This window comes from Sphaerotilus montanus, from assembly GCF_013410775.1.
In the GTDB taxonomy this organism is placed as follows: Bacteria; Pseudomonadota; Gammaproteobacteria; order Burkholderiales; family Burkholderiaceae_C; genus Sphaerotilus; species Sphaerotilus montanus.
This window is the reverse complement of record NZ_JACCFH010000001.1, coordinates 1,465,389-1,693,918: the sequence shown is the minus strand read 5'-3', so window position 1 is coordinate 1,693,918 and position 228,530 is coordinate 1,465,389. Positions and strand designations below refer to the sequence as shown.

The following is a 228,530-nucleotide window of genomic DNA, read 5'->3' as shown; positions in this document are numbered from 1 at the left end:
ACCGCAGAGGCGGTAGGGCATGGAGTCGTAGCGGGTGGGAGCGGCGGTCCAGGGCATGGGCTTGTCTCGTCAGGGGTCGGAATGTTCAGACTGTACGGCCGACTCCCCGAACAACGCCACCAGCCGCTGTGCCGCTGGTGACAGGAAGCGCTGCGCATGGTGCGTGACCACCAGCCGCCGCCGCATGGTCGCATCCCGGATCGGCACCTCCTGCAGCCCCGCGATGCGGCCCGGCCCCTGCAGGTGGTGGCGCGAGATGAAGCTCAGCAGCCCGGTCTGCACGATCAGCGCCGGCAGCATCAGCAGCATCGTCGTCTCCACCTGCACATGCGGGCGCGGCAGCCCGCGGCGCTCGAAGGTGTGGTCCAGCCAGTCCCGCGTCGGCGCGCCCGGCGGCTGCAGCGCCCAGCGGCAGTCGGCCAGCGCCTCCAGCGTCGTCACCCCGTCGCGGAAGACGTGGTGCTGCTCGCTGGCAGCGATGACGATCTCGTCCTCGGCCAGCAGCTGCGACACGAAGCCGGCGTCGTCCGCGCTCTCGGTGCCGACCATCACCTCGATCTCGCCGGCCAGCAGCCGCGGCTTGAGCGTGTCGATCAGGCCCACCACAGTGTGCAGCGTCACGCCCGGTGCCTCCACCAGCAACTGCCGCGCCACCGGCGGCAGCAGGAACTGCGCTGCCGTCGGCACGATGCCGAGCCGCACATGCCCGGCCAGCCCGGAGCCGATCGAGGCCAGTTCGCGCCGGGCGTCCTCGACATCGAAGCGCATGCGCTGTGCCCACTTCAGCAGCACCCGGCCCGCCTCGGTCAGCCGGATGCCCCGCCCGGCCTTCTCGAACAACGCCGCGCCGCAGGCCGCTTCCAGCCGGCGGATGCTGCTCGTCAGCGCGGGCTGCGTGCGGTGCAGCCGGGCGCTGGCGCGGCCGAGGTGCTGCAGCTCGGCGATGGTCTCGAAGTAGCGCAGGTCGCGCAGGTCCATGGGGGATGACTCCAGAAGTCCTGTGGATGGATTCCAAGAAAGTATCGATTGGACTGCAGGTGTGCGTCCACGAATACTGCGGCCCACAACATGCCCCTGACGCTGACGGAGACATCCCCCATGCCCACCACCACCCGCCGCCGGCTGCTCGCCCTGGCCGCCGGCTGCCTCGCCACGCTCACGACGACCGGCGCCTTTGCGCAGGCCTGGCCCGCCAAGCCGATCCGCCTCGTCGTGCCTTTCCCGCCCGGCGGCGGGACCGACATCATCGCCCGCGAGACCAGCCAGCGCGTGGCCGCTGCGACGGGCTGGACCTTCGTCATCGACAACAAGCCCGGCGCGGGCGGCAACCTCGGCGTGGACGCGGCGGCCAAGTCCCCGGCCGATGGCTACACGATCGTGATCGGCCAGACCAGCAACCTGGCGATCAACCCGACGCTGTACGCCAGGATGCCCTACGACTCGCAGAAGGATCTGGCGCCGATCGTGCTGCTGGCGAACTCGGCGCTGGTCATGGTCACGGGCATGAACACGCCGTACAAGTCGCTGGCCGATGCGGTCAGCACGGCCAAGGCCAAGCCTGGTGTGCTCAACTTCGCGTCGCCCGGCAACGGCACCGTCGCCCACCTCACCAGCGAGATGTTCCAGAAGGCGGCGGGCGTGAAGACGCAGCACATCCCCTACAAGGGTGCGGCGCAGGCGCTGACCGACGTGATCAGCGGCAGCGTGGACCTGTACATGTCGTCGGTGCCGACGCTGATCGGCCAGATCCGCAACCAGAAGCTGCGTGCGCTGGCGGTGACCTCGGCCAAGCGGGTGGACGACCTGCCGAGCGTGCCGACCATCAACGAGTCCGGCTTCAAGGGCTTCGATGCGGGGGTGTGGTTCGGCCTGCTGGCGCCGGCCGGCACGCCCAGGGACGTGATCGACCGGCTCAACGCCGAGTTCAACAAGGCGCTGCAGAACCCGGAGCTGCGCAAGAAGCTCGGCGACGAGGGCGCGGACCCGATCGGCGGCACGGTCGAGCAGTTCACCGCTCTGATCAAGAGCGAGATTCCGCGCTGGGGGCAAGTCGTCAAGGACTCCGGCGCCAAGGTGGACTGAGCCGCCGCGCTGCCACCGGTGGTCGCCCTGGCGACCCCTTCCCGGTCCCGATGTTCAAGAACCCAAGGAGATTCCCATGAGTCAAGCCGCTGCATTGCCCGATGTGATCCGAGACTTCGAGCGTGTCGATCCGGCCGTCGTCGCCCAGGCCGCGCAGTTCCCGTCCTCGATCTTCGCCGACGTGGCGGGACGCCGCGGCGGGCTGCACGGCCGCATCGCACCGCTGGCACCGAGCATGCGCTTCGCCGGCCCCGCGCTCACGGTCGAGCTGCGCCCCGGCGACAACCTGATGATCCACGCCGCGCTGGCGGTGGCCCGGCCCGGCGACGTGATCGTGGTCGATGGCAAGTGCGACCTGAGCGCCGCGCTGATGGGCGAGATCATGAGCCAGCAGGCGGTGGCGCTGGGCGTCGCGGCGGTGGTGATCGACGGCGCGGTGCGCGACAGCGAGGCGATCCGCGCGCTGGGCTTCCCGATGTTCGCCGCCGGCCTCAATCCGAACGGCCCGACGAAGAACGTCGCCGGCCGGCTGAACCACCCCATCTCGGTCGGCGGCGTCACCGTGCGGCCCGGGGATCTGGTGGTGGGCGACGCCGACGGCGTGACCGTGATCGAGCGCGAGAAGGCGCCGGCGATGCTGGCGCTCGCGGCCGAGAAGGTGGAGGCCGAGACCAGGCGCATCGCCGACATCCAGAGCCGCAAGGCGCTGCGTCCGGCGTGGCTGGACAAGGCGCTGCGCACCGCCGGCGTGATCGGGGAGGGCGAGACGCTGTGAGCACCTCCACCATGTCGAAGCAACCCGTCTTCCTGGTCACGGGCGGCGACCTGGCCGCGCAGGCGCTCGCGCTGCTGCAGGACCACGAGGTGGTCTACGCCGGCAAGACGCCCAGCGAGGACGACATCGTCGCGCTGTGCCGCCAGCACGACCCGGTGGCCATCATCGTGCGCTACAGCCAGGTCGGCGCTGCCGCGATGGACGCTGCGCCGAGCCTGAAGGTCATCTCCAAGCACGGCAGCGGCACCGACACCATCGACAAGGTGGCGGCCGCCGCCCGCGGCATCCGCGTGGTCGCCGCCGTCGGGGCCAACGCGGCGGCGGTGGCCGAGCAGGCGCTGGCGCTGCTGCTGGCCTGCGCCAAGTCGGTCGTGCCACTGAACACCCGCATGCGCGCCGGCCACTGGGACAAGGCCACGCACAAGAGCGTCGAACTCGAAGGCCGCACGGTCGGCGTCGTCGGCCTCGGCGCCATCGGCCTGCGCTTCGCCCGGATGGCCGACGCGATGGGCATGCGCGTGCTCGGCTTCGATCCGTATGCGAAGGAGCTGCCAGCGCATGTCGAGCGGGTCGACCTCGACACGCTTTGGCGCGCATCGGACGCGATCTCGCTGCACTGCCCGCTGACCGCCGACAACGCCCGGCTCGTCAACGCGCGGACGCTGGCGGTGTGCAAGCCGGGCGTCATCCTGGTCAACACCGCGCGCGGCGGGCTGGTCGACGAGGCGGCGCTGCTGGAGGCCGTGCGCAGCGGGCAGGTATCGGCGGCCGGGCTGGACAGCTTCGCGGTCGAGCCGATGACGGCGCCGCATCCCTTCCACGGCGAGGCGCGCATCGTCCTGAGCCCGCACATCGGCGGCGTCACGGCCGATGCCTACGTGAAGATGGGCGTGGCGGCGGCACGCAACGCGCTGAGCGTCCTGCAAGGAGACCTCCGGTGAATCCGATCCGTTCGATCTGTTCCCGTGTCCTCACCGCCGCCGTCTGGCTGGCGTTCGCCCCCGTGGCCCAGGCCCAGACCTGGCCCGCCAAGCCGGTGAAGATCGTCGTGCCCTACGCCCCCGGTGGCGCCGTCGACGTGGTCACGCGCAAGATGGCCGCCAAGCTGCAGGAGCAGACCGGCCAGACCTTCTTCGTCGAGAACAAGGCGGGTGCGACCGGCACCATCGGCCTGATGTCGGTGGTGCAGGCCCCGGCCGACGGCTACACGCTGGCGGCCAACGACACGACGTATGCGCTGCTGCCGCACATCTTCAGGAAGCTGCCGTTCGACCACGAGAAGGACTTGCTGCCCGTGGCGGCCTACGTCTTCGCGCCGATGGGCGTGGTGGTCAAGGCCGACTCGAAGTTCCGCACCCTCGACGAGATGGTCGCCGCCGGTCGCGCCGAGGCGAACAAGGTCACCTACGGCACCGGTGGCGCCGGCACCACGCCGCACTTCGTCAGCGAGGCGCTGGGCATCGCGGCCGGGGTGAACTTCATGCACATCCCGTTCAAGGGCGCGGGCGAGGCGACGATGGCGATGCTGTCGGGCACGATCGACTTCCAGATCGCGTCCACGCCGGGCGTGATGGGCAACGTCAAGGGCGGCAAGGCGCGGTTGCTCGCGGTCAGCGGCACCCGGCGGCTGTCGGCGCTGCCCGACGTGCCGACCTTCGCCGAGGCGGGGCTGAAGCACTTCGGGCTGATCAACTTCACCGGACTCTGGGCGCCCAAGGGCACGCCGCAGGCCGTGATCGACCGGTTGCAGAAGGAGGTCGCCGCCGCGATGGCCTCGTCCGACATGCGGGCCTTCGCCGAGGGCATGGCCTCCGAGCCGGGGTACTGGGACGCGGCGGCCTTCGCGAAGGATCTGCAGGAGCGCACCGTGACCTGGGGCAAGGTCGCGGCCAACACCGCGTTCGAGCGGCAATGATCTTCCTGCTGCACGCCCCGCAGGTCCGCGACACCGAGGTCTTCACGCGCCTGCCCGACCACTTTCGCCGCACGGGCGTGCGCTCGGACTGGGCCGACGCGAACCGGGGTGGCCAGCCGACCGACGCCTTCCTCGAAGGGCCGGTGTTCGACGGCGCCGGCAACCTCTATGTGACCGACATCCCCTTCGGCCGCATCTTCCGCATCGACCCGCAGGGCGCGTGGACACTGGTGGCCGAGTGGGACGGCGAGCCCAACGGGTTGAAGTTCCTCGACGAGCGCACGCTGCTCGTCACCGACTACCGCCACGGCCTGATGCGCTGCGACGTGGCGACGGGCGAGGTGCGGCCGTTCCTGACACGCCGCAACAGCGAGCGGTTCAAGGGTGTCAACGATCTGGTGTTCGACCGCGCCGGCAACCTGTACTTCACCGACCAGGGGCAGACCGGTCTGCACGACCCGACCGGCCGCCTCTACCGCCTCGCTCCGGATGGGCGGCTGGATCTGCTGCTGTCGAACGTGCCCAGCCCGAACGGCGTGGCGCTCTCGCCGGACGAACGGGTGCTGTACCTCGGGGTGACACGCGGCAACCAGGTCTGGCGCGTGCCGTTGCTGCCGGACGGCAGCGTGTCCAAGGTGAGCGCGTTCTTCACGTCCTACGGCCCGAGCGGCCCGGACGGGCTGGCCGTCGACGAGGCCGGGCGGGTGCTGGTCGCCAATCCTGGGCTGGGGCTGGTCTGGGTGCTGAACCACCGAGGCGAGCCGGAAACCGTGCTGCGGAGCTGTGCCGGAGCGTCGCTGACCAACCTCGCCTTCGGTGGGCCAGAGCGCCGGACGCTGTATTGCACCGAGTCGGTCACGGGCTCGGTGCTGCGGGCGACGCTGGAGACGGCGGGAGGGCCGGTGCACCGCGGCAGACATGGAGTGCCGGTGGTGCCCCGAGAGACGAAAAAAAGCCCGGCCGAAGCCGGGCTTGAATCGATCCCTGCAGAGCAGGCACCGAGGAGACAACTGTTTCAGAACATCAACTCGCCGTGCAGCGACGGCGACTGATCAGGCGCGGCGCTTGGTAGCCGCCTTGGTGGCCTTCTCGGCGGTTTCGCCGAGGTTCTTCAGATTGGTTTCGGCCAGGCTGGTGGCTTGCTGGGCAGCCTTCTGCACGCTTTCGAAGGCGCTCGATGCGTTGGTCATGGCGGTCTTGACCATGGCCATGGCGGCTTCGCTGCCTTGCGGGGCGTTCTTGGTGGCTTCTTCGACCAGCGTGCTGAACTGGGTCTTGGCAGCGGCCATCTGGGCTTCGGCCATCTTCTTCACTTCGGCTTGCGTCGAGGTGGCGATGTCATAGACCTGGCGGCCGTAGGCCATGGCCTTTTCCTGGGCCGGCTTCAGGAAGTCCTGTTGCAGGGCGGCCAGCTCTTGCGGGCCCTTGACGGCCAGCACGGCCTTGGCCTGCTCGGCGGTCTGCTCCAGCGATTCGCGGGCGGCTTGCATGTTCAGCTCGACCAGCTTCTCGATGCTCGAGAAGGCCTTCTGGGTCAGCTCGACCAGCGAGTCCAAGTTGGCTTTGTTCGCGGCGGCCAGTTGTTCGGTGTTGATCGTCATGGTGAGGCTCCAGAAGGGTTTGAACTGTTTTGCTGCACTGCAGCATGGAATGAAGTATAGGGCGATCACGCCAGGAAGCAAGTGATTTGCTGCGATGCAGCAATCATTGGGGTGCAAGCTCTAAGGTGGGGTTCCGGCGGGGTGGGGGGCGTGGTCCGGCCGTGCCAGCGCGCGCAGCTTGCGGTAGAGCGACCGTTCGCTGATGCCCAGTTGCGCCGCCAGGTCGGCCCGACTGCCGGTGTGGGTGGCCAGTCGGTCGGCGAGTGCCTGGCGCTCGGCCTCGCGCAGCGGGTGCGTGGCGGCCTCGGGGTTCGCGGGGCGCCCGCGGGCGGGAGGTGGTGCGGCGGGCCGCCGGCGGGCGGTGTCCAGGGCCAGCTCGATCTGCGGGGTGTCGACCGTGTGGCCGTCCGTGAGCAGTGCGGCGCGTTCCAGCACGTTGCGCAATTCGCGCACATTGCCGGGAAAGGCATGCCGGCGCAGCCGCGCCAGCGCACCCGTTGACAGCGCGAGCGTGCGTCCGGGTGTCAGCCGCTCCAGCAGGGTCCGGGCCAGCAGCGCGATGTCGTCCGGGCGCTCGCGCAGCGCGGGCAGGTGGATCGGGAAGGTGCCGAGCCGGTAGTACAGGTCTTCGCGGAAGCGTCCGTCGGCCACCATCGTGTCGAGGTCCCGGTGCGTTGCCGAGACCACGCGCAGGTCGGCCCGGCGCAGTTCGGTGCTGCCGACGCGGCGGTAGGTGCCGTTCTCCAGCAGGCGCAGCAGCTTCACCTGCATGGTCAGCGGGATGTCGCCGACCTCGTCGAGGAAGAGCGTGCCGCCGCTGGCCGCTTCCACCAGACCCGGCTTGCTGGCGTGGGCGCCGGTGAAGGCGCCGCGCTCGTGGCCGAACAGCTCGCTCTCGAACAGCGACTCGGTCAGGCTGGCGCAGTCCACCACCACGAGCGGCCGCGCCGCGCGCAGGCTGGCCTCGTGGACGGCGCGTGCCACCAGTTCCTTGCCGGTGCCGGATTCGCCCAGCAGCAGCACGCTGGCCTGCGAGGGGGCGACCCGGGCGACCAGTCCGAGCATCTGCTGGAAGGCGGCGGACCGGCCGATCAGTCCGGCGACGGCGGGCGTGCTCTGCGCCATCTGCAGCGGCTCCATCTTCTCGATGAAATAGGCCAGTTCGCCGGCAGGGTCGCGCAGGGGCACCAGCTCGATGTTCACGTAGGCCTCGCCCCGCGGCGTGTGGTGCAGGTGCAGGACGCATTCGCGCTGCCCCGTCTCCCGGGCGCGCGCCAGCGGACAGCTCTCGCCGGCCTGGTCGCAGGGGACGCTGAAGTGGTGGGACACCTCGTGGCAGGTCCGCCCCACGACCGAGGCTTGCGGGCTGAACTGGCGGCGGTAGGCCTCGTTGGCCGAGAGGATGCGGTAGGCCCGGTCGAACAGGATGTGCGGCTCGGGCAGGCTTTCCAGGTAGGACACGAGTTCCGGCAGGACAGGGGTCATGGGTCGGATGCGGTGGCCAGGGGAGCTGACAGTGTAGGGTGTGTCCTGTCAGGCATGTCGGAAATGGCAGTGCATGGCAGCTTCAGCGGTCTGCCATGCAGGCGTGGCGGTCGATTCAGGGCACTGGCATGCATCTTGATACTGGCATGGGTATGCATGACGCCATGGCCAGGAGCCCACGATGAACCCCGCACACCCCGGTGTCCCTACCCTTGACTTGCCGAGCGACCCGGAGCGCCGCGTCTGGCTGGCGGCGACGGCCGCCGCCAGTGGTGTCGCCGCGGTGGCCACGGCATTTCCGCTGGTGTCGAGCTTCGCCCCGAGCGAGCGGGCCCGGGCGGCCGGCGGCCCGGTCGAGGTGGACATCGCCGACCTCCCGCCGGGAGGGGCCAAGACCGCCGAGTGGCGTGGCAAGCCGGTCTGGGTGGTGCGGCGCACGCCGGAGATGATCGCCGCGCTGCAAGGCCACGACGCCGAACTGGCCGACCCCGGCTCTGCGCAGACCCAGCAGCCGGGTTACGCGAAGAACCCGGTGCGGGCCATCCGGCCGGAGGTCTTCGTGGCCATCGGCATCTGCACCCACCTGGGTTGCTCGCCCACCGCGGTGCCAAAAGGCACGGCCAATCCCAGCCTGCCCGCCGACTGGCCCGGCGGCTTCTTCTGTCCGTGCCACGGCTCGACCTTCGACGGCGCCGGGCGGGTCTACAAGAACAAGCCGGCCCCGACCAACCTGGAGATCCCGCCCCACCGCTATGCCAGCGACACGCGGATCCTCATCGGCGACGACACCGTCGCCTGAGCGTTCTGCTGCAACAGCGCCTGCTGCACCCGCTCCACCATCGGCGAGGACCCGCACGCCGACAGCACCAGCGCCTGCGTGGCCCGCGTCATCGCCACATACAGCAGCCGCGCGGCGTCGTCCATCGACTCACCGGGCCACGGCAGCGCCTGCAGCCCGGCGACCAGCACCAGCGCGAACTCCAGCCCCTTGGCGCTGTGCAGCGTCAGCAGCCGGATGCTTGGCTGCTGCCAGTCGAAGCGGCGGAAGTCCGCGGCGCCCATCGAGGCCACGGGCCAGCCGCGCCGCTGCAGCGCCTGCGCGATCGGGGCCATCTGGGTCCGCGTGCGGCAGAGCACGGCGATGTCGTTCCACGCCAGACCGCGGGCGCGGGCGGCCTGGATGTGTCCGGCGATCTGCTCGGCTTCGTCGGCGGCGTCACGGGCGGTGAACAGCACCGGCTTCGGGCCGTGGCGACCGGAGGTGGCCGGGGCGAGGGTCGGGATCTCCTCGTCCGGTGGTGGTGGCAGCGCGCCTTCGGGCCGCAGCCGCTCGCGGGCGCAGGCCACCGCCAGCGCCAGCACTTCGGCGGTGTTGCGGTAGTTCAGCCGCAGCACGCTGGTGCGGCCCTGCGCCTGGATGCCGACGCTGGCGAAGCTGAAGCGCCGGCGCGTCTGCTGGTAGATCGACTGTGCGTCGTCGTAGAGCACCAGCAGGCTGCGCGTGTCCGGCGACACCAGGCGTGCGGCGGTGCGCAGCCAGTCGTCGTCGAAGTCGTGGGCCTCGTCGATCAGCACGGCGCTGCAGCCACCCGACGGCACCCGGCCCTCGGCGAGCGCCTGGGCGACGACACGTGGCAGTTCGGCGTAGAACGCCTCGCTGCCTGGTTCCGCCGTGATGGCGAGGCCATGCTGCCGCGCCACGTCCTGGCACCAGCGGTGGAAGGTGCGCACCTGCACCCGGTCGCCGACCGGACGCTGGCGGATCAGCATGTCCAGCCGATCGGCCAGCGCGCGGTTGTAGCAGAGCACCAGCACGGGATGCTCCGCCGTCGCCGCGGCGGCCAGCAGCTGCGCGCGCAGCACCAGCACCATCGTCTTGCCCGAGCCGGCGACGCCGTGGACCACGCGGTGGCCGCTGCCCAGCCGGCGGGCGATCTGCTCCTGCGGCAGGTCCATCACCTGCAGCAGGTCCGGGACGGGCGCGGCTTCGGTGTCTGCGGCGTGCGCGGTGTGCGCAGGGTCCGCGGCGACCGGATCGGCATTCAGCCGGAGTTCGGGGAACAGGTGCCAGCGGATGCGGTCGCGCTGCGCGGCGGTGAGCGTGTGCGGGTAGTGCACGGTGAACAGGCCGCGCAGCCGCTGCTGGAAGGTGTCCGGATCGACGCTGTCGTCCAGATCGTCGCGCAGCAGAGTCTGCGCCGGGGGGAACACGGCGTCGAAGCCCGGGCGCTGCGCCACCTCGCTGCGCCGCATTCCGGACAGCACGGCGCCCCAGCCGTAGGGGAACAGCAGTCGTCCGCGGTGCGGGCCGTCGTCGTGGACCAGCGCCGGGTCGCGCTGCACCAGGTCGACCAGTTCCATCGCGTAGTCGCGGGCCTGGCGCAGCGGGTGGTGGTCGGTGACGGGGCCGCGCTCGGTGCGCAGCTCGACCGCGTCGCGCGTGGCGCGCACGACCGTGCTGCAGCGCCAGTCCTTCACTTCCAGCAGCAGCACGCCCATGCCCGGCCCGAGCACCACGAAGTCGGGCTGCCGGGCGCGCGGGCCGATCGGCGCGTTGTGCCAGACGAGGTGCGTGTCGTCCAGGCACTGTTTCAGTTGCTGCAGCACCCGCCGCTCGCCCGCGGTGCAGCGTTGCTCGATCTGGCGGTAGCCCTGGGGAAACTGGGCCATCAGGCCTCCGTACTAGGAAAGTCCATCATGTGGAAAGGGCTGTTCTGCGCGAAGATGGCGGCGTCCGCCATGATGGTCGACGCCATTGAACGCACTCCGAAGGGGAACCACACCATGAGCACCGTCGCACAGATCCTGTCGTCCAAGCCCAGTCAGGCCGTTCACACCGTGCCGCCCGGCGCATCGGTGCGGGAGGCCATCGAGTTGATGGCCAGGCAGCGCATCGGCTCGCTGCTGATTGTCGATGGCGCGCGCATCCTGGGCATCTTCACGGAGCGCGACTATGCCCAGAAGGTCGAGGTGCGCGGGCGCACGTCCACCGGCACCCCGATCAGCGAGGTGATGACGCCGGACGTGATCTTCGTGACCCCGGCCACCACCAGCCAGGAATGCATGGCCCTGATGACCGGCCGGCGCCTGCGCCACCTGCCGGTGATGGACCAGGGCGCGCTGGTCGGGCTGATCTCGATCGGCGATCTGGTCAAGGACATCATCTCCGAGCAGCAGTTCGTGATCGCGCAGCTCGAAAGCTACATCCACAGCTGAGCCGCCACGGACAGGGCGGTTCTTCATGACGGGTCCATCGGGTGGCCCGTCGGGAACTTGAATGCCTGCGATGATCCCGACCGCCATGACGATGCCCACCCACACCCCACCCCAACCGCTGAACGGCCTGTGTGTCGTCGAGTTCACCCACATGGTGATGGGCCCGACCTGCGGCATGGTGCTGGCCGACATGGGCGCCGAGGTGATCAAGGTCGAACCGATCGACGGCGACCGCACGCGGCGCCTGCTCGGTGCCGGTTCGGGCTTCTTCCCGATGTTCAACCGCAACAAGAAGAGCATCGCGATCGACCTGCACCACCCGGAGGGCGCCGAGGTGGCGCGCCGGCTGGCGGCCAGCGCCGATGTCGTTGCCGAGAACTTCAAGCCCGGCACGATGGGCAAGTACGGCCTCGACTACGCCAGCCTGAGCGCCGTGAATCCCCGGATCATCTACGCCAGCCACAAGGGCTTCCTGCCCGGCCCCTACGACCACCGCACCGCGCTCGACGAGGTGGTGCAGATGATGGGCGGCCTGGCCTACATGACCGGCCGGCCGGGCGACCCGCTGCGTGCGGGCACCAGCGTCAACGACATCATGGGCGGGATGTTCGGCGCGATCGGTGTGCTCGGGGCCCTGATCCAGCGCGGCATCACCGGGCGTGGCATGGAGGTGCAGTCGGCGCTCTACGAGAACAACGTCTTCCTCGTCGGCCAGCACATGCTCCAGTACGCGGTGACCGGCCAGGCCGCCTCGCCGATGCCCGCCCGCGAAAGCCCCTGGGCAGTCTACGACGTGTTCACGGTGAAGGACGGCGAGCAGATCTTCCTGGCCGCGGTCAGCGACGCGCAGTGGAGGACGTTCTGCGATGCGCTCGGTTTCGCGGACCTGAAGGCCGACGTGGCGATCGCCACCAACAACCAGCGCGTGCGGGCGCGGCCGTGGCTGATGCCAGTGCTGCGCGAGCGGCTGGCGCAGCGCAGTGCAGCGGAGCTCGCCGGGACGATGGAGCGCGCCGGTCTGCCGTTCGCGCCGATCCGTCGGCCGCAAGACCTGCTGGAGGACCCGCACCTGCTCGCCACCGGCGGACTGGCCGACATGACGCTGCCGGATGGGGCCCGGGCCGGGCAGACCGTCAAGACCACGCTGTTTCCGATCACGATGGACGGCGAGCGGCTGGGCGTGCGCCTGCAGCCGCCACGCCTTGGCGAGCACACCCATGCGCTGCTGGAGCGCATCGGCTACGACGCGGCGCAGATCGACGGGCTGCGCACGCAGGCGGTGGTCGCCTGAAGCGGTGCCGGGTCAGCGCTGGACGGCGCGCGCGAAGGCCTGGTCCGCGAAGCGCACGAGGTCGGCCGGGGCGGCGGTGGCCGTGAAGCGCACGCACCGCTCCTGACCCGGCGACACGGCCACGCAGACACGGGTCGTCGGCTCGTCGCTGCGGTGCAGCCACTGGGTCTGCACCGTGCCGTCCTCGCGCAGGACGTACGAGGTCTGCACCGTCATCTGGCCCGGCAGGCTGAAGAACTGCAGCGCCTGCAGTGCCTCCAGCATCGCCAGCAGGTCGCCGCGCTGCGCCAGCACCGCGCCCGAGAATTCGAGGCTGCGCGCTGCGGCACCCGCCACCGGTCCGGCGGACCGCTCCAGACGCACCCGCAGGTCCTCGATGCGAAAGCTGCGGGGCAGCGCACCGGCGGCAGGCTCCGCCGCCGGTGCGGTCCCGGGCAGGCCGATCAGGCTGGCACAGAGCACGAGGCCGAGGGTGTTCGGGACAGCGGGGCGACGGGGCATGCCGGGATGGTCAGACGGTTGTCATGCGGTGGTGGTCCGGGTGCGACGGCGGCGCTGCAGACTGCCGATGACCCCCAGGCCGGCGAACATCATCGCCAGGCTTTCCGGTTCCGGCACGGCGGTGACGGCGGTGTAGCCCAGGTCCTGCATCATGCCGACCTCGATGGCGCTGTAGTCGCGTGCTGCGTTGCCGGTGCCCACGGCGTGCAGCATCATCATGCCGCCGTAGGCGGGATTGTCGGTGTCGAGGTGCGAGACGCTGCTGCCGTCGATCCAGGTGGTCGGCGAGTACAGCCCGACGAGCTGGTTGTTGTTGGCCGCGACGGCATGGGCGCCATTGAAGAACATGCCGGCCGCCGGGCTGGTGCCACCGATGCTGGCGGTGTTCCACACGCCGCTGTTGATGGCAAAACTGGCGTTGTTGACGGCGGCGTTGCCGTTCTTGTCCACCAGGAACTGGTCGTAGGTGCCCCAGTGGCCGGCGGTGCTGTTGCCGAACAGGTCGGTGCCGTTCTGGTTGATCAGCGAGGCAAACCCCAGGGCATGCGTGAACTCGTGGAAGGCGACGCCGTAGAAGTCGAACTGCCCGCCGGAGACCGGTGCATTGGCATCGAGCTGCCAGTTCTGGCCGAAGTTGAAGTTCACGGTGCCGTCCGCGCCGGCCCCGTTCAGATCGACGCCGGTCTGCAGCTTGGTGCTGATGACGCCCTGCAGATTGAAGCCGGCCAGTGCACCGCCGGCCAGACTGAGCTGGCTGCCTGCGGAGGCGAGGTTGCCGCTCAGCGGATCGTCGGTGGCGGTGGCGTCGAGCACGATGGTGCCCGAGTCGCTGAAGTGGCTGCCGAACATGCTGGAGAACAGCGAGGCGGCCGAGTTCAGCGCGGTCTGGCGGCTGGCGCCCGTGGTGGCATCGTTGAAGCCGGTCCCCGCCCCGTCGAGGAAGTTGAACTGGAAGCTGATCGCTGCCTGGGCAGTCGATCCGAAAGACAGGCCGACGGTGAGCAGGCCGCCAGTGAGCAGTGCACGGGCGAGCGTGTGGCGCGCCTTGGGCTGGATGGACATGTGAGAACCCCGCAGTTGTGAATCGATCGCCCGAAAATCGGGTGCAAGCATTGCGGGACTGATCGTTTCACGCGCATTCGGCGCGGGGTACATCCAGGTGCGGGGGCCGGGCCGCGCCGGCCTTGCCAACGGGGCCGAACACGGCCCCTCATTCAAAGGTGGTGTGGGCTGGTGCCGACGCCCGACCTGCTGTCAGCGCTGCTGCGCCAGGATCTCGTCCAGTTCCTTGCAGCTGGGCGCGCAGACCTTCTGCGGCCGTCCGAGCACCTGCCGGCTCTTGAGCATGGCCTGCGGCCGGTGCTTGCCGCACAGCAGGCAGGACATCGTCCCGCCGACAAACGCGCCCTTGCCGCCAAAGGGCGAGCCGGCCGATTTGCTCTTGTAGCGCAGCCCCTTCGGATCGATCACTGTTTTCTCGTCGTCGTCATCAAGCATGGTGGTGGAGGCGCGGTGGTGATCGTTGAACAGTCCCCCCTGCGACGCGGGGATTGACTTGAGTCAGGTCGGGCGACGGCCACCGTGAAACCATGGCGCCGTCGGTGCATGCGCTCTGTCACATGCATTGGACCACGCTTGCGCCCCGTGCGAGCGCTCGGCCACCCCGCGCTGGAGATCGGCAAGACATGGACAAGAAACACACCTGGAATGTCGGCTACTGGCTGGTCGCGCTGATGCTGCTGTCCCTGGTGCAGGACCTCTGGCACCAGGTCGGCGAGATCGAGGCCGTGTCCTACAGCGCGTTCGAGAAGGCGCTGGCCGAGGGCCGCGTCGCCGAGGTCACCATCACCGACCAGGCGATCACCGGTCGCCTGAAGGTGGCCGATGGCACGCGGACCCTGCTGGTGGCGACACGGGTCGAGCCGGAGCTGGCGGCACGGCTGGAGAAGTTCGGCGTGCCCTACACCCGGGTGGTCGCCAACACCTTCCTGCGCGACCTGCTGTCGTGGATCGTGCCGGGGGCCGTGTTCTTCGGGCTCTGGTACTTCGTGTTCCGGCGCTTCGCCAGCCAGCAGGGCGGGCTGGGCGGTTTCATGTCGATCGGCAAGAGCCGGGCCAAGGTCTATGTCGAGACGAACACCGGGGTGACCTTCGCCGACGTGGCCGGGGTCGACGAGGCCAAGGCGGAACTGGAGGAGGTGGTCGATTTCCTGCAGCACCCGCAGGAGTACGGCCGGCTCGGCGCCCACATCCCGAAGGGCGTGCTGCTGGTCGGGCCGCCGGGGACAGGCAAGACGCTGCTGGCCAAGGCGGTGGCGGGGCAGGCCGGGGTGGCGTTCTTCTCGATCTCGGGCAGCGAGTTCGTCGAGATGTTCGTCGGGGTCGGCGCGGCGCGGGTGCGCGACCTGTTCGAGCAGGCGCGCCAGCTGGCCCCGGCGATCATCTTCATCGACGAGCTGGATGCGCTGGGCCGGGCCCGCGGCGCGTTTCCGGGCCTCGGTGGCCACGACGAGAAGGAACAGACGCTCAACCAGCTGCTGGTCGAGATGGACGGCTTCGACACCTCGGTCGGCCTGATCATCCTGGCCGCCACCAACCGGCCGGAGATCCTGGACCCCGCGCTGCTGCGTGCGGGGCGCTTCGACCGGCAGGTGCTGGTCGACCGGCCGGACAAGCTCGGCCGCATCGACATCCTGAAGGTGCATGTGCGCAAGGTGCACCTGGCCGCGCAGGTCGCGCTCGACGAGGTGGCGGCGCTGACGCCGGGGTTCAGTGGCGCCGATCTGGCCAATCTGGTCAACGAGGCGGCACTGCTGGCGACCCGGCGCAAGGCGACCGAGGTCACGCTGGCGGACTTCACCGCGGCAATCGAGCGCATCGTCGCCGGGCTGGAGAAGCGCAACCGCCTGCTCATTCCCCGCGAGCGCGAGGCGGTGGCCTTCCACGAGATGGGCCACGCGCTGGTGGCGCTGGCGCAGCCGGGGACCGATCCGGTGCACAAGGTGTCGATCATCCCGCGCGGCGTCGGCGCGCTCGGCTACACGCTGCAGCGCCCGACCGAGGACCGCTACCTGATGACCCGCCACGAACTGGAACGCAAGATCGCCGTGCTGCTGGGCGGGCGCGCCGCGGAGAAGCTGGTGTTCGGCGAGCTGTCGACCGGCGCGGCCGACGATCTGGCCAAGGCCACCGACATCGCCCGGGACATGGTGACCCGCTACGGCATGGACGAGGGACTGGGCTACATCGCCTACGAGACGGCCCGTGCGCCGATGCTCGACGGGCTGCCGACGGCGCCGCACGAGCACGGGGTGTCCGAGGACACGCGCCGCCGCATCGACGAGGCCATCCGCGGCATCGTGATGGCGGGCTTCGATCGCGCGACGGCGATCCTGGTGGCGCACCGTGCCGTGCTCGACCGCAGTGCCCGGGCCCTGCTCGAACGGGAGACCCTGGACGAGGCCGCCCTCGTCGCGCTGACGGCCGATCTGCCGCGCGACGGCTGAGATACTGCGCGGCGGTTCTCCCCTTCAACGCACGCAACGTCTACCGAATTGCCATGGCTGATGCCGATTTCGACTCCGATTCCAGTTCCACGGTTCGCTCCCCCGGCGAACAGCGCCGCCGCCAGGTGATGGGCGATGTCTTCGTCGACCGCGCGCTGGCGCTGGCCGACGACTTCTCGCGCCCGCTGCAGGCCCATGTCAACGACCACGCCTGGGGCTCGACCTGGCTGCGCGACGGGCTGGAGCTGAAGCAGCGCAGCCTGTGCACGGTGGCGATGCTGGCCGCACTGGGCCGGAGTCAGGAACTCAAGGGCCACCTGCGCGGCGCGGTGAACAACGGCGCGACGCTGCGGGAGCTGCGCGAGGTGCTGCTGCACGTGGCGCCGTACGCGGGCGCGCCGGCAGCGATCGAGGCCTTCCGCGCCGCCAGGGAGTGGATGGCCGACAACGGCCTGCAGTTCGACGAGCAGGCCGACTGACCTGCCGCCCGGCGCTTCAGAGGAAGCGCTCCATCAGCTTGCGCGAGGGGCGGTCCAGTGCCGCCATGTCGCGCACCGAGAAGACGATGCCGTGGCCGCTGGTGATCAGCAGCCGGCCGCGCTCGGGCAGGCGGCGGATGTCCTCCTCGACCTTGAGCACGAGCGTGGTCGGGCCGCGGTCGGTCTCCACGGTCCAGGTGCTGGGGGTCGAGAAGGTGGACACCGCCACCACGCGCCGGATCTCGGGCATGAACTCGCGGTGCGCCAGTTCTTCCTCGATCAGCTGGCGCTGGCGCTCGGGCAGGGCGTCGAGCCGGTCGACCCAGACCAGCTCATGCCCTTCGGCGCTGACGAGGGACAGGCCGGCATCCGGCGCGGTGACCGGAAAGGCGCGCACGGGCGTGACGCCGTGGTGGGTGGCGCCGTCTTCGCCGGTGTAGACGAGGCGACCGCTGGGGTGGCGTTCAAGCAGGAACATGGGGCGGCTCGTCGGGTTCAGGAGGCAGCTTGGCCGTGGGCGGACGGCTGCGGGATCTGGTGGGCGAGCAGGTTCTGGTCGTGCTCGGAGTCGCCGTCCTCGTCGGCCGCATCGGTGCGGCGCGCCTGGGCTTCGTAGAGGCGGAAGTAGTGGCCTTGCGCCGCCATCAGCTCGTCGTGCGTGCCGACCTCGACCACCGCGCCGCGGTCCATCACCACCAGCCGGTCCGCCTTGCGCAGCGTGGACAGGCGGTGGGCGATGGCGATCGTCGTGCGGCCCTGGACGAGGTTGTCGAGCGCCTTCTGGATCTCGCGCTCGGTCTCGGTGTCGACGCTGGCGGTGGCCTCGTCGAGGATCAGCAGGCGCGGGTTGATCAGCAGCGCGCGGGCGATGGAGATGCGCTGGCGCTCGCCGCCCGAGAGGCCCTGGCCGCGCTCGCCGACCAGCGAGTCGTAGCCTTGCGGCAGGCGCAGGATGAAGTCGTGGGCGTGCGCGGCGCGGGCGGCGGCAATGATCTGCGCGCGCGTGGCGCCGGGCAGACCGTAGGCGATGTTCTCGGCGATGGTGCCGAAGAACAGGAAGGGCTCCTGCAGCACGAGACCGATGTGGCGGCGGTAGTCGGCCACGGCGAAGCGGCGGATGTCGGTGCCATCGACGCGGATCGAGCCATCGGTCACGTCGTAGAAGCGGCAGATCAGGTTGACCAGCGTGCTCTTGCCCGAACCCGAATGCCCGACCAGACCGATCATCTCGCCGGGCCGGATGTCCAGGCTCATGCCGCGGATCACCGAGCGGCTGCCGTAGCGGAAGCCGATGTTGTCGAGCCGCACGGCGCCCTGCAGCTGGCCGGTCGGCACGGGCTGGTCGGGTTCCGGGACGTTGGAGACGTGGTCGAGCACGTCGAAGATGCGCTTGGCGCCAGCGGCGGCCTTCTGCGTCACCGAGACGATGCGGCTCATCGAGTCGAGCCGGCCGTAGAAGCGGCCGATGTAGGCGAGGAAGGCGGTCAGCACGCCGACCGTGATGTCGCCCTTGCTGACCTGCCAGATGCCGAAGCCCCAGACCACCAGCAGACCGACGTCGGTCAGCAGCGTCACGGTCGGCGTGAACAGGCTCCAGGTCTTGTTCAGGCGGTCGTTGACAGCGAGGTTGGCCTGGTTCGCTTCGTGGAAGCGCTTCGATTCGCGCGCTTCCTGCGCGAAGGCCTTGACCACGCGCACGCCGGGGATGGTGTCGGCCAGCACATTGGTCACGTCGCCCCAGACACGGTCGATCTTCTCGAAGCCGGTGCGCAGCCGGTCGCGCACCAGGTGGATCATCCAGGCGATGAAGGGCAGTGGCAGCAGCGTCACCAAGGCCAGCCATGGATTCACCGAGAACAGGATCACCGAGGTCATGCCCAGCATCAGCACGTCGGTGGCGAAGTCGAGCGCGTGCAGCGACAGGAACACCGAGAGGCGGTCGGTCTCGGAGCCGATGCGGGCGATCAGGTCGCCCGTGCGCTTGGCCCCGAAGTAATCGAGCGACAGGCCGAGCAGGTGGTCGAACGCGGTCGTGCGCAGGTCGGCGGCGATGCGCTCGGAGACGATGGCCAGCAGCCAGGTCCGCGCCCAGCCGAGTCCCCAGGCGAGCAGCCCGGCGCCGAGCAGCCCGAGCAGCAGCTGCACCACGTAGGCGGGGTCGATCTGGTGCCCGTTCTGGAACGGGATCAGCACGTTGTCCATCAGCGGGATGGTCAGGTAGGGCGGCACCAGCGTCGCGGCGGTCGACGCCAGCGTCAGCAGGAAGCCGGCCAGCAGCTTCCACTGGTAAGGCTTCGCGAAGCGCCACAGCCGCAGCAGCACCCAGGTCGACGGCGGCGTGGACAGCTCGCGGGTGCAGACGGCGCACTCGTCGCTGTCGGGGGGCAGCGGGGCGTGGCAGGTCGGGCAGGTGGTGGGGTCGTGGTCGTCGTCGTGTGCGTGGACGGCGGGACTGCGCAGTGCCTCGCACTGGCGCTCGAACTGCCGCACCAGCCGCAGTGCCTGCACGTTCTGCCCCAGCGTGAACCGCCAGACGGCGCGCTGGCTGTGCGGATCGTGCAGTTCGAGCGTGCCGACACCGGCATGGTCGTGGTGCCGCAGCGACCAGGTGTCGTCCAGCGGCCAGACGCCGGCCCAGTCGGAGGCCCCTGCCCGCGCCCACAGCAGACGGCGATTCGTCACCACGAGGGTGCTGCGGGAGAAGTGCAGGGCCGCGTCGAGGTCAACCTCCAGCACGCCCATGACGTTCTCTTCCGGGAGAAGTCGGGTGGGAAGATCGGCCATCGGGGCGTTGGCAGGATGTGAATGCATGGAGTCTTGTTCTCGGGGATGCCGAATTCTGGCGCAAGCCATCCCGCTCAGATTTATTCAGATGAACGCTGCATTGATTCAACGGACCGTGAATGAAGGACGATGACTTGACGCAAGGAACGTTGTGCACAATCAACCCCTTGAGCCCAACACCAGCTCGGCAGGACATGACCAAGAAAGAAAACATCGCGCTGCAGCGCATCACCTATCTGCGTGGCCCCAATGTCTGGACCTACCGTCCGGTGCTGGAGGTCTGGCTGGATCTGGGTGAGCTGGAGGACTGGCCTTCGCACCAGCTGCCCGGATTCAACGACCGGTTGACGACACTGCTGCCGGCGCTGATCGAACACCACTGCGGTGTCGGCGAGCGTGGCGGTTTTCTGCAGCGCCTGCAGGAAGGCACCTGGATGGGCCATGTGCTGGAGCACGTGGTCATCGAGTTGCTGAACCTCGCCGGCATGCCGACCGGTTTCGGCCAGACGCGCAGCACCTCGCGGCACGGCGTCTACCGCATGGTGTTCCGGGCCCGCGACGAACAGGTGGCGCGCACTGCACTGGCGGAAGGCCATGCGCTGCTGATGGCGGCGATCAACAGCGAGGCCTTCGATGTGCCCGCCGCGGTCGAGCGGGTGCGCGAGAAGATCGACGACTGCTACCTCGGCCCGAGCACGGCCAGCATCGTCGGTGCTGCCACCGACCGGCGCATTCCCCACATCCGCCTGAACGACGGCAACCTGGTGCAGATCGGCTACGGTGCCGCCCAGCGCCGCATCTGGACGGCCGAGACCGACCTCACCAGCGCGATCGCCGAAGGCATCGCTGGTGACAAGGACCTGACCAAGACGCTGCTGAAGGCCTGCGGCGTGCCGGTGCCCGAGGGCGCGGTGGCACGCGATGCCGACGCCGCCTGGGACGAGGCGCAGGACATCGGTCTGCCCGTGGTGGTGAAGCCGACCGACGCGAACCATGGTCGTGGTGTCAGCCTGGACCTGAATACCCGCGAGGAAGTCATGGCGGCCTGGGCCGTGGCCGATGCCGAAGGCAGCGAGGTCATCGTCGAGCGCTACATCCGCGGCGACGAGCACCGGCTGCTGGTCGTCGGTGGCCAGGTGGTGGCCGCGGCGCGGGGCGAGAGCCTGTGGGTCACCGGCGACGGTGTCTCCACCATCACGCAGCTGATCGACCGCCAGCTCAACACCGATCCCCGCCGTGGCGATGCCGAGGAGTTCCCCCTCGAAACCATCCGTCTGGAGCGCGAGCCGGTGACCCGGCTGCTGCTGGAGCGCCAGGGACTGGTCGGCCCGGATGCCGTGCCGGCCGCAGGGCGTGCCGTGCTGGTCCAGCGCAATGGCAATGTCGCGATCGACTGCACCGATGTCGTCCACCCCGACGTGGCCAGCCAGGTCGGGCTGGCGGCGCGCGTGGTGGGGCTGGACATCGCCGGTGTCGATCTGGTGACGGCCGACATCCGCCGCCCGCTGCACGAGACCGGGGGCGCGATCGTCGAGGTCAACGCCGGCCCCGGCCTGCTGATGCACCTCAAGCCGGCCGAGGGCATGCCGCGCCCCGTGGGCCGCGACATCGTCAACCACCTCTTCGGCGAGGAAGACAGTGGCCGCATTCCCGTGGTCGGCGTGGCCGGCTCGCAGGGCACGGCGGACATCGCGCAGCTCGTGGCGTGGCTGGTCCACCTGAGCGGCAAGCACGTCGGTCTGGCCTGCCGCGACGGGCTGTTCCTGGCCGGTCGCCGGGTCGGCCGTGGCGACTGCGCCAACTGGGCCAGCGGCCACCGCCTGCTGATGAACCGCGAAGTGCAGACCGTGGTGATCGAGAACGGGGCGTCCACCATCCTTGACGATGGCCTGCCGTACGACCGCTGCCATGTCGGCGTCGTCACGGACCTGGGGGGCGCCGAGGCGCTGACTCGCCACGACATCCGCGACACCGAGCAGATGCCGCGCGTGATGCGCACCCAGGTCGATGTCGTGCTGCCGGAGGGTGCAGCCGTCCTGAACGCCGATGACGAGCGCATCGCCGACATGGCCCGCCTGTCCGATGGCGAGGTGCTGTTCTACAGCCTGCTCGCAGAGGACAACGAGGCGGTGGCGGCGCACCGGGCGCAGGGCGGTCGCGCGGTTCTGCTGCGGTCGTCGCGGGTCGTGCTGGTCAACGGCGCGGCCGAAGTGGTCTGTGTCGATCTGCAGCGGCGGCGCATTGCGCTGGCGCCGTCGACCGTGCTGGCTGCAGTGGCGGCATGCTGGGCGCTGGGCATCGCGCCCGAACTGATGGCCGCCGGCCTCGAAACTTTCGCATCGAGCCCGACACGCTCGTGATTCCCACTCCTGACCGGACCGTGACCCTCTGATGGACGTTTCACGCATTCGGGCCCTGCGCGGCCCCAACCTCTGGAGCCGCCACACGGCGGTCGAGGCCATCGTCTCGTGTGCCGACAACGAGCGCGCGATCGCCCGGCTGCCCGGCTTCGAGGCCCGCCTGCGCGCGCGCTTCCCCGGCATCGGTGCCGTGCCGGCAGGCGCACAGCGCGGAGACATTTCTCTGGCACATGTGCTGGAAACCGCGACGCTGGCGCTGCAGGCGCAGGCCGGCTGCCCGGTCACCTTCAGCCGCACCTCGGCCACGCTCGAAGCGGGGGTCTACCAGGTCGTCGTCGAGTACAGCGAGGAAGACGTCGGTCGGCTGGCGCTGGAGCTGGCCGAGCAGCTGGTCCAGGCCACGCTGTCCGGCGAAGCGTTCGATGTGACCGCCGCCATCGCCCGCCTGCGCGAGATCGACGAGGACGTGCGCCTCGGCCCGAGCACCGGCGCGATCGTGTCGGCGGCGGTGGCCCGCGGCATTCCGTACCGGCGCCTGACGCAAGGCAGTCTGGTGCAGTTCGGCTGGGGCTCGCGCCAGCGCCGCATCCAGGCCGCCGAGGTCGATTCCACCAGCGCCGTCTCCGAGTCCATCGCCCAGGACAAGGACCTGACCAAGAAGCTGCTGCACGCGGCCGGGGTGCCGGTGCCGATCGGGCGTCCGGCCTCGTCGGTCGACGATGCCTGGGAGATCGCCTGCGAGATCGGGCTGCCGGTGGTGCTCAAGCCGCTCGACGGCAACCAGGGCAAGGGCGTGACGGTGAACATCGTGGACCGCGCGCACCTGGAACTGGCGTACGCCGCCGCCGCCGAGATTGGCGAAGTGCTGGTCGAGAAGTACCTGCCGGGCAGCGATTTCCGCATGCTCGTCGTCGGGCACCAGCTCGTGGCGGCGGCTCGCCGCGATCCGCCGCATGTGATCGGTGACGGCGTCCACACCGTGCGCGAGCTGGTCGATGCGGTCAACGCCGATCCGCGCCGTGGTGACGGCCATGCGACCTCGCTGACCAAGATCCGCTTCGACGACATCGCGGTCGCGCGCCTGACGATGCAGCACCTCACGCCGACGTCGGTGCCCGAGCAGGGCCAGCGCGTCAGCCTGCGCAACAACGCCAACCTGAGCACGGGCGGCTCCGCCACCGACGTGACCGACGATGTCCATCCCGAGGTCGCGGCGCGTGCCGTGGCCGCGGCCCAGATGATCGGGCTGCACATCTGCGGCGTCGACGTGGTGTGCGAGAGTGTGCTGCGTCCGCTGGAAGAGCAGGACGGGGGCATTGTCGAAGTCAACGCGGCGCCGGGCCTGCGCATGCACCTGTCCCCGTCCTACGGCAAGGGCCGCCCGGTCGGGGAGGCCATGATCGGCCACCTCTATGCGCCGGGCGACGATGGGCGCATTCCCGTGATTGCGGTCACCGGCACCAACGGCAAGACGACCACCGCCCGCCTGATCACGCACCTGTTCGCCACCAGCGGCCTGCGCGTGGGCATGACCAACACCGACGGCGTCTACGTCAATGGCCGCCAGATCGACAGCGGCGACTGCAGCGGCCCGCGCAGCGCGCGCAATGTGCTGATGCATCCGGACGTCGACGCCGCGGTGTTCGAGACGGCACGCGGTGGCGTGTTGCGCGAGGGCCTGGGCTTCGACCGCTGCCAGGTGGCGGTGGTCACCAACATCGGCGCTGGCGACCACCTGGGCCTGAACTACATCACCACGGTCGAGGATCTGGCCGTGCTGAAGCGGGTGATCGTGCAGAACGTGGCGACCAGTGGCTACGCCGTGCTCAATGCGGCCGACCCGATCGTCGTCACGATGGCAGCGACCTGCCCGGGACAGGTGATCTTCTTCGCCGCCGACCGGCAGCACCCGGTCATGGCCACCCACCGTGCGCAAGGCAAGCGCTGCATCTATATAGACCAGGAGCATCTGGTCGCGGCGCAGGGGGCCCGGCGCGAACTGATCGCGCTGCGCGACATCCCCATCACCCGCAACGGCAGCATCGGCTTCCAGGTCGAGAACGTCATGGCGTCTGTCGCTGCCGTGTGGGGTGCCGGACTGGACTGGGATTCGATTCGCCGGGGACTGGCGAGTTTCGTCAACGACTCCGACAACGCGCCGGGTCGCTTCAATGTCATGGACTACCGTGGCGCCACCGTGATCGCCGACTATGGCCACAACCCGGACGCGATGCGGGCACTGGTCAGCGCCGTCGAGGCGCTGCCGGCGCAACGGCGCTCGGTGGTCATCAGCGGTGCGGGTGATCGCCGGGACCAGGACATCCGCGAACAGACGCAGATCCTGGGCGGTGCGTTCGACGACGTGATCCTCTATCAGGATGCCTGTCAGCGCGGCCGGGAAGATGGCGAGGTGATCGGGTTGCTGCGGGAAGGGTTGGGCAATGCCACGCGCACGACCCGGATCGACGAGATTCGCGGCGAGTTCCTGGCCATCGACACCGCACTGGATCGGCTGGAGCCGGGGGACCTCTGTCTGGTGCTGGTCGACCAGGTCGAAGAGGCACTCGCCTACCTGTCCCGGCGCATCAAGGGTGGGGCTGCGGAGTCTGCCGAGACCCCCTGAAAAATTTCCACCCAAATTGCTTGCGCTGCATTGATTGTTCGATCTAAAATCGATGTCTTCGCTGCAAACAACTGGTTTGTGTGCAGCGAGCAGCAGGTAATGCGACTGCCGGTTTGTTCGGCGAGTAAAGACCCTGCGATCAGTAATGACTTGACAGAGTTTCGAAAGCGGAAGATAATCTCGCTTCTGTGCTGATAACTGCTTCGGTAGTCCAGTGCACCGGGTAACCGGATTGTTCTTTAAAAATTAACAGCCGATAAGCGTGGGCGTTTGAAGGCGAGTGCCTGGTCGCAAGACCGGTCTCTTGGACCTTAAACGCTCATGGAAAATTTGAAGTGAAGTTCACTTCAATTCCTTGAGAACACAAGATCGAACTGAAGAGTTTGATCCTGGCTCAGATTGAACGCTGGCGGTATGCCTTACACATGCAAGTCGAACGGTAGAGGAGCAATCCTCGAGAGTGGCGAACGGGTGAGTAATACATCGGAACGTGCCCAGTCGTGGGGGATAACGTAGCGAAAGCTACGCTAATACCGCATACGACCCGAGGGTGAAAGCGGGGGACTCGCAAGAGCCTCGCGCGATTGGAGCGGCCGATGGCAGATTAGGTAGTTGGTGGGGTAAAGGCCCACCAAGCCTGCGATCTGTAGCTGGTCTGAGAGGACGACCAGCCACACTGGGACTGAGACACGGCCCAGACTCCTACGGGAGGCAGCAGTGGGGAATTTTGGACAATGGGCGAAAGCCTGATCCAGCCATACCGCGTGCGGGAAGAAGGCCTTCGGGTTGTAAACCGCTTTTGTCAGGGAAGAAATACTCCGGGCTAATACCCTGGGGTGATGACGGTACCTGAAGAATAAGCACCGGCTAACTACGTGCCAGCAGCCGCGGTAATACGTAGGGTGCAAGCGTTAATCGGAATTACTGGGCGTAAAGCGTGCGCAGGCGGTTCTATAAGACAGATGTGAAATCCCCGGGCTCAACCTGGGAACTGCATTTGTGACTGTAGAGCTAGAGTACGGTAGAGGGGGATGGAATTCCGCGTGTAGCAGTGAAATGCGTAGATATGCGGAGGAACACCGATGGCGAAGGCAATCCCCTGGACCTGTACTGACGCTCATGCACGAAAGCGTGGGGAGCAAACAGGATTAGATACCCTGGTAGTCCACGCCCTAAACGATGTCAACTGGTTGTTGGGAGGGTTTCTTCTCAGTAACGAAGCTAACGCGTGAAGTTGACCGCCTGGGGAGTACGGCCGCAAGGTTGAAACTCAAAGGAATTGACGGGGACCCGCACAAGCGGTGGATGATGTGGTTTAATTCGATGCAACGCGAAAAACCTTACCTACCCTTGACATGTCTGAAATCCTGCAGAGATGTGGGAGTGCTCGAAAGAGAATCAGAACACAGGTGCTGCATGGCCGTCGTCAGCTCGTGTCGTGAGATGTTGGGTTAAGTCCCGCAACGAGCGCAACCCTTGTCATTAGTTGCTACGAAAGGGCACTCTAATGAGACTGCCGGTGACAAACCGGAGGAAGGTGGGGATGACGTCAGGTCCTCATGGCCCTTATGGGTAGGGCTACACACGTCATACAATGGCCGGTACAGAGGGCTGCCAACCCGCGAGGGGGAGCCAATCCCAGAAAACCGGTCGTAGTCCGGATCGCAGTCTGCAACTCGACTGCGTGAAGTCGGAATCGCTAGTAATCGCGGATCAGCTTGCCGCGGTGAATACGTTCCCGGGTCTTGTACACACCGCCCGTCACACCATGGGAGCGGGTCTCGCCAGAAGTAGTTAGCCTAACCGCAAGGAGGGCGATTACCACGGCGGGGTTCGTGACTGGGGTGAAGTCGTAACAAGGTAGCCGTATCGGAAGGTGCGGCTGGATCACCTCCTTTCTGGAAAATGACGAAGCAACCTGGAAGGTCCTAGGATCATCCTGGTCAGCCAAGTCCAAACTGGTGCTCGAATTCTTGCGCCCACACTTATCGGTTGTTACGACAGATGCAGAAGATTGGGGTCTGTAGCTCAGTCGGTTAGAGCACCGTCTTGATAAGGCGGGGGTCGTTGGTTCGAATCCAACCAGACCCACCACCGGTCATCAAGAAGGGGGATTAGCTCAGCTGGGAGAGCACCTGCTTTGCAAGCAGGGGGTCGTCGGTTCGATCCCGTCATCCTCCACCATTCTTCTGTAGTTCCTCTAGAGCAGACCTGAGCGCTTGTCGTCAAGCGTTCAGGTCTGCCTTTGAGAAAAGGCTGTTGTTCTTTAAAAATTCGTAGAGTCGAATCAGCGTTGCTGATGGAAAGCGAGCATGCATCCTTCGGGGTGGCGTGTGAGCACCGTGCCATCAGTAACGCATTGATTGCGTCAACAGACTTCAACCGTGAAAAGACTGGTTGTGGAGCGATCCGCAGCCAGGCAAAAAAGCGAGTTGGAAAGTACGGCGAACGTGAATACTCAAATATCGGCACCAGCTTAGTCGCTGGGTGTCGGTGAAAGTCCTTGACGATGTCGGTTTGTCACCGATGTCAAAGTTATAGGGTCAAGTGACTAAGTGCATGTGGTGGATGCCTTGGCGATTACAGGCGATGAAGGACGTGATAGCCTGCGAAAAGCTTCGGGGAGCTGGCAAATTAGCTTTGATCCGGAGATATCCGAATGGGGAAACCCACCCGCAAGGGTATTGCATGCTGAATACATAGGCATGCAAGGCGAACCCGGCGAACTGAAACATCTCAGTAGCTGGAGGAAAAGACATCAACCGAGATTCCGAGAGTAGTGGCGAGCGAAATCGGAAGAGCCTGTGCGTTTTAGCAGTCGACTTATCAGAACGGAATGGAAAGTCCGGCCATAGCGGGTGATAGCCCCGTATGAGAAAAGTTGGCTGTGGAACTGAGCGTACGACAAGTAGGGCGGGACACGTGTAATCCTGTCTGAATATGGGGGGACCATCCTCCAAGGCTAAATACTCGTAATCGACCGATAGTGAACAAGTACCGTGAGGGAAAGGCGAAAAGAACCCCGGGAGGGGAGTGAAATAGATCCTGAAACCGCATGCATACAAAAAGTAGGAGCCTGGAAACGGGTGACTGCGTACCTTTTGTATAATGGGTCAGCGACTTACATTCAGTGGCGAGCTTAACCGATTAGGGTAGGCGCAGGGAAACCGAGTCCGAATAGGGCGAATCAGTCGCTGGGTGTAGACCCGAAACCAAGTGATCTATCCATGGCCAGGATGAAGGTGCGGTAACACGCACTGGAGGTCCGAACCGACTAGTGTTGCAAAACTAGCGGATGAGCTGTGGATAGGGGTGAAAGGCTAAACAAACTTGGAAATAGCTGGTTCTCTCCGAAAACTATTTAGGTAGTGCCTCAAGTATTACCATCGGGGGTAGAGCACTGTTATGGCTAGGGGGTCATGGCGACTTACCAAACCATTGCAAACTCCGAATACCGATGAGTACAGCTTGGGAGACAGAGCACCGGGTGCTAACGTCCGGACTCAAGAGGGAAACAACCCAGACCGCCAGCTAAGGTCCCCAAAATTGGCTAAGTGGGAAACGAAGTGGGAAGGCTAAAACAGTCAGGATGTTGGCTTAGAAGCAGCCATCATTTAAAGAAAGCGTAATAGCTCACTGATCGAGTCGTCCTGCGCGGAAGATGTAACGGGGCTCAAGCCAGTTACCGAAGCTGCGGATGCACAGTTTACTGTGCGTGGTAGGAGAGCGTTCTGTAAGCCTGTGAAGGTGTCTTGTGAAGGATGCTGGAGGTATCAGAAGTGCGAATGCTGACATGAGTAGCGTTAAAGGGGGTGAAAAGCCCCCTCGCCGTAAGCGCAAGGTTTCCTACGCAACGTTCATCGGCGTAGGGTGAGTCGGCCCCTAAGGCGAGGCAGAGATGCGTAGCTGATGGGAAACAGGTGAATATTCCTGTACCGATTACAAGTGCGATGTGGGGACGGAGAAGGTTAGCTCAGCCGGGTGTTGGATGTCCCGGTTCAAGCGTGTAGTCATGCCCCTTAGGCAAATCCGGGGGGCTTAGATGAGGCGTGATAACGAGTCTGCTTGCAGACGAAGTGAGTGATACCCTGCTTCCAGGAAAAGCCACTAAGCTTCAGCTTGTAACGACCGTACCGCAAACCGACACTGGTGCGCGAGATGAGTATTCTAAGGCGCTTGAGAGAACTCTGGAGAAGGAACTCGGCAAATTGACACCGTAACTTCGGAAGAAGGTGTGCCTTTGGTAGGTGAACCATTTACTTGGGGAGCTGATAAAGGTCGCAGAGAATCGGTGGCTGCAACTGTTTAATAAAAACACAGCACTCTGCAAAGACGAAAGTCGACGTATAGGGTGTGACGCCTGCCCGGTGCTGGAAGATTAAATGATGGGGTGCAAGCTCTTGACTGAAGTCCCAGTAAACGGCGGCCGTAACTATAACGGTCCTAAGGTAGCGAAATTCCTTGTCGGGTAAGTTCCGACCTGCACGAATGGCGTAATGATGGCCACACTGTCTCCTCCAGAGACTCAGCGAAGTTGAAATGTTTGTGATGATGCAATCTCCCCGCGGAAAGACGGAAAGACCCCATGAACCTTTACTGTAGCTTTACATTGGACTTTGAACAGATCTGTGTAGGATAGGTGGGAGGCTTTGAAGTGAGGACGCTAGTTCTCATGGAGCCAACGTTGAAATACCACCCTGGTGTGTTTGAGGTTCTAACCTTGGCCCGTTATCCGGGTTGGGGACAGTGTATGGTGGGCAGTTTGACTGGGGCGGTCTCCTCCCAAAGTGTAACGGAGGAGTTCGAAGGTACGCTAAATACGGTCGGAAATCGTGTTGATAGTGCATTGGCATAAGCGTGCTTGACTGCGAGACTGACAAGTCGAGCAGGTACGAAAGTAGGACAAAGTGATCCGGTGGTTCTGTATGGAAGGGCCATCGCTCAACGGATAAAAGGTACTCTGGGGATAACAGGCTGATACCGCCCAAGAGTTCATATCGACGGCGGTGTTTGGCACCTCGATGTCGGCTCATCTCATCCTGGGGCTGTAGCCGGTCCCAAGGGTATGGCTGTTCGCCATTTAAAGAGGTACGTGAGCTGGGTTTAAAACGTCGTGAGACAGTTTGGTCCCTATCTTCCGTGGGCGCTGCAAGATTGAGAGAGCCTGCTCCTAGTACGAGAGGACCGGAGTGGACGCACCTCTGGTGTACCGGTTGTCACGCCAGTGGCATCGCCGGGTAGCTATGTGCGGAAGAGATAACCGCTGAAAGCATCTAAGCGGGAAACTCGTCTCAAGATGAGTCTTGCCGGGGCCTTGAGCCCCCTGAAGAGTCGTTCAAGACCAGGACGTTGATAGGCTGGGTGTGGAAGCGCAGTAATGCGTTAAGCTAACCAGTACTAATTGCTCGTGAGGCTTGACCCTATAACTTTGACATCAAAGTCAAAGCAGTATTCAGTGAACCGTACTTGACAAGTCTGTGCGTACAACCAGCTTGTACAACGCAATCAATACCAGATTCGACTCTGCGAATTCCTGCTCAGCCTGACCCCTGAGCAGACCCTTTATGCCTGACGACCATAGCAAGTTGGAACCACCCCTTCCCATCCCGAACAGGACCGTGAAACGACTTAGCGCCGATGATAGTGCGCACCGCGCGTGTGAAAGTAGGTCATCGTCAGGCTTCTACACTGCAACCCCCTCTGATCTCAACGGTCAGAGGGGCTTTTGCTTTGGGGGAACGGATTTGAATATCCCGGGCGACCGCGATATTCCGAGCTCTCGATTCACTCCTCGAATGGCAGCCCCACATAGTTCTCGGCCAGCGAAGTCATCGCTGCGGTCGAGTGCACCAGGTAATCCAGCTCCGCGGTCTGCATCCGGTGGCCGAATTCACCGGTGTCTCCGGCGCCCGCCGGGAACTTGTGCAGCAGACTGGTCAGGTACCAGCTGAAGCGCTCGGCTTTCCAGACGCGGCGCAGCGCCTTGCGCGAATAGTCGTCAATCCCCGCGGTGCGCTTGTCGGCATAGAACTCCATGAAGGCGCGGCTCAGGTAGCGGACATCCGCTGCCGCCAGATTCAGCCCCTTGGCGCCAGTCGGCGGCACGATGTGGGCGGCGTCTCCGGCGAGGAAGAGCTGACCGAAGCGCATCGGCTCGGCCACGAAGCTGCGCAGCGGCGCGATGCTCTTCTCGATCGACGGACCGGTGACCATGTGTTCGGCGGCTTCCGGATCCAGGCGGCTTTTCAGTTCGTCCCAGAAACGTGCGTCGCTCCAGTCCTCCACCTTGTCCTGCAGCGAGCACTGCACGTAGTGCCGCACCCGGCTCTTGCTGCGCATGCTGCACAGGGCGAAACCGCGTGCGTGGTTGGAGTAGATCAGCTCGTCCGCCACCGGCGGCACGTCCGCCAGGATGCCCAGCCAGCCGAACGGATAGACCCGCTCGAAGTTCTGGATCCGCTCTTTCGGAATGCTGGCGCGGCACACGCCGTGGAAGCCATCGCAGCCAGCGATGAAATCACAGGCGAGTTCATGGCGCACGCCGTCGTGCGTGTAGCTCACCCGTGGTGTGGCGCTGTCGAAGTCGTGCAGTTGCACGTCCGCGGCTTCGTAGACGATCGGCGCACCGGAAGCGGCCCGTGCGTCCATGAGGTCGCGGGTGACCTCGGTCTGGCCATAGACCATCACGGTCTTGCCGCCCGTCAGCGTCTGCAGGTCGATGCGGTGGCGGGCGCCGGCGAAGGCCAGCTCGATGCCGCCGTGGACCAGCCCCTCCCGGTGCATGCGCTCCCCGACGCCGGCTTCGTCCAGCAGGTCCACGCACACCTGCTCCAGCACGCCGGCCCGGATCCGGCCCAGCACGTACTCGGCGCTGCGCGCTTCGAGCACCACGTTGTCGATGCCGGCCTTGTGCAGCAACTGGCCGAGCAGCAACCCTGACGGACCGGCGCCAATGATGGCCACCTGGGTGCGGTGCGGAATGGGGGTGGGCGTGGACATGGGAAAAGTCTCCAGGGGATGTCGCTACAAGAGCGGTTTGAGTTGTTCCTGCGCCTGCAGCAGCATCGGCAGGCAGCGGTCGAGCAGGTCTTCGATGCGCACACGCGCCGCGTGCACGCTGACGTTCATGGCCGCGACGATCTCGCCGCGCCGGTTGCGCAGCGGCACGGCCACCGTGCGCAGCCCGGGTTCGAGTTCCTGGTCCACCAGCGCATAGCCCTGGGCGCGGACGCGGGCCAGCTCCTCGCGCAGGCGCTGGCGGTCGGTCAGCGTGTGCACCGTGCGGGCGGGCATGTCCTGGCGGGCGAGCCAGGCGTCGAGTTCGGCGGTGGGCAGCCACGCGGTCAGCACGCGGCCGTTGGCGGTGCAGTAGGCCGGCACACGCGTGCCGGGCTGCAGCGTCGAGGAGACCACACGCCCGGCCGTCACCGCGGCGACGGCGATCACGTCGTCCCCGTCGAGCACGCCGGCCGAACTGGCTTCCTGCATCGCCATCGCGATCCGCTGCAGCTGTGGCTGGATCGCCCGCGGCAGCCTCGCCGAATGCATGTAGGACTGGCCGAGCCGCATCACCTTGGGGCTGAGCGAAAAATGCCGCTCGTCCTGCCGCGCGTAGCCCAGGTGCACCAGCGTCAGCAGGCAGCGCCGCACGGCCGCCCGCGTCAGCCCGGTGCGCACGGCGACCTCGCTGATCGTCAGCCGGGCGCGGTCCTGGTCGAAGGCCTCGATGACCAGCAGGCCTTTTTCCAGCGCGCCCAGCAGATCGCGGTCTGCGATGGTGGGGGCGGTGTCAGTGAGGTGGAGGTGCATGGGATTGCTCTGGATCAAGATTAGGGGCGGGTGCATCGCGTACCGCGATTGGTGCGGTATGCGCACATTGAATTGCAGTTGGTGCGTTATACGCACGATGCGCAGCGCTCCGTGCCGTTCACGCACAATCGCGCGGTTGTCACTGCTCTTGCCTCCGCTCCGATGCTGAACGCCTTGCCTGTCGACCGCGCAGCCCGTCTGCGCCAGATGAAGATGATGGCCCTCGCACTGCTGCTGGCCTGTGCGGCGCTGCTGACGCTCGCCCTGGCGCAGCACCGCGTCGGGGTGTGGGACTGGGTCGCCGCCTTTGCGGGTGCCGCGCTGGTCGGCGCGCTGGCGGACTGGTTTGCCGTGGTGGCGCTGTTCCGCCGCCCGCTGGGGCTGCCGTTTCCGCACACCGCCATCGTGCCGCGCAAGAAGGCGCAACTGGCCGACCAGCTCGGCGACTTCATCCGCGACCGCTTCCTCGACACGCCGATGCTGATCGCGCGGCTGCGTGGTTTCGACCCGATCCGCCGCCTGGGGGCGTGGTTGAGCCAGCCGGCGCACGCGCAGCGCCTCGGCGGGCACCTGCAGGGCGTGCTGGCCGAGGTGGTGGCCTGTCTGGACGATCCCCGCGTGCGCGATGCGGTGCAGCGCGCCGTGACTGCGCGGCTGGAAGGGCTCGACCTGTCCCGTTCGGCCGGCGATCTGCTGGAAACGCTGACGGCGCAGGGCCGCCACCAGGTGCTGTTCGGGCAGGCCTTGAAGGAAGCCGCCGACCATGTGGAGACCGAGCCGGTGCAGCACACCCTGTCGTCGATGCTGCTGGAGATCGCCGGGCGCGAGTACCCGATGCTGCTGCGCGGGCTGGCGATGATGGGCAAGCCGGAGGACTTCGGGCTCAAGCTCGGGGCAGCCACGGCGCGCGGGCTGGCGGGCTGGTTGCGCGAGGTGCACGACGACCCGCAGCACCCGCGCCGCCTGGCCTTCGACGCGGTGGTCGCCGAATGGATCGAGCGGCTGCGCACCGACCCCGACTTCGCCGCCCGCATCAACGAGGCCAAGCACCGCTGGCTGCACGCGCCCGAACTGCAGGCGCAGGTGCACGGCCTGTGGGACGAGCTGCGCCGCTGGCTCATGGACGATCTGGCCACGCCCGGCTCGCGCCTGAGCACGCAGATGGGCGTGGTGGCGCAGCGGCTGGGCGAGACGCTGGTCTCGGATGGCGCCTTGCGCACGGCGCTGCAGGAGCATCTGGAGTCGGCGGTCGAGCACCTGGCGCCCGCGCTGCGCGAAGGCGCTGGCGCGCACATCGCCCGCACGGTGCGCGACTGGCCGGACGCCGTGCTGGTGCAGGAGCTGGAGCTGGGCGTCGGGCGCGACCTGCAGTTCATCCGACTCAACGGCACGGTGGTGGGGGGCCTGATCGGGCTGGCCCTGCACGCGCTGGAGCGCGCGCTCGGGTAATCCTGTGCTGCGGCCGGCGCTGCGGCTGCCTAGGATGCGGGGATGTCGCTCATCCTCTACCTCACCCAGATCCAGATCGCGTCCGGCGCCGTGCAACTGCTCGCCGACGAATGTGCCCGCACCGGCATCACCCGGCCGCTGGTCGTCACCGATGCCGGCGTGCGCGCCGCGGGGGTGCTGCAGCCGGCGCTCGACGCGCTGCGCGACCTGCCCGTGGCCGTGTTCGACCAGACCCCGTCCAATCCGACCGAGGCCGCGGTGCGCGCCGCGGTCGAGGTCTACCGGCGGGAGGGCTGCGACGGGCTGGTCGCGGTGGGCGGTGGCTCCAGCATCGACCTCGCCAAGGGCGTGGCGATCGCCGCGACCCATCCCGGCCCGCTGACCACTTACGCGACGATCGAGGGTGGCTCGCCGAAGATCACCGCCGCCGTCGCCCCGCTGATCGCCGTGCCGACCACCGCGGGCACCGGCAGCGAGGTCGCCCGCGGCGCCATCCTGATCGTGGACGACGGCCGCAAGCTCGGCTTCCACTCCTGGCACCTGATGCCCAAGGCCGCCATCTGCGACCCGGACCTCACGCTCGGCCTGCCCCCGCTGCTCACCGCCGCCACCGGCATGGACGCGATCGCGCACTGCATGGAAACCTTCATGGCCGCGCCGTTCAACCCGCCCGCCGACGGCATCGCGCTGGACGGCCTCGCCCGCGGCTGGGCCCACATCGAGCGCGCCACCCGCGATGGCCAGGACCGCGAGGCGCGGCTGAACATGATGAGCGCGTCGATGCAGGGCGCGATGGCCTTCCAGAAGGGCCTCGGCTGCGTGCACTCGCTCAGCCACAGCCTGGGCGGCGTCAACCCGCGGCTGCACCACGGCACGCTCAACGCCGTGTTCCTGCCCGCCGTGATCGCCTTCAACGCCGCCGCCGAGTCGGTGCAGCGCGAGCGGCGGCTGGCGCGCATGGCGCACGCGATGGGCCTGTCCGGCGCGGACGAGATCGGGCCGGCGATCCACGCGATGAATGCGCGGCTCGGGCTGCCGTCCGGGCTGGCGGCGATGGGGGTGGACGCGACATTGTTCGACCGGGTCATCGCCGGCGCGCTGGCGGATCACTGCCACAAGACCAACCCGCGGCTGGCCGACGCGGCCGATTACCGGGCGATGCTGGAACAGTCCATGTGACACCTGGGGCGTGTCCGCACCATCCGCACGGACGGTGCAGGCGTGCACCGCCTGCGGCATGATCGATGGCATCTCCGCCACCCGCACGCCCATGACCGTTGCTGTCCGTCTCACCAGCCTGCACCGCCGCCGCCTGCGCGAAGTCTGGCGCTCCGCCGGCTGGCCGGCGCAGGACATCGTCGAAGCGGAACTGCTGGCCATGGGCCTGCTGGAGCGGCAGCACGATGCGGCGGGCCGCTGCACGCTGCGGGTGACCGATGCCGGCATCCAGACCCTGGCCGAATCCGCGGCACTCAACCGCGCCGCCCGCAGCGACCACGAGACGCTGGTCGAGCAGGTGGCACAGGCCATGGTCCGCGAGGGCCGCATCGCCTGGCGCGGGCTGTCGCTGCGGGCGCGTGTGGTGACCGGCGAGGTGGAGGGCTGGCAGATGGCGATGCCGGACGTGTTCTCGGTGCGCCACACCTCGGTGGCCGCCTATCTGCAACCGGTGGTGCACGAGATCAAGGTGCGCCGCGCCGACCTGCTGGCCGACCTGCGCCGGCCGGCCAAGCGCGCGGCCTACCTCGACATGGCCGGCGCCGTGGTCTACGTGCTGGCCGAGGGCATCGGCCGGGCCGACGAGGTGCCGCCCGAATGTGGCGTGATGGAGATGCGGGCCGGGGTGCTGGAGACGCTGCGGCCGGCGCCGGTGCGGGCCTTGCCACACGAAGCGGGCTTGCCCTTCGCCGTGTGGATGGCGCTGGCGCGTGCCACCCCCGTGCCCATGCCGGAGAGCGAGCAGCGCCGGCTGGGCGAGGACCTTTCGACGCTTCCCGACGACCTGCCGGATCAGGCGTGACCGGCCGCGGGCAGCAGCGTGCCCAGGCTGTTGCTCAGGGTGGACCACCACAGCACCCGCGGCGTGTGCGCCGTCGGGCCGAGGTGCGAGGCCGCCTGCGGCCGGCCGTAGCTGACACAGCTGCGGATCGGCAGGTGGTGGGTCCGCGCCACCCACAGCACGCCCTGGTGCGGCAGTTCGGGCAGCAGCTCCAGCGCCACCGGCGTGCCTGCGGCGCGCAGCCTCTCCAGGCTCTCGGCGACGATCTGCGGGTCGTGGCAGACGAGGGTGACATGGCGGGCGCGGCCTGCCACGCGGTCGACCATGCGGGCGAAGGCCTCGGCCGATGCGCGCCGGCCGGCCCCGGTCTCGGCGCGGCGCTCGTGCACGAGGCGCAGCCGCAGGTTCTGGCTGCAGGCCGTGTCGGCGTCACGCAGGCTGCGCTCGCGGTCGCATGACAGGGTCAGCCCCAGGTCGGGGTGGTCGGCGAGCAGGTCGGCGGTACAGGCCATCAGGGCGTCCGAGCGTTCCGGCGCGGGCATGTCCAGCGTGACCGGCACCGAGGCTTCACGCGCCGCCTGCAGCACTTCACGCAGCAGGAGCCGGTCGTGGCCGAGGGCGGCCACCTGCACCAGCAGGTGCGCATGTGCACGCAACCCGACCAGTGGCGCGAGGCTCGACAGCAACCGTTGCGCGATGCGGCGGGGTGTCTCATCGCACAGCGGGCGGTAGGCCACGGTCGCGCCAATGCGCCACCGTGCCAACCGTTCGGCGGCCAGCAGCACTTCGTCGAAGTGGATCGCGGAGCGACCGGGCACCTCGGCAGGAGGACGCTTGCGCAGCGTAGCAGGAGCAGCCAGGACAGGCATCATGGTGTTCATCCAGTCAAAACCGTCTCTCGGACGTGTCAAGGTTCACAGATTCGCACAGAACGTGGGGCATATTCCCATGCAGAGGGTCCGCTGTTCATGCGATTGAAAGGAACCCCACCCATTTCGAGCCCGTGGAGGGCCTTGCTGTGCTCTCAAGCCGGAAGAAATATTCAGTAACAATTGATTTGGAGCCTGCGCCATGACCCTGCCTGCCGATCTGCGCCGCCTGGAGGCCGATCTGCCCGCCTGTCCGCGGGTGCTGGTGGAGTTGCTGTCGCTGCTGGACGAGGCCTCGCCCGCCTCGGTGGCGGCGATGGCGGCGCTGATCGAGTCCGACATGGCGCTGGCGGCGGGGCTGGTGCAGACCGTCAACTCGGCGATGTTCGGCCTGCTGCGCCGGGTGGAGACGGTGGGTGAGGCCCTGCGTTACCTGGGCACCCGCGAAGTCGTGGCCATCGCCTACCAGACGGCCTTGCGGGCGGCGTTTCCCGCCACGCCCGCGATGGAGGGCCTCTGGCGCGACGCCGGGCGGGCCGGGCTGCTGATGGGGCGCAGCGCGAAAGCGCTCGGGCTGGATCCGCTGCAGGCCCACACGGCCGGTCTGTTCGCGCGCAGCGGCCAGGCGGTGCTGCTGGCGCGACTCGGCGCGCGGTATGAAGCGCTGATGGCCACTTTCGGGCACGACCTGCCGGCGCTGTGTGCGGCCGAGGGGCTGGCCTGCGGCGTGCACCACGCGGCCTATGGCAGCGCGCTGTGCGCTCGCTGGGGGCTGGCCGCACCCGTGGTGCAGCATGTGCGCGACCGCGTCCGGCCGTCGGCGGACTGGCTCGGCCATCCGCGGGCACTGCGGCGCCTGCTCGCGCTGGGGGCCGTCACCGAGGCGTTGCTGCAGGACGACGACTCGGCCGCGATGGCCGATGCGCTGGCGCAGGCCGGGGACTGTCCTGCGCCGGAACTGCTGGCCGCCGTGCAGCCGACCTGGCTGGCGTTGAAGGCGCTGCAGCCTGACTGACCGGCTCCGGCCGGCGAACATCTAGTCGTCTGCACGGGCGGATCGCCCAGGAAGTACGATTTGGTACCAGAAAAGCAAGGAATTTCATTTCCGGCGATGACCCTTGTCCATGGGGTCGAGAAGTGAAATATCTGGTAATTGTCAATTTCTGCGCAGGCTGCCGGGCTCGGGCGTTTCATACTTTCTGTCATTTTTCATGTTGCCGGCAATGGGGTCGAAGCTCGCGCCAGCGCAATGTTCATAGCACCAACAAGATGGATGATGGGGAACACATGATCGACCTGCCGAGCCTGGACGAACTTGACGCGACCTGCCGCGCCCTCTGGCGCACCGGTGCAGTCGGCGACTGCCGTCTGCAGGCCTTGCAGATGATCGCGCGGGCCAGTGCTGGCGACGATGTCCGGGCCCAGGCGCGTGGCTGGCTGCACCGGGCACGTTGCGAGCAGTTCCAGTCCGCCTACCTCGACATGCTGGAATCGGCCCGGCGTGCCATGGCCCTGCTGGAGGCGGGTGATTCGGACCGCGATCTCGTGCACGCCCGGGTACTGGCCTGCGCGGCGGCCACGGCGCTGAACCGCCACGACGAGGCCATCGAGGCCGGTCTGCTGGCCCGCCACCTGGCCGATGACGCCATGCACGCGGACGACCGTGCGCTTGCCGCCGAGGTGCTGGCCCAGGCCTTCTGGTGGTCGGGCCAGAATGAGGCGGCGCTGGACAGCTTCGACACGGCGCTGGCCCAGGCGCGTCTGCTGCCGGGCGCCGAATGGCCGGTCCAGCTGCTCATCCAGCGGGCGTGCGCCCAGGCCTGGCACTGCATTCGCCAGGATGAGCGCGAGACCGATGGCCCCTCCTGCCAGGCTGTGCATGCCACCGTGGCCGAGGTGCTTCGGTTGTGCGAATCCGCGCCCGGCGGGCTGCACGCCCTGGCGCAGCGGGCCGGACGCTTCCAGCTCGGCTGGGTGCAGGTGCTGCTGACCTGCTGGCGTGGCGAAGCCGAACGGGCCCGTGTCCAGCTGGCGTCCATCCGGCCGCTGACCCAGGACGAGCGCCCCTGGCTGGATCTGCTGGCGGTCTGGGCCGCGGCCGAGATCGCGCTGAAGCAGCGGGCGTGGCCAGCTGCCGAGGCGTCGGCCCGCCGGGTGTTCGACGAGGCCCACCGCCTGTCACACGAGGCGCTGGCCGAGCAGGGCGCCCGGCTGCTCACCAGCCTGCTGCTGGTGCAGGGCAAGCACGCGCTGGCGCTCGACGTCGCGCGGGAGTGCCAGCAGCGCCGTGTGGGTGGCCACGAGCGGGCGCTGCCCAGCCATGCCCGGCTGGCGCAGTTCCTGGCCACGGCCCGCGAGCGGGACTTGCGGCTGCGTACCCGGCTCAGTCTGCCACCGGACGACAGCCTGACGGGGCTGCACGCCCGCGGCTATTTCCTGCAACTGGCCCAGGAGATGCTGCGCACGATGGACCTGTCGCGGGCACGCTGCTCGGTGCTGCAGATCGGTGTGACCGGCCTGCATGCGCTGGCCGAGCGCCATGCACCGCTGATCCGCGACCGCGTGCTGTGTGCCGTCGCCCGCCTGCTGCGCGAAACCCTGCGCGCCGGGGATCTGCCCGCCCGCTGGACGCACGACGAATTTGCTGTCCTGCTGCACCGCTCGTCGGCCGACGACACGGCCCGGGTGTGCCAGCGCATTGCCGAGGCGGTGCTGGCCCACGACTGGTCGGCACTGACCGAGGGGCTGGCGGTACAGGTCAGCATCAGCCATGCCCAGGCGCGCCCCGGGGACACGATCGAGACCCTCATGCGGCGTTGCGAGGACGAAATGCGCGCCGGGCGTCTGCAGCACCGGCAGATTGCCGCCTGAGACACCGTTTGCACTTCGGCCAGAGCGGGCGGCTAGAATGGGCCAGGGACGTCCCCTCGAAAATCACATTCCACGCCTGCTCATGAAACTCATCGGCTCGCTCACCAGCCCTTATGTACGCAAGGTGCGCGTCGTGCTGGCAGAGAAGAAACTCGATTACAAGCTCGTGCTGGAAGACCCCTGGTCCGACCCGTCGAGCCTGAATGAAGCCAATCCGCTCGGGCAGGTTCCCTGCCTGATGCTCGAAGGTGGCGACACCCTGTTCGATTCGCGGGTGATCGTCGAATATGTCGACACGCTCTCACCCGTCGGGCGCCTCATTCCCGAAAAGGGCCGCGAGCGCGCCGAAGTGCGCACCTGGGAGGCGCTGGCCGATGGCTTGCTCGACGCTGCCGTGCTGGCGCGTCTGGAAACCACCTGGCCTGGCCGGGCGGAGTCCGAGCGCAGCGCGGCCTGGATCGACCGCCAGATGGGCAAGGTCCACGCCAGCGTGCTGGCACTGGGCCGCGGCCTGGAAGACCGTGCCTGGTTTGCCGGCCTCCATCCTTCGCTGGCCGACATCGCGGTGGGCTGTGCGCTCGGCTATCTCGACTTTCGCTTCCCGCAGATCACGTGGCGCGAGGAGCACCCCAATCTGGCGCGCCTGATGCAGAAGCTCTCACTGCGTCCGAGTTTCGCCAACACGCTCCCGCCGACGCCCTGACGCGGCCTCACTCCAGCGGCAGCGCCACTTCCACCACCCAGCCCTCCGGCCCCGGACCCATGGCCAGCCGGGCGCCGATCTCGGCGGCCTCGTGTTCCAGCCGGGCCAGACCGGTGCCGGTACCGACGAAGTCGGGCTGCTGCGCATGGCGCGCGGCACCGGCGCCGTGCCCGTCGTCGCGCACTGCCAGGGTCAGGTTCTGGCGCTGCCCGCGCAGCGCCACCAGGTGACAGGACATGGACACCCGGGTCGCATTCCGGGCATGTGCCACGGCATTGTCCAGCGCTTCCTGGACCACCCGCAGCAGGTGCAGCCGCTCCCGCGCCGACAGTCGCACCTGTTCGGCCTGCGGTGTCAGCTCCCAGTGCAGCCGGATTCCCCGTTCGGCCAGCACCGGCTGGAAATGGGTCTGCAGCCCCAGGAGTCCGTCGGCGAGCGAGGCCGGTTCGCTGCGCATCGCGTCGCGCATCAGGCGCAGCGAGAGCAGGGCCTGGGCCAGCTGGTGGTCGAGTTGCTGCAGCCGCGTGCTGGCGGGCATGCCGCTGCTGGTCTGCGCCATGGTGCGCGCGGTGAGCAGCTGCAGGCCGAGCCGGTCCTGCACTTCGCCGATCGAGGCGGATCGGTTCGGGGGGCTGCTGCCTGGCCAGCCACTGCTCGGCTCGAAGGGCCGCCGCCACTGGATCGGGGTCCAGCGGACCCACACCAGTCCCGCCACGGCCAGTGCCGCCACCGTGCACAGTGCCAGCAGCCAGGGGTCATTGGGCCAGTCAGGAGGGTAGAACAGAGTCACGACAGGGGCTGGAGGCAGGGGGTTGAGGGGCCTGGGCGTTCGGTGTCACCGACGTGGTGACGGACCGGACCAGGCTGTAACAATTGTGGTCAGCCCGGGCACTGGCTTCCCATCCCTGGCTCAAGGGACCCCGGTGCGGGCCGACCACCAGTCTCGGGGAGCCTGCCCACCCCGATTGCGCAGAGTCACGCACCCGCGCGCTGGTCTGCCGCGCCGCGCTACACTTGCCGACCACAGCGCCGATTTGGTCCGGATTGCGGGCGCTCTACAAATGCCGCTAAAGAGGGGCACCCGACGATCCGGTGACTGCCTCGGTGGCGGCGACCGGGTTTTATTCAGGAGCCACTCCATGTCGATGCCGGGTCCAGTCTCCGCGCAGCAGATGCATTTCGCCGAGCCCTTGCCGCTGCGCAGCGGCGCCGTGCTGCGCGACTACACGCTCATGTACGAGACCTACGGCACGCTCGACGCCACGCGCAGCAACGCCGTGCTCGTCTGCCACGCCCTCAACGCCAGCCACCATGTCGCGGGCGTCTACGCCGACCAGCCGAAGAACGTCGGCTGGTGGGACAACCTGATCGGCCCCGGCAAGCCGCTGGACACCGACCGCTTCTTCGTCATCTGCGTCAACAACCCCGGCTCCTGCTTCGGCTCGACCGGCCCGATGCACGTCAACCCCGACACCGGCCGCCCCTACGGCAGCGACTTCCCCGTCGTGACGGTGGAGGACTGGGTCGATGCGCAGGCGCGGGTGCTCGACCGGCTGGGCATCACGCAGCTCGCCGCCGTCATGGGCGGCAGCCTGGGCGGCATGCAGGCGCTGAGCTGGACGCTGCAGTACCCCGAGCGCATGCGCCACGCGCTGGTCATCGCTTCGGCGCCCAACCTCTCGGCGCAGAACATCGCCTTCAACGAGGTCGCCCGCCGCGCCATCGTCACCGATCCGGAGTTCCACGGCGGCCATTTCTACGCCCACGGCGTGGTGCCCAAGCGCGGCCTGACCGTGGCCCGCATGATCGGCCACATCACCTACCTGTCGGACGACTCGATGGAGGCCAAGTTCGGGCGTTCGCTGCGCGCGGCCGAGCTGTCGTATTCGACGCAGGAGATCGAGTTCCAGATCGAGAGCTACCTGCGCTACCAGGGCGACAAGTTCAGCGAGTACTTCGACGCCAACACCTACCTGCTGATCACCCGCGCGCTCGACTACTTCGACCCGGCGCGCGACTACGAAGGCAACCTGTCCTCCGCGCTGTCCCGCGCGCAGGCGAAGTTCCTGGTGGTGAGCTTCACGACCGACTGGCGCTTCAGCCCGCTGCGCTCGCGCGAGATCGTCAAGGCGCTGCTCGACAACCGGCGCGACGTCAGCTACGCCGAGATCGACGCGCCGCACGGCCACGATGCCTTCCTGCTGGACGATGCGCGCTACCACGGCGTGGTGCGCGCCTACTACGCCAACATTGCTGCGGAGCTGAACGCATGAGCCAGCGACAAGCCATGGAAATCATCGCCGCCCTGGTGCCCGAGGGCAGCCGCGTGCTGGACCTGGGCTGCGGCGACGGCGCGCTGCTGGCGCTGCTGCGCGACCGGCGCGGCTGCCGCGGCTACGGGGTCGAGCTGGACGACGCCAAGGTGCTGGCTGGCGTGCAGCGCGGCGTCAACGTGCTGCAGCGCAACCTCGAAGAGGGCCTGAGCCTGTTCGAGGACAACAGCTTCGACGTCGTGCTGCAGCTCGACACGCTGCAGAACCTGCGCAACACCGAGGCCATGCTGCAGGAAACCGCCCGCGTCGGCCGCATCGGCATCGTCAGCTTCCCGAACTTCGCGCACTGGCCGAACCGGCTGCAGGTGCTGCGCGGGCGGATGCCGGTGACCAAGGTGCTGCCCTACCAGTGGTACGACACGCCGAACATCCGCGTCGGCACCTTCGCCGATTTCCGGATCCTCGCCGAGAAGAACGGCCTGCGCATCCTCGACGCCTTCGGGCTGCACGAGGGCGAGATGGTGCGCCACGCCCCGAACCTGCGCGCCAGCACGGCGGTGTTCAAGTTCGAGCGGCGCTGAGCTGCGCCGGCGCGCTCAGTCCAGTCGGTCCGGACGGGTCGAGAGCAGGTCGGTGTCGAGGTCCTCGGCCACCACCAGCCGATCCCGCCCGAGGTGTTTGGCCTCGTAGAGCGCCAGATCGGCCCGGTGCAGCCAGGACGAGGCCGCCTCGCGGCCATTCCACTGCGCCACGCCCAGGCTGGCGGTGACCCGGCCGGCGGTCGGAAATGGCTGGCTGCGCAGCGCGGTCAGCAGATGCTCCGCCTGTGTGCGGGCACCGACCAGATCGGTGTCGGGCAGCAGGATCGCGAACTCCTCGCCGCCGAGCCGCCCGAGCAGGTCGGCGCGTCGGATCTGGCGCCGCATCCGGTGCGCCACCTCGCGCAGCACCACGTCGCCGACCCCGTGGCCGTGTTCGTCGTTGATGCGCTTGAAGTGGTCCAGATCGACCATCACCAGCGACAGCGGCTCGGCCTGCGCCTCCGCTTCGGACTGCGCGCGCAGCAGCCGGTCCATGAAGCCGCGGCGGTTGGTGGCGCCGGTCAGGCTGTCCTGCGTGGCCAGCCGGCGCAGCGCGCGCTGGTGCACGTCGACCGGGTTCACCACCAGCCGGCGCAGCATCAGGTTGAGCGCCAGGAACAGCACCACCACCAGCGCCGCCATGCCGGCGAGCTGGCGCCAGAAGGCCTCCAGCGCCCGGTGCATCGGCAGCTCCATCGGCATCGACACCAGCTGCAGGCCAGTGAGCGACGGGGTGCCGGCTGCACTCGGCGCCGTGTCGCGCAGCGAGCGCACGAAGGTCAGGCGTGCACTGGAGGCGCCGTCGTCCACCTGCAGCACCGTTTCGTCGGGATGGCTGCGCAGGCGGTCGATGACCGGTTGCAGCGCGGGATCCGGTGGCACGCTGCCCGACAGGCGCACTTCCGCGTACGCGTGGCCGGCGTAGTGGCGGTTCACCTGCGCCAGCAGACGGGCGTCGCTCTGGCTGTCCGGGTCCCAGAGGCCCGGCACGAGCATGTCGGCGGCATAGGCCCGGGTCGCGTCGACCGCCTGCAGGTGCAACTCCGCCTCGCGCCGTGCCGTGGCCAGCGCCTCGGTCTTCAGTCCCAGGTACGACACCCCTCCAATGGCCGCCATCGCCACCAGCGCCGCACCACTGAGCACCAGATTGATCCGCGTCTTGATTTTCATGGGGGGACCGTGTGTCACGCGTTTACGTATTGTTTCACACTGCGCGGTACCAGTGCATCGCCCTCGATCAGGCGGCACGCACCGGCCTAAACTGAACCCCATGAACGCACCCGACCGCCTCCTCCGCCCGGACGCTGCCACACTCGGCCGCCATGTCGACGACACCTGGAACCGCGAGATCGTGCGCGAGCTGCACGACTACATCGCGATCCCGGCCAAGAGTCCGATGTTCGATGCCGACTGGGCCGCCAACGGCCACCTCGACACCGTGGTGCGCCGCGCTGCCGACTGGGTGACCGGGCGGCGCGTGCCAGGGCTGACGCTGGAGATCGTCCGGCTCACCGACGAGGCGGGCCGGCCGCGCACGCCGGTGCTGCTGTTCGAGATCGCCGCCACCCGGCCCGAAACCGCGGTCGGCGTGGCACAGACGCCGACCGTGCTGATGTATGGCCACCTCGACAAGCAGCCCGAGTTCACCGGCTGGCGCGCCGACCTCGGCCCCTGGACGCCGAAGCTGATCGATGGCCGGCTCTATGGCCGCGGCGGCGCGGACGACGGCTACGCGGTCTACGCTGCCATCGCCGCCATCGAGGCGTTGAAGGCGCAGAACATCCCGCATCCGCGCATCGTCGGCCTGATCGAGACCGACGAGGAAAGCGGCTCCGGCGATCTGCCCGTTTACCTCGATGCACTGCGCGACCGACTCGGCGCCGTCAGCCTCGTGGTGTGCCTGGACTCGGGCGCCGGCAACTACGGGCAGCTCTGGCTGACCACCTCGCTGCGCGGGCTGGTCAGCGGCGCGCTCAAGGTCGAGGTGCTCGACGAGGGCGTGCACTCCGGCGATGCCAGCGGCGTGGTGCCGTCGAGCTTCCGCATCCTGCGCCACGTGCTGGACCGGCTGGAGGACAGCGCCACCGGCCGGCTGCTGCCCGGGCAGTTCCACGTCGAGATCCCGGCCAACCGCCTCGCGCAGGCGCAGGCCACCGCCGCCGTGCTGGGCGACGAGGTCTGGAAACGCCAGCCCTGGGCCTGCGGCGCGGACGGCACGCCCGTGCTGCCGATGACGGCCGACCCGGTCGAGGCGCTGCTCAACCGCACCTGGCGGCCGATGCTCTCGGTGACCGGCGTGGACGGGATGCAGCCGCTGGGCAGCGCCGGCAACGTGCTGCGCCCGCACACGGCGTTCAAGCTCAGCCTGCGCCTGCCGCCGACGGTGGACGCCAGCCTGGCCGCCGAGGACCTGCAGCGCCTGCTCGAACTCGACGCGCCGTACAACGCCCGCGTCACCTTCCACCCGGACGGCCGCGCCGGGGCGTGGGGCGCGAGTGGCTGGGATGCGCCGGCGCTGGCGCCGTGGCTGGAAACCTCGCTGAACGCCGCGTCACAGGCCCAGTTCGGCGCGCCGGTCGGCTACATCGGCCAGGGTGGCACCATCCCGCTGATGAACCTGCTGCAGGCCGGTTTTCCACAGGCCCAGATGATGGTCTGCGGCGTGCTCGGCCCGAAGAGCAATGCCCACGGCCCGAACGAGTTCCTCGACGTGCCCTACGCCCGCCGGCTCACTGCCGCGGTGGCACAGGTCATCGCCGACCATCCCTGAGCCAGTGGCCGACGATCGCCGCGCTGGCGTGCGCGGCGACGGCGTCGATGAAGCGCAGGAAATCGACATGTGCGCTGTCGTCGGCGCGGTCCGAGATGGTGCGCAGCACAGCGAAGGGCAGGCCGAGGTCGTGGCAGACCTGCGCCAGCGCTGCGCCTTCCATTTCCACGGCGAGCGCCTCGGGCAAGGCCTGGCGCAGCGCGCCGCACTCGGCTGCGGCGCTGACGAAGCGGTCGCCGCTGATGACCAGCCCGCGGTGCAGCGCGGGGGCCGTGACGCCGAGCGCCTGCGCGTCCGGGCCGCAGTGTCCGGGTGTGCCCAGCACGGCGGTCGCCGCCTCGGCCAGCGCAGCGGTGAGCGCCGCATCAGCGCCGAACCGCGAGCGCCCGGTCAGCGGCACCTCGAAGCGCGGGAACAGCGGCGAGGCGTCCATGTCGTGCTGCAGCAGCGCCTCGGCCACCACCACGTCCCCGACCCGCACGCCGTCGCCCAGCCCGCCGGCCACGCCGGTGAAGACCAGCGACTGCGGCGCGTAGCGTTCGGCCAGCAGCGTGGTGGTCAGCGCGGCGGCCACCTTGCCGATGCCGCAGAGCACCAGCACCACGGGCGCCCCATGCAGCGTGCCGACGTGGAAGCGCCGGCCGGCGTGGGTCTGCACCGTGACGTCACGCGCTTCGGCGAGCAGCGCGGCCAGTTCCTCGGCCATCGCGCTGACGATGGCGACCGGGCGCACGGCCGCCGCCAGGTCCGCGCTCACGTCTTGCCGCGCAGCTCGCGCCGCAGCACCTTGCCGACCGGCGTCTTGGGCAGCTCGTCGCGGAACTCGACCACCTTCGGCCGCTTGTAGCCGGTCAGGTTCTGCTCGCAGTAGGCGCGCACGTCGAGTTCGGTCAGGGCCGGGTTCTTGCGCACGATCACCACCTTGACGGCCTCGCCCGTCTTGGCGTCCGGCATGCCGACCGAGGCACATTCGAGCACGCCCGGCATCTGCGTCAGCACGTCCTCGATCTCGTTCGGGTACACGTTGAAGCCGGACACCAGGATCATGTCCTTCTTGCGGTCCACGATGCGGAAGTAGCCGCGCTCGTCGACCATGCCGATGTCGCCGGTGCGGAAGAAACCGTCTGCGGTCATCACCTTGGCGGTCTCGTCCGGTCGCAGCCAGTAACCGGCCATCACCTGCGGGCCACGCACCGCGATCTCGCCGGGCGTGCCTGGAGACACTTCGCGGCCGTCGTCGTCCAGCAGCGCCATCTCGGTGTTGGGCAGCGGCAGGCCGATCGTGCCGGTGTAGGCCTTGCTGTCGGTCGGGTTGCAGCTCACGGTCGGCGAGGTTTCCGACAGGCCGTAGCCCTCGCAGATGCCGCAGCCGGTCTTCTCCAGCCAGAGCCTGGCGGTGGCCTGCTGCACCGCCATGCCGCCACCGACCGAGATCAGCAGGTGGCTCCAGTCCACCAGGTTGAAATCCGGGTGGTTGGCCAGCGCGTTGAACAGCGTGTTGACAGCAGGAAAGGTGTGGAACTTGATGCCCGACAGTTCCTTGAGCAGCCCCGGCAGGTCGCGCGGATTGGGGATCAGCACATTGCAGGCGCCGACCCGCATGCCCAGCATCATGTTCGTGTTGAAGCCGAAGATGTGATAAAGCGGCAGGGCGCAGATCTGCACCAGCTGCTCGCCCTTGGGCAGATTCCGGAGCGCGGGCTGGTACCAGGCGTCGCACTGCAGCACGTTGGCGACCAGATTGCGGTGCAGCAGCACGGCGCCCTTGCTCACGCCGGTGGTGCCGCCGGTGTACTGCAGCACGGCGATGTCGTCCGGGCCGACCGTGGCCGGCTTGAGCGTCATCGCGCGGCCCTCGGTCAAGGCGTCCTTGAAGCGCACGGCGCCCGGCAGTTCGTAGGCCGGCACCAGCTTTTTCACCCGGCGCACGACGAAGTCCACGACCGTGCTCTTCGGGAAGTTCAGCAATTCGCCCATCGAGGCCAGCACCACCGTTTTCACCGGCAGTGGCGTGCGCACCTGCTGCAGCGTGTGGGCGAAGTTCTCCAGGATGACCAGCACCTTGGCGCCGGCGTCCTTGAGCTGGTGTTCCAGTTCGCGCGGGGTGTAGAGCGGGTTGACGTTCACCACCACGTAGCCGGCGCGCAGGATCGCCGCCACCGCCACCGGGTACTGCGGCACGTTCGGCAGCATGACCGCCACCCGGTCACCGCGTTCCAGGCCCCGCGACTGCAGCCAGGCACCGAAGGCCTGCGAGAGGCGGTCGATCTCGTCGTAGCGGAAGGACTGGCCCATGTAGCGGTAGGCCGACCGCTCGCGGTAGTTCGCGAAGCTCTCCTGCAGCAGGGCCACCAGCGAGGGGTAGCCGGCCACATCCACCTCCGCCGGCACGCCGGCGGGGTAGTGCTTCAGCCAGATTTTCTCCATTCGGGATCTCCAATAACCGGAGACCATTCTGGCGGACGGTGCTTCAGGCGGGCATCAGGGGATACACCCCGACCCCGTGGTACCCGCACATGGGCCCACGGGGCCGGGCCGGCGCTTCACTCGATGGCCTTGACCATGTCCTCGACGACCTTCTTCGCGTCGCCGAACACCATCATCGTCTTGTCCATGTAGAACAGTTCGTTGTCCAGACCGGCGTAGCCGGCGGCCATCGAGCGCTTGTTGACGATGATCGTCTTGGCCTTGTACGCCTCCAGGATCGGCATCCCGTAGATGGACGAGCCCTTCTGCAGCGCGGCCGGGTTCACCACGTCGTTGGCGCCCAGGATGATCGCCACGTCGGCCTGGCCGAACTCGCCGTTGATGTCTTCCATCTCGAAGACCTGGTCGTAAGGCACTTCGGCCTCGGCCAGCAGCACGTTCATGTGGCCCGGCATCCGGCCCGCAACGGGGTGGATGGCGTACTTGACGGTGATGCCCTTGGCGGTGAGCTTGTGGGCGAGTTCCTTCACCGCGTGCTGGGCGCGCGCCACGGCCAGACCGTAGCCGGGCACGATGACCACGGTTTCCGCGTTGCCGAGGATGAAGGCGGCGTCGTCGGCCGAGCCGCTCTTGACCGGCCGGGCCTCCGCCTTGCCACCCGAAGCCGCCGCCGCGTCACCGCCGAAACCGCCCAGGATCACGTTGAAGAACGACCGGTTCATCGCCTTGCACATGATGTACGAGAGGATGGCGCCCGAGGAGCCCACCAGCGAGCCGGCGATGATCAGCATCGCGTTGTTCAGCGAGAAGCCGATGCCCGCTGCCGCCCAGCCCGAGTAGCTGTTGAGCATCGACACGACCACCGGCATGTCCGCGCCGCCGATCGGGATGATGATCAGCACGCCCATCACGAAGCCGAGGGCGCAGATCAGCGCGAACTGCGTCGGACCTTCGGTGAGCCAGAAGCTGGCCATCAGCAGCACCGAGGCCAGCCCGAGCAGCGCGTTCAGCTTGTGCTGGCCGGGAAAGGACACCGGCGCACCCTGGAACAGGCGGAACTTGTACTTGCCGCTCAGCTTGCCGAAGGCGATGACCGAGCCCGAGAACGTGACCGCGCCGATGAAGGCACCGAGCGCGAGTTCGATCCGGTTGCCGCCGGGGATCGGCGCGCCCTTGGCGGCGATGCCGAAGGCATAGGGCTCCGCGACCGCCGCGACGGCGATGAACACCGCCGCCAGACCGATCATGCTGTGCATGAAGGCGACCAGCTCCGGCATCTTGGTCATCTCGACCTTGTTGGCCATGTAGGCGCCAGCCCCACCGCCGACGACCAGCGCGCCCAGCACGTAGACCATGCCTTGCGCCGAGCCGGACGCCAGCTTGACGATCAGTGCCGCCGTGGTCAGCACGGCGATCGTCATGCCGACCATGCCGAACAGGTTGCCGCGGATCGAGGTGGTCGGGTGGCTCAGGCCCTTGAGCGCCTGGATGAAGCAGATGCTCGCGACGAGGTAGAGCAGGGTGACGAGGTTGAGGCTCATGCGTGCTCTCCCTTGGCTGCAGCGGGCTTCTTGTCCTTCTTGCGGAACATCTCCAGCATCCGGCGCGTGACCAGGAAGCCGCCGAAGACGTTCACCGCGGCGAGTGCGACTGCCAGCGTGCCCATGGTCTTGCCCAGACCGGTTTCAGTGAGTGCTGCCGCCAGCATCGCGCCGACGATGACGATGGCCGAGATCGCGTTGGTCACCGCCATCAGCGGCGTGTGCAGCGCGGGGGTCACGGTCCAGACGACGTGGTAGCCGACGTAGATCGCCAGCACGAAGATGATGAGGTTGATGATGGTGGGGGAGACCGCATCCATGTTCAGCTCCGGGTGACTTGACCGTCACGGGTCATGAGGCAGGCCGCGACGATGTCGTCGTCCATCGGCACGTTGAGCGCGGCGGCGTCCTTGGCCAGCACGAGCTTGAGGAAGTCGAGCACGTTGCGCGCATACAGCGCCGACGCATCCGCCGCCAGCAGCGCGGGCAGGTTGGTCTCGCCGATGATCGACACGCCGTGGACCTGCACCGTCTGGCCGGCGACCGTCAGCGGGCAGTTGCCGCCGCCGTTCGGGCCGCGGCCGGCGGCGATGTCGACGATGACCGAGCCGGCCTTCATCGCCTTGACCATCTCGGCGGTGATCAGCGTCGGCGCGGCGCGGCCGGGGATCAGCGCGGTGGAGATGACGATGTCGGCCTGCGCCACGCGCTTGGCGACCTCGACCTGTTGCCGGGCCAGCCAGCTTGGCGGCATCGGTCGGGCGTAGCCGCCGACCCCTTCCGCGGCTTCCTTCTCCTCGGCGGTCTCGTAGGGCACGTCGATGAACTTGCCGCCCAGCGACTCGATCTGCTCCTTCACCGAGGGGCGCACGTCCGACGCCTCGATCACCGCGCCGAGGCGCTTGGCGGTCGCGATCGCCTGCAGGCCGGCCACGCCGACGCCCAGGATCACGACGCGGGCGGCCTTCACCGTGCCGGCCGCCGTCATCAGCATCGGGAAGAACTTCTGGTAGCGGTCAGCGGCCATGATCACCGCCTTGTAGCCGGCGATGTTGGCCTGGGACGACAGCACGTCCATGCTCTGCGCGCGCGTGGTGCGCGGCGCGGCTTCCAGCGCGAAGCTGGTCAGCTTGGCGGCGGCCAGCGCAGTCAGACCCTCGCGGTTGAACGGGTCGAGCATGCCGACCAGCGCCGCGCCGGGTTTCATCCGCGTCAGCTCGTCCGCCGACGGCGAGCGCACCTTCAGCACCAGATCGCAGCCCAGCGCGCCCGCGGCATCGGTGATCTCGGCGCCGACAGCGGCATAGGCCTCGTCGGTGGCACTGGCGCGCAGACCCGCGCCGGATTCGAGGCGCACGGTGTGTCCCTGCGCCTTCAGTTTTTTCGCCGTCTCAGGCGTCACGGCCACGCGGGTCTCCCCGGCGGCCGTTTCTTTTGGCACTCCTACCAGCATCTCACCCCTCCTCGGTTGGGAAGGTTCAGCTTACACACAATGCATGAATCCCCCACCCCCGTGAGATCCCTCACTGACACGACCGCTCGCCCGGGCGAACTTCTCCAAGCCGGTACGATCGCGACATGAGTGAACATCGTTGGAAACCCAGTGTCACGGTCGCGGCCATCATCGAGGAGCAGGGGCGCTTCCTGCTGGTCGAAGAAGAAACACCCGACGGCCTGCGCCTGAACAACCCCGCCGGCCACCTGGAGCCGGGCGAGTCGATGCTGCAAGGCGTCGTGCGCGAGGCGCTGGAGGAAACCGGCCGCCAGTTCGAGCCCGACGCGCTGCTCGGTGTCTACCTGGCGCGCATGCACCGCCACCCGGATCCGGCCGAGGACATCACCTACCTGCGCTTCGCCTACCGCGGCCGGGTCGGCGAGCCGATTCCCGGCGCTGTGCTCGACACCGGCATCGTCCGCACCCTCTGGATGACGCCGGACGAGGTCCGCGCCAGTGTCGCCCGCCACCGCTCGCCGATGGTGCTGCGCTGCATGGAGGACCACCTCGCCGGCCGCCGCCAGCCCCTCGACACCGTCTGGTGCGAGGACCAGATCGGGCCGCAACCATGACGACCATGACCAAGCAGCGCATCGTCGTCGGCCTGAGCGGCGGCGTGGACTCGGCCGTCAGCGCCTGGCTGCTCAAGCAGCAGGGGCACGAGGTCATCGGCATCTTCATGAAGAACTGGGAAGACGACGACGACAGCGAGTTCTGTTCGACCCGGCAGGACTTCCTCGACGCCGCCTCGGTCGCCGACGTGCTCGGCATCGAGATCGAGCACGTCAACTTCGCCGCCGACTACAAGGACCGCGTCTTCGCCGAGTTCCTGCGCGAATACTCGGCCGGGCGCACGCCGAACCCGGACGTGCTCTGCAACGCCGAGATCAAGTTCAAGGCCTTCCTCGACCACGCGATGCGCCTCGGCGCCGACAAGATCGCCACCGGCCACTACGCCCGCGTGCGCCAGAACGCGACAACCTGCCGCTTCGAGCTGCTCAAGGGCCTGGACCCGAGCAAGGACCAGAGCTACTTCCTGCACCGGCTGAACCAGGCGCAGCTCTCGAAGACCATGTTCCCTGTCGGCGAGATCCACAAGACCGAGGTGCGCCGGATCGCGGCGGAGATCAACCTGCCGAACGCGAAGAAGAAGGATTCGACCGGGATCTGCTTCATCGGCGAGCGGCCGTTCCGCGATTTCCTGAACCGGTATCTCAGCAAGGAGCCAGGGCCGATCCGCGACGACCGCGGGCGGCTGCTGGGCGAGCACGTCGGCTTGAGCTTCTACACGCTGGGGCAGCGCAAGGGGATTGGCGTCGGCGGCGTGAAGGAGAAGGGCGCGGCGCGTGGCGGCGGCGAGCACGAGCCGTGGTTCGTCGCCCGCAAGGACATCGCGCGCAACACGCTCTACATCGTGCAGGGGCATGAGCACCCGTGGCTCAAGTCGCGGCACCTGCTGGCGGCGGACGCGAGCTGGGTGGCGGGCGAGCCGCCGGCGGGCGGGGCGCTGGCCGCCAAGACGCGGTATCGGCAGGCGGATGCGGCGTGTCTGCTGACCGGGCCGGGGGCGGTGGCGGGGGAGTTCGGGCTGCACTTCCATGACGCGCAGTGGGCCGTGACGCCGGGGCAGTCGGCGGTGGTCTATGACGGGGATGTTTGCCTGGGGGGTGGGGTGATCGCGGCGGTGGAGGCCTGAGCGGACTCCACGTTCCTGCCCTCCCTCTGTCATGCCCGCGAACGCGGGCACCCACGCCGACCTGAGGCGTGGTTGTACGGGGTGGGTCCTCGCATTCGCGAGGATGACGGGAAGGGATGCGGATGTCGTGACAGCGGGCTGTGGATCACATACCCCCTGGCCTATGATTCGCCCATGCCGCCCGCCGCTCTTCAAGTCCTCGCCCGCTTCCTCGGCCCCTGGGTCCGCAGCGTCAACGCCACCACCCTGCGCGCCGACGTGCAAGCGGGCCTGCTCGGCGCGCTGCTCGTGCTGCCGCAGGGCATCGCGTTTGCGTCACTCGCCGGCCTGCCGCCGCAGTACGGGCTGTACAGCGCGCTCGTCCCGACGGTGATCGCCGCGCTGGCCGGGTCGAGCTGGCACGTCGTCTCCGGCCCGACCAACGCCAACTCGCTGGCGCTGGCTGCGATGCTCGCGCCGCTGGTGGCCGCGGGCAGTCCGGGCTACATCGAACTCGCGCTGATGGTCACGGTGATGGTCGGCGTGATCCAGACCGCCGTGGGCGCGCTGCGGCTCGGCTTGCTGGCGAATTTCATCTCGCCGGCCGCGCTGCTCGGCTTCACCAGTGGCGCGGCGTGCCTGATCGCGATCCACGCGCTGCGCGACCTGATGGACGCGGGCGTGCCGCGTGGGCTGGGGCCGGGGGGTGTGCTGCTGCAGAGCTGGCAGCACCTGCCGCAGGCGAACCCGGGCGCCGTGCTGGTCGGGCTGACGGCGCTGGGCGTGGCGGCGGGCTTGCGGCTGAAGGCGGCGCGCTGGCCGTTCATGCTGATCGGGCTGGTGAGCGCGGGTGTGCTGGCCATGCTGTTGCCGGAGCGCTGGGCGGTCCACACCATCGGCGCGCTGCCGTCGCCGTGGCCGTCGTTCCATGTGCCGGACGTGGACTGGGCGCGGGTGCCGGACCTGATCGACAAGGCGCTGGCGCTGTCGATCATCGCCTTGGGCCAGTCGGTGTCGATCGCCAAGGCGATGGCGGCGCGCTCGGGCCAGCGCATCGACACCAACCGCGAGTTCCTGGGGCAGGGGCTGTCGAACGTGGTCGGCGGCTTCTTCTCGTGTTACCTGAGCTGCGGCTCGCTGAACCGCTCGGTGCCGAACCTGGAGGCCGGCGCGCGCACGCCGCTGGCGGGGGTTGCGTCGGCGGGGTGGCTGCTGGTGCTGGTGGCGGTGTCGTCGCCGCTGCTGGCCCGGATTCCACAAGCCGCGATCGCCGGGCTGCTGATCCTGGTCGCGTGGACGCTGCTGGACCTGCCGCGCTGGCGCCGTCTCGCCCGGCTGGACCGGACCGATCTGGCGATTGCTGGTGCGACGCTGGCGGCCACGCTGCTGCTGCGGCTGGAGATGGCGATCCTGATCGGCACCGGCTTGTCGCTGGTCGCCTACCTGTACCAGACCTCACGCCCTGCGATGCGCACGATGGGGTTTGACCGCACCAGCCCCGATCGGCGTTTCATCGTCCGCGGCGACACGCCGGGCGCGCTGCCGGAATGTCCGCAACTGAAACTGCTGCGCATGGAGGGCGAGATCTATTTCGGCGCCGCGACCCATGTGGCGGAACACCTGCATGCGCTGCGCGAATACGACCCTGGGCAGAAACACCTGCTGGTGATGACCAAGAGCATGAACTTCCTCGACCTGGCGGGCGTCGAGGTCTGGGACACCGAACTGCGCGAGCGCCGCGCCGCGGGCGGCGACCTGTATTTCCACCGCCCCCGCCCGCAGGTGATCCAGATCTGGACCCGCACCGGCTTTCTCGACCGGCTGGGGCGGGACCATGTGTTTCCCGACAAGCAGCAGGCGATTGCGGCGATCTATCCGCGGCTGGATCGGGAGGTCTGTGCGCGGTGTTCGGTGCGGGTGTTCCGGGAGTGTCAGGCGGATGATCCGGGGGCGGTGATCTGACCGGATCACCGGCGCCAACACGGCGCATCTTGTGACCTAGGGTTTTCCATTAGCCATTACAGTCTCGGCCTCCCGTGCTGTCACCGCTCTTCATGCCCACCGCTGCTCCCCGCCCCCTCCACGGCATCCTCTTCGTCATCGCCGCCGTCGCCCTGTTCGCCTGCTTCGACGCGGGTGTGAAGGTCGCCAGCGCGATCGCCTCGGTGGGGCTGGTGGTGTGGGCGCGCTACATGTTCCAGGTCGGGTTCACCGCGCTGACCGTGCTGCCGCGCCGTGGCACCGCGCTGCTGAAGACCCAGCGCCCGGGCCTGCAACTGCTGCGCGGCCTGAGCCTGCTGTCGCTGAGCGTGCTGGCCTTCTTCAGCCTGCAGGTGATGCCGGTCGGCGAGTTCACCGCGATCGTGATGCTCACCCCGCTGCTGATCACGCTGCTGGCCACGCTCACGCTCGGCGAGCGCATCCCGGCGCTGCGCTGGCTGCTGCTGGCGGGCGGGATGGTTGGCGCGCTGGTCGTGATCCGGCCCAAGGGCGAGGCGCATGACCTGGGCTGGGCGGCGCTGCTGCCGTTCGGGCTGGTGCTGTCGAACGCCGTGTTCCAGCTCATCACCAGCCGCCTGGCGCGCACCGAAGACCCCGCGACGACCCAGTTCTACACCGGCCTGACCGGCGCCGTGCTCACCAGCGTGCTGCTGCCGTGGAGCTGGCAGACGCTGACGCCGGCCGGCTGGGCGCTGCTGGTGCTGCTCGGCGCGCTGAGCACGTCGGGCCACTTCCTGCTGATCCTCGGCTACATGCGCGCCGGGGCCGCCACGCTGACGCCGTTCCTGTATTTCCAGATCATCTTCGCCACGCTGGTCGGCTGGCTCTGGTTCGGCCACGCGCCGGACGCGGCCACTCTTGGCGGCATCGCGATCATCACCGGCTGCGGCGTGCTCGGCACCTGGCTGTCCAGCCGCGAGCGGACCGGGCCTGTCGCCGTGGCCCTTCCGCAGCCACCCCAGGCCGGCAAGCAGCCGAACTGCTCCGCCTGAGCGCTAGCGCGCAGGTGCGGACCGCACCGCGCGCGCCGCCCGGCTCTCTGGCGTGCGGCTGTCGGAGAGGGCGTGCTGCAGCCCCTTCAGCGCGGCGGCCACCTGCGACGGCTGCCGTGCCAGCGCGGCCACCGCCACACCGAGCACGCCGGTGGCGATCTGCAAGGCCCGCTCCGTCTTGCGGATCCGTCGCAGCAGCGCCTCGGCCTCCCGGGTGGCCCCTTCGACCTCCTCGCGTGCCGCCTGCGTCAGTGCGCCGAGGGCCTCGATGCCCTGCGCCCGCAACTGCGCTGTCGCGTCATCGAGCTGCATCTCGACCGCTTCGAGCTGGCTTTTCTCGGCCGCACCGAGCCGCGGGCGGTTGCGGATCCGGAAGCGCAGCACCTCGCTGGAGACCAGCGCCATCTGGTCGGCAGCGTCGAAGAACGCGGCCGGATCGGCGGTGGTCGCGGGGGGTGTGGTCGGGGTTGGTGTCGGTGTCGTGGTGGCCATGGTCATCCTCTGCGCTCGTCTGGAATGTCGGGATCCGCTTCAGAACGCCTGACCCAGTTGCCGGTGGAGCCCCCGGACCTCCCGGCCCAGCTTGCGCACCTCGACCCACCGCTCCTGGGCGGACAAGGTGGTCAGGTGGGTACGCAGGTCGTGCAAGGCCACTTTCATCTGCGCCACCGCGGCACGCAGGCGGGCGATGGACTGCTGCCGCTCCGCCAGGAGCCGGGTCTGTGCGTGGAGGTCCATCAGCCACAGGCGCGAGGAGGTCGGTGACGCGGTCTCGCTGCGCAGCGCGTCGGCCAGCACGTCCTGGTCCGCCAGCCGCTGGCGCAGGTAGGCGCCGTGGACCCGCTCGGCATGGACCACCAGCGCATCGGCCAGCGCGCCCACGGCTTCTTCATGGCCGAGCGCCTCCGCGATCGCCTCCTGCTTCGAGCGGGCGCTCGCCCCGCGCGAGACGAAGCGCAGCAGGTTGCCGATCGCGCCCAGCTGGTCCCGCGGCGCGTCCTGGAACTGCTCCAGCTTCCCGGCCAAGGCCTCGTGGTTCTCGCCGATCGCCTCGGTGCCACCGCTACCGCCGCTGCCGTCGTCGGCGAGTGCCATGAGCTGGCTGGCGTAGTCGGCCAGAGCGCGGCTCATGGCCTGCGCGGTGCCGTTGCTGTCCTCGATCGGCCGGCAGGACTGGGTCGCGCGCTGCCACGCTGCCTCGGCATCGAACCCGGACAGCGGCGCGTCGGTCGTGTAGACCCGCCGGTGCAGGAACGCCAGCCGGCATTGCTCGACGGCCTGACCCAGCATCGGATCGAAGGCTTCGCTGATCCGGCGGGTTTCCTCGGCGAAGCCGCGCACGGCCTTCAGATTGGCGCATCCGGACAGCAGGGTGACGCACAGCAGAACCAGACCGACACCGACACGGCGCATGGAGCACTCCCGAACAGGACCATCGGGTGAGCCAGGCACCCGCTGGGGGCACGGTACCCCGAAGCGCATGCGCCGGCATCCGCTACATGGAGGATGCGCCCGGTGCCACACTGCGCCCATGAGCAACACCCTCACCCACACCTACCTGCTGCGCGTCGAGTTCGGCGACTGCGACCCGGCGCAGATCGTCTGGTTTCCCAACTTCTTCCGCTGGGTCGATGCCGCGAGCCGGCACTTCTTCGTCCAGTGCGGCCTGCCGAGCTGGAAGGAGACCGAGCGCGAGCGCGGCATCCTCGGCACGCCGCTGGTCGACACGCAGGCGAAGTTCCTGCGTCCCGCCTCCTATGGCGACGCGCTGGCGATCGACTCCAGCGTCACCGAATGGCGCCGCAAGAGCTTCGTCATGACCCACCGCATCCGCCGTGGCGAGACGCTGCTGGTGGAGATCACCGAGGTGCGTGTCTTCGCCCGCCGCAAGGGCGACGGCAGCGACCCGCACGCGATCGAGGCCGTGCCGGTGCCGGCCGACTGGCGCCAGTTGTGCGCTGCGGCGGAAGCGGTCTGCGTGCGCTGACCGGGCAGGGGCGATGGCGTCACCGGCGCCGGTCCGGTCGTCCCGCCGGCGCTGGCGAAGGCCTCGTTCGACGCGGACTAGCTGTCGCTGTCGACCGGATGCTGTCGGCTGTGGAGCTCGAAGGTCAGCGTGTTCAGCCCGAACTGCGGCCGGTACACCGCGGTGGGCCACAGGCAGGGCCAGAGCAGCAGCAGAAAGACCGCCAGGATCAGCCGTGAGCGCAGGCCGTCCCGACGGGTTTCCTGCATCAGGGCACTGAGTGGCCCGACGTTCAGCAGGAGCAGCCCGATGCCCAGGTACAGGCCCAGCAGGATGACCAGAAAGTGTTGCATGGGCGCCATGCTAGACACAATTGGTTCCAATTGGTACCTGTCGGCCATCCCCTGATCCCTGCAGATGCGGGGGTGATCGGAGGGGGGGCGCGGGGTTTTGGTTTTCTGGCGCGGCTCGTTCAGTTCAGGCGCGCAGCCCGTCCGGGCCGTGGAGGGCGAGCACGGCTGCAGCCCGCCGCGCCAGCACGGCGCGCTGGTTCAGGTAACCCTTGTCGGTGATCTCGCCCGCGTCCACGCTGGGGGGCTCGTCCAGGATCAGCGCGCAGACGGGGGTCTGCGACGAACCGCCGCCCTCGGCCTTCATCGCCCGCAGCCCGGCGCGCAGATGGGCGTCCAGTTCGGCCCGCGGCAGCGCCTTGGCCTGCGGCGTCGGGAAGACCAGCAGGCCGATCTCCTCGCGCTCGTGGCCGGTGATGACGACGTCGGCCACGTGCGGCGCCAGCGCGGTGACGGCGCGCACCCGCAGCGTGCCGACGCTGACCCAGGTGCCGCTGAGCAGCTTGAAGTCCTCGGCCACGCGCCCGTCGAAGACGATGCCGCGCTCGGGGCGGGTCTCGTCGAGCAGCTTCGCGGCGTCGCCGATGCAGTAATAACCGTCCTCGTCGAACGCCTTGGCGGTGACCTCGGGCGCGTGTCGGTATTCGGAAAACACGCTCGGTCCGCGCACCCGGATCTCCAGCTTGCCGCCGTTGGGCAGCAGCTTCAGTTCGATCCCGGGCAGCGGCAGGCCGATGCAGCCGGCGCGGTCGATGCGCCAGTGCACGCTGGTGACGGCGGGTGCGGTTTCGGTCGCGCCCCACGACGAGGTGAACCACAGCGGCCGGTTGCGCACCTTGGCGACCACGGCTTCGAGCCTTGCCCAGAGGCTTTGCGGCAATGCGGCCCCCGCGTAGAACACGCCTTCGAGGTTCTCGATCACGTCTCGGGCCAGCGCCTCGTCCGCTTCGAGGTAGGGCAGCAGCATGTCGAAGCCGCGCGGCACATTGAAGTGGAAGTTCGGCCGCACATCGCGCAGGTTGGCCACCGTCTTCTCGATCAGCCCTGGTACCGGGCGGCCCTCGTCGACCCAGAGGCTGCCGCCGTGGGCGAGCACCATGTGGAAGTTGTGGTTGCCGCCGAAGGTGTGGCTCCAGGGCAGCCAGTCGAGCAGGCGCAACTGGTGGCGCGTGAGGAAGGGCCAGGCCTGCGCGATCTGCTTCTGGTTGGCGCAGAGCATGCGGTGGCTGTTGACGACCACCTTGGGCACGCCGGTCGAGCCGGAGGTCAGCAGGTACTTGGCCGGCCAGTGCGGGCGGATCGCGGCGAAGGCGTTCATCACGGCCGGCGACTCTTCGCGGTCGAGCAGTTCGGCGAAGGAGCGTGCGCCATCGAAGGCCGCCGCGTTCTGGCTGAACACCACTGGCACGTCGCGTCCCCGCGGCCAGGCGCGCACCGGCGGGCCGTAGACACCCGGATCGACGGCGTAGACCAGCCCGGGGTCGAGCGCATCGAGGATGGCGTGGATCTTCTCGAAGTCCTTGGTCAGCCGGCAGTAGGCGCTCGACACGGTGCAGGCCACGCGGCCGAGGTGCATCGTCGCCAGGATCAGCAGCGCGTGGTCCACGCTGTTGTCCGACAGGATCACGACCGGCTTGTCGGCGGGCAGGTCGAGGTCCAACTGCGCCTGCGCGAGCCGGCCGACCGCGTCGCGTGTCTGGCGGTAGGTGAGCTGGCGCCAGCCGCCGGTGGCGTCGCGTTCGGCCAGGAACACCGCGTCGGGCGTCGTGTCGGCCCAGTGCTCCAGCCACTCGCCGATGCAGCGCACGAAGGGCTGCAGCGGCTCCGGCGAGCGCAGGATGAAGCCCCCACCGGGCAGGTCTTCGCGCAGCACCCGCGGCGGGGCGAGGGCCGCGGCGTCGTCGAACAGCATCAGGTCCATGTCGTGTCTCCTTGGGTTCTTGTCGGGGCAGACCTCAGACGCCGAGGAAGCCCGCCAGCTCTGAACTGCCGCGCAGCGCCTCGGACGGTCCCTCCAGCACGATGCGCCCCTTCTGCATCACCACCAGCCGATCCGACTCGTTGCAGACCTTGCGGTAGTCGCGGTCGACGATCAGCGTGGCGATGCCGGTGCGGCGGATGCTGGCGATGACGCGCCAGATCTCGGCGACGATCAGCGGCGCGAGACCCTCGGTGGCCTCGTCGAGGATGACCGCGTCGGGGTTGGTCATCAGCGCGCGGCCGATCGAGAGCATCTGCTGCTCGCCGCCGGAGAGCTGGCTGCCGAGGTTCGTCAGCCGCTCGGACAGGCGTGGGAAGGTCTCCATCACGCGCTCGTAGGTCCAGTCCTTCTGACCCCGGGTGCCGGCGCGGGCTGCCATCACGAGGTTCTCGCGCACGCTCAGCGTCGGGAAGATGCCGCGGCCCTCGGGCACATAGGCCACGCCCAGCTGTGCCACCTGGTGCGGCATGCCCTTGGACAAGTCCTTGCCCGCCACCTGGATGCGCCCCTCGCGCTGGCGCACATGGCCGAGCAGCGTGCGGATCAGCGTGGACTTGCCCATGCCGTTGCGCCCGAGCAGGCCGACCGTCTCGCCCTTCGCGAGCTTGAAGTCCAGGCCGTGCAGGATGTGGCTGCTGCCGTACCAGGCCTGCACACCCTGCGCGTCGATGATCAGTGGTGCCGACATTCAATGGCCTCCCAGGTAAGCGGCCTGCACGTCGCGGTTGTTGCGCACCTCGTCGGGCGTGCCGGTGGCGATCACCGCGCCGTTGACCATCACGGTGATCCGGTCGGCCACCGCGAACACCGCGTCCATGTCGTGCTCGACCAGCAGGATCGCGTGCCCCGTCTTCAGCTCGCGCAGCAGGTCGAGCATCCGGTGCGACTCCTCCGGCCCCATGCCCGCCAGCGGCTCGTCCAGCAGCAGCACCCGCGGCTCGGTCGCCAGGCACATCGCGATCTCCAACTGGCGCTTCTGGCCGTGCGACAGGCTGGCCGCCGTGCGCTGCGCGAATGCAGTGAGTCCTGCGCGCTCGATCGCCGCCTTGGCCCGCCCGGTGCTGGTGCGGCACGCCTGCGCCGACTCCCACCACGCAAACGGCCGCTGCACCCGCGCCTGTGCGGCGAGCCGGCAGTTTTCCGCCACCGTCAGCGGCAGGAAGATGTTGTTGCGCTGGTAGCTGCGGCCGATGCCGGCGTGCGCTAGCTTCGGTTGCGGCCAGCGGGTTACGTCCTGGCCGTCGAGCAGCACCTCGCCGCTGCTGGGCGGCAGCTCGCCCGAGAGCAGGTTGATCAGCGTCGACTTGCCCGCGCCGTTGGTGCCGATGACAGCGTGGATCTCGCCTTCAAACAGCGCCACCGACACCTTGTCCACCGCGACCAGCGCGCCGAAGCGGCGGGTGAGGGCGCGCGCTTCGAACAGCGCTGCACCGGAAGCGGATGTCTTGGCCGTGCTCATGCCGCCTCCTTGCGTTGCTGCAGCCGCGACCACACGCCCGCCAGCCCCTGCGGCAGCAGCGCCACCGCGACGATGATGAACCCGCCGAACAGCAACTGCCAGTGCTTGGTCAGCGCCGAGAACCACTCCGACAGCAGCACGAACGCAAACGCCCCCACCACCGCCCCGCCCAGGCTGCCCAGCCCGCCGAGGATGATCATCACCAGCGCGTTGCCGCTGTAGTGCCACGACAGGATCTCGGGTGTCACGAAGCCGTACTGCGCCGCATAGAGGAAGCCGCCCAGCCCGGCCAGCATCCCGGCGACGACGAAGCTCGCCAGCTTGTAGAGCAGCGTCGAGTAGCCGGCTGCCCGCATGCGCTGCTCGTTGTGCTTGATGCCGATCAGCGCATGCCCGAAGCGCGAGCGCAGCACCAGCGTCAGCACCCCCAGCGTCAGCCCGAGCGCGCCCAGCACGAACCAGTAGAAGCTGTTGGCCTGCTCCAGATCGATCCACTGCCAGCCCGCGATCGCCAGCGCCGGCTTGAAGTAGACATAGGCGCCGTCACTGCCCCCGGCGATCGACGTGTCGTGGAAGACGAAGTAGACGAGCTGCCCGAAGGCCAGCGTCACCATGATGAAGTAGATGCCCTGCGTGCGCATCACCAGCGCGCCGATGACGAGCGCGAGCAGCCCCGCGCCGCCGACCGCCGCCAGCAGCATCAGCCAGCCGTTGCCCGCCTCGCCCATCGGCGCCAGCATCGCCACCGCGTAGGCGCCGAAGCCGAAGAACGCCGCGTGCCCGAGGCTCACCAGCCCGGTGTAGCCGACCAGCAGTTGCAGGCTGGCCGCGAAGATCGACATGATCATCACCTTGGCGAGCAGCTCGGTGTGGAACTTGCCGCCGATCGGCTCGGGCAGCAGCGGGAACACCGCCAGCAGCGCGAAGGCGATCACCCAGGCGACCACGGACAGCGACGAAAGAGGTTTGCTTGAAGTCATCGCCTTGTCACCCTGCCTTGAACAGACCGGCCGGGCGCCACAGCAGGATGGCCGCCATCAGCACATAGACCAGCGCCCCGGCCCCCTCCTGCCAGAGCACCTTGCCGAAGGTGTCCACGAAGCCGATCAGCAGCGCGGCGATGAGCGCGCCCTTGATCGAGCCGATGCCGCCGATCACGACCACCACGAAGCAGATGATCAGCACCTGCCCGCCCATGCCCGGGTAGACCGATGACACGGGGGCCGCGATCATCCCGGCGAACACGGCCAGCGCCACCCCGACCGCGAACACCACCCGGTACAGCAGCGTGATGTTGATGCCCAGCGACTGCACCATCTCGCGGTTGGTCGCCCCGGCGCGGACCATCATGCCCAGCCGGGTCTTGCTGATGAGCAGGTACATCCCGAGCGCGAGCGCCAGGCACACGCCCGAGACGAACAGCCGGTAGACCGGGTAGGTCATGCCGTTGCCGATGGCGATCGAGCCCGCCAGCAGCTCCGGGATCGCCACGCCATGCACGTCGTCGCCGACCAGGATGCTGCGCAGCTCCTCGAACACCAGGATCAGCCCGTAGGTCATCAGCACCTGCTGCAGGTGCTCCCGGTCATAGAGGTAGCTGAAGAACACCCACTCCAGCACGTAGCCGAAGGCCACTGCCAGCACGATGCCGACCAGCAAGGCCAGCGGCAGGCTGCCCAGCAGCGAACTCAAGCTGAACGCCAGGTAGGCGCCGATCATGTAGAAGCTGCCGTGGGCGAGGTTGATCACGCCCATGATCCCGAAGATCAGCGTCAGCCCCGAGGCCACCAGGAACAGCAGCAGGCCGTACTGCACGCTGTTCAGGCACTGGATGAGGAAGGTGGTGAGGTCCATGGGGGCCGTGTGGTGCCGTCGTGTGGGGGCGGTGCGTGGGTCCCCGCTTGCGCGGGGATGACGACCGGGGGAGGGCGATCAGGCCTTGCAGCCGCGCGCCGGGTCGGCCAGGCCCTTGACGGCGATGCCGACGTTCTTGTTCACCTTGCCGGTGACTTCGCGCAGGTAGAAGTCCTGCACCGGGTTGTGCGCCTTGCTCAGCGTGAACGGGCCGCGCGGGCTGTCGATCTTGGCGGACTCCATCGCCTTGACCAGACCGTCGCGGTTCTTCACGTCGCCCTTGACCGCGACCATGCCGGCGCCCAGCAGCTGCGCCGCGTCGTAGCCTTGAACGGCGTACACGTCGGGCTGCAGCTTGTAGGTCTTGGCGTACTGGAGCCGGAACGCCTTGTCCTTCGGGTTGGTCAGGTCGTCGGCGTAGTGCAGCGTGGTCAGCAGGCCCTTGGCGGCGTCACCCTGTGCTTCGAGCGTGCCGTCGGTCAGGAAGCCCGAGCCGATCAGCTTGACGCTGTTGCCCAGGCCCGCCGCCGACCAGTCCTTGACGAACTTCACCGCGCCGCCACCGGCGAAGAAGGTGTAGACCGCGTCCGGCTTGATCGAGGAGACCTCCGTCAGCAGTGCCTGGAACTCGACGTTCGGGAACGGCAGGTTCATCTCCTTGACCACCTTGCCGCCGCCGGCCTCGAAGCCTTCCTTGAAGCCGCGCACCGATTCATCCCCGGCCGCGTACTTCCAGGTGATGGTGGCGGCCGTCTTGATCTTGCGCTCGGCGGCGACCTTGCCCATGGCAAAACCGGTCTGCCAGTTCGAGAACGACGAGCGGAAGATGTTCGGCGCACACAGCGGGCCGGTGATGGCGTCCGCGCCGGCGTTCGGCACGATCAGCAGCGTGTTGTTGTCCTTGGCTACCTTGGCCATGGCCATCGCCACACCCGAGTGGACGGTGCCGACCATCACGTCGACGTTGTCGCGCTTGACCAGCTTGTTGGCGTTGTCGGCCGCCTTGGACGGATCCGACTCGTCGTCGACCTTGACGTACTCGACCGCGCGGCCGCCGAGCTTGCCGCCTTGTTCATCGACGTACTGCCGGAAGCCGTTCTCGATCGCCACGCCGAGCGCGGCGTACGTGCCCGTGTAGGGCAGCATGAAGCCGACCTTGAGCTTGTCCTGGGCACAGGCGCCGCCCGCGAGCGAGAGCAGCGCGGTGGCGAGCAGGGTGCTCGACAGGGGAGAACGGAGGCGAAGTGCAGTCATGGCGGGTCTCCAGAAAGTTTAGGTGTCAAGTAATTGGCGACAAGGCACGATGCATGAAGTCGCCCACCCTGCCAATGAGGGTTTCCCGCTGATCCCGGTGCGGGCTGTGGCCGCAGTCGGGCAGCTTGAGCAGCGTGGTGCTGCCGGGCGGACGCAGTGCGGCGATGCGGTCGATCTGGGCCATCGTGCCGTACTGGTCATCCACACCCTGCACCGCCAGGACCGGGCCGCGGACCGTGGCGACCTCGGCCTCGATGGTCCAGTCGCGGAAGGCCGGGTCGAGCCAGATGTCGTTCCAGCCGCGGAAGGCGGAGTCGGGGTCGGCGTGGTGTTTGCCGAGCCTGTCGCGCAGGTCGGTGGTGGCGTAGGCGGTGCGCGCGTCGGTGATGCTGGCGATGGACAGGTCTTCGACGAACAGGTGCGGCGCGGCGACGACGAGGGCCGTGACACGCTCCGGGAACATCGCCGCGTGCAGCAGCGCGATCGAGCCGCCGTCGCTGTGGCCGAACAGCGTGTACGGCGCCTGCACACCGACCGCGTCGAGCACGGCGGGCAGCACCTCGCGCGCCTGCCGGTGCATGAAGTCCGGCTGCCAGCGTTCGCCGGCGGGTTTTGGCGTGGACTGCCCGTAGCCAGGGCGCGAGTACACCAGCCCCGCGCAGCCCAGCGCCGCGCACAGCCGGTCCGGAAAATCGCGCCACATCGACACCGAGCCGAGGCCCTCGTGCAGGAAGACCAGCGTCGGCTGCGGCGCGGCGCCCTCCGGGGCGTCGATGCGGCGGTATTCGATGCGCACCGGGCGGCCGGCCCAGTCGATCTCGGTGAAGCGGGTGCCCGAGGTGCTCATCCGTTCAGCCCCGCGTCTTTTCCTGGTCGCGCAGCTTGAAGCGCTGGATCTTGCCGGTGGCCGTCTTGGGCAGGTCGGTGACGAACTCGATCTGGCGCGGGTACTTGTACGGCGCGAGCTTGTCCTTCACGAACGCCTTCAGCTCGGCGTCGCTGACCTCGCAGCCCGACTTGAGCACGACAAACGCCTTGGTCTTGGTCAGGCCGTCCGCGTCGTTCACGCCGATCACCGCGGCTTCGAGCACCGCCGCGTGCTGCACCAGCGTCGCCTCGACCTCGAAGGGCGAGACGTAGATGCCGCTGACCTTGAGCATGTCGTCGGAGCGACCGCCGTAGGTGTAGGTGCCGTCGGCGTTGCGGATGTACTTGTCGCCGCTCTTGGTCCAGCCGCCCTGGAAGGTGTCGCGGGTCTTCTCGCGGTTGCCCCAGTACATCATCGCCGCCGACGGACCATGGATGTAGAGATCCCCCGGCTCGCCATCCGGCACGGGGCGGCCGTCGTCGCCGCGCAGCTCGACCTCGTAGCCCGGCACCGGCCAGCCGGTCGTGCCGTAGCGCACCGCGTCCGGGCGGTTCGACAGGAAGATGTGCAGCATCTCGGTCGAGCCGATGCCGTCCACGATGTCCACGCCGAAGTGGCGCTGGAAACGCTCGCCGATGTCGGCCGGCAGCGCTTCGCCCGCCGAGGACGCCATGCGCAGCGCCACCGCTTCGCGCGCCGGCAGGTTCGGGTGCGCCAGCATGCCCGCGAAGCCGGTCGGGGCGCCGAAGAACACGGTCGGCTTCACGCCCGCCTGCGCCTCGGTCGCGCCGAGCCAGCGCTTGAACGTGGCGTCCGGCGTCGGGCGTTCGGCCATCAGCACCGTGGTGGCGCCGACTGTCAGCGGGAAGCTCAGCCCGTTGCCCAGCCCGTAGGCGAAGAACAGCTTGGCGGCCGAGAAGCACACGTCCTGCTCGGTCAGGCCGAGGACGCCCTTGCCATACAGCTCGGCGGTCCAGTACGGGTTGGCGTGGGAATGCACCGTGCCCTTGGGACGCCCCGTGGAGCCGGACGAGTAGAGCCAGAAACCGGGGTCGTCGCCGCTGGTGGCCGCCGCTTTCTGGGCCGGGGCGTGCGCGGCGAGGAAGGCTTCGAACTCGACCTCGGCCGGGTGCAGCGGCGCGGCCGGGCGCGAGACGATGACCTTCTGCACCTCGTGGTCCGACTTGACCATCGCCGCGGTCAGCGTCGGCAGCAGCGCGCCGGAGACCAGCACGGCCTGCGCCCGCGCGTGCTCCAGCATGTAGGCGTAGTCGTCGGCCGTCAGCAGCGTGTTGACCGCCACCGGCACCAGCCCGGCGTACATCGCGCCGAGGAAGCTCACCGGCCAGTCGCAGCCGTCCTGCATCAGCAGCAGCACCCGCTCCTCGCGCTTCAGGCCCATCGCCCGCAGCGCGGCGGCCAGCCGGCGCACGCGCTCGTCGAGTTGGCCGTAGGTGAGCGTGCCGAGGTCATCGACGAAGGCGGCCTTGTCGGCGCGGGCGGTGTTCAGCGACAGCAGGTGCTGCGCGAAGTTGAAGGGCTGTCCGGCGGTCGGGGCGTTCATGGGGGTGTCCTGTCTACTGGCCTGCGGGCTGGTCATTGGCCGGTGAATTCGATGGCGCCCTGCGGCAGCAGGTAGAGCACGAAGGCGCGCCCCTGTGCCACGGTGGGCCGGTGCGCGGTGTCCGGGCCGTAGACGAGCCAGCCAGCGCCGCGGCCGTCGAAGGTGGCGCCGTCGTCGACCGGGATGATCAGGTCGATCTCGCCGTTCGGGTGGCGGTGGTGCGGGCCGACGAGGTCGTGCATGTCCACCACGTCCACCGAGCAGCCGGCCAGGTCGTCGGCCGCCTTGAAGATGCGCCCGTAGCGGATGCCGCCGCCTTCGCGGTTGCACAGCCAGCCTTCGGCGACGCCGGTGCGGATCTCGTCGGCCAGCTGCTGGTAGGTCACGCTGCCTGCACCATGGTGCAGGTTCAGCCAGGCGTCGAGGTCGGCATCGAAGGCACGGCCGGCGATCTGGGCGCCGAGTTCGGCCAGCGCGGCACGGAAAGTGGCTTGCGACATGGGGGTTTGATCCGGGTTTGATCTGGGAGGGCTTGCGGCCTGCATGAACATGCACTATTGTGCTTTCGCTGGACGATAGTTCTCGCCTCCGCCAGTGTCAAGCAATATAGTGCATACATAGTGTTTCCCCTTAGACCCCCGACACCCCATGCAGGTCAACTCCATTGAAGCGTCGGCGCTGGCCGCTGTCCCTCCCTCGGCCGACGAGGCCAAGAATCCGCTGCTGGTCACGCTGGGCGAGCGCGTGCGCGACCTGCGCGCGCGGCGCGGGCTGACACGCAAGGCCGTGGCGCAGGCGTCCGAGGTGTCGGAGCGGCACCTCGCGAACCTGGAGTACGGCACCGGCAATGCGTCGATCCTCGTGCTGCAGCAGGTGGCGGGCGCGCTGCAGTGCTCGCTGGCCGAGCTGATCGGTGACGTGACGACCTCGTCGCCGGAGTGGCTGATGATCCGCGAGCTGCTGGAGGGCCGCAGCGACGCCGAACTGCGCCGCGCCCGCGAAGCGCTCGCCACGCTGTTCGCCGCCGGCACCGCCGCGCAGGCCGAGCGCGGCCACTGCATCGCGCTGATCGGCCTGCGCGGGGCGGGCAAGTCCACGCTCGGGCAGATGCTGGCCGATGACCTGGGCTACCCGTTCATCGAGCTGAGCCGGCAGATCGAGCAGTTCGCCGGCTGCAGCATCAGCGAGATCCACAACCTCTACGGCACCAACGCCTACCGCCGCTACGAGCGCCGCGCGCTGGAAGAGGCGATCCAGATCTACCCCGAAGTCGTGATCGCCACGCCGGGCGGGCTGGTGTCGGACGCGGCGAACTTCAACCTGCTGCTCGGCCACTGCACCACGGTCTGGCTGCAGGCGACGCCCGAAGACCACATGCGCCGTGTCGCCGAACAAGGTGACCTGCGCCCGATGGCGGGCAGCCAGGAGGCAATGGACGACCTGCGGCGCATCCTGGCGGGGCGGTCGTCGTTCTACGAGAAGGCGGATCTGGTGTTCGACACCAGCGCGCAGGATCTGGCGGCGAGTTTTGCGGCGCTGCGGCAGCGGCTGCGGCAGACGCTGGGCCTGCCGGTGTGAGGGGGTGTCGTCGGTTCCTGGTGTCCGCCGTGCGTTGAAGCAAGGTCCGCGGATCGGTAGCGTGCGACGTTGTCACCATGTCCCTGTCCACGAAGGTTGCCCATGAAAACCCTGCCGTTGCTGCTTGCGGGTGCAGTCCTGTCGAATCTGCCGCTGGCCGGCAATGCCGCCGAAGCGTCATCACGCATCACCCGCGTCACCGTCTACCCCGGCACCGCCGTGGTCGATCGCACCGCCCGCGTGCCCGCTGGCGCCCGCGAACTGGTGCTGAACTGCCTGAGCCCGCAGTTCGACATGGCCTCGCTGCGCGTCGAGGGGGATGCGTCGATCCGCGTCGGCCCGGTCACCGCGACCAACCGCCCGCGTGCCGAGGAATCCGCTTGCACCGCCAGCCCGCTGGACGGGCGCATCACGGCGCTGGAGGACCGCATCGCCGCCTTGACCGCCGAACACGCTTCGCAGGAACTGGTGCTCGGCTTGCTCAAGGGGATGGGGGCGCCAGCTGAGGGCGGGCGGACCCCCGCGCCGCCGAATGCTGCACTGGCAGCGACGTTGTCGCTGGTGCAGCGCACCGGGCTGGACGCTTATCAGCAGCAGCGCCGCCTGCAGCGCGAACGCGAGAAGCTGGAGCAGGAACTCGCGCCGCTGAAAGCCGAGCGCGAGCGTCAGCAGCCCGGTGACGGCGAAGTCCGCCAATTGCGCATCCAGCTGCAGGCGACGGCCGAGGGCGAGTTGCGTTTGCAGTACCAGACGTCCGGCCCGACCTGGGCGCCGGCCTACCGCGCCACGCTGGAGGCGACCGCCGCCGTGGTCGAGATGGAGCGCCAGGCGCAGGTCAGCCAGAACACCGGCGAGGACTGGTCCGGCGTGGCGCTGCGGCTGTCCACCGGCTCGCCGCAGTCGGCCACGAGCGGGCCGCTGCCGCGGCGCTGGGAGATTTCACCGCGTCCGCCGATGCCGGCGGCCCCCGTTGCGATGGCGATGGCGGCTCCCGCGCCGGCTTTGGCATCGAGGGCGCGCAAGGCTGTGCTGGCAGAGTCAGCAGATTCGGCCGAGTCGATGGAGTTCGCCGTGCAGGCGGTCCAGGGCGAGTTCGCCACCGAGTTCGAGGTGCCGGGCAAGGTTGACGTGCGCAGCGGCGGGCAGCGCGTGGCCTTCGCGCTGGGCAGCCAGCGCTGGCCGGCGCGTGTCAAGGTGCAGACCGTCCCGCAGTCGGACCCGAGCGCGTGGCTCATCGCCGAGGTGGCGCGGCCGGACGGCGTGTGGCCCGACGGCAGCCTGCAACTGGTGCGCGGGGCGCAGGTCGTCGGCCGCTCGGTCTGGCGCACCGGCGAGCGCGCGCAGATCGCGCTGTCCTTCGGCCGCGACGAGCAGGTGCGCGTGCAGAACCTGCCCGTGACGCAGCAGACCGCCAGCGCCGGCTTCATCGGTAACCGCACCGAGCGCCGCGTCGGCCGCCTCGTTGAGGTCGAGAACCGCCGCCGCACGCCGGTGACGCTGGAGGTGCTCGAATCGACGCCGGTCAGCACCGACGAGAAGATCACCGTCACCCGCCAGTTCACCCCCGCGCCGCAACCCGGCGACTGGCAGGACCAGCCCGGTGTCGTCGCCTGGACGCAGACGCTGGCGCCGGGGCAGAAGGCGCGGTTCAGCGCCGAGTATCTGATCAGCCATGCGAAGGACTTGCAGGTGATCGAGCGGCGGTGAACGGGGACGCGACCGGTCAGCGCAGCCGTCTGACCGGGTAGTCGGGGAAGGCTTGTGGCCAGGTCTTTTCGGTGAGCACCACACAGGCGGACACGTAGGGGCGTGCCCAAGGCTGGTCGGCTTCGTGGGCGATGCGGGCCTGCAGGCGTTCCCGCAGCCGCATCAGCAACCCGCTGTCCACCGGCAACTGGTCTGCGCCGAGGAAGAAGGCGTAGACGATGGGTTTGGTGTCCTGCCGCATCAGGTGCAGCCAGGTGTAGCTGTCACGGGCCTTGGGGGTCAGTTCGTCCGAGATCAGCGTGTCGCTGCGGATCTTTTGCAGGAACCGTTCGCGCTCCTTGGCGATGGCATGGCGGGCGCCGTCGTCATCGCGTCGGGGTGCGCAGGAGGGATCCTTGACCTCGATGAGCAGGAGCCGGTGGGGTTCTTCTACGACGAAGTCGACCAGACTCAAGCCTTCGGGTGTGCGTTTCTGGCGGTCATCCAGACGGATGGCCCGCTGGGCGCGGGAGAAATCGAACGCCAGTTCGCCTTCCTGCAGCGTGGTCATGCGCGTGCGACACCCTGGAGGGCGCGGGCCATGTCGCGGGCGTAGAGGCTGTCGAAGGTGGCGGCCATGGCGTTGGGATCGATGCTGGCGTAGTGCTCGCTGCTTTGACAGGTGACGCTGTCGTCCACGCCGAGGAACAGCGACAGGTAGCGAACCTGGTCGTGCGACTGGGTGCGCAGGTCGAGTTCCTTCAGCATCACGTAGTTGTGGGTGCTCATGAACACCTGCACCCCCAGGCGCTGCAATGCGAGAACCACTTCGATCACGTCCCCCATCAGCGCAGGGTTCAGGTTGGCCTCGGGTTCGTCCCAGAAGAGCACCGAGCCCGGTCGCAGGGTGCCGTTCTGGATGAGCAGCCACAGCAAGGCCAGCTTGCGCATGCCCTCGGCCAGCAGCGTGAACTCCAGTTCACCGCGGCGGTTCTTGAGGAAGAAGTGCTCGCCCTTGCTGACGACCTTGCCGCCGATGGCTTGCTGCAGCAGGTCCAGCAGGCGTTGCCGGTCGGGGTCGAGATCGCCCTTGAGCTTGGGCAGGAAGGCTTGCCGGAGGATGTCCACGTACACCTCCTCGAACGCGATTTCGCGCCGCGCCGCAGTGGAGAGAAAACCGGGTGCGTGCGCCAGCATCTCCTTGACGGGGATATAGGCGGACTCCAGAGGGGTCTCGGCCCAAGGGGATACCTGGGGCGTCGAGTCATGGCGTGAATCGACCACTCGCGGTGCGATGCTTCCGAGCAGCCTGGTGCCGTCGTCGCGCCAGACCGCCAGGGCTGCACCGCCCGATCGCCCCGGCCGGCGACGGATCAGACGGCTGATGTCGGACTGGAATGGGTGAAAGACCCCCGCCAGTTTGCGTTCGAACCCGCGCTCCCGGTCTTCTCCGACCGTGATGGCGCAGGCGGCATACAGCACCTTCAGCAGGTGCGTCTTGCCTGTGCCGTTCGCGCCGATGAGCACGTTCACCCCGGGAGAAAACCGCACGTCGATCGAGTGGAACGCCGTGAAGTTCTCCAGCTTCAGTTGCGTGATCTTGCTCATGGGCGGGCTGGTGTTCGAGTGGGATGGCGGGGGCGATTGTCCCTCTGATCGCGCCTCAGGCATTCGACAGGTTGATCCCCGCCAGTTGCCCCAGCAGTTCCAGCACGCTCGCCAGTTGCTCGTCCGATACCGCCTGCGTCGCCTCCTGGCAGATCGCCTCGGCGGAGGTCAGCGCGTAGCCGTGCAGTTCCTGCCCCGCGGGCGTCAGCGTCGCGTAGCCGACCCGGGCGTCCCGCGGATCTGACTCCCGCCCGACCAGCCCGATCTTCTCCAGCGGCAACAGCGTGCGCGTCACGCCCGAGGCGGTCAGCCCCATGCGCTCGGCCAGGTCGATGCGGCGCAGGCGCGCACCTTCCGCCCGCGACAGGCTGTGCAGCACCATGAAGTCGCTGAAGCTCAGGCCGTGGACGCTGGAGAGCTTGTTGTCGAGCCGGCGGGTCAGCACGGCGTAGGCGCGGGTCAGGCGCAGGCAGAGTTCCAGCGAGGTGCTGGGGAGCGTGGCATCGGACATGGATTTGCTTTCTTTATGTTTGAGTGATCAACTATAAATCAAGCAATCGCCGGTGGCAACCCTCCGTGTTTACCCGAATTTGCCGGGCATTCCTCGCAACACGCATTGGAATGCATTGTCTCGCGTCATGACGTGCAATATCATGCATTCACTGATCCACCAGACCTCCCCGGATCCCACCCGAACACCCCCAGATGCACCGTCGTGCGTCTCGCCCCAGGAGCCCGTCTCATGAGTGATGCCGCTACCGCTGTTGCCGCCGTCGACTACCGCACCCACCCCACGCGCTACCGCCACTGGAAGCTGTCGTTCGAAGGTGCTGTCGCCACGCTGGCCGCCGACTTCGACGAAAACGCCGGCCTGCGCCCCGGCTACAAGCTCAAGCTCAACAGCTACGACCTGGGCGTGGACATCGAGCTGAACGACGCCATCAACCGCGTCCGCTTCGAACACCCCGAAGTGCGCACGGTCGTCGTGACCAGCGCCAAGGAGAAGGTGTTCTGCTCGGGCGCCAACATCTTCATGCTGGGCGTGTCGAGCCATGCGTGGAAGGTCAACTTCTGCAAGTTCACCAACGAGACGCGCAACGGGCTGGAGGATTCCTCGGCGAATTCGGGCCTGAAGTTCCTGGCGGCGGTGAACGGCGCCTGCGCGGGCGGTGGCTACGAGCTGGCGCTGGCCTGTGACGAGATCATCCTGGTCGATGACCGCTCGTCCGCCGTGTCGCTGCCGGAAGTGCCGCTGCTGGGCGTGCTGCCGGGCACGGGCGGCCTGACCCGCGTGACCGACAAGCGCAAGGTGCGCCACGACCTCGCCGACCTGTTCTGCACCAGCGTCGAAGGTGTGCGTGGCAAGAAGGCCAAGGACTGGCGCCTCGTGGACGACATCGTCAAGCCGGCCCAGTTCGCTGCCAAGGTGCAGGAACGCGCGCTGCAGCTCGCCGCGCAGAGCGACCGCCCGGCGGACGGCAAGGGCGTCGAGCTGGTGCAGGTGGAGCGCACGGTCGAAGCCGACGCGCTGCGCTACGCCAACGTCACCGTCGAGATCGACCGCGCCAAGCGCACGGCGACCTGGACCGTCAAGGCCCCGACCGGCGCGCAGCCGACCGACATCGCCGGCATCGAAGCCGCTGGCGCCGCCTGGTACCCGCTGGCGATGGCCCGCGAGCTGGAAGATGCGATCCTGTCGATGCGCACCAACGAGCTGGACATCGGCACCTGGCTGATCAAGACCTCGGGCGATGCCGCCGCCGTGCTGGCGATGGACGCCACGCTGGCCGCCCACCAGAACCACTGGCTGGTGCGCGAAACCACCGGCCTGCTGCGCCGCACGTTCAGCCGCCTCGATGTCTCGTCGCGCAGCCTGTTCGCGCTGATCGAGCCGGGTTCGTGCTTCGCGGGCACCTTCCTCGAACTGGCGCTGGCCTGCGACCGCAGCTACCACCTGGCGCTGCCGGACGACGAGGCCGCCGCGCCGAAGCTCACCGTCGGTGAAGCCAACTTCGGCCGCTACCCGATGGCGACCGGCCAGAGCCGCCTGGGCCGCCGCTTCTACGACGAGCAGCCCGCGATGGACGCCGTGCGCGCCGCGATCGGTCAGCCGCTGGACGCGGACGCCGCCTTCGCGCTCGGCCTGGTCACGTCGAACCCGGACGACATCGACTGGGCCGACGAGGTCCGCATCGCCATCGAGGAGCGCGTGTCGATGTCCCCGGACGCGCTCACCGGCCTGGAAGCCAACCTGCGCTTCAACGGCCCAGAGAACATGTTCACGCGCGTCTTCGGCCGCCTGACCGCGTGGCAGAACTGGATCTTCCAGCGTCCCAACGCCGTCGGCGAAAAGGGCGCGCTGAAGGTCTACGGCAAGGGCGACAAGGCCGCCTTCGACTGGAACCGCGTCTGAATCGGCACCCACCACGGCACGACTTCAAGGAACCGACATGAGCAGCATCGACTACAGCGAAAAGATCCCCAACAACGTCAACCTCGCCGAGGACCGCACGCTCAAGCGCGCGCTGGAGCAGTGGCAGCCCAACTTCCTGAGCTGGTGGGACGACATGGGCCCGGACGGCTCGCAGAATTTCGACGTCTACCTGCGCACCGCCGTCAGCGTCGATCCGCAGGGCTGGGCGCAGTTCGGCCACGTCAAGATGCCCGACTACCGCTGGGGCATCTTCCTGAACCCGGCCGAAGCCGACCGCAAGATCCACTTCGGTGACCACAAGGGCGAAGCGGCGTGGCAGGACGTGCCTGGCGAATACCGCGCCAACCTGCGCCGCATCATCGTCACGCAGGGCGACACCGAGCCCGCGTCGGTCGAGCAGCAGCGCCACCTGGGCCTGACCTGCCCGAGCCAGTACGACCTGCGCAACCTGTTCCAGGTGAACGTCGAGGAAGGCCGCCACCTGTGGGCCATGGTCTACCTGCTGCACAAGTACTTCGGCCGCGACGGCCGCGAAGAAGGCGAAGCGCTGCTGGCACGCCGCTCGGGTCAGGAAGACAACCCGCGCATCCTGCAGGCCTTCAATGAAGAGACGCCGGACTGGCTGTCGTTCTTCATGTTCACCTACTTCACCGACCGCGACGGCAAGTTCCAGCTCTGCGCGCTGGCCGAGTCGAGCTTCGACCCGCTGGCCCGCACGACCAAGTTCATGCTGACCGAAGAAGCGCACCACATGTTCGTGGGCGAGTCGGGCATCAGCCGGGTCATCAACCGCACCTGCCAGATGATGAACCAGCTCAAGACCGACGACCCGGCGCAGCTGCGCGCGGCCGGCGTGATCGATCTGCCGACGCTGCAGCGTTACCTGAACTTCCACTTCTCGGTGACGATCGACCTGTTCGGTGCCGACGAGTCGAGCAACGCCGCGACCTTCTACTCGACCGGCCTGAAGGGCCGCTACGAGGAAGGCAAGCGCATGGACGACCACCAGCTGCGCGGCCAGACCTACCGCGTGCTGAACGTGCAGGGCGGCCAGCTCGTCGAGAAGGAAGTTCCGATGCTCAACGCGCTCAACGAAGTGCTGCGCGACGACTACATCAAGGACTCGATCGGTGGCGTCGAGCGCTGGAACAAGGTGATCGAGAAGGCCGGCATCCCCTTCAAGCTGAAGACGCCGCACAAGGCCTTCCACCGCAACATCGGCGCGCTGTCGGGCGTGAAGGTCTCGCCGGACGGCCGCGTGGTGAGCGAGGCCGAGTGGAAGGCGAACGTGGACCAGTGGCTGCCCTCGGGCGGCGACCGCGCCTTCGTCCGCAGCCTGATGGGCCGCGTCGTCGAGCCGGGCAAGTTCGCCAACTGGATCGCGCCGCCGGTCATGGGCATCAACCGCCAGCCGGTGGACTTCGAATACGTGCGTTTCAACTGATCCACACGCCCGACGCGGCCGGCGATACTGGCTGCGCACAAGGCATCGCACATGCTGACAGGGCCCCGCGGGGCCCTTCTTCACGATCTGGAGACCCCCCATGGACATGGCCGACACGGCAGTCATCCGCCAGCACCTCATCGACCCGGAGATCTGCATCCGCTGCAACACCTGCGAGGCGATCTGCCCGGTGGGTGCGATCACGCACGATGACCGCAATTACGTGGTCGATGCCGGCAAGTGCAACCTGTGCATGGACTGCATCTCGCCATGCCCGACCGGCTCGATCGACAACTGGCGCATGATGCCGCGCGTGCTGGCCTACACGCCCGAGGTGCAGCTGGAGTGGGACGAGTTGCCCGCCGAGCTGACGCCCGAGCAACTGGCCGAGGCGGGGGTGGCCGACGGCGCCGCGCCCGACATCGAACCCGCGCCGGTGTCGCTGCCCGCCGCGGCCGACGGCGAAACGGCGTTCCACAGCGCGCAATACGGCGCCACGCTGCCGCCCTGGTCCGCCGCGCACCCGTACACCAACCTCTACGGCCCGAAAGCCGCCGAGAAGACGGTCACCGCCACGGTGGTCGGCAATGTGCGCGTCACCGAGGTCGGCCAGCACGCCGGCAGCGACTACGACACGCACCACGTCGTGCTCGACTTCGGCGCGATGCCCTTCCCGGTGCTGGAAGGCCAGTCGATCGGCATCGTCCCGCCCGGCGTGGACACCAACGGCAAGCCGCACCACGCCCGCCAGTACTCGATCGCCAGCCCGCGCAACGGCGAGCGCCCCGGCTACAACAACGTCTCGCTGACCATCAAGCGCGTGCTGGAGGACCACCAGGGCCGTCCGGTGCGCGGTGTGGGCTCGAACTACATGTGCGACCTGCAGGTCGGCGACAAGGTGCAGGTGATCGGCCCCTTCGGCACCAGCTTCCTGATGCCGAACCACCCGAAGTCGCACATCGTCATGATCTGCACCGGCACCGGCTCCGCCCCGATGCGCGCGATGACCGAATGGCGCCGCCGGCTGCGCAGCTCGGGCAAGTTCGAGGGCGGCAAGCTGATGCTGTTCTTCGGCGCCCGCACCCAGGCCGAGCTGCCGTACTTCGGCCCGCTGCAGACCCTGCCCAAGGACTTCATCGACATCAACTTCACCTTCTCGCGCGAAGCCGGCAAGCCCAAGCGCTACGTGCAGGACGCGATGCGCGAGCGCGCCGCCGACCTGGCGCCGCTGCTGGCCGATCCGAATGCGTACTTCTATGTGTGCGGGCTGAAGGCGATGGAGGAGGGCGTCGTGCTGGCGCTGCGCGATCTGGCGACACAGGCGGGGATGCACTGGGACACGGTCGGCGCGGCGCTCAAGGCGCAGGGGCGCTTGCACCTGGAAACCTACTGAGCCGCCAGTCCATCGATCTGCTGGCGATGCGGCAAATCCCGCATTGATTATCCGACCGGTCGGTCGACAATGCGGGGCACCACGAAAGACCTCTGTCCATGTCCGACCCCAACCTGAACCCGCCCTCGACCCTCGTGCTGAGCCGGCCCCGCCCCGGCGTCGCCCAGGTCACGATGGCCCGCCCGGCCGTGTTCAACGCCTTCGACGAGCAGATGATCGCCGAGCTGGACGCTGCCTTCACCCAGCTCGCCGCCGATGACAGCGTGCGCGTGATCGTGCTGGCCGGCGAGGGCAAGCACTTCAGCGCCGGCGCCGACCTGCAGTGGATGCAGCGCGCCAGCACCGCCTCGGTCGAATGGAATGTCGCCGACGCCCGCAAGTTCGCCGGGATGCTGGCGCGCATCGAGGCCTGCCCGAAGCCGACGGTGGCGCGGGTGCAGGGCGCGGCACTCGGCGGCGGTGTGGGGCTCGCGTGTGCGTGCGACATCGCCATCGCGGCCGACAACGCCAGCTTCTCGGTCAGCGAGGCCAAGTTCGGCATCCTGCCCTCGGTCATCGGCCCGTACGTGACCAACGCGGTCGGCAAGCGCCAGGCGAAACGGCTGGCGCTGACGACCACGCGCATCGCTGCCCCGGAGGCGCTCGCCATCGGGCTGGTGCAGCAGGTGACGACGCTCGACGCGCTCGACGCCATGGTGAACGCCACCGTGAAGGAGCTGCTCGCTGGCGGCCCGGACGCGCAGCGCGAGATCAAGACGCTGTTCGGCCAATTGGAGGTCGGCCCGATCACGCCCGAGGTGCGCGAACTCACCGCGCAGACCATCGCCCGTGTGCGCGGCACCGACGAGGCCCGCGAAGGGTTTGCGGCATTCCTGGGCAAGCGGCCCGCCAACTGGATTCCCCAATGACGACCACGACGATGACCTCGATTCCTCCTTTGAACCTCGCGCCGATGCTGGTCATCGGCGCCGGCATCATGGGCGCCGGCATCGCCCAGGTGGCGGCGCAGGCCGGCCATCCGGTGCTGCTGCACGACGCCCGCGAAGGCGCCGCCATCGAAGCCAAGGCCAAGCTCGCCAAGAGCCTCGACACACTCGTCGCCAAGGGCAAGCTGACGGCCGAGGCGGTCGCGCAGACGCTGGCGCGCATCACCCCGGTCAGCGCGATCGAGGAAGCGGCGCCGGTGCGGCTGGTGGTCGAGGCGATCGTCGAGAAGCTCGATGTGAAGCGCGCGCTGTTCAAGCAACTGGAAGGCATCGTCGCCACCGACTGCGTGCTGGCGACCAACACCTCGTCGATCTCGGTCACCGCCATCGCCAACGGCTTGGCGCACCCGGAGCGGCTGGTCGGCATGCACTTCTTCAACCCGGTGCCGCTGATGAAACTGGTCGAGGTCGTCAGCGGTCTGCAGACCGCGCCGGCCGTGGCTGAAGCGATCTTCGAGCTGTCGAAGGTCTGGGGCAAGACGCCGGTCCACGCCAAGTCCACGCCCGGTTTCATCGTCAACCGCATCGCGCGGCCGTATTACGCCGAGACGCTGGCGCTGCTGCTCGAACAGGCCGCCACGCCGGCGGTGCTGGACGCCTGCCTGCGCGCTGCGGGGTTCCGCATGGGCCCGTGCGAGCTGATGGACCTGATCGGCCACGACACCAACTTCTCGGTGACGCAGTCGGTCTACGAGGCGAACTTCTACGACAAGCGCTTCGTGCCCTCGCTGGTGCAGCGCGAGATGGTCGATGGCGGGCTGTTCGGTCGCAAGACCGGGCGCGGCTTCTACGCCTACCCGAACGACGGCGCCGCGCTGCCGGTGGCCGTGCACGAGGCACCGAACACCGCAGGCGAGGTCACGGTCCACGGCACCGGCCCGATCGCCGACGCGCTGGAGCAGGCGGCCACCGCGGCGCTCTCGGCGCAAGGCTGGGGACCGGCGCGGGTGACCGACAGCGGCTGGACCGGCCTGGAGATCGACGGCGCCCGCCTGATGCTGACCGACGGCCGCTGCGCCGCGCAGGTCGCGGCCGACACCGGCTGCCGCGACGTGGCGGTGTTCGACCGGCCGGTGGTGCTGCCGGTGGCGGCGGGCACGGCGCTGGCGTATGCGGTGGCTGGTGGGGCGTCGGCGGCGTGGCGCGGGCAGGCCGCGGCGTGGCTGGCGGCGCTCGGCTTCGCGCCGCTGCCGCTGGCGGATGCGCCGGGGCTGGTCGTCGCGCGCACGGTGGCGATGCTCATCAATGAGGCGGCGGACGCGGTGCTGCAGGGCGTGTGCTCGACCGTCGGCGCGGATGCGGCGATGAAGCTGGGCGTCAACTACCCGGCGGGGCCGTTCGAGTGGCTCTCGCGCTGGAGCGCGGCCGAGGTGATCGCGCTGCTGGATGCGCTGGACGCGCACTACCGCGGTGAACGCTACCGCGTCAGCCCCTGGCTGCGCTGCGCCATCTGAGGACAGGACGCCATGAAATTCGCCGAATTCTTCCCAGGCCAGGTCATCGAGGCCGGCCCGTACCACGTCACCGAGGCCGAGGTGCTGCAGTTCGCCGGTGCCTACGACCCGCAGTGGTTCCACACCGATCCGGACGCCGCCGCGCAGGGCCCGTTCGGCGGCCTGATCGCCAGCGGCTGGCACACCTGTGGCATCGCGATGCGGCTGGTGGCGGACGCGGCGCTGGCCGGCTCGGAGTCGTTTGCCTCGCCGGGGCTGGCCTACCTGAAGTGGAAACATCCGGTGCGGCCGGGTGACGCGCTACGCGTGCGCGCCACGGTGCTGGAGACGCGCCGCTCGGCGAGCCAGCTGCACCTGGGCATCCTGCGCTGGCGCTGGCAGCTCTTCAAGCAGACGGACACCGAGGTGCTCGACCTCGAAGCGACCAGCCTGTTCGACCTCAACCGCACCTGACCCACTCCTATCTGATCCGGACCCCGCCATGACCCACGCTTACATCTGCGACGCCATCCGCACCCCCTTCGGCCGCTACGGCGGTGCCTTGTCGAGCGTGCGTGCCGACGACCTCGGCGCGGTGCCGATCCGGGCGCTGATGGCGCGCAACCCGAACGTCGACTGGGCCGCGGTGACCGACGTGCTCTACGGCTGCGCCAACCAGGCCGGCGAGGACAACCGCAACGTGGCGCGCATGTCGGCGCTGCTGGCCGGGTTGCCGATGGAGGTTCCCGGCGCGACGATCAACCGGCTGTGCGGCTCGGGCATGGACGCGGTCGGCTCGGCGGCGCGGGCGATCCGGGCGGGTGAAGCGGGCCTGATGATCGCCGGCGGCGTGGAGAGCATGAGCCGCGCCCCGTTTGTCATGCCCAAGGCCGAATCCGCCTTCAGCCGCAACAATGCGGTCTATGACACCACGATTGGTTGGCGTTTCATCAACAAGCTGATGAAGGCGCAGTACGGCGTGGACTCGATGCCGGAGACGGCCGAGAACGTCGCCACCGACTTCAAGATCGAGCGCGAGGCGCAGGACCGCATGGCGCTGCGCTCGCAGCAGAACGCGGTGAAGGCACAGCAGGCGGGGGTCTTCGACAGCGAGATCACGCCGGTGAGCATCGCGCAGAAGAAGGGCGATCCGGTCCTCGTGACCAAGGACGAACACCCGCGCGAGACCAGCCTCGAATCGCTGGCCAGGCTCAAGGGCGTGGTGCGGCCGGACGGCACGGTGACGGCGGGCAATGCATCGGGCGTGAACGACGGATCGTGCGCGCTGCTGCTGGCCAACGAAGGCAGCGCCGCCCGCTACGGCCTGACGCCGCGCGCCCGTGTGGTCGGGATGGCGACGGCCGGACTCGCGCCGCGCATCATGGGCTTCGGCCCGGCACCGGCCACGCGCAAGGTGCTGGCCCTGACCGGCCTGACGCTCGACCAGATGGACGTGATCGAGCTGAACGAGGCCTTCGCGGCGCAGGGGCTGGCGGTGCTGCGCGACCTGGGGCTGGCGGACGACGACGCACGGGTGAATCCGAACGGCGGCGCGATCGCGCTGGGTCATCCACTGGGGGCGAGCGGGGCGCGGCTGGTGACGACGGCGGTGAACCAGCTGCACCGCATCCAGGGGCGCTATGCGCTGTGCACGATGTGCATCGGGGTGGGGCAGGGGATCGCGCTCATCGTCGAGCGGGTCTGAGTCGCGTGCATCGGATCCACACGCCGGCGGCACGCCATGCGCTGGCGTGCGGTCGGATCAGTGGGCCGCCAGCCGGAACTGGCTCACTTCGCTGCTGAGCTGCCGGGCCTGGTCCGCCAGCGTGCCGGAGGCATTGCTGCTCTGCTCCACCAGCGTCGCGTTCTGCTGGGTGGCCTGGTCGAGTTCGCTCACGGCGGTGCTGATCTGCTGCAGGCTGTGGCGCTGGTGGCGTGCGGTTTCGGCAATGTCGCTGATCAGGCGGGACACCTTGTCGGCATTGCCGACGATGTTCTTCATGATCTGGCCTGCGTCGGTCACGACGGCTGTGCCGCTGCGGACCTGCGCGAGGCTGGAGTGAACCAGCGACTTGATCTCCTTGGCCGCTGAGGCCGAGCGTCCCGACAGTGCCCGCACCTCGGCGGCCACGACCGCGAAGCCGCGGCCATGCTCACCCGCCCGCGAGGCCTCGACCGCTGCATTGAGCGCCAGGATGTTGGTCTGGAAGGCGATGCCGTCGATGGTGCCGATGATCTCGCTGATCCGCGTCGATGCGGCGTGGATGTCTTCCATGTTCCGGATCACTTCGGCAATCACCTGCCCGCCGCGCTCGGCCACCCGGGCGTTTTCCTGCACGCTGGCGGTGGCGGCCTCCACGGTTCTGGCGGCCTGGTCGGCCGTGCTGGCAATGTGGCCCATCGTGGTTGCCGTCTGCTGCAGGCTGACGGCAGACTGCTCGGTGCGGACCGACAGGTCGGCGGCGGCCGAGGCAATGTTGTCGCTGGACGCCTGAACCTGCGTGGCGCTGTCGATCACGACACCGACGGTCCGCCGCAGGCTGGCCTGCATCGCGCGCAGGTTCATCATCAGCTGCGCGGCTTCGTCGTTGCCCCAGGGCTGCGGTGCGGTGGTCAGGTTGCCCAGGCTGATTTCCTTCAGATGGCCGGCCACCTCGTTGAGACCACCCGTCATCACCCGGTAGAACGCCAGCATCAGGTACAGCGCGATCGCCACGAACAGGATGCTGATGCCCAGCTCCAGTGCCCGTCCGCGCACCAGCCGGTCGATGCGTGCCTGGAGGCGGCGGTCGAGTTCCTCCAGGATCTGCCCGTTCAGCGTGTTCTGCTTGGCCGCGATCGCATCACCCAGCCGGGCGTAGGCCGAGACATCCCCCTTGGGCTCTCCTGCCATGATCTGCTGGCCGACGGCTGCCAGAAAGGCGTCGAAGGCGTCGTCCGTGCCCTGCATGTCGAACAGGCGGGCGGTCTGCGGGTCGATGCTGATGCCGGCCTGGTAGGACGCTTCGACATCGTCATCCAGGAAACGCTGCACGGCGGTCCACTGCGCGATCTGCTCATGCCGGGCCGCGCGGGCATCGGCGCTGGTCAGCATCATCTGCCCCATCGCGTTGATCCTGGCGGTGTTTTCCGTCTGCCGCGGGCCGCGCAGCACCGCGACATTCATCATGTGGAAGGTGTCCAGGTCCGGATCGAGGCTGAGCTGCGAGCCGTCGGTGATGACCGCGGCCAGCTTCAGTGCGGCCTGGATCAGGTCGCTGTGGGTCTGGAACGTGTCATCCTGCGACGCGGCCACCGGGGTCTGGTGCACGGTCTGCTGCAGTGTCCGGAACGCCTCGTGGGCTTCCTTGTCGTTGAAGCCGGTACCGGATTCGCGGCGCTGGCGCTCGATCTGTTCGGCTGCGGCACCCAGGCGCTGCTGCAGCGCGGGCAGGTCGGCCGGATGCAGGATGGCGGCATGGCGCCGGAGCTGCGCGTCCTGGATGAAGGCGAAGAGGGGTCGGAGCACCGCCAGTCCCTGGCGTTCGGATTGCGCGACCGCGATGGCCTGGCCACTGCCCTTCCAGAGCAGCGCGAGGCAGAAGGTCAGCGGAACCAGGAAGACCAGCGCGATCACGGCCGCCTTGGCCTTGAAACTGGACCGTCGAAACCAGCGTACCCCGGGGGACATCCACCCGTGGTAGCGGAAGAAGTCACCGAACATTCCTTGAGTGGCTTGATTTTTGTTCATTTTCGGACCCGTCGTTTGGACGCCAGCGTAGGGGCTGGCCTCGGGTTCCGATGGGTAAAAATACCCCTTGTGAAGAGGGCTATTCGGCTACAAGCGCAAACGCAAACGCTGCTGCCGGCGCCATGTGCGGTTCAGTAGTGCGGGGGCAATTCGTCGCGCAGGCTGCGAAAAGCGGGCACACCGCTGTCGGCGCCGCTCTGCTGGCGCAACTGGCTGACCTCGCGGGCGAGCGCGTCGATCTGCTGCTGCTGGCGGATGATGATCTGGTTCAGGTGGTCGACCAGGTCCTCGGTGAAGCTGGCCTTGATCTCGAGATCGGTCAGGCGCTGGTCGAGGGCGTCGTGCTGGTGCGGGGGGGGCTGCGGATGTTCCATGGCGCCATTGGACGCCAGATCCGTGGTGGGACGCCCGGGGCGGGCGTCCCGGGCGTTCAGGTCACCAGAAGGCGCGAGAAGCCCCGTCCTTCAGGGCGGGGAGGTAGAGCGCAGGCTCGCGCAGCGAGCCATTGGCTTGGTGGTTGAGTTTCCTGTGGCATGGTTGACTGGTTTTATGTACAGTTTCAACCATGCCAATTCGAGCCTTCCGCTTCCAGTTGCTCCCCAAGCCCGGCACCGCGCACACCCTGCGCCGGTTCGCAGGCGCGTGCCGCTGGGTGTGGAACCGGGCCATCGGCGAACAGCAGCGGCTGAGGGAGGCGGGCGAGAAGTTCTCGGGCTTTGCTGCGATGTGCCGCTGGCTGACGATGTGGCGCAACGATCCGGACACGGCGTGGCTGGCCGAAACACCCGTGCAGGCACAGCAGCAGACGCTCAAGCGGTTGGAGGCGAGCTACCGACGCTTCTTCGAGAGGAATGGCGGCTATCCGAGGTTTCGGGGTCGGGGCCAGGACGCCGGGCTGCGGTTCCCGAAGGCTTCGGATTGCAAGCTCGACACGGACAACCAGCGCCTGAAACCCCCGAAACTCGGCTGGGTCCGGATGCGTCGGTCGCAGTTGGTCGAGGGTGTGGTTCGGAACTACACGCTGACGCAGGAGCGGGGCCGCTGGTTCGTGTCGATCCAGGTGGAGCAGCCGGACGTGATCCCGGCAGCGGGGCTGGTGCCGACACTGGGGATCGACTTCGGCGTGAAGCTGTTCGCTGCGACGACGGACGGTGAGTGCGTGGCGCCGCTGAATGCGTTGAAGCGGCAGCAGAAGTACCTGAAGCGGGTCCAGCGCAGCGTCTCGCGCAAGGTGAAGGGCTCGAAGAATCGACGCAAGGCGATCGACCGGCTGGGCAGAGTGCATGCCCGGATCGCGGCGCAGCGCAGCGACTGGCTGCACAAGCTGACGACGAAGTGGGCTGACGCTCATCCTGTGATCGCCATCGAGGATCTGAAGGTGGCAGCGATGAGCGCCAGCGCCAAGGGGACGGTTGCCGAGCCGGGAAAGCGGGTGCGGCATAAAGCAGGGCTGAACCGCTCGATCCTCGATCAGGCGTGGGGCGAGGCACGGCGACAACTGGAATACAAGACAGCCGCCCGAGGTGGTGCAGTGGTGCCAGTGAACCCGGCGTACACGAGCCAGCGGTGCAGCGCCTGCGGGCACACCGCCAGGGAGAACCGGCCGACGCAAGCCCGCTTCGAGTGCGAAGCGTGCGGACATGAAGAAAACGCGGACCTGAACGCCGCGAAGAACGTACTGGCCGCGGGACACGCGGTCTGGGTCGAAAGACCCGAAGCCTGTGGAGCGGAGGTCAGACGCGCCAGACCCGTGAGGGGACGACGCGCAGCCGCAATGAAGCAGGAACCCGCCGAAGGCCCGGCCGCGCAAGCGGTCGCGTCCGCCGGAATCCTCGCCCTTCAGGGCGGGGAGGATTTCAAATCACGACATGTCATTTCTTGCGGCGCACCGGGGGAGCGGCTGCCGTGATGGTCGGCGGTGCTGCGCCGGCGGGCAGCGGCTTCGGCGGGACCTTCTTGGGCTTCTTGACCTCCTTGTTGCCGTTCTGACTCTTGGACATGGGCAATTCCTTGTGGTGGTGGAGGCGTGACCCAGTATGGACCTGATCGGACGCGCGGTTCAGATTTCCGGGGGATCGGCCGAATAAGCCTCCATGTCGATCCTCCCGCTCCACTGCCGGCTGCTGCGCGTGCTGGCGCCCGTCCTGTTCGCTGCCACCGTGCAGGCGGCCCCGCCCATTCCGGCGGACGCACCGGCCCTCGTTCCCGCCGACAACGGCGCGCAGGTCCTGGATCCCTACACGGGGCTGGCATGGGCGCGCTGCGTGGAGGGCATGCGCTGGAATGGCCGGACCTGCACCGGCCAGCCGGCGCGCGTCGGCCATGCCCAGGCGCTGGCGCTGGCGGCGGCGCGCAAGGACGCGGACGGGTTCGCCTGGCGGTTGCCGCGGGTCACCGAGCTGGAGCGGCTGGTGCACCGGTCGGGGCCACCGCCCGGGCTGGACCCGGTGCTGTTTCCCGCCGCCCCCGCCGAGAGCCACTGGGCCATGACGGCCAGCATCGACACGAACCTGTCGCCAGTCAACCAGTACAACTACGCCAACATCCAGCGCGGTCGCACCGACGAGAACACCACCCAGCTGTCGTTTCTCCATGGCTGGGCCGTGAATCCGGCGACGGGCGAGGCGCGGGGCGATGTGCTCAAGCGGACCGAGCTGCCGGTGCGGCTGGTCTGGTCGCTGCAGAACTGACATCATCGCGGCGTTACAAGGAGCCGTTTTCGATGAGCCTCTACGCCTTCCCGCCCGAACCCCAGGTGGCCGTTCCGGTCGCCGGCCGCGACACGCTGTTTCCGGTGCGCCGCCTCTACTGCGTCGGCCGCAACTACGCCGCGCACGCCCGCGAGATGGGTTTCGACCCGGAGCGCGAACCGCCGTTCTTCTTCTGCAAGCCCGACAACAGCATCGTCGTCGCGCCGCCGGGGCAGACGGTCGAGTTCCCCTACCCGCCGCAGTCCGGCAACGTCCACCACGAGATCGAGCTGGTCGTGGCGATCGGGCGGGGCGGGCGCGACATCCCGGTCGGGCAGGCGCTGGACCATGTGTTCGGCTATGCCGTCGGGCTGGACATGACGCGGCGCGACCTGCAGTTCAAGATGCGCGACAAGGGCCGCCCGTGGGAGCTCGGCAAGGCGTTCGACCACTCGGCGCCGATCGGATTGATCCATGCCGCCGAGGACATCGGCCACCCGGCGTCGGCCGCGGTCTGGCTGCAGATCGACGGCGCCGACCGCCAGCGCAGCGACATCGACGCGCTGATCTGGTCGGTGCCCGAGGTGATCGCCAACCTCTCGACCTACTTTGCGCTGCAGCCCGGCGACCTGGTCTACACCGGCACGCCCGAAGGTGTCGGCCCGGTCGAGCGCGGTCAGGTGATGCGGGGTGGCATCGACGGGCTGGGCGAGATCCGCGTGCGGGTGGTCTGAGCCGGCTGTCCCGCAGCGCTCAGAACCGCGTCTCCGCCCCCGGCGTGCGCATGCGCTGGTAGATCTCGCGGGCGTGCTGCACCCAGCCGTGGGTGGTCCAGCGGTGGTAGAGGATGGTGCCGCGGATCCACTCGTCGGCGGCGTAGGCGATGAAGATGCCCGGCAGTCCGAAGTAGCGGCTCAGCACCACCGAGCCCACGCCCAGCACCAGGATCAGCGAGGCCATGCTCGCCGCCACCGGATACACCACGTCGCCCGTCGCCCGCAGCGCACCCAGCACGACGATGTTGGCGACCCGCCCGGTCTCCAGCGCGAAGGCGATCCACAGCAGGGTCTGCGCCGCGGCGATGACCTCCGGGTCGCGCGTGAAGGCGCGCATCAGCCACGGGGCGCTCGCCGCTGCCAGCAGGGCCAGCGCCCCGGAGGCCAGCATCCCGTTGCGCAGGCCCTTGCGCACGAGCTGGTGCGCGGTGCGGAATTCGCCGGCGCCGACGAGGTGGCCGACCATGATCTCGCAGGCCCAGCCGATCGACAGGCTCACCAGCATCACGTACTTGAGCGTCTGCAGCGTGTAGGCCTGCGCCGCCAGTGCCGGCACGCCCAGCTTGGCCGCCGCCGCCAGCGACATCATGAAACCGATCCGGTAGACCAGCTCCAGCGAAGCCGCCGGCACGCCCGTGCGCAGCACCGGCATCAGCGACCGCACGGGGCACACCCACCAGTCGCGCCGGTGCGGCACCAGCTGCAGCCGCAGGCGCCAGAAGCGCAGGTGCATCACCAGTCCCACCACCCGGCTGACCACCAGCCCGACCGCGTAGCCGTAGAGCCCCAGCCCGTCCCAGCTGCCCACGCCGCGCATCAGCACGAAGGCGAGTCCCAGGTGGACGCTGTGCATCACCAGCATGACCAGCAGCGTGTCGCGGGCGTGCAGGTGGGCACGCAGGATGGCTGCCATGGTCAGGTTGTACGCTTCCAGCACCATCGCCAGCGCCAGGGCCTGCAGGTAAGGCGCCGCCAGCAGGCTCACGCCCGAGGGGGCATTCAGCACGTCCAGCGTCCACTCGTTGGCCAGCAGCATCCAGCCCGCCACGAACGCCCCTGCCCAGGTGCTCGCCCCCAGCCCGACCAGCGCCGTGCGCCGCGCCGCCTCCGGCCGCTGGCCGCCCACCGCCTGCGTGATTCCTGCGCCGACACCGATCGCCAGCACGCGGAACAGCACGAACAGTGTCTCCATCACCTGGTTGCTCATCCCGAAGGCGCCGGCGGCGACGTCCGAGGTCTGCGAGGCCAGCCACAGCCCGGCCATCGCCACGCTCATGCCGACGAGGAATTCACCGAGGATGGGGCCGGCGATGGCGTTCAGGCGCGGGCGGGCGTGGGTGTTCATGGTGGCGAGGGGCGGCGGGAATGGGCTGAAATGGGCTGGAAACGGTTCCACCATTCTGGGGCGTAATCTTCGTGTAACCCAGTGCGGTGTTCTCGCCAAAGGGGCATCCGGCGATCCTGGGCAGGGACCGGACCGCGCCAGGCAGATCCTGTATTGCGCAACAGCACTGCAAAAAAGTACAAACATGTACTTTGCTGTCATTGATCATGGAAAACACCAACCTCTCTGTGCAATCGAGTACATGAAGACGCGATGCCAGTATCGAGAACAGCATCACGGCACGTCTATCGTTGCGCCTGTCGATCGGTTCCTTGTTCCACCCCCAAGAGGAGACACCCCATGAAGCTGACGCTCAAAGCATCCCTGGCCCTGGCCTTCGGTCTCGCCGCCGGCCTGACGACGATGGCCCAGGCCGCGACCGAACTCGTCGTCGCCACCGTCAACAACGGCCACATGATCGAAATGCAGAAGCTCACCAAGCATTTCGAATCCGCCAATCCGGACATCAAGGTCAAGTGGGTCACGCTGGAGGAAGGCACGCTGCGCCAGCGCGTGACCACCGACATCGCCACCAAGGGTGGCCAGTTCGACGTGATGACCATCGGCATGTACGAAACCCCGATCTGGGGCAAGAAGGGCTGGCTGCAGGAACTCAAGACCGACGCCGCCTATGACGCCGACGACATCCTGCCGGCCATGCGCAACGGCCTGTCGGTCGGCGGCAAGATGTACGCCGCTCCGTTCTACGGCGAAAGCTCGATGCTGATGTACCGCAAGGACCTGGCGGACAAGGCCGGCATCACCGTCGCGGCCAACCCGACCTGGGCCGACATCAAGACGCTGGCCAGCAAGATCCACGACCCGAAGAACGGCGTGTACGGCATCTGCCTGCGCGGCAAGCCGGGCTGGGGCGACAACATGGCCTTCCTGACCACGCTGGTGAACACCTTCGGCGGCCAGTGGTTCGACATGCAGTGGAAGCCGCAGCTCGAATCGAAGCCCTGGAAGGACGCGATCACGTTCTATGTCGACCTGCTGAAGAACTACGGCCCCCCGGGCTCGTCGGCCAACAGCTTCAACGAGATCCTGGCGCTGTACAACGAAGGCAAGTGCGGCATGTGGATCGACGCGACCATCGCGGCGTCGTTCATCACCGACCCGAAGCAGTCCAAGGTCGCTGACAAGGTGGCCTTCGCGCAAGCGCCGACCATGAACACGCCGAAGGGCGCCAACTGGCTGTGGGCCTGGGCACTGGCCGTTCCGTCGGGCACCAAGAAGCAGGACGCGGCGCAGAAGTTCGTGAGCTGGGCGACCTCGAAGGAGTACATCGAGCTGGTGGCCAAGACCAACGGCTGGGCCGCGGTCCCGACCGGCACCCGCAAGAGCACCTACGCCAACCCGGCGTTCCAGAAGGCCGCCGTCTTCGCCGCGGCTGAAAAGGCCGCCATCGACAGCGCCAACCCGAACGACTCGACGCTGCCGAAGTCGCCGTACGTGGGCGTGCAGTTCGCCGCGATCCCCGAGTTCCAGTCGATCGGTGTGGCGGTGGGCCAGCAGATGAGTGCGGCCCTGGCCGGCAAGACCTCGATCGACGCTGCGCTGAAGGCCAGCCAGACCGCGGCCGAGCGCGAGATGAAGAAGGCCGGCTACTACAAGTAAGCCCGCCCGGCCCGGGTGACGCGCGTTGGCGGCCCGGGTTGTTCGACCCTCTCCCTGTGGTGAGGTGAGACCCGCCGGCGGGCGTGGCGGCACCGGATCCTTCTGGTGCCGCCACGCCCCCACCGGCCTTGCACACGGGTGACAGCCCCCATGAACCGATTCCTGCCCCGCGCCCTGATGGCGCCCGCTGTCGTCACGCTCTTCCTGTGGATGATCGTGCCGCTGGTGATGACGATCTATTTCAGCGTCATCCGCTACAACCTCATGCAGCCCGAAGCCACCGGCTTCATCGGGCTCGAGAACTTCGAATACTTCATCACCGACCCGTCGTTCTCGACCTCGGTGGTCAACACGCTGCTGCTGCTGGGCAGCGTGATCCTCATCACCGTGGGGATGGGCATCGGGATCGCGCTGCTGATCGACGATCCCTTCCCCGGCCGCGGCCTGGTGCGCATCCTGCTGATCAGTCCGTTCTTCGTCATGCCGACGGTGAACGCGCTGCTGTGGAAGCACATGATGATGAACCCGATCTACGGCGTGCTCGCCCAGGTCTGGATCTTCTTCGGCGCACAGCCCGTGGACTGGCTGACCGACTTCCCGCTGCTGAGCGTGATCATCATGGTGTCGTGGCAGTGGCTGCCGTTCGCCACACTGATCTTCATCACGTCGCTGCAGAGCATGGACCGCGACCAGCTCGAAGCCTCGCGCATGGATGGTGCGACCTACCTGCAGCAGCTGCGCTACCTCTACCTGCCGCACCTCGGCCGCTCGGTCGCGGTGGTGGTGATGATCGAGATGATCTTCCTGCTGAGCGTGTTCGCCGAGATCTACACGACCACCGGCGGCGGCCCCGGCGACGCCAGCACCAACATGGCCTTCCTGATCTTCAAGCAGGCACTGCTGAACTTCGACGCCGGTGTGGCCTCGGCGGGGGCGCTGTTCGCGGTGGTGCTGGCCAACATCGCGGCGGCCTTCCTGATCCGCATGGTCGGCAAGAACCTCGACAAATGACGACGACAACCTGACCCGCACGCATCATGTCCAGAGCCCCCACTTTCACGCCCGCCCTCGCGGTGCGCACCGTCGTCGCCTGGCTGGTGACGCTGCTCCTGTTCTTCCCGCTCGGCTGGCTGGTGCTGACCGCGTTCAAGACCGAGCTGCAGGCGATCTCCGTGCCGCCGCTGCTGTTCTTCACACCGACGCTGGAGAACTTCCACGAGGTGCAGGAACGCAGCGACTACCTGCTCTACGCCCAGAACTCGCTGGTCACCAGCGTGGCTTCGACGGTGCTGGGTCTGCTGCTGGCGGCCCCGGCGGCGTACTCGATGGCCTTCTTCAAGGGCCCGCACACCAAGGACGTGCTGATGTGGATGCTGTCCACGAAGATGATGCCGGCGGTGGGTGCGCTGATGCCGATCTACGTGCTGGCGCAGTGGTCGGGCCTGCTCGACACGCAGCTCGGGCTGATCATCATCTTCACGCTGAGCAACCTGCCGATCATGGTCTGGATGCTGTACTCGGGCTACAAGGACATCCCGCCCGAGATCCTGGAAGCCGCGCGCATGGACGGCGCGACGCTGTGGCAGGAGTTCCGCCAGGTGCTGCTGCCGCTGTCGCTGGGCGGGCTGGCGTCCACGGGGCTGCTGTGCCTGGTGCTGAGCTGGAACGAGGCGTTCTGGAGCCTCACGCTCAGCGCGGCCAAGGCCGGCACGCTCGCCGCGCTGATCGCCAGCTACTCCAGTCCGGAAGGGCTGTTCTGGGCCAAGTTGTCGGCGGCCTCGCTGATGGCCATCGCGCCCATCGTCGTGTTCGGCTGGTTCAGCCAGAAGCAACTGGTGCAAGGTCTGACCTTCGGCGCCGTCAAGTAAGAGACATCCATGGCCTACCTCCAACTCCAAGGCATCGAGAAATTCTTCGGTGAGCACCGCGCGATCAAGGGCATCGACCTGTCGATCGAGCAAGGCGAGTTCGTCGTCTTCGTCGGCCCGTCCGGCTGCGGCAAGTCGACGCTGCTGCGCCTGATCGCCGGGCTGGAGCGCATCGACGGCGGCAAGCTGCTGCTCGACGGCCGCGACATCACGCACCTGCCGTCCAGCCAGCGCGATCTCGCGATGGTCTTCCAGAGCTACGCGCTCTACCCGCACATGAGCGTCTACGAGAACATGAGCTTCGCGCTCAAGCTCGCTGGCGTCGACCCCAAGGTGATCCGCGAGAAGGTCGAGCGCGCGGCGAAGATCCTCAACCTGACCACCTACCTCGACCGCACGCCCAAGGCCCTGTCCGGCGGCCAGCGCCAGCGCGTGGCGATCGGCCGCGCCATCGTGCGGGCGCCGAAGGTGTTCCTGTTCGACGAGCCGCTGTCCAACCTCGACGCGGCGCTGCGCGGCCAGACGCGGGTCGAGATCGCCAAGCTGCACCGCGACCTGGGCGCGACCACGATCTACGTGACCCACGACCAGGTGGAGGCCATGACGCTGGCCGACCGCATCGTCGTGCTGCGCGACGGGGTGATCGAGCAGGTCGGCACGCCGCTGGAGCTGTACGACAAGCCGGCGAACCAGTTCGTCGCGCAGTTCATCGGCTCGCCGCAGATGAACGTCATCGAAGGCAAGCATGTGCCGACGGTGCCGGGTGTGCCGGCGGGCGGGTTCCTCGGGCTGCGACCGGAGGACGTGACGCTGCAGCCGGCCGCACAAGCCACCGGCGGGCTGCCGGGCACGGTCGAACTGGTCGAGTCGCTCGGCGCCGAGACGCTGATCTACGTGACCACCGACAGCGGCGCGCAACTGGTCTCGCGCCAGGCCACGCGCTCGTCGCTGCGCAACGGCGACCGCGTCGGCATCGTCGTCGAGGCCGCCAACGCGCACCGCTTCGATGCGCAGGGCCGTGCCGCCCGCGCGGTGTGAACCGGGGGAACCGCATGAACCAGGCATTCCAGGGAAAAGTCGCCGCCGTCACCGGATCGGCCTCGGGCATCGGCCGCGCCAGCGCCGAGGCGCTGCTGGCGGGTGGCGCGCGTGTCGTGCTGGTCGACCGTGACGCCGCCGGGCTGGCCGCGATGCAGGCGCAGCACGGCGACGCGGTCATCCCGCTGCAGCTCGACCTGCTCGATGCGGCGCAGTGCAAGTCGCTGGTGCCGCGGGTGCTCGAACTCGCCGGCCGGCTCGACATCCTGCACGCCAACGCGGGCCTGTACGTCGGCGGCGATCTGGTGGACGCGGACACCGACGCGATCGACCGGATGCTGCACCTGAACATCAACGTCGTGATGAAGAACGTCCGCGACGTGCTGCCGCACATGATCGCGCGCGGCTCGGGCGACATCCTTGTCACCAGCTCGCTCGCGGCGCATTACCCGACGCCGTGGGAGCCCGTCTACGCCTCGTCGAAGTGGGCGATCGACTGCTTCGTGCAGACGACGCGCCGGCAGGTCTTCAAGCACGGCATCCGCGTCGGCGCGATCTCGCCGGGGCCGGTGATGACGGGGCTGCTCGCCGACTGGCCGGCGGACAAGCTGGCCGAGGCGCGGGCGTCCGGCAGCCTGCTCGACCCGGCTGAGGTCGGCGAAGTCATCACCTTCATGCTGACCCGGCCGCGGGGCATGACGATCCGCGACGTCGTGATGATGCCCAGCAACTTCGATCTGTAACCCCTCACCGACACGACGCACCACCATGAACGTCATCCTGCACCTCGGCCTGGGTTCGTTCCACCGCGCCCACCTGGCTGTCTACCTGCACGCGCTGATCCAGACCGGCGACACCGCGTGGCAACTCGCGGGCGGCAACACCCGCCCCGACATGGCCGAGACGATGGCCGCGCTGGCCGCCCAGGGCGGCGCCTACACGCTGGAGACCATTTCCCCGGCGGGCGAGCACCGCTACGAGCGCGTCACCTCGATCCGCCAGGTCATCCCGTACACGTCCGACCTCGCCGGCCTCGTCGCGCAAGGGGCGAGCGCCGACACGAAGATCATCTCCTTCACCGTCACCGAAGCCGGCTACTACCTCGATGCGCACAACCGCCTCGACCTCGCCACCTTCGCTGATCTGCGCGCCGACCTCGACGCCGCGCGCGCGGGCCAGCCCGGCTCGACGATCTACGCCGCGCTGACCGCCATCCTGCGCGCCCGCATGGCGAGTGGCGCGGGTCCGGTGACGCTGCTCAACTGCGACAACCTGCGCCACAACGGCGACCGCTCGCGCGGCGGGTTGCTGCAGTTCATCGAACTCATTGGCGACGCCGCGCTGCTCGACTGGGTGCAGACGAACACCACCAGCCCGAACGCGATGGTCGACCGCATCACCCCGCGTCCGACCCCCGACGTGCGCGAGCGCGTGCTGGCGGCGACCGGCGTCGATGACCCCGCTGCGCTGATGGGCGAGAGCTTCATCCAGTGGGTCATCGAGGACCGCTTCATCGCCGGCCGCCCCGCGTGGGAGACCGTCGGCGTCGAGATGGTGCAGTCCGTCGATGCCTACGAGGAAGCCAAGATCCGCCTGCTCAACGCGACGCACTCGTGCATCGCCTGGGCGGGCACGCTGGTCGGCTACCTCTACATCCACGAGGGCACGCACGATCCGGTGATCCGCCAGATGGCGTTCGACTACGTCACCGACGACACCATCCCCGTGCTCGACACGCCCGAGCACCCGTGCCCGATCCACCTGCCGACCTACCGCGACGTGGTGCTCGACCGCTTCGGCAACCCGGCGATCTGCGACACCAACCAGCGCGTCGCGATGGACGGCTTCAGCAAGATCCCCGGCTTCATCGCGCCGACGATCCGCGAGCGGCTGGCGCAGGGCGCGACGATCGACAGCGTGGCGATGCTGCCGGCGCTGTTCCTGGCCTACCTGCAGCGCTGGCATCAGGGACTGATCCCCTACACCTACCAGGACCAGGCGATGGACCCGGCGGTGGCGCACGCGGTCTGCGAGGCGGCGGACCCGGTCGCTGCTTTCTGCGCCGACCGGCCGCTGTGGGGCGATCTGGCGGGGGATGCGCGGCTGGTGGCGGCGGTGCGCGGGGCGGGCGAGCGGGTGGCGCGCTTCGTGGCGGAACACAACGGGACCGCTGCCCGATAAGCTCCGGCCATGCCCGCCAAGCCCCGCTCCACGCCCCGCCAGATCAAGCCTGAACTGGAGCACGACTACGCCCGCTCGCCCGACCTGGGCTACGAGGCGCCGGGCGAAGCCGGGTTCATCCGCTGTCTGGCGCACGGGTTTCCGACGCCGCTGGCGCGCTGGCACTACCACGACGAGTACGAGCTGCACCTGATCACCAGCACCTCGGGCAAGGCGTTCGTGGGCGACTGGATCGGCCAGTTCCAGCCCGGCCACCTCGTGCTGACCGGGCCGCGCCTGCCGCACAACTGGCTGTCGATGGACCTGCCCGAAGGGGGCGTGCCCGAGCGGGATCTGGTGATCCAGTTCCACCACGAGCCGCTGACCCGTTCGGCGGCAACGATCCCCGAGCTGGCCGAGGTGCTGCCGCTGCTGGAGCGGGCGCGGCACGGCATCGAGTTCTTCGGCATGGGCGAGCGCGCCCAGCAGCACTGGCACCGCGTCAAGGCCGGCCGTGGGCTGCGCCGCTTCACGGCGTTCTGCGACTTCCTGTGCGACCTCTCGGCGAGCACCGACTACCGGCTGCTGTCGAACGTGCAGATGCAGAGCATCGACGACGACGACTCGCTCGACCAGATCGACGCGGTCGTCAGCCGCATCACCGACAACCTCTCGCAGCCCTTCTCGGCGGCCGACATCGCCACCGAACTCGGCATGAGCGAAAGCCGCTTCAGCCGCTTCTTCCGCCGCGCCACCGGCAACACCTTCACCGACTTCGTCAACCGCGTGCGCATCAACCGCGCCTGCCAGTTGCTGATGGAGTCGGACCGGCTGATCACCCACATCTGCTACGAAGTCGGCTTCAACAACGTCGCCAACTTCAACCGCCGCTTCCTGGAAATCAAGGGCATGACCCCGAGCGAGTTCCGCAAGCAGGCGGACAACCGCTTCGGAACCCTCTCATGTACCTAGGCATCGATCTCGGCACGTCCGAAGTCAAGTTCCTGCTGCTCGACGCGCAGCACCAGATCCACGCCGTCGTCGGTGAGCCGCTGACCGTGCAGCGCCCGCAGCCGCTGTGGAGCGAGCAGGCGCCCGGCGAGTGGTGGGCGGCGACCGAGCGGGCGATGCAGCGGCTGAAGGCCGAACACGGCGCGGCGCTGGCGCAGGTCCGTGCGATCGGGCTGTCCGGGCAGATGCACGGCGCGGTGCTGATGGACGCGGCGGGCGAGGTGCTGCGGCCGGCGATCCTGTGGAACGACGGGCGCAGCGGGGCTGAGTGTGTGGAGCTGGAGGCGGCGTGTCCGCGGCTGCACGACATCGCCGGCAACCTCGCGATGCCGGGGTTCACGGCGCCGAAGCTGCTGTGGGTCCGCAAGCATGAGCCGGACCTCTTCGCCCGCACGGCGACCGTGCTGCTGCCCAAGGACTGGCTGCGCTTCATGCTCACCGGCGAGCGCGTCGGCGAGATGAGCGACGCGGCGGGGACGCTGTGGCTGGATGTCGCCGAGCGGCGCTGGTCGGCCGAGGTGCTGGCCGCGTGTGGCATGACCGAGGTGCAGATGCCGAGGCTGGTCGAGGGCAGCGAAGTGTCGGGCGTGCTCAAGGCGGAGCTGGCCGCGCGCTGGGGTTTGCCGGCGGGTGTGGTGATCGCGGGCGGTGGGGGCGACAACGCGGCGAGCGCGGTCGGCATCGGCGCGGTGCGGCCGGGCGAGGGCTTTGTCTCGCTGGGCACGTCGGGCGTGATCTTCCTGACCAGCGACCGTTTCCGCCCGAACCCGGCCAGCGCGATGCACGCCTTCTGCCACGCGCTGCCCGGCACCTGGCACCAGATGAGCGTGATGCTCAGCGCCGCCAACGGCCTGCGCTGGGTCACGCACCTCGTCGGCGCGGCGAGCGAGGCGGCGCTGCTCGAACAGGTCGCGCAACTGACGCCGCAGCAACGCGCACGCGCCCCGCTGTTCCTGCCCTACCTCAACGGCGAGCGCACGCCGCACAACAACCCGCACGCGCAGGGCTGCTTCTTCGGGCTGACGAACGACCATGACGCGGCGGCGCTCGGGTATGCGGTGGTCGAGGGCGTGACCTTCGGGCTGCTGGACGGGTGGCACTCGCTGGGTGTGCAGCCGGGGGAGGTGGAGAGCCTGTCGCTGGTCGGCGGCGGGGCGCGCAGCGCGCTGTGGGCGCAACTGCTGGCGAGCGCGATCGGGGTGCCGATGGTGACGCGGCGGGGGGGCGAGGCCGGCGGGGCGCTGGGGGCGGCGCGGCTGGCTTGGCTGGCGGATGGGGGGGCGGTGGAGGAGGTCTGCCGGGCGCCGCAGGTGGCGGCGACGTTTGCGCCGGATGCGGCCGAGGCGGCAGTGCTGGGGCCGAGGCATGCGCGGTTCAAGGCGCTGTACCGGGCGGTGGAAGGGCTGTTTCCCACGGCGTGACACGTCCTGTGTAAGTGTGCAGAGGGTCTGCATCCAGGTTGGCAACCTCGCAGGCAACGGCATGAAAAAACCATGGATTGACAAGGAGTTGCCTGTGCCATGATGTTGGCAAATCATGGTCATGCTCTACGACTCCGTCCACCAGTTCGAGCCGCTGCTGCCGTCTGACGCCGCGCAGTCGCCGCTGTTGTCCCAGGCACATGACCTGGCGCGGTCGGCGCTCCTGCTGGCCGGCTCAGCGGTGCCTGGCGAACTGCGCTGTCTGCTGCGCAGCATGACCTCGTACTACTCCAACCGCATCGAGGGCCAGCACACGCGGCCGTTCGAGATCGAGCAGGCGCTGCGGCGCGACTTTTCCGCCAACCGGGAACTGGCCGCCCGGCAGCGGCTGGCGGTGGCGCACATCGAGACCGAGGCGGTGCTGGAGTCGCGCTACACCGGCGCTGACGGCGTCCGGCGGCTTTACAGCCTCGACGCCGTGCAGGACATCCACCGCGAACTGTTCAACCGCCTGCCGACCGAAGACCTGAACCCTGACGCTGGCCCCGTCATCGCACCCGGCATCCTGCGCACCCGCGAGGTCAGCGTCGGCCACCACATCGCCCCGGCGTGGCAGGCGGTGCCGACCTTCCTGACCCGCTGGGCCGAGGTGTACGGCAACACCCGCCGAGGTGAAGCCGCCTTGCTGGCCCTGGCTGCTGCGCACCAGCGGCTGGGCTGGATCCACCCGTTCGTCGATGGCAATGGCCGGGTGATGCGGCTGCACACGCACACGCTGCTGGCAGCGCTGGGCTACACCGGGGGGCTGTGGTCGCCGCTGCGGGGTTTTGCGCGAAGCACCGACCGCTACTACGCGCTGCTGGCGGCGGCGGACGAATCGCGTCGAGGGGACCTGGACGGCCGGGGCAACCTGAGCCAGCGGGCGCTGGTGGACTGGATCGGCTACGTGCTGTCGGTCTGTCAGGACCAGGTGGCATTCATGTCGGGGCTGCTGCGGCTGGGCGACATGGAGCGCCGCATCGCCGCCTGCCTCGCCTTCGAGGAGCAGACGCTGCGCTCGGGTGTCCGGATGGCGGCGCTGCGACCGCTGCACTACCTGTTCGTCACCGATGGGGCGCTGGAGCGCGGCGAGTTCAAGCAGATGACAGGCCTGGGCGAGCGCACGGCGGGGTCGCTGCTGCGGGCGCTGCTGCAGCGGGGCCTGCTGGTCAGCGACACGCCGCAGGGGCGGGTGCGCTTCGGGTTGCCGCTGCATGCGCTGCGGTTCTGCTTTCCGGCGCTGTGGCCGGAGGCTGAGGTGGATGACGGCGATACGCAGCAGGGTGGGGCGGAAGCGTAGGGGGAGACCGTGGCGGCAATCGGCCCGCAAGCGGCGCCTGTTGGTCGCAGACCGAACTGGCCGTGCGCATCAACCTGAGCCAGTCGCGGCTGTCGAAGCTGGAGCAGAACCCGGGGGCGATGACGGTCGAGCAACTGCTGGCGCTGTGTGGCAGCCTGGGGCTGGACCTGACCTTGCAGGTGCGTGGAACGGACGAGCCGGCGACACCGGCCGAGTGGTGATCGTCCTCCAGTCCCTTCTGCCCCTTACTTCGCGTCCACCAACGCCCCGATGTCCAGCAACGTCAACTCGTTGTCATCCGGCTTGCCGATCTGCCGCCCCGACGAGAACGGAAAGTTGTTGTCGTTGACGACGACGATGTGCCGCGTGTCCACCACCGTCAGTCCTTCGGGGCCGAGGTGCGGCAGCACGAAGACGTCCTCGTTCGGGCCGACCTTGGCCAGCCGCTTCGGGTTGGCGATCTTCGTCAGGTCGATGAAGGCGACCTTGCGCACGAAGCCGTCGGCGTCGGTCTGGGCCAGGTCGATCTTGTAGATCCGCTTGAAGCGGGCCGGGCGGGTGAAGCAGTCGGTGCGCGGCGCGTCCGGGCAGCCGGGGCCGGCGCCTTCGCTGGCGTCGTCGCGCTCGATGACCAGACCGGTGGTGGCGTCCAGCATCTGGAAATCGGCGGCGACATGACCGGCCGCCTCGAAGCGGTACTTCCACTGCTGCGCGCCATAGCGCCGGCTGGCCACGTCCAGCGACAGGATGCGGGTGAAGGGCTTGCCGTCGTGCTGCTCCTGCGCCTTGGTCGCTGCGTCCCACAGCGGCCATTCGAACATCGGGTGGAGCGTGCGGCCGTCCTTCGACAGCGCCATCGGCTCGAACCCGCCCGAGCGGCGCACGTCCCAGGTGCCCGCGTCGCCGGGGTAGTTCGGCAGGCGGCCCATTCCGTAGTGGTCCGGGCTGCGGTAGGTCTTGTCGCCGACCGTCGCCTCGATCAGGCCGAGCGCCTTGCCCTGCGCATCGAAGCGGACCACGTAGGGGCCGAACTCGTCGCCGATCCACCACTCGTTGCCCACCACCTGGATCGACTCGATGTCCAGGTCGACGCCGGTCAGGTAGCGCTCGCGCGTGGCCTCGTTCTGGATGGCGAACGGGATCTTGCGGTCCGGGTCGTGCAGGAAGGTGGTGTGCGTGCGCTTGACCTGGCCGGTCGTCCAGTCCGCCTGCAGCCGGTGGACCATCAGCAGCGCGTCCTGCGAGTTGACCTTGCTGCCGAAGCCGTTGTCGGTGAGCGCGAGGAACGTGTCCTTGCCGAGCGCCACGATGCCGGAGAAGCCCTGCACCGACTGCCCCTGCACCGGCAGTGCACCACCCGAGGCCCGCGGGTACTTCGGATCGCCGACGAAGGTGTTGGCCGGCACGCTGCCGAGCGCTTCGCTGCGCAGGCGGCTGGCGGCGCTGAACTTGCCGGCGGTGGCGAAGAACGGGCCGGCGTCCCGCGGGGCGCGCACGGTCGTGTCATGCGGCACCAGCGCGTGGCCGGCGAGCACGGCGGTGACCTCGGTCTGGGCGCGCACGCGCGGCGCGGCGAGCAGCGACAGGCCGGCCACCAGCAGCACGACGGGCCAATGCGGCGGCAACCGGGGCGGAAAATCGGGCGGGAAGGACATGGCGGACTCCTGAGGCAACGGTGCGCGGCAATCTAGGCCGCCCCGGTGACCGGGCGGTGACCAGCCCGTGACGCAGCGGGCCGCCGTGGTGCGGTCACCACCTGTGAACCTTGTCACGTCCTGATCACGCCGCGCGCGTAGTGTCCGGGCAACCTCCGCCCCTTGCCCCACAGGACACCCCATGAGCCCAGCCCGCCGTTCCGATGCCGCGTCCGATGTCAGCCAACCCGTCGCCGGCCGGCGGACCTTCGTGCGCGACCTGGCCCTCGGCGGGCTGGCGCTGGGCTCGCTCGGTCTGAGCGGCTGCGGCGGCGGCGGCGATGACGCAGCGGCACCGGCCGTGGTCGTGCCCACCGTCAGCTACGCGCACGGGGTGGCCAGCGGCGATCCGCTCTCCGACCGCGTCATCCTCTGGACCCGCCTGACCACCGCCGAGACCAGCGCCGTCACCGTCGCCTGGGAAGTGGCCACCAGCGCCGCGTTCACCACCCTCGTCGCCAGCGGCACCACCACCACCGACGCCAGCCGCGACTGGACCGTCAAGGTCGACGCCACCGGCCTGCAGCCGGGCACGCGCTACTGGTACCGCTTCAAGGTCGGCACCCAGACCTCGCCCGTCGGCCGCGCCCGCACGCTGCCGGTCGGCGCGGTCAGCCAGGTGCGGCTGGCGGTGTTCTCCTGCGCGCACTACGGGGCGGGTTACTTCAACGTCTACGCCGCGGCCGCGCAGCGCGACGATCTGGACGCGGCGCTGCACCTTGGCGACTACCTCTATGAATACGGCCGCGACGGCTACGCCAACGAACAGGCCGCCGCGCTCGGCCGCCTCGCCCTGCCGGCGACCGAGCTGCTGACGCTGGCCGACTACCGCCAGCGCCACGCCCAGGTCCGCGCCGACGCCGACCTGCAGGCGCTGCATGCCGCCGTGCCGATGATCGCCGTGTGGGACGACCATGAGATCGCCAACGACACGTGGCGCGATGGCGCCGAGAACCACACCACCGCCACCGAAGGCGCCTTCGCCGACCGCCGCGCCGCCGCCGTGCAGGCCTGGCACGAATGGCTGCCGGTGCGCACCGGCGCGGACCGGCTGTCGATCTACCGCAGCTTCGCGTTCGGTGACCTGCTGGCGCTGCACATGCTCGACACCCGCGTGCTCGCCCGCGACCAGCAGCTCGACTACGCCAACTTCCTCACCGCCACCGGCCTGAACGCCGCGGCGTTCACCTCGGCGATGAGCGACCCGGCGCGGCAGGTGCTCGGCACGGCGCAGTCCGGCTGGCTGCAGACGCAGATGAGCAGCTCGACCGCGACCTGGCAGGTGCTCGGGCAGCAGGTGCTGATGGGCCGCATGCACATCCCGGCGCCGATCCTGCTGGACGCGCTGGTGCCGGGCTCGGGCGTCAGCGTCTCGGCCTACGCCGCGATCGTCAACAAGGCCCGCACCGCGCCGGCCACACTCACGGTGGTCGAACAAGCGGTCCTCGCGCAGCCGAGCGTGCCGTACAACCTGGACGCCTGGGACGGCTACCCGGTGGCGCGCGAGACCCTGCTCGGCACGGCCCGGGTGCTGAACAAGAACCTCGTCGTGCTGGCCGGCGACACGCACAACGCCTGGGCCAGCGACCTGCAGGACGCCAGCGGCAATGCGATCGGCGTCGAGTTCGCGACCAGCTCGGTGACCTCGCCGGGCTTCGAGACCGTGCTGCCGAACGAGAACCCGGCTGCGCTCGCCGCGGGTCTGACCGAGCTGATCGGGCCGCTGGTCTACGCCGACACGGCGCGCCGCGGCTACCTCGTCGTCACGGCCACGCCGGCCGAGTGCTGCGCGGACTGGGTGTACGTCAGCACGGTGGCGTCGCGGACGTACACGACGGTGTCGGACAAGGCGCTGCGGGTGCTGCCGGGGGTGGGGAATCGGAAGATCGTGGCGGTCTGACCGTCATGCCCGCGCAGGCGGGCACCCACGCAGTCCATCGGCGGTGGTGGACTGCGTGGGCCCTCGCGTTCGCGAGGGTGACGGAGGTGGTGTCAAGCGCGCCAAACCGCCATCAACCCACCCCACTTGACCCGCACCTTGGCCAGATTCCCCTCCTTCACCCGCCCATACCCCCGAATCTCCTCCGGCACCCGCGCAATCTCCACCGCCGCCCCCAGCCGCTCCGCTGACAGACGCCCCAGCACCTCCTCGATCGCCGCCCGGTACTCGCCGACCAGCGCCCGCTCGGTGCGCCGCTCCTCGGTCCGGCCGAACGGGTCGAACGCCGTGCCGCGCAGCCCCTTCAGCTTCGCCAGCCAAGGCATGGCCTTGTGCATCCACGGCCCGAACGCCTGCTTGACCGCATTCCCTTGCGCGTCGGTCTTGCCCAGCAGCGGTGGCGCGAGGTGGTGGACGAGCTTGAATTCACCCTCGAACATCGCCCCGATCTGCGCCGCAAACGCCGGGTCGCTGTGCAGCCGGGCGACCTCGTACTCGTCCTTGTAGGCCATCAGCTTGAACAGGTAGCGGGCCACCGCCTCGGTCAGCTTCGTGCTCGACAGCGGCGCCTCGGTCGTGCGCACCTTGGCGACAAACGCGCGGTACTCGTCGGCATAGGCCGCGTTCTGATACCCGGTGAGGAACTCGACCCGCTTGGCGATCACCTCGTCGAGCGACGGGCGCTTGACGATCTGGATCACCTGCTGCGCCGCGAACAGGCTGCGCACGCCCGCCATGTCATGCGCGCAGCGGCGGCCCCAGTCGAACGCCGCCTGGTTGTTCGCCACCTGCACGCCGTTCAGCTCCATCGCCTTCAGGATCGCCGCCCGGCTCAGCGGGATGCGGCCCTTCTGCCACGCGAAGCCCATCAGCAGCGGGTTGGCGTAGATCGAGTCGCCGAGCAGTTGCGAGGCGGCCTGCTCCGCGTCGAACGCGCCCAGCCCGTCCGCGCCGACCGCCGCCGTCAGCGCCGTGTCGCAGTTGCCGGCCGGAAACTGCCAATCCGGGTTGTGGACAAACCCCGCCGTCGGCGCCCCGTGGCTGTTCAGCGCGACAAACGTGCGCCCACTCTGCATCGTGGCCAGCGTCGCCTTGTTCGCGCCGACGATCGGGTCGCAGGCGATCACCAGGTCGGCGCGGGCGATGTCCACCTTGGTGGTGTGGATCGCGTCCGGGCGGTTGGCGATCTGGATGTGGCTCCAGGTCGCGCCGCCTTTCTGCGCGAGGCCGCCCGCGTCCTGCGTGACGACGCCCTTGCCTTCGAGGTGCGCGGCCATGCCCAGCACCTGCCCGATCGTGATCACGCCCGTGCCGCCGACGCCCGCGACGACGATGCCCCACGCGCTCTCCGCCACCGGCAGCACCGGCTCCGGCAGCGGCGGCAGGGCGCTCAGGTCACCGCGCTGCTCTTTCTTCGGCTTCTTGAGCTGCCCGCCCTCGACCGTGACGAAGCTCGGGCAGAAGCCCTTCACGCACGAAAAATCCTTGTTGCACGAGTTCTGGTTGATGCGCCGCTTGCGGCCGAACTCGGTCTCGACCGGCTCGACGCTCAGGCAGTTGCTCTGCGTCGAACAATCGCCGCAGCCCTCGCAGACCAGCTCGTTGATGACGACGCGCTTCTCCGGGTCGGCCATCGTGCCGCGCTTCCTGCGGCGCCGCTTCTCGGTCGCACAGGTCTGGTCGTAGATGATCGCCGTCGTGCCCTTCAGCTCGCGGAACTGGCGCTGCACCGCGTCGAGTTCATCGCGGTGGTGCACCGTCACCCCCGGCGACAGCGCGACCCCCGCGTACTTCGCCGGCTCGTCGGTGACGATGACCAGCTTCGCCACGCCCTCGGCGAGGAGGCTCTGCATGATCTGCAAGACCGAGTGCCCCTCCGGCCGCTCGCCGACACGCTGGCCGCCGGTCATCGCCACGGCGTCGTTGTAGAGCAGCTTGTAGGTGATGTTCACGCCCGAGGCGATCGACTGCCGGATGGCGAGCAGGCCGCTGTGGAAATACGTGCCGTCGCCGAGGTTGGCGAAGACGTGCGCGTCGGTGGTGAACGGCGCCTGCCCGACCCAGGCCACGCCCTCGCCGCCCATCTGGCTGAAGGTGACGGTGCTGCGGTCCATCCAGGTCGCCATGTAGTGGCAGCCGATGCCGGCCAGCGCGCGTGAGCCCTCCGGCACGCGGGTGCTGGTGTTGTGCGGACAGCCGCTGCAGAACCACGGCGTCCGATCCCCGACTGCCGCGACCGGTGTCGCCAGCGCCCGCTCCTTCGCGGCGATCACGTCGAGCCGCTGGTCCATGCGCGCCGCGATGTCGGCTGGCACGCCCAGCCGCTTCAGCCGCTTGGCGATCGCCTGGGCGATGATCGCGGGCGTCAGGTCCGCCTTGGCGCGCAGCAGCCAGTTCTGGCTCGGGTTCGGCATCGACCACTCGCCGCCGGTCTGGTCCCCGTCCGGCTCGTCGAACTTGCCGAGCACGTTCGGCCGCACGTCGCTGCGCCAGTTGTACAGCTCCTCCTTGACCTGGTACTCGATGACCTGGCGCTTCTCCTCGACGACGAGGATCTCCTGCAGCCCCTGGGCGAAGTCGCGCGTGATCGTCGCCTCCAGCGGCCAGACCACGTTGACCTTGTGGATGCGGATGCCCAGCGCGCGGCAGGTGTCGTCGTCCAGCCCTAGGTCGATCAGCGCCTGGCGCATGTCGTTGTAGGCCTTGCCGCTGGCGATCAGGCCGAAGCGGTCGTGCGCCGTGGCGACCACGTTGTAGTTCAGCCGGTTGGCGCGCACGTAGGCGAGCGCGGCGTACCACTTGTGGTCCATCAACCGGGCTTCCTGCTCCAGCGGCGCGTCCGGCCAGCGGATGTGCAGCCCGCCCGGCGGCATCTGGAAATCCTCGGGCAGGACGATGTTCACGCGGTCCGGGTCGATGCTCACCGAAGACGACGACTCGACCACTTCCTGGATCGTCTTCATCCCCGCCCAGACGCCCGCATAACGGCTCATCGCCAGCGCGTGCAGCCCCATGTCGAGGATCTCCTGCACCGTGCTCGGGAAGAACACCGGCATGCCGCAGGCCTTGAAGATGTGGTCGCTCTGGTGCGCGGCGGTGCTGCTCTTGCTGATGTGGTCGTCGCCGGCGATGGCGAGCACGCCGCCGTGGCGCGCGGTGCCGGCCATGTTGGCGTGCTTGAACACGTCGCTGCAGCGGTCCACGCCGGGGCCCTTGCCGTACCAGAGGCCGAAGACGCCGTCGTGTTTTTTCGTCTGCGGGAACAGGTCGAGCTGCTGCGTCCCCCAGACCGCGGTGGCGGCGAGTTCCTCGTTCACGCCGGGCTGGAAGACGATGTTCTGCGCGGCGAGGTGTTTTTTCGCGGCCCAGAGCGACTGGTCATACGTGCCGAGCGGCGATCCGCGGTAGCCGCTGATGAAGCCGGCGGTGTCCAGGCCGGCGGCCTTGTCACGCGCCTGCTGCAGCATCGGCAGCCGGACCAGCGCCTGCACGCCGCTCATGAAGGCGCGGCCGTGGCCGAGCGTGTACTTGTCGTCGAGCGTGACCGCGTCGAGCGTGCGGCGGACCGCATCAGGCAAAGGGGCGTTCATCGAAGGGCTCCGGCACGGGCAACCGGACGGGGTCGCCAATGGCGGAAAGTGTAGGCATCCACGCCCGACAGGTGTTTTCTTTTCATGCCCTGAATACACTGGCTTCAGCAAGCATTTCAGCAAGGAAGCCAGATGAACGAAACAGGATTGCCCGAACCCTCCGATTCAGGGAAAACCCGCAATTCAGCGGAAGGTGGCCTGGACCGCTACGACATTGCGATCCTGGGGGAGCTGCAGCGCGATGCGCGGCTGTCGAATGCCGAGCTGGCCAGCCGGATCGGCCTGTCGGCCGCGCCCACCTGGCGGCGCGTCAAGTGGCTCGAAGACGAGGGCTACATCACCGGCTACCGCGCCGAGATCGACCGCCGCCGCATCGGCCTGGGCGTGCTGGCCTTCGTGCGCGTGGACGCCGAGCGCAACAACGCCGAGGCGACCCGCGCGCTGGAGGACGGCCTGCGCGCCATGCCCGAGGTCGTGTCCTGCCACTACATCAGCGGCACCGGCACCTTCGAGCTGCAGGTGGTGACCACCGACCTGGACGCCTACTCGCGCTGGGCGCGCGACACGCTGTTCAAGGTGCCCAACGTCAAGGACATGCACACCAGCTTTTCGCTGGGCGAAGTGAAAGCGGGCGCAGCCTGGCCGCTGTCGCACCTCACGCATTCGGGCGGGCGGGCCTGAGGGGTGGGAAAACTGCACGGAATCAGTGAAGATCGGCCCGGATATTCCGAGGCGCATTGACCATTCCGTGAACCGTTCCATCACCCCCGTGGCCGACTGGCTGCTCGGCCCTGCGGGGCCGCAACGCTGGCGCGTGGCCCAGAGCCTGCTGGCGCTGGGCGCGTACGCCGTGCTGGCGCTGGTCCTGGCGTGGCAGTGGCGCCTGGACCTGATCAGCACCCGTGCAGCGCTGCCGCTGGCGCTGGCGGCACTGGGTTGCGGGCTGGGCTTCGTGGCGGTGATGCGCAGCGGGCTGAATCTGGTGCTGCACCGGCGCTTCGGCATCGAGCCGTCGCTGACGCTGGCGCAGTCGGTCGCCGGGTTGTTCGGGGCCGTGTGGGTCTACCTGGTCACCGGACCGACACGGGGAGCGGCGCTGGGCCTGATGGTGCTGGTGGTCGTGTTCGCGATGTTCCGGCTCGGCCCGCGCGAGGCGCTGGGGCTGGCTGCGGCGGCCCTGCTGTTGCTCGGCGCCGCTTCGCGCTGGCTGACGCTGACCGATCCGTTCCACTTTCCGGCCGATGTCGAGGCCCTGAACCTGGCCTACACCACCGTCGTGCTGGCCGGGGTGGCCCTGCTGGCGATGCGGGTGACGCAATTGCGCGAGCAGCACCAGCAGCAGCGGACCGAACTGCAGCAGGCGCTGTCCCGCATCAGCGAACTCGCCACCCGCGACGAGCTGACGGGTCTGCCCAACCGCCGCGCCATCCTCGACCAGCTCGCCACCGAAACCGCCCGTCAGGCCCGCAAGAAGCTGCCGCTGGCGATCGCGCTGATCGACCTGGACCACTTCAAGCGCATCAACGATGCCCACGGCCATGCCGGTGGCGACCAGGTGCTGCGCGGCTTCGCCCACCGGGTCGAGTCCGAGCTGCGCGGCGGCGACGTGATGGCGCGCTGGGGCGGCGAGGAGTTCCTGCTGATGCTGCCGGACACCTCGGTCGAGGCGGCACAGCAGTGCCTGCAGCGGCTGCGCGACCGGCTGCGCGCCTCGCCATTCGACGAGGTGGCGCCGGGGCTGCAGCTCACCTTCTCGGCGGGGGTCACCGGCTGCCTCGGACAAGGGGACATCGACAGCGCGATCGAGCGGGCCGACCAGGCCATGTACCGGGCCAAGGAAGCCGGGCGCGACCGGACCGAGGCGAGCTGAGCGCCGGGCTTTCTCGGGCTGGTGCGGTTCTCGCATGGCTGGCTGGAGGCGCACCGAACCGGTGCGGCCACCGGAACCACCTGCAGGAGACCGCATGAACCGCAACGACGTCACCGAACTGATCATCGAGACCAAGGTCCGCAAGGGCATCACCTGGGCGCAGGTCGCCGAGCGGGTGGGGCTGAGCAAGGAATGGGTCACCGCCGGCTGCCTCGGCCAGATGACCTTCACCGCGGCGCAGGCCGGCGTGGTCGGCGAGGTGTTCGAGCTGCCCGACGAGGCGGTGCGCTGGCTGCAGGTCGTGCCGTACAAGGGCTCGCTGCCCACCTCCGTGCCCACGGACCCGCTGATCTACCGCTTCCACGAACTGGTGAGCGTCTACGGCACGACCTTCAAGGAGCTGATCCACGAGGAGTTCGGCGACGGCATCATGAGCGCGATCGACTTCAAGATGGACCTGCAGCGCGAGCCCGATCCGAAGGGCGACCGGGTCAGCATCACGATGTCGGGCAAGTTCCTGCCGTACAAGACCTACTGAGCCGACGTCACTTCGGCCACAGCACCCACAGCTTCAGCGGCTGCTTGGTGCGTCCGGCGCGTTCCTCGACGCCATCGCCCCAGCCCCAGAAGTAGTCGGCACGCACCGCGCCGAGGATCGCGCTGCCGGTGTCCTGTGCCAGCACGAGGCGCTGCAGCGGGCGGGCGGGCGGCGCGTTCTGGCTCCAGACCTGCGGCTCGGTGCTGGCGAGCCAGACGGGCGTGCCGTAGGGGATGCTGTCCTTGTCCACCGCGATCGAGCGGCCGGGGGTCAGCGGCACGCCCTGGGCCCCGACCGCGCCGATCGCGGGATCGGCCAGCGGCTCCTCGCGGAAGAAGACATAGCGCGTGTTGACCGCCAGCATCTCCTTGACGCGCTGCGGGTTCTGGCGCGCCCACTGGCGGATCGCCGGCCAGCTCGCCTGCTCCAGCGTGAACGCGCCTTGCTCCACCAGCCAGCGGCCGACCGACTGGTAAGGCTGGTCGTTGTGTCCCGCGAACGCCAGCCGCACCATGCGCCGCATGCCGCCCGGCTCGGTGAAGGTGAGCCGGCCGGAGCCCTGGATCTGCACCAGCAGCAGGTCCATCGGATCGGCCAGCCAGGCGATCTCGCGGCCCTTCAGCGCGGCCTGGGCGGCGGGCTGGGTCTCGATCTCGCCGCGGGTGAACCAGGGCTTGCGCAGGCCGTGGTCCGCCGGCAAGCCGTACACCGGCACGGTGTGGCGCTCGGTGCGCACGCGGCTGGCCTCCAGCAGCGGCTCGAAGTAGCCGGTCAGCAGGCCCTCGGGCTTGCCTTCGGCGCTCTCCACCCGCCAGGGCTGCAGCCGCGACTGGAGCAGCTGGCGCACCTGCGCCTCGTTCGGGCCGGGGCCGAGGCGGCGCACTTCGCGACAGAGCGCGTTCCACTCGGATGCGAAGGCGTAGGGGCTGAAACTGACCGTGCCAGTGGCGATGCTGGCGGCCGCCAGGCCGCGGCCGCTGGTGTTGCCGCCGTTGGCGGCGGTGATGGCCTTGTCGCAGCTGCGCTGCAGCGCCGGCCAGGCCATCAGCGTCTGGTCCGCGTCCCAGCCCGGCAGGTCCGACCACTCGCCGCGCACCCAGCGTCCGCGGGGCGTCGTGCGGATCTCGGCATCGACGGCGGCGGGCGGCGGGGTCTGCACCGACGGCGGGATGTCCAGCGGTGGTGGTGCGGGGGCCAGAAGCGGCCTGCCGCCACAGCCGGCCAGCGTGCCTAGAATCGCGGCCACCAGGGCGGCCCCGGCCCGCTGGCGCACGCGGTGCACGAATTCGGGGCGGTTCGAGAGGAACAAGGACATGACGCTGATCATTCTGGAAGCACTGGGGGCCGGGTTGCTGCTGGTCGGAATTGTCTGGTGGACGATGTTCTCGGGCCGCCGCGGTGGCGAGCGGGTCGAGGACGAACCGGAAGACCGCTGACTGTAGCGGCAGCCCTGCGTCCGCCGGGGACCACGGCCTCAGGCCGGACGCAGGAAACTGCCCGGCGCCGAACGTGCGCGCCGGCGCAGCGCCGCATAGAGCCGCCCGCGGTCACGCACCTTCAGCCCCCGCGAGCGCAGCGCCAGCCGGAAGGCCAGCGTGAAGCTCACCAGCACGTTGAGCGCGCCCGTCAGCGGGATCGCCGCCACGCACCACCAGAAGGCCGGATCGTGCAGCACCGGCACCCCCAGCGTGCCCAGCGCGGCCGCGATCTGGCCCGCCGACAGTGTGACGTGGCGCACCTCGATCGGAAGCCCGAAGAAGGCGGCCAGTGTCGGTACCAGTCCGAGCATCATCCCCAGCGAGCAGTTGGCGGCCAGCCCCGAGATGTTCTCGCGCCACCAGCCCGACCAGCGCTGCGCCCGCGCGCGGCCCAGCCAGCGCACGATGCGCGGGTTGTGCGCGATGGCGCTGTCCAGGCGGTGGAAGACGAACCAGTTCTCCCACCAGCCCGCGATCAGGCTCGACAGGAACAGCAGCACGCCGGTGAACGCCGCGTAGAGCAGGGTCGGCCCGAGCAGCGTGAGCTTGTCCAGCACGTGGTGGGCGGTGTGGGCATCGATCAGCGGCGCACCCTGCAGCGCCCAGGCGGCGAGCTGCATCAGCACCACCACCGGCGCCACCACCAGCACATTGCCCAGGATGCCGGCGATCTGCGTGCGGATCAGGTGGGTGACCTCGTCGACGAAGTCCTCGGTGGCCGCGTCGCTGTCCACCACGCCTTCGAGCTTGGCGGCCATGGCGGGGGCCGTCATCGCTGGCTGCTTGGTCGCCACGGTCCAGTGCAGCAGGTGGATCAGCACGAAGCTGGCCGCGTAGTTGGTGCCGGTCCAGAAGCCGGCCCAGAACGCCGAGAGCGTGACCGCGCCGATGAAGAATTTCAGGAACGTCGTGCCCGCGATCACCAGTCCGCCGCCGCAGGCGCGGCGCAGCATGTCGACGTACTCGTCCCGCGTGCGGGTGATGTAGTGCTCGCCGGTGGCGGCGCTGCGCTCGGCGACCTTGCGGGCCAGCATGGCGTAGTGGTGCGAGAACAGTGCGCCGACGCTGCGCCGCGTCTGCACGCTGCGCGCAAAGGCCACCGTGAGCAGCTGCCACTCGCGCGCCGGCTCGGCGGCGGCCAGGCAGTTCAGCAGGGCCTCGATGCGGGTGATGCGCTCGTGGAGCTGCTCGATCTGGAACACCACGTCCACCGACACGCCCCAGGCGTCGAGGTGTTCGCGCACGCTGGCGGCGGCCGTCCGGCAGGTGTCGAGCAGCACGCGCAGGTAATTGATCTGCTGCTGCTGTTCGTGTGGATCAGCCGCATCGGAGAGCAGCGCCGCGGCCTGGGCCAGCTGGTGGAAGGGCCGGTCGGCCAGCAGCGTGGGATCGATGCGCGGCCGGATCGACGCCGACAGCCCGACCGCCCGCACCTGGCTGGCCAGCATCTGCACCGAGTCGATCAGCGCCTGGTGCCAGTGTCCGCGCACGTGGTCGTCGACCAGCAGCCGCTCGATGCGGGCCAGCGTCGGCGCGTCGATGGCGCCGAGCCAGTCGGCGTCGCGCGGGTCGTGGAAGACCATCTGGAAGAGCTGGCCGAGGTCGCCGGTGTCGGGCGTGCCGGGCAGGGTGAGCAGGCGCAGCCGGTCGATCAGCTCGGCACCGAAGCCCGAGCGCGGCGAGAACCCGAAATCCGCCAGCAGCGTGCCGGCGTCGGCGGTGGCGAAGACCGAGCGCAGCAGCACGCGGCAGCGCCTGGCCAGCAGGGGGTCGGCGTCCAGCAGGTCGAGCAGGTGGCCCAGCCGTGCCAGCGGCGTGGCCGTGTCGCCGGCCGCGGTGTCGGCGGGGCGCAGGGCGTCGACCAGCGCGATCAGCCAGAGGTGGCGATCGGCGCGCGGGGCGCCGGGGTCGGCGGTGTCGAGCAGGGTGGGCAGATCGGCGGCCGGGCGTGCGGCCCAGACCGTGCGGAGGCGGTGCAGCAGCCCCGTCAATGCAGTGCGTGAGCTTGCGACAGCTCGAAGGCGGGGACGGGGGTGTCGAAGGGCTGCGCGTCTTCGGTCATGCAGAAGAAGGTGCCGCGCATCTGGCCGCGCGGCGTGGCGAGCCGGGTCCAGCTCGTGTACTCGAAACGCTCGCCCGGCTTGAGCACCGGCTGGTGGCCGACGACGCCCAGTCCGCGCACTTCCTCGGTGTGGCCGGCGACGTCGGTGATGACCCAGTGGCGCCCGATCAGCTGCGCCACGGTGTCGCCGGTGTTGACCACCGTGATGGTGTACGAGAAGGCGTAGATCCCTTTCGACGCGTCGGAGTGTTCAGCCAGATAGGCGGGAAGGACGGTGCAGGTGAACTGGGGGTGCGGCATGGGCGGATGATAGACGCAAGGTTTCCGGCGCGTGTCACGGTTGGTGCGTGACGCGCCAGACCACATTGCCCACGTCATCGGCGACGAGCAGCGCGCCGCTGGCGTCCTGCGCCACGCCGACCGGCCGGCCGCGGGCCCGCCCGGTCTCGTCCAGGAATCCGTCGAGCACGGTGCGGGGCCAGCCGCCGGGCCGGCCGCCGACGAAGGGCACGTGGACCACCTGGTAGCCCGAGGGCGGCTGGCGGTTCCACGAGCCGTGCTGCCCGACGACCATGCCGGTGCCGAGCACGGCCTGCAGCGGTCCCTGGTCGAGCCACGCCAGGCCGAGCGAGGCGGTGTGCGGGCCGAGCGCGTAGTCGGGGCGGCGCGCGCGGGCGACGGCGGCCGGGTTGGGTGGCTGGACACGGGTGTCGACGTGGTCGCCGTAGTAGCTCCAGGGCCAGCCGTAGAAGGCGCCGGGCTCGACCGCGGTGAGGTAGTCGGGCACGAGGTCACTGCCGAGTTCGTCGCGCTCGTTGACCACGGTCCACAGCCGGGGCGCCGGACCGGGTGTCCAGGCCAGGCCGACCGGGTTGCGCAGGCCGCTGGCGAAGATCCGCGATGCGCCGCCGGGCAGGTCGATCTCGTGGACCGCGGCCCGTCCGGCTTCTTCGGCCAGGCCGTGTTCGGCGACGTTGCTGTTCGAGCCGACGCCGACGTAGAGGTGGCGGCCGTCGGGGCTGGCGATCAGGCTCTTGGTCCAGTGGTGGTTGCGCGGGCCGCCGGGCAGGCCGACCAGCCGGGTCGGCGCCTCGCTGGCCTGCACGTCACCGTCGCGGTAGGGCACCGACACCACGGCGTCGGCATTGGCCACGTACAGCCGGCCATCGACCAGCGCCATGCCGAACGGCGAGTGCAGCCCGGCGAGGAAGACATGCCGCGTTTCGGCCTGACCGTCGCCATCGGCGTCCCGCAGCAGCAGCAGGCGGTCGGCACTGGGGGAGCGGGCGCCGGCGCGGCCCATCAGGTAGCGGGTCGCCCAGGCGCGCAGCCCGGTGGCGGGCGGACGGGCGGGGGCGTTGGTCTCGGCGACGAGGATGTCGCCATTGGGCAGGCGGTAGAGCCAGCGCGGGTGGTCGAGCCCTTCGGCGAAGGCCTGCACCGCCAGACCGGGCGCGGGCGTCGGTTTCTGGCCGGCCGGCCAGCCGGCGGCCGGGGCGATCACCGCCGTCGGCAGCAGCGTGCGCACCGGAGGCGGCAGCACGGGATCCGGGCCGGTGCCGTCGCGCACGGTGAGGCGCGCGGTTTCACCGCAGGCGGTCAGGCCGGCGAGCGCCAGCACCGCGAGGCCCAGGGCCATCGGCAGGCGGACAGTGGGGCTGGTGCATCGTGACATGGGCATGGCGACCTTCAGACCGGGCTGGCGCGCAGCTGTGTGTTCAGGGTGTCGATCAGGACGGACCAGTCGCCGTCCTCCTGCAGCTTCTCACGGATCAGCGCACTCTGCGAGGGCGACCAGAACGGCGCGTCGAACAGCCGGGTTTCCAGCGGCAGCGGCCGGTGCTGCGCGATGAAGGCGCGGATGGCGGCGGGATCGTCGTCCAGGCCCAGCTGGGCGAAGAGTTCCTTCATCGAATGGAAGAGGGTGTCCATGGTGCGGTCTCCTGGGGTGCGAACAAGATCATGCGGCGCATGCCGTTTCTGCCGTCGCCTGGCGCTCCCGGATCCCTGCCGGTGAAGCGGTCATCGATGGAGGCGTTGCGTCGCGTCGCGGGTCAGCCCTTGATCAGCAGCTGGTTATCGACACTGCGCACGCCCTTGACGGCCATGGCCAGCGCCGTGGCCCGCTCGCGTGCCACCGTGCTGGGCGCGGTGCCCCGCAGGGTCACGGCGCCTGCGGCGGTGTCGACGTTGATGGACAGGGCGCTCAGCGTCGGGTCCTTGGTCAGCTCGGCGTTCACGGCCGTGGTGATGGCCGCATCCTCGACCGTCGCGACCACCTGGTTGGCCGCGCTGGTGGTCTTGTCGGCGGCCTTGTCGAGCGCTTCCCCGGAGCGCACCTTCAGATCGGCCGACTCCTGGCGCAGCTTCTCGGCGGCGTCGTCGGTCTTCTGTTCCACGGCGTTCACCGTGGCATCGACCTTCTGGCCGACGGTGCGGTCGTCCTGCTTGCCGCAGGCGGCCAGCAGCACCAGGGACGATGCGGCGGTCAGCACGGCCCAGCGCAGACGGGAAGACGAGGCGGTGGTGGATGCGGCGGTGGAGGTGCGGGTGGCGTTCATGGGAAGTCCTTTCAGCGGTTGGCAGTGCATGGCCTCAGCGTAGGCGCCGAATGGCCCGCGCACCATCGGCCAGCGTGCCGCCGCCGTGTCGGCGTCGTCCGACAGCGGCCCCGCGTGCAGTTCAGCGCTGCCGGGTCGCCCCCAGCGCCACCGGCCCCACCTGCCCGCGCATCAGCCGGGTGCAGCCGGCGACCGCGGGTGCACCGCTGTCGCCCCCCGTGTCCAGCAGCGGCAGCAGCCCGGCCAGCGGCGTGACCAGCGCCAGCAGCGCCGCCGGCCCGAGCCGGCCGAGCAGTGCACCGCGTTCGAGTTGCACCCGGGGTGCGGCAAACGTGCCCTCCACCCGCAGCGGCGAGCGCAGGCTCAGCGGGCTGAAATCCTTCGGATGCACCCGCGCCGTCAGCGCCAGCGTTTCGCTGGCGAACGAGGCCTGGCCTTCCACCCAGAGCGTGGAGTCGCGGGTATCCACCATCAGGATGGTCGGGGTCAGCCGTCCGTCGTGGATCCGGAGATCGGCCGCGCCGCAGGTGACCGGGAGCACATCGTCGCCGACCAGCAGCACCCCGAGCCCCTGCGCCAGGTCCAGTCCGGCCGCTTCGACCAGCAGGTGCGAGATGGCGCCCCGCGTCCACAGCAGCACCGCGCGCCCGTTGGCCGTGGCCAGCAGTTCGGCCGTGGAGCGTCCGCGGCCAGCCACCTGCAGGGTCATGCCGAGCTGGCCGCTGGCATAGGGCGGCTGGCCCGGCCGGTTCACGGCGCGGACCCAGTGTTCGAGCCGCAGGCCGTGCACCCGCAGGGTGGTGTCCCAGCGGGCGGGGGTCTGCCGGCCGTCGAGCTGGAGGCGGCCGGTCACCCGGCCATCGGCCAGGCGGGCGGTCAGGGCGTCCAGCACCAGCACGCCGGCGTCCAGCCGCAGCCGGGTGTCGAGTGCCTGCACGGCCTGCAGCGCCGGGGTGCCGAGGTCCAGCCGCGCCACGGACAGCTGCACGTCGGCATCCATCGCCCGCAGCGCGGCCAGGTCGAAGGGGCGGTCTGGCAGGGTGCGGTGGCGGCGTCCGGCCGGGGCGGGGGTGCCGGCGGGGGCTGCGCCGATCGCAGGCGCCAGATCGCGCAACTGGAACAGCGGGCTGACGAGCGACCCGGTCACCCGGCCCCGCCCGCCGACGGTGTCGTGGTGCACCTGCCCGTGGACGCTGCTGCGGCCCACGGTGGCGAGCACGATGTCCAGATCCCAGCGGTTCGCGTGGTGCGCCACGCTGCCGGCCGCGGCAAAGGGATGGCTGGCCGGCAGCGTCAGGTCGAGCGCCCGTCCGACCGGCGCCAGCGACAGCCCGCCGACGCCGAAGGTGCCGCGCAGGCCCTCCAGCGTCGACAGGCTCCCGGCCCGCCCGTCGAAGGCCAGCGCGGCCTGACCGACCTGCAGATTGAACGTCAGCCCGGTCTCCACGGGATCCGGCCCGGACACCCAGGGCAGCGGGCCCTGGGTGCGCAGCGCCGCGGTGATGGCCTCCTGGCGCAAGCGGCCGGTGGCGCTGGCCTGGATGCCCGGACCAGCTGCTCCTTGCGCCAGCGAGAAGTCCAGCGCCAGCGTGAGCTGCCGGGCGTCGTCCTGCAATTGCGCGGTGCCGTTCTGCACGGCCAGCGTGCGTACCTGCACCGGCGGCGGCGGCACGTCCGTGTCGGGTGCGCCCTGGCCGGTCTGCCAGGTGGCGCGGCCGTCCTGGTCGCGCAGCAGGTCCAGCGCCAGACGATCGGCCTGCAGGCGCTGCACGACCAGCGCGCCGCCGCGCCAGCCGGTCAGCAGATCGCGGTAGCGCAGGTCGAGCTGCACCGTCTGCGCGTCCAGCGTGGGCGGGCGGCTGGCGGCCCAGGCGGGTGGCGCCACCTGCAGCCGGTCGGCCTGGAGCCGCACCCCGCCGAGCAGATGGAGCTGCAGCCGGTCTGACCCGTCCGCGCCGAACTGCACCGTGCGCCCGAGCCGGTCGCTCAGGACCCGCGCCAGGGGTTGCGCCAGCCAGGGCCAGCCCGCCCGCTCGCCCCAGGCGAAGCCGATGCAGAGCAGCGCGAGCAGACCCAGCCCGCCGAGCAGGGGACGGCCCGGGCGCCAGCGCGGGGTCATGCCCGCACCGCCGCCGTGCCGCGGTGGGAGCCGAGCGCATGGGCATAGACCCAGGTGAACTCCGCCCCCAGCAGAAAGATCTGCGCCGAGTAGTAGACCCACAGCAGCAGCACCACCAGCGAGCCGGCCGCGCCATAACCCGCCGCGGCGCCGCTGGTGGCGATCAGCAGGCCGATGCCGTGGCGGCCCGCGGTGAGCAGGCCCGCGGTCACCAGCGCGCCGATCCAGACGTCGGTCCAGGCGATGCGGGCGCGCGGCATGATCTTGTAGATCATCGCGAACAGCAGGGTCATCAGCGTGAAGCTGGCGGCCTGTCCCGCCACGCCGGCAAAGGCCTCGCCCAGACCCGGTGCCCACCAGTGCTGCACGACCGCCAGCACGGTGTTGAACAGCAGCGACACGACCAGCAGGAAACCCACCCCCAGGATCAGCCCGAAGGACAGCACCCGTGCGCGCAGCAGGCTCCACAGGCCGCTGGCCGGCCGTGCGGGGGCGCGCCAGATGTGGTCGAGCGTGTCCTGCAGTTCGGCGAACACGGTGGTGGCACCCACCAGCATCAGGCCGAGGCCGAACAGCGTGGCCACCAGGCCGTCGGTCGGGCGGTTCACGCTGGCCAGCAGCGCCTGCAGCGAGACCGCGCCGGCCTCGCCGATGAGGCCACGCATCTGGGCCTCGATCTCGCCGCGGGCGGCTTCCGGTCCGAACACCAGCCCGGCCACCGAGATGACGATGAGCAACAGCGGTGCCAGCGAGAACAGCGTGTAGTAGGCCAGCGCCGCGCCCATGCTGGCCGCGCGGTCGTCGATCCAGGCCTTGACCGCGCGGCGCCCGAGCAGGATCCAGCACGACCACCCGCTGGCGGGGAGCGCCGCGGGATCAGTCGTGGCGGGTGCAAGGGACGGCAGGGCGTGCGACATGGGCAACTCGTGGCAGGGATTCCGGGTGCCACCAGGCGCGGTGCTCCCTGTGTCCATCCTGGGGGGCGCCACCGCCGGGCTGCGTCAGCCCCGGCTTCGCCTTGCTGTAGGACAAGGGCGCAATGTCCCGAGGCGGCGAGGGCCTGCTGCGGTGCGTCCTATACTGATTTCCGATCCGATTCCATCCCGAATCGACCCCGATCCGACAGGCCCGACCATGACCGACCTCACCCTCCCCATCACCGGCATGACCTGCGGCGGCTGCGTGCGCAGCGTCACCGCCGTGCTGCAGGCGCTGCCCGGCGTCGAATCCGTCAACGTGACGCTGACGCCCGGCCAGGCGCAGGTGCGCTACGACGATGCGCAGGTCTCGTCCGTCCAGCTCGCCGCCGCCGTCGAGGACGCGGGCTTCGAGGTGACCGCCTGACATGTCCGCCTCCCCGACCGCTCCCTACTTCGAGATCAACGGCTACCAGGCCCGCGCGCAGATCGGCTGTGCGCCGGACGAGCATGGCGTGGCGCAGGGCGTGGTGATCGACCTGCGCGTGCACCTGTTCTTCAACCCTGCGCTCTACCTCGACCGCTACGCCATGCCCTACGACTACATGGCCGCGGTGGACGCCATCGCCACCACGCTGGCCGAGGGGCACCACATCCTGCAGGAGTCGCTGGCGCTGAAGATCGGCCGCCGCGTGCTGGCCAGCGAGCATGTCGAGCGCGTGGACGTGCGCGTGCGCAAGACCGAGCGCTACGACGGCGTCGAGAGCATCGGCTTCTTCACGCCGGTCGACCGCGACCTGCTGATGAAGGTGGACGCCACCGCGCGGGCGCTGGCGTGAGCGCCGGGCCGCTGCGCATCGCCCTCGTCACCGGCGGGCATTCGCGCGTCGGCCGGGCGATCTCCGAGGCGCTGGCCGCCCGCGGCTGGCGCGTGCTGCTGCACGCCTTCCGCGGCACCGCCCGTGCCGAGGCCCTCGACCAGCAGCTCAACCCGCCGCCGCACGGCCCGATGGGCGTCTGGCAAGCCGATTTCTCCGACACGGCGGCCACGCTCGCCTCGTTCGAGACGCTGCTGGCGACGCTGCCCGCCGAGGCCGAGCTGGCGCTGGTCCACAACGCCAGCGCCTTCGAGAACGACGACCGCGACTCGGTGACGCTGGAGCGCTTCCGGATGCACCACGCGGTGCACTACGAGGTGCCCGTGCTGCTGACGCTGGCGGCCGCACAACGCTTTCCCTGCGGGCAGGCGCTGATGGTGCTCGACCAGAACGTCGCCAACCTGCACGACCAGTTCCTGAGCTACTGCCTGTCCAAGGGCGCGATGCACGCGGCGCTGCCACGGCTGGCGCTGTCGCTGGCGCCGTTCCGTGTCAACGCGGTGGCGCCGGGGCCGACCTTGCCGCTGCCGGACGCCGATCTGGCCGCCTTCGACGCCGCCGCGCGGGCGACACCGCTGCAGGGTGCCGTGGCGCCCGAGGACGTGGCGGACGCCGTGGCGTGGCTGCTGGACGCGCGGCGTGTCACGGCGCAGACGGTCTTCGTCGATGCCGGTCAGCATCTGAAGCAGTGGCGCGAACCCGCCGCGCCGGGCGCCTGAAACTGCCCCTGCAGCCACGCTGTAACCCGCCTGTTCCCTAGAATCCGGGGCATGACGACCCCCACCTACCGCATCGCCCCCTCCATCCTGTCCGCCGACTTCGCCCGCCTGGGCGACGAAGTGAAAAACGTGCTCGCCGCTGGCGCCGACTGGATCCACTTCGACGTGATGGACAACCATTACGTCCCCAATCTGACCTTCGGGCCGATGGTTTGCCAGGCGCTGAAGAAGCACTCGGTCAAGCCGGATGGCACGCCCGCCCCGATCGACGTGCACCTGATGGTGTCTCCCGTGGACGCGCTGGCGCAGGCGTTCTGCAAGGCCGGCGCCGACCTCGTGAGCTTCCACCCGGATGCCTCGACGCACGTGGACCGCACGCTGCAGCTCATCCAGGCCGAGGGCGTCAAAGCGGGCCTCGTGTTCAACCCGGCCGAGCCGCTGGACGTGCTGGAGTGGGTGATCGACCGCGTCGACCTGATCCTGATCATGAGCGTGAACCCCGGCTTCGGTGGCCAGAGCTTCATCGACTCGGCGCTGCGCAAGATCGAGAAGGCCCGCAAGCTCATCGACGCCAGCGGGCGCGACATCCGCCTCGAAGTCGATGGCGGCATCAAGATCGACAACATCCGCCGTGTGGCCGACGCGGGCGCCGACACCTTCGTCGCCGGCAGCGCCATCTTCAACACGCCCGACTACGCCCGCGTGGTTGACGCGATGCGCACCGAACTGGCGCGCTGATCCGGTCCGACCCGGTCAGACGCACGGCGCTTGTTCCAGCGCAAGATTCGTGTCTGGTGCCGGGCCCGGCCAAGCCTGGCGTCAGGTTGAGGCTGACACTGCGAATTTTTCAATTTCGGAGTGAAAAGCATGCCTCAGCAATCCACATGGCGCCGCGCCGCCGGCCTCGCTGTCCTGACCGGCTGGATGACGATGGCTGGCCCGCTCGCGCAGGCGGCTTGCCTGAGCGACGCTGAAGTGACACGGCTGGTGGCGTCCCTGCAGGTCCGCCGGCAGGTGGACACGCCCGAGGGTCTGAGCGCCGCCGATGCGGCCTGCACCCGGGCCAAGTTCAACGCCTCGCTGGAAGCCGCGCACGGCCGCCCGGTCGGCTACAAGGCCGGCCTGACCAACCCGGCCGTGCAGAAGCGCTTCCAGGCGACCGCGCCGGTGTGGGGCGCGCTGTATGCGCCGATGCTGCTGAAGGACGGCGCGATCGTGGACCCCGCGTTCGGCGCCCGTCCGCTGTTCGAGGCCGACCTGCTCGTGCGCGTCAGCAACGCGCGCATCAACCAGGCCCGCAGCGTCGAGGACGTGCTGCAGTCGATCGACCAGGTGATCCCGTTCATCGAGCTGCCTGACCTGATGGTGGACACGCCGGCCAAGATCAACGGCAACGTGCTGGCCGCGGTGAACGTCGGCGCGCGCTACGGTGTTGTCGGCACGCCGATCCCCGTGCAGCGTACCGCCGAGTTCAGCCAGGCGCTGCGCGACATGCAGGTCGTCGTCTCCGGCAACGGCGCGGAACTCGACCGTGGCCGCGGCTCGGACGTGCTGGAGCACCCGCTCAACGCGGTGGTCTGGCTGGCGCAGGCGCTGCAGGCGGACGGCGTGAAGCTCAAGGTCGGCGACGTGCTCAGCCTGGGCTCGTTCTCGAAGCTGATGCCGCCGAAGCCGGGGCTGGCGGTGCAGGTGCGCTACAACGGCCTGCCGGGCAATCCGGCGGTGCAGGTGCAGTTCCGCTGACCCGTTGAGGCGGGGCGGGCGCGGGGATCACAATGCCGGATCGGGTCGGCATCGATCCGCAGGAGACCCCGCATGCTTGCCGAGAAGACCCCCCCGCAGGGCGCCCGGTCATGGGCTGACGCCTGGACCGAGGCCCCCCCGATCACCGCCCACGACGGCCCGCCCGCGTCCGAGCGTCAGCGACCGCTGGCGCCGCTGCGGGTGCTGGACCTGTCGCGGCTGCTGCCTGGCCCGATGGCGTGCCGGCACCTGGCCGATCTGGGCGCGCAGGTGCTCAAGGTCGAGCCGCCGCTGCCCGGCCGCCCTGGTCTGCCGGGCGATGACGCGGCCTACATGGGGCCGGGTGAAGACGGCGTTTCGCACTTCTACCGCGTCGTCAACCACGGCAAGCGCCGGCTGGTGCTCGACCTGAAGCAGCCGGACCAGCTCGCCACGCTGCGCGCGCTGGTCGCCGAGGCGCACGCGGTCGTCGAAGGTTTCCGGCCCGGCGTGATGGAGCGGCTCGGCCTGGGCTACGAGGCGCTGCAGGCGATCAACCCGGCCACCGTGCTGACCAGCATCAGCGGCTACGGGCAGGAAGGCCCGCTGCGGCTGGCGGCCGGGCACGACCTGAACTACCTGTCGCTGGCCGGCGTGGTCGACCAGACGCGCACGCCCGACGGCCGCCCGGTCTTCAGCCACCTGCAGATCGCCGACCAGCTCGGCGGCGCGCAGACCGCGGCGATCGGCACGCTGGCCGCCGTGCTCGGCGCGCAGTGGACGGGGCAGGGGCGCTGGGTCGACGTGTCGATGACCGACGCGGTGCGCCAGCACCAGGTGATCCTCGGCACCGACGCGCTGGCTGACGGCGAGTCGCCCGCACCGGGCGCGTCGCTGCTCAACGGCGGCGTGCCTTGCTACAACCTCTACCGCTGCGCCGACAACCGCTGGCTGGCGGTCGGGGCGCTGGAGCTGAAGTTCTGGCAGGGCGTGTGCGCGGTGGTCGGGCGCGAGGACTGGGCGGCGCGGCACTGGAGCCTGGGGGAAGCGCCGGGCAGCGAGGCGGCGCGGGGGCTGATCGACGAGCTGGGGGCTCTGATCGCCAGCCGGCCGCTGGCGGTGTGGGTCGAGCGGTTCGCGGGCGCGGATTGCTGCGTCACGCCGGTGCTGGGCGCGCATGAGGCGCTGTTCGGGCGGGCGCCGGTGACGCGGGACGAGGGGATGCAGCGGTTGACGGCGCCGGCGCTGACGTTGCGCTGAGTTGTTTCAGCAGGAGGGTATTGGGCTTGACTCCAGCTACCCACCCGATCAGGCAATACTCAGAACTTCGAGGCCTCTGAATTCCTCTTCGCTGCGGCCTCGGCCTTGCTTTGCGCCTTGAATTTTTGCAAGAGGTCGTTCCGGATATACCGGACTTCCATCGTGAATCCGAGGTGCGGAGCATCCATTTCGATGAGGGTATCGGCCGGGCGGAAACTTGCGAACTGATCGCCGACAAACGGATGCTGTTGCGCAGATACTTTGTACTTTTTGCTCAGGAACTGGAAGATGGCATCGAACCGATGTTTTCCCATGTCCATGAACACGCCAGCGAGTTTCTTCTGGTCATCGAAAACGTACAAGACGCTGGTGAGGCCTTCAATATCATAGACCGCACCATCCGTCTTCAACATTTCTCCGCCGGAGTACTTGTTCGTGCCAGACGGCTCAAGCTCTGTTTTCTTCGATAGAGTTTCCCTGAGTTGTTCGACTGTTGTGACGCCGATCTCGAAACCAAGTACCTGTGTGCCGGCATGCGCCAGCGCTGTCGTGCAAAGTGCGATGGCGATGAAGAACGAATGAATTTTGCGCATTGGAATCTTGGTATAGCTCAAGTCCGACAGGCGCCTAGAAAAAAGCGCCTTTTCACGGCGCACCCTAACGATTGAGTTGACCGGGCGGCGCGAATTCATTCAAGCTCCGCCGAGCAATCAACTTGCGAAACGAGCTGCCGCGCCGCTCCGGTCCAACGATTTGTTAGGCCGGATTAGGCCAGATAGAGGTGCCAGAATCGGACTCCGATCGCCCGGAGCAATAAGCCTCGATTCGCCGTGCGTTCAATCAACGCAATCTAATTACGTGATCGGATTACCGTTGTCGTCGTAACCAATCGTTATCGCTGGCCCGTCAGGAATCGCTCCCAGTGTCAGCCAGGGCACTGTCATGATGGTGCTCCACTTGAAGCTGCGCGCTTCAAATACGGGCGAGGTCGATATCGCACGCTTTTTCACCGCTCCTCCGAGCGAGTCGATAAAATACACGGTGTCGGATATCTCGCTCTTGGCGAGATAGCTTCCTGGTACGATCGGATCACCCTTCGGTGCGCCGTCAATCAGGGCGTCGATTGTTGGCGATTCCTGCAGGACGCCATCAAACACGCCGTTAAGAGTGTCGATGCTCTGAACGTAGCGAAGCGTGTCTTGATCGAAGTAATACACCTCGTCTCTGCCGACTTTCTTGTACAACTTGCCGGTTATCAGTTTCGTGCTCATGTTCTTCTCCTAATGCCAGTCGGCATTGTCAGTAATGGCGTTGACTCAGTGCCCGGACCTGTACCTCGACCATAGTCACGCCGAGCCTAAGGCCGTCGACTTCCGTTTTGAACTGCTGCGCTCACCGCACGGCCTAACGTAATATCGACGTCACGCCTTGCCGGCGTAACAACCACGATGCTGCGTATCATCTTGTGGGCGACGGAACGTAAGTTCGCGCTGAGATTGAAGTTTTTTTCTGCGTTACATGGTTTCACTCCCGTAAAGCAGGCTCAAAGCCTGCACTGCTGGCGTAACCTGTTACGCCGTCAAAGCCATGCGAGCATAGTTTTTCATTTCGATTTCACGCGTGAAAGAATTCACGCTCAACATGGTTCCGTCTCGAACCGGACGAGATTTGATCCCCGCATACTTTTCACCCTGCCGGCGACCCCGCGCGCCGACGCTGAAGCGGCACTGAACCGTCTCGCTTGTTGCGCCCAGTTACTGAAACAAGTTGTTTCGGATCAAGTGCCCTGCAGATTCGCCTGCGCAAGATGGTTTTTGACGGAGAGCTGCAACTCCCGTCGCACAGGAGCCTGTCATGCGCACACCGAACACCCACCCCGTTCCCGCCCTGCGGCGGATCTCCACGGCGCTCCTCGCGCTGGGCCTGGCGGGATCGGCGCTGGCGGCGCCCCTGTGCCGCGCCCCCGCGAACCTGCTCGCCAACCCCGGTTTCGAGAACGGCCGTCCCTCCCCAGGCGGCAACCCGCCCGGCTGGACCTTCCAATCCGCCTACAGCGGCGCCCTCGGTACCTGGGACACCGCGGTCGCGCACACTGGCCGGCGCAGCGTGCGCATCGACGCCACGCGCCCCGAAGACAGCCACTGGCTGCAGAGCGCGGCGGTCCCGGTCAACACGCCGCTGTTCCTCGGCGGCTGGATCAAGTCCGACAACCTCCAGCGCCACGACCAGCCCACCAGCCCCGGCGCCACCATCTCCGTGCTCGGCCGCTGGGACCAGCCCGCCCCCACGCTGGGCACGACGCCGTGGCACCCGGTCGGCATGAGCTTCATCACCGACACCAGCCCGCTGCTGGTCTCGGCGCGGCTCGGTTTCTGGGGCGGGCTGGCCACCGGCACCGCCTGGTACGACGACCTGACGCTGGTGCCACGGGTCGCCGAGGTGCCGCACCCGCGCTGGAAGATCCTGGTGCTGGTCTATCCGCAGACGGACGCCGTCATCACGCAGCCCGATGGCACGGCGCGGCATGTGCAGGGACAGGCTTCGCCGACCGAAGTGACGCAGGCCCTCGCGCATGCACGCCTGTTCGTCGAGCAGGACATCCCGGCACTGACCAGCGGCAACATGCTGCCGACGCTGACGGTGCGCACCGCCAGCCGGCCGATGCAGACGCTGTCGCCGGACGGTGACATGCGGTGGTGGCCGGATGCGCAGGCGGATGCGGAGCCCGGTTTCGATTCGGTCATCGTGCTCTGGGAGCCGCGGGTGCGCGACACCGCCACCGGCGAGTCGCTCTGGCTGGGTTCCAGCTTTGGCGGGATGCAGTACCGCGGCACGCGCCAGACCTACACGACCGTCACGCTGCCGTACGCCGGCCCCAACGGCAACCGCAATGTGTACAAGCTGCACTGGGGCGCGTCGATCCTGAGCCATTTCGAGACGCTGCAGCGCACGCCGCAGCCGACCGTGCCGCCCGTCACGATGGCGTCGCGGTATGTCCACTGCCAGACGGGTCAGCAGTACGTCTGGCTAGACGAGACGCTCGACCAGCCCACCCCCAACTCGATCTACAGCAACCAGGCTGGTTTCACGCACGACTACTACTCCGGCACGGTGGCCCGCGCCGAGGCACCGGCGGTGTGCCTCGGCATCGGCCCGCAAGCCTGGGCCTGGGGCGGACCAGTGACGCACTCGGGGACTGCTCCGGTGTTCACGGCGCCCGAGCGTGTGGAGGCGCTGGTCTCGCAGGTGCAGGCACTGCGGACGGCCGGCATGCTCGGCCCGCGTCCGGCCCAGACCCTGCAGGCCGAACTGCAGGCGGCCCGCCGGATGCTGAGCCTGCCCCGTGCCAGCCACCAGGCCAGCGGGCCGCTGCAGGCGTTTTCGCGCCAGGTGGAGGCACTGGTGCACAGCGGCCGGCTGTTGCCCCAGGCCGGCGCGCTGCTGATCGAGGCGGCGACGGCGGCGATCGGCTGCGTCTGAGGGACCGGCCCCCACGCCGACAGCCACCACTCCGCCCGGATGGCCGCACGGAGTCGATGCGCACAAATTGTTTCAACTCAATGCTGGCGCGTGGAAAAGTGCACAGGATGACCTTGCGCAGGGGCACTGTCACCCCTGTCGAACAGGAGGTTGTCATGCGCTCTTCGGTCCGTTCTGTCCCGCCCGCCCCGCGTCTGCTCTCGACCGCGCTGCTGGCGGTCGGTCTGCTGGGCTCCGCCCTGGCGGCACCCTTGTGCCGTGCACCCGCGAACCTGATCCCGAATGCCGGGTTCGAGGGCGGCGCCTTCTCGCCCGGCGGGCGTCCGACCGGGTGGGAGTTCGAGTCCTGGTCGACCACGGCGCTGGGCACCTGGGACAACACCACCGCCCACAGCGGGCGGCGCAGCGTGCGCATCGATGCGCGGTCGCCCGATGACGCACTCTGGCGGCAACCGGTGGCCGCGCCGGTCAACGTGCCGCTGTTCCTGGGGGGCTGGATCAAGTCCGACAACGTGCAGCGCGGGGCGGACCAGCCGGGCAGTCCGGGCGCGACCGTCTCCGTGCTGGGCCGCTGGGACCAGCCGGCGCCGACGCTGGGAACGACGCCGTGGCATGCCGTGGGCATGAGCTTCCTCTCGGACACCAGCCCGCTGCTGGTGGCGCCGCGGCTGGGTTTCTGGGGCGGGCTGGCTTCGGGGACCGCCTGGTATGACGATCTGGTGCTGGTGCCGCGGGTGGCCGATGCGCCGCATCCGCGCTGGAAGATCCTGCTGCTGGTCTATCCGCAGACCGACGCGGTGATCACCCGCCCGGACGGCTCGCCCCGCCATGTGCAGGGCACCTCGTCGTCCGCCGAACTGACCAAGACCGCCGAGCAGGCCCGGCTGTTCGTCGAGCGCGACATCCCGGCGCTGACCAGCGGCAACATGCTGCCCACGCTGACCATCCGCCATGCGCGCCAGCCGATGAAGACGCTGTCGCCGGTCGGCGAGGGCTGGTGGCCGGCGCAGGGCGATGTGCTGTCGGAGCTGGACCCGGCCTTCGACTCGGTGATCGTGGTGTGGGATCCGCGGGTGAAGGACGTGGCCACGGGCGAGTCGCTGTGGATCGGGGGCGGCGCCGGGCTGACGCAGGCACGCGGTGTCAGCCAGACCTACACGACGATGAGCGTCGAGTACGCCGGCGTGAACGGCCACCGCAACGTCTACAAGCACGAGTGGGGGCACTCGATCCTGTCCTACTTCGAGGCGCTGCAGCAGACCCCGCAGCCCACCGTGAACAACCACGCCACCGCCTCGCAGTACGTCAACTGCAAGACCGGGCAGTACTACGTCTGGCAGGACGAGACCGAGGCGCAGCCGATCCCGAACTCGATCTACAGCAACACGGCCGGTTTCACGCACGACTACTACTCCGGCACCGTCGCCCGCGCCGAGGCGCCGCAGACCTGCCTCGGCATCGGGCCGCAGGCGTGGGCCTGGGGCGGGCCGGTGACGCACTCGGGCAGCGCGCCGGTGTTCACGGCCGCCGAACGGGTCGGGGCGCTGATCGGGCAGGTGAGCGCGCTGCAGACGGCCGGGATCCTCGGGCCGCGACCGGCCCAGGTGCTGCAGGCCGAGCTGCAGGCGGCACGGCTGGTCCTGCGCATCCCGCGTGCCAGTGCGCAGGCCCGCTGGCCGCTGGCCGTCTTCTCGCGCCATGTGCAGGCGCTGGTGGCCCGCGGGCAGTTGCTGCCGCAGGCGGGGACCCTGCTGATCGAAGCGGCAACGGCCGCCAGCGGCTGCGTTTGAGCGACCTTGTTCACGCGCGGCGTGTCCGCTGAACGGCGTTGCGTCGATAGACTTCCCGGCACTTCAGATCCGGGGAGTTCGATTGACCACAGCGACAGCGACAGTCCTCACGACGGAGGCGGTGCTGGCCCTGGCGCCGGACGATGCCTCCGCCAAGGCGGCCCGCGGACTGCTGGCCCCGGCGAAGTGGCCGACCCTGGGCCACGACACCGCGGCGGCCTGGGGCGAGTGCCAGGGCAGCGGGTCCAAGCCGTATCAGACGCAGGTCGATCTGAGCGGTCCGGTGTTCAAGTGCTCGTGCCCGAGCCGGAAATTCCCTTGCAAGCACGGGCTGGCGCTGCTGCTGCTGCGCGCCCAGGACACCAGCCGCTTCACCACGCCCGCCGAGCCGCCCGAGTGGGTGCGCGCCTGGCTGGAAGGGCGGCGCGAGCGGGCTGAAAAGCAGGAACAGAAGCAGCAGAAACAGCAGAAACAGCAGGATGCCGTCTTGGTGGCGGCATCGGCCCCGACGGCCAGCGGCGATCCCGCTGCCGCACCGATCCCCGACACCACCAACGCCCGCCAGGACAAGCGCTGGCAGCGCATCGATGCGGGCCTGGAGGAACTGGCGCGCTGGCTCGCCGACCGGGTGCGGCGCGGCCTGGCGGTGCAGACCCGCGAGAGCGCGGGCGAATGGCAGACGATGGCCGCCCGCATGGTCGATGCACAGGCAGGGGCGCTGGCCGGCTGGCTGAACGCGGCGGCGGCCGAGTCCGACAGCGCCGCGCTGCTGGCCCGGCTCGGGCGGCTGCAACTGCTGATCGAGGCGGTGCAGCGGCGGGCGACGCTGGACGCGGGCGTGCTGGCCGATGTGCGCGCCACGCTGGGCTGGCCGCTGGACCGCGACGAGGTGCTGGCGCGCGGCGAGGCGGTGGACGATGTCTGGCGCGTGGACGGCCAGATCGTCGAGGAGCGCGAACAGCGGCTGGTCGAGCGCCGCGTCTGGCTGTCCGGGCGGCGCAGCGGGCGGCGGGCGCTGCTGCTCGATTTCAGCCACGGCACGACGGGCTTCGAGACCAGCTGGATCACCGGGCAGGCGCGGGCCGGGCGGCTGGTGTTCTTTCCGTCGGCGACGCCGCTGCGGGCCTTGTCGGTGCAGCGCGAGGCGGTGCCGGACTCCAGTGACGGCGAGGCGCATGTGCCCGCCGGGTGGGACGACGAACTCGACCGCGCGGCGGCGGCGATGGCGGCACACGCTTGGCTGCCGCTGTGGCCGCTGCGGCTGGCGGGGGCGACGATCCGGGTGGTCGAGGACGACGTCTGGGCCTGCGGCGACGTGCACGCGCTGCCGCTGAACGTGCCGGTCGAGCAGGTGCCGACGCTGCTGGCGCTGGCCGGCGGCGGTCTGGTCGATCTGCACGGCGAGTGGGATGGCCGGACGCTGCGGCTGCTGACGCTGCGCAGCAACGAGGGCGTGTGGCAGATCGGCCGCATCGAAGGAGGCGCACGATGACGGGGCCGATGATGGACCGGCTGTTGCCGATCGCGCTGGTGGGCACGGAGCGCTCGCCGGGGTTGCGGGCGCTGCTGCGCGAGGGGCCGGCGCCGTTGACCGGGTTGATGCAGGCGCTGGCCACGGCGCCGGAGGACGACGCCACCGTGTTGCTGCGGGCCGCGGGTGTGTTGGCGGTGGCGCATCGAGTCGGTGGTGGACTGGCCTTGGCGGAGGCACTGCCCGAGGCACCGGCTCCCGCTCGGCCAGACACTCGTCCGGCCTTGTCTGCCGAGCCGCACCAGGCGCTCCTGCAGCGTTTGCTGGGAGAGGACGTCCCCGACAGCCTGCGCCATGAGGCCCTGTCGCTGGTCGCGCAGCGCGGCTGGCGGCTGCCGGCGGCGCTGCTGCCGCCGATGCTGGCGCTGGCGTTGCGGCTGCCGATGCTGCGGCCGGCGGTGGGCGCGGTGATGGGCGAGCGCGGGCGCTGGCTGGTGCAGCAACAGCCACGCTGGCGTTCGATCGTCGAGCGTCCGGCCGAACCCACCGAGGAAGACTGGGCGCACGGCAGTGGCGCGGCCCGGCTCGCGTTCCTCAAGGACGAACGCCGCCGCGACCCCGACGCCGCCCGCGAGCGCCTGACCGCCGAGCTGGCGTCGCTGGCCGCTCGCGAGCGCGCCGAGCTGGTCGAGGCGCTGGCGGTGGGCCTGTCCGCGGCGGACGAGCCGCTGCTGGTCAAGCTGCTGCGTGACCGGGCGGGTGACGTGCGCACGCTGGCGGCGCAACTGCTGCCGCGCTTGCCGGACAGCGAGCAGTCGGCGTGGCTGGCGGGGCAGTGGTCGGCGCTGCTGCGGGTCGAGTCGGCGTGGCTTGGGTTGAAGAAGCGCTGGCATGTCGAGCCGCCGACTGCCGAAGACCCGGCGTGGAAAACCCGCGGGCTCGACACGCAGCGCCCGCGCCACGACGGCCTGGGCGAACGCGGCTGGTGGCTGTACCAACTGGCGCGGCTGACGGCGCCCGCGTTCTGGCCGGCGCACATGGCGATGACGCCGACCGAGCTGATCGACTGGGCGCGGGGCACGGACTGGAAAGACGCGCTGCTGCGCGGCTGGCGCGAGGCGGTGCTGGCGGCGGCGGGTTCGGCAGGCGTGGCCGGCGAGCCGGACGCGCAGCCCGGTGCGGTCGATGCGCGCTGGCTGCTGGCGCTGCTGGACTGCCGCGAGGCGCCGGGCTGGCCCGCGCACGAGGTTACCGCGCTGCGCAGCCACCTGCCGCTGGCCGCGCGCACGGCGCTGTGGCGCGAACGGGTGGGCGGCGCAGCCGCGGACGTGGCCGGCGAGGTGGTGCGCACCTGCGCACAGCCGCTGATCGACGGCCGCCCCGAACAGGCCGGTCAGCTGGATCCTGCGCTGGCCGCGTCGCTGTCGGCCGCGATGGTGCGCGAACTGACCGACCTGTTCGCCGGTCGCCACGCCGACGAGCGCCGCGCGCTGGCCTGGCTGGACACCGCGCCCGAACTGATCGCCTGGTTGCCGCTGGCGTGCCTGGGCGCTGTGGAAGCACTGCCCGAGCCCGCTGCCCTGGACCCGAATGCCAGCGCCACCACGTCGACCTGGCTGCACCACCGGATCGCGCCGCTGCACGACCGGCTGCAGCAGGCCGTGGCGCTGCGCCGAGCCTTTCATGCGCTGCCCGTGGCGGCGGTTTCTTCCTCCACCGATTTCCGCTGAATCACGCTGAACATGACCGACACCACTTCAACCGCCGTCCTGCGCCGCCACGCCGAGCACCAGTACGCCGAGGAACTCCACGAACTGCGCCGCACCGACCGCCGCCAGCGCCCTGACCACTGGGAGCTGTCGCCGTGGGCGGTGGTGACCTACCTGCTCGGCGGGCGGCTCGACAACGGCTTCGAGGTCAGCCCGAAGTACATTGGCGCGCGCCGGCTGATGGAGATTGCCGTGGCCACGCTGGCGACTGACCGCGGCCTGTTGCTGTTCGGCGTGCCCGGCACCGCCAAATCGTGGGTCTCGGAACACCTCGCCGCCGCGATCAGCAACGACTCGACCCTGCTGATCCAGGGCACCGCCGGCACCGGCGAAGAGCAGTTGCGCTACGGCTGGAACTACGCCGAGCTGCTCGCGCACGGCCCGTCCGAGAAGGCGCTCGTGCCCAGCCCGCTGATGAACGCGATGCGCACCGGCCGCATCGCCCGCATCGAGGAGCTGACGCGCATTCCCGCCGACGTGCAGGACTCGCTGATCACCGTGCTGTCGGAGAAGACGCTGCCCGTGCCGGAACTCGGCAGCGAGGTGCAGGCGGTGCGCGGCTTCAGCGTCATCGCCACCGCGAACAACCGCGACAAGGGCGTCAACGAGCTGTCGAGCGCGCTGAAACGGCGCTTCAACACGGTGATCCTGCCGGTGCCGTCGAGCGAGGCGGAAGAGCTGTCGATCGTCGTCAAGCGCGTCGCCGAGATGGGCCGCGCGCTGGACCTGCCCGCCGAGCCGCCCGCGCTGCGCGAGGTCAAGCGGGTGGTGCAGATCTTCCGCGAGCTGCGCAACGGCCAGACCGAGGACGGCAAGACCAAGCTCAAGAGCCCGAGCGGCACGCTGTCCACCGCCGAGGCGATCTCGGTCGTCAGCAACGGCATGGCGCTGGCCGGGCATTTCGGCGACGGCGTGGTCGGGGCGCCGGACCTGGCGTCGGGGCTGCTCGGCGCGGTGATCAAGGATCCGGTGCAGGACGCGGTGGTGTGGAAGGAATACCTGGAGACGGTCGTGAAGGAACGCGGCGACTGGAAAGACCTGTACCGCGCCTTCCGCGACCACGGCTGATCCCGATGAGCACGACGCCCGAGGTTCGCCTTTTTGGCATCCGCCACCACGGCCCCGGCTGCGCGCGCAGCTTGCGCCAGGCGCTCGACGAGTGGCAGCCCGACGCGCTGCTCGTCGAAGGCCCGCCCGAGGCGGATGCGCTGCTCCACCACCTCGCCGACGCGGCGCTGGTGCCGCCGGTGGCGCTGCTGGTCCACGCGCTCGACGTGCCGCAGCGGGCGGTGTTCTACCCGTTCGCGCGCTTCTCGCCGGAGTGGCAGGCGCTGCAGTGGGCGGTCGGGCGTGGGGTCACGGCGCGGTTCATTGACCTGCCGCGGGCGCATGCGCTGGCGCTGGATCAGGCGGAAGCCGAGGTGCCGGTCGAGCCCACCGAACCACGCCGCCCGCGCAGTGACCCCTTCGACGACTTCGCCCGCGCCGACGGCCACCCGGACGGCGAGAGCTGGTGGAACCGCTGGGTCGAGGAACGTGGTGACGACACCGGCATCTTCGCCGCCATCGCCGAGGCGATGACTGAGATGCGCCGCGACGAGCCGCCGCCCGACGACCGCGAGGCGCAGCGCGAGGCCCACATGCGCCAGTGCCTGCGCGCGGCGCGCAAGGAAGGCTTTGCGCGCATCGCCGTCGTCTGCGGCGCGTGGCACGTGCCGGCGCTGCAGGACGGTGTGTCGAGCGTCAAGGCCGACGCTGCAACGCTCAAGGGCCTGCCCAAGCTCAAGGTGCAGGCGACCTGGGTGCCGTGGTCGCACCGGCACCTGACGCGCGCGGGGTATGGCGCGGGTGTCGTCTCGCCGGGCTGGTACGACTTCCTGTGGCAGCACGACCCGGACCGCCACCCCCGCGCCGCCGGCTGGCTCGCCAAGGTCGCCACGCTGCTGCGCGCCCACGAGATCGACTGCTCCAGCGCCCACGTCATCGAAGCCATCCGGCTCGCCGACACGCTCGCCACGCTGCGCGGCCACGCGACGCCGGGGCTGGCCGACCTGGACGAGGCCGTGCGCAGCGTCATCGGGCAGGGCGACGACGCGGTGCTCGGCCTGATCGGGCACGCGCTGCACGTCGGCGAGGCGCTCGGCACGGTGCCGGCCGATGTGCCGATCGTGCCGCTGCAGCGCGATGTCGAGGCGCAGCAGAAACGCCTGCGCCTGAAGGCCGAGGTGGCGCAGCGGGTGCTCGATCTGGACCTGCGCCAGCCGAACGACCTGGAGCGCAGCCGGCTGCTGCACCGGCTGCGGCTGCTCGACCTGGACTGGGGCGTGCCGGATCGCGGCAGTCGCGGCGCGAAGGGCAGCTTCCATGAGACGTGGCGGCTGCAGTGGGCGCCCGAGTTCGCCATCACGCTGATCGAGGCGAGCCGCTGGGGCACGACGGTCGAGGCCGCCGCCAGCAGCCGCATCGCCGACCGCGTGGCACAGGAAACGTCGCTGCCGGTGCTGGCCGCGCTGGTCGATGACGTGCTGCGGGCGGACTTGCCGGGCGCGGTGCAGGCGGTGACGCAGGCGCTGGACCGGCTCGCAGCGGTCACCGGCGACACGGCGCAACTGCTGCAGACGCTGCCGCCGCTGGCGCATGTCTTCCGCTACGGCGACGTGCGCGGCACCGACACGGCGCAGGTCGGCGTGGTGCTCGACCACCTGATCGGCCGCGCCGCGATCGGCCTGCCGCTGGCCTGCGCGGCGCTGGACGACGAGGCGGCGCATGCGCTGCGCGAGCCGCTGCTGGCCGCACACGCCGCCGTGGCCCGGCGTGCCGGTGACGATCAGACCGCGGAATGGCGTCGTGCGCTGGCCGGGCTGGCGGCGCTCGACTCGGCGGCGGCGCTGCTGCGCGGGGTGGCGATGCGGCTGCTGCTGGACGACGGTGTGGTGAACGCCGACGAGGCCGGCATTGCGCTGCAACACCAGTTGTCCCGCGCCACCGACCCGGCCGCAGCGGCGTCGTGGCTCGAAGGTTTCCTGAACCGCAACGCGCTGGTGCTGCTGCACGACGCGCGGATCTGGGCGCTGATCGACGGCTGGCTTGCCGGGCTGGGCGACGCACATTTCCAGCAGGTGCTGCCGCTGGTGCGCCGCAGCTTCGCCGAGTTCAGCCGCAGCGAACGCCGCTCGCTCGGCGAACGCGCCGCGCAGCCGCCGAAGGTCGCGGCGAGTGGTGCGGCGGCGGACGGGCCGGTCTGGAACGAGGTGCGGGTGGCGCGGGCGCTGCCGCTGCTGCATCAACTGCTCGGCTTGCCGAGGGAGGCGATTTCGCATGACTGATGGCATGAGTGACGACCAGAGCCCCGCCACGTTGACCCGCCTGCAACGCTGGCGCCTCGTGCTCGGCGAGGAAGCCGACGGCACCTGCGGCAGCCCGAGTGGCGCCGCGCTGGAGATGGACCGCGCGCTGGCCGCCCTCTACGACGCCGACGGCCCCGGTGGTCTGGGCAAGCGCACGGCGGGCAAGGGCCGCGGCGCGCCGACCGTGGTGCGCTGGCTGGGCGACATTCGCCAGTATTTCCCGGCGTCGGTGGTGCAGGTGATGCAGCGCGACGCCCTGCAGCGGCTGAACCTGAACGAGATGCTACTGCAGCCCGAGATGCTCGAAGCGGTGCAGCCGGACGTGCATCTTGTGGCCAGCCTCGTCTCGCTGTCGCGTGTGATCCCGGCGGGCACCAAGGACACGGCGCGGCGCGTGGTGCAGTCGGTGGTCGACCAGCTCATGAAACGCCTGGAGGAGCCGCTGCGCTCGGCCGTGACCGGCGCGATCGACCGCAGCGTGCGCAACCGCCGCCCGCGCCACAGCGAGATCGACTGGCACCGCACCATCCGCGCCAACCTGCGCCACTGGCAGCCCGAGCTGCGCACCGTCGTCCCCGAAACACTGATCGGCCATGGCCGCAAGTCGCGCCGCCCGCAGCGCGAGATCATCTTGTGCATCGACCAGAGCGGCTCGATGGCGGCCAGCGTCGTCTATTCGAGCATCTTCGGCGCGGTGCTGGCGTCGCTGCCGGCGGTGGCGACGAAGCTGGTGGTGTTCGACACCGAGGTGGTCGACCTGAGCGATCAACTGGACGACCCGGTGGAACTGCTGTTCGGCGTGCAGCTCGGCGGCGGCACCGACATCGGCCGTGCGGTCGCCTACTGCCAGAGCCAGATCCGCGACCCGCGCAACACGATCTTCGTGCTGATCTCGGACCTGATCGAGGGCGGGGTGGAGCAGCGGCTGCTGCAGCGCGCGGCGGAGATGGTGGAAGCCGGGGTGCAGTGCGTGGCGCTGCTGGCGCTGAGCGATGAAGGGGCGCCGAGCTATGACCACCAGCTCGCGGCGAAGCTGGCGGGGTTGGGCGTGCCGTCGTTCGCGTGCACGCCGGATGCGTTTCCGGGGCTGATGGCGGCGGCGATCCGGCGCGAGGACGTGGCGGGGTGGGCGGCGCAGCAGGGGTTGGTGGCGAGCCGGGCAGTGAAGACGCCGTGACGCCGTGACCTTGTCCCGTGTGGCTGGCGCTCAGTCCCGCCCCGCCAGCACCCGCTCCGACAGCGACAGCTCCCCCCGGAACGCTTCCTTCACCCGCCAGACCTGCGCCGGCCGGTGTGCCCCACCGACCGTTTCGCCCACCATCGGCTCCAGCATGCCCAGCTCGTCCATCCGCCGCCGGAAGCTCACCTGGTTGACCCGCTCGCCGAGCACCGCCTCGTAGACCAGCTTCAGCTGCGGCAGCGTGAAGCGCTCGCCGCAGAGGTGCACCGGCAGCGACGAGTACTGGCTCTTCGAGCGCACCCGTGCCAGCGCCTGGCGCACGATCTCGGCGTGGTCGAAGGGCAGGGGCGGCAGGCGATCGACCGGATGCCATTCCACCGCCGCCGGCGCTCCGTCGTCCGGCGCCATCGGTGGCACCAGCGCGTAGTAGACGACCGACACCGACCAGCCACGCGGATCGCGGTCCGGGCCGCTGAAGGTGGCGAGCTGCTCCAGGTAGGGGCTGTGCAGGCCGGTCTTCTCGCGCAGCATCCGGGCTGCGGCGTCGCGGGTACCCGAGTCCTCGGTGGGGCGGACGAACCCGCCCGGCAGCGCGAGTGCTCCCGCGTGCGGCGCCCGGTCACGGACCAGCAGCGCGACCTGCAGGCCGTCCGCGGTCAGAGTCAGCAGCACCACATCGACGGTGCAGAGGATGGTCGGGCTGTGCACAGGAGGGTGTGGCATGGCATGGATCCCCAGATATTCTGTCTTATTTGCAATGCTGTACTAAGTGCCTTATCGTGTCTGCATCTTGTGGTCCCGAGGTGCATCATGACGGCATTCCACCTGCTCCTGATCGACGCGCAGAACGACTTCTGCGACTTGCCGGCGCCCGCCCGCCCCGCCTTGCCCGTGGCGGGTGCCGACGCCGACCTGCACCGCGTGGCCGCGTTGGTGCGCGAAGCCGGCGATGCACTCGACGCCATCACGCTGACACTCGACAGCCACCATGCCTACGACGTGGCACACCCTGGTTTCTGGTGGGCTGACACCTGGGGTGCCGAGGTGATTCCCTTCACGCAGATCACCGCCGCCCAGGTCCGCGCCGGCCAGTTCCAGCCGCGCGACCCCGCCGCGCTGCCGCGCACGCTCGCCTACCTCGACGCGCTGGAAGCCCAGGGCCGCTACACGCTGATGGTCTGGCCGGTCCACTGCGAGGTCGGCACCTGGGGCCACCAGCTCCACGACGCCGTGCGCGCGGCCTGCGCCGACTGGGAACTGCGCCGCCAGCGCGCCAGCCATGTCGTCTTCAAGGGCCTGAACCCGTGGACCGAGCACTACAGCGCGCTGCAGGCCGAGGTGCCCGACCCGACCGATCCGGAAACCGGCCTGAACCGCGCGCTGATCGCCCGGCTCGACACACCCGGCCGGTTGCTCATCGCGGGCGAGGCGGGCAGCCACTGCGTGCGCGCCACCGTCGAGCACCTCGTGGCGCACCTGCCCGACCCGACGTCCGAGCGCCTGTCCCGCCTCACGCTGCTGACCGATGCGATCAGCCCGGTCGGCGGTTTCGAGGCGCAGCAGGCTGCGTTCTTCGAGGACATGCGCCAGCGCGGCGTGCGGCTGGCGACCTGTGCCGAGGTCATCGCCGAGATGAAAGCCTGAGATGGACACCCCTGCTGTGATCACCAGCCTGCTGGAAACCGACCTCTACAAGTTCACGATGTGGCAGGCGCTGCTGCACCGCCACCCGGCGACGCAGGCCGAGTACCGCTTCGTCTGCCGCAACCCGGGCGACGCGGTGTTCCCGCTGTCTGAGCTGCTGCCCGAGGTCAACGCCGCGCTCGACCACCTCTGCACGCTGCGTTTCACCGAGGACGAACTGGCCTACCTCGGCGGGCTGCGCTACATCAAGTCCGACTTCGTCGACTTCCTGCGGCTGTTCCAGTTCCAGCGCGCCTTCATCCGCGCCTGGGCCGAGGGCGACACGCTGCACATCGAAGCGCGCGGGCCGCAGGTGCATGTGATGGGGTTCGAGATCCCGGTGCTGGCGCTGGTCAACGAACTCTATTTCCGCCGCTTCGACGCCGCCGCCGCGCACGCCGAAGGCCGCCGCCGCCTCGCGCTGAAGATCGACCAGATCCACGCGCTGGCGGACGAGCCGGCACGCCGCCACCCCTTCGAGCTGTTCGAGTTCGGCGTGCGCCGCCGCTTCTCGGGCGCGTGGCAGCGCGAGGCCACCGCCACGCTGCAGCGCGAGCTGCCCGACGTCATGAAGGGCACCTCCAACGTCCACCTGGCCCGCACCCTCGGCCTGACCCCCATCGGCACGATGGCGCACGAGTACCTGCAGACCTACCAGGCGCTCGGCGTGCGGCTGCGCGACTTCCAGAAAGCGGCGCTGGAGGACTGGGTGCAGGAGTACCGCGGCGACCTCGGCATCGCGCTGACCGACGTGGTCGGCATGGACGCCTTCCTGGCCGACTTCGACCTGTATTTCGCCAAGCTCTTCGACGGCCTGCGCCACGACTCGGGCGATCCGTTCGTCTGGGGCGAGAAGGCGCTGGCGCACTACGCGAAGCTCAAGATCGACCCGCACACGCGCCGGCTGGTCTTCTCGGACGGGTTGACGGTGGACAAGGCACTGGCCCTCTACCGCCACTTCGCCGACCGCGTGCAGCTCGGCTTCGGCATCGGCACGCAGCTCAGCAACGACGTGGGGCTGCAGCCGCTCAACATCGTGATGAAGCTGGTACGCGCCAACGGCCAGCCCGTGGCCAAGCTCAGCGACAGCCCGGGCAAGACGATGTGCGAGGACGAGACGTTTCTGGCGTATCTGCGGCAGGTGTTCGGGGTGGGACAATCCGTTTGATCCGACGGTCACGACACTCTCGAACCAAGTTCCCGCCATGTTGATATCCAAGCTGAAGCTCAAGAACTGGCGCAATTTCAAATCGGTGAATGTCGATCTGCGCGAGCGTGTGATCGTCATCGGACCGAATGCGTCAGGCAAGTCGAATCTGCTGGACGTGTTCCGTTTTCTGCGTGATGTTGCCAAGCCCGCTGGGGGTGGATTGCAGAGGGCAGTCGAGTCAAGGGGCGGGCTGTCCAAGTTGCGCTGTCTGCTGGCGCGACGCGATCCGGAAATATCCATCGAAGTCGAGCTGGCCGAGCGCCTTGATGAGCCTGCGATCTGGCGTTACCGGCTGGCTTTCAAGAGCGAAGGCAAAGGGCTGCAGCGCGTGGTGGTGAGCCAGGAGCATGTTGAAAATTTGCGCACCCAGACCGTGCTGCTGAACCGTCCGGATGCTTCCGACAAGGCCGACAAGGAGCGCTTGACCGAAACCAGCCTGGAGCAGGTCAACGCCAACAAGGACTTCCGCGAGATCGCGCAGTTCTTCAGTTCGCTGACCTACCTGCACCTGGTGCCGCAGTTGCTCCGCCACAAGGAGCTTGGCAGCGCGATGCAACTGGAGGGCGATCCCTTCGGGCAATCGTTTCTGGAGCACATCGCCAAGACACCTGACCGTACCCGCAATGCGCGTCTGAAGAAGATCGAATCGGCACTGAAAGCCTGCGTGCCCAACATGCGCGACCTGAAGTTCCAGCGTGATGAAACTACCGGAACGCCGCACCTCGAAGCCCTGTACGAACACTGGCGTCCGGATGCCGGCTGGCAGCGCGAAGACCAGTTCTCCGACGGTACGCTGCGGCTGCTGGGGATCATGTGGAGTCTGCTGGATGGTGACTCGCTGCTGTTGCTGGAAGAGCCGGAGCTGTCGCTGAACGAATCGATCGTTCGACAGATTCCGCCGCTGTTGTGGCAGATGCAGCGCAAGGCCAAGCACCGGCGGCAGGTGTTCGTGACCACGCACAGTGAGGCGCTGCTGGAGCATTCCAGCATTGATCCCCGCGACATCCTGCGGCTGGTCCCAACGGACGATGGCACGAAGGTCGAACTGTTCTCGGCGCAGGAAATCGATCTGGTCAACAGCGGCTACACCGTCGCCCAACTGGTCGGCACCCCGGTTCGTCCGGCCTCGCTCGACCAACTGTCGATCTTCTGAACATGTCGCTGCCGCCCCAACTGCTCATCGTGGCAGAGGATGTGCTGAGCCTCGAAGTCCTGAAAAAGGTATTGATCGCCACGGGACGCGCGCACGACATCTTCCGTGAAGTGAATGAACGCGGCTTCGGCAACATCCGCAAGGGCATTCCGAAGTACCTCGGCGCCAGCCGGGGTATGCGCCACGTCGTGCTGACTGACTTGGACCAAGCACCGTGCGCACCCAGTTTGCGGCGGGATTGGGGTGTCGCCGAGGTGCCCGAGGGCTTGCAGTTCCGGGTGGCTGTTCGTGAAACCGAGGCTTGGCTGCTGGCGGACCGGGCGGGATTTGCCCAGTTCGCCAAAGTCGATGTGAAGAAGGTGCCTGCGGAGCCAGAGCGGCTGCCTGATCCCAAGCAGGCACTGGTGAATCTGGTTCGAGGCAGCCGGAGCAAGCGATTGGTTGCCGAGATCGTTCCGCCACAAGGTGGTTCCCGTGTCTCGATGGGGCCGCTGTACAACGAGCGGCTGTCCGAATTTGTGCGCGAGCACTGGGATGTGTCCGTGGCCTCCGAGGTGGCGCCGAGCTTGCTCCGAACCGTGGAACGTCTGCGGAGTTTCTTGTGACGGCAGGGAATGCGTCGGGTTGTCAGGCCTGCTCGGTGAGGTGCACGAAGTCCCACCCGTGGCGCGGATTCGCCACGGCGTTGCGCTCGGCGCTTTCATGCCGCTTGAGCGCGATATAGAGATCGACCAGCGCATCGCCGAGCACCTCGCGCAGCGCGGCGCTGGTGTCCAGCGCGTCCAGCGCCGCACCGAGCGAGCGCGGCAGGGCGGGGGCTTCAGGCAGTGGCTCGTCGGCGCGTTCCATGCCGAGCAGGCCGAGGCCGAGCGTGGCGGCCACCGTCAAGTAGGGGTTGGCGTCGCCGCCGGGCAGGCGGTTCTCGACCCGCCGGTTTGCCGGGCTGGCCGGCGGCAGCCGGAAGGCCACGCTGCGGTCATCGCCACCCCAGCCGGCGGTGGTCGGCGAGGCATCGCCGCGGTTCATGCGGTCGAAGGTGTGGTCGTAGGGGGCGAACAGCGCCAGCGCACCCGCGGCGTCGTGCTGCAGTCCGGCGATGAAGTGCGCCAGCCGCGGCGAGGCTTGGCCGTCGGGCTGGCTGAAGACGTTGCGGCCGCTGGTGGTGTCCTGCAGGCTGAAATGCCAGTGCATGCCGGTGCCGGGCTGGTCGAGGAAGGGCTTGGCGAGGAAGGTCGCCAGAAACCCCTGCCGCACCGCCGTCTCGCGCGCCAGCCGCTTGAAGCGCCACACCGCGTCGGCCATTGCCAGCGGCTCGCCGGGCGCGAAGTTGACCTCGTACTGGCCGGGCGCCGACTCGTGCGCGTGGCCCGTGACCGGCAGGCGCTGCACCGCGCAGGCGTCGAACAGCGCGTCGAAGTAGGGCGCGAACTGCGCGGTCCGCTCCAGCGAGGCGATCTCCAGCGCGTGCTCGCGGGCGCCCGATCCGCCCGGCACGGCCGCCGGACGCAGCCCGCCCTCGGTGGTGCGCTCGACGAGGAAGAACTCCAGCTCCGGCGCCACTGTCGCGCGCAGCCCCGCGTCCGCCAGCCGCTGCAGCACCTGGCGCAGCGCGGCACGGGGCGAGAAGCGGCGCGCATCCGGCAGCAAGCCGGTCGGCTCGCAGACCACGCTCACGCGGTCCGTGCGACCGGGCACGGGCACGGCGGTGGACAGGTCCGGCTCCAGATGCAGATCGCCATAGGCCGCGGGCAGCAGCGGGCCGAACACGGTCTCCGGCTCACCGCCCGTCAGCGTCACGCCGAAGACCACCGACGGCAGCTTGCAGCCGCGCATCGCGTCGAACTCGGCGCGCCCGACGATCTTGCCGCGGGCGATCGACGAGAAATCGGCCACCGCGCACTCGACCGTGCGGACCGTGTCGGGCAGTCCGCTCATGGCCGCACCACGCCCAGAATGTCCGCCCCCAGCGCTTCGGCGACCTCGATCCCGTCCACGCCCGCCGACATGATCCCGCCCGCGTAGCCCGCGCCTTCACCCGCCGGGAACAGGCCGCGCACGTTCAGGCTCTGGTAGTCGCGGCCCCGCGTGATGCGCAGCGGCGACGAGGTGCGCGTCTCCACGCCGGTCAGCACGGCGTCGGCCATCGAGAACCCCTTGATCTGCTTCTCGAACGCCGGCAGCGCCTCGCGGATCGCGTCGAGCGCGTAGACGGGCAGCGAGCCGTTGTCCTTCTGCGCCAGGTCGGTCATCAGCACGCCCGGCTTGTACGACGGCTCCACGTTGCCCAGCACGCGGCTGCGCTGGCGCTTGATGAAGTCGCCGACGAGTTGCCCCGGCGCCTGGTAACCGCCTTCGCCGAGTTCGAAGGCGCGCGATTCCCAGATACGCTGGAACGCCATGCCGTCCAGCGGGTTCACCGGCCCGGTGCCGCCCGGGTCGCGGCGGTAGTCCTCGGGCGAGATGCCGACGACGATGCCCGCGTTGGCGTTGCGCTCGTTGCGCGAGTACTGGCTCATGCCGTTGGTGACGACCCGGTTCTCCTCCGAGGTCGCGGCCACCACCGTGCCGCCCGGGCACATGCAGAAGCTGTAGACCGCGCGGCCGTTCCTGGCGTGGTGGACCAGCTTGTAGTCGGCCGCGCCGAGGATCGGGTTGCCGGCGTTCGGGCCGAAGCGGGCGCGGTCGATCACGCTCTGCGGGTGCTCGATGCGGTAGCCGATCGAGAACGGCTTGGCCTCCATGTAGACGCCGCGCTCGTGCAGCATCGTGAAGGTGTCGCGCGCGCTGTGGCCGAGCGCCAGCACGACGTGGTCGGCGCGGATCTCCTCGCCCGAGGCCAGCGTCACGCCGCGGATGTGCCCGTCCTCGATGCGCACGTCGCTCACCCGCTGCTCGAAGCGCACCTCGCCGCCCAGCGCGATGATCTCGGCGCGGATCTTCTCGACCATGCCGACGAGCCGGAAGGTGCCGATGTGCGGCTTGCTGACGTAGAGGATTTCCTCGGGCGCACCGGACTTGACGAACTCGGTCAGCACCTTGCGCGTCAGGTGGCGCGGGTCGCTGATCTGGCTCCAGAGCTTGCCGTCGGAGAAGGTGCCGGCGCCGCCCTCGCCGAACTGCACGTTCGATTCCGGGTTCAGCTCGCGCTGGCGCCACAGTCCCCAGGTGTCCTTGGTGCGCTGGCGGACTTCCTTGCCGCGCTCCAGCACGATCGGTTTCAGCCCCATCTGCGCCAGGATCAGCGCCGCGAAGATCCCGCATGGCCCGAAGCCGATCACCAGCGGACGCCGACGCTCGTCGCTGGTGGCGAAGTCGGCGGGCGCGTGGCCGACGAAGCGGTAGCCCGTGTCGGGCGAGGGGCGCACATGCGGATCGCCTTCGAACTGCGCCAGCAGGGCGGCTTCAACGCCGTCCCGCAAGGTGCAGTCGACGGTGTAGATCAGCACGATGGCGGTCTTCTTGCGCGCGTCGTAGGCGCGCTTGAAGACGGTGAAGGCGACGAGGTCGGCGTCGTCGTCGAGACCCAGGCGGGCGCGGATGGCCGGACGCAGGGCGTCCTCGGCGTGGGCCAGGGGCAGGCGGAGTTCGGTGATGCGCAGCATGGCGGGATTGTCGCCGCGCCGCGCGGCCCAGGCAGCCGGTCTGCACTGTCCGACTGATCACGCCTCCAGTGGCGACACCCGCGCGACACCGCGGGAATGTCCGGATCCCGCCCACTGCGCGATCGGGGCGGGCTTGCCGAACAGGTAGCCCTGGAAGGTCTCGCAGCCGCGGGTCAGCAGGAAGTCGCGCTGTGCCAGCGTCTCGACGCCCTCGGCCACGACCCGCAGGCCGAGCGAGTGGCTCATCGCGAGGATGGCCTGCACGATGGCGGCGTCGTTGCTGTCGTCCACGAGGTCGCGCACGAAGGAGCGGTCGATCTTGACCTCGTCCAGCGGCAGCCGCTTCAGGCAGGACAGCGAGGAGTAGCCGGTGCCGAAATCGTCGAGCGAGAACTTCACGCCGACCACGTTCAGCTGCTCCATCCGGTCGATCACCTCGTCGACGCGGTCGATGACGATGCTCTCGGTCAGCTCCAGCATCAGCCGCGCCGGGTTGGCGCCGCTGGCGGCCAGGCTGCGCCGCACACGCTCGACGAAGTCGGACTGGTGGAACTGGCGCGCGCTGACGTTGACCGAGATCTGCAGGTTCTGCCGTGCCGGATCCGTCGCCCACTGCGCGAGCTGTGCGCAGGCCGTGTCGAGCACCCACTGGCCGATCTCGATGATCAGGCCGGTTTCCTCGGCCAGCGGGATGAAGCGGTCCGGCGGCACCATGCCGCGCACCGGATCGCTCCAGCGGATCAGCGCCTCGGCGCCGGTGTGCCAGCCCGTGGCATCGACCTGGGGCTGGTAGTGGAGCTGGAACTGCCCGAGGACGAGGGCCTGGCGCAGGGCGTTTTCCATGGCGATGCGGGCGTCGATCGCGGCCTGCATCGCCGGGTTGAAGAAGCGGATGGCGTTGCGGCCGGCGTCCTTGGCCTGGTAGAGCGCCACATCGGCCTGCTTCATCAGCACGTCGAGCGGCGTGCTCCGGCCGTAGAGCAGCGTCATGCCGATGCTGGGGCTGCTGCGGTGGTCGTCGTTGGCCTCGTTCAGGGCGTAGGGCTGGTTCAGGATGGCGTGGATCTTCTCGGCGATCTGCTCCGCCTGTCTGGCGGCGGTCGGCTCGTCGGGGTCGAGGCCGTCGAGCATCAGCGCGAATTCGTCGCCACCCAGGCGGGCCACCGTGTCGGCATCGCGCACGGCCAGGGCGAGCCGCCGGGCCACCTCCACCAGCAGCCGGTCGCCGACGTCGTGGCCCTGGGTGTCGTTGAGCTTCTTGAAGTGGTCCAGGTCGAGCAGCACCAGGGCGCTGTGCGTCTGGTTGCGCTCGGTGGCCGCCAGGGTGTGGCCCAGACGGTCGAGGAACATGCGGCGGTTCGGCAGGCCGGTCAGCGCATCGTAGTAGGCCAGTTGCCGGATCTCGGTTTCCGAGGCCTTGCGTTCGGTGATGTCGCGCATCGAGATCCGCTGGCCCAGGTGGCGGCCGTCGGGACCGTGCACCGGCCGGCTGACATGGCTGACCCAGCGCTGGCTGCCGTTGCGGTGGACGATGCGCAGGTCCAGCGGCCGTGCTGTGGACGGTGTCGCTTCGGGTGCGCCCACCGCCTGGACTTGCTGGCGCCACAGCGTCCGGTCGTCGGGATGGACCAGCGTGGCGATCAGGTCCGGCTGCCGCTCGAAGGCTTCGGCGCGGTAGCCGGTGAACTGCTCGACCGACGGCGTCATGTAGTGGACACTGCCGTCGGGCCGGAGCCAGTATTCCCAGTCGGTCGCCCCGTCCACCATGGTGTGGAACTTGGCTTCGCTCTCGCGGAGCTCGTGCTCGGTCTGTGCGCGGCGGCGCGAGGTGCGGCTGAGTGCACCGATGCCGGCCAGGACGAACGCGATGCTGAGCAGGCTCATGCTGGCGATCAGGGTGACCGAGCGCTTCCAGCTGGCGAGAAAGATGGTGTCCGGCACGACCAGCGAGACCACCAGCGGATAGCGCGTCGCCTTGCGCACAGCGGTCAGACGCAACCCGCTGAGGCCGGACGAGAAGCGTGGCGTGTCGGCGAGGACCACGGCGTCTTGCTGACCCTGCTCGTTGATGATGCGGTGGGCGGTCCCCGAGTGGTTGACGCGACCAATCAGGTCATCCTGGTGCGGTGCCCGTGCCAGCATGGTCAGGTCACCCCGGTAGAGCGAGATGGAGGCGCCGTCGCCCAGCGTCTCGATCAGCCGCCCGTAGACGCCGGTGAAGGCGTCGACCGACAGACCCACCAGCACGAGGCCCAGGAAGCGGCCCTGCGCGTCGTCCAGCCGGCGGCTGACGTAGAACGTCCACTTGCCGTTGCCCTTGTTGCGCACGGCGGTGCTGATGTGGTCGCCGAGATGGGGCTGGTCGCGGTGGGCCTTGAAATAGTCGCGCTCGGCCAGATTGATCCGCGGCACCGGATGGGCGCGGCTGAAATTGATGTTGTCGCCGTTGGCTGCGACGATGGACGCCACGTCCAGTTGCGACAGCCCCTGGATCTTGTCGCGCAGCAACTGGTGCATCTCGACCGTGGACAGTCTCTGCCGGAATGCGGCTTCGTCCTGCACGTCCATCTGCCGGACCTGCTCGGTGATCGCATCCAGCACCAGAAAGGCCGAGAACACGGTCTGGGCGGTGTGCTCGGTGAGCATGTAGGACATGCTTCCGAGGTGGTGGCGCCAGTCCTGGATTTCCTTGTCGCGCAGGGCCACCGCTGTCACCAGCGCCCCGACTGTGATGGCGATGACCAGCAAGGCCCCATAGAGACGGACGATCGTGCTGGTGTCGGAGGTGGCCTTCGGGCGGTTGCTGTGCATGCTCATTCGACGGTGATGGGTCCCATGCCCCCTGGCTGGTGCTCGCGTGCGGCGCCCATCTTGCGCAGACGGGCAGGCTACAGGCGTTGATGGCCCTCGAATCCACGGTGAAATGGCAAAAATGCATGCAATCCTGCACCGACAATGCCGGGTTTGCGATGCATTCGCCCATCAGCCCATCCACCCACCGATGTCCTCTCTTTCCCTGCAAGCCGCCATCGTCGATCTCGACGGCACCATGGTCGACACCCTCGGCGACTTCGTCGCCGTGCTGCGCCTGACGCTGACCGAACTTGGCCTGCCGGTGGTCGACCGCGCCTTCGTCGAACACACCGTCGGCAAGGGCAGCGAGCACCTGATCCGCACGACGCTGGCCCATGTCGGTGGCGACGCCGCGCTGTACGACGCCGCGTGGTCGGCCTACCAGCGGCACTACCTCGCGCTCAACGGTCAGTACGCGGATGTCTACCCCGGCGTGGTCGAGGGCTTGCAGCGCCTGCGCGACGCGGGGTTGCGGCTGGCCTGCCTGACGAACAAGCCGGTGGCGTTCGCCCGGCCGCTGCTGGCGAGCAAGGGGCTGGACGGCTTCTTCGAGGTGGTGTTCGGCGGAGACAGCTTCGCGCGCAAGAAGCCCGATCCGCTGCCGCTCCTGGAGACCTGCAAGGCGCTGGGCACCCCGCCGGCGCAGACGCTGATGATCGGCGACTCCAGCAACGACGCAGAGGCGGCGCGGGCGGCGGGTTGCCCGGTCGTCCTGGTGACCTATGGCTACAACCACGGCGAGCCGATCCGGGCGGTGCCGGCGCTGGCCCATGTGGACCGCCTGGATCAGGTGCAGTGGCCGAGGTCCGGCGTGTTCAGCGGCTAGCCCACCACTGCGGCAGCGCCAGCGACAGCGCCGGTATCGCCGACAGCAGCAGCGTCCCCAGCAGGATCGCCCCCACGGCCGGCACCACGGCGCGTGCCACCTCGCGCATCGGCCGTCCGAACATGGCCGAGGCGAAATAGAGGTTCATCCCGGCCGGCGGGCACAGGAACCCCATCTCCATCGCGGCCAGGAAGATCACGCCGAAATGCACCGGGTCGATGCCATACGACTGCGCCACCGGCAGCAGCAGCGGCACCAGCACCACCAGCGCCGCGAAGATCTCCATCAGCGCCCCTGCCAGCAGCAGGAACAGGCTGAGCACCAGCAGGAACAGGTAGCGGTTGGGGATGACCTGCTGCACCCACTCGGTGGCGGCGTCGGGGATGCCGGCGTCGATCAGGTAGTTGGTCAGCCCCAGCGCCATGCCCAGGATCAGCATCACTCCGCCGATGACCTGCACGCTCAGGGCCAGCGCCGCGCCCAGACCGCGCACCGAGAGTTCCCGGTGCGCGAGGGACTGGGTCAGCAGCGCGTAGGCGGCGGTCAGGGCGGCGCTCTCGGTCGGCGTGGCCAGGCCGCTGACCAGCGAGCCGACGGCCACCACGGGCGCCAGCAGTTCCCACTTGGCCCGCCACAGTGCCGCACCCAGGGCGGGGCGCGGGGCGGCGTCCGGCGGCGGGGCGGTCTTGTTCGCGCCGGCACGCAGGAAACCACCGAACACCAGCAGGCAGGCCACCATCACCACCGCTGGCACCAGCCCGGCCAGGAACATCGTGTTGATGGGCACGCGGGCGATGATGGCGTACAGGATCAGCGGCACCGACGGCGCCAGCAGCACGCCCAGGGCGCTGGCGCTGGTGACCAGCCCGATGCCCCGGCGCTCCGGGTAGCCGGTCTTGTTCAGCAGTGGCAGCAGCAGCCCGCCGAGCGCCAGGATGGTGACGCCGCTGCCGCCCGTGACGGCGGTGAAGCCCGAGCACATCACCGCCGCGGCGATCACCGTGCCCCGCACACCCGGCCCGAACAGCGCGACGAACACCTGCCCCAGCCGCCCGGCCGCGCCCGTGCGCGCCAGGATCAGCCCGGCCAGCGTGAACAGTGGCAGCGCGGGCAGCGACGGGTTGACGGTGATCTGGTAGTGCGACAGCGGCACCGAGGCCAGCGGCTGCCCCTCGTGTGCGAACAGCGCCAGCGCCAGTCCGCCCAGCACCGTGAAGATCGGCGCCCCGCCCAGCAGCGCCAGCACCAGCCACACGACCACCACCGGCAAGGGCAGCGGCAGCTCGCCGTCCAGACGCCCCGAGACCGCGGCGCCCACCAGCGGCAGCACGACCGCGGCGACCCAGGCCAGTGCCCGGTGTCCGCTGGCCATCCCCGCCCGCCGGCCCAGACGCAGGCCCAGCCACGCGAACCCGAGCGGCAGCACCGCCTGGAACGCCCAGACCGGCATGCCGTAGGCGAGTGCATGGCCGGCGGAGCGCTCGCTCTCCACGAGTTGCGCGCTCGCATAGGCCAGCACACCGCACAACAGCGCCGCGCTGGCGGAGGCGAGCCCGCCACGCCAGCCGGTGGTGGGGGCGTTGCCGGCCAGCGTGGTGAGGTGGCCGGTGCGCTCGGCCGCGACGGCGCCGAACATGGCGAGCACCAGTCCGAGGTGCTGCACCAGCACGGGCGCGTTCGAGATGCCGTGGCCCAGCAGCGGGCGCGCCGCCATCTCGACCAGCGGGATGAGCAGCATCAGCACCAGCGCGCCGCCAGCGACCACGCTGTCGATCGGCCAACGCCGGCGCGTGGCGGCCGCGTTCTCCGACGCGGTGAGGGTCGACACCGTGCTCACGGGCGGGTCGGGTTGGCGCGGTAGGCCTTGAGGTGGGCCATCACCTCGTCGAAGGTGTCGGCCGGCACCATGGTGCCGCGGATGCGCGGGTAGAGCTTGTCCGCCAGCGCCTGCCATTCCTTCATCTGCTCGGCGGTGGGGCGGTGGATGGTCAGCCCGCGCTTGGCCATCGCCGCGGCGGCGTCCACCACTTCCTGGCGGGCCTGCACCCGCAGCGCGGCACCGGCCTTCTCGCCCGCGGCGCGCATCGCAGCCTGCTGGGCGGGTGCCATGTCGTCCCAGGCTTTCGCGGTGAACACCAGCGCGCCGACGATGGGCGCCCAGTTGATCTCCAGCATGTGGCGAGCGGTGTCGTAGACCTGGCTGGCCAGCGCGAAGTAGGGCGTCGAGGGCACGACGTCGATCATGCCGGTCTGGATCGCGGGCAGGATGTCGCTGGTTTCCAGGGGCACCGGGGTGTAGCCCAGGCTTTTCATGATGGCCTGCTGCTCCGGCTCGGCGCCCCAGGCGAAGAACTTCATGCGCTTGTAGTCGTCCGGGCGGATCGCCGCCTCCCGCGAGAAGAAGCGCACCCAGCCCGCGTCCCCCCACGCCAGCACGACGAAGCCCTTGTCGAGGAAGCGCTTTTCCATCGCCGGGCGCATCTTCTCGCGCACGTAGTCGACCTCGGCCCAGTCGCGGAACAGCAGCGGCATGTTCTGCAACGCGGCGATCGACGGCTCGATCTCGCGCAGCCCGACCACGCTCAGCAGCGCGCCCTGCAACTGCCCGATGCGCATGCGGCGGGCCATCTCGGCCTCGCCGCCTTGGCTGCCGTCGGCGTAGACGAGGGCCTTGGCGCCGTCGCCCTGGCCGGTGCGCCACAGTTCGGCGAGTTCGACCAGCTGGCGGTGGTAGAGCGAATTCTTGGGCGCCACGGTGCCCAGCCGCAGCGAACGGGGAGCGGCGTGCAGCGTCGGCGTGGCGAACAGGCCCGCCAGCGCCAGGGGCGTCAGCAGGCAGTGGCGGCGCAGTCTCGAATCAGGGGTCATCTTGTGCAGGCAGGTGGCAGAGCGTCAGTCGTCGGTCGTCAGGGCAGGGTGGTCAGAACAGGTCGTCGATCTGGTCGAGCAGCCACTGCGCACGGCGCCGCGCCGCGTCATTGGCGAGCGAGGGATGCCGGGTGCTGATGGCCAGCACCTCGTCGAGCAGCGCCGCGAAGGCCGCCTTGTCGCCCGCCGGCTGGGCCCAGCCTTCCGCCTTGGCGAGCGGCGCACCGGCCTCGCGACCCTTCCCGAGCTGCAGTGCCTGGTCGAAGAAGACCAGGGCGCGGGTGGGTGAGCCACCGGGACGGGCCGCTTCCAGCGTGCCCATCAAGCTGGCGAGCGCGCCATCGCCGTATTCGGGAGCGGTGGCATAGGCCCGTTCAGCCAGCCGGATGCTCAGCGGCAGGTCGGCGACAACTTCCGGGTCGTCCTTGGACAGCGAGATCTGACCCGCCCAGGCGGCAGCGCCCCAGTACGCCAGCCCGACCTGGTCTGGACGCAGCGACGGCCAGCGGGCCGGGTCCGGCTGGGACAACGCGGCCATGAAACCGGGCTGATCGGCCTCCAGCGCCGCGCGGGCGTGCTGCCAGGCGCTGGCGTAGAGGCGCGCCGCACGCTGGCGCAGCGACTGGGCGGTGCGGGCGTCGGTGGCGTCGAGCCGGTCGGCTTCGAAGGACACGAACGCATAGGCATACCGGGTGTAGCCGCTGGCGACGGATTCGGCGAGCGCTGGCGATCCCAGCGTCGAACATCCACCCAGCAGCCAGCCGAGCAGCACGGCCATGCACAGGCCGACCATGCGGCTTCGGTTCGGGAACATGGGCTGGAATCTAGGGGTCGCCTGTGAAAGTGGCGTGACGCCCCGGCGCCTCAGCGGGCTTGACGCAGTGCGTGGGGTCGCTGCTACACTGCGCCGCATCATGTTCATCCCGCGCAAACACAGCATCGGCCACGCCGCCGGGTCGCAAGACCGGGGAGCCTGGCCCTGGCGTCGCTGAAGCCGACGCCTGACCCGATCTGCTGATGTCTGTCGCCGCGCGTGTTCCCTGCACCGCGCCGAGTCCCCCGATCAAGATCAACCAGGCCCGCGGCACGCACGCGAGTCCCTGCAGTCGTCACGACAAGACCAACACGCGAGCATGCCGGTGGGCCGTCTGGAGCGCACACCGTGATCACCGAACTCGAATTCAAGAGCCTGGCCGAACAGGGCTACAACCGCATCCCGCTCGTCAGCGAGGCGTTTGCCGACCTGGAGACGCCGCTGTCCCTCTACCTGAAGCTCGCCGGCGGCAAGCCCTACAGCTTCCTGCTGGAGTCCGTCGTCGGCGGCGAGCGCTTCGGGCGCTACTCCTTCATCGGTCTGCCGGCGCGCACCTTCCTGCGCTGCTCGCTCGGCGTCACCGAGGTCGTCACCGACGGCAAGGTGGTCGAGCGCCACGAGGGCAACCCGCTCGACTTCATCGAGGCGTACCAGCAGCGCTTCAAGGTGGCGCTGCGGCCGGGCTTGCCACGCTTCTGCGGCGGGCTGGCCGGCTACTTCGGCTACGACACGGTGCGCTACATCGAGAAGAAGCTCGCCGACACCCGCCTGCCCGGCGGCATCGGCACACCCGAGATCCAGCTCCTGCAGACCGAGGAACTGGCGGTGATCGACAACCTGTCGGGCCGCCTCTACCTGATCGTCTACGCCGACCCGCGCCAGCCCGAGGCCTACTTCACCGCCCAGAAGCGCCTGACCCAGCTCGGCGACCAGCTCCGCTACAGCGTCACCGCGCCGCAGGTGAAACGCGGCCAGTCGCACCCGGTCGAGCGCGAATACGCCAAGGCCGACTTCGAGGCTGCCGTCCTCAAGGCCAAGGAGTTCATCGCGGCCGGCGACTGCATGCAGATCGTCATCGGCCAGCGCCTGAAGAAGCGCTACACCGAGAACCCGCTGTCGCTCTACCGCGCGCTGCGGTCGCTCAACCCGTCGCCGTACATGTACTACTACGACATGGGCGGCTTCCAGATCGTCGGTTCGTCGCCCGAGATCCTGGTGCGTCAGGAAGCGCGCACGGTGGACGGCAAGCCCGAGAAGATCGTCACCATCCGCCCGATCGCCGGCACCAAGCCACGTGGTGCCACGCCCGACCAGGACGCCCAGCACGAGGTCGACCTGCTCGCCGACCCGAAGGAGCGCGCCGAGCACCTGATGCTGATCGACCTGGCGCGCAACGACATCGGCCGCATCGCCAAGACCGGCACCGTCAAGGTCACCGAGGCCTTCGGCATCGAGCGCTACTCGCACGTCATGCACATCGTCAGCAACGTCGAGGGCGTGCTGAAGGACGGCATGAGCAGCCTGGACGTGCTGCGCGCTAGCTTTCCGGCGGGCACGCTGAGCGGCGCGCCCAAGATCCACGCGATGGAGATCATCGACCAGCTGGAGATCAGCGAGCGCGGCATCTACGGCGGCGCCTGCGGCTACCTGAGCTTCGCGGGGGACATGGACGTGGCGATCGCCATCCGCACGGGGGTGGTCAAGGACCAGACGCTCTATGTGCAGGCGGGGGCCGGCATCGTCGCCGACTCGGTGCCCGAGATGGAGTGGAAGGAGACCGAGGTGAAGATGCGCGCGGTGATCCGCGCGGCCGAGCTGGTCGAAGAAGGCTTCTGACCCCGCGTCCCGAAGGAGAACGAACATGCTGCTGATGATCGACAACTACGACTCGTTCACGTTCAACCTCGTGCAGTACTTCGCCGAGCTGGGCGAGGACGTGCGGGTCCACCGCAATGACGAAATCACCATCGCCGAGATCGAGGCGATGCAACCCGACCGCCTGGTCCTGTCACCGGGGCCGTGCTCGCCCGCGGAGGCGGGCATCTGCATCGAGGCGATCCGCCACTTCGCTGGCAAGCTGCCCATCCTCGGCGTGTGCCTGGGCCACCAGAGCATCGGTGCGGCCCTCGGCGGGAACATCGTGCGGGCGCAGGTGCAGATGCACGGCAAGCTCGACACCATCACGACCGACCAGCAGGGCGTCTTCGCCGGCCTGCCGCGTCAGTTCGACATCGTGCGCTACCACTCGCTGGCCATCGAGCGCGCCACCTTGCCCGCCGACCTGATCGTCACCGCCACCAGCGCGGACGGCGAGATCATGGGCGTGCGCCACCGCACGCTGGCGATCGAAGGCGTGCAGTTCCACCCCGAATCCATCCTCAGCGAGCACGGCCACGCCATGCTGAAGAATTTCCTGGAGTCCACATGCTGATCACCGACCACGAAGCCCTGGCCCGCGTCATCGACCACCGCGAGATCTTCCACGACGAGATGCTGACGCTGATGCGCCGCATCATGGGCGGCACCATGTCGCCGGTGATGATGTCGGCGCTGCTGGTCGGCCTGCGCGTCAAGAAGGAAACCATCGGCGAGATCACCGCCGCCGCGCAGGTGATGCGCGAGTTCGCGGTCAAGGTCAACGTCACCGACCGCACGCACCTCGTGGACATCGTCGGCACCGGTGGCGATGGCTCGCACACGTTCAACATCTCGACCTGCTCGATGTTCGTCGCCGCTGCCGCGGGCGCACGGGTCAGCAAGCACGGCAACCGCGGCGTCTCCAGCAAGTCCGGCAGCGCCGACGTGCTCGAAGCGCTGGGCGTGCCGATGACGCTGTCGCCGCAGGCGGTGGCGCAGTGCATCGCCGACACCGGCATCGGCTTCATGTTCGCCCCCAACCACCACCCGGCGATGAAAAACGTCGGCCCGGTGCGGCGCGAACTCGGCGTGCGGACCATCTTCAACATCCTCGGCCCGCTGACCAACCCGGCCGAGGCGCCGAACATCCTGATGGGCGTGTTCCACCCCGATCTGGTGGGCATCCAGGTGCGTGCGCTGCAGCGCCTGGGCGCCGAGCACGCGCTGGTCGTCTACGGCCGGGATGGCATGGACGAGGTCTCGCTGGGCGCCGGCACGCTGGTGGGCGAGCTGCGCGACGGCGAGATCCGCGAGTACGAGGTTCACCCCGAGGACTTCGGCCTGACGATGGCCAGCAACCGCTCGCTGAAGGTGGAGACGCCCGCGGAGTCGCGCGCGCTGCTGCAGGCGGTGCTGGACAACGCGCCCGGCCCCGCGCGCGACATCGTGATGCTGAACGCCGGCGTGGCGCTCTATGCCGCCAATGTCGCCTCGACCATGACCGAAGGCATCGAGCTGGCCCGCGAGGTGCTCGCCAATGGCCAGGCCGCCGCACGCCTCCAGCAGTTCGTCACCCGTTCCCAGGAACTCGCCGCAGCATGAGCCGACCCCTTCCCCCCGGTGTCCCCGACATCCTCGCCCGCATCGTCGTCACCAAGCACGAGGAGGTGGCCGCGGCCCGTGCGCGGCGCTCGCTGTCCTCCCTGCGCGAGGAGGCGGAGAGCCGCACCGACGTGCGCGATTTCGAGGCCGCGCTGCGCACGAAGATCGCCGCGGCGCAGCCCGCCGTGATCGCCGAGATCAAGAAGGCCAGTCCGAGCAAGGGCGTGATCCGCCCGGACTTCCATCCCGCCGAGATCGCGCAGACCTACGAGCGCCATGGCGCCGCGTGCCTGAGCGTGCTGACGGACGTGCAGTACTTCCAGGGCGCGGTCGAGTACCTGCTGGAGGCGCGGGCCGCGTGCGCGCTGCCGGTGCTGCGCAAGGACTTCATGGTCGACGAGTACCAGGTCCACGAAGCGCGCGCGATGGGTGCGGACTGCATCCTGCTGATCGCGGCGTGTCTGGACGATGCGCAGATGGCCGATCTGGAGGCGGTGGCGCTGGCGCACCGGATGAGCGTGCTGGTCGAGGTCCACGACGGCGAGGAACTGCAGCGGGCGCTGCGGCTGAAGACGTCGCTGGTCGGCATCAACAACCGCGACCTGCGCACCTTCGACGTGACGCTGGATACCACGCTGGGGCTGCTGGACGCGGTGCCGGCGGACCGGCTGCTGGTGACCGAGTCCGGCATCCTCGGGCCGCAGGACGTGGCGCAGATGCGGGCAGCGGATGTGCATGCCTTCCTCGTCGGTGAGGCGTTCATGCGCGCCGCCGATCCGGGTGTGGCGCTGGCGGCGCTGTTCCGCTGATGGTCGACAACCGCTTGACGCGCCCGCTGGCCGAGGCGCTGTCGGACGTGGCGCCGGGCTGGGACGATCTGGTCGCGGCGTTTGTGGCCAGTCCGCGCGGCGCGGCGCTGTGCCGTACGATCGACGCCCGGGTGGCGGCCGGGGCCGAGGTCTACCCGGCGCGGCCGCTGCGGGCGCTGGAGACGCTGACGCCGCAGCAGGTGCGGGTGGTGGTCCTGGGCCAGGATCCGTACCACGGGCCGGGCGAGGCCGAGGGGCTGGCGTTCTCGGTCGCCGACGGGGTGAAGATCCCGCCGAGCCTGCGCAACATCCGGCAGGAGCTGGTGGCGGACCTCGGGCTGGCCTTGCCGGTGTCCGGGAGCCTGCGGGCGTGGGCGGGGCAGGGCGTGCTGCTGCTCAACACCAGCCTCACTGTCGAGCGCGACCAGCCGGCCAGCCACGCCAAACTGGGCTGGGAGGCGCTGACCGATGCGCTGATCGACCGGGTCGCCGCGCAGCCGCATCCGAAGGTGTTCCTGCTGTGGGGCGCCCATGCGCAGGCCAAGGGGCCGCGCATCGAGCAGGCCGGGGGCGCGAACCGGATCCTTGTATCGAACCACCCGTCGCCGCTGGCAGCACGCCGTCCACCGGTGCCGTTTGTCGGCAGCCGCCCATTCAGCACGGCGAACGCCTGGCTGGCCGCTCAAGGCAGTGCACCGATCGACTGGCGGCTGGACGGGTCGGATTGAGGTCTGAACCGACCCGTTCAACAGGCACCAAAGAAAAAACCGCAGAAAGTGCTTGCAGCAAAAAAATAGCTTTGTTAAAGTCTATGGCTCGCCCAGGAGGGGTGGCCGAGTGGTTAAAGGCAGCAGACTGTAAATCTGCCCGCGAAAGCGTACGCTGGTTCGAATCCAGCCTCCTCCACCAGCGAACAGCATGGAAGCGACAGAGTGGTTTGCTGCAAAGCAATAAAGTCTGTGGGCTTGATCGGGCGGGAGTAGTTTAATGGTAGAACCTTAGCCTTCCAAGCTAATGACACGGGTTCGATTCCCGTTTCCCGCTCCAGTGTCTTGCAGTGTCGTCAGGTTAAAAGCCTGAAATTGTTGTGGTGTTGACTGTGTCGATACCGGTCTGTGCGTCTGATTCATGCGCCCAGACCCGTGTCGATGCCCATGTGGCTCAGTGGTAGAGCACTCCCTTGGTAAGGGAGAGGTCACGCGTTCGATCCGCGTCATGGGCACCACTTTCATGCATCGTCTGTCCAATCCGTTGTAGTGAACGCCCTCGGGAGCGCGAGATCATGTCAAAGGAAAAGTTTGTCCGTAGCAAGCCGCACGTCAACGTCGGCACCATCGGTCACGTGGACCACGGCAAGACGACGCTGACCGCAGCGATCACGACCGTGCTGTCGAAGAAGTTTGGCGGCACCGCCAAGGCGTATGACCAGATCGACGCGGCACCGGAAGAAAAGGCCCGCGGCATCACCATCAACACCGCGCACGTCGAGTACGAGACGGAGAACCGTCACTACGCGCACGTCGACTGCCCGGGACACGCCGACTACGTCAAGAACATGATCACCGGCGCCGCCCAGATGGACGGCGCGATCCTGGTGTGCTCGGCCGCTGACGGCCCGATGCCCCAGACCCGCGAGCACATCCTGCTGTCGCGTCAGGTGGGCGTGCCCTACATCATCGTCTTCCTGAACAAGGCCGACATGGTGGACGACGAGGAGCTGCTGGAACTGGTCGAAATGGAAGTGCGCGAGCTGCTGTCCAAGTACGACTTCCCCGGCGACGACACCCCGATCATCAAGGGCTCGGCCAAGCTGGCCCTCGAAGGCGACACCGGCCCGCTGGGCGAGCAAGCCATCATGAAGCTGGCGGATGCGCTGGACACCTACATCCCCGAGCCGAAGCGCCTGGTGGACGGTGCCTTCCTGATGCCCGTGGAAGACGTGTTCTCGATCTCGGGTCGCGGCACCGTGGTGACCGGCCGTATCGAACGCGGCATCATCAAGGTCGGCGAGCCGATCGAAGTCGTGGGCCTGAAGGACACGCAGCTGACCACCTGCACCGGCGTGGAAATGTTCCGCAAGCTGCTGGACCAGGGTCAAGCAGGCGACAACGTCGGCATCCTGCTGCGCGGCACCAAGCGCGAAGACGTGCAGCGCGGCCAAGTGCTGTGCAAGCCGGGCTCGATCAAGCCGCACACGGACTTCACGGGCGAGATCTACGTGCTGTCGAAGGACGAAGGCGGCCGCCACACGCCGTTCTTCGCCAACTACCGCCCGCAGTTCTACTTCCGCACGACGGACGTGACCGGCTCGATCTCCCTGCCGGAAGGCAAGGAAATGGTCATGCCGGGCGACAACGTGTCGATCACCGTCAAGCTGATCGCCCCGATCGCCATGGAAGAAGGTCTGCGCTTCGCCATCCGTGAAGGCGGTCGTACCGTCGGCGCCGGCGTCGTCGCCAAGATCATCGCCTGAGTCAAATCAGTTTTACCAGTCAGACCGCAGGGGCATAGCTCAATTGGCAGAGCGTCGGTCTCCAAAACCGAAGGTTGGGGGTTCGATTCCCTCTGCCCCTGCCAAATCCGATCGCTGAAAAGCCATCGAGATTTGTTGCCTGACCGGCAGCCCGCGGGACGTGTCGACGCCCTGGCGGGCTTTCCCGCTTGTGGGGTTCGACGATGGCGCGCAGTGCAATGGCTGCGATACGCCCACCCCGAACGAAGTGAATGTGATGACCGCTCCGCAAGTCGAAACTGTTTCCACCAATGCTGACAAGACCCGGCTGATTGCTGCGGGTCTGCTGCTGCTTGGCGGCTTGGTGGCGTTCTATCTGCTCTCCGCACAGGGGCCCTACGCGCAGTGGGCGGCCTTGCTGCTGCTGCTGGGCGCGGCGGTGGCAGCGTTCTTCGGTTCTGAGCCCGGCAAGGAACTGATCGCCTATGGCCGCGAGTCGGTCAAGGAGTTCTACAAGGTTGTCTGGCCGACCCGCAAGGAAGCCGGGCAGATGACGGGCTACGTCTTCGCCTTCGTCGTGGTCATGGCGCTGTTCCTGTGGATGACCGACAAGACCCTCGAATGGGTCCTGTATGACCTGATCCTCGGCTGGAAGCGTTGATCGCGGGTGTGACGCTGTACAAGCAAGGTTTCAAGATGAGCGATATCCAGTCCACTTCTCCCGCTGCCGTGCCGATGCGCTGGTATGTGGTGCATGCCTATTCGGGCATGGAAAAAGCCGTGGAGCGCAATCTGCGCGAGCGCATTGACCGTTCCGGCATGCAGGCGAAGTTCGGCCGCATCCTGGTTCCGACCGAAGAAGTGGTCGAGATGAAGAACGGCAAGAAGTCGGTCACCGAGCGTCGTTTCTTCCCCGGCTATGTGCTGGTCGAGATGGTGATGGACGACGAGTCCTGGCACCTGGTCAAGAACACGAGCAAGGTCACCGGCTTCGTCGGCGGCGCGAAGAATCGCCCGTCGCCGATCTCGGAAGACGAGGTCATGAAGATCGTGACCCAGATGCAGGAGGGCACCGAAAAGCCCCGTCCGAAGGTGGAATGGGTGGTCGGCGAAGTCGTTCGGGTCAAGGATGGTCCGTTCACCGACTTCAACGGTGCCATCGAAGACGTCAATTACGACAAGAACAAGATGCGGGTGTCCGTCACGATCTTCGGTCGTGCGACCCCAGTGGAACTCGACTTTCACCAGGTCGAGAAAGTCTGACGCTTCACGGCGTCGGACCGGGTGGCGGGTGCATGGTGTGCCCGCATATCTCACATGACGAGGAGCCTGCTCCAGTGGCAGGCGCTTGAACTCGAGGAGCCATCATGGCAAAGAAAATCGTCGGCTTCATCAAGCTGCAAGTTCCGGCAGGCAAGGCCAATCCTTCGCCCCCGATCGGTCCCGCTCTCGGTCAGCGCGGTCTGAACATCATGGAGTTCTGCAAGGCGTTCAACGCACAGACGCAGCAGGGCTTCGAGATCGGCATGAAGCTGCCGGTGGTCATCACCGCCTTCGCCGACAAGTCGTTCACCTTCGTCATCAAGAGCCCGCCGGCAACGGCCCTCCTGAAGAAGGCTGCCAAGATCGAACGTGGTTCGGCCCGCCCGCACGTCGAGAAGGTCGGCAAGCTGACCCGTGCGCAGCTGGAAGAGATCGCGAAGATCAAGGTCAAGGATCTGACGGCCGCCAATCTGGACGCCGCTGTCAAGACCATCGCGGGTTCGGCTCGCTCGATGGGCATCAACGTGGAAGGGGTCTGATCATGGCAAAGCTGACGAAGCGTCAAAAGGCGCTGCAAGGCAAGATCGAGACGACCAAGCTGTATCCGATCGATGACGCACTGGGCCTGCTGAAGGAATGCGCGAGCGCCAAGTTCGATGAATCCATCGACGTGGCCGTGCAACTCGGCGTGGACGCCAAGAAGTCGGACCAGGTGGTGCGTGGCGCTGTCGTGATGCCCAACGGCACCGGCAAGACCAAGCGCGTGGCCGTGTTCACGCAAGGCGCCAAGGCGGACGAAGCCCGTGCTGCTGGCGCGGACGTGGTCGGCATGGACGACCTGGCGGCTGAAGTCAAGGCCGGCAACATCAACTTCGACGTGGTCATCGCCTCGCCGGACGCGATGCGCGTGGTCGGTCAGCTGGGCCAGATCCTGGGCCCGCGCGGCCTGATGCCGAACCCGAAGGTCGGCACCGTGACCGCTGACGTGGCCACCGCCGTGCGCAACGCCAAGGCTGGTCAGGTCCAGTTCCGCGTCGACAAGGGCGGCATCATCCACGGCACCATCGGTCGCCGTTCGTTCGAGGACGGCAAGCTCAAGGGCAACCTGCAAGCACTGCTGGAAGCGCTGAACAAGGCCAAGCCGGCATCGAGCAAGGGTGTCTACCTGCGCAAGGTCGCCGTCTCGTCGACGATGGGTGTGGGCGTCCGCGTGGACATCGCCAGCGTCACCGCCGGCATGGGCACCAGCCAGAACTGATCTGATCGCAAGATCCGGAGCCTGCGCGAGTCTGGCGCAGGCATTCCGCAAGCATTTGGTGGGCTGGACGGTGCAAGCCGTCCAGGTCATCGAAGACCGCTGGCGAGATGCCCCCCGGAATTCCGGTGCGGGTGGCTCTTAATTGGCGAAGTCCGGGTTCCGACCCGGCCAGACCCGGCCAGCGCAGATGGCGCACCCGCCGCAAAGGTTGTTCCCGTGGTGACACGGGCTCCTGAACGGCAAGGTCGCTGAACCCGGTGTGTCCCGAGCGTACGCGCAACGGACACGTTTTGAAGGAGTGGACCTTGAGTCTCAATCGCAACGAGAAAGCAGCCGTTGTCGAGGAAGTGATCGCCCAGGCGGCGAAATCACAGACCTTGACCGTGGCCGAGTACCGTGGCCTCACCGTCGCTCATCTGGATGCTCTGCGCAAGGTCGCGCGCGAAAAGGGTGTGTATCTTCACGTGCTGAAGAACACCCTGGCCCGCCGTGCCGTTGCCGGAACGCCGTTTGAAGCCGCTGAGAGCCTGTTCGTCGGACCGCTGATCTATGGCTTCTCCGAAGACGCCGTGGCAGCCGCGAAGGTCGTTTCCGACTTCGCCAAGACGAACGACAAGCTGGTCATCAAGGGCGGTGCCTACGGTGGCAAGGCGCTGGACGTCGACGGCGTCAAGGCGCTGGCCAACGTGCCGAGCAAGGAAGTCCTGCTGGCCCAGCTGCTGGGCCTGCTGCAGACCCCGATCTCCGGCTTCGCCCGCGTGGTCGCCGAAGTGGCCAAGCAAAAGGCTGGCGGTGCCGAAGAGGCTCCCGCTGCCGAAGCTGCTGTGGCCTGAGTCCGACCCGGCCTCAACCCTGTTTTCTCGATTTCACTGAATTAGGAGCCCATCATGGCATTCGACAAAGACGCATTCCTGGCAGCCCTGGACACGATGACCGTCCTGGAACTGAACGACCTGGTCAAGGCCGTTGAAACGAAGTTCGGCGTGTCCGCTGCTGCGGTCGCCGTGGCTGGTGGCGGTGCCGCTGGCGGCGCTGCTGCTCCGGCCGCTGAAGAAAAGACCGAATTCAACGTCGTGCTGGTGTCGGCCGGCGCACAGAAGGTGCAAGTCATCAAGGCCGTGCGCGAACTGACGGGCCTCGGCCTGAAGGAAGCCAAGGACCTGGTCGACGGCGCCCCGAAGAACGTCAAGGAAGGCATCGCCAAGGCCGACGCCGAAGCCGCTCTCAAGAAGCTGGTCGAAGCTGGCGCCCAAGCCGAAATCAAGTAATTCGGCGTGCGCTTCACGCGCATCTGAATCACTGTCCAGGCTGGTCCGACAGGGCCAGCCTTTTTGTGCTTCCGAGGGTAAATCCTTGGAGATCACCTGAAAAAGCCTGCCGGGTTATTCTGGAAGGCTTTTTCAAGTGTTCTCTGAACCGACTGCAGAGAACCGGTTTGGTCGGACCGGGGTGCAATGCCCTGGTTGTCCGCCAGCGGCTGGTAGTGGCCAGCCACCAAGCTTCAGGCGCAAGGCCTGGTGCCAGTCGTCCCGATTTTCGGCCGAATGAGCTGCTGCCTTGGCCCGGTGGTGGACTTCGACACGGAGTGATTGATGGCGCAAGCAACCCCCTATAGCTACACCGAGCGCAAGCGAATCCGCAAGAGCTTCGGCAAGCGCGCGAGCGTGCTGAACGTTCCCTATCTGCTCACCATGCAGAAGGACAGCTACGTCGCTTTCCTGCAAAAGGATGTACCCCCGCTGAAGCGCAAACCAGAAGGTTTGCAAGCCGCTTTCCTCTCGGCGTTCCCGATTGTTTCGCACAACGGGTTCGTGGAGATGAAGTTCCTCGAATTCAACATTGCCAAGCCGCCGTTCGACGTGCGCGAGTGCCAGCAGCGTGGTCTCACGTTCGCTGCCGCCGTGCGGGCGCGCCTGCAGATGATCATCTATGACCGCGAGAACTCGACGAACCAGTCGAAGGTGGTCAAGGAGATCAAGGAGCAGGAGGTCTACATGGGCGAAGTACCGCTCATGACGGACTATGGCTCGTTCATCGTCAATGGCACCGAGCGTGTCATCGTCTCGCAGCTGCACCGCTCCCCCGGTGTGTTCTTCGAGCACGACAAGGGCAAGACCCACTCGTCCGGCAAGCTGCTGTTCTCGGCACGGATCATTCCGTACCGCGGCTCGTGGCTCGACTACGAGTTCGATCCGAAGGGCATCCTGTTCTTCCGCGTCGACCGCCGCCGCAAGATGCCGGTCACGATCCTGCTCAAGGCCATCGGCCTGAACCCCGAGCAGATCCTGGCGCACTTCTTCGACTTCGACAATTTCCGCCTGATGGATTCGGGCGCACAGCTCGAATTCGTGGCCGATCGTCTGAAGGGTGAAATCGCCCGCTTCGACATCACCGACAAGAACGGTGTGGTCGTCGTCGAGAAGGACAAGCGGATCACCGCGAAGCACCTGCGCCAGATCACTGCGTCCGAGACGCAGTTCATCAGCGTGCCGGAAGACTTCCTGGTGGGCCATGTCATCGCCCGCAACATGGTCGATGCCGACACCGGCGAGATCGTGGCGAAGGCGAACGAGGAAGTCACCGAGACGCTGCTGAAGAAGCTGCGTTCGGCCGGCATCCGCGACGTGCAGTGCCTGTTCACCAACGAGCTGAACCAGGGCGCCTTCATCAGCCAGACCCTGGCGGCCGATGAAACCGCCGACCAGCTGGCCGCGCGCGTGGCCATCTACCGCATGATGCGCCCCGGCGAGCCGCCGACGGAAGACGCGGTCGAAGCGCTGTTCCACCGCCTGTTCTACTCGGCCGACACGTACGACCTGTCGCGCGTGGGCCGCATGAAGTTCAACGCCCGCGTGGGCCGTGACGGCTCCGAAGGCCCGATGACGCTGACCAACGAGGACATCCTCGACGTGGTCAAGATCCTCGTGGACCTGCGCAACGGCAATGGCGAAGTGGACGACATCGACCACCTCGGCAACCGCCGCGTGCGTTGCGTGGGCGAACTGGCCGAAAACCAGTACCGCTCGGGCCTCGCCCGGATCGAGAAGGCCGTCAAGGAACGCCTCGGCCAGGCCGAGACCGAAGCCCTGATGCCGCACGACCTGATCAACTCCAAGCCGATCTCCGCGGCGCTGAAGGAGTTCTTCGGTGCGTCGCAGCTCTCGCAGTTCATGGACCAGACCAACCCGCTGTCCGAGATCACGCACAAGCGTCGCGTCTCGGCCCTGGGCCCGGGCGGTCTGACCCGCGAGCGCGCTGGCTTCGAAGTCCGCGACGTGCACCCGACCCACTACGGCCGTGTCTGCCCGATCGAGACGCCGGAAGGCCCGAACATCGGCCTGATCAACTCGCTGGCCCTGTTCGCACGGCTCAACGAGTACGGTTTCCTGGAAACGCCGTACCGGCGCGTCAAGGACGGCATCGCCTCCACGCAGATCGACTACCTGTCGGCGATCGAGGAAGGCAAGTACATCATCGCGCAGGCCAACGCCTCGCTCGACGACAACAACCGCCTGTCCGACGAGCTGGTCTCGGCCCGTGAAAAGGGTGACTCGGTCCTGACCGGTCCGGAGCGCATCCAGTACATGGACGTGGCTCCGACCCAGATCGTGTCGGTCGCCGCCTCGCTCGTGCCCTTCCTGGAGCACGACGATGCGAACCGCGCACTGATGGGCGCCAACATGCAGCGCCAGGCTGTGCCGACCCTGCGCCCCGAAAAGGCGCTGGTGGGCACGGGCGTGGAGCGCGTGGCGGCGGTCGACTCGGGCACCGTCGTGACGGCACGCCGTGGCGGCATCGTGGACTACGTCGACACCAACCGCATCGTGATCCGCGTGAACGACGCGGAAACGGTGGCCGGTGAAGTCGGCGTCGACATCTACAACCTGATCAAGTACCACCGCTCGAACCAGAACACCAACATCCACCAGCGTCCCATCGTCAGCCGCGGCCACTTCGTGGGCGCAGGCGACGTGATCGCTGACGGTGCATCGACCGACCTGGGCGAACTCGCCCTGGGTCAGAACATGCTGGTCGCGTTCATGCCGTGGAACGGCTACAACTTCGAAGATTCGATCCTGATCTCCGAACGCGTGGTGGCCGAAGACCGCTACACCTCGATCCACATCGAGGAACTGGTGGTCATGGCGCGTGACACGAAGCTGGGCCCTGAGGACATCACCCGCGACATCCCGAACCTGTCCGAGGCGCAGCTGTCGCGTCTGGACGAGTCCGGCATCGTCTACGTCGGTGCCGAAGTGAACCCGGGCGACGTGCTGGTCGGCAAGGTCACGCCGAAGGGCGAGACCACGCTGACGCCGGAAGAGAAGCTGCTGCGCGCGATCTTCGGCGAGAAGGCGTCCGACGTGAAGGACACCTCGCTGCGCGTGGACCAGGGCACGATGGGCACCGTCATCGACGTGCAGGTCTTCACCCGCGAAGGCATCCAGCGCGACAAGCGCGCCCAGCAGATCATCGACGACGAGCTGAAGCGCTTCCGCCTGGACCTGAACGACCAGCTCCGCATCGTCGAGGCCGACGCGTTCGACCGGATCGAGAAGCTGCTGACCGGCAAGATCGCCAACGGTGGTCCGCGCAAGATCGCCAAGGGCACGGTCATCGACAAGGCCTACCTGACCGACGTCGAGAAGTACCACTGGTTCGACATCCGTCCGTCGGAAGACGAAGCGGCCAACCAGCTCGAATCGATCAAGAACTCGCTGGAGCAGACGCGCCACAGCTTCGACCTGATGTTCGAAGAGAAGCGCAAGAAGCTCACGCAGGGCGACGAGCTGCCGGCCGGCGTGCTGAAGATGGTCAAGGTCTACCTGGCCGTCAAGCGCCGCCTGCAGCCTGGTGACAAGATGGCCGGCCGCCACGGCAACAAGGGTGTCGTGTCCAAGATCGTCCCGATCGAGGACATGCCCTACATGGCCGACGGCACCCCCGCCGACATCGTGCTGAACCCGCTGGGCGTGCCTTCGCGGATGAACGTGGGTCAGGTGCTGGAAGTGCACCTGGGCTGGGCCGGCAAGGGCATTGGCCAGCGCATCGGTGACATGCTGCAGCAGGAAGCCCGCGTGGCCGAGCTGCGCAAGTTCTTCGACGAGCTGTACAACCAGTCCGGCGGTCGTCCGGAGGAAATCGGCCAGCTGACCGACGAGGAAGTCGTCGAGATGGCGCGCAACCTGACCAACGGTGTGCCGTTCGCGACGCCGGTGTTCGACGGTGCGAAGGAATCCGAGATCCGCGCGATGCTCAAGCTCGCGTACCCGGACGACATCGCGGCGAAGAAGGGCCTGACCCCGACGCGCACGCAGGCTTACCTGTACGACGGCCGCACGGGCGACCAGTTCGAGCGTCCGACCACGGTCGGCTACATGCACGTGCTGAAGCTGCACCACCTGGTCGACGACAAGATGCACGCCCGTTCCACCGGCCCGTACTCGCTCGTCACCCAGCAGCCGCTGGGCGGCAAGGCGCAGTTCGGCGGCCAGCGCTTCGGTGAAATGGAAGTGTGGGCCCTGGAAGCCTACGGCGCGGCGTATGTCCTGCAGGAAATGCTGACGGTCAAGTCCGACGACGTGAACGGCCGCACCAAGGTCTACGAGAGCATCGTCAAGGGTGAGCACTCGATCGAAGCCGGCATGCCGGAATCGTTCAATGTGCTGGTCAAGGAAATTCGTTCGCTCGGTATCGACATCGAGCTCGAGCGCAACTAAGGAGAAGATGCATGAAGGGATTACTCGACCTTTTCAAGCAGTTCACCCCGGATGAACACTTCGATGCGATCAAGATCGGTCTGGCTTCGCCGGAAAAGATCCGCTCGTGGTCGTTCGGCGAGGTGAAGAAGCCCGAGACGATCAACTACCGCACCTTCAAGCCGGAACGCGACGGCCTGTTCTGCGCCAAGATCTTCGGTCCCATCAAGGACTACGAGTGCCTGTGCGGCAAGTACAAGCGCCTGAAGCACCGCGGCGTGATCTGCGAGAAGTGCGGCGTCGAAGTGACGCAGACCAAGGTCCGCCGTGACCGCATGGGTCACATCGACCTGGCGGCCCCGTGCGCGCACATCTGGTTCCTGAAGTCGCTGCCGTCGCGTCTGGGCATGGTGCTCGACATGACGCTGCGCGACATCGAACGCGTGCTGTACTTCGAAGCCTATGTGGTGGTGGATTCGGGCATGACCCCGCTGAAGAAATTCAGCATCATGTCCGAGGACGACTACGACACCAAGAAGCGCGAATTCGGCGACGAGTTCACCGCGCTGATGGGCGCCGAAGGCATCAAGCAGCTGCTCGAAGAGATGGATCTCGACATCGAGATCGAGAAGCTGCGCGGCGACATGACCGGCTCCGAGCTCAAGGTCAAGAAGAACTCCAAGCGCCTCAAGGTGATGGAAGCCTTCAAGAAGTCTGGCATCAAGCCGCACTGGATGATCATGCAGGTGCTGCCGGTGCTGCCGCCGGACCTGCGTCCGCTGGTGCCGCTGGACGGCGGTCGTTTCGCGACCTCCGACCTGAACGACCTGTACCGCCGCGTCATCAACCGCAACAACCGCCTGGCCCGTCTGCTGGAGCTGAAGGCCCCTGAAATCATCGTGCGCAACGAAAAGCGCATGCTGCAGGAAGCCGTCGACTCGCTGCTGGACAACGGCCGCCGCGGCAAGGCGATGACGGGCGCGAACAAGCGTGCGCTCAAGTCGCTGGCCGACATGATCAAGGGCAAGTCGGGTCGCTTCCGCCAGAACCTGCTGGGCAAGCGCGTCGACTACTCGGGCCGTTCGGTCATCGTGGTGGGCCCGACGCTGAAGCTGCACCAGTGCGGTCTGCCGAAGCTGATGGCGCTGGAGCTGTTCAAGCCGTTCATCTTCTCGCGCCTCGAAGCGATGGGCATCGCGTCCACGATCAAGCAGGCCAAGAAGGAAGTGGAATCGGGCACGCCGGTGGTGTGGGACATCCTTGAAGAAGTCATCAAGGAACACCCGATCATGCTGAACCGCGCGCCGACGCTGCACCGTCTGGGCATCCAGGCCTTCGAGCCGGTGCTGATCGAAGGCAAGGCGATCCAGCTGCATCCGCTCGTCTGCTCGGCGTTCAACGCCGACTTCGACGGTGACCAGATGGCCGTCCACATCCCGCTGTCGATCGAAGCGCAGATGGAAGCCCGCACGCTGATGCTGGCCTCCAACAACGTGCTGTTCCCGGCCTCGGGCGAACCGTCGATCGTGCCGTCGCAGGACGTGGTGCTGGGTCTGTACTACGCGACCCGTGACCGCATCAACGCCAAGGGCGAAGGCATGATCTTCTCCGACACCATCGAACTCCAGCGCGCGCTGGACAACGGTGCGGTCGAGATCACGGCCAAGATCAGCGTGCGCCTGACCGAGTACACCCGCGGTGCGGACGGCGAGAGCTGGATCCCCTCGACCAAGCTGGTGGAAACCACCGTCGGTCGCGGTCTGCTCTCCGAGATCCTCCCGAAGGGCCTGCCGTTCAGCAACCTGAACAAGGCGCTCAAGAAGAAGGAAATCTCGCGCCTGATCAACACCTCGTTCCGCAAGTGCGGTCTGAAGGCGACGGTCGTGTTTGCCGACAAGCTGCTGCAGGCCGGTTTCCGGCTCGCCACGCGCGCCGGCATCTCCATCGCCATCGACGACATGCTGGTGCCGAAGGAGAAGGTCAAGCTGCTGGAGCGTGCCGAAAAGGAAGTCAAGGAAATCGAGCAGCAGTACGTCTCGGGCCTGGTGACCTCCGGCGAGCGCTACAACAAGGTCGTCGACATCTGGGGCAAGACGGGTGACGAGGTGGGCAAGGTCATGATGGCCCAGCTCTCCAAGCAGAAGACCATCGACCGCCACGGCAAGGAAGTCGATCAGGAGTCGTTCAACTCCATCTACATGATGGCCGACTCCGGCGCGCGGGGTTCCGCCGCCCAGATCCGACAGCTCGCCGGCATGCGCGGCCTGATGGCCAAGCCGGACGGCTCGATCATCGAGACGCCCATCACCGCGAACTTCCGCGAAGGCCTGAACGTTCTGCAGTACTTCATCTCCACCCACGGCGCCCGAAAGGGCCTGGCGGACACGGCGCTGAAGACCGCGAACTCCGGTTACCTGACACGCCGTCTGGTCGACGTGACGCAGGATCTGGTGGTCATCGAGGACGATTGCGGCACCGACAACGGCATGGCGATGCGCGCCCTGGTCGAAGGCGGCGAAGTCATCGAAAGCTTGCGCGACCGCATCCTCGGCCGCGTCACCGCGGTCGATGTGCTGCACCCGGAAACCCAGGAAGTCCTGATCACCAGCGGCAAGATGCTGGACGAGGATCTGCTCGACCTGCTCGAATCCGTCGGCGCCGACGAAGTCAAGGTCCGCACCGCGCTGACCTGCGACACGCGCTTCGGCATCTGCGCCAAGTGCTACGGCCGCGACCTCGGCCGCGGCGGCCTGATCAACATCGGCGAAGCGATCGGCGTGATCGCCGCGCAGTCGATCGGCGAGCCGGGCACGCAGTTGACCATGCGGACCTTCCACATCGGTGGTGCGGCCTCGCGTGCAGCGATCGCGTCGAGCGTCGAAGCCAAGTCCGAAGGCCGCATCGGCTTCAACAGCACGATGCGCTACGTGACCAACGCCAAGGGCGAACTGGTGGTGATCTCGCGTTCTGGCGAAATCATCATCTCCGACCCGCACGGCCGCGAGCGCGAGCGCCACAAGGTGCCCTACGGTGCGACGCTCAACATCAAGGCCGACCAGGTGATCAAGGCCGGCACGATCCTGGGCAACTGGGATCCGCTGACCCGCCCGATCATCACCGAGTTCGCCGGCAAGATGCGCTTCGAGAACGTCGAGGAAGGCGTGACCGTGGCCAAGCAGGTGGACGAAGTGACGGGCCTGTCGACGCTGGTGGTCATCGACCCGAAGCGCCGCGGTTCGGTCAAGGTCGTGCGCCCGCAGGTCAAGCTGCTCGACTTCGCCGGCCAGGAAGTGAAGATCCCCGGCACCGACCACTCGGTGACGATCGGCTTCCCCATCGGCTGTCTGATCCAGGTCCGCGATGGCCAGGACGTGATGCCCGGCGAAGTGCTGGCCCGTATCCCGATCGAAGGCCAGAAGACGCGCGACATCACCGGCGGTCTGCCGCGGGTGGCCGAGCTGTTCGAAGCCCGCACGCCCAAGGACAAGGGCACGCTGGCCGAGATGACCGGCACGGTGTCGTTCGGCAAGGAGACCAAGGGCAAGGTGCGCCTGCAGATCACCGATCCGGAAGGCCGCGTCGCCGAGGAACTCGTGCCGAAGGAAAAGAACATCCTGGTGCACGAAGGCCAGGTGGTCAACAAGGGCGAGTCGATCGTCGACGGTCCGGCCGATCCGCAGGACATCCTGCGTCTGCTGGGCGTCGAGGAACTGGCGCGCTACATCGTCGACGAAGTGCAGGACGTCTACCGGCTGCAGGGCGTGAAGATCAACGACAAGCACATCGAGGTGATCGTTCGCCAGATGCTGCGTCGTGTGCAGATCGCCAACTCGGGTGATTCCACGTACATCGTCGGCGAGCAGGTCGAGCGTTCGGAGCTGTTCAACACGAACGAGCGCCTGCGCGCCGAGGGCAAGCTGCCCGCGACCTACACCGACGTGCTGCTGGGCATCACGAAGGCGTCCCTGTCGACCGACTCGTTCATCTCCGCGGCGTCCTTCCAGGAAACCACCCGCGTGCTGACCGAAGCGGCCATCATGGGCAAGCGCGACGAACTGCGTGGCCTGAAGGAAAACGTCATCGTGGGTCGCCTGATCCCGGCCGGCACGGGTCTGGCCTTCAACCAGGCCCGCAAGGCCAAGGAAGCCATGGACGACACCGAGCGCCGCGCCATCGCGATGCAGGAAGCGCAGGAAGCACTGGCGGCGGTGGATGCCGACGCGGCTTCCGACGCCGACACCCAGGGCTGACGCCTGCAGGCTGTACCCCGCACCGGCACCCCCGGTGCGGGGTGACCGCCCCGCAAACCCCGAGCTGGCCTGTCCATCTCGGGGTTTTTCACGTCCGCGTACTGTTGCAAAGTATCCGTCCGGCCAAGTCACATTGAATGGTGAGGGCCGTGCGAGGATGCTTGTGTCCACGAACAAATGCGTGGACACATGGACACTTCTCAAATCGGAACCCAAGACGTTGCTGCAGCGGCCAAGCGTCGCTGGCGGCGGCATTCTCCGGAATTCAAGGCGCGAGTGATCGAGTTGGCGCGGCAGCCCGGCGCATCGGTGGCGGCCGTAGCGCTGGCCAACGGCCTGAACGCCAACATGCTGCGTCGCTGGGTCCACGAAGCCGCGGCCGGCGGTGGCGCATCGAAGGTCGCAGCCGCCGGCGTTGCACCGGCACTGGCGGGCTTCGTGCAGTTGCCGATGCGCGAACCCGAGCATCACGCCGTGCTCGATGCCCATCCGGCGCCGCCGGCGGTGCCCCGGCCCTCAGACATCACGGTGGAGATCCACCGCGGTGGCACTACGGTGAACGCCAGGCTGCCCATGGATGAGCGCAGCGCCGCGTGGCTGCGCGAGGTGCTGGGATGATCCGCGTCGATGCGGTATGGCTGGCCGTGCAGCCCCTGGACATGCGCCTTGGCACGGAAGCCGCACTGGCCCGTGTGGTCGGCGTCTTCGGCGCCGCACATCCGAACCATGCCTACCTCTTCGCCAACCGGCGCGCCAACCGCATGAAGGTGCTGGTGCACGATGGCATCGGGGTGTGGCTGGCGGCCCGGCGGCTGAACGCTGGCAAGTTCGTCTGGCCTGCCGACGCCGCGAGTACGCTGGAGCTGACGCGTCCGCAGCTCGATGCCCTGGTGCTGGGTCTGCCGTGGCAGCGCCTGGGCGATGCGGGAATCATCCGCGTGATCTGAGTGAGCGGTTGCGGGCGTCACAGGCAATTGCCGAATGTGCCGATGCGCGAGGCACTCGGGCGCGGCAAGATGGCCGCCCATGATCAGCGCACAGCAACTGGAGGCCCTGGACCCGCCCACGCGGCAGGCGGTGCTGTCGCTGCTGTCCGAGCTGAAGGTCGAACTCAGCGCCAAGGACGCCCTGATCGCGCAACGCGACCGCGAAGCCGCCTTCAAGCAGGCGCTGATCGACAAGCTCACGCACGAGATGGCGGTGCTCAAGCGGCTGAAGTTCGCCGCCACCAGCGAGCGCTTCGCCAGCACCCTGGCGCCCGAGCAGAAGAGCCTGCTGGAGGAGACGCTGGACACCGACCTGGCCGAACTCGAACGGGAGATCGAGCGCGAGCAAGGCCTGGGTGACGACAAGGCCAAGGACAAGTCCGGGAAGAAGACCCCCAAGCGCACCCCGCTGCCACCGCACCTGCCGCGCCACGACGTGCCGCACGAGCCGGCCGACACCCACTGTGGCTGCGGCCAGCCGATGCAGCGCTTCGGCGAGGACGTGGCCGAACGGCTGGACTACCAGCCCGGCGTGTTCAGCGTGGAGCGCCATGTGCGCGGCAAGTGGGCGTGCCGCTGCTGCGAGAAGATCGTGCAGGCGCCAGTGCCGGCCCACGTCATCGACAAGGGCATCCCCACGGCCGGTCTGCTGGCACACCTGCTGGTGGCCAAGTTCATGGACCATCTGCCGCTGTACCGGCAGGAACACATCTTCGAGCGCGCCGGCCACCTGATCTCGCGCTCGACCCTGGCGCATTGGATCGGCGAGTGCGGCGCGCAATTGCAGCCGCTGGTGCAGGCACTGGCCGACGAACTGCGCCGCCATGTCGTGCTGCACGCCGACGAGACGCCGGTGGCGATGCTCAAGCCGGCGCACCTGCGTGACGGCAAGACCCATCGCGCCTACATCTGGTCGTACTGCACCACGAGTGCGAATCCGACCAAGGCGGTGGTGTTCGAGTTCAGCGAGGGCCGCGGCGGCGAGAACGTGCGCGCATTCCTCCAACTCGATACCCCGCAGGCCTGGCAGGGCACGCTGGTCACCGACGGCTTCAGCGGCTACACCGCCTGCTTCGACAAAGGCGTGACCTCGGCGCAGTGCATGGCGCACGCCCGCAGGAAGTTCAACGACCTGTGGGCCAACCACCGCAGCCAGGTGGGCCGCAAGGCGTTGCGCTACCACCAGTGCCTGTTCAGGATCGAGCGCGAGATCGAAGACTTGCCCAGCGGCGAGCGGCGACGCATCCGGCAGCGCAAGTCACGCCGGGTGTTGGCCCTCTTCCAGCGCTGGCTGCTGGCGCAGCGGCAACTGGTGCCACCCGGTTCGGCCACGATGAAGGCCATCGACTACAGCCTCAAGCGCTGGAAGGAACTCACCCGCTTCGTCGAGGACGGCGATGTGCCGATCTCGAACAACTGGGTGGAGAACCACATCCGGCCGATTGCCATCGGCAGGTCGAACTGGTTGTTCGCCGGCAGCCTGCGGGCGGGCAAAAGAGCCGCGGCCATCATGAGCCTGCTGCACTCGGCACGCATCAACGGGCATGAGCCCTATGCGTACTTCAAGGATGTGCTCGAACGGCTGCCAACGCATCCGGCCAGCCGGATCCAGGAGTTGCTGCCGCATCGCTGGTCGCCTGCTTCCTGAGCGGGGGCGCCCGCTTCGTGTCGGCCGGCACGGTGACTTGGCCGGACGGATACGTTGCAAATGCTTTTGCATTAGCATGTGCAGCATGGAACCCCGTGAACGCCAGACCCGCCAGCGCGACGCGCTCCTGCAAGCCCTGCAAGGCAGCGCCCGCGCGCTGACCCCCGCCGAGCTGTGCGCGCTGGCGCAGCAGCAGGTCGCCACGCTGAACCTCTCCACCGTCTACCGCCAGCTCAATGCCTTGCAGGAGCTGGGCGTGGTGACGCGGGTCGACCTGCCGGGCCAGTCGGCGCGCTACGAAGCGGCCTGCGCGCACCACCACGACGTCCACGGCGACCACGACCACCACCACCATTTCCACTGCACGCAGTGCGACCGCGTGTTTCCCATCCACGCCTGCCCGGGCACGATGGACGAGCTGGCGCCACCCGGTTTCCGGGTGCAGCGCCACGACCTGACGCTGCACGGCCTGTGCGCCGACTGCGGTCAGGCCCAGGTTCGGTCCACCGGGAGCGCGTCATGCTGATGGCCAGTGCCGTGGTGCGCTGTGGCGGGGCGCTCGGGCTGGTGGCGCTGCTGTGGCTGGCGGTGGGCTGGGGGCTGTCGGCATGAGCGATGCGGTGTTGACCCTCCACGATGTCAGCGTGCAGCGTGGCGAGCGCTGGGCGCTGGAACGCGTCAGCGGCGAGATCCGCCGCGGTGCGATGACCGCGATCGTCGGCCCGAACGGCGCCGGCAAGAGCACGCTGCTCGACACGCTGGCCGGCCAGCTCGCGCCGCAGCAGGGCCGCATCGAGCGCGCGGCCGGCGTGACCGTGGCCTACCTGCCGCAGAGCGCGCGCATCGACCGCAGCTTCCCGATCCGCGTCGGCGACGTGGTGGCACTGGGCGCGTGGTCGCGCATCGGGCTGTGGAAAGCGCTCGGCGGTGGTCTGCGACGCGAGGTGGCCGAGGCGCTGGCGGCGGTGGGCCTGGCCGGCTGCGAGCGCCGGGTCATCTCCGACCTGTCGGCCGGGCAGTTCCAGCGCGTGCTGTTCGCGCGGCTGATGCTGCAGAACGCCGACCTGATCCTGCTCGACGAGCCCTTCAACGCCATCGACGAAGGCACCACCGCCGACCTGCTCGCGCTGGTGCACCGCTGGCACGCGCAGGGCCGCAGCATCGTCGCGGTGCTGCACGACATGGAGCAGGTGCGGGCCCATTTCGACCAGACCGTGCTGCTGTCGCGGCGCGTGCTGGCCTGGGGGCCGACGCCGAGCACGCTGTCGGCGGAACCCTTGCGCGCGGCGCGGCAACTCGCCGACGAGGTGCGTGCATGACACTGCCGGGTCCGGGCGACTGGTCCGCGCTGCTGTTCCAGCCCTTCCTCGAATTCGGTTTCATGCGCCGGGCGCTGGTCGCCGTGGTGGCGCTGTCGATGGGCGCGGCACCGCTGGGCTGCCTGCTCGTGCTGCGGCGCATGAGCCTGATGGGCGACGCGATGGCCCACGCGCTGCTGCCGGGTGCGGCCATCGGCTACCTGGTGGCGGGCCTGTCGCTGACCGCCATGAGCATTGGCGGCTTTGTCGCGGCGCTGCTGGTCGCCCTTGGCGCAGGCGCGGTGACACGCCGCACGGGCCAGCGCGAGGACGCCAGCTTCGCCGCCTTCTATTTGATTGCACTGGCACTGGGTGTCCTGCTCATCTCCACGCATGGCAGCAGCATCGACCTGATCCACGTGCTCTTCGGCAGCGTGCTGGCGGTGGACGACGCGGCGCTGGTGCTGGTGGCCGCCATCGCCAGCGTGACGCTGCTGGTGCTGGCGCTGCTGTACCGGCCGCTGGTGGTCGAGAGCTTCGACGCCACCTTCCTGCGCTCGGTGGGCGGCCCCGGTGCACTGAGCCACAACGTGCTGCTGGTGCTGACGGTGGCCAACCTCGTCGGCGGCTTCCAGGCGATGGGCACGCTGATGGCGGTCGGGCTGATGATGGTGCCGGCCATCGCGGCGCGCTTCTGGGTGCGCGACCTGGGTCACCTCGCGCTGCTGGCGACCGTGTTCGCGATGGTCTCGGGCTGGATCGGGCTGCTGCTGTCCTTCCATGCCGATTTGCCATCCGGGCCGGCCATCGTGCTGGTGGCGGGTGCGCTGTATCTGGTTTCCCTGTTGTTCGGACACCATGACGGGCTGCTGCGCAGCCGGGTGCCGAACGCTTCTTCCCCGTCTGCGAGTTGACCATGCCGCTGGTGTTCGATGTTCTCTGCTCCCGCCGCCGATGGCTGGGAGTGACCGCTGCCATGGCCACGGCGCCCTTGGCCACAGGTGTGCACGCCCAGGCGCGTCCCCTGCGCGTGGTCACCAGCTTCTCGATCCTGGCGGATCTGGTGGCACAGGTGGGCGGGCCGGTGGTCGAGGTGTCCGCCCTGGTGGGTCCGGATTCCGACGCCCATGTGTTCCAGCCTGCGCCTGCCGATGTCAAGCGCGTGGCGCAGGCCGACCTCGTCGTGGTCAACGGGCTGCATTTCGAGGGCTGGCTGACCCGCCTCGTCAAGTCCTCCGGGTTCAAGGGGCCGGTGCTGGTGTGCAGCGACGGACTGCCGGCGCGCAAGGCGGCACCGGGTCACAGCCCAGGTCACGACCATGGCCACGAGACCGCGGACCCGCACGCCTGGCAAGACCTGGCCAATGCCCGCCACTACGTCGCCCGGATCCGGGATGCCCTGGTGGCCGCGCGCCCCGAACAGGCTGCCGCGCTGCGCGAGCGTGCCGCGGCCTACACCGCCCAGATCGACGCGCTGGACCGCCAGATCCGCGCCGACTTCGCCGCCATCCCGGCCGACCGCCGCCGGGTGGTCACCTCGCACGATGCGTTCGGCCATTTCGCGGCGGCGTATGGCATCGAGTTCCTGTCGGCCCAGCGCTGGAACACCGACAGCGAGCCTTCCGCCGCCGACGTGGCGCGGCTGATCCGCCAGATCCGCGCGCAGCGGGCGACGGCGCTGTTCGTCGAGAACATCTCGGACCCGCGGCTGGTGCAGCGCATCGCCAGGGAAACCGGCGCGGTGGTCGGCGGCACGCTGTATTCCGACGCGCTGTCTGCCCCGGGCACGGCCGCCGACACCTACCTCAAGCTGTTTCACCACAACGCGCAGACCCTGCTGGCGGGGCTGCGCAGGAGTCCATGATGATGAAGACGCTGAACCGATGGCTGGTCACGGCTGGGCTGGTGCTGGGCGCTGCGCCCGTGCTGGCGGCGGGTGCACATGACCATGGGCACGAACATGCCCAGGCCCACGTGCATGGTGCCGTGCAACTGGAGGTCGCGCTGGACGGCCCGACACTGTCCATCGCGCTGGAAGCCCCGCTCGACAGCATCCTGGGGTTCGAGCGCGCGCCGCGCACCGCGAGCGAGAAGCAGGCCGCACAGGACGCGCTGACCGCCTTGCGGGGCAACGCGCTCTTCGCACCGGACGCGGCGGCTGGCTGTGTCTTCAAGTCCGCCACCGCCGACTCCGAGGCCCTGCAGCCCGGGGCCAAGGTCGGTGAACACGCCGACCTGGACGCCACCGCCGAGTTCACCTGCGCCAAGCCCGAGCAACTGCGCCGCATCGACCTGAGCGGGCTGATGACCCGCTTCAAGCGCATCCAGCGCCTGCAGGCACAGGTCGTCACGCCGCAGGGCCAGTTCAAGCAGACGCTCAAGCGCCCCGCGCAAACGCTGACCTGGGGCCGCTGATGTCGGCCGGGGCGACCGTGCCGCTGCTGAGTCTGCGCGACCTGCGCTACCGCTGGCCGGGCAGTGCGCGTGACCAGCTCGACATCGCCGCCTTCGACGTGGCGCCCGGCGAGGCGCTGTTCCTGCGCGGGCCGAGCGGCTGTGGCAAGAGCACGCTGCTGTCGCTGCTGGCCGGGGTGCTGGTGGCGGACCACGGCACGGCGAGCCTGCTCGGCCAGGACTGGCGCACGCTGTCCGCCAGCCGCCGCGACCGCCAGCGTGCCGACCACGTCGGCTACATCTTCCAGCAGTTCAATCTGCTGCCCTACCTGTCCGTGCGCGACAACGTGCTGCTGCCGAGCCGCTTCTCCGCGCTGCGGTCGGCCCGTGCGTGCGCGGCTGCCGGCTCGTCCGGTGCCGAGGCCGAGCGTTTGCTGGACGCGCTGCAGCTCGACCGCACGCTCTGGGGCCGCCGCGCCGCCGAGCTGTCGGTCGGTCAGCAGCAGCGGGTCGCCACCGCACGTGCGCTGCTCGGCCGCCCCGAACTCGTCATCGCCGACGAGCCGACCTCCGCGCTCGACGAGGCGCTGCGCGACCGCTACCTCGCGCTGCTGCTGGGCGCCTGCGCCGAGGCCGGCAGCGCGCTGGTGCTGGTCAGCCACGATGCGCGGCTGGCGGCGCAGTTCTCCCGCCACGTCGACCTGCCGCAACTCAACCGCGCCGCGCAGCACACGGCCGAGGAGGGCGCCGCATGACCGCCTTGCTCCACCTCGCCGCCCGCAGCGCCTGGAACCGCCGCTTCGTCCTCGGGCTGATCGTGGCGTCGATCGCGCTGTCCACCTTCCTGCTGCTGGGCATCGAGCGTGTGCGCCAGGACGTGCGCCACAACTTCTCGCAGTCGGTGTCCGGCACCGACCTGATCGTCGGCGCGCGCACCGGCTCGGTGCAGCTGCTGCTGTACTCGGTCTTCCGCCTCGGCAGCGCGACCAACAACATCCGCTGGGACAGCGTGCAGGCGCTGGCGAAACAGCGGCAGGTGGCCTGGGTCGTGCCGATCTCGCTGGGCGACACGCACCGCGGCTTCTCGGTGATCGGTACCACGCCGGGCTATTTCGAGCATTTCCGCCATGGCGAGCGGCAGCCCCTGGTGCTGGTGCAGGGCCGGCCGTTCGGCGCCGGCAACGACCAGGTCTACGAGGCCGTGCTCGGGGCCGAGGTGGCCGAGCGGCTCGGGTACACGATCGGCCAGAAGATCGTGCTGAGCCACGGCGACGGTGCGTTCGCGGCCAACGACCACGTGGACAAGCCGTTCACCGTCGTCGGCCTCCTGCAGCGCACCGGCACGCCGGTCGATCGCTCGGTCCACATCCCGCTCAGCGGCATGGAGGCGATCCACCTCGACTGGGTCGCGGGCGCGCCGATGCCCGGCATGGCCGTCACCGCCGACGCCGCGCTCGCGCAAGACCTGACGCCGCGCAGCGTGACCGCTGCACTGGTCGGGCTGAAGAACCGCGCCGCGGTGTTCTCGGTGCAGCGCTGGGTGTCGGGTTACCCGGACGAGGCGCTGATGGCGGTGCTGCCGGGCGTGGCGCTGGACGAGCTGTGGGAGGTCGTCGGCGCGGGTGAGCAGGCGCTGCTGGCGGTGAGCGTGCTGGTGTCGGTGGTGAGCCTGGCCGGGCTGATGGCGGTGATCATGGCCGGACTGAACGAGCGGCGGCGCGAGCTGGCGATCCTGCGCTCGGTGGGCGCGGGGCCGTGGCAGATGCTGGGGCTGCTGGCGGTGGAGGGCGCGCTGGTCACCGGGCTGGGGGTCGTGCTTGGCGCGGTGGCCTGTTACGGGCTGATCGCGGCGCTGGGCGACTGGGCCGGGCTGCACTGGGGCGTGGCGCTGCGGCTGGGCTGGCCGGGGCCGGGCGAGTGGACGCTGCTTTGCGGCTTGCTGATGGGGGGCTGGCTGGCGAGCCTGGTTCCGGGCTATCGTGCGTATCGCCTGTCGCTGGCCGACGGGCTGTCACCGAGGATCTGACCGTGATGCTGAAACTGTTTCCCCTGGCGCTGGCCTTGGCACTGGGCCTGTCGTCGCCGATGGCCGGGGCCGCGTCCCCGCCGGACAAGTCCACGGCGAAGACCGCGGCCAAACCGGGCGCCGTGCGTGAACTCAAGTGGGAAGAACTCGTCCCGCCCGGCTGGGACCCGAGCAAGATCCTGCGCAGCAAGGGCGACCTCAGCCGTCTGCAGGACGGCGACCCGAAGACCTCGTCGCTGATGCGCGAGGTCCGCGAGGTCTGGGACAACGCACCGATCCGCCCCGAACTCGCCGGCAAGAAGGTCAAGCTGCCCGGCTACCTCGTTCCGCTGGAGGGCCAGAGCGGCGAGTGGAAGGAGTTCCTGGTCGTGCCGTACTTCGGCGCCTGCGTCCACTCGCCGCCGCCGCCTGCCAACCAGATCGTGCATGTGAAGGCCGCCATCCCTGCCACGGGCCTGCGCAGCATGGACACCGTCTGGGTGACGGGCACGATGCGCACCGAGCGCCGCGACACCGACATGGGCGTCAGCGGCTACACGATCGACGGTGCGACGGTGGAGAAGTACGTGGAGCCGCCGTTGCCGAAGTGAAAATACCGCCCTGGATGACAACCTGTGCGTGCCCGCCACTGCGAGTTGCATCGGATGTAGCGCCCACAGGTCGGTGACCGTGCCGGGTCGTTCAGCGCGACGCGCTGTCTTCCTTCAGCACCCGCATCAGCGCGTCCATGTCCAGCCTGGCCTGGCGCGCATCCACGGCGTGCAGCACACCTTCGCGGCGCAGCGCCGAGACCAGCCGGCTGGCGGTCTCGAAGGTCATGTCCAGCATCGCGCCCATCTCCTGGCGCGTCGGCATCCAGATGCAGCCGTTCTCGTCGCCGAACTCGCTGAGCTTGAGCAGCAGCCGCAGCATGCGGTGGCGCGCCGGGCCGCGGGCCAGTTCGGTCAGCCACTCGTCGGCGTCGTCGAGTGCGCGCTGCCAGCGCTTCATCAGGTCGCGCGTGATCTCGACATGCTCCGCCGACAGCTCGTCGATCAGCGCCCTCGGAATGCGGCAGACGTGCACCTCGGTGCACGCCACGGCATCCGCTGCATAGGTCTGGTGCAGGATCGCCTCCAGTCCGAGCAGATCGGTGCGTCCGGCCAGCCGCAGGATGCGGCGTTCGCCCGCTTCGCTGGAGCGCTCCAGCCGCAGCACGCCGCTGCGCACCGTGAACACGGCGTTGCCGCTGTCCTGCGCGGCGTAGAGCGTCTGGCCGGGCTCCAGCGTGATGTCGGCGATGCGGTAGTGGATCTGGGCCAGGGCGGCTTCGTCGAGTGCGCCGAACAGCGCGAACTGGCGCACGCCACAACTCGCACAGACCTGGGTCTGCGGGTTGTAAGTGCCCCGTGCATGGTTCCGGAGTGGCTGGGGGTCGGTGAATGCAGGCTGGACCATGGTGTCGTGGTCTTGTTGTGGTCTGGTGTCGGGGTCGGTCATTCAGACCATTCGCATGGGCGAGTATCGCGTGTCAGGACCCGTGTCAACCTGACAGAAGCTGACAGCCCTGCAGGTCGCTGGACATGCACACCCGCAGTGCAGTGCCGCGCTGGCGCAGGGTGGCGTGCAATTTGCAACAGGAAGGCTCTTTTGTATACACCGCAGGAGATGCTTCCATGCCTCGTTCGCTGTTCCGACGCCACGCCCTCGCTCGACTGGCTGCCACGGCCGCCTGCCTGTTCTGCCTGGCGCCGGTGACGTCGAAGGCCCAGACTGCGCTCGACGACATCACCGCCCGCAAGCAGATCAACGTCGCCATCCCCACCGATTTTCCTCCCTACGGCTTTGTCGGTACCGACCTGAAGCCGCAGGGTCTGGACATCGACATGGCGCACTACATCGCTGCCAGGCTCGGCGTGAAGGTCGAGCTGGTGCCGGTGACCAGCGCCAACCGCATCCCCTACCTGCAGACGAAGAAGGCCGACCTCGTCATCTCGACCCTGGGCAAGAACGCCGAGCGCGAGAAGGTGATCGACTTCACCGCCGCCTACTCGCCCTTTTTCCAGGCGGTGTTCGCGGCCAGGAGCGTGTCGATCAAGTCCGCCGCCGATCTGGCCGGCAAGAGCGTGGCCGTCACCCGCGGTGCCATGGAGGATCTGGAGCTGAGCAAGATCGCGCCGGCCAGCGTCGACATCAAGCGCTACGAGGACAACAACGCCACCGTCTCGGCCTTCGTCTCGGGCCAGGTGCCGGTGATCGCCACCGGCGCCTCGGTGGCTGGCAACCTGATGGCGCGCAACCCGCAGCTCGCCACCGAATTCAAGTTCGTGCTCAAGGACTCGCCCAACTTCATCGGCGTGGCCAAGGGCGAGGACAAGCTGCGGCTGAAGGTCAACGAGATCCTGGCGCAGGCGAAGGCCTCGGGCGACCTCGACAAGATGGCGATGCGCTGGCTCGGCCGCCCCGCGGGCGAGCTGCCGCAGTGAGGCCGCGGCCATGGTCACGCTCGATTTCGGGGCCGTGCTGGCCGAGTGGCCGCTGCTGCTGCGCGGCGTGGGGATGACGGTCGGACTGACCGTGGTGGCCGCCGTGCTGGGTGCGGCGCTGGGGGTCGGCTGTGCCTGGGCGCGGCTGCATGGCGGGCGCGGGCTGCGCGCGGTGGCCGCGGGCTATGTGGAGCTGATCCGCAACACGCCCTTCATCGTGCAGCTCTTCTTTCTCTACTTCGGCCTGCCGGGGCTGGGCTTGCGGCTGTCGCCGGAGGTGGCTTCGGTGCTGGCGATGGTCCTCAACCTGGGCGCCTACGCGGGCGAGATCGTGCGGGCGGGGCTGGAGGGCACGCCGCCCGGCCAGATCGAGGCCGCGCGCAGCCTGGCGCTGACCGACCTGCAGGTCTTCACCCGCATCGTGCTGCCCCCGGCACTCGGGCGGGTCTGGCCGGCGATGGTGGGCCAGATCGTGATCGTCATGCTGGGTTCGGCCGTGTGCGGCCAGATCGCGACCGCCGAGCTGAGCCACGCCGCCAACCTGGTCCACAGCCGCAACTTCCGCGCCTTCGAGGCCACGATCCTCGCGACCGCGGTCTACCTGCTGCTGGCGATCGTCCTGCGCCAGACGCTGCACTGGCTCGGGCCGCGCTGGGTGTTCGGCCGGGTCGCGCCGCTGGGTGGCGCGGGGCGCTGAGGTGGTCGACTTCTCGCTGTGGGACATCCTGCGCAACCTGCTGCTGGCGGCCCGCTGGACGGTGGCGCTGTCGCTGGTTGCCTTCGTCGGCGGCGCGCTGCTGGGCGGCGCACTGCTGCTGGCGCGGCTGGCACGCTGGCCGGGCGCCGCGACCTTCGGGGCGGTCCATGTGGCGCTGTTCCAGGGCACGCCGCTGCTGATGCAGCTCTTCCTGGCCTATTTCGGGCTGGCGCTGCTGGGCTGGAACGTGTCGGCCTGGATGGCGGCCAGCGTGGCGCTGACGCTCTACAGCAGCGCCTACCTGAGCGAGATCTGGCGCGGCTGCTTCATGGCGATCCCGCGCGGGCAGTGGGAGGCCGCCGACAGCCTGGCGCTCAGTCTGGGCGAACAGCTGCGCCACGTCATCGGCCCGCAGGCGCTGCGGCTGGCGATCGCGCCGACGGTGGGCTTCGCGGTGCAGGTCGTCAAGGGCACGGCGCTGGCCTCGGTCATCGGCTTCGTCGAGCTGACCAAGGCCGGCTCGATGATCACCAACGCCACCTTCCGTCCCTTCACCGTGTACGCCTGTGTGGCGTTGATGTACTTCGCGCTGTGCTTCCCGCTGTCGTGGTGGAGCCGCGTGCTGGAGAGGAAACTGCAACGTGTCCACTGAGCCAACCGAAGCCCCCGCGCTGGTGCGCATCCGGGGCCTGCACAAGTACTACGACCGCCACGAGGTGCTCAAGGGCATCGACCTGGACGTGGCGCCTGGCGAGGTCATCGCGCTGATCGGCCGCAGCGGCTCGGGCAAGAGCACGCTGCTGCGCTGCGTCAACGGCCTCGAACCCTTCCAGGCCGGCACGCTGACGGTGCAGGGCGAATCGCTGTCGCACCGCCGTGGCAACGCCGAGGCGATGCGCCGGCTGCGCCAGCAGGTCGGCATGGTCTTCCAGAGCTTCAACCTCTTCCCGCACCTGACGGTCGGGCGCAACGTGATGCTGGCGCCCGCGCTGGTGCAGCGCCGCGACGCCCGCGCCTGCGAGGCCCAGGCGCGCGCGCTGCTCGGCCGGGTCGGGCTGGCCGACAAGTTCGACGCCTGGCCGGACCAGCTCTCGGGCGGGCAGCAGCAGCGTGTGGCGATCGCGCGGGCGCTGGCGATGCAGCCGGCGGCGCTGCTGTGCGACGAGATCACCTCGGCGCTGGACCCGGAGCTGGTGGGCGAGGTGCTGCGCGTCGTCGAGCAGCTCGCCGGGGAGGGCATGACGCTGCTGATGGTGACGCACGAGATGGGCTTTGCCCGCAAGGTGGCCGACCGGGTGGTGTTCATGCACGCCGGCCGCATCCACGAGGTGGGTCCGCCCGAGACGCTCTTCAGCGCGCCGAAGACGCCGGAGCTGCAGCAGTTCCTGTCCGCGCTGCACTGATGCCGCGTCCTGCACGGGTGGCCGGTATCATGGCCGGTTGCCCTTGCGCCGCCGGAAGTTGCCTGTCATGCCCCTCGAATCCCCCAAGCCGCCTGTTGCGTCGCCTGCCCGCCAGTCGCTGATTTCCGTCCGCGGCGCCCGCACCCACAACCTGAAGAACATCGACCTCGACCTGCCCAAGAACGCGCTGGTCGTGATCACCGGGTTGTCGGGCTCGGGCAAATCGAGCCTGGCCTTCGACACGCTCTACGCGGAAGGGCAGCGCCGCTACGTCGAGAGCCTCAGCGCCTACGCCCGGCAGTTCCTGCAGTTGATGGACAAGCCCGACGTGGACGTGATCGAGGGCCTGTCGCCGGCGATCTCCATCGAGCAGAAGGCCACCAGCCACAACCCGCGCTCGACGGTGGGCACCATCACCGAGATCCACGACTACCTGCGCCTGCTCTACGCCCGCGCCGGCACGCCGTTCTGCCCCGACCACCACCTGCCGCTGGAGGCGCAGAGCATCAGCCAGATGGTGGACGCCACGCTGGCGCTGCCCGAGGAGATGAAGCTGATGGTGCTCGCGCCCGTGGTGCGCGACCGCAAGGGCGAGTTCGTCGAGCTGTTCGAGGGCATGCAGGCGCAGGGCTACGTGCGCTTTCGCGTCGACGGCCAGATCGTCGAGGCGACCGAGGTGCCGCCGCTCAAGAAGACCGAGAAGCACGACATCGACGTCGTCATCGACCGCCTCAAGGTGCGTCCCGACGCGCAGCAGCGGCTGGCCGAGAGCTTCGAGGCGGCGCTGCGCATCGCCGAAGGCCGCGCGCTCGTGCTGGAGATGGACTCCGGCCGCGAGCACCTGTTCTCCAGCAAGTTCTCGTGCCCGGTGTGCAGCTACTCGCTGTCGGAGCTGGAGCCGCGGCTGTTCTCGTTCAACTCGCCGGTCGGTGCCTGCCCGAGCTGCGACGGGCTGGGCCACGTCAACGTGTTCGACCCCGAGCGGGTGGTGGCGTTTCCGACGCTCAGCCTGGGCAGCGGTGCCGTCAAGGGCTGGGACCGGCGCAACGGCTACACCTTCTCGATGCTGGAGAGCGTCGCGGCGCACTACGGCTTCGATCTGGAGCTGCCCTTCGAGGAACTCGCGCCGGCCCACCGCCACGCGCTGCTCTACGGCTCCGGCGAGGACGAGATCACCTTCACCTACGCCGCCGAGGGCGCGAACGGCAAGAAGCGCAGCGTCAAGCGGGCGCACGCCTTCGAAGGGATCATCCCCAACCTGGAGCGCCGCTACCGCGAGACCGACTCGTCCGCGGTGCGCGAGGACCTGGCGCGCTACCAGGCCAACAAGCCCTGCGCCGACTGCGGCGGTGCACGCCTGCGCCGCGAGGCCCGCAACGTGCTGCTGGCCGATGCGAACGGCCTGCCGTCGCGGGCGATCTTCGAGGTCGAGCACGCCACGCTGGCCGACTGTCTGGCCTATTTCGAGGGCCTGCAGCTCAAGGGCGCCAAGGCCGACATCGCCGACAAGGTGGTGCGCGAGATCCGGGCGCGGCTGCGCTTCCTCAACGACGTCGGCCTGAACTACCTGAGCCTGGACCGCAGCGCCGACACGCTCTCCGGCGGCGAGGCGCAGCGCATCCGGCTGGCCAGCCAGATCGGCTCGGGGCTGTCGGGCGTGATGTACGTGCTCGACGAGCCGTCGATCGGCCTGCACCAGCGCGACAACGAGCGCCTGATCGGCACGCTCAAGCACCTGCGCGACCTCGGCAACAGCGTGCTGGTGGTCGAGCACGACGAAGACATGATCCGCGCCGCCGACCACGTCGTCGACATGGGGCCGGGCGCCGGCGTCCACGGTGGCCGCGTGATGGCCCAGGGCACGCCCGACGACGTGGCCGCCAACCCCGAATCACCGACCGGCCGCTACCTGTCGCAGGTGCTGCGCATCGAGCTGCCCGGCCAGCGCCGCCGGCTGCAGGACCAGGCGGATCCGCGCGTGCTGCGCGTCGTCAACGCCCGCGGCAACAACTTGAAGGGCGTCACGGCCGAGATCCCGGTGGGGCTGTTCACCTGCATCACCGGCGTGTCCGGCTCGGGCAAGAGCACGCTGATCAACGACACGCTCTATGCCGCGGTCGCCCGCAAGCTCTACCAGAGCCACCTGGAGCCCGAGGCGCACGACGAGATCGAGGGCCTGGAGCACTTCGACAAGGTCATCAACGTCGACCAGAGCCCCATCGGCCGCACCCCGCGCAGCAACCCCGCCACCTACACCGGCCTGTTCACGCCGATCCGCGAGCTGTTTGCCGAGATGCCGGCTGCCCGCGAGCGCGGCTACGGGCCGGGGCGCTTCAGCTTCAACGTGGCCGGCGGGCGCTGCGAGGCCTGCCAGGGCGACGGCGTGCTGAAGGTGGAGATGCACTTCCTGCCGGATGTCTACGTCCCCTGCGACACCTGCCACGGCAAGCGCTACAACCGCGAGACGCTCGAAGTCCTCTACAAGGGCAAGAACATCACCGAGGTGCTCGGCATGACGGTGGAGGACGCGCACGCCTTCTTCAGCGCGGTGCCGGCGCTGGCGCGCAAGCTGCAGACGCTGCTGGACGTGGGCCTGGGCTACATCAAGCTCGGGCAGTCGGCGACGACGCTCTCGGGCGGCGAGGCGCAGCGGGTCAAGCTGGCGCTGGAGCTGAGCAAGCGCGACACCGGCCGCACGCTCTACATCCTCGACGAGCCCACCACCGGGCTGCATTTCGCCGACATCCAGCTGCTGCTGCAGGTCCTGCACCAGCTCTGCGAGGCGGGCAACACGATCGTGGTGATCGAGCACAACCTCGACGTCATCAAGACCGCCGACTGGCTGCTCGACATGGGGCCGGAAGGTGGCGCAGGCGGCGGCAGGCTGCTGATCGCCGGAACGCCGGAGGACGTGGCGGCGTGCGAGGCGAGCCACACGGGGCGCTTCCTGAAGCCGCTGCTGGCGGCGGCCGAGCGGCTCAGCCCGCCAGCACCGTGACCCGGTCCCGACCGCTGTCCTTGGACGTGTAGAGCGCCTGGTCGGCGCGTTCCATGAAGGCGGTGCCGTTCTCGCCGTGACGGAACAGGGTCAGGCCGATGGAGATGGTGATGCGGGTGGCGTCATCGTCCTGGCCTTGGCGTCGAACCCGCGCAGCCGCTACCCGCAGGCGCACGCTCTCGGCGAGGGAGCGGGCTTCCGACAGGCTGCTCGACGGCATCAGCACCGCGAACTCCTCGCCCCCGATGCGTGCCGCCAGGCAGTCTGCCGGGGTGACTTCCTTGAGGATGGTGCCGACGGCGCGCAGCACGTGGTCGCCGTAGGGGTGGCCGTAGGTGTCGTTGATGCGCTTGAAATGGTCGATGTCGGCGATCATCAGGCAGGGGCGCTGGTAGCGCCGGGCCGGGGTGTCCGCTTCGGCCAGACAGGCCGCCAGGCGCTGGTCGAAGGCGCGGCGGTTGGCCAGTCCGGTCAGGCTGTCGAGGCGCGATTCCTCGTGGACGCGGCGCAGTTCGGCCCGCAGCTGGCCGATCTCGTTCTGGCTGTCGGACAGGCGCTGCTGCATCTCGGTCACGGCGACCTGCATCTGGCGCGTGGTGTTGAGCATCTCCTCCAGCGCGGGGGAGTGGGCGCTGCCGGCGAGTTCCTGGCTGAGTCGGGACAGCGAGGTGCCGTATTGCGCGGTCTGGTCACCGGCGCGGGCGGCCGATTCGGCCATGCCGGTCAGCACGGTCGAGACACCTTCGGCGGTGCGCTCGATGAGCGTGGCATCAATGCCGCCACCGGTGACAAAGCGCCGGTACATCGCGTCGGCGATGGCGTCGTCGAGCTGCAGGTGCTGGGCGAGGTAGCGGTCCATGGCCGCACGCAGCGCCGGGTTCTCGCCGCGCACGTACTCGTACCAGAGCGTGTAGTTCACGGGGTGCAGGGCACTGCCGTGGCGTTTCATGAGTTGCACCGCCTGTCGCAAGACATCGGCACTTCGCTCCATGCTGTCGTGGTATCTCATCGGTGTGGTCATCCCGGCGGGCTCGCCAGGCTCCAGCGAGTGTGCGGTGATGGTAGGGCGCTGCGGGCGGTCCGGTCGTCAGGAGTGCGGGCACTCTGGTACCCACTTCACGCCATGGCCGTCTGATCTGTCCCCCTGTCTGCAGGGGATCCGCGGACGGCTGCGCATTCGGTCCTTTCCGCCTGGCAGACCAGCCGTGACAATTTTTACATGTCACGCCGATCCCGTCCGCTGCACCGCTCGAACCGTCCTCCCCAGGCGTCCGGGCGGGCTGTGCCGTGGCGGGCTTCGGCGCTGCTGGCGGGTCTGGTGGTGGCGGGCGTGGCGGTGTTCGCGCCGCAGTCGTCGTTTCTGCTCGGGGCGCTGGTGGGCGCCCTGGCGGGGGGCGGGGTGCCCGGACTGTTCATGCTGGCGCGGCATCGCCAGGCCCGGCAGCAGGCGCAGACCGAGGCTGCACGCAGCCAGGAAACCACCGCGCTGCTGCTGCACGATTTCGAGACCCAGTCCGGTGCCTGGAGCTGGGCCGCCGACCGCGAGGGCCGCCTCACGCATGCCGCCGAGCGCATGGCCCGCGAACTCGGCTGTGGTGCGCCGGAGCTGCTGCTCGGCCAGTCGCTGCTGCAACTGCTGCGCTTCGGCGAGGGCGGGCCGTCGCTGGCCATGCAGCAGGGCTTCCGCGACACGCCGGACCGCCAGATGCCGCCCGACCTCGTCTGGCTGATGGGCTGCCTGGCCGGCAAGGCACCGTTCCGGGAGGTGGAGGTGCAGGTGCGCAGCCCCGTGCGCCGGGCGCTGTGGTGGTCGGTCAGCGGGGTGCCGGTGCTGGACGAGATCGGTCTGCAGGTCGGCTGGCGCGGTGTCGTGCGCGATGTGACGACGCTGCACGAGCAGTCGCGCGAACTGGAGCGGCTCGCGCACGTGGACACGCTCACCGGGCTGGCGAACCGCCATGTGCTGCAGTCGCGCACCGAGCAGGCCGTGGCCGCGCTGGTGCAGGCGCCCGAGGCGATCGACGAGGAGGCACTCAGCCCGCTGTCGCTCTACCTGCTCGATCTGGACAACTTCAAGTCGGTCAACGACCACTTCGGCCACCTCGTCGGCGACCGGCTGCTGCAGGAGGTGGCGCAGCGGCTGCAGCGCTGTGTGGACGAGGGGCCGAGCGGCGGCGTGCTGGCGCGGCTGGGCGGTGACGAGTTCGCGCTGCTGATCGCGCAGCCCCTGCACATCGTCGAGCGCGAGGCGCTGGCGCTGGCGATGCTGGCCACGCTGCGCGAGCCGTGGACGCCGGAGGACCTGTGCATCGAGGTGCGCGCCAGCCTGGGCGTGGCGGCGTGGGCCGGGCCGGGGGACACGGCGTCGCTGCTGCTGCAGCAGGCCGACATCGCGCTCTACGAGGCCAAGGCCGCCGGCCGCGACATGGTGCGGCTGTTCGACGCGGCGATGGGCGAGCGCATGGTCGAGCGCCACCTCGTCATCCATGAACTCGGTCAGGCGCTGACCGCGTCGCAGCGGGCGCTGGCGCACCCCGACCGGCCCGAGCCGGACCTGCCCTGCGGCCGGCTCAGCGTGCACTACCAGCCGCAGCACGACGTCGCCGACGGCCGGCTGACCGGCTTCGAGGCGCTGGTGCGCTGGCGCCACCCGCAGCGGGGCTGGATCTCGCCGGCGCAGTTCATCCCGGTGGCGGAAGAAACCGGGCTGGTGGTGGCGCTGGGCGAGTGGGTGCTGCGCCGGGCCTGCCGCGACGCCGCCGACTGGGGCGGCGACGGCAAGATCGCCGTCAACGTCTCCGGCGTGCAGCTCGCCAGCCGGCACCTGGTGCGCACCGTCGCGCAGGTGCTCGCCGAGACGGGGCTGCCGCCCTTCCGGCTGGAGCTGGAGGTGACCGAGACCGCCGTGCTCGCCGACCCGGCCGCGGCGCGCACGCGCATGCAGTCGCTGCGCTCGCTGGGCATCGGGCTGGGGCTGGACGACTTCGGCACCGGCTACTCCTCGCTGTCCTACCTGCGCACCTACCCGATCAACACGCTCAAGATCGACCGCAGCTTCATCACCGGGCTGGCCGCGGGCGCGCAGGCCGACATGATCCTGCGCACCATCATCCAGCTCGGCCAGGGCCTGGGCATGAAGACGCTGGCCGAAGGCGTCGAGACGCAGGAACAACTCGACACGCTGCGCCGGCACGGTTGCCTGCAGGTGCAGGGCTACCTGTTCGCCGCGGCCATGACCGCCAAGGATGCCGCGGATCGTGTGTTCCAGGCGCGCCGGCTCACGGCTTGAAGTGCGTAAATTGCGATAATCGGTACCGTACCAGCTGCGGTTCCGCCATGACCTGTTTCCCCTTCCCACCGACCCGCGTGTGAGCAGCCTCTCTGCCGACACGAGCCTGACCAGCGGCGAATCCCGCTGGTCCGATGCGGTCGAGCGTCGACACCACGACGCCCGCCTGATGCAGATGCTGCTGCGCATCACGCCCATGGCTGCGCTGGTGGATTTCGGGCTCGGGCTGCTGGCGGCGTGGCTGGTGTACCCGGTGATGGGCTGGGGGGTCCACATGGTCTGGCCGCTTGGTCTGTCCGTGGTGGCACTGGGATATGCCGTCGACAGCGTCTTGCACCTCGGCAAGCCGCTGGACGTGCTGGCACGGCCGGCCGTGCGCTGGCGGTTCATCGGGGAAGCGTCGCTGGTGGCGGTGATGTTTTCCGGAATTGCCATCTTCCTGTTTCCCGTCGTGGGGCCCGATCTCCGGTTCCTGCTCGGGGTGATGGCTTGTGGAGCGATCCCGGTCGGCGCGATGAGCGCGGCACCTGTGCGCGAGGTCGCCCTTGCGTGGACGCTGACCTCGTCCACGGGAGTGCTGCTCGGGCTGTTGCAGTTGCCACCACCGGTCAGCGATGTCGCCATCGGCTTGTTGCTGACCATGGATCTGCTGGTGCTGGCTTCCGTGCGGTCGGTGAGCGATGGGGTGCGGGCCCGGCTTCGGGCCGAGACGGCGGCCCTGCGGGATCGGCAGTCGCTGGACCTGCTGCTGCGCGATTTCGAGACCCAGGCCGACGACTGGCTCTGGGAGACCGATGCGGGCGGGCGTCTGCGGCATGTCTCCCTGCCGATGGCGCGGGCGCTGGGGTTCGACGAGGGCGACCGGCTGCTCGGTACCCGGTTGACCGAGGTGCTGGAAGTGCGCACGGCCGTGTCGGCACTCGCGGAACGTCTGCGCGAGCCGAAACCGTTCCGGAAGCTGGACCTGGCACTGTCGGCACACCATCCCCAGGACAAGCCGCGGATCTGGAGCCTGAGCGGTGTGCCGGTGTTCGACAGCGACGGCGTGCCCGCGGGCTGGCGCGGACTGGTGCGCGACGTCACGCTGCTGCGCGAGCAGGCGCGCGAACTGCACCGGCTGGCGCGCACCGATGTGCTGACCGGCCTGTCCAACCGGCATGTGCTGCAGCAGCGCTGCACCGAGGCGGTCTCGCGCTGCACATCGATCGACTGGCCGGACCGGGGGCCGGTCGCGCTGGCTCCGCTGACGCTGTGCCTGCTCGACCTGGACAACTTCAAGGCGGTCAACGACACCCTCGGCCACGCGGTCGGCGACCGGCTGCTGCAGGAGATCGCCCGCCGGCTGACCGCCTGCGTGGCCACCTGGCCGCAGCCGCAGGCCGTCGTGCTGGCGCGGCTGGGCGGCGACGAGTTCGCGCTGCTGATCGACCATGCCCTGACCCCGGCGGCGCGCGACGGGCTGGTGGCGGCGCTGCTGGCGGCGCTGCAGCCGGCGTGGGTGGTCGAGTCGCTGCGGGTGGAGGTGCGGGCCAGCATCGGTGTGGCGTCCTGCGCCGGGCCGAACCTCGATGCCGACCGCCTGTTCCAGAACGCCGATCTGGCCCTGTACGAAGCCAAGGACGGCGGGCGCAACCGGTTCTGCGTGTTCGATGCGGCCATGCGCGGCCGCATGAACCGCCGTGCGGGGATCGTCCGGGACATCGGCCTGCTGCTCGCTGCGCCGGGGGCGACCCACGCGACGGCGGGGCGACTGGCCGTGCACTACCAGCCGCAGGTCCGGCTGATCGATGGGCGGCTGGTGGGGGCCGAGGCCCTGCTGCGCTGGCAACACCCGCGGCATGGCTGGATCGAGCCCGGCGAGTTCATCCCGATCGTCGAAGAGACGGGCCTGATCGTGCCGCTGGGCGAGTGGGTGCTGCGCCAGGCCTGCGCCGAGGCGACCGGCTGGCCGTCGTCGGTGCGGCTGGCGGTCAACCTGTCGGCCGCGCAGCTGGGCCGCCTCGGGTTGGAGGCCATGGTGACCACGGTGCTGGCCGACAGCGGCCTGCCCGCGCCCAGGCTCGAACTCGAGATCACCGAGACGGCGCTGATGCACGACCCCGACCGGGCGCTGGCCTGCGTGCAGTCGCTGCGGGCGCTCGGCGTCGGCATCGCGCTCGATGATTTCGGCACTGGCTACTCGTCGCTGGCCCAACTGGCCACGCTGCCGGTGGACACGCTGAAGATCGACCGCAGCTTCGTTGCCGCGCTGGGCCGCGAGGGCGGCGGGCAGGCCGAGGCCATCGTGCGTCTGATCGTGCAGCTGGCCCGTACCATGGGCATGCACACGCTGGCCGAGGGCGTGGAAACCGACCGGCAGCGCGCCGTGCTGCGGGCCTGCGGCTGCGAGATGGTGCAGGGCTTCTTCTGCAGCGCCGCGGTCGAGCCGCAGGCGCTGCGGGTCCTGCTGGCGCAGCGCGGGCAGGGTGTGTGGCCGGAGTCGGCCGTCAGCGATCTGGCGTGAGGGGTCCGGCGGGTCGGGCGGGCCGGTATTCGCCGACCAGCTGCGCCAGCCGCTCGCGCACCTCGTCGTCCGGCGCAGTCGAGCGGGCGGCGGCCCAGTCGAGCAGCGTCTGCACGTCCTGTCCGCGGTCGTCCAGCCGCGCGATGCGCAGCCGCTCGAAGCGTGTCGGCAGCGTCGCGTCGGCGTCCGCCAGCAGTTCCTCGTAGAGCTTCTCGCCCGGCCGCAGCCCGCTGAAGGCGATCGGGATCTCGGCCAGCGTGTGGCCGCTCAGCCGGATCAGGTCGCGCGCCAGATCGACGATGCGCACCGGCTCGCCCATGTCGAGCACGAACACCTGCCCGCCTTCGCCGATCGCCGCGGCCTGCACCACCAGCCGCGCGGCTTCGGGAATCGTCATGAAGAAGCGCGTGATGTCCGGGTGCGTCACCGTCACCGGGCCGCCGCGGGCGATCTGCGCCTTGAACTTGGGGATCACGCTGCCCGACGAGCCCAGCACGTTGCCGAAGCGCACGGCCATGAAGCGCGTGCGCCCACCTGCGGCGGCGACCTGCGCGGCGAGCTGGGAGATCACCATCTCGGCGGCGCGTTTGGTCGCGCCCATCACGTTGGTCGGGTTGACCGCCTTGTCGGTGGAGATCAGCACGAAGCGCTCGGCCCCCGCCGCCGCCGCCGCGCTGGCCGCCCGCCAGGTGCCCAGCGTGTTGTTGCGCACCGCGGCGAAGGCGTTGTCGTCCTCCATCAGCGGCACGTGCTTGTACGCGGCGGCGTGGAACACCACCTGCGGCCGCGCCTGGGCGAAGGTCACGCGCAGGTGTTCCGGGTCGCGCACATCGCCGACCAGCCGCACCAGCGGGATGTGCGGAAACGCCTCGGTCAGCTCCTGCTCGATGCGGTAGAGCGCGAACTCGCTCAGCTCGTAGAGCACCAGCCGCCGCGGCCCGTAACGCGCCACCTGCCGGCACAGCTCCGAGCCGATCGAGCCGCCCGCGCCGGTGATGAGCACCACCTTGCCCGACAGGCACTCGCTGATGCCGCCCTCGTCGAGCTGCACCGGGGCGCGGCCGAGCAGGTCTTCCGGCTCGATCTCGCGCACCTGCGCCACCGCCTGGCCGTCGTGCAGCTCGGCGGCGGTCGGCACGGTGACGACCGGCAGGCCGGTGGCGGCGGCGAGGTCGAGCGCGCGGCGGCGACGCTCCGGCGCGGCCGAGGGCATCGCGACGATGACGTGGGTGATGCCGTGCACCTCGGCCCACCGGGCTGCACTGTCGAGCGGACCGAGCACGGGCACGTTGCCGATGCGGGCGCCGTGCTTGCGGGCATCGTCGTCGAGCAGGCCGACCACGACCCAGCCGTGGTGCTGGATGCCGGCGATCAGCAGCTTGGCCGCATCGCCCGCACCCATGACCAGGGCGCGGCGCGTCTCGTGCATCGAGCCGGAAATGCGCCCGCGCATGTGTTCATAGAGCATCCGGTAGCCGATGCGCACCATCGCCAGCCCCATCAGCGAGATCACCGGGTGCAGCCCCAGCACCGCGCGCGGCACCTGCACCAGCTGCGCCATCAGCACGCCCACGGCGGTGACCATGCCCGCGATGCCGCAGGCGATCGTCAGCCGCTGGATCTCGCCGAAGCCCGAGAAGCGCCACATGCCCTTGGGCACCTTGAGCAGCACGAACACGCTCAGGTAGACCGCGATCACGCCGATCAGCACCCAGCCGTCGTAGTCGGGCCGTGCGTTCTGCCAGCGCTCGAAGCCGAGCCGGAACAGGTAGGTGATGTTCCAGCAGGCGGCGATCATCAGCGCGTCGATGACCAGCGCCAGCGACTCGCGGTGCGGCCGGATGCGGGTGAGGAGGGTGTCGAGGTGGTGCCAGGTCATCGCGCAATGATCGCCCAGACGGTGCGGCCGATCAGCACCAGGTCGGTGCCGAGGCCCGAGCGGTCGACATAGCGCGCCTGCAAGGCCAGCTTGGTCGGCAGGATCACCTCGCGGTAGGTGCGCTCCGGGTCCGCGCTCCGGGCCAGCAGCGTGCTCTCGTCGCGGTATTCGATGGAGGCGAAATCGGTGATGCCGGGCCGCACCGACAGCACCTTCTCGCGCAGCGCCGCCGGGTAGAGCGCCACGTAGCGCGGCACCTCCGGGCGTGGGCCGACCAGGCTCATCGTGCCCTCGAACACGTCGAACAGCTGCGCCAGCTCGTCGAGCTTGGTGCGGCGCAGGAAGGCGCCGACGCGGGTGATGCGCGCGTCCAGACCGACGGTGAGCTGCGGGCCGCGGTCGCCCGGGTCGTGGGCCATCGTGCGGAACTTGTGGATGCGGAACTCGCGCCCGCGCAGCCCCACGCGCACCTGCCGGTAGAACACCGGACCGGGCGAGTCGAGCTTGATCGCCAGCGCCACCAGCGCGAGCGGCAGCGCCAGCACGGCCAGGCCGAGGCTGGACAGCAGCAGGTCGAACAGGCGCTTGGCCATCGGTCGATCAGCCGGTCAGCGCCTGCCGCAGCGCCGCCGCCACGCGCCGCACATCGTCCTCGGTCATGCGCGTGTAGAGCGGCACGCTCAGCATGCGCTCGTAGGCGTGCTGGCTGTGCGGGTAGTCGGCGGCCTGCAGGTCGTAGCGCTCGCGCCAGTACGGGTGCAGGTGCAGCGGGATGTAGTGGACGCTGCAGCCGATGCCGGCGGCGTAGAGCGCCTCGATCAGCGCGTCGCGGCCGATGGGCGCGTCGTCGGTCAGGCGCAGCACATAGAGATGCCACGAATGCACTTCGCCCGCTGCGGGGCGCGGCGGCAGGATCAGCGGCAGGTCGGCCAGCAATTCGTCGTACAGCGCCGCGAGCTGTGCGCGCTTCTGCTGGAAGCCCTGCGCGCGCTTCAGCTGGTGGATGCCCATCGCGGCGGCGATGTCGGTCAGGTTGTACTTGAAGCCCGGCGCCACGATCTCGTAGTACCAGCTCGGCACCTTGGCGGTGAAGCGGTCGAAGGCGTCGCGGTTGATGCCGTGCAGGCGCATCACCTTCATCCGTGCCGCCAAGGCCGGGTCGCGGGTCACGGCCATGCCGCCTTCGCCGGTGGTGATGGTCTTGTTGGCGTAGAAGCTGAAGACGGTGATGTCGCTGCCCAGCGTGCCCACGAGCCGCCCGCTGTGCGTGGTCGGCAGCGCATGCGCGGCGTCCTCGACCACCTTCAGGCCGTGGCGGCGGGCGATGGCCAGCACGGCGTCCATGTCCACGGCGAGGCCGGCGAAATGCACCGGGATGATCGCCTTGGTGCGCGGCGTGATCGCGGCCTCGATCGCCGCGGGGTCGATGTTCAGCGTCGCCGGGTCGATGTCCACCAGCCGCACGTCCGCGCCCAGGTAGCGCACGACCTCGGCGGTGGCGGTGAAGGTGTGCGTGGTCGTGATGACCTCGTCGCCGGGGCCGATGCCGAGGGCTTCCAGCGCCAGGTGCAGGCCCGCGGTGGCGGAGTTGACCGCGATCGCCTCGATGCCCGGCTCGTCGAGGAAGGCGGCGAAGTCCTGCTCGAAGCGGCGCGCCTTCGGGCCGGTGGTGACCCAGCCGGACTTCAGGGTGTCGATGACCTCGGCGATCTCCTCGTCGCCGATCTCGGGCAGGGCGAAGGGCAGGAAGGGCAGGGCGGACGCGGCAGGAGCGGCAGGAGCGGGAGCAGTCATGGGGGAGATCATTCGAGGGGAGCGGCAGCGGGGATGCTAAACCAAGGCGCTTGCGGTGCGGCCGGGGCGGCTGATCGGGCAAGATCGGCGCCGTGACCACCGAATCCGACAATCCCTGCCTCGCCTGCGGCGCCTGCTGCGCGGCGTTCCGCGTGTCCTTCTACTGGGGCGAAGCCGAAGAGCGCGGCCTGCCCGAGCGGCTCACCGAGCCGGTGCAGCGCTGGTTCGCCTGCATGGCCGGCACCAACCAGGCACGGCCGCGCTGCGTGGCGCTGCAGGGCGAGGTGGGTGGCCCGGTCGCCTGCACGGCCTACGCGCAGCGGCCGACGCCGTGCCGCGAAGTCGAGGCGGGCGACGACAAGTGCGGCCAGGCGCGCGTGATCCACGGGCTGGCGCCGCTCACGCAGGTTCGCTGATCGCCCCGAACTGCTCGACCAGGAAGGTGTGCAGCAGCCGCATCGCCGGGCGCAGGTGGCGCCGGCCGGGGCAGATCAGGTTGAGCGCCGCGGCCTCGCCCTGCCAGTCGGGGCAGAGCCGGACCAGCGCGCCGCTGCGCAGGTCGGCGGCCACGTCGAGCGTGGACTTGTAGATGATCCCTTCGCCACGCAGCGCGAGCAGGCGCACCGCGTCGCCGTCGTCGCACTGGAAATTGCCGCGCACATCGACCTCGGCGATCTCGGCGCCGCGCATGAAGGTCCAGTGGTCGTGCGTGCGGTCGCTCAGCATGAAGCACAGGCAGTTGTGCGCGGCCAGTTCGTGCGGTGTGCGCGGGGTGCCGTGGCGGGCGAGGTAGGACGGCGCGGCGCACAGCGAGCGCCGGTTGTGCGGCGCCACGGCCAGGCTCACCAGCGATGAATCCGGTGGATCACCGTAGCGCAGCGCCAGATCGACCGGGTTGCGTACGACATCGATCACCCGGTCGGAGACCTGCAGCCGGATCTGGATCTGGGGGTGGCGCGCCTGGAAGGTGTGCAGCCAGGGCAGCACGACGTTGCGGCCCAGGTCCGACGGCATCGAGAAACTCACCACGCCGCTGATCTGGTCGTGGCCGGTGGTGAGCCGGTCGCGCGCCTGCGTGAGGATGTCCAGCCCGGTGCGGCAGTCGTCCAGGAACAGCTCGCCCTCGGCCGACAGCCGCAGGTGGCGCGTCGAGCGCACGAACAGCGGCACGCCCAGCTCGGCCTCCAGCCGCTTGATGGCGGCGCTGGCGGCGGCCGGTGTCATGTCCATCCCGCGGGCGGCCTCCGACAGGCTGCTGGCCTGGGCGACACGGACGAACAGGTGGAGATCGCTCAGGGCTTTCATTTCGGGTCAAGGGACACCGCAGGCGGCATTGTCAAAAGTTATTTGAAACAGTTTCGCGTGCAACGAGGTTCGACCGGGCTGCCGGACATGTTTCATTAACAAGAAGACACACAATCGCGCCCTTCTGACGAGATGAGGGGGTGCTTCAAAAAACAGTTGAAGGTGTTTGCGCCTGGCTGTGCTGGTGGCCGCGGTGGGTGGTGGCGACACTGGCGGCGCCACATCACAACGAGGGGTTTCACCATGGCACTGGTCGCCAACATCGCAAGCTGGTCTCAAGCGGATTACCGGAGCGCCACGGCCCCGCAGATCACGTCCTTGACGACGGCACAGGTTTCGTCCATGGCCCACGCGGACTGGCTGCTGCCCGCCGCCATCGCGGGCTTCACGGCGGGGCAGATCCCGTTCATCACCACCGGCTGGAACTGGATGGGCGCCGCCTGGCTGAATGCGCTGTCGCCGGCGGCCTTCGCGGCGATCCCGGCCACGGCCACCGCCGGCGCCGTCAAGTTCTCCAGCACTGCCCTCGCCGGGCTGGACGCCACCCACGCCGCAGCCCTGACGACCGGCCAGCTCGCGGTCCTGGGCTCGCCGCAGTCGCTGAGCGCCACCGCCGTGTCGGCACTGAGCGCGGCGCAACTGGCCGCCATTCCCGCCGCCAAGTGGGGTTCGATGGGCGCCGCGTGGCTCAACGCGGTGCCGCCGGCCCTGTTCGCCACGCTTGCGGGCACCAGCGTGGCCAAGTTCTCCAACGCGGCGGTGGCTGGTCTGGACCTGCCGCACGTGGCCGCGCTGACCACCACCCAGATGGCCGCCATGGCCAACCCCCAGTCGCTGAGCCTGGCCGCAGTGGCCACGCTGACGCCCGCCCAGGCGAGCGCGATCACCACCGACCTCTACTGGATGAGCGCTTCGTGGCTGAACGCCCTGAGCCCCGCCACGTTCGCAGCCCTCACGCCGGCCCAGACGGCGCGGATCTTCCAGCCAGCGATGAGCGGGCTGGACGCCGCGCACGTGAGCGTGCTGACCGGCGCTCAGCTCAAGACGATGTGGTGCCTGGACGCCCTGAACCCTGCTGCCATCGCTGCGCTGAGCGCCACCCAGGTCGCCGCACTGAGCGTCGATTTCTGGTACTGGGCCAAGCCGGCCTGGATCAATTCGATGTCGGTCGGCACGTTCGCGTCGCTGTCGGCCCCCGCGATCGCCAAGATGACCTCGGCCACGGTCGGCGGCCTCGACCTCGCCCACGTCCTGGCGCTCACGCCGACCCAACTGGATGCGATGGCCGTCGGCGGACTGACCACCGCGTCAGTCGCCGCGCTGACCGCCGCCCAGCTCACCGGCATGGGCGCAGCCACCTGGAATCGCTTCTCCGCTGCTCAGCTCAACGCCATTCCGTTGGCCAGCTTCTCGACCATCCCGGCCGCCAGCGTGTTCAAGTTCAGCAGCGCGGCAGTCACCGGCCTGGACGTGCCGCACGTGCAGGCACTGACGACCACCCAGATGGCCTCGCTGCAATTCGTCGAGAAACTCGGCCCGGCGGCCACCGCGGCCCTGACAGCAACCCAGATGGCGGCCTACACCTCCAGCCTGGGGGCGGCCACCTCGGCGTGGCTGAACACGCTGTCGCCAAGCGCTTTTGCCGCGATCTCCACCACCGGCATCAACCAGCTCTCCAGCACGGCGGTCGCCAGCCTGGATGTCGCGCACACCCAGGCGATCACCACCGACCAGATCAACAGCCTCGCACTGGCCTCTCTGGGCACCGCGTCCATTGGTGCGCTGTCGGCCGCCCAGCTCGGCGCGCTCACGGCGTCGAAGTTCGGCAGCCTGACCGGCGCCTGGATCAACGCCACGGACGTGGCCGCCTTCAAGTCGATCACGCCCGCGGCGCTGGCCGGCGTGAGTGGCGACGCCTATGCCAACATCGATGCGGCCCACATCTCGGTGCTGTCGAGCGCCCAGTTGAATGCCTTCCCGCACCTGGACTGGCTGGGCGTCGCCGGCATGTCCGGCCTGACGGCCACCCAGGTCGCGGGCCTCGATCCGGGCTGGTTCAACTGGTTCACCCCGGCCCGGCTGAATGCCATGACCGCCTCGGCCTTGGCCGCCATCCCGCTGGCGGGCCTGGCCAAGATGTCGGTCGCCACGATCGGCGCCCTGGATGCCGCGCACATCGCCGCCCTGTCGGCCACGCAGATCGCGGCGCTGACCACGTCGCAGCTCGGCGGGCTGTCGGCGACGCAGGTCGCTGCGCTGTCCACCACCGGGATCGCCGCGCTGACGACCCCGCAGATCGCTGCGCTGACCACCACGCAGGTGGCCGCCCTCTCGGGCAACCAGATTGCCGCCCTCGGCACCGCCCAGATCGGCGCCCTGAAGCCGGCCCAGATCAGCGCCCTGAGCGCCGCCGGCTGCTCGGCCATGAGCCCGGCCCAGCTCGCAGCCCTGGGCACCAACATCGGCTATGTCAACGCGGCGGCCTTCGCCGGCGTGCCCGCCAGCACGATCGCGCAACTGTCGTTCATGCAGGTCGGCAATCTGAAGCCGGCCCAGATCGCCGCGATGACGCAGGCCCAGCTCGGTGCCCTGAGCGCCGCGCAGGTCAACTACCTGACCGCCGGCCAGCTCGCTGCGCTCGACGGCCACGCCCAGTGGCTGAGCGCCAGCGCCGTGACCGGGCTGAACAACGTCAACCTGATCAGCGTCTACGCCTCGCTGTCTGCCACGCAACTGGCCGCGCTCACGACCGCGCAGAAGGCGGCCGTGGCCCAGGCGGGCACGGCGGTGACCGGCCTGCTGCAGACGCTCGCCGCCGGCAGCGTGCGCACGCAGGTCGAAGCGGTCCTCAACGCGGGCGAGTCGCTGTTCAGCCACGAGTCGCTGCTGAAGGTGCTGCAGGGCGTCGACGCGTCCATCGGCAGCGGCAGCCTGACGCAGGCGCAGATGACCGACCTGAAGGCGCTGGTCACGGCGGTGGGGCAGTCGGTGGGCACCGATTCCTACCTGTACGAGATCGCCAGCAACGTGGTCAACGGCAACAAGTCCAACGCGATGTGGACCGGCGGCCTGAACACCAGCACCGTGCTCGGCAACCTCGCGGTGGGCAGCTCGGCCGGCCAGCTCGACAAGCTGATCGGCAAGTGGTTCCTCGGCACCGACCTGCCGACCTACCTCAACCGCACTTATGCTGCCGTCGAGGCGCCTTTGTTCGCTGCCACGGGTCCGCAGTCCTCTGAAATCCGCCAGGCCGGCATCGGCGACTGCTACATGCTGGCCGCACTGGTCGATGTGGCCGACGACTACGCGGCGTTGCTGGAGACGATGTTCACCGACAACGGCAACGGCACCTGGGGCGTGCGCCTGTATGGCGCGGGGGACGACCCGCTCTACGTGACGGTGAACAACCAGCTTCCGGGGTGGGTCGCCAATTCCAGCAATGGCAGCCTGTGGGTGTCGCTGATCGAGAAGGCGTATGTCGAGTGGGAGGTGCAGACCTATGGCGAGGCCAACAACTACGACGCCATCAGCGGCGGCTGGACCGGCGGCATGGAGGCCATCAGCGGTCGCAACAGCCAGTCCTACTCGGTCAACAGCACCACCCTGAGCGCCTGGACCACGTCGGTGAAGAGCACCGTGCTGAGCGCCCTCGGCAGCGGCCAGGAGGTGATGTACGCCAGCTTCGCGAATCTGGCCGACCCGGACAACGGCAAGACCGATCTGGTCAGTGGCCACATGTTCGCGGTGCTCGGCTACGACAGCGCGAAGGACGAGTTGATCCTGCGCAACCCCTGGGGCAGTGCCGGGGACGCGGGCTGGAACGGTGTGTTCGACCTCACGTTCGAGCAGCTCTACCAGTCGAGCTGTTCGCTCATCGTGACCACCGAGGGTTCGCCCATCGGCGCGATCGATGCGAAGTACAACGTGAATGCGTCCGTCGGCCAGCTTCTGCAGGCCATGGCCTCCGACACCGGCTCGGGTGGTGCGTCCACGTCGCTGCTGGGGGCGAACTCGACCGACAATACGCGCCTCACCCTGGTCGCTGCTGTCGCCTGACCGGCGCAGGTCACGGCCGTCCCTGGCGGTCCTGACGCAGAAGGCATCCATCGCCGTCTGGTGCTGGGTGCCTTTGCCATTGAAGACCTTGTCGTATCCATGAATCCCACTGCTGCTGCACCCCCGCCAGACTCCGGTCTGTGGGCCTTGTTGTCGATGGCCACGCTGCATGGCCTGGCCGCCGACGAACCCCAGCTGCGCCACACCTACGGGCACCGGCCCTTCGATGTGCAGACGATCCTGCTGGCCGCCAAGTCGCTCGGGCTGACTGCGAAGGCGTTGCGCCAGGATCCGAAACGGCTCGCCAAGGCGCCGCTGCCCGCCGTGGCGCAGGACCGCGAAGGCCGCTTCTTCCTCGTCGCCCGGATCGAACCCGCCAAGGCGGTGGCAGCCGACCAGCCCGCCGCGCCGGCGCCGGATGCACGCGTGCTGATCCAGCGCGCCGGCCAGCCGCCCGCGGTCATCCCGCTTTCGGAGCTGCTGGCGAACTGGACCGGCGAGCTGCTCTTCTTCACCAGCAAGGCCAGCTTCAGCGGCCAGATGGCCAAGTTCGACTTCACCTGGTTCATCCCGGCGATCGTGAAGTACCGCCGCCTGCTGACCGAGATCCTGCTGATCTCGTTCGTGCTGCAGCTCATCGGGCTGGTGACGCCGCTGTTTTTCCAGGTCGTGATGGACAAGGTGCTGGTCAACCATGCGATGAAGACGCTGCACGTCATCGCGGTCGGCCTGATCTGCGCGACGGTGTTCGAGGCGGTGCTGTCGGGCATCCGCACCTGGGTGTTCGCGCACACCAGCAGCAAGATCGACGTCGAACTCGGCGCGCGGCTGTTCCGCCACCTGCTGAACCTGCCGCTGGCCTACTTCCAGTCGCGCCGCGTCGGCGACTCGGTGGCACGCATCCGCGAGCTGGAGAACATCCGCTCCTTCCTCACCGGCAACGTGATGACGCTGGTGCTGGACCTGCTGTTCTCCTTCGTGTTCCTGGGCGTGATGCTCTGGTACAGCGTGTGGCTGACGCTGATCGTGGTGCTGTCGATCCCGGTCTACGTGCTGCTGTCGGTGGTGTTCACGCCGGTCATCCGCGCGCGGCTCGATGACAAGTTCAACAAGAGCGCCGAGAACCAGTCCTTTCTGGTCGAGACCATCAGCGGCATCGACACGGTCAAGGCGCTGGCGGTCGAGCCGCGCTGGATCCACAAGTGGGACCAGCAGCTCGCCTCCTACGTCACCTCCGGCCTGTCGGTCACCAACGTCGCCACCATTGCCGGCGGCGGTGTCACGCTGGTCAGCAAGCTGGTCACCGCGGCCATCATGTGGGTGGGGGCCACGCTGGTGATCGACAACCAGCTCACGGTCGGCGAACTGGTGGCGTTCAACATGCTGTCCGGCCAGGTGTCGAGCCCGATCCTGCGGCTGGCGCAGCTCTGGAACGACTTCCAGCAGGTCGGCATCTCGATGAGCCGCCTCGGCGACATCCTGAACACGCGCACCGAGATCGCCGGCCAGAAGACCCGCTTGCCGCGCCTGACCGGCCAGATCGAGTTCGACCAGGTGTCCTTCCGCTACCGCCCGGACGCTGCCGACGTGCTGCGCCAGGTGTCGCTGAAGGTGCAGCCGGGCGAGGTCATCGGCATCGTCGGGCGCTCCGGCTCGGGCAAGAGCACGCTGACCAAGCTGGTGCAGCGGCTGTACGTGCCGGACCGTGGCCGGGTGCTGGTCGACGGCCAGGACATCTCCATCGTCGACACCACCAGCCTGCGCCAGCAGATCGGCGTGGTGCTGCAGGAGAACATGCTCTTCAACCGGTCGGTGCGCGACAACATCGCGCTGACCAACCCGGCGCTGCAGATCGAGGCCGTGATCCAGGCGGCCAAGCTAGCGGGGGCGCACGAGTTCATCTGCGAGATGGCCGAGGGCTACGACACGATGGTCGGCGAGCACGGTACCGGCCTGTCCGGCGGCCAGCGCCAGCGCATCGCCATCGCGCGCGCGCTGATCACCAACCCGCGCGTGCTGATCTTCGACGAGGCGACCAGCGCGCTGGACTACGAGTCCGAGAAGATCATCCAGGACAACATGCGCCGCATCGCCCAGGGCCGCACCGTGCTCATCATTGCCCACCGCCTGTCCGCCGTGCGCGAGGCGAACCGCATCGTTGTGATGGAGCGCGGCCAGATCGTCGAGCTGGGCAGCCACCAGGAGCTGCTGCGGGTGCCCAGGGGCATCTACGCCCACCTTTATGCGCTGCAGCAGGGGGGCCAGGCCCCGCCGCCGACGCTACCGCCTGCCACGTCGGCACCGGTCGGAGGTGCCGCATGAGCCGCAAGCACCGCGTCGAAGCCTGGGGCACGCTCTTTACCCGCTACCGCCAGGTCTGGGGCCATTTCTGGCAGCAGCGCGACGCGCTGACCCCGCCCGACCTGAAGGCGGAAGAGGCCGAGTTCCTGCCCGCCGCGCTCTCGCTGCAGGCGCAGCCGGTGTCGCCCGCCGGGCGCTGGGTGGGACGCCTGCTGATGCTGCTGGTGCTCGCGCTGGTGGTGTGGTCGGTGGTCGGGCGCGCCGACATCGTCGTCAACGCGCAGGGCAAGATCATCCCCAACGGCCGCACCAAGACGATCGGTGCGCTGGAGGTGGCGCGGGTGCAGGCGATCCATGTCGAGGACGGGCAGGCGGTGCGCGCCGGCGAGCTGCTGATCGCGCTGGACCCGCGCCTGAGCGATACCGACCAGGACAAGGCACAGGGTGAGTTCCAGTCGGCCACGCTGCAGCGCGAACGCGCCGCCGCGCTGCTGGCGGCGCTCGACAGCGGCCAGCCGCCGAGCCTGCCCGACAGCCCCACGCTGGCCGACGCCGACCCGGAGCGCCTGCAGATGACCCGCCAGCACCTGCAGGACCAGTGGCGCGACTACACCGCCCGCATCGCCCGGCTCGATGGCGAGATCCGCCGCTACAGCCAGGAGCTGCCATTGGTCGCCCAGCGAGCGCGTGACTATGCCGAGCTGGCGCAGACCCGCGACGTGTCGCGCCACGCGTCGATGGAAAAGGAGCAGGCCCGCCTGGATCTGGAAGGACAGATCGCCGACCTGCGCCACCAGAAGACCGCACTCACCGCCGAGCTGCGCAAGTCGGCCCAGGACAGCCGCACCGAGGCCAGCCGCCTGGCTGCCGCGGCGCAGCAGGAAGTGCGCAAGGGCCGCGTGCGCGGCGACCTGCTCAAGCTGACCGCGCCGGTGGACGGCACGGTGCAGCAGCTCGCGGTGCACACCATCGGCGGCGTCGTCTCGCCTGCGCAGCCGCTGATGCAGATCGTGCCGCAGCAGACCAGCGTCGAGATGGAGGCCTTCATGGAGAACCGCGACGTCGGCTTCGTCAAGGAAGGTCAGACCGCCCGCGTCAAGATCGATACCTTCGAGTACACCAAGTACGGCACGCTGGAGGCCACCGTCGGCCACGTCTCGCGCGACGCGATCCAGGACGAGAAGCGCGGCCCGATCTACGCGGTCCGGCTGGTGCTGCGCCAGCCGGTGCTGCAGGTGGAGGGCCAGGCGGTGCCGATCACCGCCGGCATGTCCGGCAGCGTCGAGATCAAGACCGGCTCGCGCCGCCTGATCGAGTACGTGCTGTCGCCGCTGGTACAGCATGCCCGGGAGAGCCTCAATGAGCGCTGAGTTCCGGTGGAGCGGCCGGCTGCGGGCCGGCCTGTATGCGTCGGTAGTCTGGCCAGTGGTGTCGCTGGCCGCGCCTGCCGATCCGGCGGCTACCTCCGATATGGCCGTACGGCTGGAGAACCCGCTGGCGGTGCCGCTGCTGTTCGAGGCCGATCCGAGGCTGGCAGCGCCCTGCGCCGACACGCCGGGATCCGGCCAGCCGTTGTCGCTGGCCGAGGCGATGGACATGGCGCTGTGCCGCAACCCGCAGGCCCGCGCGGCCTGGGCGGCGGTCAAGGTGCAGGCTGGCGGGCTCGGCGAGGCGCGCGCGGCCTACTGGCCACGCCTCAATGTGGGCGTGAACCGCCTGTTCAGCCGCACCGTCTACACCGACGGCGAGCTGCCCGACGAGGACCGGGTCGGCACCAACCGCTCCGTCAACCTGACCTGGCGGCTCTACGATTTCGGGGCCCGCGAGGCTAACCTGGGTGTGGCGAACCGGTTGCTGGCCGCCGCCATTGCCTCGCGCGACGCGACGCTGCAGAAGCTGATGTCCGCCGTGGTGGACAGCTACTTCGACGCAGTGACCGCGCAGGCCGTGCACCGTGCCCGTGCCGAGGCGGTCCGCATGGCCCGCGCGACCCTGGAGGCGACCGAGCGCCGGGAAACCTTGGGCGTGGCCGCCGGCATCGATGTGCTGCAGGCCCGCGCCGCGCTGGCCCGCGCGCAGCTGGCGGCGCAGCGTGCGCGGGGCGAGCAGGCGAAGTCGGCCTCGGTGCTCGCCTTTGTCATGGGCCTGCCGGGCACGGCGCCGGTGCAGCTGCCGGACGACCTGGAGGCGCCGGACGCCCCGGTGGTGCAGGACCTGGTGCACTGGCTGGCCGAGGCCCGCGCCCGCCACCCCGGCATCCGCGCGGCCCAGGCGCAGCGTGAAGCGGCGCAGGCCAAGGTCACCGCGACCCGCGCCGAGGGCTGGCCGACGCTGGAAGTCAGCCGCTCCGACCAGGTGTACGGGGTGCCCGGCCAGGGCCTCGGCGGTGCCCGCAGCCGCGTCACGACCTACGGGCTGGCGCTGTCGATCCCGCTGTTCGAGGGCTTTGCCCGTGTCTACAAGGTCAGCGGCGTGCAGGCGCAGGCGGAGCAGAGTGCCGCCAACCTGCAGAACGTGGTGCTGCAGGTGTCGATGGACGTGGTCAAGGCGCATGCGGATGCCGCGTCCGCACTCGACAACCTGCAGGCCAGCGCCACCCTGGTCGACGCCGCGCAGGCGGCCGTCGGCAGCGCCACACGGCGCTACGACAAGGGCGTCAGCGACATCCTGGAGCTGCTGTCCACCCAGAACACCCTGGCCGACGCCCACCAGGAGCGCATCCGCTGTCTGGCGGACTGGCATGCGGCGCGGCTGAAGCTGGTGGCGGCGGCGGGGGTGCTGGGGACGCTGGACTAGCGGCGCGTGCCTCAGCCGCCCAGCCCCGCGAACACGTTCTGCACGTCCTCGTTCGCATCCAGCGCCGCCAGGAAGGCCTCGACCTCTTCGAGCTGCTCGGCGCTCAGGCTGTCCGGCGCGACCGGATTCTTCGGCTTGTAGCCGAGCTTGGTGGACAGCACCGTGAAGCCGTGGGCGGGCAGGGCGCGGCTGACCAGGTCCAGTTCGGTGGGCGCCGTGTAGAACAGCGTCGTGCCCTCTTCATCACCGGCTTCCAGGTCCTGCGCGCCGGCTTCGATCGCGGCCAGTTCGGGGTCGGCGCCCGCGCTGGCGTCGGTCGGTTCGGCTTCGATCATGCCGAGGTGGTCGAAGTCCCAGGCGACGGAGCCGGAGGTGCCGAGCTGGCCCTTGCGGAACAGCACGCGCATGTCGGAGGCGGCGCGGTTCACGTTGTCGGTCAGACACTCGACCATCACGGGCACGCGGTGCGGCGCGAAGCCTTCATAGACCACGTGCTCGAAGTTCACCGATTCGCCCGTCAGGCCCGCGCCCTTCTTGATCGCCCGGTCCAGCGTGTCCTTGGGCATCGAGACCTTGCGTGCCTGCTCGATCACGAGCCGCAGCCGCGAGTTGGCGGCCGGGTCGGCGCCGTGGCGGGCGGCGATCATGATGTCCTTGGCGAGCTTGCCGAAGAGACGGCCCTTGGCGTTGGCCGCCAGGTCCTTGTGTTTTGCTTTCCACTGCGCGCCCATGGCGGCTCCTGTGTTGGAGGTGAGCCGGGCAGTCTAGCGGGCGCGGGCGTCCTTTTCGATCCACGCCAGCACATGCGTGCGCAGCAGCGGCACGGCATTCAGCACCGGGTACAGCCCCGGCCAGACCCGGCACGCCGGCCGCGCCAGCGGCGGCGCCAGCGTCACGCGCTGCGCGCGGATCCGCCCCTCGGGAAACAGCGCCCGCACCCGCTGCAGCGGCACGCCGCGCACGTTCCGGTTGCGCGGGTTGTCCACGGTGAAGTCGTACCAGAGCACCGCGCCGCCCGGCTTCACCCAGCGCCACATCGCGGCCGCCAGCTGCTGCTGGACGGCGTCGTCGAGCAGCGACGAGAACACGGTCGCCTGGTAGACGAGGTCGCAGCCCGCCTCGGCGATCGGCACCGTGCAGGCATCGCCGAGGTGCAGCGCGACCCGCTCGGGCAGCACGTCGCGGGCATGCGCGTGGCGCTCGGGCAGCAGCTCGATGCCGGCGAGGTGCTCCGGCCGCCAGCCCATGCGCAGGAATTCGAGCAGGTTGCCGCCCGTGCCGCAGCCGACTTCGAGCAGCGTGCGCTCGCGCAGGTCGTGCCAGCCGTGGTGCGCCAGCAGACCCAGCAGGGCGCGCTGGCGCTCCTGCACGGTCTGCCAGACATCGGGGTGCAGCAGGCTGTAGCGGTCGGCGGGCGCGTCCATCGCCTTCAGCCCGTGCAGGCGGCCAGGAAGCGCCGCGCCAGCACGGGGTAGGTGTGGTGCGCCTGGACAAACGCCTGCCCGCGCTCGCCCATCGCGTGGCGCTCGGTCGGGGTGAGGGCGGCCATGCGGCGCAGGCCCTCGGCCACGGCGTCGGCCGACTCGGGGGCGACGGTCAGGCCGCAGCCGGCCTCCGCGACCGGGTCGTTGCCGGCCTCCACCGAGTGCAGCACCGCGCAGCCGGCCATCATGTAGTCCATCAGCTTGTTCGGCGCGATGCCGAAGCGGTAGATCGGCACCCGCTGCCAGCCGATGTAGGCGATGTCGATCTCGGCGAGGAAGGCGGGGATCTGCGCCTTGGGGATCGGCGGCAGCATCTGCACGTTCGCCAGTCCCTCGGTCTGCACGCGCGCGGCGAGCCGGTCGCACTCGTGGCCACCGCCGACCATGACGAGGGCGATCGGCGCGCCCTGCGTCTGCAGCTGGCGCATGGCATCAAGCAGCGTGTCCAGCGCATTCGGCAGGCCCATCGAGCCGGCGTAGCCGACGACGGTGGCGCCGCGCGCACGGGCCTGCTCGACCGCAGCCGCCACGTCGGGGCGCAGCGCGGGCAGTTCGCCGGTCCATTCGTCCAGCGTGATGCCGTTGGGCACGATGTGCAGCTTCTTCAGGTCCAGCCCGCGGCTGGCCATGTGGGCATGGACCTTGGGCAGCATCGAGACGACCACGTCCGCGTCGCGGTAGGCGTCGTCCTCGGCCTTCTGGCACAGCACGATGAAGGGGTGCCGCGGCGACATGCCCGACAGCTCGATCGGTGACAGCGGCCAGAGGTCGTGCACCTCGAACACCAACTTGGCCCGCGCCATGCGCGCCAGCCGGCGGGCGACCCAGATGTCCATCGGGTAGGTGCTGGACGCGATCACCACGTCCGGGCGGAACTGCGTGGCGATGCGGCGCGAGGCGCGCCACACCTGGCGCAGGAAGGCCCAGATGTTCTTCACCCGCCCCAGCCCGTTGCCCTGGTAGGCGGGGCCGGGGAACCAGAGGTAGTCGATGCCGTCGATGTCCTGATGCGTGGGCGCATGGATCGGGTGGTCGCGGTGCACCGGCGCCGTGGCGCGCACATGCGAAGTGGCGCAGGCGACCATCTGCACCCGGTGGCCCAGACGGGTCCACTCGCGGGCGAGGTAGTAGGGCCGGTATTCCATGCCCAGCGCGGGTGCGCCGGCGTAGTGGTTCAGGTAGAGGATGTTCATGCGGCAGCGCCGGGGTTCACATCAGTTCGGCCAGCCGCCCGAGCAGCCCTTCCACCGCGGGCGCGAACTGGCCGTGCAGCCGTACCCACTCGTGGTTGTCGCGGCCGATCCGGGTGGCCTGCGACAGCATCGGCGCGAGCTGCTGCGGCAGGTTCATCAGCTCGATCGGGGCGTCCGTCAGGATCAGTCCGTTCAGGCCCGAGCGCACCAGTTCGTGGTTGGCCGGCAGGTCCGACAGCAGCGGGATGCAGCCGTGCGCCATCGCCTCCAGCACCGACACCGCCACCGAATCGCTCGACGGCATGCTCAGGTACCACTGCGCGCGTTCGTAGCAGTGCGCCTGCGCCTCGGCGCCGAGCCGGCCGACAAATTCGATGTGGTTCGCCAGGCCCAGCTCGCCCACGCGGTTCTCGAGCGCGGCGCGCAGCGAGCCGTCGTTGGCGATGGTCAGCCGCGCCTCCGGGTAGGCCGAGACGACGGAGGCGAACGCGGTGATCACCCGGTCGGGCCGGTAGATCGGCTCCAGCCCGCGGTTGGCGAAGAAGCTCCACGGCGCCTTGTGCGGCGGGCGGGGCGGCATCTGCTCCAGCCCGAAGGGGAACACGCGCACCTCGCCCGCGCCGAGCTGGCGCATCTGCGCGGCCATGTGTTCGGAGTCGCTGGTGGTCAGGGTGCAGGCCTTGAGGATCTGCGAGGTGATCCAGCGGTAGTGCGGGCCGCGCTTCGGGGTGACGAGGATGTCGCTGCCCCACGCGGAGCCGACGATCTGGCCGCGCAGCTTCCAGCCCTTCTTGGCGCCCATGGCCAGCGTGCCGTGCGAGGTCAGGTAGTGCGGGTGGATCCAGTCGGCGTCCACCTCCTGCAGCCAGCGGCCGAGTTCCGGCAGGCGCTTGAGCAGGCCGACGTTGCCGCCGGAGTGGTCCATCGATTCGCCGAGCGCCAGGCGCCCGCGCGGTGGCACCAGGTCGTCGAACCCGGGCAGGAACCCGCGGCTCGACGCCACCCACAGGTCCACCTGTGGCGCGAGGGCGCGGGCCCATTTCAGCAGGTGCGGGCTTTCGCCATCGCCAATGAGCACATGGCGCCAGCGGCCGTAGGCGGGCGGGTCGGTGGCGGGCGGCAGGTCGACGAGGGGGCGATACGGTCGTGTCATGGCAGGCGTCGGTCGCAGTCGTCCGGCCCGGGCATGTTGGCCCAGGCGTCGTGGTGCACCCTGAATGCTGGATTTTGTCGAAGCAGTGTCGCATCCCCGTCACGGCTGTCGCCGACCACCTGCGCAGGTGCGCCATCGAGAACCGCGAAATCCGGAAATGTCCCCCGCACCCGGGCGCCTGCACATACGATGGTGCCGCGCCCGAGTTGCGTATTCGCCTCGATGACGCTGTGCGGGCCGATGAAACTCCAGGCGCCGATGTGCACCGGGCCGCCGATCCAGCCGGGCCGCTCGCCGGGGCCGGCCCAGGTGGCGAAGGCGCGGCCGAGCAGGCGCTGGCTGCGGTGCGAGCTGTGCGTGACGATGGCGCAGTGGCTGGTGATCTGCACGCCCTCGTCGATGGTCAGGCCGCCGCTGGCGTCGAGCAGGTTGAAGTGGCCGATGTAGACGTGGTCGCCCAGCACGAGGCGGTCCTCGCACTCGATGCAGGTGGACGGCGAAATGCGCGTGTGCGGCAGATCACGGCCCTGCGAGCGCTCGCCGAAGAGCACGCGGAACTGCAGTCCGCGCACCAGTCGGCGTCGCCAGCGGTTCAGCGCCGCACGCAGTCTCAGCATGTCGCCATCCGTTCGGTCCTTGCCGTGCCCTGGGTTGCCATGTTGTCGTGTCAGTCCGCCACCGGCCAGGTGGCCAGCCGCCAGAAGTACCAGCCGAAGTAGCCCGCCATCGCCGCCGAGACGCCCCAGCCCGCGCCCGCCAGCCCGTCCAGATGCAAGCCCAGGGCCAGCGCGCCGACAAACGCCGCTTGTCCCCACAGCGCCAGCCGCAGTGCCCAGGCCTGCGCGCCCCAGGCCATCGTCACCACCGCCAGCGGCGCAGCCACGAAGTGTGCCCCGATGTAGGGCGCCAGCGTCCGGGAGAGTTCCCCAGCTTGACGCCACTCGGCGCCGAACAGCCGCTCGAACGCCCACGGCCCGAGCACCCAGAGCACGGCCACCAGCGCCAGCCCCGCGGCCCCCAGCACGGCCATGATCCGCCGCACTGCGGCCCGCGCGGCCCGCGTCGGCCCGGGCCCCTTGGCCGCCAGCTGCGGATACAGCGCCTGCGACACCGCGCTGCCGACCAGCGTGGCCGGCGCCTTCAGGTAACGCAGCGCCAGTCCCCAGAAGCCCGCGGCGGCGGGGCCGAGCGTTGCGGCGATCAGTGCCAGTGACACGGTGTCCTGCAGCGCGCCGAGGAAGGCGTGCGGCGTGTTGAGCAGTGGGAATTCCTGGTAGCGCCGGGCGATGTCGCGCAGTGGCGGCGTGTCGGTTGCGGGCGCCACGGCCGGGCCGCGCAGCAGCAGCGTCGCCAGCGTCTGCGCCGCGATCGGCGCGATCACCAGCCCGACCACCCCGCCGTGCAGCCACCCGGCCAGCGCCTGCGCCAGCGCCGCGCCGCCGTACTGCAGCACCCGCGCCACCGCCAGCGCCTGGAAACGCTCGGCCCGCGTCGCCCACATCGTCGCCAGCGACAGTGCGCCACCCACCGCCACCGCCGGCCCGAGCCACAGCGCCCAGCGCAGCCCGCTCCACCATGCCCAGCCCAGCCCGCCCAGACTCGCCAGCCCCGCCACCAGCCCGAGGATGCGCAGACACAGCCGGCGCAGCGCCAGCGCCTCGCCGTCACCCCGCGCCAGTGGCAGCGCGAACTCGTAGCGCCCGCAGGCGACCACCGCGAGGTTGGTGGCGACGGCGGCGAACAGGTGGAAGGCACCGAAATCGTCCGGCGCGTACAGCCGCGTCAGCAGCGGCCCGAGCAGCAGCGGCAGCGCCTGCGCCAGCGCGCCGCCGGCCAGCAGCGTCAGCGTGGCGCGCAGCAAGTCAGGTGCCGGTGGACAAGCCGGCGAGCGCGTCGGCCAGCGCGGCGACCACGCGGTCCTGGTCTGCTTCCGACAGGTCCGGGCTCATCGGCAGGCTCATCACGCGGGCGGCGGCGGCCACGCTGTGCGGACAGCAGTCGGGGCAGCAGAACGCGGCGTAGGCGGCCTGGTGGTGCAGCGGCTTCGGGTAATGCACGGCGGTCGGGATGCCCGCGGCCTGCAGCGCGGCCTGCACCTTGGCCCGCGCCGGCACGAACACGGTGTACTGGCCCCAGACGCTGTCGCGGTCCGGCCGCACGGTGAGCAGGCCGAAGCCGGGGTGACGTTCGGCCAGCGGCGCGAGCAGCTGGTGGTAGCGCGCGCCCAGTTCTCGGCGGCGTTGCAGCTCCCAGTCGAAGCGCGGCAGCTTGGCCAGCACGACCGCGCATTGGAGCGTGTCCATCCGCCCGCCGAGGCCGACGCGGGTGTGGGTGTAGCGGGCACTCTGGCCGTGGACGCGGATCTCGCGGGCCGCCTGTGCCAGCGCGTCGTCGTCGGTGAAAAGGGCGCCGCCGTCGCCGTAGCAGCCCAGTGGCTTGCTCGGGAAGAAGCTGGTGCAGCCGATGGTGGACAGGTGCCCGCTGTGGTTGCCGCGGTAGGTGGCGCCGAAGCTCTGCGCGGCGTCCTCGATCACCGGCAGGCGGTGGCGGGCGGCGATGGCGTTGATCTCGGCCATGTCGGCGACCTGGCCGTACAGGCTCACCGGCATGATGGCCCGTGTCTTCGGCGTGATCGCTGCTTCGACGAGCGTCGGGTCGAGGTTGCAGGTGTCGGGCTCGATGTCCACGAACACGGGTTTGGCCCCCAGCAGCGCGATCACCTCGGCGGTGGCCGCGAAGGTGAACGGCGTCGTGATCACCTCGTCACCGGGTTGCAGGTCGAGGGCCATCAGCGCGATCAGCAGCGCTTCGGTGCCGCTGGAGACGGTGACGCAGTGCTTCGCGCCGACCCGCTCGGCCAGCGCGGTTTCGAGCTGCTTGACCTCGGGGCCCATGATGTACTGGCCGTGGTCGAGCACGCGGTGGATCGCGGCGTCGATGTCGGTCTTGAGGGTGGCGTATTGGGCCTGGAGGTCGATGAAGTGCATGGTGCAATCTGGAAGTTCAGGGAAGCTCGACATGGCGTTGTGGTGACGACAGACCCGCCTGTGCCAGTCGCCGCGCCTCCCGGCTGTTGGGCAGGATGCGGATGGCGCCTGTCATGGCCAGCCAGCGGTAGGCGGACACCTTGTGCTCCAGCGTGCGCAGTCCGTCGAAGTCCGGTCGGGCCAGCTTGGCTTTCAGCCACGCCAGCTTGTCGAGCATTTTCTGGACTTCGCCCGTGCTGGAGGCCGGATGCGCCTCCAGCCAGACGAGCAGTTCCTGGCCTGCTTCGCTGCGCATTCCGATGCCATAGTCCCACCGAGAGGAGGTCGGCTCGGTCGCCAGAAAGGCGGTGTCGATGTCCAGACTGGCGGTATGGCGATGGCCTGAGCGCAGCGCGACCCCTGCCCGGTATTCGGCCTTGATGGCGCCCAGCCCGGGCTGCGTCGGCAATCCAGCGACCTTGGCCGCCAGTTCGAATGCGGAATCCGCCCGAGCGGTCCGTGACGTGCGGCGGGTGGCCATCAGCCCGTGACCCCGGCGGCCCGGTTCACTGCGGATGCGATCGCATCGTTGACCCTTGACGAGAATCCGGTGATGCCACCCCATTCGGATTCGGCGACGGCTTCGGCACCCGGGCTGAGGTTCGAGATGTCGCGCACGGCGTGCTGTCGATCAAAGTAATAGACCCGGTAGTCCTTCTCCAGCGCCGTCCGGCCCAGTTCCTTGGCCGGGGCGGTGGCCTTCAGGTCGAACAGCTTGCGGACATCCGATTCGTCTGCGCCGAGTTTCTTGAACTCCTGCAGGGCCCAGACCATCTCCAGCACTACCGGTGAATGCGTCGAAATCACGACCCGGTAGCCGCGCCGCAGCAACTCCAGCACCATCAGCAGCACGGCGGCGATGCCCTGCGGATGGAGGCCCATCTCGGGCTCCTCGATGACCACCCATTCAATGACTTCTTCTTGCGCCTTGCCGGACATGCGCTGCGGGTGTCGTACGGCGCACAGCCAGTAAAGCCCCATCAGCATCGGCGCAAATTCACGCTGTCCTGCTGACCACGACAGGAATCCCAGCGGCTTCGACTGCCCTGGTATCGCCAGCGCCAGCCGCTTGGTGAAGTCCGAGTCGTCGATCACCAGCTTGTTGCCCCCGAACAGATGGGCATTGATCGGCTCCCTCAAGGTGGCGTTGAGACGATTGGGAGCAGGGAACAGCTCCCCCTTCGCTCCGAACTCGTTCTGGATCAGGCCATGCACCGCGTCGCTGAAGACGCGCAGCGTGTAGGGGTCGCCATAGTTGAACTGGCCGAAGTTCTGCGAGACCCCGCCCGGCAGGCTCATGACACGCTGGGCCGGGATGTAGAACAACCGTTCGTGCAGGATCTTGCTGCCTTTGGGGGACTTGGTGGGGGTGGCGTAGTCGGGCAACTGGATGCGCTTGCTGTTCCAGACGAGGCGCGACTGTTCGATCTGCCAGGCCCCTGCCATGCCGCGGCCGAAATAACCGTCCAGGAACGCCTCGGCGCGCCCGCTGAACTGCATGCTGTGGTGACGGAAGGTCTCGTGGATCTGGTCGCGGTCGATCAGCAGCTTGAGCGTCTGCAGGAAGATGCTTTTTCCGGTGGCCTGCGGGCCGACGATGATGGTCAGGTCCCCGAAGGTCACGTCTGCCTGCTGGATCGGCCCCATCCGCTCCACTTGGAGGCGCGGCTGCGCCTGCATGGCGCTGTTCACGGGGTTTCCAAGCGGGTCACGACATCGCCGCTGAGCCGATACCGCTCCCCCGTCGCCGGACACGTCGCCTCACCCTCGCCGCGCACCGCCAGCCCGAGCCGCTCGCCATTCCGGCTCATCCACCCGATCCGCCGCGCTGGCACGCCCACCATCAGCGCGTAGTCCGGCACGTCGCGGTTGACGACGCTGCCCGCGCCGACGAAGGCGTATTGCCCGACCGTCGTGCCGCAGACGATGGTGCAGTTCGCACCCAGCGTCGCGCCGCGTTTCACCACGGTGCGCAGGTACTCGCTCTTGCGCGAGACCGCCGCCCGCGGGTTGTAGACGTTGGTGAACACCGCGCTCGGCCCGCAGAACACATCGTCCTCCAGCGTCACCGCGTCGTAGACCGACACGTTGTTCTGGATCTTCACGCCAGAGCCGATCACCACGTCGTTGCCGACGAAGACGTTCTGGCCGAGCGAGCAGCCCTCGCCGATGCGCGCGCCCGCGCAGATGTGGCTGAAGTGCCAGACCTTGGTGCCGGCGCCGAGCTGGGCGCCGGTGTCGATGATCGCGGTGTCGTGGTGCCAGGCGGGGGAGGTCATGTCGCGTCCTTGGTGGGTATCGAAATCGTCAGAAGGTCAGAACACCAGCGGCAACCCCACCCGCACCCCATCCCGCGCACTCCGGTACCCCGCGATCAGCACCTCCAGCGACCGCAGCCCGCTGTAGCCATCGACCTCCGCGTGCGCCTCGCCGCGCAGCGTGTCGATCACGTTGGCGTAGTAGAGCGGGTGGCCGAAGCCGTAGACCGAGGTGGTCGCGTAGCTGGCGGCCTTGATCTGCGCGTCTTCCGCGGTCGGCGTGTCGAACTCCCAGTGCTGGATGTCGTTCACCGCCACGCCGCCGATGCGCACCGTGCCGCGCTCGCCGAGCACCGTGATCGAGCCTTCGAGGTTCTTCGGGTACGTCAGCATCGTCACGTTGATGCTCGCCAGCCCACCCGCGCGCAGGCGCAGGCTCATCACGCCCGAGTCCTCGGCCTCGATGTCGCGGCCCTGCGTCGCGGTGTAGGCGTGCACGTTGTCCACCGGCCCGACCAGCCAGTCCACCATGTCCACGTAGTGGCTCGCCTGGTTCATGAACGCGCCGCCGTCCATGTCCCAGCGGCCGCGCCACGGCGCCTCGTCGTAATAGCTCTGCGGGCGGGTCCAGAACACGTTGACCGTGACCATGTGGATGCGGCCGAAGCGCTTGTCGTCGATCGCCTTCTTCAGCAACTGCATCGTCGCGTTCAGCCGGTTCTGCTTGACGACGAACAGCTTCACGCCCGCGTCGCGGCACTCGCGCACCATCGCCATGCCCTCGTCCCACTTGGTGGCCATCGGCTTCTCGCTGAGCACGTGGCGACCGGCGCGGGCGACGCGGATGGCCTGCTGCGAGTGCAGGCCGCTCGGGGTGGTGAGGACCACGATGTCGGCGTTGCTCTCGGCCAGCAGCGTGTCCAGCGAGGTGAACGCCTGCGCCCCCGTCTGTGCGGCAGCGGCCTCGGCACGCTCGGGCAGCTTGTCGCAGACGGCGACGAGTTCGGCGCGGTCGGCGTGCTGCTGCAGCGAGCCGAAGTGGTTCCTGGCGATGCGTCCGCAGCCCACCAGGGCGAAGCGGATCTTGCGGTCGGTGATCGGGTGGGCAACAGTCATGGGACCAATTTTAGGCGTGCCCCCGCGCGCAGCCTAAAATTGCAGCAAATTCAACAAGTTGAAGTCGAGTCCGCCGATGAGCCACGCCCCCACCCCCGCCGTTCCTGTCGATGACAACCAGCAGATCGCCGAACGCCGCGAAAAACTCGCCGCGATCCGCACCCAGGGCATCGCCTTCCCGAACGACTTCAAGCCGCGCGACCACGCCGCCGACCTGCACCGCGTCGCCGATGGCCTGGACAACGAGGCCCTCGAAGCCGCACCGATCCCCGCCTGCATCGGCGGCCGGATGATGCTCAAGCGCGTGATGGGCAAGGCCTGTTTCGCGACGCTGCAGGACGGCTCCGCCAAGGGCACGGACCGCATCCAGCTCTACATCACGCTCGACAACGTCGGTGCCGAGAAGCTGGCCGCGTTCAAGCACTGGGACCTGGGCGACATCCTCGGCGCCGAGGGCACGCTGTTCCGCACCAAGGCGGGCGAGCTGTCGATCAAGGTGACCAACCTGCGCCTGCTCACCAAGGCGCTGCGCCCGCTGCCGGACAAGCACCACGGCATGTCCGACCAGGAGCAGAAGTACCGCCAGCGCTACGTCGACCTGATCACCGACGAGGCCGCGCGCACCCGCTTCCGCGCCCGCAGCAACGCGGTGTCCAGCATCCGCCAGTTCATGATCGAACACGACTTCCTCGAAGTCGAGACGCCGATGCTGCACCCCATCCCCGGCGGCGCCAACGCCCGGCCCTTCACGACGCACCACAACGCGCTCGACCAGGAGATGTTCCTGCGCATCGCGCCGGAGCTGTACCTGAAGCGGCTGGTGGTGGGTGGCTTCGAGCGCGTGTTCGAGATCAACCGCAACTTCCGCAACGAAGGCATCTCGGTTCGGCACAACCCCGAATTCACGATGATGGAGTTTTACGCGGCCTACTGGAACCACCACGACCTGATGGACTTCACCGAGCAGGTGCTGCGCCACGCGGCGGTGTCGGCGACGGGTTCTGCGCGCCTGAGCTACGCCGGCAAGCCGGTGCATCTGGACGAGCCGTTTGCGCGCCTGTCGGTGCGCGACTCGCTGGTCGTGCACGCCGGCCTGACCGAAGCCGAGGCCGACGACGCGCACGCCGTCCACGCGAAGCTGAAGTCGCTGGGCGAGGAGCCGCCGAAGCACTGGAAGCTGGCGCAGCTGCAGTTCGGCCTGTTCGAGGCGGCGGTGGAAGACAAGCTCTGGCAGCCGACCTTCATCATCGACTACCCGGTGGAAGTGTCGCCGCTGGCCCGCGCCTCGGACACCAACCCGGCGATCACCGAGCGCTTCGAGCTGTTCATCACCGGCCGCGAGTTCGGCAACGGTTTCAGCGAGCTGAACGACGCCGAGGACCAGGCCGCGCGCTTCCACTCGCAGGTCGCCAACAAGGAAGCCGGCGACGACGAGGCGATGTTCTTCGACGCCGACTTCATCCGCGCGCTGGAGTACGGCATGCCCCCGACAGGCGGCTGCGGCATCGGCATCGACCGGCTGATGATGCTGATCACCGATTCGCCGAGCATCCGCGACGTGATCCTGTTCCCGGCGCTGCGCCGCGAGGGCTGAGGCCGGAACGGGCCAGCAAAAAGCGACCCTCGGGTCGCTTTTTTCATGTGGGCCTGTGACGCTCAGTGGGCGTTCTGCGCCTTCACCTGACCGGCCAGCGCCGGCTCGTCCTTCGGCAGGCGCTTGACGACCACCAGCGACGGCTCGTCGCTGTGCAGCAGCGCGTATTCGCCGGTGGCCTTGGCTTCGCGCAACTCGGCCATCACTTCGGCGCGGGTGCGCGGGGTGGCGCTGGCGGGCGGGTTGGGCAGGTTGCTGGCGCCCCAGATGTAGCTCTTGCCTTCCTTGCGGGCCTGGGCCAGTTCGGCCATCACTTCGGTGCGGGTCTTGGAGGCGCCGACGGCTTCATGCTTGAAGGTGGGGACCGCGTCGTCGGCCAGGGCGTTGAAGGACAGGGTCGAGGCGACGAGCAGGGCGGAGAGGGTGAGCTTGTTCATGGTGGTTCCTGGAATCTGGTTCAGTTCGATGTGATGCGGCAGGGCTGCTTGCAGGCGTCGCTCAGTGGGCGTCACCCTGGGCCGGCTTGCCGGCGACCTGGCTGCTGGCGCGGTGCTGCTGCAGGACATTGCCCGGGGCGATCGGCGAATCCGAGTGCAGCAGGGCGTAGCTGCCGTCGGCCTGGGCCTGGCGCAGTTCGGCCAGCACTTCGGCACGGGTGCGCGGGGTGGCGGCGACCGGGGCGACGGGCAGGTTGGTGTCGGTCCAGACGAAATTCTTGCCGGTCTGGCGGGCTTGCTGCAGTTCGGCCATGACCTCGGCGCGGGTCTTGGCGGCGCCGGTGCTTTCATGCTTGAACGTGGGGACCACGTCATCGGCCAGGGCGTTGAAGGACAGGGTCGAGGCGACGAGCAGTGCCGAGAAAGTGAACTTGTTCATGATCGTGGTTTCCTGAGAGCATCCGGTTCTGGGTGAGGCGTCCGTCGGGGATGCGTATCCGGCGTCGTCCATGCAGTGAACTTTATAGTTTCGCTAGACGCGGATAAATCACCTGTTCGTGCTTACAGTGTTTGCGTTTAATGAATAATCAAAGGAGACTTGCCATGGGCAGCGACCGATCCGGCGATGAACTGTGGGCACAGGGCACGGCGCTCTGGGCGGAGCTGGTGCGGGCGGCCGGCACACGGGGACACCCCTGGCGGCAGCCGGTGCTGGCGACCAGCTGCCCCGTGCGCGGGGCACAGGCGCGCACGGTGGTGCTGCGCGACGTCGATCCCGCCGCCCGCGTGCTGATCGTCTACACCGACACCCGCACGCCCAAGGTCGCGCAGCTGGCCCACGATCCACGGGCCCAGATCGTGTGCTGGTCGGCGGTGCTGGGCTGGCAGCTGCGGCTCGGCTGCGTGGTCACCAGCGAGTCCGACGGGCTGGATGTCACCTCCCGCTGGGCGATGCTGCGCCACACCCGCGCCGCGCAGGACTACCTCTCGCCGCTGGCGCCGGGCAGCGTGCTGTCTGCGCCCGGTGACGCCACCGAGTCGGCGCCGGGCGCGGTGCGCGGCACCTTCACGCTGTTGCGGGCGCAGGTGCTGGAGATGGACTGGCTCTCGCTCGATCCGGACGGCCACCGCCGCGCCGTGTTCGATTACCGCGACGCTGCGCCATCCGCCCGCTGGTTGGTACCGTGAAGTTCAGCCCGCTGCGCGCGCAGCTGCGGTGCAGCGGCGACAATCGGCGGCCTGGTGCGCCATGCGCAGGCATCCACCTTTTTCTGACGTTTTCCGACGAATAGACCCACCGTGTCCGCATCGCCTCTTACGCCCGCGTTCCCTGCTTCCCTGACCTTGTCCGTGCCCGACCGGCTGGCGGTGCGGCTGGGGCATGCGGGGCTGGTGCCGTTCGTGCTCGGGGCCCTGCTGGCCATGCTGGTGCGGGCCGACGTGCTGCCCTATGTGGTGCTCTCGCTGTCGGTCTACGCGGGGATGATCGTGTCCTTCCTCGGCGGCATCCACTGGGGCATCCTGATGATGGCCCGTGATGCCACGCCGCGCCGGCTGGTCTGGGCGGTGACGCCGTCGCTGTTCGGCTGGGTGTCGGTGGTCATGCCGCCGCACGCCGGACTGGTGATCCAGGCGCTGCTGCTGATCGTGTGCTACCTGGTCGACCGGCGCGTCTATCCGGCCTACGGGCTGTCGAAGTGGCTGACCCTGCGCTTCAGGCTGACACTGGTCGCGTCGATGAGCTGTTTTCTCGCGGCCGCTGCCGCCAGCAACTAGGTCTGACCTGACCCACCGGGACCCCGCATGCTCCGTTACCACCTGGAGATCGACGATCTCCACAGCCACCATTTCCGCGTCACGCTGACGCTGCCGCACCCGGCGCCGGCGCAGCGCCTGTCGCTGCCGGTGTGGATTCCCGGCAGCTACCTGGTGCGCGAGTTCTCGCGCCACCTCTCGGCGATCGAGGCGCGCCAGGGCCGCCGCACGGTCGCGCTGACGCAGCTCGACAAGCACACCTGGCAGGCCGACTGCACCGGCCGCGCCGCGCTCACGGTGCGCTGGCGCGTCTACGCCTTCGACAACTCGGTGCGCTGCGCCTGGCTCGACACGCAGCGGGGCTTCTTCAACGGCACCGGTGTCTTTCTCTGCGCCGAGGGCCGCGAGGCCGACGAGCACCGCGTCACCCTCGGTCCGCTGCCGACGGGCTGGGACGTCGCCACCGGCCTGCCCGAGGTCGCGCCGCGTGAATACGCTGCGCCCGACTACGACGCGCTGATCGACCATCCCTTCGAACTCGGCAGCTTCTGGCGCGGCAGCTTCACCGCGTGCGGCGTCGAACACGCGTTCGTCGTCGCTGGCGCGCTGCCGAGCTTCGACGGCGAGCGGCTGCTGGCCGACACGCGCCGCATCTGCGAGGCCCAGATCCGCTTCTGGCATGGCGACGGCCCGGCGCCGTTCGACCGCTACGTCTTTCTGCTCAACGCAGTCGACGATGGCTACGGCGGCCTGGAGCACCGCAACAGCACCGCGCTGATCTGCAACCGCCGCGACCTGCCGCGCCGCAGCGAGCCGGGCCTGAACGACGGCTACGTGACGCTGCTCGGCCTGATCAGCCACGAGTACTTCCACACCTGGAACGTCAAGCGCCTGAAGCCGCGCGAGTTCTCTCCGTACGACCTGCGCGGCGAGCACTACACCGCGCTGCTCTGGTTCTTCGAGGGCTTCACCAGCTACTACGACGACCTGTTCCTCGTGCGCACCGGGCTGATCGACCAGACGCGTTACCTGCGGCTGGTCAACAAGACGGTCAACCTGGTGCTCGGCACGCCCGGCCGCCGGGTGCAGAGCGTGGCGCAGTCCAGCTTCGACACCTGGGTCAAGTACTACCGCCCGGACGAGAACAGCGCCAACGCCACCGTCAGTTACTACACCAAGGGCGCGCTGGTGGCGCAGGCCCTGGACCTGACGCTGCGCGAGGAAGGCAAGGGCACGCTCGACGCCGTGATGCGCGGCCTCTGGGCGCGCAGCGGCGGCGGCCCCATCGGCGAGGACGACATCGCCGCGGTGCTGGCCGAGGTGGGCGGGCGCTCGTTCGCGGCGGAGCTGGCGGCCTGGGTCCACGGGACGGAGGACGTACCGACACAAGCCTTGCTCGCCGCCCACGGCGCGGACTGGCAGCGCGAGCGGCCGCTGTTCGCGCAGCGCCTTGGTGCCCGCCTGAGCGAGTCGGCCCAGGGGCTGAAGGTGCTGGCGGTGCAGCACGGCGGGGCCGCGGAGCAGGCCGGGCTGGCGGCAGGCGACGAACTGCTGGCGCTCGGCGACTGGCGGGTGGTCAAGCCGGAGGATCTGGCGCTCTACGGTGCCTTCGAGCAGCCGCAGCCGCTGCTCGTCAGCCGCGACCGGCGCCTGCTGCGGCTGACGCTGCCGGCATCGAGCGCCGAGGGGGCCGTGGCGTTGAGCTGGCAGGCGCGCCCTGCGGCGCGGGTGAAGCGGCTGCGTGCGGCCTGGCTGGGCGAGACGGGTTGATGCGCACCCGGATCGGCTGATGCGCGGCGCGCGGCTTCGGTCCCCGGCCGGGTGGCGGCTGGCGGTGCTGGTGCTGCTGGTCGTGCTGCTGCACGGGCTGGCACTCGACGGACTCCGCCAGGCGCTGGCACCAGCCGAGCCCGCCGCGCCCGCGATCACCCGCATCGACGCCACCTACACCCGCGTGGTCGCGCAGTCCGCCGCGCCGACCGGCCCACCCGTGGCGCCTGTGGCGAAACGGTCGAAGCGGCGTCCTGCCGCCGCCCCGCCCGCCGCCACACCCGCCAGCGATGCCGCTGCGGATACCTCTGTCGAGATCACCGTGTCGGAGCCGGTCCCCGCCGCGTCGGAGCCTGCGTGGGACCCGAATGCCGCGCCTGGTTCGGTGGCCGGTCCGCCTCCGGTGGCGGCAGCACCTGCGGCGTCCGTGCCGCAGATGGCGGACGCGGCGTCCGCGGCAGCGGCAGTGGTTCCCGAGGGGGCCGCGTCCGGCCCGGCCTTTTCCTGGCCGGTGTCGACCCGGCTGACCTACACGCTGGAGGGCTGGTACCAGGGCGAGGTCCACGGCGACGCGCAGGTCGAGTGGCTGCGCGACGGCGACCGCTACCAGGTCCACCTCGACGTCAGCATCGGCCCGCGCCTGGCCCCGCTGGTGGCACGCCGCATGAGCAGCGAAGGCCGCATCACCCCGGACGGCCTGCGCCCGCAGCGCTACGAGCAGGCCACGCGCCAGATCATCGGCCGCAACCGGCTGGTGCAGCTGGCGTTTCCGGACGAGCGCAGCGTGCGCCTGCAGGACGGCCGGCTCTCCGCGACCCGCGCCGACGTGCAGGACACCGCCAGCCAGTTCATCCAGATGGTCTTTCTCTTCTCGACCCGGCCGGCGCTGCGCGAGAAGGGCGGGCGCGTCGAGTTCGACCTGGCGCTGCCGCACCGGGTGCGCCGCTGGGCCTACGAGGTCGGCGACACGCTGCCCACGGCGACACCGCTGGGGGAACTGGAGACTTTCCACGTCCGCCCGGTCCCCGCACGCGACAGCGTGGCCGAGACCCCGGGCGAGGTGGCCCGCTCCGGCGGCAGCATCCTCAGCGCGCAGGTCTGGTACGCGCCGACGCTGCAGATGCTGCCGGTGCGCATCCGCATCGAGCAGGACGCCGAGACCTGGATCGATCTGCGCCTGTCGGAGCCGCCGCGGCAGGCCGCAGTCCCCTGAGCGCGCCACAAAAACGAACGGTCGTTCTATAGTGCGGTGCAGCACCCAACCCGACCAGGAGACCCACCCTGTGAGCACCCCCGAGAAGACCTACGAAACCATCCTCGTCGACACCCGCCCCGGCACCGGCGAGAACGCCCTGCGCTACGGCTGGATCACGCTGAACCGCCCCAAGGCGCTCAACGCCCTCAACGACACGCTGATGGACGAACTCGGCGCCGCGCTGCTGGCCTTCGACGCCGACGACGGCATCGCCTGCATCGTCGTCACCGGCAGCGAGAAGGCCTTCGCTGCGGGCGCGGACATCGCGATGATGCAGCCCTTCGACTTCCCGAACGCCTACCGCAAGGGCCTGATCTCGCGCAACTGGGACACCATCCGCCAGGTGCGCAAGCCGATCATCGCGGCGGTGTCGGGCTTCGCGCTCGGCGGTGGCTGCGAGGTGGCGATGGGCTGCGACTTCATCATCGCGGCCGACAACGCGAAGTTCGGCCAGCCCGAGATCAAGCTCGGCATCATCCCCGGCGCGGGCGGCACGCAGCGCCTGCCGCGCGCGGTGGGCAAGAGCAAGGCCATGGACCTGGCGCTGACCGGCCGCATGATGGACGCGGTCGAGGCCGAGCGGGCGGGGCTGGTGTCGCGCGTCGTGCCGCTGGCGGATCTGCACGCGGAAGCCGACAAGGCCGCGCAGGCCATGTGCGGCTACTCGCTGCTGGCGCTGATGGCGACCAAGGAATGCGTGAACCGCGCGTACGAGGCGCCGCTGACGGAAGGCCTGCTGTTCGAGCGCCGGCTGTTCCACGCGCTGTTCTCCAGCAGCGACCAGAAGGAAGGCATGGGCGCCTTCCTCGAAAAGCGCGCGCCGCACTTCACGCACCGCTGAGGCCGACGGTGCATGGGCTACCCCGGGTGGATCCGCCGGGGGTGGTCTGTTGCAATGGGCTCCATGGAACTCGTTCTCTTCATCGGCCCGCCCGCCGCGGGCAAATCCACCTTCTACGCGGCCCGCTTCGCGCAGACCCACCTGCGCCTGAGCCTGGACATGCTGCGCACGCGCCACCGGGAAACGCTGCTGGTGAGCGCCTGCCTGGCGGCCCGCCAGCCGGTGGTGATCGACAACACCAACCCGACGCGGGCCGAGCGGGCGGTCTACATCGACCAGGCCCGGGCAAGCGGCTTTGGCGTCACGGGCTACCGCTTCGAGGTGCCGTATGCACAACTGATCGCCCGCAACGCGCTGCGCAGCGGGCGGGCGAGGGTGCCGGAGGTGGCGATCCGCGCCACGCTGGCCAAGTTCGAGCTGCCTGGGCTCGATGAGGGATTCGACCAGTTGTGGCAGGTCGGCCCTGACGTCTTGGGCACCGGGTTCGAGGTTCTGCCGTGGCCCGCTCCTGGGCCTGATGAAGCCTGAAGAAAGGTCTCTCCCATGAGATTCGAGGAACTGGACGCCCGGCTGCGGACCTTCGAAACCAACGACGACCACTGCGTGCTGCCGGGCCTGCACATCGTCGTGCGGCTGGACGGCCGCGGCTTCACGCGCCAGACGCGCGAGGTGTGGCGGCTCGACGCGCCGTTCGACGTGCGCTTTCGCGACCACATGCTCGACACCGTCGAGCACCTGATGACCGCCTGCGGCTTCGGCGTCGTCTACGGCTACACCCAGAGCGACGAGATCTCGCTGCTGCTGCGCCGCGACGACGCCACCTTCGGCCGCAAGACCCGCAAGCTCCTGTCCATCCTGGCGGGCGAGGCCAGCGCGCGCTTCACGCTGGCGATGGGGCAGATGGCCTGTTTCGATGCACGCATCTGCCCGCTGCCGACCCCCGCCGACGTCATCGACTACTTCCGCTGGCGCCACGAGGATGCCCACCGCAATGCGCTCAACGCCCACGGCTACTGGCTGCTGCGCGGACAAGGTCAGTCGGCGCAGGCCGCGACGGCGGCGCTGGCGGGGTTGTCGGTAGCGGACAAGAACGAGCTGCTCTTTCGCGGCGGGATCCAGTTCAACACGCTGCCGGCCTGGCACAAGCGGGGCGCGGCGCTCTACATGCGTGAAGAGACGCGCCCAGGCGTCGACCCGAGAACCGGGGCCTCCCGACCTGCGCTGCGGCGCGTGCTGCACCGGGATCTGGAACTGCCGGTCGGGGAGGCCTATGGCGCATTCGTGCGGGCCTTCGTGTGCTGAGCAGATTCGTCCTGGTGGGGCTGGTGGCTGCAGCGACGCCAACGGTTGCGGATCCAGCCACCGGCCTGGCCGAGGCCCAGTCCACGGAGCTCCTGCTGGCGCACAACCGCTGGCGCTCCCGCGTCGGCGTGCCGCCGCTGGTCTGGTCGGAGGGACTTGCGGAATCCTCCGCCCGCTGGGCGGCGCGGCTCGACCAGGGCGGGCAATGCGGCATGGAACACAGCGACACGCCCGACTTGGGCGAGAACCTCTACTGGGCCAGCCCCATCCGCTGGAGCACTGGCCTGGTCACCGTGCAGGACGTCCGCCCCGGATTTGTCACCGACGTCTGGGGCCGCGAATCGGCGGATTTCCAGGTAGAGGCCAACACCTGCACGCCCGGCAAGACCTGTGGCCACTACACCCAGATCGTCTGGCGCTCCACCCGCGAGGTGGGCTGTGCCGTGCGGGTGTGCGCCGCGAAGGACCAGATCTGGGTCTGCCAGTACCGGCCGGCAGGCAACTTCATCGGGGAGCGGCCGTTCTGAAGGCGGCCGCGCTGCCGGGGACGGGCCCTCAGGACTTCGCGGCCAGCCGCTTCTCGATTTCCGCGGCCGGAATGGCGCCAGGGGCGCGCGTGCCGTCCTCGAACACGATGGCGGGGGTGCCGGTGACGCGGTGCTTCTTCGCCAGGGCCGAGTTGCGCTCGATCGCCGACGCGTCGCACTGGCCCATCACCCGCGCGGGCACGTTGCCATCGACCATCCAGCCACGCCAGGCGGCCGTGTTGTCCTTGGCGCACCAGATCGCCTTGGCCTTGTCCGGCGAGTCGCCGCCGAGGATCGGGATCAGGAAGTTGTAGACCGTCACGTCCTTCACATTGACGAGGTCCTTTTCCAGCCGCTTGCAGTAGCCGCAGTTCGGGTCGGCGAAGACGGCGATCCTGCGCTTGCCATTGCCGTTCTTCCAGACGATGGCGTCCTTCAGCGGCAGGCTGGCGAAGTCGATCGCGGTGAGCTTGTCCACCCGCTCTTCGGTGAGGTTGCGGCGGGTGGCGGTGTCGATCAGCGCGCCCTGGAGCAGGTAGGTGCCCTTGGCGTCGGAATACATGATGTCGGTGCCGATGCGCACCTCCCAGACGCCAGCCATCGGCGAGGGACGGATCTCGTCGATCCTGGGCAGGTTGGCGAAGCGCTCGGTCAGCGTCTTGCGGATGTCGGCTTCGTCGGCGCGGGCAGGGCCTGCCAGCAGGGTCAGGGCGGCGAGCGCGGCGGCGGCGAACGTGGCGAGGCGCGGAGTCATGGTGCGGTTCCTTGGTGCGGAAGTTCAGGCATCGAGCGCCCGGGCGGTCAGCCAGCGCTTGAGCGGGCCGAGATGATGTACCAGAGTCATGCCATGGTTGCGCAGTTCCTTCAGCGGCGCTGAAGGCTGTGCAAAAAGGTGCAGGAGTCCATCGGTCAGTCCGCTCATGGCGCGGGTCGGGGTGCTGCGTTCGCGGGCATAGCGGCGCAGCGTGCGCTCGTCGCCGAGCGGTTTCCAGGGCATCGTGCGCCGGGCCTCGACCAGCACCCGCGCCAGCGCCCGCACATCCGCCAGTCCCAGGTTCAGGCCCTGCCCGGCCAGCGGATGCACCGCGTGCGCCGCGTCCCCCAGCAGCACCCAGCCCGGTCCGCACCAGCGCTGCGCATGGCCCAGCCGCAGCGGCCATGCGGCCCGGGGCGAGCCCAGCCGCAGCGTGCCGGCTGCGCCCCCCGTGGCGGCGTTCAGTTCGGTCTCGAATTCGGTGTCCGACAGCGCCAGCAGCCGCTCGGCCTCGGCCTGGGGCTGCGACCAGACGAGGCCGAAGCCGTGCGCGACCTGCGGCCGGTCGAAGGGCAGCAGCGCCAGCACGTCCGGGTGGCGGAACCACTGCCAGGCGGTGCCGTGGTGCGGCTGGTCGCTGACCAGGCGGGCGGCCACACCGTGGTGGCCGTAGGGGAAGGACTCGAAGCCTGCACCCAGCAGTTCGCGCGTGGCCGAATCCTTGCCCTCGCAGACGGCGGTGAGCTGCGCGGCGGCGGGCTGCGTCAGCCGCTGCACATGCGGGGCGTAGCGCACGGCCTCCCCGAGCGCCTGCTCCAGCGCCGCAGCGTCCACGATCCACGCCAGCTCGCCGATGCCCTGCTGCCAGGCGCTGAACTCGATCGCCCCGCCGTCGTCGCCGTGGATGCGCATGTCCTGCACGGCGGTGCGGGCGTCCTCGGGCAGCGCGTCCCACACGCGCAGCTCGCGCAGCAGGGTGACCGAGCCGGCGTTCAGCGCATAGGCGCGCACGTCCGGCGCGGCGTCTTTCTTCGGCAGTGCGCCGAGCAGGCCGACACGCAGCCCGTCCCGCGCCAGCGCCAGCGCCAGGCCCATGCCGACCGGGCCGCTGCCGCGGATCAGCACGTCGAGCGAAGGCGAGCCGGCCGGAGCCGGGTACAGAACATGGGAGGAGGGCGCATTCATGGGGCAAGATTGTAGGAACTGACCGTACCGAGGCTTCTGATGCATTCCCTTGACCCTGAAATGGCACAGCACGGCGACGACGACGGCAGCAGCCCCGTCACGATCGCCAGTCTGCACGTCTACCCCATCAAGTCCTGCGCTGGCCTGTCGCTGGCGCAGACCGAACTCGCTGCCACCGGCTTCGCGCACGACCGCCAGTGGATGCTGATCGACGACCAGCACGAGTTCCTCAGCCAGCGCGAGCACGCCCGCATGGCGCTGATCCGACCGGCGCTCGGCGACGGCGGCGGGTGGACCGTGACGGCGCCCGGCTGTGCGCCGCTCGTGCTGCCGGTGGTGGCCGCGGGCGAGGCGCTGCGCGTGCGGGTCTGGGACGACGCCGTGGACGCCCGCGCCGCCAGCGTGGCCGCGGACCGCTGGTGCAGCGACTTCCTCGGCGTGCCGGTGCGGCTGGTGCAGTTCGTGCCGGGGCAGCGTCGGCTCTCCAGCGCCCGCTGGACCGGCGCGCTCGAAGCGGAAAACAGCTTCTCCGACGGCTATCCCATCCTCGTCACCACGGTGGCCGCGCTGGACGAGCTGAACCGCCGCCTCGTGCTCGGTCACCACGCACCGGTGACGATGGCACGCTTTCGCCCCAACCTCGTGCTCGACGGCCTCGGCCCGCACGGCGAGGACGGGCTGGACGAGCTGCAGTTCGACACGCCGGACGGCCCGGTCACGCTGCGGCTGGTCAAGCCCTGCCCGCGCTGTCCGATCCCCAACATCGACCCCGACACCGCCGTCGCTGGCCACGAACCGGGTGACACGCTCTCGCGCTACCGGGCCGATGCGCGCGTGGACGGGGCGATCACCTTCGGGATGAACGCGGTGATCGTCGAGGGGGTGGGACGGCGGCTGGTAGCCGGGCAGGGCGGGCGGGGGACGGTGCGGTTCTGAGGCCGCTGTCCCCTCGGCCGGTCAGGTCCAGCTGCTGCTGATCAACGGCAGCAGCACCGCCTGGTACGTCGGATTCAGCGTCGACTGGCCGGCGGCCGGCACGGCAAAACCGGCCATCGCGCTGACCAGACTGTCCACCTGGGTGTCCCGCAGCGTCTTGCCATCGCTGGTCCTGATCTGCTCGATGTGCTGGGCACTGCCGCTGTACCAGTTGGCGATGGTCGTGGTCTCGTAGGTGCCGACGATGCGCACCTCCAGGTCGTTGCCGACGTGGCGGAACCAGAGCTGGTCCGCGGTCACGCCGCCGGTGAAGGTCAGCGTGTCGGTGTTGCCGGCGGTGGCGTCGGTGTCGTTGAGGCGGTCCGAGCCCAGGCCGCGGCCGACCACGTAGCTGTCATTGCCCAGGCCACCATCGACCGAGTCGTTGCCGTAGCTGCCGATCAGGGTGTCGGCGCCCGCGCTGCCATGGACCGTGTCGTTGCCCCAGCTGCCATCGACCAGCAGGCCGCTGGTGTTCTGCAGCAGCGTGGTGGCGCGGAAGTCGAGCAGGTTGGC

General features: G+C 68.9%; 197 protein-coding genes, 6 tRNA genes, 3 rRNA genes, 1 pseudogene and 1 riboswitch (2 of these 208 cut by a window edge). Of the genes and pseudogenes, 127 read left to right on the top strand and 80 right to left on the bottom strand.

Annotated elements, in window-relative coordinates; genetic code table 11:
- Both mgrA and BDD16_RS07580 read right to left on the bottom strand, forming a co-directional pair.
- Positions 1-57 carry the start of an L-glyceraldehyde 3-phosphate reductase gene (gene mgrA / locus BDD16_RS07585; RefSeq protein ID WP_179633383.1) on the bottom strand. The gene continues 984 nt to the left of window position 1, outside the view, so 57 of the gene's 1,041 nt are visible here — the first part of the coding sequence; it begins with the start codon at positions 55-57; the stop codon falls past the left edge of the window.
- A 12-nt stretch (positions 58-69) separates the two neighbouring features.
- The gene (locus BDD16_RS07580; RefSeq protein ID WP_179633382.1) at positions 70-978 is read right to left on the bottom strand and encodes a LysR family transcriptional regulator; all 909 of its coding nucleotides are present in this window, start codon (positions 976-978) and stop codon (positions 70-72) included.
- 120 nt (positions 979-1,098) lie between these two features.
- Here BDD16_RS07580 and BDD16_RS07575 point away from each other — a divergent pair, with 120 nt between their 5' ends.
- From BDD16_RS07575 to BDD16_RS07555, 5 genes are all read left to right on the top strand, one after another.
- The gene (locus tag BDD16_RS07575) at positions 1,099-2,082 is read left to right on the top strand and encodes a Bug family tripartite tricarboxylate transporter substrate binding protein (protein WP_179633381.1); all 984 of its coding nucleotides are present in this window, start codon (positions 1,099-1,101) and stop codon (positions 2,080-2,082) included.
- Between the two features lie 76 nt (positions 2,083-2,158).
- Entirely contained in the window at positions 2,159-2,857 is a 699-nt protein-coding gene (locus tag BDD16_RS07570) for an RraA family protein (RefSeq protein WP_179633380.1), read from the top strand.
- 11 nt (positions 2,858-2,868) lie between these two features.
- Positions 2,869-3,798, top strand: coding sequence for an NAD(P)-dependent oxidoreductase (locus BDD16_RS07565; RefSeq protein ID WP_179633379.1), 930 nt, complete (start codon positions 2,869-2,871; stop codon positions 3,796-3,798).
- 5 nt (positions 3,799-3,803) lie between these two features.
- Positions 3,804-4,772: a Bug family tripartite tricarboxylate transporter substrate binding protein gene (locus BDD16_RS07560; RefSeq protein ID WP_179636047.1), complete on the top strand. Its 969-nt coding sequence runs from the start codon at positions 3,804-3,806 to the stop codon at positions 4,770-4,772.
- A complete protein-coding gene (locus tag BDD16_RS07555) occupies positions 4,772-5,824 on the top strand; it encodes an SMP-30/gluconolactonase/LRE family protein (protein ID WP_179636046.1) in 1,053 nt (350 codons plus the stop codon). The genes BDD16_RS07560 and BDD16_RS07555 overlap by 1 nt, the downstream gene beginning before the upstream one ends.
- Here the strand turns inward: BDD16_RS07555 and BDD16_RS07550 are convergent, their stop codons facing one another.
- On the bottom strand, positions 5,825-6,373 hold the full coding sequence (locus BDD16_RS07550; protein ID WP_179633378.1) for a phasin family protein: 549 nt from the start codon (positions 6,371-6,373) through the stop codon (positions 5,825-5,827).
- Positions 6,374-6,493: 120 nt separating this feature from the next.
- Positions 6,494-7,858, bottom strand: a complete 1,365-nt coding sequence (locus tag BDD16_RS07545; RefSeq protein ID WP_179633377.1) for a sigma-54 interaction domain-containing protein — start codon at positions 7,856-7,858, stop codon at positions 6,494-6,496.
- 181 nt (positions 7,859-8,039) lie between these two features.
- On the opposite strand from BDD16_RS07545, the gene petA reads away from it, so the two are divergent.
- Entirely contained in the window at positions 8,040-8,657 is a 618-nt protein-coding gene (gene petA, locus BDD16_RS07540) for a ubiquinol-cytochrome c reductase iron-sulfur subunit (protein WP_179633376.1), read from the top strand.
- Here the strand turns inward: petA and BDD16_RS07535 are convergent.
- A complete protein-coding gene (locus BDD16_RS07535; RefSeq protein WP_179633375.1) occupies positions 8,609-10,528 on the bottom strand; it encodes a DEAD/DEAH box helicase in 1,920 nt (639 codons plus the stop codon). The two genes, petA and BDD16_RS07535, sit on opposite strands and share 49 nt — an antisense overlap.
- Before the next feature lie 114 nt (positions 10,529-10,642).
- Here BDD16_RS07535 and BDD16_RS07530 point away from each other — a divergent pair, with 114 nt between their 5' ends.
- Together BDD16_RS07530 and BDD16_RS07525 are read left to right on the top strand one after the other, a co-directional pair.
- On the top strand, positions 10,643-11,074 hold the full coding sequence (locus BDD16_RS07530) for a CBS domain-containing protein (RefSeq protein ID WP_179633374.1): 432 nt from the start codon (positions 10,643-10,645) through the stop codon (positions 11,072-11,074).
- A gap of 85 nt (positions 11,075-11,159) precedes the next feature.
- Positions 11,160-12,365 carry a CaiB/BaiF CoA transferase family protein gene (locus tag BDD16_RS07525; protein WP_179633373.1) on the top strand — a complete coding sequence of 402 codons (1,206 nt, stop codon included), beginning with the start codon at positions 11,160-11,162 and terminating at the stop codon, positions 12,363-12,365.
- A 12-nt stretch (positions 12,366-12,377) separates the two neighbouring features.
- Here the strand turns inward: BDD16_RS07525 and BDD16_RS07520 are convergent, their stop codons facing one another.
- The 3 genes from BDD16_RS07520 to BDD16_RS07510 all read right to left on the bottom strand — a co-directional run bounded on the left by BDD16_RS07520 (position 12,378) and on the right by BDD16_RS07510 (position 14,363).
- A complete protein-coding gene (locus tag BDD16_RS07520) occupies positions 12,378-12,866 on the bottom strand; it encodes a hypothetical protein (protein WP_179633372.1) in 489 nt (162 codons plus the stop codon).
- Between the two features lie 21 nt (positions 12,867-12,887).
- Positions 12,888-13,928 (bottom strand): PEP-CTERM sorting domain-containing protein, encoded by a 1,041-nt coding sequence (locus BDD16_RS07515; RefSeq protein ID WP_179633371.1) that lies wholly within the window; start codon positions 13,926-13,928, stop codon positions 12,888-12,890.
- Positions 13,929-14,120: 192 nt separating this feature from the next.
- Positions 14,121-14,363 carry a hypothetical protein gene (locus BDD16_RS07510; RefSeq protein WP_179633370.1) on the bottom strand — a complete coding sequence of 81 codons (243 nt, stop codon included), beginning with the start codon at positions 14,361-14,363 and terminating at the stop codon, positions 14,121-14,123.
- 188 nt (positions 14,364-14,551) lie between these two features.
- On the opposite strand from BDD16_RS07510, the gene ftsH reads away from it, so the two are divergent.
- Together ftsH and BDD16_RS07500 are read left to right on the top strand one after the other, a co-directional pair.
- Positions 14,552-16,372 carry an ATP-dependent zinc metalloprotease FtsH gene (ftsH, locus tag BDD16_RS07505; RefSeq protein WP_179633369.1) on the top strand — a complete coding sequence of 607 codons (1,821 nt, stop codon included), beginning with the start codon at positions 14,552-14,554 and terminating at the stop codon, positions 16,370-16,372.
- Between the two features lie 53 nt (positions 16,373-16,425).
- The gene (locus tag BDD16_RS07500) at positions 16,426-16,851 is read left to right on the top strand and encodes a carboxymuconolactone decarboxylase family protein (RefSeq protein ID WP_179633368.1); all 426 of its coding nucleotides are present in this window, start codon (positions 16,426-16,428) and stop codon (positions 16,849-16,851) included.
- A gap of 16 nt (positions 16,852-16,867) precedes the next feature.
- Here BDD16_RS07500 and BDD16_RS07495 read toward each other — a convergent pair whose 3' ends face one another.
- The gene (locus BDD16_RS07495; RefSeq protein ID WP_179633367.1) at positions 16,868-17,329 is read right to left on the bottom strand and encodes a cyanophycin metabolism-associated DUF1854 family protein; all 462 of its coding nucleotides are present in this window, start codon (positions 17,327-17,329) and stop codon (positions 16,868-16,870) included.
- Between the two features lie 17 nt (positions 17,330-17,346).
- Positions 17,347-19,635: a cyanophycin metabolism-associated ABC transporter gene (locus BDD16_RS07490; protein ID WP_179633366.1), complete on the bottom strand. Its 2,289-nt coding sequence runs from the start codon at positions 19,633-19,635 to the stop codon at positions 17,347-17,349.
- 194 nt (positions 19,636-19,829) lie between these two features.
- Between BDD16_RS07490 and BDD16_RS07485 the strand changes: the two genes are divergently transcribed.
- The 7 genes from BDD16_RS07485 (at position 19,830) to rrf (ending at position 30,299) form a co-directional block, all read left to right on the top strand.
- On the top strand, positions 19,830-21,995 hold the full coding sequence (locus tag BDD16_RS07485; RefSeq protein WP_179633365.1) for a cyanophycin synthetase: 2,166 nt from the start codon (positions 19,830-19,832) through the stop codon (positions 21,993-21,995).
- 31 nt (positions 21,996-22,026) lie between these two features.
- Complete coding sequence (gene cphA, locus BDD16_RS07480; protein ID WP_179633364.1) at positions 22,027-24,618, top strand: cyanophycin synthetase; 2,592 nt, start codon at positions 22,027-22,029, stop codon at positions 24,616-24,618.
- Positions 24,619-24,989: 371 nt separating this feature from the next.
- Positions 24,990-26,516, top strand: a 16S ribosomal RNA gene (locus tag BDD16_RS07475).
- 119 nt (positions 26,517-26,635) lie between these two features.
- Positions 26,636-26,712, top strand: a tRNA-Ile gene (locus BDD16_RS07470).
- Positions 26,713-26,726: 14 nt separating this feature from the next.
- Positions 26,727-26,802, top strand: a tRNA-Ala gene (locus BDD16_RS07465).
- Between the two features lie 357 nt (positions 26,803-27,159).
- Positions 27,160-30,040, top strand: a 23S ribosomal RNA gene (locus tag BDD16_RS07460).
- Positions 30,041-30,185: 145 nt separating this feature from the next.
- Positions 30,186-30,299 (top strand): 5S ribosomal RNA (rrf, locus tag BDD16_RS07455).
- Together the 16S, 23S and 5S rRNA genes with 2 tRNA genes alongside form the textbook arrangement of a ribosomal RNA operon.
- A 103-nt stretch (positions 30,300-30,402) precedes the next feature.
- Here the strand turns inward: rrf and pobA are convergent.
- Positions 30,403-31,617: a 4-hydroxybenzoate 3-monooxygenase gene (gene pobA, locus BDD16_RS07450; RefSeq protein ID WP_179633363.1), complete on the bottom strand. Its 1,215-nt coding sequence runs from the start codon at positions 31,615-31,617 to the stop codon at positions 30,403-30,405.
- 24 nt (positions 31,618-31,641) lie between these two features.
- Positions 31,642-32,427 (bottom strand): IclR family transcriptional regulator domain-containing protein, encoded by a 786-nt coding sequence (locus tag BDD16_RS07445; RefSeq protein WP_179633362.1) that lies wholly within the window; start codon positions 32,425-32,427, stop codon positions 31,642-31,644.
- Positions 32,428-32,601: 174 nt separating this feature from the next.
- Between BDD16_RS07445 and BDD16_RS07440 the strand changes: the two genes are divergently transcribed.
- The 3 genes from BDD16_RS07440 (at position 32,602) to BDD16_RS07430 (ending at position 35,896) form a co-directional block, all read left to right on the top strand.
- On the top strand, positions 32,602-33,876 hold the full coding sequence (locus tag BDD16_RS07440) for a DUF445 domain-containing protein (RefSeq protein ID WP_218897731.1): 1,275 nt from the start codon (positions 32,602-32,604) through the stop codon (positions 33,874-33,876).
- Between the two features lie 42 nt (positions 33,877-33,918).
- Positions 33,919-35,055: an iron-containing alcohol dehydrogenase gene (locus BDD16_RS07435; protein ID WP_179633360.1), complete on the top strand. Its 1,137-nt coding sequence runs from the start codon at positions 33,919-33,921 to the stop codon at positions 35,053-35,055.
- A 91-nt stretch (positions 35,056-35,146) separates the two neighbouring features.
- Positions 35,147-35,896, top strand: coding sequence for a hypothetical protein (locus BDD16_RS07430; RefSeq protein WP_179633359.1), 750 nt, complete (start codon positions 35,147-35,149; stop codon positions 35,894-35,896).
- Here BDD16_RS07430 and BDD16_RS07425 read toward each other — a convergent pair.
- Complete coding sequence (locus BDD16_RS07425; RefSeq protein ID WP_179633358.1) at positions 35,887-36,747, bottom strand: hypothetical protein; 861 nt, start codon at positions 36,745-36,747, stop codon at positions 35,887-35,889. The genes BDD16_RS07430 and BDD16_RS07425 overlap by 10 nt on opposite strands.
- A 199-nt stretch (positions 36,748-36,946) precedes the next feature.
- Between BDD16_RS07425 and BDD16_RS07420 the strand changes: the two genes are divergently transcribed.
- The 3 genes from BDD16_RS07420 (at position 36,947) to BDD16_RS07410 (ending at position 40,318) form a co-directional block, all read left to right on the top strand.
- Entirely contained in the window at positions 36,947-37,759 is an 813-nt protein-coding gene (locus BDD16_RS07420) for an HDOD domain-containing protein (protein ID WP_179633357.1), read from the top strand.
- A gap of 272 nt (positions 37,760-38,031) precedes the next feature.
- Positions 38,032-39,615 carry a GGDEF domain-containing protein gene (locus BDD16_RS07415; protein ID WP_180552395.1) on the top strand — a complete coding sequence of 528 codons (1,584 nt, stop codon included), beginning with the start codon at positions 38,032-38,034 and terminating at the stop codon, positions 39,613-39,615.
- An 82-nt stretch (positions 39,616-39,697) separates the two neighbouring features.
- Entirely contained in the window at positions 39,698-40,318 is a 621-nt protein-coding gene (locus BDD16_RS07410; protein ID WP_179633355.1) for a glutathione S-transferase family protein, read from the top strand.
- Positions 40,319-40,325: 7 nt separating this feature from the next.
- Here BDD16_RS07410 and BDD16_RS07405 read toward each other — a convergent pair whose 3' ends face one another.
- The gene (locus BDD16_RS07405) at positions 40,326-41,108 is read right to left on the bottom strand and encodes a sensor histidine kinase (protein ID WP_179633354.1); all 783 of its coding nucleotides are present in this window, start codon (positions 41,106-41,108) and stop codon (positions 40,326-40,328) included.
- A 226-nt stretch (positions 41,109-41,334) separates the two neighbouring features.
- Positions 41,335-41,407, top strand: a riboswitch (SAM riboswitch).
- 56 nt (positions 41,408-41,463) lie between these two features.
- On the opposite strand from BDD16_RS07405, the gene metX reads away from it, so the two are divergent.
- Both metX and metW read left to right on the top strand, forming a co-directional pair.
- Entirely contained in the window at positions 41,464-42,591 is a 1,128-nt protein-coding gene (gene metX / locus BDD16_RS07400; RefSeq protein ID WP_179636045.1) for a homoserine O-succinyltransferase MetX, read from the top strand.
- On the top strand, positions 42,588-43,172 hold the full coding sequence (gene metW, locus BDD16_RS07395; protein WP_179633353.1) for a methionine biosynthesis protein MetW: 585 nt from the start codon (positions 42,588-42,590) through the stop codon (positions 43,170-43,172). Before metX ends, metW begins: the two co-directional genes overlap by 4 nt.
- 15 nt (positions 43,173-43,187) lie before the next feature.
- Here metW and BDD16_RS07390 read toward each other — a convergent pair whose 3' ends face one another.
- Positions 43,188-44,342 (bottom strand): GGDEF domain-containing protein, encoded by a 1,155-nt coding sequence (locus tag BDD16_RS07390; protein ID WP_179633352.1) that lies wholly within the window; start codon positions 44,340-44,342, stop codon positions 43,188-43,190.
- Positions 44,343-44,442: 100 nt separating this feature from the next.
- On the opposite strand from BDD16_RS07390, the gene BDD16_RS07385 reads away from it, so the two are divergent.
- Positions 44,443-45,942 carry a M20/M25/M40 family metallo-hydrolase gene (locus tag BDD16_RS07385; RefSeq protein ID WP_179633351.1) on the top strand — a complete coding sequence of 500 codons (1,500 nt, stop codon included), beginning with the start codon at positions 44,443-44,445 and terminating at the stop codon, positions 45,940-45,942.
- Here the strand turns inward: BDD16_RS07385 and BDD16_RS07380 are convergent.
- The 5 genes from BDD16_RS07380 to BDD16_RS07360 form a co-directional block, all read right to left on the bottom strand.
- Complete coding sequence (locus BDD16_RS07380; protein ID WP_218898028.1) at positions 45,923-46,648, bottom strand: 5'-methylthioadenosine/adenosylhomocysteine nucleosidase; 726 nt, start codon at positions 46,646-46,648, stop codon at positions 45,923-45,925. The genes BDD16_RS07385 and BDD16_RS07380 overlap by 20 nt on opposite strands.
- 47 nt (positions 46,649-46,695) lie before the next feature.
- Positions 46,696-48,369 carry a long-chain-fatty-acid--CoA ligase gene (locus BDD16_RS07375; protein ID WP_179633350.1) on the bottom strand — a complete coding sequence of 558 codons (1,674 nt, stop codon included), beginning with the start codon at positions 48,367-48,369 and terminating at the stop codon, positions 46,696-46,698.
- A 116-nt stretch (positions 48,370-48,485) separates the two neighbouring features.
- Positions 48,486-49,910 carry an NAD(P)(+) transhydrogenase (Re/Si-specific) subunit beta gene (locus tag BDD16_RS07370; RefSeq protein ID WP_179633349.1) on the bottom strand — a complete coding sequence of 475 codons (1,425 nt, stop codon included), beginning with the start codon at positions 49,908-49,910 and terminating at the stop codon, positions 48,486-48,488.
- Positions 49,907-50,230, bottom strand: coding sequence for an NAD(P) transhydrogenase subunit alpha part 2 (locus BDD16_RS07365; RefSeq protein WP_179633348.1), 324 nt, complete (start codon positions 50,228-50,230; stop codon positions 49,907-49,909). The genes BDD16_RS07370 and BDD16_RS07365 overlap by 4 nt, the downstream gene beginning before the upstream one ends.
- Positions 50,231-50,232: 2 nt before the next feature.
- On the bottom strand, positions 50,233-51,363 hold the full coding sequence (locus tag BDD16_RS07360; protein ID WP_179633347.1) for a Re/Si-specific NAD(P)(+) transhydrogenase subunit alpha: 1,131 nt from the start codon (positions 51,361-51,363) through the stop codon (positions 50,233-50,235).
- A gap of 125 nt (positions 51,364-51,488) precedes the next feature.
- Here BDD16_RS07360 and BDD16_RS07355 point away from each other — a divergent pair, with 125 nt between their 5' ends.
- From BDD16_RS07355 to BDD16_RS07340, 4 genes are all read left to right on the top strand, one after another.
- Positions 51,489-51,977 carry an NUDIX hydrolase gene (locus BDD16_RS07355; RefSeq protein WP_179633346.1) on the top strand — a complete coding sequence of 163 codons (489 nt, stop codon included), beginning with the start codon at positions 51,489-51,491 and terminating at the stop codon, positions 51,975-51,977.
- A 5-nt stretch (positions 51,978-51,982) separates the two neighbouring features.
- Entirely contained in the window at positions 51,983-53,101 is a 1,119-nt protein-coding gene (gene mnmA, locus BDD16_RS07350) for a tRNA 2-thiouridine(34) synthase MnmA (protein WP_179636043.1), read from the top strand.
- A 174-nt stretch (positions 53,102-53,275) separates the two neighbouring features.
- Complete coding sequence (locus tag BDD16_RS07345; RefSeq protein WP_179633345.1) at positions 53,276-55,042, top strand: SulP family inorganic anion transporter; 1,767 nt, start codon at positions 53,276-53,278, stop codon at positions 55,040-55,042.
- Between the two features lie 74 nt (positions 55,043-55,116).
- Positions 55,117-56,073, top strand: a complete 957-nt coding sequence (locus BDD16_RS07340) for a DMT family transporter (protein WP_310732849.1) — start codon at positions 55,117-55,119, stop codon at positions 56,071-56,073.
- Between the two features lie 3 nt (positions 56,074-56,076).
- Here BDD16_RS07340 and BDD16_RS07335 read toward each other — a convergent pair whose 3' ends face one another.
- On the bottom strand, positions 56,077-56,565 hold the full coding sequence (locus BDD16_RS07335) for a hypothetical protein (protein ID WP_179633344.1): 489 nt from the start codon (positions 56,563-56,565) through the stop codon (positions 56,077-56,079).
- Positions 56,566-56,604: 39 nt separating this feature from the next.
- A complete protein-coding gene (locus tag BDD16_RS07330) occupies positions 56,605-57,486 on the bottom strand; it encodes a hypothetical protein (RefSeq protein WP_179633343.1) in 882 nt (293 codons plus the stop codon).
- 118 nt (positions 57,487-57,604) lie between these two features.
- On the opposite strand from BDD16_RS07330, the gene BDD16_RS07325 reads away from it, so the two are divergent.
- The gene (locus BDD16_RS07325) at positions 57,605-58,060 is read left to right on the top strand and encodes an acyl-CoA thioesterase (protein WP_179633342.1); all 456 of its coding nucleotides are present in this window, start codon (positions 57,605-57,607) and stop codon (positions 58,058-58,060) included.
- 77 nt (positions 58,061-58,137) lie between these two features.
- Here the strand turns inward: BDD16_RS07325 and BDD16_RS07320 are convergent, their stop codons facing one another.
- The 10 genes from BDD16_RS07320 to BDD16_RS07275 form a co-directional block, all read right to left on the bottom strand.
- A complete protein-coding gene (locus BDD16_RS07320; protein ID WP_179633341.1) occupies positions 58,138-58,392 on the bottom strand; it encodes a hypothetical protein in 255 nt (84 codons plus the stop codon).
- 124 nt (positions 58,393-58,516) lie between these two features.
- Positions 58,517-60,310, bottom strand: a complete 1,794-nt coding sequence (locus tag BDD16_RS07315; RefSeq protein WP_179633340.1) for a feruloyl-CoA synthase — start codon at positions 60,308-60,310, stop codon at positions 58,517-58,519.
- A gap of 34 nt (positions 60,311-60,344) precedes the next feature.
- Entirely contained in the window at positions 60,345-61,058 is a 714-nt protein-coding gene (locus tag BDD16_RS07310) for an ABC transporter ATP-binding protein (RefSeq protein WP_179633339.1), read from the bottom strand.
- On the bottom strand, positions 61,059-61,829 hold the full coding sequence (locus BDD16_RS07305) for an ABC transporter ATP-binding protein (RefSeq protein ID WP_179633338.1): 771 nt from the start codon (positions 61,827-61,829) through the stop codon (positions 61,059-61,061).
- Positions 61,826-62,809 carry a branched-chain amino acid ABC transporter permease gene (locus tag BDD16_RS07300; RefSeq protein ID WP_179633337.1) on the bottom strand — a complete coding sequence of 328 codons (984 nt, stop codon included), beginning with the start codon at positions 62,807-62,809 and terminating at the stop codon, positions 61,826-61,828. The genes BDD16_RS07305 and BDD16_RS07300 overlap by 4 nt, the downstream gene beginning before the upstream one ends.
- Before the next feature lie 7 nt (positions 62,810-62,816).
- Positions 62,817-63,683 carry a branched-chain amino acid ABC transporter permease gene (locus tag BDD16_RS07295; protein WP_179633336.1) on the bottom strand — a complete coding sequence of 289 codons (867 nt, stop codon included), beginning with the start codon at positions 63,681-63,683 and terminating at the stop codon, positions 62,817-62,819.
- Positions 63,684-63,761: 78 nt separating this feature from the next.
- Positions 63,762-64,937 (bottom strand): ABC transporter substrate-binding protein, encoded by a 1,176-nt coding sequence (locus BDD16_RS07290; protein WP_179633335.1) that lies wholly within the window; start codon positions 64,935-64,937, stop codon positions 63,762-63,764.
- A 25-nt stretch (positions 64,938-64,962) separates the two neighbouring features.
- A complete protein-coding gene (locus tag BDD16_RS07285; RefSeq protein WP_179633334.1) occupies positions 64,963-65,784 on the bottom strand; it encodes an alpha/beta fold hydrolase in 822 nt (273 codons plus the stop codon).
- 4 nt (positions 65,785-65,788) lie between these two features.
- A complete protein-coding gene (locus BDD16_RS07280) occupies positions 65,789-67,369 on the bottom strand; it encodes a benzoate-CoA ligase family protein (RefSeq protein WP_179633333.1) in 1,581 nt (526 codons plus the stop codon).
- Between the two features lie 32 nt (positions 67,370-67,401).
- Positions 67,402-67,869: a 4-hydroxylaminobenzoate lyase gene (locus BDD16_RS07275; protein ID WP_179633332.1), complete on the bottom strand. Its 468-nt coding sequence runs from the start codon at positions 67,867-67,869 to the stop codon at positions 67,402-67,404.
- A 148-nt stretch (positions 67,870-68,017) separates the two neighbouring features.
- On the opposite strand from BDD16_RS07275, the gene BDD16_RS07270 reads away from it, so the two are divergent.
- Positions 68,018-68,947, top strand: coding sequence for a helix-turn-helix transcriptional regulator (locus tag BDD16_RS07270; protein WP_179633331.1), 930 nt, complete (start codon positions 68,018-68,020; stop codon positions 68,945-68,947).
- Between the two features lie 102 nt (positions 68,948-69,049).
- Positions 69,050-70,654, top strand: coding sequence for a DUF4139 domain-containing protein (locus BDD16_RS07265; protein ID WP_179633330.1), 1,605 nt, complete (start codon positions 69,050-69,052; stop codon positions 70,652-70,654).
- Positions 70,655-70,670: 16 nt separating this feature from the next.
- Here BDD16_RS07265 and BDD16_RS07260 read toward each other — a convergent pair whose 3' ends face one another.
- Genes BDD16_RS07260 through BDD16_RS07250 form a run of 3 tightly spaced genes read right to left on the bottom strand, consistent with a single transcriptional unit; the run spans position 70,671 to position 72,752 of the window.
- Positions 70,671-71,204: a hypothetical protein gene (locus BDD16_RS07260; RefSeq protein ID WP_179633329.1), complete on the bottom strand. Its 534-nt coding sequence runs from the start codon at positions 71,202-71,204 to the stop codon at positions 70,671-70,673.
- Positions 71,201-72,241 carry an AAA family ATPase gene (locus BDD16_RS07255; RefSeq protein WP_179633328.1) on the bottom strand — a complete coding sequence of 347 codons (1,041 nt, stop codon included), beginning with the start codon at positions 72,239-72,241 and terminating at the stop codon, positions 71,201-71,203. The genes BDD16_RS07260 and BDD16_RS07255 overlap by 4 nt, the downstream gene beginning before the upstream one ends.
- 55 nt (positions 72,242-72,296) lie before the next feature.
- Positions 72,297-72,752, bottom strand: a complete 456-nt coding sequence (locus BDD16_RS07250) for a MarR family winged helix-turn-helix transcriptional regulator (RefSeq protein ID WP_179633327.1) — start codon at positions 72,750-72,752, stop codon at positions 72,297-72,299.
- A gap of 231 nt (positions 72,753-72,983) precedes the next feature.
- On the opposite strand from BDD16_RS07250, the gene boxC reads away from it, so the two are divergent.
- The 7 genes from boxC (at position 72,984) to pcaF (ending at position 81,636) form a co-directional block, all read left to right on the top strand.
- A complete protein-coding gene (boxC, locus tag BDD16_RS07245; protein ID WP_179633326.1) occupies positions 72,984-74,654 on the top strand; it encodes a 2,3-epoxybenzoyl-CoA dihydrolase in 1,671 nt (556 codons plus the stop codon).
- A 37-nt stretch (positions 74,655-74,691) separates the two neighbouring features.
- Positions 74,692-76,119, top strand: coding sequence for a benzoyl-CoA 2,3-epoxidase subunit BoxB (gene boxB / locus BDD16_RS07240; RefSeq protein ID WP_179633325.1), 1,428 nt, complete (start codon positions 74,692-74,694; stop codon positions 76,117-76,119).
- A gap of 100 nt (positions 76,120-76,219) precedes the next feature.
- On the top strand, positions 76,220-77,512 hold the full coding sequence (gene boxA, locus BDD16_RS07235; protein WP_179633324.1) for a benzoyl-CoA 2,3-epoxidase subunit BoxA: 1,293 nt from the start codon (positions 76,220-76,222) through the stop codon (positions 77,510-77,512).
- 98 nt (positions 77,513-77,610) lie between these two features.
- On the top strand, positions 77,611-78,420 hold the full coding sequence (locus BDD16_RS07230; RefSeq protein ID WP_179633323.1) for an enoyl-CoA hydratase-related protein: 810 nt from the start codon (positions 77,611-77,613) through the stop codon (positions 78,418-78,420).
- Positions 78,417-79,952, top strand: a complete 1,536-nt coding sequence (locus BDD16_RS07225; protein WP_179633322.1) for a 3-hydroxyacyl-CoA dehydrogenase — start codon at positions 78,417-78,419, stop codon at positions 79,950-79,952. The genes BDD16_RS07230 and BDD16_RS07225 overlap by 4 nt, the downstream gene beginning before the upstream one ends.
- Positions 79,953-79,964: 12 nt before the next feature.
- Entirely contained in the window at positions 79,965-80,405 is a 441-nt protein-coding gene (locus BDD16_RS07220) for a MaoC family dehydratase (RefSeq protein WP_179633321.1), read from the top strand.
- Between the two features lie 28 nt (positions 80,406-80,433).
- Positions 80,434-81,636, top strand: coding sequence for a 3-oxoadipyl-CoA thiolase (pcaF, locus tag BDD16_RS07215; protein ID WP_179633320.1), 1,203 nt, complete (start codon positions 80,434-80,436; stop codon positions 81,634-81,636).
- A gap of 57 nt (positions 81,637-81,693) precedes the next feature.
- Here the strand turns inward: pcaF and BDD16_RS07210 are convergent, their stop codons facing one another.
- Both BDD16_RS07210 and BDD16_RS07205 read right to left on the bottom strand, forming a co-directional pair.
- Positions 81,694-83,601: a methyl-accepting chemotaxis protein gene (locus BDD16_RS07210; protein ID WP_179633319.1), complete on the bottom strand. Its 1,908-nt coding sequence runs from the start codon at positions 83,599-83,601 to the stop codon at positions 81,694-81,696.
- A 191-nt stretch (positions 83,602-83,792) separates the two neighbouring features.
- Positions 83,793-84,035: a SlyX family protein gene (locus BDD16_RS07205; protein ID WP_179633318.1), complete on the bottom strand. Its 243-nt coding sequence runs from the start codon at positions 84,033-84,035 to the stop codon at positions 83,793-83,795.
- A gap of 191 nt (positions 84,036-84,226) precedes the next feature.
- On the opposite strand from BDD16_RS07205, the gene BDD16_RS07200 reads away from it, so the two are divergent.
- Positions 84,227-85,570 (top strand): RNA-guided endonuclease InsQ/TnpB family protein, encoded by a 1,344-nt coding sequence (locus BDD16_RS07200; protein WP_246332485.1) that lies wholly within the window; start codon positions 84,227-84,229, stop codon positions 85,568-85,570.
- Here BDD16_RS07200 and BDD16_RS23195 read toward each other — a convergent pair.
- Positions 85,533-85,661 (bottom strand): hypothetical protein, encoded by a 129-nt coding sequence (locus BDD16_RS23195; protein ID WP_257645010.1) that lies wholly within the window; start codon positions 85,659-85,661, stop codon positions 85,533-85,535. The genes BDD16_RS07200 and BDD16_RS23195 overlap by 38 nt on opposite strands.
- Before the next feature lie 93 nt (positions 85,662-85,754).
- On the opposite strand from BDD16_RS23195, the gene BDD16_RS07195 reads away from it, so the two are divergent.
- Positions 85,755-86,351, top strand: coding sequence for an Lcl C-terminal domain-containing protein (locus BDD16_RS07195; RefSeq protein ID WP_179633317.1), 597 nt, complete (start codon positions 85,755-85,757; stop codon positions 86,349-86,351).
- A gap of 32 nt (positions 86,352-86,383) precedes the next feature.
- Positions 86,384-87,085, top strand: a complete 702-nt coding sequence (locus BDD16_RS07190) for a fumarylacetoacetate hydrolase family protein (RefSeq protein ID WP_179633316.1) — start codon at positions 86,384-86,386, stop codon at positions 87,083-87,085.
- A 19-nt stretch (positions 87,086-87,104) separates the two neighbouring features.
- On the opposite strand, the gene BDD16_RS07185 is transcribed toward BDD16_RS07190, so the two are convergent.
- Positions 87,105-88,472 carry an MATE family efflux transporter gene (locus tag BDD16_RS07185; RefSeq protein ID WP_179633315.1) on the bottom strand — a complete coding sequence of 456 codons (1,368 nt, stop codon included), beginning with the start codon at positions 88,470-88,472 and terminating at the stop codon, positions 87,105-87,107.
- Between the two features lie 339 nt (positions 88,473-88,811).
- Between BDD16_RS07185 and BDD16_RS07180 the strand changes: the two genes are divergently transcribed.
- From BDD16_RS07180 to BDD16_RS07135, 10 genes and pseudogenes are all read left to right on the top strand, one after another.
- Positions 88,812-90,131: an ABC transporter substrate-binding protein gene (locus BDD16_RS07180; RefSeq protein ID WP_179633314.1), complete on the top strand. Its 1,320-nt coding sequence runs from the start codon at positions 88,812-88,814 to the stop codon at positions 90,129-90,131.
- Positions 90,132-90,281: 150 nt separating this feature from the next.
- Positions 90,282-91,142 carry a carbohydrate ABC transporter permease gene (locus BDD16_RS07175; RefSeq protein WP_179633313.1) on the top strand — a complete coding sequence of 287 codons (861 nt, stop codon included), beginning with the start codon at positions 90,282-90,284 and terminating at the stop codon, positions 91,140-91,142.
- 26 nt (positions 91,143-91,168) lie between these two features.
- Positions 91,169-91,999 carry a carbohydrate ABC transporter permease gene (locus tag BDD16_RS07170; RefSeq protein WP_179633312.1) on the top strand — a complete coding sequence of 277 codons (831 nt, stop codon included), beginning with the start codon at positions 91,169-91,171 and terminating at the stop codon, positions 91,997-91,999.
- Between the two features lie 9 nt (positions 92,000-92,008).
- Positions 92,009-93,037, top strand: a complete 1,029-nt coding sequence (locus tag BDD16_RS07165; protein WP_179633311.1) for an ABC transporter ATP-binding protein — start codon at positions 92,009-92,011, stop codon at positions 93,035-93,037.
- Positions 93,038-93,051: 14 nt separating this feature from the next.
- Positions 93,052-93,780: an SDR family oxidoreductase gene (locus BDD16_RS07160; RefSeq protein ID WP_179633310.1), complete on the top strand. Its 729-nt coding sequence runs from the start codon at positions 93,052-93,054 to the stop codon at positions 93,778-93,780.
- A gap of 25 nt (positions 93,781-93,805) precedes the next feature.
- Positions 93,806-95,218 carry a D-arabinitol 4-dehydrogenase gene (dalD, locus tag BDD16_RS07155; protein ID WP_179633309.1) on the top strand — a complete coding sequence of 471 codons (1,413 nt, stop codon included), beginning with the start codon at positions 93,806-93,808 and terminating at the stop codon, positions 95,216-95,218.
- 9 nt (positions 95,219-95,227) lie between these two features.
- On the top strand, positions 95,228-96,169 hold the full coding sequence (locus BDD16_RS07150; RefSeq protein ID WP_179633308.1) for an AraC family transcriptional regulator: 942 nt from the start codon (positions 95,228-95,230) through the stop codon (positions 96,167-96,169).
- Positions 96,160-97,629 carry a xylulokinase gene (gene xylB / locus BDD16_RS07145; RefSeq protein WP_179633307.1) on the top strand — a complete coding sequence of 490 codons (1,470 nt, stop codon included), beginning with the start codon at positions 96,160-96,162 and terminating at the stop codon, positions 97,627-97,629. The genes BDD16_RS07150 and xylB overlap by 10 nt, the downstream gene beginning before the upstream one ends.
- 115 nt (positions 97,630-97,744) lie before the next feature.
- Positions 97,745-98,968 (top strand): Fic family protein, encoded by a 1,224-nt coding sequence (locus tag BDD16_RS07140; protein WP_179633306.1) that lies wholly within the window; start codon positions 97,745-97,747, stop codon positions 98,966-98,968.
- A 53-nt stretch (positions 98,969-99,021) separates the two neighbouring features.
- Positions 99,022-99,189: pseudogene (locus tag BDD16_RS07135) on the top strand (helix-turn-helix domain-containing protein); the annotation flags it as partial.
- A gap of 24 nt (positions 99,190-99,213) precedes the next feature.
- On the opposite strand, the gene BDD16_RS07130 reads toward BDD16_RS07135, so the two are convergent.
- Positions 99,214-100,623, bottom strand: a complete 1,410-nt coding sequence (locus BDD16_RS07130) for an esterase-like activity of phytase family protein (protein WP_179633305.1) — start codon at positions 100,621-100,623, stop codon at positions 99,214-99,216.
- Positions 100,624-100,804: 181 nt separating this feature from the next.
- Between BDD16_RS07130 and BDD16_RS07125 the strand changes: the two genes are divergently transcribed.
- Positions 100,805-102,562: an alkaline phosphatase D family protein gene (locus BDD16_RS07125; protein WP_179633304.1), complete on the top strand. Its 1,758-nt coding sequence runs from the start codon at positions 100,805-100,807 to the stop codon at positions 102,560-102,562.
- A gap of 92 nt (positions 102,563-102,654) precedes the next feature.
- Here the strand turns inward: BDD16_RS07125 and BDD16_RS07120 are convergent, their stop codons facing one another.
- Positions 102,655-106,191 carry an indolepyruvate ferredoxin oxidoreductase family protein gene (locus BDD16_RS07120; protein ID WP_179633303.1) on the bottom strand — a complete coding sequence of 1,179 codons (3,537 nt, stop codon included), beginning with the start codon at positions 106,189-106,191 and terminating at the stop codon, positions 102,655-102,657.
- A gap of 132 nt (positions 106,192-106,323) precedes the next feature.
- On the opposite strand from BDD16_RS07120, the gene BDD16_RS07115 reads away from it, so the two are divergent.
- The 3 genes from BDD16_RS07115 (at position 106,324) to cynS (ending at position 108,599) form a co-directional block, all read left to right on the top strand.
- Complete coding sequence (locus tag BDD16_RS07115; protein ID WP_179633302.1) at positions 106,324-106,872, top strand: Lrp/AsnC family transcriptional regulator; 549 nt, start codon at positions 106,324-106,326, stop codon at positions 106,870-106,872.
- 67 nt (positions 106,873-106,939) lie between these two features.
- A complete protein-coding gene (locus BDD16_RS23280; RefSeq protein WP_179633301.1) occupies positions 106,940-108,061 on the top strand; it encodes a GGDEF domain-containing protein in 1,122 nt (373 codons plus the stop codon).
- A 94-nt stretch (positions 108,062-108,155) separates the two neighbouring features.
- Complete coding sequence (cynS, locus tag BDD16_RS07105) at positions 108,156-108,599, top strand: cyanase (protein ID WP_179633300.1); 444 nt, start codon at positions 108,156-108,158, stop codon at positions 108,597-108,599.
- Between the two features lie 7 nt (positions 108,600-108,606).
- Here the strand turns inward: cynS and mltA are convergent, their stop codons facing one another.
- A complete protein-coding gene (mltA, locus tag BDD16_RS07100; RefSeq protein WP_179633299.1) occupies positions 108,607-109,914 on the bottom strand; it encodes a murein transglycosylase A in 1,308 nt (435 codons plus the stop codon).
- Between mltA and BDD16_RS23190 the strand changes: the two genes are divergently transcribed.
- Positions 109,913-110,035 (top strand): hypothetical protein, encoded by a 123-nt coding sequence (locus tag BDD16_RS23190; protein WP_257645009.1) that lies wholly within the window; start codon positions 109,913-109,915, stop codon positions 110,033-110,035. The two genes, mltA and BDD16_RS23190, sit on opposite strands and share 2 nt — an antisense overlap.
- Before the next feature lie 38 nt (positions 110,036-110,073).
- On the opposite strand, the gene BDD16_RS07095 is transcribed toward BDD16_RS23190, so the two are convergent.
- The 7 genes from BDD16_RS07095 to BDD16_RS07065 form a co-directional block, all read right to left on the bottom strand.
- Positions 110,074-112,068 (bottom strand): site-specific recombinase, encoded by a 1,995-nt coding sequence (locus BDD16_RS07095; RefSeq protein WP_246332484.1) that lies wholly within the window; start codon positions 112,066-112,068, stop codon positions 110,074-110,076.
- Positions 112,065-112,439 carry a Co2+/Mg2+ efflux protein ApaG gene (gene apaG / locus BDD16_RS07090; protein ID WP_179633298.1) on the bottom strand — a complete coding sequence of 125 codons (375 nt, stop codon included), beginning with the start codon at positions 112,437-112,439 and terminating at the stop codon, positions 112,065-112,067. Before apaG ends, BDD16_RS07095 begins: the two co-directional genes overlap by 4 nt.
- A gap of 34 nt (positions 112,440-112,473) precedes the next feature.
- Entirely contained in the window at positions 112,474-113,820 is a 1,347-nt protein-coding gene (locus BDD16_RS07085) for a PQQ-dependent sugar dehydrogenase (protein WP_218897724.1), read from the bottom strand.
- A gap of 8 nt (positions 113,821-113,828) precedes the next feature.
- The gene (locus tag BDD16_RS07080; protein WP_179633297.1) at positions 113,829-114,071 is read right to left on the bottom strand and encodes a DUF2789 domain-containing protein; all 243 of its coding nucleotides are present in this window, start codon (positions 114,069-114,071) and stop codon (positions 113,829-113,831) included.
- Positions 114,072-114,193: 122 nt separating this feature from the next.
- Positions 114,194-114,700, bottom strand: coding sequence for a BON domain-containing protein (locus BDD16_RS07075; protein ID WP_179633296.1), 507 nt, complete (start codon positions 114,698-114,700; stop codon positions 114,194-114,196).
- A 121-nt stretch (positions 114,701-114,821) separates the two neighbouring features.
- Positions 114,822-116,819, bottom strand: a complete 1,998-nt coding sequence (locus BDD16_RS07070; RefSeq protein ID WP_179633295.1) for an AsmA family protein — start codon at positions 116,817-116,819, stop codon at positions 114,822-114,824.
- The gene (locus tag BDD16_RS07065; protein WP_179633294.1) at positions 116,816-117,736 is read right to left on the bottom strand and encodes a YihY/virulence factor BrkB family protein; all 921 of its coding nucleotides are present in this window, start codon (positions 117,734-117,736) and stop codon (positions 116,816-116,818) included. The genes BDD16_RS07070 and BDD16_RS07065 overlap by 4 nt, the downstream gene beginning before the upstream one ends.
- 217 nt (positions 117,737-117,953) lie before the next feature.
- On the opposite strand from BDD16_RS07065, the gene BDD16_RS07060 reads away from it, so the two are divergent.
- The 6 genes from BDD16_RS07060 (at position 117,954) to BDD16_RS07035 (ending at position 122,315) form a co-directional block, all read left to right on the top strand.
- Positions 117,954-118,163, top strand: a complete 210-nt coding sequence (locus tag BDD16_RS07060) for a heavy-metal-associated domain-containing protein (RefSeq protein WP_179633293.1) — start codon at positions 117,954-117,956, stop codon at positions 118,161-118,163.
- 1 nt (position 118,164) lies between these two features.
- Positions 118,165-118,575: a dihydroneopterin aldolase gene (locus tag BDD16_RS07055; protein ID WP_179633292.1), complete on the top strand. Its 411-nt coding sequence runs from the start codon at positions 118,165-118,167 to the stop codon at positions 118,573-118,575.
- Entirely contained in the window at positions 118,572-119,333 is a 762-nt protein-coding gene (locus BDD16_RS07050) for an SDR family oxidoreductase (RefSeq protein ID WP_179633291.1), read from the top strand. Before BDD16_RS07055 ends, BDD16_RS07050 begins: the two co-directional genes overlap by 4 nt.
- 51 nt (positions 119,334-119,384) lie before the next feature.
- Positions 119,385-120,071 carry a ribulose-phosphate 3-epimerase gene (gene rpe / locus BDD16_RS07045; protein WP_179633290.1) on the top strand — a complete coding sequence of 229 codons (687 nt, stop codon included), beginning with the start codon at positions 119,385-119,387 and terminating at the stop codon, positions 120,069-120,071.
- Between the two features lie 129 nt (positions 120,072-120,200).
- Positions 120,201-121,076, top strand: coding sequence for a 2-keto-4-pentenoate hydratase (locus BDD16_RS07040; protein ID WP_246332483.1), 876 nt, complete (start codon positions 120,201-120,203; stop codon positions 121,074-121,076).
- Between the two features lie 72 nt (positions 121,077-121,148).
- Positions 121,149-122,315, top strand: a complete 1,167-nt coding sequence (locus tag BDD16_RS07035) for a CaiB/BaiF CoA transferase family protein (RefSeq protein ID WP_179633289.1) — start codon at positions 121,149-121,151, stop codon at positions 122,313-122,315.
- Positions 122,316-122,374: 59 nt separating this feature from the next.
- On the opposite strand, the gene BDD16_RS07030 is transcribed toward BDD16_RS07035, so the two are convergent.
- Together BDD16_RS07030 and BDD16_RS07025 are read right to left on the bottom strand one after the other, a co-directional pair.
- Entirely contained in the window at positions 122,375-123,007 is a 633-nt protein-coding gene (locus BDD16_RS07030) for a hypothetical protein (RefSeq protein ID WP_179633288.1), read from the bottom strand.
- A gap of 162 nt (positions 123,008-123,169) precedes the next feature.
- Positions 123,170-123,586, bottom strand: coding sequence for a hypothetical protein (locus BDD16_RS07025; RefSeq protein ID WP_179633287.1), 417 nt, complete (start codon positions 123,584-123,586; stop codon positions 123,170-123,172).
- 583 nt (positions 123,587-124,169) lie between these two features.
- On the opposite strand from BDD16_RS07025, the gene BDD16_RS07020 reads away from it, so the two are divergent.
- From BDD16_RS07020 to BDD16_RS06990, 7 genes are all read left to right on the top strand, one after another.
- Positions 124,170-125,795, top strand: coding sequence for a hypothetical protein (locus BDD16_RS07020; protein WP_179633286.1), 1,626 nt, complete (start codon positions 124,170-124,172; stop codon positions 125,793-125,795).
- 155 nt (positions 125,796-125,950) lie between these two features.
- A complete protein-coding gene (locus tag BDD16_RS07015; protein WP_179633285.1) occupies positions 125,951-127,585 on the top strand; it encodes a hypothetical protein in 1,635 nt (544 codons plus the stop codon).
- An 82-nt stretch (positions 127,586-127,667) separates the two neighbouring features.
- The gene (locus BDD16_RS07010; RefSeq protein ID WP_179633284.1) at positions 127,668-129,077 is read left to right on the top strand and encodes an SWIM zinc finger family protein; all 1,410 of its coding nucleotides are present in this window, start codon (positions 127,668-127,670) and stop codon (positions 129,075-129,077) included.
- Positions 129,074-130,786: a DUF5691 domain-containing protein gene (locus tag BDD16_RS07005; RefSeq protein ID WP_179633283.1), complete on the top strand. Its 1,713-nt coding sequence runs from the start codon at positions 129,074-129,076 to the stop codon at positions 130,784-130,786. Before BDD16_RS07010 ends, BDD16_RS07005 begins: the two co-directional genes overlap by 4 nt.
- A gap of 12 nt (positions 130,787-130,798) precedes the next feature.
- A complete protein-coding gene (locus tag BDD16_RS07000; RefSeq protein ID WP_179633282.1) occupies positions 130,799-131,893 on the top strand; it encodes an ATP-binding protein in 1,095 nt (364 codons plus the stop codon).
- Positions 131,894-131,898: 5 nt separating this feature from the next.
- Complete coding sequence (locus tag BDD16_RS06995) at positions 131,899-134,151, top strand: DUF5682 family protein (RefSeq protein WP_179633281.1); 2,253 nt, start codon at positions 131,899-131,901, stop codon at positions 134,149-134,151.
- Between the two features lie 4 nt (positions 134,152-134,155).
- A complete protein-coding gene (locus BDD16_RS06990) occupies positions 134,156-135,349 on the top strand; it encodes a VWA domain-containing protein (RefSeq protein ID WP_218897722.1) in 1,194 nt (397 codons plus the stop codon).
- Between the two features lie 30 nt (positions 135,350-135,379).
- Here the strand turns inward: BDD16_RS06990 and BDD16_RS06985 are convergent, their stop codons facing one another.
- The gene (locus BDD16_RS06985) at positions 135,380-136,075 is read right to left on the bottom strand and encodes an NUDIX hydrolase (protein ID WP_179633279.1); all 696 of its coding nucleotides are present in this window, start codon (positions 136,073-136,075) and stop codon (positions 135,380-135,382) included.
- 87 nt (positions 136,076-136,162) lie between these two features.
- On the opposite strand from BDD16_RS06985, the gene BDD16_RS06980 reads away from it, so the two are divergent.
- The 4 genes from BDD16_RS06980 to BDD16_RS06965 are packed head-to-tail and all read left to right on the top strand — an operon-like array spanning position 136,163 to position 140,003.
- The gene (locus BDD16_RS06980; RefSeq protein WP_179633278.1) at positions 136,163-136,996 is read left to right on the top strand and encodes a cysteine hydrolase family protein; all 834 of its coding nucleotides are present in this window, start codon (positions 136,163-136,165) and stop codon (positions 136,994-136,996) included.
- A gap of 1 nt (position 136,997) precedes the next feature.
- Positions 136,998-138,203, top strand: a complete 1,206-nt coding sequence (gene pncB, locus BDD16_RS06975) for a nicotinate phosphoribosyltransferase (RefSeq protein WP_179633277.1) — start codon at positions 136,998-137,000, stop codon at positions 138,201-138,203.
- A gap of 37 nt (positions 138,204-138,240) precedes the next feature.
- Positions 138,241-139,398, top strand: coding sequence for an AAA family ATPase (locus BDD16_RS06970; RefSeq protein WP_179633276.1), 1,158 nt, complete (start codon positions 138,241-138,243; stop codon positions 139,396-139,398).
- 2 nt (positions 139,399-139,400) lie between these two features.
- Positions 139,401-140,003 carry a DUF4276 family protein gene (locus BDD16_RS06965; RefSeq protein WP_179633275.1) on the top strand — a complete coding sequence of 201 codons (603 nt, stop codon included), beginning with the start codon at positions 139,401-139,403 and terminating at the stop codon, positions 140,001-140,003.
- 22 nt (positions 140,004-140,025) lie between these two features.
- On the opposite strand, the gene BDD16_RS06960 is transcribed toward BDD16_RS06965, so the two are convergent.
- From BDD16_RS06960 to BDD16_RS06950, 3 genes are read right to left on the bottom strand one after another with little or no spacing between them, the layout of a single operon-like run.
- A complete protein-coding gene (locus tag BDD16_RS06960; protein ID WP_179633274.1) occupies positions 140,026-141,333 on the bottom strand; it encodes a glutamine synthetase family protein in 1,308 nt (435 codons plus the stop codon).
- Positions 141,330-143,000 carry an NAD(P)/FAD-dependent oxidoreductase gene (locus tag BDD16_RS06955; RefSeq protein WP_179633273.1) on the bottom strand — a complete coding sequence of 557 codons (1,671 nt, stop codon included), beginning with the start codon at positions 142,998-143,000 and terminating at the stop codon, positions 141,330-141,332. Before BDD16_RS06955 ends, BDD16_RS06960 begins: the two co-directional genes overlap by 4 nt.
- Before the next feature lie 57 nt (positions 143,001-143,057).
- Positions 143,058-145,811: a bifunctional diguanylate cyclase/phosphodiesterase gene (locus tag BDD16_RS06950; protein WP_179633272.1), complete on the bottom strand. Its 2,754-nt coding sequence runs from the start codon at positions 145,809-145,811 to the stop codon at positions 143,058-143,060.
- Between the two features lie 190 nt (positions 145,812-146,001).
- Here BDD16_RS06950 and gph point away from each other — a divergent pair, with 190 nt between their 5' ends.
- Positions 146,002-146,679 (top strand): phosphoglycolate phosphatase, encoded by a 678-nt coding sequence (gene gph / locus BDD16_RS06945; protein WP_179633271.1) that lies wholly within the window; start codon positions 146,002-146,004, stop codon positions 146,677-146,679.
- Here the strand turns inward: gph and BDD16_RS06940 are convergent.
- Genes BDD16_RS06940 through BDD16_RS06930 form a run of 3 tightly spaced genes read right to left on the bottom strand, consistent with a single transcriptional unit; the run spans position 146,669 to position 150,361 of the window.
- On the bottom strand, positions 146,669-148,516 hold the full coding sequence (locus BDD16_RS06940; protein WP_218898206.1) for a TRAP transporter large permease subunit: 1,848 nt from the start codon (positions 148,514-148,516) through the stop codon (positions 146,669-146,671). The two genes, gph and BDD16_RS06940, sit on opposite strands and share 11 nt — an antisense overlap.
- A complete protein-coding gene (locus BDD16_RS06935; RefSeq protein WP_179633270.1) occupies positions 148,513-149,547 on the bottom strand; it encodes a TRAP transporter substrate-binding protein in 1,035 nt (344 codons plus the stop codon). The genes BDD16_RS06940 and BDD16_RS06935 overlap by 4 nt, the downstream gene beginning before the upstream one ends.
- A gap of 52 nt (positions 149,548-149,599) precedes the next feature.
- Positions 149,600-150,361, bottom strand: coding sequence for a TRAP transporter TatT component family protein (locus BDD16_RS06930; RefSeq protein WP_246332482.1), 762 nt, complete (start codon positions 150,359-150,361; stop codon positions 149,600-149,602).
- 348 nt (positions 150,362-150,709) lie between these two features.
- Between BDD16_RS06930 and trpE the strand changes: the two genes are divergently transcribed.
- The 29 genes from trpE (at position 150,710) to BDD16_RS06785 (ending at position 178,493) form a co-directional block, all read left to right on the top strand.
- Positions 150,710-152,197 carry an anthranilate synthase component I gene (gene trpE / locus BDD16_RS06925; protein ID WP_179633268.1) on the top strand — a complete coding sequence of 496 codons (1,488 nt, stop codon included), beginning with the start codon at positions 150,710-150,712 and terminating at the stop codon, positions 152,195-152,197.
- A 25-nt stretch (positions 152,198-152,222) separates the two neighbouring features.
- Entirely contained in the window at positions 152,223-152,792 is a 570-nt protein-coding gene (locus tag BDD16_RS06920; protein WP_179633267.1) for an anthranilate synthase component II, read from the top strand.
- A complete protein-coding gene (gene trpD, locus BDD16_RS06915; protein ID WP_179633266.1) occupies positions 152,786-153,820 on the top strand; it encodes an anthranilate phosphoribosyltransferase in 1,035 nt (344 codons plus the stop codon). The genes BDD16_RS06920 and trpD overlap by 7 nt, the downstream gene beginning before the upstream one ends.
- Complete coding sequence (gene trpC, locus BDD16_RS06910) at positions 153,817-154,629, top strand: indole-3-glycerol phosphate synthase TrpC (RefSeq protein WP_179633265.1); 813 nt, start codon at positions 153,817-153,819, stop codon at positions 154,627-154,629. The genes trpD and trpC overlap by 4 nt, the downstream gene beginning before the upstream one ends.
- The gene (locus BDD16_RS06905) at positions 154,629-155,357 is read left to right on the top strand and encodes a uracil-DNA glycosylase (protein ID WP_179633264.1); all 729 of its coding nucleotides are present in this window, start codon (positions 154,629-154,631) and stop codon (positions 155,355-155,357) included. The genes trpC and BDD16_RS06905 overlap by 1 nt, the downstream gene beginning before the upstream one ends.
- 95 nt (positions 155,358-155,452) lie before the next feature.
- Positions 155,453-155,538, top strand: a tRNA-Tyr gene (locus BDD16_RS06900).
- Between the two features lie 64 nt (positions 155,539-155,602).
- A tRNA-Gly gene (locus BDD16_RS06895) sits at positions 155,603-155,676 on the top strand.
- 103 nt (positions 155,677-155,779) lie between these two features.
- Positions 155,780-155,854, top strand: a tRNA-Thr gene (locus BDD16_RS06890).
- Between the two features lie 57 nt (positions 155,855-155,911).
- Complete coding sequence (gene tuf, locus BDD16_RS06885) at positions 155,912-157,102, top strand: elongation factor Tu (RefSeq protein WP_179633263.1); 1,191 nt, start codon at positions 155,912-155,914, stop codon at positions 157,100-157,102.
- 28 nt (positions 157,103-157,130) lie between these two features.
- Positions 157,131-157,206: transfer RNA gene (locus BDD16_RS06880), tRNA-Trp, on the top strand.
- Positions 157,207-157,358: 152 nt separating this feature from the next.
- Positions 157,359-157,742, top strand: coding sequence for a preprotein translocase subunit SecE (secE, locus tag BDD16_RS06875; RefSeq protein WP_179633262.1), 384 nt, complete (start codon positions 157,359-157,361; stop codon positions 157,740-157,742).
- 35 nt (positions 157,743-157,777) lie between these two features.
- Positions 157,778-158,344 (top strand): transcription termination/antitermination protein NusG, encoded by a 567-nt coding sequence (nusG, locus tag BDD16_RS06870; RefSeq protein WP_179633261.1) that lies wholly within the window; start codon positions 157,778-157,780, stop codon positions 158,342-158,344.
- 104 nt (positions 158,345-158,448) lie between these two features.
- The gene (gene rplK, locus BDD16_RS06865; RefSeq protein WP_179633260.1) at positions 158,449-158,883 is read left to right on the top strand and encodes a 50S ribosomal protein L11; all 435 of its coding nucleotides are present in this window, start codon (positions 158,449-158,451) and stop codon (positions 158,881-158,883) included.
- A 2-nt stretch (positions 158,884-158,885) separates the two neighbouring features.
- Positions 158,886-159,602 (top strand): 50S ribosomal protein L1, encoded by a 717-nt coding sequence (rplA, locus tag BDD16_RS06860; RefSeq protein ID WP_179633259.1) that lies wholly within the window; start codon positions 158,886-158,888, stop codon positions 159,600-159,602.
- Positions 159,603-159,907: 305 nt separating this feature from the next.
- Entirely contained in the window at positions 159,908-160,435 is a 528-nt protein-coding gene (gene rplJ / locus BDD16_RS06855) for a 50S ribosomal protein L10 (protein ID WP_179633258.1), read from the top strand.
- Positions 160,436-160,489: 54 nt separating this feature from the next.
- A complete protein-coding gene (gene rplL, locus BDD16_RS06850; protein ID WP_179633257.1) occupies positions 160,490-160,870 on the top strand; it encodes a 50S ribosomal protein L7/L12 in 381 nt (126 codons plus the stop codon).
- A gap of 324 nt (positions 160,871-161,194) precedes the next feature.
- Positions 161,195-165,322, top strand: coding sequence for a DNA-directed RNA polymerase subunit beta (gene rpoB, locus BDD16_RS06845; RefSeq protein ID WP_179633256.1), 4,128 nt, complete (start codon positions 161,195-161,197; stop codon positions 165,320-165,322).
- Positions 165,323-165,333: 11 nt separating this feature from the next.
- Entirely contained in the window at positions 165,334-169,551 is a 4,218-nt protein-coding gene (gene rpoC / locus BDD16_RS06840) for a DNA-directed RNA polymerase subunit beta' (RefSeq protein WP_179633255.1), read from the top strand.
- 189 nt (positions 169,552-169,740) lie between these two features.
- Positions 169,741-170,169 carry an IS66-like element accessory protein TnpA gene (gene tnpA / locus BDD16_RS06835; RefSeq protein WP_179633254.1) on the top strand — a complete coding sequence of 143 codons (429 nt, stop codon included), beginning with the start codon at positions 169,741-169,743 and terminating at the stop codon, positions 170,167-170,169.
- The gene (gene tnpB / locus BDD16_RS06830; protein ID WP_179633253.1) at positions 170,166-170,498 is read left to right on the top strand and encodes an IS66 family insertion sequence element accessory protein TnpB; all 333 of its coding nucleotides are present in this window, start codon (positions 170,166-170,168) and stop codon (positions 170,496-170,498) included. Before tnpA ends, tnpB begins: the two co-directional genes overlap by 4 nt.
- A 79-nt stretch (positions 170,499-170,577) precedes the next feature.
- The gene (gene tnpC, locus BDD16_RS06825) at positions 170,578-172,185 is read left to right on the top strand and encodes an IS66 family transposase (protein WP_218897720.1); all 1,608 of its coding nucleotides are present in this window, start codon (positions 170,578-170,580) and stop codon (positions 172,183-172,185) included.
- 85 nt (positions 172,186-172,270) lie between these two features.
- Positions 172,271-172,711, top strand: a complete 441-nt coding sequence (locus BDD16_RS06820) for a Fur family transcriptional regulator (protein ID WP_179633252.1) — start codon at positions 172,271-172,273, stop codon at positions 172,709-172,711.
- Positions 172,712-172,805: 94 nt separating this feature from the next.
- A complete protein-coding gene (locus tag BDD16_RS06815; protein WP_310732794.1) occupies positions 172,806-173,504 on the top strand; it encodes a metal ABC transporter ATP-binding protein in 699 nt (232 codons plus the stop codon).
- On the top strand, positions 173,501-174,397 hold the full coding sequence (locus BDD16_RS06810) for a metal ABC transporter permease (protein ID WP_179633250.1): 897 nt from the start codon (positions 173,501-173,503) through the stop codon (positions 174,395-174,397). Before BDD16_RS06815 ends, BDD16_RS06810 begins: the two co-directional genes overlap by 4 nt.
- A 62-nt stretch (positions 174,398-174,459) precedes the next feature.
- Entirely contained in the window at positions 174,460-175,347 is an 888-nt protein-coding gene (locus tag BDD16_RS06805; RefSeq protein WP_179633249.1) for a metal ABC transporter solute-binding protein, Zn/Mn family, read from the top strand.
- A 2-nt stretch (positions 175,348-175,349) separates the two neighbouring features.
- Positions 175,350-175,898: a DUF2796 domain-containing protein gene (locus BDD16_RS06800; protein WP_179633248.1), complete on the top strand. Its 549-nt coding sequence runs from the start codon at positions 175,350-175,352 to the stop codon at positions 175,896-175,898.
- Entirely contained in the window at positions 175,898-176,632 is a 735-nt protein-coding gene (locus BDD16_RS06795) for an ABC transporter ATP-binding protein (RefSeq protein ID WP_179633247.1), read from the top strand. Before BDD16_RS06800 ends, BDD16_RS06795 begins: the two co-directional genes overlap by 1 nt.
- Positions 176,629-177,903: an ABC transporter permease gene (locus BDD16_RS06790; protein ID WP_179633246.1), complete on the top strand. Its 1,275-nt coding sequence runs from the start codon at positions 176,629-176,631 to the stop codon at positions 177,901-177,903. The genes BDD16_RS06795 and BDD16_RS06790 overlap by 4 nt, the downstream gene beginning before the upstream one ends.
- Positions 177,904-177,908: 5 nt before the next feature.
- A complete protein-coding gene (locus BDD16_RS06785; RefSeq protein WP_179636035.1) occupies positions 177,909-178,493 on the top strand; it encodes a DUF3299 domain-containing protein in 585 nt (194 codons plus the stop codon).
- A gap of 91 nt (positions 178,494-178,584) precedes the next feature.
- On the opposite strand, the gene BDD16_RS06780 is transcribed toward BDD16_RS06785, so the two are convergent.
- Entirely contained in the window at positions 178,585-179,340 is a 756-nt protein-coding gene (locus BDD16_RS06780; RefSeq protein ID WP_179633245.1) for a Crp/Fnr family transcriptional regulator, read from the bottom strand.
- Between the two features lie 218 nt (positions 179,341-179,558).
- On the opposite strand from BDD16_RS06780, the gene BDD16_RS06775 reads away from it, so the two are divergent.
- From BDD16_RS06775 to uvrA, 5 genes are all read left to right on the top strand, one after another.
- The gene (locus BDD16_RS06775; RefSeq protein ID WP_179633244.1) at positions 179,559-180,368 is read left to right on the top strand and encodes a transporter substrate-binding domain-containing protein; all 810 of its coding nucleotides are present in this window, start codon (positions 179,559-179,561) and stop codon (positions 180,366-180,368) included.
- A 10-nt stretch (positions 180,369-180,378) separates the two neighbouring features.
- Positions 180,379-181,065, top strand: a complete 687-nt coding sequence (locus BDD16_RS06770; RefSeq protein ID WP_179633243.1) for an amino acid ABC transporter permease — start codon at positions 180,379-180,381, stop codon at positions 181,063-181,065.
- A gap of 1 nt (position 181,066) precedes the next feature.
- Positions 181,067-181,717 (top strand): amino acid ABC transporter permease, encoded by a 651-nt coding sequence (locus BDD16_RS06765; protein WP_179636033.1) that lies wholly within the window; start codon positions 181,067-181,069, stop codon positions 181,715-181,717.
- A complete protein-coding gene (locus BDD16_RS06760) occupies positions 181,707-182,468 on the top strand; it encodes an amino acid ABC transporter ATP-binding protein (protein ID WP_310732793.1) in 762 nt (253 codons plus the stop codon). Before BDD16_RS06765 ends, BDD16_RS06760 begins: the two co-directional genes overlap by 11 nt.
- A gap of 67 nt (positions 182,469-182,535) precedes the next feature.
- Positions 182,536-185,466 (top strand): excinuclease ABC subunit UvrA, encoded by a 2,931-nt coding sequence (gene uvrA, locus BDD16_RS06755; protein WP_179633242.1) that lies wholly within the window; start codon positions 182,536-182,538, stop codon positions 185,464-185,466.
- Here the strand turns inward: uvrA and BDD16_RS06750 are convergent.
- On the bottom strand, positions 185,447-186,415 hold the full coding sequence (locus BDD16_RS06750) for a GGDEF domain-containing protein (RefSeq protein WP_179633241.1): 969 nt from the start codon (positions 186,413-186,415) through the stop codon (positions 185,447-185,449). The two genes, uvrA and BDD16_RS06750, sit on opposite strands and share 20 nt — an antisense overlap.
- A 270-nt stretch (positions 186,416-186,685) precedes the next feature.
- Here BDD16_RS06750 and BDD16_RS06745 point away from each other — a divergent pair, with 270 nt between their 5' ends.
- Together BDD16_RS06745 and BDD16_RS06740 are read left to right on the top strand one after the other, a co-directional pair.
- Complete coding sequence (locus BDD16_RS06745; protein ID WP_179633240.1) at positions 186,686-188,755, top strand: putative bifunctional diguanylate cyclase/phosphodiesterase; 2,070 nt, start codon at positions 186,686-186,688, stop codon at positions 188,753-188,755.
- A 79-nt stretch (positions 188,756-188,834) separates the two neighbouring features.
- Complete coding sequence (locus BDD16_RS06740; protein ID WP_179633239.1) at positions 188,835-191,258, top strand: putative bifunctional diguanylate cyclase/phosphodiesterase; 2,424 nt, start codon at positions 188,835-188,837, stop codon at positions 191,256-191,258.
- Here the strand turns inward: BDD16_RS06740 and BDD16_RS06735 are convergent.
- The 3 genes from BDD16_RS06735 to BDD16_RS06725 are packed head-to-tail and all read right to left on the bottom strand — an operon-like array spanning position 191,242 to position 194,931.
- Complete coding sequence (locus tag BDD16_RS06735; protein WP_179633238.1) at positions 191,242-193,137, bottom strand: polysaccharide biosynthesis protein; 1,896 nt, start codon at positions 193,135-193,137, stop codon at positions 191,242-191,244. The genes BDD16_RS06740 and BDD16_RS06735 overlap by 17 nt on opposite strands.
- Positions 193,134-193,730: a sugar transferase gene (locus BDD16_RS06730; protein WP_179633237.1), complete on the bottom strand. Its 597-nt coding sequence runs from the start codon at positions 193,728-193,730 to the stop codon at positions 193,134-193,136. Before BDD16_RS06730 ends, BDD16_RS06735 begins: the two co-directional genes overlap by 4 nt.
- Before the next feature lie 7 nt (positions 193,731-193,737).
- Complete coding sequence (locus tag BDD16_RS06725) at positions 193,738-194,931, bottom strand: DegT/DnrJ/EryC1/StrS family aminotransferase (protein ID WP_179633236.1); 1,194 nt, start codon at positions 194,929-194,931, stop codon at positions 193,738-193,740.
- A 92-nt stretch (positions 194,932-195,023) separates the two neighbouring features.
- Here BDD16_RS06725 and BDD16_RS06720 point away from each other — a divergent pair, with 92 nt between their 5' ends.
- Complete coding sequence (locus BDD16_RS06720) at positions 195,024-195,347, top strand: YkgJ family cysteine cluster protein (protein ID WP_179633235.1); 324 nt, start codon at positions 195,024-195,026, stop codon at positions 195,345-195,347.
- Here BDD16_RS06720 and BDD16_RS06715 read toward each other — a convergent pair.
- Positions 195,331-196,236 carry a LysR family transcriptional regulator gene (locus BDD16_RS06715; protein ID WP_179633234.1) on the bottom strand — a complete coding sequence of 302 codons (906 nt, stop codon included), beginning with the start codon at positions 196,234-196,236 and terminating at the stop codon, positions 195,331-195,333. The genes BDD16_RS06720 and BDD16_RS06715 overlap by 17 nt on opposite strands.
- Positions 196,237-196,578: 342 nt before the next feature.
- Between BDD16_RS06715 and BDD16_RS06710 the strand changes: the two genes are divergently transcribed.
- The 4 genes from BDD16_RS06710 to BDD16_RS06695 all read left to right on the top strand — a co-directional run bounded on the left by BDD16_RS06710 (position 196,579) and on the right by BDD16_RS06695 (position 205,389).
- Entirely contained in the window at positions 196,579-200,292 is a 3,714-nt protein-coding gene (locus BDD16_RS06710) for a C2 family cysteine protease (protein WP_179633233.1), read from the top strand.
- Positions 200,293-200,391: 99 nt separating this feature from the next.
- Positions 200,392-202,614, top strand: coding sequence for a type I secretion system permease/ATPase (locus BDD16_RS06705; RefSeq protein WP_179633232.1), 2,223 nt, complete (start codon positions 200,392-200,394; stop codon positions 202,612-202,614).
- Positions 202,611-203,963 (top strand): HlyD family type I secretion periplasmic adaptor subunit, encoded by a 1,353-nt coding sequence (locus tag BDD16_RS06700; protein ID WP_179633231.1) that lies wholly within the window; start codon positions 202,611-202,613, stop codon positions 203,961-203,963. The genes BDD16_RS06705 and BDD16_RS06700 overlap by 4 nt, the downstream gene beginning before the upstream one ends.
- Positions 203,953-205,389: a TolC family protein gene (locus BDD16_RS06695; protein WP_179633230.1), complete on the top strand. Its 1,437-nt coding sequence runs from the start codon at positions 203,953-203,955 to the stop codon at positions 205,387-205,389. The genes BDD16_RS06700 and BDD16_RS06695 overlap by 11 nt, the downstream gene beginning before the upstream one ends.
- 11 nt (positions 205,390-205,400) lie before the next feature.
- On the opposite strand, the gene BDD16_RS06690 is transcribed toward BDD16_RS06695, so the two are convergent.
- Genes BDD16_RS06690 through BDD16_RS06640 form a run of 11 tightly spaced genes read right to left on the bottom strand, consistent with a single transcriptional unit; the run spans position 205,401 to position 215,619 of the window.
- Complete coding sequence (locus BDD16_RS06690; RefSeq protein WP_179633229.1) at positions 205,401-206,120, bottom strand: YebC/PmpR family DNA-binding transcriptional regulator; 720 nt, start codon at positions 206,118-206,120, stop codon at positions 205,401-205,403.
- A 33-nt stretch (positions 206,121-206,153) separates the two neighbouring features.
- Positions 206,154-206,813: a class I SAM-dependent methyltransferase gene (locus tag BDD16_RS06685; RefSeq protein ID WP_179633228.1), complete on the bottom strand. Its 660-nt coding sequence runs from the start codon at positions 206,811-206,813 to the stop codon at positions 206,154-206,156.
- A 5-nt stretch (positions 206,814-206,818) separates the two neighbouring features.
- Entirely contained in the window at positions 206,819-208,066 is a 1,248-nt protein-coding gene (locus tag BDD16_RS06680) for a glycosyltransferase family 4 protein (protein WP_179633227.1), read from the bottom strand.
- Positions 208,067-208,082: 16 nt separating this feature from the next.
- Positions 208,083-209,219, bottom strand: coding sequence for a glycosyltransferase (locus tag BDD16_RS06675; protein WP_179633226.1), 1,137 nt, complete (start codon positions 209,217-209,219; stop codon positions 208,083-208,085).
- The gene (locus tag BDD16_RS06670) at positions 209,216-209,836 is read right to left on the bottom strand and encodes an acyltransferase (protein ID WP_310732792.1); all 621 of its coding nucleotides are present in this window, start codon (positions 209,834-209,836) and stop codon (positions 209,216-209,218) included. The genes BDD16_RS06675 and BDD16_RS06670 overlap by 4 nt, the downstream gene beginning before the upstream one ends.
- Positions 209,837-209,886: 50 nt before the next feature.
- Positions 209,887-211,080, bottom strand: coding sequence for a lipopolysaccharide biosynthesis protein (locus BDD16_RS06665; protein WP_246332480.1), 1,194 nt, complete (start codon positions 211,078-211,080; stop codon positions 209,887-209,889).
- Between the two features lies 1 nt (position 211,081).
- A complete protein-coding gene (locus BDD16_RS06660; protein ID WP_179633225.1) occupies positions 211,082-212,206 on the bottom strand; it encodes a DegT/DnrJ/EryC1/StrS family aminotransferase in 1,125 nt (374 codons plus the stop codon).
- Positions 212,207-212,222: 16 nt separating this feature from the next.
- The gene (locus BDD16_RS06655) at positions 212,223-212,726 is read right to left on the bottom strand and encodes a hypothetical protein (protein ID WP_179633224.1); all 504 of its coding nucleotides are present in this window, start codon (positions 212,724-212,726) and stop codon (positions 212,223-212,225) included.
- Positions 212,726-214,000 (bottom strand): AAA family ATPase, encoded by a 1,275-nt coding sequence (locus BDD16_RS23275; RefSeq protein ID WP_218897716.1) that lies wholly within the window; start codon positions 213,998-214,000, stop codon positions 212,726-212,728. The genes BDD16_RS06655 and BDD16_RS23275 overlap by 1 nt, the downstream gene beginning before the upstream one ends.
- Positions 213,934-214,524: an acyltransferase gene (locus BDD16_RS06645; protein WP_179633223.1), complete on the bottom strand. Its 591-nt coding sequence runs from the start codon at positions 214,522-214,524 to the stop codon at positions 213,934-213,936. Before BDD16_RS06645 ends, BDD16_RS23275 begins: the two co-directional genes overlap by 67 nt.
- A 36-nt stretch (positions 214,525-214,560) precedes the next feature.
- Positions 214,561-215,619: a Gfo/Idh/MocA family protein gene (locus tag BDD16_RS06640; RefSeq protein ID WP_179633222.1), complete on the bottom strand. Its 1,059-nt coding sequence runs from the start codon at positions 215,617-215,619 to the stop codon at positions 214,561-214,563.
- A gap of 76 nt (positions 215,620-215,695) precedes the next feature.
- Between BDD16_RS06640 and lysS the strand changes: the two genes are divergently transcribed.
- A complete protein-coding gene (lysS, locus tag BDD16_RS06635) occupies positions 215,696-217,213 on the top strand; it encodes a lysine--tRNA ligase (protein WP_179633221.1) in 1,518 nt (505 codons plus the stop codon).
- Positions 217,214-217,275: 62 nt separating this feature from the next.
- Here the strand turns inward: lysS and BDD16_RS06630 are convergent, their stop codons facing one another.
- Both BDD16_RS06630 and BDD16_RS06625 read right to left on the bottom strand, forming a co-directional pair.
- Entirely contained in the window at positions 217,276-217,650 is a 375-nt protein-coding gene (locus BDD16_RS06630; protein WP_179633220.1) for a DUF4148 domain-containing protein, read from the bottom strand.
- A gap of 61 nt (positions 217,651-217,711) precedes the next feature.
- Positions 217,712-218,089 carry a DUF4148 domain-containing protein gene (locus tag BDD16_RS06625; protein WP_179633219.1) on the bottom strand — a complete coding sequence of 126 codons (378 nt, stop codon included), beginning with the start codon at positions 218,087-218,089 and terminating at the stop codon, positions 217,712-217,714.
- 164 nt (positions 218,090-218,253) lie between these two features.
- Here BDD16_RS06625 and BDD16_RS06620 point away from each other — a divergent pair, with 164 nt between their 5' ends.
- From BDD16_RS06620 to BDD16_RS06585, 8 genes are all read left to right on the top strand, one after another.
- Positions 218,254-218,838, top strand: a complete 585-nt coding sequence (locus BDD16_RS06620) for a PNPOx family protein (RefSeq protein ID WP_179633218.1) — start codon at positions 218,254-218,256, stop codon at positions 218,836-218,838.
- A gap of 162 nt (positions 218,839-219,000) precedes the next feature.
- Positions 219,001-219,426, top strand: coding sequence for a DUF3429 domain-containing protein (locus tag BDD16_RS06615; RefSeq protein ID WP_310732796.1), 426 nt, complete (start codon positions 219,001-219,003; stop codon positions 219,424-219,426).
- Between the two features lie 27 nt (positions 219,427-219,453).
- A complete protein-coding gene (locus BDD16_RS06610) occupies positions 219,454-221,175 on the top strand; it encodes a M61 family metallopeptidase (RefSeq protein ID WP_179633217.1) in 1,722 nt (573 codons plus the stop codon).
- Between the two features lie 19 nt (positions 221,176-221,194).
- Positions 221,195-222,388 (top strand): DUF3108 domain-containing protein, encoded by a 1,194-nt coding sequence (locus BDD16_RS06605; protein ID WP_179633216.1) that lies wholly within the window; start codon positions 221,195-221,197, stop codon positions 222,386-222,388.
- Positions 222,389-222,458: 70 nt separating this feature from the next.
- Positions 222,459-223,271 carry an enoyl-CoA hydratase gene (locus tag BDD16_RS06600; protein WP_179633215.1) on the top strand — a complete coding sequence of 271 codons (813 nt, stop codon included), beginning with the start codon at positions 222,459-222,461 and terminating at the stop codon, positions 223,269-223,271.
- Between the two features lie 63 nt (positions 223,272-223,334).
- Positions 223,335-223,799 carry an ATP-binding protein gene (locus tag BDD16_RS06595; RefSeq protein ID WP_179633214.1) on the top strand — a complete coding sequence of 155 codons (465 nt, stop codon included), beginning with the start codon at positions 223,335-223,337 and terminating at the stop codon, positions 223,797-223,799.
- A 15-nt stretch (positions 223,800-223,814) separates the two neighbouring features.
- Complete coding sequence (locus BDD16_RS06590; protein ID WP_179633213.1) at positions 223,815-224,573, top strand: tRNA(His) guanylyltransferase Thg1 family protein; 759 nt, start codon at positions 223,815-223,817, stop codon at positions 224,571-224,573.
- A complete protein-coding gene (locus BDD16_RS06585; RefSeq protein ID WP_179633212.1) occupies positions 224,567-225,100 on the top strand; it encodes a CAP domain-containing protein in 534 nt (177 codons plus the stop codon). The genes BDD16_RS06590 and BDD16_RS06585 overlap by 7 nt, the downstream gene beginning before the upstream one ends.
- A 28-nt stretch (positions 225,101-225,128) precedes the next feature.
- Here the strand turns inward: BDD16_RS06585 and BDD16_RS06580 are convergent, their stop codons facing one another.
- Both BDD16_RS06580 and BDD16_RS06575 read right to left on the bottom strand, forming a co-directional pair.
- Positions 225,129-225,854: a DsbC family protein gene (locus tag BDD16_RS06580; RefSeq protein WP_179633211.1), complete on the bottom strand. Its 726-nt coding sequence runs from the start codon at positions 225,852-225,854 to the stop codon at positions 225,129-225,131.
- Positions 225,855-225,878: 24 nt separating this feature from the next.
- Positions 225,879-227,039, bottom strand: a complete 1,161-nt coding sequence (locus tag BDD16_RS06575) for an FAD-dependent monooxygenase (protein ID WP_179633210.1) — start codon at positions 227,037-227,039, stop codon at positions 225,879-225,881.
- Between the two features lie 39 nt (positions 227,040-227,078).
- Between BDD16_RS06575 and BDD16_RS06570 the strand changes: the two genes are divergently transcribed.
- Entirely contained in the window at positions 227,079-227,975 is an 897-nt protein-coding gene (locus tag BDD16_RS06570; RefSeq protein WP_246332478.1) for an MOSC domain-containing protein, read from the top strand.
- A gap of 21 nt (positions 227,976-227,996) precedes the next feature.
- Here the strand turns inward: BDD16_RS06570 and BDD16_RS06565 are convergent, their stop codons facing one another.
- Positions 227,997-228,530: the final stretch of a beta strand repeat-containing protein gene (locus tag BDD16_RS06565; RefSeq protein ID WP_179633209.1), read on the bottom strand. 2,988 nt of this gene lie beyond the right edge of the window; 534 of the gene's 3,522 nt are visible here — the last part of the coding sequence; the start codon falls outside the window, past its right edge; the stop codon is at positions 227,997-227,999.

Bases quoted from the DNA above. Each gene is read 5' to 3' on its own strand.
- BDD16_RS07580 (WP_179633382.1), bottom strand. From the start codon at position 978: ATGGACCTGCGCGACCTGCGCTACTTCGAGACCATCGCCGAGCTGCAG.
- BDD16_RS07575 (WP_179633381.1), top strand. From the start codon at position 1,099: ATGCCCACCACCACCCGCCGCCGGCTGCTCGCCCTGGCCGCCGGCTGC.
- BDD16_RS07570 (WP_179633380.1), top strand. From the start codon at position 2,159: ATGAGTCAAGCCGCTGCATTGCCCGATGTGATCCGAGACTTCGAGCGT.
- BDD16_RS07565 (WP_179633379.1), top strand. From the start codon at position 2,869: ATGTCGAAGCAACCCGTCTTCCTGGTCACGGGCGGCGACCTGGCCGCG.
- BDD16_RS07550 (WP_179633378.1), bottom strand. From the start codon at position 6,373: ATGACGATCAACACCGAACAACTGGCCGCCGCGAACAAAGCCAACTTG.
- BDD16_RS07545 (WP_179633377.1), bottom strand. From the start codon at position 7,858: ATGACCCCTGTCCTGCCGGAACTCGTGTCCTACCTGGAAAGCCTGCCC.
- petA (WP_179633376.1), top strand. From the start codon at position 8,040: ATGAACCCCGCACACCCCGGTGTCCCTACCCTTGACTTGCCGAGCGAC.
- BDD16_RS07535 (WP_179633375.1), bottom strand. From the start codon at position 10,528: ATGGCCCAGTTTCCCCAGGGCTACCGCCAGATCGAGCAACGCTGCACC.
- BDD16_RS07530 (WP_179633374.1), top strand. From the start codon at position 10,643: ATGAGCACCGTCGCACAGATCCTGTCGTCCAAGCCCAGTCAGGCCGTT.
- BDD16_RS07525 (WP_179633373.1), top strand. From the start codon at position 11,160: ATGACGATGCCCACCCACACCCCACCCCAACCGCTGAACGGCCTGTGT.
- BDD16_RS07520 (WP_179633372.1), bottom strand. From the start codon at position 12,866: ATGCCCCGTCGCCCCGCTGTCCCGAACACCCTCGGCCTCGTGCTCTGT.
- BDD16_RS07515 (WP_179633371.1), bottom strand. From the start codon at position 13,928: ATGTCCATCCAGCCCAAGGCGCGCCACACGCTCGCCCGTGCACTGCTC.
- BDD16_RS07510 (WP_179633370.1), bottom strand. From the start codon at position 14,363: ATGCTTGATGACGACGACGAGAAAACAGTGATCGATCCGAAGGGGCTG.
- ftsH (WP_179633369.1), top strand. From the start codon at position 14,552: ATGGACAAGAAACACACCTGGAATGTCGGCTACTGGCTGGTCGCGCTG.
- BDD16_RS07500 (WP_179633368.1), top strand. From the start codon at position 16,426: ATGGCTGATGCCGATTTCGACTCCGATTCCAGTTCCACGGTTCGCTCC.
- BDD16_RS07495 (WP_179633367.1), bottom strand. From the start codon at position 17,329: ATGTTCCTGCTTGAACGCCACCCCAGCGGTCGCCTCGTCTACACCGGC.
- BDD16_RS07490 (WP_179633366.1), bottom strand. From the start codon at position 19,635: ATGGCCGATCTTCCCACCCGACTTCTCCCGGAAGAGAACGTCATGGGC.
- BDD16_RS07485 (WP_179633365.1), top strand. From the start codon at position 19,830: ATGACCAAGAAAGAAAACATCGCGCTGCAGCGCATCACCTATCTGCGT.
- cphA (WP_179633364.1), top strand. From the start codon at position 22,027: ATGGACGTTTCACGCATTCGGGCCCTGCGCGGCCCCAACCTCTGGAGC.
- pobA (WP_179633363.1), bottom strand. From the start codon at position 31,617: ATGTCCACGCCCACCCCCATTCCGCACCGCACCCAGGTGGCCATCATT.
- BDD16_RS07445 (WP_179633362.1), bottom strand. From the start codon at position 32,427: ATGCACCTCCACCTCACTGACACCGCCCCCACCATCGCAGACCGCGAT.
- BDD16_RS07435 (WP_179633360.1), top strand. From the start codon at position 33,919: ATGTCGCTCATCCTCTACCTCACCCAGATCCAGATCGCGTCCGGCGCC.
- BDD16_RS07430 (WP_179633359.1), top strand. From the start codon at position 35,147: ATGACCGTTGCTGTCCGTCTCACCAGCCTGCACCGCCGCCGCCTGCGC.
- BDD16_RS07425 (WP_179633358.1), bottom strand. From the start codon at position 36,747: ATGATGCCTGTCCTGGCTGCTCCTGCTACGCTGCGCAAGCGTCCTCCT.
- BDD16_RS07420 (WP_179633357.1), top strand. From the start codon at position 36,947: ATGACCCTGCCTGCCGATCTGCGCCGCCTGGAGGCCGATCTGCCCGCC.
- BDD16_RS07415 (WP_180552395.1), top strand. From the start codon at position 38,032: ATGATCGACCTGCCGAGCCTGGACGAACTTGACGCGACCTGCCGCGCC.
- BDD16_RS07410 (WP_179633355.1), top strand. From the start codon at position 39,698: ATGAAACTCATCGGCTCGCTCACCAGCCCTTATGTACGCAAGGTGCGC.
- metX (WP_179636045.1), top strand. From the start codon at position 41,464: ATGCCGGGTCCAGTCTCCGCGCAGCAGATGCATTTCGCCGAGCCCTTG.
- metW (WP_179633353.1), top strand. From the start codon at position 42,588: ATGAGCCAGCGACAAGCCATGGAAATCATCGCCGCCCTGGTGCCCGAG.
- BDD16_RS07390 (WP_179633352.1), bottom strand. From the start codon at position 44,342: ATGAAAATCAAGACGCGGATCAATCTGGTGCTCAGTGGTGCGGCGCTG.
- BDD16_RS07385 (WP_179633351.1), top strand. From the start codon at position 44,443: ATGAACGCACCCGACCGCCTCCTCCGCCCGGACGCTGCCACACTCGGC.
- BDD16_RS07380 (WP_218898028.1), bottom strand. From the start codon at position 46,648: ATGGCCGAGGAACTGGCCGCGCTGCTCGCCGAAGCGCGTGACGTCACG.
- BDD16_RS07375 (WP_179633350.1), bottom strand. From the start codon at position 48,369: ATGGAGAAAATCTGGCTGAAGCACTACCCCGCCGGCGTGCCGGCGGAG.
- BDD16_RS07370 (WP_179633349.1), bottom strand. From the start codon at position 49,910: ATGAGCCTCAACCTCGTCACCCTGCTCTACCTCGTCGCGAGCATCTGC.
- BDD16_RS07365 (WP_179633348.1), bottom strand. From the start codon at position 50,230: ATGGATGCGGTCTCCCCCACCATCATCAACCTCATCATCTTCGTGCTG.
- BDD16_RS07360 (WP_179633347.1), bottom strand. From the start codon at position 51,363: ATGCTGGTAGGAGTGCCAAAAGAAACGGCCGCCGGGGAGACCCGCGTG.
- BDD16_RS07355 (WP_179633346.1), top strand. From the start codon at position 51,489: ATGAGTGAACATCGTTGGAAACCCAGTGTCACGGTCGCGGCCATCATC.
- mnmA (WP_179636043.1), top strand. From the start codon at position 51,983: ATGACCAAGCAGCGCATCGTCGTCGGCCTGAGCGGCGGCGTGGACTCG.
- BDD16_RS07345 (WP_179633345.1), top strand. From the start codon at position 53,276: ATGCCGCCCGCCGCTCTTCAAGTCCTCGCCCGCTTCCTCGGCCCCTGG.
- BDD16_RS07335 (WP_179633344.1), bottom strand. From the start codon at position 56,565: ATGGCCACCACGACACCGACACCAACCCCGACCACACCCCCCGCGACC.
- BDD16_RS07330 (WP_179633343.1), bottom strand. From the start codon at position 57,486: ATGCGCCGTGTCGGTGTCGGTCTGGTTCTGCTGTGCGTCACCCTGCTG.
- BDD16_RS07325 (WP_179633342.1), top strand. From the start codon at position 57,605: ATGAGCAACACCCTCACCCACACCTACCTGCTGCGCGTCGAGTTCGGC.
- BDD16_RS07320 (WP_179633341.1), bottom strand. From the start codon at position 58,392: ATGCAACACTTTCTGGTCATCCTGCTGGGCCTGTACCTGGGCATCGGG.
- BDD16_RS07315 (WP_179633340.1), bottom strand. From the start codon at position 60,310: ATGGACCTGATGCTGTTCGACGACGCCGCGGCCCTCGCCCCGCCGCGG.
- BDD16_RS07310 (WP_179633339.1), bottom strand. From the start codon at position 61,058: ATGTCGGCACCACTGATCATCGACGCGCAGGGTGTGCAGGCCTGGTAC.
- BDD16_RS07305 (WP_179633338.1), bottom strand. From the start codon at position 61,829: ATGAGCACGGCCAAGACATCCGCTTCCGGTGCAGCGCTGTTCGAAGCG.
- BDD16_RS07300 (WP_179633337.1), bottom strand. From the start codon at position 62,809: ATGACTTCAAGCAAACCTCTTTCGTCGCTGTCCGTGGTCGCCTGGGTG.
- BDD16_RS07295 (WP_179633336.1), bottom strand. From the start codon at position 63,683: ATGGACCTCACCACCTTCCTCATCCAGTGCCTGAACAGCGTGCAGTAC.
- BDD16_RS07290 (WP_179633335.1), bottom strand. From the start codon at position 64,937: ATGACTGCACTTCGCCTCCGTTCTCCCCTGTCGAGCACCCTGCTCGCC.
- BDD16_RS07285 (WP_179633334.1), bottom strand. From the start codon at position 65,784: ATGAGCACCTCGGGCACCCGCTTCACCGAGATCGACTGGGCCGGCCGC.
- BDD16_RS07280 (WP_179633333.1), bottom strand. From the start codon at position 67,369: ATGAACGCCCCGACCGCCGGACAGCCCTTCAACTTCGCGCAGCACCTG.
- BDD16_RS07275 (WP_179633332.1), bottom strand. From the start codon at position 67,869: ATGTCGCAAGCCACTTTCCGTGCCGCGCTGGCCGAACTCGGCGCCCAG.
- BDD16_RS07270 (WP_179633331.1), top strand. From the start codon at position 68,018: ATGCAGGTCAACTCCATTGAAGCGTCGGCGCTGGCCGCTGTCCCTCCC.
- BDD16_RS07265 (WP_179633330.1), top strand. From the start codon at position 69,050: ATGAAAACCCTGCCGTTGCTGCTTGCGGGTGCAGTCCTGTCGAATCTG.
- BDD16_RS07260 (WP_179633329.1), bottom strand. From the start codon at position 71,204: ATGACCACGCTGCAGGAAGGCGAACTGGCGTTCGATTTCTCCCGCGCC.
- BDD16_RS07255 (WP_179633328.1), bottom strand. From the start codon at position 72,241: ATGAGCAAGATCACGCAACTGAAGCTGGAGAACTTCACGGCGTTCCAC.
- BDD16_RS07250 (WP_179633327.1), bottom strand. From the start codon at position 72,752: ATGTCCGATGCCACGCTCCCCAGCACCTCGCTGGAACTCTGCCTGCGC.
- boxC (WP_179633326.1), top strand. From the start codon at position 72,984: ATGAGTGATGCCGCTACCGCTGTTGCCGCCGTCGACTACCGCACCCAC.
- boxB (WP_179633325.1), top strand. From the start codon at position 74,692: ATGAGCAGCATCGACTACAGCGAAAAGATCCCCAACAACGTCAACCTC.
- boxA (WP_179633324.1), top strand. From the start codon at position 76,220: ATGGACATGGCCGACACGGCAGTCATCCGCCAGCACCTCATCGACCCG.
- BDD16_RS07230 (WP_179633323.1), top strand. From the start codon at position 77,611: ATGTCCGACCCCAACCTGAACCCGCCCTCGACCCTCGTGCTGAGCCGG.
- BDD16_RS07225 (WP_179633322.1), top strand. From the start codon at position 78,417: ATGACGACCACGACGATGACCTCGATTCCTCCTTTGAACCTCGCGCCG.
- BDD16_RS07220 (WP_179633321.1), top strand. From the start codon at position 79,965: ATGAAATTCGCCGAATTCTTCCCAGGCCAGGTCATCGAGGCCGGCCCG.
- pcaF (WP_179633320.1), top strand. From the start codon at position 80,434: ATGACCCACGCTTACATCTGCGACGCCATCCGCACCCCCTTCGGCCGC.
- BDD16_RS07210 (WP_179633319.1), bottom strand. From the start codon at position 83,601: ATGTCCCCCGGGGTACGCTGGTTTCGACGGTCCAGTTTCAAGGCCAAG.
- BDD16_RS07205 (WP_179633318.1), bottom strand. From the start codon at position 84,035: ATGGAACATCCGCAGCCCCCCCCGCACCAGCACGACGCCCTCGACCAG.
- BDD16_RS07200 (WP_246332485.1), top strand. From the start codon at position 84,227: ATGCCAATTCGAGCCTTCCGCTTCCAGTTGCTCCCCAAGCCCGGCACC.
- BDD16_RS23195 (WP_257645010.1), bottom strand. From the start codon at position 85,661: ATGTCCAAGAGTCAGAACGGCAACAAGGAGGTCAAGAAGCCCAAGAAG.
- BDD16_RS07195 (WP_179633317.1), top strand. From the start codon at position 85,755: ATGTCGATCCTCCCGCTCCACTGCCGGCTGCTGCGCGTGCTGGCGCCC.
- BDD16_RS07190 (WP_179633316.1), top strand. From the start codon at position 86,384: ATGAGCCTCTACGCCTTCCCGCCCGAACCCCAGGTGGCCGTTCCGGTC.
- BDD16_RS07185 (WP_179633315.1), bottom strand. From the start codon at position 88,472: ATGAACACCCACGCCCGCCCGCGCCTGAACGCCATCGCCGGCCCCATC.
- BDD16_RS07180 (WP_179633314.1), top strand. From the start codon at position 88,812: ATGAAGCTGACGCTCAAAGCATCCCTGGCCCTGGCCTTCGGTCTCGCC.
- BDD16_RS07175 (WP_179633313.1), top strand. From the start codon at position 90,282: ATGAACCGATTCCTGCCCCGCGCCCTGATGGCGCCCGCTGTCGTCACG.
- BDD16_RS07170 (WP_179633312.1), top strand. From the start codon at position 91,169: ATGTCCAGAGCCCCCACTTTCACGCCCGCCCTCGCGGTGCGCACCGTC.
- BDD16_RS07165 (WP_179633311.1), top strand. From the start codon at position 92,009: ATGGCCTACCTCCAACTCCAAGGCATCGAGAAATTCTTCGGTGAGCAC.
- BDD16_RS07160 (WP_179633310.1), top strand. From the start codon at position 93,052: ATGAACCAGGCATTCCAGGGAAAAGTCGCCGCCGTCACCGGATCGGCC.
- dalD (WP_179633309.1), top strand. From the start codon at position 93,806: ATGAACGTCATCCTGCACCTCGGCCTGGGTTCGTTCCACCGCGCCCAC.
- BDD16_RS07150 (WP_179633308.1), top strand. From the start codon at position 95,228: ATGCCCGCCAAGCCCCGCTCCACGCCCCGCCAGATCAAGCCTGAACTG.
- xylB (WP_179633307.1), top strand. From the start codon at position 96,160: ATGTACCTAGGCATCGATCTCGGCACGTCCGAAGTCAAGTTCCTGCTG.
- BDD16_RS07140 (WP_179633306.1), top strand. From the start codon at position 97,745: ATGGTCATGCTCTACGACTCCGTCCACCAGTTCGAGCCGCTGCTGCCG.
- BDD16_RS07130 (WP_179633305.1), bottom strand. From the start codon at position 100,623: ATGTCCTTCCCGCCCGATTTTCCGCCCCGGTTGCCGCCGCATTGGCCC.
- BDD16_RS07125 (WP_179633304.1), top strand. From the start codon at position 100,805: ATGAGCCCAGCCCGCCGTTCCGATGCCGCGTCCGATGTCAGCCAACCC.
- BDD16_RS07120 (WP_179633303.1), bottom strand. From the start codon at position 106,191: ATGAACGCCCCTTTGCCTGATGCGGTCCGCCGCACGCTCGACGCGGTC.
- BDD16_RS07115 (WP_179633302.1), top strand. From the start codon at position 106,324: ATGAACGAAACAGGATTGCCCGAACCCTCCGATTCAGGGAAAACCCGC.
- cynS (WP_179633300.1), top strand. From the start codon at position 108,156: ATGAACCGCAACGACGTCACCGAACTGATCATCGAGACCAAGGTCCGC.
- BDD16_RS23190 (WP_257645009.1), top strand. From the start codon at position 109,913: ATGACGCTGATCATTCTGGAAGCACTGGGGGCCGGGTTGCTGCTGGTC.
- mltA (WP_179633299.1), bottom strand. From the start codon at position 109,914: ATGTCCTTGTTCCTCTCGAACCGCCCCGAATTCGTGCACCGCGTGCGC.
- apaG (WP_179633298.1), bottom strand. From the start codon at position 112,439: ATGCCGCACCCCCAGTTCACCTGCACCGTCCTTCCCGCCTATCTGGCT.
- BDD16_RS07085 (WP_218897724.1), bottom strand. From the start codon at position 113,820: ATGCCCATGTCACGATGCACCAGCCCCACTGTCCGCCTGCCGATGGCC.
- BDD16_RS07080 (WP_179633297.1), bottom strand. From the start codon at position 114,071: ATGGACACCCTCTTCCATTCGATGAAGGAACTCTTCGCCCAGCTGGGC.
- BDD16_RS07075 (WP_179633296.1), bottom strand. From the start codon at position 114,700: ATGAACGCCACCCGCACCTCCACCGCCGCATCCACCACCGCCTCGTCT.
- BDD16_RS07070 (WP_179633295.1), bottom strand. From the start codon at position 116,819: ATGACCCCGCGCTGGCGCCCGGGCCGTCCCCTGCTCGGCGGGCTGGGT.
- BDD16_RS07065 (WP_179633294.1), bottom strand. From the start codon at position 117,736: ATGTCGCACGCCCTGCCGTCCCTTGCACCCGCCACGACTGATCCCGCG.
- BDD16_RS07060 (WP_179633293.1), top strand. From the start codon at position 117,954: ATGACCGACCTCACCCTCCCCATCACCGGCATGACCTGCGGCGGCTGC.
- BDD16_RS07055 (WP_179633292.1), top strand. From the start codon at position 118,165: ATGTCCGCCTCCCCGACCGCTCCCTACTTCGAGATCAACGGCTACCAG.
- rpe (WP_179633290.1), top strand. From the start codon at position 119,385: ATGACGACCCCCACCTACCGCATCGCCCCCTCCATCCTGTCCGCCGAC.
- BDD16_RS07040 (WP_246332483.1), top strand. From the start codon at position 120,201: ATGCCTCAGCAATCCACATGGCGCCGCGCCGCCGGCCTCGCTGTCCTG.
- BDD16_RS07035 (WP_179633289.1), top strand. From the start codon at position 121,149: ATGCTTGCCGAGAAGACCCCCCCGCAGGGCGCCCGGTCATGGGCTGAC.
- BDD16_RS07030 (WP_179633288.1), bottom strand. From the start codon at position 123,007: ATGAATTCGCGCCGCCCGGTCAACTCAATCGTTAGGGTGCGCCGTGAA.
- BDD16_RS07025 (WP_179633287.1), bottom strand. From the start codon at position 123,586: ATGAGCACGAAACTGATAACCGGCAAGTTGTACAAGAAAGTCGGCAGA.
- BDD16_RS07020 (WP_179633286.1), top strand. From the start codon at position 124,170: ATGCGCACACCGAACACCCACCCCGTTCCCGCCCTGCGGCGGATCTCC.
- BDD16_RS07015 (WP_179633285.1), top strand. From the start codon at position 125,951: ATGCGCTCTTCGGTCCGTTCTGTCCCGCCCGCCCCGCGTCTGCTCTCG.
- BDD16_RS07005 (WP_179633283.1), top strand. From the start codon at position 129,074: ATGACGGGGCCGATGATGGACCGGCTGTTGCCGATCGCGCTGGTGGGC.
- BDD16_RS07000 (WP_179633282.1), top strand. From the start codon at position 130,799: ATGACCGACACCACTTCAACCGCCGTCCTGCGCCGCCACGCCGAGCAC.
- BDD16_RS06995 (WP_179633281.1), top strand. From the start codon at position 131,899: ATGAGCACGACGCCCGAGGTTCGCCTTTTTGGCATCCGCCACCACGGC.
- BDD16_RS06990 (WP_218897722.1), top strand. From the start codon at position 134,156: ATGAGTGACGACCAGAGCCCCGCCACGTTGACCCGCCTGCAACGCTGG.
- BDD16_RS06985 (WP_179633279.1), bottom strand. From the start codon at position 136,075: ATGCCACACCCTCCTGTGCACAGCCCGACCATCCTCTGCACCGTCGAT.
- BDD16_RS06980 (WP_179633278.1), top strand. From the start codon at position 136,163: ATGACGGCATTCCACCTGCTCCTGATCGACGCGCAGAACGACTTCTGC.
- pncB (WP_179633277.1), top strand. From the start codon at position 136,998: ATGGACACCCCTGCTGTGATCACCAGCCTGCTGGAAACCGACCTCTAC.
- BDD16_RS06970 (WP_179633276.1), top strand. From the start codon at position 138,241: ATGTTGATATCCAAGCTGAAGCTCAAGAACTGGCGCAATTTCAAATCG.
- BDD16_RS06965 (WP_179633275.1), top strand. From the start codon at position 139,401: ATGTCGCTGCCGCCCCAACTGCTCATCGTGGCAGAGGATGTGCTGAGC.
- BDD16_RS06960 (WP_179633274.1), bottom strand. From the start codon at position 141,333: ATGAGCGGACTGCCCGACACGGTCCGCACGGTCGAGTGCGCGGTGGCC.
- BDD16_RS06955 (WP_179633273.1), bottom strand. From the start codon at position 143,000: ATGCTGCGCATCACCGAACTCCGCCTGCCCCTGGCCCACGCCGAGGAC.
- BDD16_RS06950 (WP_179633272.1), bottom strand. From the start codon at position 145,811: ATGCACAGCAACCGCCCGAAGGCCACCTCCGACACCAGCACGATCGTC.
- gph (WP_179633271.1), top strand. From the start codon at position 146,002: ATGTCCTCTCTTTCCCTGCAAGCCGCCATCGTCGATCTCGACGGCACC.
- BDD16_RS06935 (WP_179633270.1), bottom strand. From the start codon at position 149,547: ATGACCCCTGATTCGAGACTGCGCCGCCACTGCCTGCTGACGCCCCTG.
- BDD16_RS06930 (WP_246332482.1), bottom strand. From the start codon at position 150,361: ATGTTCCCGAACCGAAGCCGCATGGTCGGCCTGTGCATGGCCGTGCTG.
- BDD16_RS06920 (WP_179633267.1), top strand. From the start codon at position 152,223: ATGCTGCTGATGATCGACAACTACGACTCGTTCACGTTCAACCTCGTG.
- trpD (WP_179633266.1), top strand. From the start codon at position 152,786: ATGCTGATCACCGACCACGAAGCCCTGGCCCGCGTCATCGACCACCGC.
- trpC (WP_179633265.1), top strand. From the start codon at position 153,817: ATGAGCCGACCCCTTCCCCCCGGTGTCCCCGACATCCTCGCCCGCATC.
- BDD16_RS06905 (WP_179633264.1), top strand. From the start codon at position 154,629: ATGGTCGACAACCGCTTGACGCGCCCGCTGGCCGAGGCGCTGTCGGAC.
- tuf (WP_179633263.1), top strand. From the start codon at position 155,912: ATGTCAAAGGAAAAGTTTGTCCGTAGCAAGCCGCACGTCAACGTCGGC.
- secE (WP_179633262.1), top strand. From the start codon at position 157,359: ATGACCGCTCCGCAAGTCGAAACTGTTTCCACCAATGCTGACAAGACC.
- nusG (WP_179633261.1), top strand. From the start codon at position 157,778: ATGAGCGATATCCAGTCCACTTCTCCCGCTGCCGTGCCGATGCGCTGG.
- rplK (WP_179633260.1), top strand. From the start codon at position 158,449: ATGGCAAAGAAAATCGTCGGCTTCATCAAGCTGCAAGTTCCGGCAGGC.
- rplA (WP_179633259.1), top strand. From the start codon at position 158,886: ATGGCAAAGCTGACGAAGCGTCAAAAGGCGCTGCAAGGCAAGATCGAG.
- rplL (WP_179633257.1), top strand. From the start codon at position 160,490: ATGGCATTCGACAAAGACGCATTCCTGGCAGCCCTGGACACGATGACC.
- rpoB (WP_179633256.1), top strand. From the start codon at position 161,195: ATGGCGCAAGCAACCCCCTATAGCTACACCGAGCGCAAGCGAATCCGC.
- rpoC (WP_179633255.1), top strand. From the start codon at position 165,334: ATGAAGGGATTACTCGACCTTTTCAAGCAGTTCACCCCGGATGAACAC.
- tnpA (WP_179633254.1), top strand. From the start codon at position 169,741: ATGGACACTTCTCAAATCGGAACCCAAGACGTTGCTGCAGCGGCCAAG.
- tnpB (WP_179633253.1), top strand. From the start codon at position 170,166: ATGATCCGCGTCGATGCGGTATGGCTGGCCGTGCAGCCCCTGGACATG.
- tnpC (WP_218897720.1), top strand. From the start codon at position 170,578: ATGATCAGCGCACAGCAACTGGAGGCCCTGGACCCGCCCACGCGGCAG.
- BDD16_RS06820 (WP_179633252.1), top strand. From the start codon at position 172,271: ATGGAACCCCGTGAACGCCAGACCCGCCAGCGCGACGCGCTCCTGCAA.
- BDD16_RS06810 (WP_179633250.1), top strand. From the start codon at position 173,501: ATGACACTGCCGGGTCCGGGCGACTGGTCCGCGCTGCTGTTCCAGCCC.
- BDD16_RS06805 (WP_179633249.1), top strand. From the start codon at position 174,460: ATGGCCACGGCGCCCTTGGCCACAGGTGTGCACGCCCAGGCGCGTCCC.
- BDD16_RS06800 (WP_179633248.1), top strand. From the start codon at position 175,350: ATGAAGACGCTGAACCGATGGCTGGTCACGGCTGGGCTGGTGCTGGGC.
- BDD16_RS06795 (WP_179633247.1), top strand. From the start codon at position 175,898: ATGTCGGCCGGGGCGACCGTGCCGCTGCTGAGTCTGCGCGACCTGCGC.
- BDD16_RS06790 (WP_179633246.1), top strand. From the start codon at position 176,629: ATGACCGCCTTGCTCCACCTCGCCGCCCGCAGCGCCTGGAACCGCCGC.
- BDD16_RS06785 (WP_179636035.1), top strand. From the start codon at position 177,909: ATGCTGAAACTGTTTCCCCTGGCGCTGGCCTTGGCACTGGGCCTGTCG.
- BDD16_RS06780 (WP_179633245.1), bottom strand. From the start codon at position 179,340: ATGGTCCAGCCTGCATTCACCGACCCCCAGCCACTCCGGAACCATGCA.
- BDD16_RS06775 (WP_179633244.1), top strand. From the start codon at position 179,559: ATGCCTCGTTCGCTGTTCCGACGCCACGCCCTCGCTCGACTGGCTGCC.
- BDD16_RS06770 (WP_179633243.1), top strand. From the start codon at position 180,379: ATGGTCACGCTCGATTTCGGGGCCGTGCTGGCCGAGTGGCCGCTGCTG.
- uvrA (WP_179633242.1), top strand. From the start codon at position 182,536: ATGCCCCTCGAATCCCCCAAGCCGCCTGTTGCGTCGCCTGCCCGCCAG.
- BDD16_RS06750 (WP_179633241.1), bottom strand. From the start codon at position 186,415: ATGAAACGCCACGGCAGTGCCCTGCACCCCGTGAACTACACGCTCTGG.
- BDD16_RS06745 (WP_179633240.1), top strand. From the start codon at position 186,686: ATGTCACGCCGATCCCGTCCGCTGCACCGCTCGAACCGTCCTCCCCAG.
- BDD16_RS06735 (WP_179633238.1), bottom strand. From the start codon at position 193,137: ATGACCTGGCACCACCTCGACACCCTCCTCACCCGCATCCGGCCGCAC.
- BDD16_RS06730 (WP_179633237.1), bottom strand. From the start codon at position 193,730: ATGGCCAAGCGCCTGTTCGACCTGCTGCTGTCCAGCCTCGGCCTGGCC.
- BDD16_RS06725 (WP_179633236.1), bottom strand. From the start codon at position 194,931: ATGACTGCTCCCGCTCCTGCCGCTCCTGCCGCGTCCGCCCTGCCCTTC.
- BDD16_RS06715 (WP_179633234.1), bottom strand. From the start codon at position 196,236: ATGAAAGCCCTGAGCGATCTCCACCTGTTCGTCCGTGTCGCCCAGGCC.
- BDD16_RS06710 (WP_179633233.1), top strand. From the start codon at position 196,579: ATGGCCCACGCGGACTGGCTGCTGCCCGCCGCCATCGCGGGCTTCACG.
- BDD16_RS06705 (WP_179633232.1), top strand. From the start codon at position 200,392: ATGAATCCCACTGCTGCTGCACCCCCGCCAGACTCCGGTCTGTGGGCC.
- BDD16_RS06700 (WP_179633231.1), top strand. From the start codon at position 202,611: ATGAGCCGCAAGCACCGCGTCGAAGCCTGGGGCACGCTCTTTACCCGC.
- BDD16_RS06695 (WP_179633230.1), top strand. From the start codon at position 203,953: ATGAGCGCTGAGTTCCGGTGGAGCGGCCGGCTGCGGGCCGGCCTGTAT.
- BDD16_RS06690 (WP_179633229.1), bottom strand. From the start codon at position 206,120: ATGGGCGCGCAGTGGAAAGCAAAACACAAGGACCTGGCGGCCAACGCC.
- BDD16_RS06685 (WP_179633228.1), bottom strand. From the start codon at position 206,813: ATGGACGCGCCCGCCGACCGCTACAGCCTGCTGCACCCCGATGTCTGG.
- BDD16_RS06680 (WP_179633227.1), bottom strand. From the start codon at position 208,066: ATGAACATCCTCTACCTGAACCACTACGCCGGCGCACCCGCGCTGGGC.
- BDD16_RS06675 (WP_179633226.1), bottom strand. From the start codon at position 209,219: ATGACACGACCGTATCGCCCCCTCGTCGACCTGCCGCCCGCCACCGAC.
- BDD16_RS06670 (WP_310732792.1), bottom strand. From the start codon at position 209,836: ATGCTGAGACTGCGTGCGGCGCTGAACCGCTGGCGACGCCGACTGGTG.
- BDD16_RS06660 (WP_179633225.1), bottom strand. From the start codon at position 212,206: ATGCACTTCATCGACCTCCAGGCCCAATACGCCACCCTCAAGACCGAC.
- BDD16_RS06655 (WP_179633224.1), bottom strand. From the start codon at position 212,726: ATGGCCACCCGCCGCACGTCACGGACCGCTCGGGCGGATTCCGCATTC.
- BDD16_RS06645 (WP_179633223.1), bottom strand. From the start codon at position 214,524: ATGACCTCCCCCGCCTGGCACCACGACACCGCGATCATCGACACCGGC.
- BDD16_RS06640 (WP_179633222.1), bottom strand. From the start codon at position 215,619: ATGACTGTTGCCCACCCGATCACCGACCGCAAGATCCGCTTCGCCCTG.
- lysS (WP_179633221.1), top strand. From the start codon at position 215,696: ATGAGCCACGCCCCCACCCCCGCCGTTCCTGTCGATGACAACCAGCAG.
- BDD16_RS06630 (WP_179633220.1), bottom strand. From the start codon at position 217,650: ATGAACAAGCTCACCCTCTCCGCCCTGCTCGTCGCCTCGACCCTGTCC.
- BDD16_RS06625 (WP_179633219.1), bottom strand. From the start codon at position 218,089: ATGAACAAGTTCACTTTCTCGGCACTGCTCGTCGCCTCGACCCTGTCC.
- BDD16_RS06620 (WP_179633218.1), top strand. From the start codon at position 218,254: ATGGGCAGCGACCGATCCGGCGATGAACTGTGGGCACAGGGCACGGCG.
- BDD16_RS06610 (WP_179633217.1), top strand. From the start codon at position 219,454: ATGCTCCGTTACCACCTGGAGATCGACGATCTCCACAGCCACCATTTC.
- BDD16_RS06605 (WP_179633216.1), top strand. From the start codon at position 221,195: ATGCGCGGCGCGCGGCTTCGGTCCCCGGCCGGGTGGCGGCTGGCGGTG.
- BDD16_RS06595 (WP_179633214.1), top strand. From the start codon at position 223,335: ATGGAACTCGTTCTCTTCATCGGCCCGCCCGCCGCGGGCAAATCCACC.
- BDD16_RS06590 (WP_179633213.1), top strand. From the start codon at position 223,815: ATGAGATTCGAGGAACTGGACGCCCGGCTGCGGACCTTCGAAACCAAC.
- BDD16_RS06580 (WP_179633211.1), bottom strand. From the start codon at position 225,854: ATGACTCCGCGCCTCGCCACGTTCGCCGCCGCCGCGCTCGCCGCCCTG.
- BDD16_RS06575 (WP_179633210.1), bottom strand. From the start codon at position 227,039: ATGAATGCGCCCTCCTCCCATGTTCTGTACCCGGCTCCGGCCGGCTCG.
- BDD16_RS06570 (WP_246332478.1), top strand. From the start codon at position 227,079: ATGCATTCCCTTGACCCTGAAATGGCACAGCACGGCGACGACGACGGC.